Here is a 224,055-nt window from a genome sequence, read left to right as displayed (position 1 = left end):
ACTTCCGCCTCGGAGTATGGGTCCCGGCCTGCGCCGGGACGACACTTTTGGTGAGGCGGCACACTCGCGCAAAACACGCCACCGTCGTCCTGACCCATAACCACCGAATTTCGTTTGGCGAAGATTGGTGGTTGGCAGCTCAGCTGCCGTAACTTCTCCCTGGGGTCATGGGTTCTGGCTTTTGCCAGGACGACAGCGAGTGTGTGGCGGCTTTCAAACCACACGTCAGCCCCGCTACTTCGTCAGCAGCGCATATGCCCCGTTCCAGCCTTCCGCCGGCGGATTGATCTGGAAATCCTTGATGCGGATTTCGTAAAGCTTGAACAGCTTTTCCAGCGTGTCGGCGTCCTCGCTGCGTCGGCCGCGCTCGATGGCGTCCAGCGCGCCCTGCCAGTCGCGGTTGCGGTAGCAGCCGAGCATCTCGATGGTGACGTTGCGCAGGCGCTGGAAAGCGCCGGAATGCATCACATCCTCGCGGCCGGCGATGGCGTAGATCACCTCCGGCTCGGTCTTGCCCTTGACCATGATGAAGTCGAGCTCGAGGATCGCGAACTTGTCCTTGGCGGCGAGCGCGGTCCTGGAGCCGACGATGATCGGGAAACCGTATTCCTTCGACTGTCCCTCCAGGCGCGAGGCCAGGTTCACGCTGTCGCCGAGCACCGAATAGTTCTTCTTCAGGTCGGAGCCCATGTTGCCGACCACGCCGATGCCGGTGTTGAGGCCGATGCCGACATTGAGCGGGATGTAGACGCGGCCGCCGTCGGCGGCCTCCTGCTCGCGCTCCTTGTTGACTGCGTCGATCTGCTCGAGCATCTGGATCGCGGCTTCGCAGGCGTTGACCTGGTGCTCGGCATCGTCGAGCGGCGCGTTCCAGAACGCCATGATGGCGTCGCCCATGTACTTGTCGATATAGCCCTTCTGATCGATGATCACGTCGGTCAGCGGCGTCAGGAAGCGGTTCATCAGCGTGATCAGGCCTTGCGGATCGTGCTTGTAGCTCTCCGAGATCGTGGTGAAGCCGCGCACGTCGGAGAACATGATCGTCATCTCGCGCTCCTCGCCGCCGAGCACGAGCTTTTCCGGCGACTGCGCCAGCTGCTCGACCAGAACCGGCGACATGTACTGCGCGAACATGCCGCGGATCTGCACGCGCTGGCGCTGCTCGCGCACGAAGCTGGCGAAGATCAGCGTCAGATAGATCGCGGTGGTCGACAGCAGCGGATAGGTGAAATCGATGAGGTAGCGGTACTGCGCGTAGAAGAACCAGGACACACCGACCAGGATGGCAGCGAACATCGCACCCGCGAGCACCAGGCGCACGGGGCCGAGATTCGGCGTGAAGGTGATGACGAGCAGGCCGATGACGAGCGCGGCGAGCAGCTCGACGCCGAGCGCGTAGTTCGGCTGGGAGATCACCGCGCCGCTGAGCACGCTCTCCAGCACCTGAGCGTGGATCTCGACACCCGGCATCGCCCGGGATACCGGGGTGGTCTTGATGTCGTTCAGCCCGACCGCGGAGGTGCCGACCAGCACCAGCTTGCCGGCGATCCTGCTCGGCGGCACCGTGTTGTCGAGCACGTCGGCCGCGGAGACGTAGATCGAGGGATCATAGCGGGCGTAGTGCACCCAGAGCTGGCCGTTCCTGTCGGTCGGGATCTCCACGCCCTTGAGGCGGATGGACCGCACGCCGGACTTGTCGGTCCGGACCAGTAGCGTCGGCGTGCTGGTGATGACCCGCAGGATTTCCAGGCTGAGCGAGGGCATGATGTTGCCCTGGGCGCGCATCACCATCGGCACGCGGCGGATCAGGCCGTCGCGCTCGGTCCTGATCGTGAACAGGCCGCGACCGGCGGCAACCTTCTCGATCACGGGCACGTTACGCAACAGGCCGGGGAATTCGAACAGAAACTTCTCGGCATTCTCCTCGCCGACCGTCGCCACCCCTGTGAAGGGAAGCGTCTTGTCGATCTCCGAGGTGATCTCCGACTGCCCGGTCTCGCCCAGCACCACGCGCGAGCGCTTGATCGCTTCCGAGAGGATCTGATCGTTGCTCGGCAGCTCGCGCAGCTTGGCGCGGGTGGCCTCGTCCAGATAGCGCATCTGGCTCGCGACCAGATCCGGGTTGAGCCGGTCGGCCTCCGAGAACACCACGTCGAAACCGATCGCAACCGCGCCGTTGCTGGTGAGGTTCTGGATCAAATCGGCGATCCGCGTCCGCGGCCACGGCCACTGCCCGAGCCTGGCGAGGCTCTTGTCGTCGATGTCGACGATGGTAACCGGCCGCGCCGTCTTGTGGCGCGGATCGATCAGCTGGAACATGTCGAAGGTGCGCAGCCGCAATTCCTGGATCGGCGGCGGATCCCAGAGCCGGGCGCCGGCGAAAACGACCAGCAGCGCCAGACACATCAGCCGCGCAAAGCCGAACTTCCGCGCAAACCACCGCCGGAGGATTTTGAGACGCTTCATATCGCCTGAATTTCCCGCAGCTCACCTTCGTCCGATACTCGGGCGACAATACGCAATCAGCTACGTCTTTGATACCGGAATCGGCCGCGGACGAGGCGCCGCAGCCGAACCGGGGGAATGACCGTCAGGCATGGTTCGCGACGATGAAATCGCTGGCGTGCAGGCTGCTCGCCACGAGATTCTTCAGGCGGATCGACTGGTGATCGTCGAGCGTGACCAGCGTGTCGGCTCCCTGTTGCGTGATGCCGAGATCGCTGAAGGACTGGATGTTGGCAAACTTCTGCAGGTCGATCTTGTCCTGGCCCAGCTCGAAATCGATGACGGTGCTCTGAACCGGAAGCGTCGAATTCGTGAAGGCGAACTGGTCCTGCCCGTCGGTCCCGACGAGGGTGGGTCCCGTGGGCGGATCGAGGACCAGCGTGCCGCCGTGGCCGTCGCTGGCGAAATGGAAGCTGTCGATGCTGTAGCTCCCGGCAAACTTGATGGTCGCGGTTTCGGTCCCGTCGGACAGCGTCAGGGTACCGCCCAGATGGTCGGCGTTTTCGGTGTAGGTCACCCCGGTCAGGCTCGAGAAGCCGATGTCCTTGAGGTCGATGAGATCCGAATTGGCGGTGGTGCCGTCACCCGCAAAGCCGTTGATGACGCCGGTGAAATCGGCGGCGTGTTCGATCGCGAAGGTGCCGGTGGTTCCGGTCCCGTTGGCGAAGGTCACGCTCTGTGCGGAAGCCTCGCTGAGGTTCAGCACCGCGCCGGTCTCGATCGTCATGGGCGTGTCGGCGAGCGGATCATAAACGGTGGTGCCGCCTTGACCGTCGCTCTGAAGGTGCCAATTCAGATCCCTGCCGAGGAACGACAGGGTGACGGTGGTCGCGCCGTTGTAGAAGTCGACGGTCGTGATGTTCGTGTCCGAATTGTACTGGGCCTGCGCCGACATCGAGGACGTCCAGGCGAGATCCTTCATGTCGATCTCGTTGCCGGACGACAGCGGAGCCCCGGCGGGAGAGCCCGAGATGAGCCCGTGGAAATCCTTGGCATGGTCCAAGACCAGGGTGCCCAGGCCGTTGTCGTAGTAGACGACGATCCCCGACACGGAGCCCTCGATCTCCACGACGGCCTTGTTGGAAATCTCGATCGCTCCGGTGCCGCTGACGTTGCCCTTGATGTCGATGTTCGAAACGTCGTTTCCGGAGAACGGGCCGGCCTCGATCAGACCATTGTCGACGACGTCGCCCGTCACCGTGAACACGGTGCCGGGCTCGGTCAGCAGCGTCACGTCGGAGGCGACGGTGAGGTCGTGGATCGTGACGTTGGCCGCGCTGTCGACGGTGCAGGGTTCGGCTCCGGCGAGCAGCTTCACGTCGTAGCTGGCCGCCGGCACGCCCAGGCTCCAGTTCGACGCCGTGTTCCAGTCGCCGCCGGCAGGATTGGTCCATTCATCGACCGGGACGAGCTCGACGATGGTGCCGCCGGCGCCGTCGCTGCTGGTGATGAAATGCGCGTCGCTGTAGTTGCCGATCAGCTTGAGCGAGATGCTGTGGCCGTGGGTATCGCTCACGACGAGATTGCCGGTGACGGCGTCATAGGTCGCCGTGGTCCCGCTGTCCCAGGTGACGGTCGACAGATTGATCTTCTCGTTGGCGGCAAAGCCGGCGATCGAACCGCCGAAGGTCGTCGTGTCGATCTCAAGCTCGGCACCGGCCCCCGCGAAGGTAACGGTCTGCGACGCCAGGTTCTTGATCTCGAGCGTCGCATTGGCGTCGATCGTGACCGAGCCGGCGCCGGACAACGAGCCGAACAGTGTCAGCGTTCCGGTGTGGACCTCGATGAGGTGGCTGTTGGTGATGGTACCCGTGATCGACGCCGTGCCCCAGCTGTCGATGTCGCCGGAATTGCTGATGCCCGTTCCGTTCACCGAAATCGAGGCGCCATTGAGCAGATCGATTTCGCCGGCGTTGACGATCGAGGACACGTTGCCGAAGACGCTGCTGCCAGCGACAGTCCAGATGCCGCCCGCATTGTTGTTGAAGGTCGCGCTCACCACCGAGATGTTGCCGTTGATGTGGCCGGTATTGTTGATGGTGATGGAGCCGCCGGTCTCGAAGATGGCATAGGTCGACGAGGTCACGCTGGAGGCGATGGCAGGCCCGATGGTGCCGGAATTGTCGATCGTCGCCGAGCCGGTCGTGTTTTCCTGGACGTAGATCGCCGCAAAGCCGGTCGCGCCCACCACCGAACCGGTGTTGGTGATGTGCGTCGAGCCGGTCGCGACCGGATCGCCCGGCACGACGCCGTTCTGATTGACACCGATGCCGACGCTGCTGGTGCCGGTGATATGGCCGTTATTGACAATGGTGATGGCGCCTGCACCCGCGGCAAAAGCGGACAGGCCGACGGCGCCGGTGGCGGAGCCGTTGTTGGTGACTGTGACGTCACCGCCGCCGTGATCGAAGGTGCCGATCGCGGTGCCCGCCGCGGTGATCGATGAGCCCGCGCCGGTCGTGACCGTGACCTTGCCGACGCCCCAGGTGAACGCCTCGATGCCGTAGCCGGCATCCGCGGTGATGGTCGCATCGCTCGTGACGGTGACGTCGCCCGTGACGGCGCTCGAGAAGACGCCGTTGCCGCCCGGCTTGTAGCCAGCGATGATCGCGCCCGGCGTAGTGCTATCACCATTCAGCGCTGAGCCGGAATGGATGGTGCCGTGCGCCACGACGGAGATCGTGCTGTGCACGCCGCTCGCGATCGCCGCTGCGTAGTTGACCGCGACGATGCCGGAGCTGCCCGAGGTGACGCTATCGCCGCTCGCCAGGGTGACGCTGATGTCGCCCTGGTCGATGCTATAGGCGAGAATGCCGTAGCTGGTCGTGCTCTTCACCGAGGCATTGGCACCGAGCGTGACGGTGATGTTGCCGGTGCCGCCGTTCAGCGCCTGGGCGCGGATACCGATGTCGGCACCGATGACGGTGGTGCCGGCGCCGTCGTTCACCGTGACGTCGCCATTGCCGTAATTGTAGGCGTGGATGCCGTAGCCGCCCGCAGCCGTGACATTGCCGTAGTTGTTGACGACGACGTTGCCATAGACGTTGGCATTGGCGGCAGAGCCGGTCGTCGCGCCGAGGTAGCCGGCCTCGAGGCCTGCCGGCGCGTTGCCGCTCTGATTGAGGCTCGCACCGGAGCTGACCGTGCCGTAGTTGTTGACGGTGATCGAGCTGTGATCCGAGGCCAGGAGTGCGTCGGCGCGATTGACTGCGACGATGCCGGAGCTTCCCGACGTGACGACGCTGCCGGCCTCCGTCGTGACGGTCGTGCTGCCCGAGCCGTAGCTGCGCGAGCGGATACCGTAGATCGAGCTGCCCGTGACATTGCCGCCGGCATCGATCGTGACGTCGCCATCGCCCTCGGTATGGACATCGATCCCATATGCGCCGCCCGCCGCACCACCGAGCTGCTTGATGGTGATGTTGCCGTCGTTGCCGGCGTTGAGATTTTCGACAAGCAGGCCGACCGACCCCAAACCGGTCCCCGTCGCCTTGCCGGTGAGGTTGTTCACGGTGATGTCGCCGTCGCCGGTTGGGCCGTCGCGCAGCGTGATGCCGTTGCCGGCAAGGCCGGTAATGTCGCCGGTCGCCGTCAGCGAGATATCGCCCGCGCCATTCTGCGTGACGACAATGCCCTTGGCGGCACCAGTCAGTGCACCGGCGGGCGTGAGAATGATGTCGGCGGGCGCGGCGAGCGTGCCGCCCGACGCGGTGAAGTCGAGCGCATCCCCGCTCGACGTCGTGATGTCAGCCGCGCCGGTGACGGTGAAGGTGCCAGCCTTCGTCGACTGGCCGGCGATGGTGCCGGTAAAGCTCTGACCGACGACCTTGTCGAGCAGGAGCATATCGATGCCGCCAGCGAACGTAATGGTTTGCGCCGTCGCCCCCGCGAGCTCGAGCGTCGCGCCGTTGTCGATGATCAACGAGCCGGCGCCGCTGAGGCCGCCGGAGAGGTTCAGCGTTCCGGCCTGGACCTCGATGGCGCCGGTGTTGGTGACCGCGGCCGAGATCGTGTTGAGGCCGGAGACCCCGTAGAGATTGCCGGCGTTGGTCAGATACCCGCCGTTGATCGAGGAGACCCCGGACAGGTACAGCTTCGACGTGGCGTCGACCGTGACCGTCCCGCCGCCATTGGTGATCGTGACATCGGCCAGCTTCAGGATGCCGTGGTTGATCGCCTCGACATCGGCCGTGTTCACGATCAGGTCGCCGGAGACGTCGAGTTCGCCGTTGCTCACCTGGATCAGCGCGTGATTTGTGATGGTGTGCAGCGTCACTGGATCGATCGTCAGCGCGCCGCCGGTGACCGTGATCGTGCCGGTATTGGTGATATCGGCGTTGTTGATCGCGCTCGTGCCGGTCGATTCCAGCGTGCCCGCGATCGTCAACGTGCCGCCGTCGATGACTGCACCGACGAGATCGAGCGTCGAGCCGGACGCGACCGAAACCGCGCCGGTGTCGTTGGTCACCGTCATCGAGATCAGCTTCAGCGTGCCGCCATTGATCGCGGCCAGCGTGCCGGTGTTGGTGACGGCCTCATGGTCGATGTCGAGCTCGGCGCCATTGGCCTGAAGCGTGCCGGCGTTGGCGACGGTGGCCGAGGTGACGGTGGCGAGCGTCAGCAGGCCGCCAACCGCTTCGATCAGGCCGTTGTTGGTGACGGCAGCATCGGTGATCGTGGTCGCCCCAGACGAATCCAGCGTGCCCGAAACCGAGAGAGCGCCGCCGGTCAGGCTCGCCCCCGCCAGGGTCAGCTTCTTGCTGGGATCGACCTTGACGGTGCCGCCATTGTCGATCGTGGCTCCCGCGACGGTGGCATCGTCGAGCGTCAGCGTGACGCCGTTTTCGACCGTAACCGTGCCCTTGTTCAGGGTTGCGTTGCCGTCGATCTGGCTGTTGCCGGTGACGTCGATCGTGCCGCCCTGCGCACCGCTGAAATTGTCGATGGTGCCGCCTGATATCTCGGTGCCGGACAGCGTCAGCGTCTGGCCATCGTCGATCCTGACGGTGTGGCCCGTGTTGGTGAGGACGTCGTTGAGCAGCGTCGCAGCGCCGGCGATCTCGAGCGTCCCGTTGTTGGTGACCGCACCCTTGGACGCCGCGGACGCGCCCTGGATCCTGGCGCCGTCCTTGAGCGTGACGGTGTTGTCGAGCTCGACGCTGGAATTGTCAGTGATCACCGTCCCGGACACGGTGACGCCATCCAGCGTCAGCGCGGCATCCGCGGTGACCGCAGTGACGCTGAGCGTGGCGCCGCCGTCGATCCTGCTGGCGCCGGTGACGTCGATGGCACCGCCGCCCTTGATGGCGCCGCCGCTGAGTGTGACGTCGTTCAGGGTCAACGCAGCATTGGCGTCGACGATAACGTTGCCGCTCGAATTATCGACCGTCGAGCCCTGGTCGATCGCCAGCGCCCCGTTCGCCAGCACCTCGATGATGCCGGCATTGGTGATCGTCTCGTGGTCCAGCGCGTTGCCGGTCCCGCTGACCTTGAAGGTCGCGTTGTTGGTCAGGATGCCGCCGCTCAGCACGGCATTGCCGGTCAGGTCGATCTCGCCGTTGTCGGTGATCGTGCCGGCGCCGCTGATGGTCGCGCCGTTGACGGTCAGCTTGCCGGTGGCATCGACCGTGATGTTGCCGGTGTTGGCGACGGTCGAGCCTTGGTCGATCGTCAGCGCCCCGTTCGCCTGCACCTCGATCGTGCCGGTGGTCGCATTGGTGATCGTCTCGTGGTGGAGCGCGTTGCTCGCCCCGCTGACCTTGATGACCGCGTTGTTGTTGAGGCTGCCGCCACTCAGCACGGCATTGCCGGTCAGGTCGATCTCGCCGTTGCCGGTGATCGTGCCGGCACCGCTGATCGTGGCGCCGTTGACAGTCAGCTTGCCGCTCGCATCGACGGTGACCGCGCCGTTGTTGGTGACGCTGGAGCCCTGGTCGACGGTCAGCCAGCCATTCGCCAGCACCTTGATCGTGCCGGTGGAGGTGTTGGAGACGCTCTCGTGGGCGAACTCGGCCGTGCCCTTGACGTTGACCGTGCCGGAATTGTTCAGCGCGCCGTTTTCGATCAGGCTGGTGCCGTCGAGCTCCAGCGTGCCCAGAATCGTGACAGTGCCGCCGTCGACCGTCGCGGTATCGACGATCAGCGTCGTGCCGGCATCGACCTTCAGCGTGCCGCCGGCATTGTGGATCGTGGCCAGCATGTTCAGCGTGCCGCCCGACAGCTCGATCGTGCCCGAATTGGTGATCGTGATGCCGCTGGCGAAATCACCGCCGCCCTGGAGCGTCAGATAGCCGGCATTGGTCAGCACGCTCGTGTCGAGGATCTCGGCCTTGCCGCCGACCGACATCGTGCCGGTCACAGCATTGGTGAGGATCGAGTCCGCGCTCATGTTGAGCGCGCCTGATATGGTCAGCGAGCTCTGGTTGATCAGCTTCGGCGGCGGGCCGCCGAAATCGTTCATCGTCACCGACTTGGCGTAGGCCGCGCTGTCGATCGTCACCGGATAGGACGGCGTCAAGCCATGCAGCTGATCGGTGATGACGATGACGTCGTCATTGATGGTCGGGACGGTGCCGGTTTCCCAGTTGGCCGCGTCCTTCCAGAAGCCGCCGGAGGGCGCGCCGGCCCCGTTGGTCGCGATCCACACCACCGCGGGCGCGTCGGTGCCCGTGATCGTGACGGTGATGGTCTGCTGCGAGGTGGCGCCTTGCGAATCCGTGAGCGTCACGGTGTAGGTCAGCGTCAGCACCTCGCCCTTCGGAATGAAGTCGGCGAGGTAGACGGGAAGGTCGGCCAGCGACCAGTTGATGGTGCCGGTGCCGTCCCCGGTGCTGTCGGCGCCCGCCGCGATCGCGACCGACATCGCGCTCTGGAACGCCGCAAGCGGCCCCGGCGGAACGGTGCTGCCATCAGGCAGGGTCGCGCTGGTCAACGCCACCGACACCGTATGCTTGTCGGTGAGATCCACGTCGGTGAAGTCCAGCGTGCCCGACGTCGGCACATCGCTGCTGAGCGGACCACCCGGCACGCTGGTGCCGCCTTCGAAGGTGATAACCGGAACGCTGGTCGAGATCACCGGCTTGTCGTTGGTGCCCGTGATCGTGATGGTGATCGGGATGAACGCGGACTCGGGGTTCACCGCGAAATTGGTGTCGACGCGGACCATGTAGGTCAGCGTCAGCGTTTCTCCGGCCGCGAGGAAGTCGAAGACGTGGTCGGGGATCGTGTAGGTCCAGACCGCCGAGCCATTGTTGTTGTTGCCGCCGTCGGCGGCGACGTTGATCTCGATCAGCGTCGCGGCGATGTCCTGCTTCTGAAGCGCGGTGAGCGAGCCGGTGACGTCCTGCTGGCCGGCGCTCTTGTAGACGTAATTCGGCGCATCGGCGAGGCTCACCTTCACCGTCGGCCGGTCGCCGAGGTTTTGATCGACGAAAGTGATCCGGCCGGAGATCGTATCGGGCGTCGTGCCGCCGGTGGTGTCCGCGCGCTCGGTCAGCGCGAACGCCGTCTTCACGTTGCCGCCGGAATCGAGGCTTCGCGCCAGCGGCTGGCCGGGAATACGGGTGGCGGCCGGCGTGGAATTGCCAGGTGCCTCAGGTCCCTGCGGATTGAGGTTGACGAATGTCGCGATCACGACGGCACCCGACCCGGACTTGAACACCAGATCCTGGCTGGTTTGCGTGATCGTGTCGGTGAAGTTGGAGGTCAGCTTGGTGTTGGTGTTGGTGTCGGTGAACTTCAGCGTGAACACGTCCGTGATCAGCTTCTGCACGTCCGGCGACATCAGCGCATTGGAGATCGAGACGTTGCCGCCGCTGATCTGAATCATCTGGCCGGCCTGGTTGACCGTCGCGATCGGCAGCAGCGTGACCTTGTCGAACAGGATGTAGGAACCCGTCGTGCCGTTCGGCTCAACCAGCACCTGGAAGCTCGCCTGCGGCTGCGGATCGCCGCCACCGGCAGGGACGACGAAGTTGATCTGGGTCAGCACCGCCGTGCCGCGGATGCCCATGGTGGCGACCGGCGTGTCGATCTTCATGTCGCCGTGCTTCGCGGTCTCGCCGGCGACGAAGGTGATGGTGCCCGCGACCAGGCTGAGCAGCGAGGAGTTGTTCGACCCGTTGGGGTCGTAGACCATCTCGTTCAGCACCATCCTCGCATTTGAGGACAGGCCGAACACGGTGCCGTCGATGAAGGTGATACCGAGCGTCGAATCGGCGCCGGTCGAGACGACGTCGCCCTTCTCGACATTGTCGCCGTTGTTCAGGATGACCGAAACGCCGTTGCGGACCGCGGTCGCGCTGCCGGAGAGTTTGGTGACGTGGCCGATCACCTGGGCCGCGGCGGCGCCGGGCGCAGCCTGCGCATATTGCACATGGCCCGTGAGCGCGCTGACGATGTCGCCGGTGAGGTGGGCACCATCGGACGAGGCGATCGCGGCGCGCTTGTCGCCCCTGAAATAATCGTGAACGACGAACTCGTGTCCCTCATGGGACAGCACGAGGTCGAGACCGGCGCGCTTGAACTCGCCGTTGAAGATCAGGTTGGGGTCGGGAACCACGAACGCGCCATCGGGCACGTGACCCTGCGCCTTCGCGATGAAGGGCTTGGCGGTAAAGGAATCGCCATGAACATTGCCGGGCAAGTGGGAACCCTGGCTGTCCAAGAAGATCGCGGCGTCAAATTTGCCAGCGTAATTCAACCGGGCACCGTAAAAAGAGTTAAAATTTAAGTAAGTATCATCCGCCTAAGCTTGCATAGCATTACTAAATCATTAGCGAAACCATCTATTGCTTGTGTGATTTCGCGTCACTTGCCGGCCGGAGCCACCGAGGAGCAGTGCCCCCAGAGAGGGGACGAAGTATTCGCTACAGTATCTTGAAGTCGAATTCGACCGAATTTCGCACATTTCCAGTCATCCCAAGTAAACTGCCGTATAGATCAAGCGGCAGATACTGATGTCATCTTTTCTTCGTGAGGCCCCGTGGCATCCTGCGGGAAATACGGAACTAAATCTGTGACCCAACTAACAGAACCCGTGAAATAGCGGGCCGTTAGCCATAGGCGACAGAATCAGCGCGCCCACAACTTCTGCCTGTAATTGGTTCGATTTCGCGGCGAGCGGACACCTCCTAGTCCCCGATTCGTAAAATTTTACGCAATTTGGGCAGACCCGTTTCAGCCTGTCCCGCGGTTTTGGGCCCCCTGCCGGCCGCGTTAAGCAGAACAGAACCGCCCGTCTCGCACTATCTCCGCGAAAGCAACAAAGCCCGGCACGACCAGGTCGAGGGGGACCTGGCGAAGCCGGAAGGGGATGTCAGATGGAGACCGCTGCTCGCTCGCGCGCCTGGCGCGCAATCCTTGTCCTGTGCGGATTGGTCCTGCTCGGATCGGCCGCAGAGCTTCGCGCCGGCACGCTGCTGTCGCCGGGCGCCGGCGTCCTCGTGCGCAAATCCGCCGAACCGTTCGGCGTATTCGCCTTTGCCATCTCGTCCGGCAGCCTCCAGCAGAAATGGTCCGCGCTGAAGTCCAGGCTCGACGACGACATGGTGCAACTCGCGCTGTGCGACGGCGACCGGGACAATTGCGCATCGCCTGCGGCACTCAAGCTGCTCACCATCGTCGACCAGGCCCGCGCCCGCGACGGCCGCGCCCGGCTGGGCGAGACCAACCGTGCCATCAACCTCTCGATCCGGGCCGCCAATGACGGCGTCGACGACGTCTGGAGCTCGCCGCTTGCAACCTTCGAGCGCGGCGCCGGCGACTGCGAAGACTACGCCATCGCCAAGCTGGCCGCGCTGCGGCTCGCCGGCGTGGCCACCGAGGACCTCCGCATCGTCGTGGTGCGCGACACCCGCGCCGGCGAGGAGCATGCGGTTGCCGCGGCAAAGCTCGACGGCCACTGGCTGATGCTCGACAACCGCCGCATGGCGATGGTCGAGGACGACGACGCGCGCACCTACCAGCCACTGTTCGTGCTCTACCAGTCGGCCGTGATGAAATATGTCGACGAGCCGGTGCGGCTGTCGATGGCTCCCGCCGAGGCGCATTGATTTTCCTGTAACCCGATAGACCTCTCCCACAAACCCATTCCACCGCGCGATCCGGGACGCTAGCATGCCTCCGGCAAGGCGGGGGGCGACCGGAATGCGGTTCATCGGACTGATTGTGCTTGCGCTGCTGACGCTCGCGGCACCCGCGTTCGCGCAATCCGGCCCATCCGACCGCTCCATCGCCGACAAGCTGCCGCTGTTCGCCAAGAACAACTGCCAGCAGATTCGCGACCCCGGCAATCAATTGTTCTGCGGTGACGCCGAGCTTGCTGCCGCCGCCGAGAAGCTGAGCACGGCAATCGAGGCACGGCTCGCCCGCCTGCCCGATCGCCTGCCGGCGATCGAGGAAAACGCCATCTGGATCCGTCAGCGCAACCTCGGCTGCGGCATCGTCGGCGAGACCCGGGTCCGCGCCGACGAGGTCGACCGGGTCAGGGCGTGCCTTCTCAAGGTGACCGAGGAGCGTGCCGCGATCCTGCGCGATCCGGATTTCGACTGTCTCGCGGCCAACACCGCGGCGGGCGCGCTGATCTGCGCCGACCCGTCGCTGGCGCTTGCCGAGACCGAGTTGAATAGCCAGGTGCTCGGCCTGATCGGCAAACTGGACCCGACCGCGGCCCGCTTTGCCTTCGCCGAATACGGCCGGTGGACGCGAGAGCGCGACCGCAGATGCAATCTCGTCGGCAAGGAGAACGTGCCGCTGCAAGAGCTCGAATCCGCGGAAAGCTGTCTTGCCGACAACCTGACGCACAAGACCGACGAGATCCGCGCCGCCAGGGGTGATCCGAAGAAGGTGTTCGGCCGGCAGGTCGCGGCCCGGTCGCCCGACACCGACGCCGTCGACTTCTGCGCTGCGCGGATTCACGCGGCCAATTCGTGCGGCAATTTCCTGCGCATCAACCGCGTCTACGCGATCGACAGCCAGGTGGCCGACCAGGAGGCGCAGGTCACGGGCGAGATCGAAATGGTCGTGCTGGCGCCCTTCACCACGTGCAGCAAGGTCGCCTCCGCCTGCACCGGCACCTGCTGGGACGCCAGGACGGGTCGTCCGCAGCCGGGAGCCGCCGGCAACAAAGAGCGCTCCGCGGATGCCTTCAACGTCACGCGCCGCCTCAGGATCCAGCGCACCTTCGCCTTCGTGAAAGCCGCCGACGGCTGGCGCTGCCGAGAAGACGAGCTGGCACCGGTGAATTCGGGTACCGCGGGCGGGGGATCGTAGGTCTTTCTTCTCCTCTCCCCGCTCTTCGCGGGGAGAGGGTTGGGGTGAGGGGCAGCTTCCGCAAAGACGGTGAAAGACGGGCTCGCGGAGACTCCCCCTCACCCGGAATTTGCTTCCGCAAATTCCGGCCTCTCCCCGCACGCGGGGAGAGGCGAAGAAGTATCAAAACATCAGATTGTCCTTCACCAGCACCCAGCGGCCGCCCTTGACCTGCTGCACCTGGGTGATGGTGTTGGCGAGATGGTCGGTCTTGGAGAACTTCGTCGGGGGCGAGTTGAAGATGTCGAGGAATTTGTCGCCCGACTCGAGCGAGTCCAGCATCTTCTGGCCCGTCAGATCCTTGCCCGCCTTGTTCGCGTAGAACGCAAACGTCATCATCGCATTGTAGCCGATGATGGCCTGCGTGTTGGCGTCGGCGTTGAACATCTTCTTATAGTTGACGAGCCAATCCTTCACCTTGCCCTTGGCGGTGTCCTCATAGGGAATCTCGAAGCCGCTGGCGGCATAGAGCCCCTCGACGGCCTCCTTGCCCAGCGCCGGAACCTCCATCACGTTGGTCGGGGTGGCACCGAGGAAGGTGACGTCCCAGCCGAGCTTCTTGGCTTCGCTCATCGCCCCAATGGTCTCGCGGAGCACGGTGCCGAGCACGACGAGGTCGCAGCCATCGGACTTCATCTTGGCGATCTGCGCACTGAAATCGGAGGCGCCGCGCTTGTAGCTCGTGACCGAAGCCGGCTGCGCCTTCATGGCGGTGAGCTGCTGATTGAAGCCGTCGAGCACGTTCTTACCGTACTCGTCGTCCTGATGCATGATGCAGGCCTTCTTGAAGCCCTTCCACTCCACCATGTATTTCAGCGCGGCCCGCGTGCTCTCGACGTATGGCAGCAAATTGTTGAACTTCAGCCGCTCCTGCGGCTTGGCCGGATCGAACTTGAAGGTGAATTCGGCCGCCGTCAGCGGGAAAAGCTGCAATACGCCGGCGTCGAAGAGGATGTCCTGCGCGGCGAGTACCGTCGGTGATCCCATCGGTCCCACCATCGCGAAGATCTTGTCGCGCTCGATCAGTTTTTGCGACGCCAGCACGGCCTTTTTCGGATCATAGCCGCTGTCCTCGACGACCAGCCGGATCTTGCGGCCGTTGATCCCGCCGGACGCATTGATCTCCTCGGTCGCCATCTTCATGCCGTTTGCGACCGGAACGCCCCAGCCCTTGATCGGACCCGACAGGTCCTGGTGCGTGCCGATGACGATCTCGGATGCCGAGATACCCTCGTTGGTGACCTTGGTTTGCGCTGCGGCCGGCAGATGCGTGAGCACGACTGCGCTCACCGCAAGGCCGAACGCCCTGAACGATTTCGACATTGACGTCTCCTCTCCCTGGCCCGTGTTTTGCGAAGGGCGTGGCCATCGCTCCTTCGCTGATCTCAACGTCTCCGGCGCGCGGCCTTCCGGCCAGGCGCCTCACGCCACCGCACGCTCGCGATACATCGCCTCGATCTCGGCGGCGTAGCGCTTATTCACGAAGCCGCGCTTCAGCTTCATGGTCGGCGTCAGCTCCTCGTCCTCGGGCGTCAGCTGGCGCTCGATCAGATAGAACCTCTTGATGCTCTCGACGCGGGCGAAATTGCCGTTGACCTGCTCGATCTCGCGCCAGATCAGGTCCTGGATCTCCGTCGCCCGGCACAGGCTCGCATAATTGGTGAAGGGGATGTCGTGGTCCTGGGCGAACTTCTCGACATTCTCCTGGTCGATCATGACGAGGCAGGTGAGATACGGCCGCTTGTCGCCGATCACCACGGCATCCGAGATGTAGGGCGAGAATTTGAGCTGGTTCTCGATCTCGGACGGCGTGATGTTCTTGCCGCCTGAGGTGATGATGATGTCCTTCATCCGGTCGGTGATGCGGACGAAGCCTTCATTGTCGATGGTGCCGACGTCACCGGTGTGCAACCAGCCGCGTTGATCGATGGTCTCGGCGGTCTTCTCCGGCTGGTTCAGGTAGCCCATGAACAGGAAGTCACCCTTGATCAGGATCTCGCCGTCGGGCGACAGCGCGACCTCGCCCCAGGACACGGCGGTGCCGACCGAGCCGAGCTTGATCCGCGTCGCCGGCATCATGGTGGCGACGCCGCAATTCTCGGTCTGGCCGTAGACCTCGTGCATGTCGATGCCGAGCGCGAGATACCAGCGGATCAATTCCGGGGCGATCGGCGCCGCGCCGGTGAAGGCGATGCGGCAGCGGTCGAGCCCGATCATGCGGCGGATGTTGCGGAATGCGATGCGATAGGCGAGACGGTTGGCAATGCGCAGCGACAGCGGCGGCGTCCTGCCCTCGATCCGGCAATCGACCATGCGGTAGCCGACCCCGATGGCACGGCGATAGACCCATTGCTGGAGCGGTGTCGCATCCTTCAGCGCGATGGTGATGGCGGAATAGAATTTTTCCCAGATGCGCGGCACCGCGAGGAAGATGGTCGGCTGCACCTCGCGTAGATTGTCCGGCACCGTCTCCGGGCTTTCGGCAAAATTCATCACGGAGCCGAGCGCGACCGAGATGTAATAGCCGCCGATCCGCTCGGCGACATGGCAGAGCGGCAGGAAGATCAGCCGGTCTTCGTTCTCCCGCGCCGGGATGAAGTCGTTGGCATGCCGCATCTGGTGCGTGACGCTGCGGTTGGCGTGCATCGCGCCCTTGGGGGGACCGGTCGTGCCGGACGTATAGACAAGGACCGCGAGATCGCTCGGGCTGCGGCTGTCGACCATCTCCTGCCACAGTGCCTCGCGCTCGACCATATGGTTGCGCCCGAGCGCGCGAAACTCGTCGAGCGACATCACCATGTCGTCGGAGAAGCCGCTGAGTCCCTCCATGTCGAACACGACGATCCTTTGCAGGGACGGGCAGCTTGAGCGGCAGGTGAGGATCTTGTCGAGCTGCTCCTCGTCCTCGGCGAAGATCACCTTCGTGCCGGAATCGTTGACGAGATACTCGACTTGGGACGAGGCATCGGTCGGATAGATTCCGGAGGAGACGCCGCCGGCGCACAGGATGCCCATGTCGGCATAGACCCATTCCGGCACGGCATTGGCGATGATGGAGGCGACGTCGCCGGGCAGGAAACCGATCGCGCGAAGCGCGTAGGCGATCTCCTTCGAGATCTCCAGCCACCCGCGCCAGCTCGTCGGCTGCCAGATGCCGAACTTCTTCTCGCGGATCGCCGGCTTGTCGCCCCGCGTCTCCGCGGCGCGCAAGAAGCTTTTCGCGATCGTATCAGCGACCGTCAGCACCGCCGGTCGGGCCATGCGCGTCTCCTCCTTGTCGCTTTCCCCTCCGCTGCCTGCCTTGCCGGCGGTCTATGTCTTGCGGACGGGCAATCTCATTTAACGCCAATTCCTGCTTTAACGCCAAAACTTCCTTCGCCGAGTCTTCTAGCGCCAAGTCTTCTAACGCCACGTCTTCTTCTTTTTCCAGCGCCGCTCGCCTCGCGCGCCCGCTTCCTTGGCACCAAGGTAGAATTCCTGGATGTCCTGGGAATGCATCAAGCGGTCGCAGGTGTCGTTCATCACGATCCGGCCGATCTCCAGCACATAGCCGTAATGCGCCGTCTCCAGCGCCACCTTGGCGTTCTGCTCGACCAGCAGGATCGACATGCCCTGCTCCTCGTTGACCCGGCGGATGATGGTGAAGATCTCCTTCACCAGCAGCGGCGACAGGCCGAGCGAGGGTTCGTCGAGCAGCAGCAAGGTCGGCCGGTTCATCAGCGCGCGGCCGATCGCGAGCATCTGCTGCTCGCCGCCGGAGAGCTGGCCGGCCGGCTGATCGATGCGCTCCTTCAGCCGCGGGAAATAGCCGTAGACGCGCTCCAGATCCTCCGCGACGCCGCCACGGTCCTTGCGCGGATAGGCGCCCATCATCAGGTTCTCGCGCACGGAGAGGAACGGGAACACCTCGCGCCCCTCCGGCACGTGGCTGAGGCCCAGCCGCACGATCCGGTCGGCCTCCATGCGCTGGATCGGCTTGCCCATGAACTCGATCGTGCCCTTCTGCGGATCGAGAATGCCGGAGATCGTCTTCAGCACCGTGGTCTTGCCGGCGCCGTTGGCGCCGAGCAGCGTCACGATGCGGCCGCGCGGCACCTCCAGCGAGATGCCGCGGATCGCCATGATCGGCCCGTAATAGCTCTCGATGTTGGAGAGCTTCAGGATGATGTCTGGTGTCACCGCGGCATCCATCGCATCAGGCTCCCAGATACGCGGCGACGACATCAGGGTGCTGCTGCACTTCAGCCGGCGAGCCCATCGCCAGCACCCGACCATAGTTCAGCGCGATGACGCGATCGGAGACGCGGTTGACCAGCGACATGTCGTGCTCGACCATCAGCACGGTGACGCCGAGCTCGTTCTTCATGTCGCGGATCCAGAACGACATGTCGTCGGTCTCCTCGACATTGAGGCCCGAGGACGGCTCGTCGAGCAGGATCAGCTTCGGCTCCGAACACAGCGCCCGCGCCAGCTCGATCACCTTGCGCACGCCGTAAGGAAGGCCCGAGATCAGCTTGTCGCGGTAGGGTTCGAGGTCGAGGAACTCGATGACCTGCTCGACCCGGCGGCGATGCATTTTCTCGTTGGCGCGCACGCTGGGCAGGAATAGAAGCTCCTGCCAGAGCTGCGTGGTGGAATGGCGGTGGCGTCCGACCAGGAGGTTGGACAGCACGGTCGCATTCTCGAACAGCTCGATGTTCTGGAAGGTGCGGGCGATGCCGAGTCTTGCGATATCGTAAGGCGGCTGCTCGGTGATGTCCTGGTCCTCGAAGAAGATGCGACCCGAGGTCGGCCGGTAGATGCGCGAGATCAGGTTGAAGATCGAGCTCTTGCCGGCGCCGTTGGGACCGATGATCGAGAGGATCTCGCCCTTCTCCACCGCGAACGACACCGCATCGACGGCCTTGAGGCCCCCGAAATGCAGCGACAGATTCTCGGCACGAAAATAGCTCATCGGTTTCGCTCCGACTTCACGTAGATCTTCTGCCGCTTGAAGGTGGCGCGCTTGTAGAGCGGGAAAAGCTGGAAGAAGAGCTTGATCTTGAGCCAGCGGCCGTAGAGCCCGAGCGGCTCGAACAGCACGAACAGCACGATGATGATGCCGTAGATCGCGCCCTTCAGCCCGTTGAGCGAGGCGAAGGCTGCGACCCTGGACTGGACGTCGGCCGCTCCTTGCGTGCCGGCGCCGAAAGCGGCGGCAATGCCGGCGATGATGCCGGGCATGTCGTCCTTCAGATAGGTCAGGAACGGGTCGATCATCACGATGAAGATCGCGCCCAGCACGGCGCCGTGCAGGCTGAAGCTGCCGCCGATCAGGATCACGATGATGAACTCGATCGAGAGCTGGAGCGTGAACATCTCCGGCGAGATGAAGGAGAGCTTGTGCGCGAACAAGACACCGGCAAAGCCGGTGATCGCCGCCGAGATCGCAAAGGACTTCACCTTGTAGAGCGCGACGTTGACGCCCATGCTGCGCGCCGCGGTCTCGCTGTCGCGGATCGCGACGAAGGCGCGGCCCGTCGGCGAGCGCAGGAGATTGAGCGTGCCGACGATGGTCAGCACCAGCACGGCGAGACACAGGAAATAGAAGGTCGGGCTGTCGCGCGGCACCGCGACGCCGAGCAGCGACAGCGTCTTGACCCGCATGCCCTCATTGCCGTTGGTGACGCTCTCCCAGCGCGCCAGGACCTCCTCGACGATCAGGGCAAAGGAGATGGTGGCGATGACGAGATAGATGCCCTGGAGCCGCAGCGCGGGAAAGCCGACCATCGCGCCGATGATGCCGGTCAGAAGGCCTGCGGCGAGGAAGTAGACCGGGAACGGCACGTTGTATTTCTGCAGATAGGCCGCCGTGTAGGCGCCGATCGCGAGGAACGCCGCGTGCCCGAGCGAGGCCTGGCCGGTGAACCCGGTCAGGATCAGCAGCGCCACGCCGACGGTTGCATAGATGCAGACGAAGACGAGCTGGCTCATCAGATAGCTGGAGAGCACGTAAGGCGCGATCAGCAGCAGCGCGAGCAGGATGCCGTAGGAGACGAAATAGCCCGAATGCGGAAACAGCTTGATGTCGTCCTCGTAGTCGGTCTTGAACAGGAAGCGCATGGCGTTCAGACCTTCTTGCGGACGTGAAGGCCGAACAGGCCTTCGGGCTTGAGCAGGAGCACGGCGAGCAACACGATGTAGGGCGCGGCGTCCTTCCAGCCCTCGGCCAGATAGAAGCCGGCCATGCTCTCGATCACGCCGATCAGGACGCCGCCGACCACCGCGCCGGGGATCGAGCCGAAGCCGCCGAGGACAGCGGCGGGAAACGCCTTGAGGCCGAGCACGAGGCCGACATTGGAGTGGATGAAGGTGATCGGCGCCAGCAGCACGCCGGCGCAGGTCGCGACCGCCGCGCTGATCGCCCAGACGATCGACACCACGCGCTTGACCGGAATGCCCATGTAATAGGCCGCCAGCATGTTCTCGGAACTGGCGCGCATCGCGGTGCCGAGCGTGGTCTTGTTGAAGAACAGCCAGAGCAGCGTGCACAGGATCATCGTCGCCGCGATCACCGAGAGCTTGTCATAGGCGAGCACCAGCGAGCCGATCCGCAGCACGCCCTGGCTGAACGGCGTCTCGATCTTCAGATCGTCGGTGCCCCAGATCATGCCGGCGATCGAGCGCAGGAAGTAGCCGAGCCCGATGGTCGCCATGATGATGGAGAATTGCGGATAGCCGAGGATCGGCCGCACCACCACGCGTTCGGCCAGCATGCCGAACAGCGCCATCGCGGCCACCGCACCGGCGAAGCCGATCCAGTAGTTCAGGCCCATCATGCCGATGAAGGTGAAGGCGAAGAAGCCGCCCAGCATCATCAGATCACCCTGGGCGAAATTGACGACCTCGGTCGCCTTGTAGACCAGCACGAACCCGAGCGCGATCAGGCCGTAGACGCAGCCGAGCGCAACACCGCTGACCAGCTGCTGAACGAAATCCAGCATCGCCGCGCTTCCTCCTGACGCAACCGGCGGTTCTTCGATCGCCTCGTCGCATCTTGTGTTCAGTCGCTACGCAGTCGTTTCGCTGCGCTCGCGCCATTTGTCCCGGCGCCAATTCAGCCTGAACCGCCAAGCGCTGTCAACAAACGGTGACTTGCCTTTAGTCCAAGACGGATGACGGAATTTGCGGCAATGCGATTCACCGTGCCGAAACATCTTCAGGTCATGGTCGCGGGCGATGCAAAACCGGATGGTGTGGCCGTCATGAAGCCGGACAGCTCGGCGCTCGAAGTCCGAGGGTTAACGAAGCGTTTTGACCGTCTGGCGGTCGATGGCCTCGACCTCACAATTCACGCCGGTGAATTCTACGCCCTGGTCGGCCCCAACGGCGCCGGCAAGACCACCACTTTGCGCATGGTTGCGGGCCTCTTGCGGCCCGACGCCGGCGCGGTCTCGATCTTCGGCATCGATGCGCTGGAAAACCCCGTCGCCGCCAAGCAGGTGATGGCATGGGTGTCCGACGAGCCGATGATCTATGACAAGCTCACCCCGCTCGAATATCTCGAATTCGTCGCCGGGCTCTGGGGCATCGCGCCATCCGTCTCGGAACCGGTCGCCGAGGGGCTGCTCGGCTCGCTCGGGCTCGAGGCGCACCGGCACGAACGCTGCGAGGGCTTTTCCAAGGGCATGCGCCAGAAGGTGGCGCTGGCCGGCGCGCTGGTGCACGATCCCCGCCTCATCATCCTCGACGAGCCGCTGACGGGGCTGGATGCCGTCTCCGCCCGCCACGTGAAGGGCCTCCTGAGCGAGCGCGTCCGCGCCGGCTGCACCGTGATCATGACCACGCATATTCTCGAGGTTGCCGAGCGCATGGCCGACCGCATCGGCGTGATCGCCTCGGGCCGCCTGGTCGCCGAAGGCACGCTCACCGAGCTGCGCCAGCAGAACGGCCATGCCGACACCAGCCTGGAAGATCTCTTCATCGCGCTGGTGACGCTCCAGGAAGCCGCATGAGCTCGGCGACTGCGCTGTCCTGGTTTGCCCGCCACGAGCTCCGGCTTGCCTGGCGCGAATGGCTCGCCGTGATGACCGGCGGCCGGCGCAAGCGGACGCGCGCCGCCGTCATCGGCCTGCTTCTCTTCGCAGCGCTCCTGCACGTGCCGGCCTGGGCGGTGATCGGCCGCCTCGCCGACCTGCAACTGCCGCTCGACAAATCCTCGCTGATCGTGATCACGGCAACGATCTTTCTGGCCTGGACCTTGATGCTGTCGCAGGCGATCGAATCGGTGACGCGGGTGTTTTATGCCCGCGCCGATCTCGATCTGATCATGTCCTCGCCGGCGACGCTGGCCAACCTGTTCTCGGTGCGCATCGCCGCGATCGCGCTCGCCGTCACGGTGCTGGCGCTGTTGTTCTCGACACCCTTCATCGACGTGCTGGTGATCGGCGGCGGACCGCGCTGGCTTGCGGCGTTCGGCGTCGTGGTCGCGATGGGCCTGTCGGCTGCGGCGATCGCGATTGCCGTCACCATCCTGCTGTTTCGCCTGATCGGCCCGGCGCGGACGCGCTTCGTGGCGCAGATCCTCGCCGCCATCATCGGCGCCGGCTTCGTGATCGCGCTCCAGGTCGCCGCGATCATGTCCTATGGCACGCTGTCGCGCATCACCATCCTGACCTCCGGCACCTTTGCCGAACACGCCCCCGACCTCGACAGTATCTGGTGGTGGCCGGCGCGGGCAGTCATGGGTGACAGCGAGGCACTGCTCCTGCTTCTCGCGCTCGGGCTGGTGCTGCTGGGCAGCGTCATGGCGATCTTCTCGGGCCGCTTTGCCGACACCGCGATCGATGCCGCGGCGTACGGCACGTCCGGCCGCCGACGCGCGAAGCAGCGGCCGTTCCGCGGCGGATCGCGGCAACAGGCGCTGCGCCGCAAGGAATTTTCGCTGCTCTGGCGCGATCCCTGGCTGATCTCGCAGACCCTGATGCAGCTGCTCTATCTGGTGCCGCCGGCGCTGCTGCTCTGGCGCAGCTTCGCCGACCGCTCTGCCGCACTGACGCTGATCTCGCCTGTGATCGTGATGGCGGCGGGACAGCTCGCCGGCGGGCTGGCCTGGCTGACGATCTCGGGCGAGGACGCCCCCGACCTGGTCGCGACCGCGCCGCTGACGCCGTCCAGCGTCATCCGCGCCAAGATCGAGGTGGTGCTGATCGCGATCGCGGCCATCTTCTGCCCGCTGGTCGCGGCGCTGGCGTTTGCCTCGCCGATCCAGGCTGCGGTCAGTGCCGTTGCGATCATCATCAGCGCGGCCTCCGCGACCGCGATCCAGCTCTGGTTCCGGGTGCAGGCCCGGCGCAGCCAATTCCGCCGCCGCCAGACCTCCTCGCGGCTTGCGACCTTCGCCGAAGCCTTCTCCTCGATCGGCTGGGCCGCGACCGCCGCGCTGCCCCTCGCCGGCCTCATCAGTGGCCTGATCACCGCGAGCCTCGTCGCCATCACCTGGAAATTCAGCCCGCGGCGGGAGTGAGGGTGCGACACTGACGCGCTGTTGATCGCAGCCCATTGGCCTCGCGCTGCATTGCACGCTAGACTTTCCCCTGAAGTCATCGGGGACGGATATGTGGCGACTTGTTTCGGCGGCTCTGGCGCTGTTCGGCGCGTTCCTCTCGCCTACCTTCGCCCAGCAGCAGCCGCAACGCAGCGAGTGCCTGGCGATGGCCAACACCGCGCCGCGCGCCGTGCCGGTCGCCTTCCGGCAGGCGACTGGCGCGGCCGAGGTCGAGATCACCTATGCCGGCCATTCCACCTACACCATCGACACGCCCGGCGGCTTGCGCATCGCGACCGACTATAGCGGCGCCTATCAGGTCGGCCGGCTGCCCGATGTGGCCACCATGAACCGGGCCCACAGTACCCACTACACGCTCTTCCCCGACAAGCGCATTCCCCATGTGCTGCATGGCTGGAGCGAGGACGGCAAGCCGGCCATCGTGTCGGAACGCATCGGCGACACCTTCGTCCGCAACGTCACGACCGACATCCGCCGCTATTTCGGCGACGATGCCGGCACCGACATGATCCGCGACGGCAATTCGATCTTCATCTTCGAGGTCGCCGGCCTCTGCATCGGCCATCTCGGCCACCTCCACCACAAGCTCGACGACAGCCATTTCGCCCAGATCGGGCGGCTCGACATCGTGATGGTACCGATCGACGGCACCTACACCATGTCGCTGGACGGCATCTCCGAGATCACCAAACGGCTGCGCTCCTCCGTGGTGCTGCCGATGCACCGTTTCGCCACCCCGCTCGACGATTTCATGCGCCGGATCGGCCAGCAGTTCGAGATCGACCGGCGCCTCGAGCGCTCCTTCCGGATGTCGCGCGATGCGCTGCCGTCGAAGCCGACGGTGATCATCCTCGACGGCGTCTGAGGCGCAATTTTCTCCAAGCCGGCTGTCGCGCTTTGGTGCTGATCTCCCCGCAACAGGAGATCGACATGACCGACTTTGCGCGATTGTTGCACGCGGATGGACCAAACCCCGAGCACGCCACAGCGCTCCAGCTTTACGGCCGCTTCGTCGGGGACTGGGATGCCGAGATCACCGCCCGCGGCCCCGATGGAACGAAACACGTCGCCCCCGGCGAAATCCATTTCGGCTGGGTGCTGGAAGGCCGCGCGGTCCAGGACGTCTGGATCATTCCACGTCGCACCGGCAGCCCGGCCTTTCCGATCGCCGGCAACTGGTACGGCACGACGCTGCGGGTCTATGACCCCTCCATATCCGCGTGGCGGATCTCCTGGTTCGATCCCGGCCGCAGCGTGTTCCGCCAGCAGATCGGCCGCCCAAATGGCGATGACATCGTGCAGGAAGGCACCACCGAGTCCGGCGACCTGACGCGCTGGAGTTTTACGGAGATCACCGGCGACGCCTTCCATTGGCTCGGCGAGGTCAAGCCGGCCGCGGCGTCTGACTGGCGGCTGGTGGTCGATGTGAGGGCGAAGCGGCGCAAGGGCTGACGACCGCGCCGTTGTGCTCGCGATGAAGGGCGAGGTTGCGCGGCGCGCGCTGCTGTACGCACAGACGAGATGCTAGGCTCCCGGCATAAAAACAAAACGGGAGCGAACGCCGATGGCTGCAAGTGGTCTACCCGCCAACACGAGCGGGCTATTCGTCGAGCCGCGCGAGGACTGGCTCGCGCTGCATCAGGAGGAGATCATCGATCCCTCGCGGCCGATCGTCGATCCCCATCACCATCTCTGGAATCGCGGGCACCGCTACCTGATCGAGGAGATGGCGGCCGACATCGGCTCCGGCCACAACATCATCGCCACCGTCTATGTCGACTGCCGCTCGATGTATCGCGCGCACGGGCCCGAGGCGTTCCGGCCCGTCGGCGAAGTCGAGTTCGCCAACGGCGTCGCCGCGATGAGCGCAAGCGGTGCTTACGGCACGGCGGCGATCTGCGCCGGCATCGTCAGCCATGCGAACCTGCTGCTGGGCGACGCCGCCAGGCCGGTGCTGGAAGCCGAGATCGCGGCGGGCAACGGCCGTTTCCGCGGCATCCGGCATTCCTCGGCCTGGGACCAGGATCCTGTCGTCGCCGGCATGTATGCGAACCGGCCGAAGGGACTGCTGCAGGATCCGACCTTCCGCAAGGGTTTTGCCTGCCTGGCGCCGCTGAACCTCAGCTTCGATGCCTGGCTGTTCCATCCGCAGATCGGCGAGCTGACCGAGCTCGCACGCGCCTTCCCCGACACCAAGATCGTGCTCGACCATTGCGGCGGTCCGGCCGGCGTCGGCCGCTTTGCAGGGCGGCGCGAGGAGGTGTTTCCGCAATGGCGCGCCTCGATCCGCGAGATCGCCAAATGCGAGAACGTGGTGGTGAAGCTCGGCGGCCTCGCGATGTGCCTGCTGGGCTACGATTTCCATCTGCGCGAGAGGCCGCCGTCATCCGAGGAGCTTGCCGCGGCCTGGCGGCCCTATGTCGAGACCTGCATCGAGGCGTTCGGCGCAAGACGCGCGATGTTCGAGAGCAATTTTCCGCCGGACAAGGGCCAGTGCAGCTACCAGGTGATCTTCAACGCCTTCAAGCGCATCGCGGCGCCGCTGAGCGAGGCCGAGAAGACCGCGCTGTTCTCGCAGACCGCGACCGATGTCTACCGGCTCGACTTGCCGTCATGACAAGATTTGCCGTCATGACGAGAAGAGGGGCCGGGATGTTGATCCCGACCCCTCTTCGTCGTGGCCGCTGGGAAGCGTCCTTGAAACGTTGTTGTCCGGCCAGGCGCTAGCCGGCACCCATCAGCGAGGCGGGACGGCGCTCGCCGGTGGAGACGAACATCCGCTTGAGCTTGTTGACGACGCGGATCAGGAAGCCGATCATGACCGGATTGGTCTTGCGGCAGAAGGCGATCTTCTTGACGTGGCCTTCGACATGCCATTTGGCATGCGCGCCGTCGCGGAAGAAGATGACGTCGCCGGGGCCGTAGCGCTTCGGCGGCATGCCGTCGCTTTCGAGCACGATCGATCCTTCCATGATCATGATCGTCTCGTCGATGTCGTAGTACCAGTTGAAGCGCCCTTCGGTGCAGGACCAGATGATGGTCGAGGCGGTACCGTCCGCGCTGGTGGACAGGATGTGCGAGCGCGACACCGGATTGCCCTCGATGATCCAGGACGGCTCGATCGGCCGCAGCTCGAGATCCACATTGCTACTGCCGATTTCAATCATTGCGCGCGACATCTGTTTCCTCAGGGAAAAAATAGGTTTGGCCCCAGGTTGGGGCCCGGATTGTTTCCAATGATGTTAGCAACGCTAGTGATCGGCTTTTAATTCTTTCTTACGCAGGCCTCGACAATCAGCCGCAAGTTGCATGTGCGAAGCAGCTAACGCGGCGATTCCCCTGCAAATTCGTGCACATGAACCCATCTTTTCCAGGGTGCGACAAAATGCGCGAAGTGACGGAAAGGAGCCGTGCTGATGCCCCTCACGCCCGAGGTTCTGACAGCCAACAGCCAGGTCGTGGCCCGGCTCGGGGGCCTTGATATCTCCTTCACGCCGGACGAGGAGCCCTGGTTCACCGTCGACGGCATCGAAAGCCCCCGCCAGATCGGCAGTGACGGCTCCGGCGGCGCGTTCGTGCTGCTGCCGTCGCAGAATGTGCTCTACGTGTCATCGGAGGGCCGCGCAGGAATTATCGCTGCTACGTTCGAGACCTTCATCCAGCTCGTCGTCGCCCGCCCCTACTGGCTCGACATCCTCAAATTCTCCACGGGCGGCGACCTCGCAGAGATGCGGCGCGCGGCGGATGCGCTGGAGGCGACCCTCGACGACGAGGACGAGGTCAACGAGGCCCGCGAGGAAATCCGCAAGGCCCTCGACCTGCCCGAGCCGGACGATCCGGTCGGTGCGCTCTACGAGGCGGTGGCTGCTTCCGATGCCATCGTGCGGGCCACCGACGGCAGCCCGTTCACGACGCTTTTCAACCGCTTCAGCATCGACAACAACCCGATGCTGCGCAACGCGGCGGCGTGAGGGGCTTTGAGGGTACGTGCTCGGCCTTCATGGTTCGAGACGCGCCGTAGGGCGGCGCTTCTCACCATGAGGGTCTAGAATCTCGCCGCGAAACGCGACCTCATCCTGAGGAGCCCGCCGGCGGCGGGCGTCTCGAAGGATGGACCGCAAGACGCCTTACTTCGCCCACTCGCCCTTGCGGAACACCGGCACCTTGCTGCCGTCGGCGAGGATGCCGTCGATGTCGGTCTCGGCCGAGCCGATCATCCAGTCGATATGGATCAGGCTCTGGTTGCCGCCTTGCGCGGCGATCTGCTGCGGCGTGAGCTGGGCACCGTTGACGAAGCATTTCGAGTAGCACTGGCCGAGCGCGATGTGCGAGGCCGCGTTCTCGTCGAACAGCGTGTTGTAGAACAACAGCCCGCTCTGCGAGATCGGCGAGGAATGCGGCACCAGCGCCACCTCGCCGAGACGGCGCGCGCCCTCGTCGGTGTCGAGCACCTTGTTCAGCACCTCGGCGCCGCGCGAGGCCTTCGCGTCGACGATCTTGCCGTCCTCGAAGCGCACCGCGATGTTGTCGATCAGCGTGCCCTGGTAGGACAGCGGCTTCGAGCTTACGACATGACCATAGACGCGGCGGCAATGCGGCGTGGTGAAGACCTCTTCGGTCGGGATGTTGGCGTTGCAGCTGATACCGTTCTTGGACAGAGAAGCGCCGCCCTCCCATTCATGGCCGTCGGCAAGCCCGATGGTGAGGTCGGTGCCAGGTCCCGAGTACTGTAAGGCGCGGAAACACTGGCCGTTGAGCCAGTTGGTGCGTTCACGCAGCACCGCATTGTGGCTCGCCCAATTGGCCATCGCGTCCTCGCGATCGACGCGGGAGGCCGCAAAGATCGCATCCGCGAGCTTGCCGATCGCAATGTCTTCGGGATCGTTGGGGAATACCTGCTTGGCCCAGGACGGGCTCGGATAGGCGATGATGTTCCAGTTGGTGTCGAAATTGACGATCTTTTCCAGTGCCGGCTGATAGGCCATCGAGTTGGCCTTGCTGGCGCGCGCCACCTTGGACGGATCTTCGCCCGACAGCAGCATCGGATTGTCGCCGACGATGGCGAGCCGCGCGGTGTTGTCGGAGAATGCCTTGGCCATGCCTTCATAGAGCCAGCCGGCGGCGCGATCGAAACTGTTGTCGTGACCGTGGCGGTAACGCGCCAGCGTCATCTCCTCGTCCGACAGGATCGGCGTCACGATACCGGCGCCGGCCTTGTAGGCATGCACGGCGATCCGCCGCACCAGCGGCAGCGCAATCGCGGGCGCCGTCAGGAGCAGATCCTGTCCCGGCCGCAAGCCCAGGCCCACCTTCACCGCCACCTCGGCCAGCCGGTCGAGTTTCGCGGGATCGATGGGAGTGGAGGTGATGCGTTGATCGGTCATGCCGGGTCCTCTGCCGAAAGTCTCTCGTTCAATCTAAGTCTAGCATCGCGAGACACAAGTATGCGAGCGTCTTGCGAGGTGGGAAAGATACGCAGTTTCACGCATCTTGGTTTTCAACGCGTTGCCGATTTCAGCACCCGGTCGACCATGGCGGGAGCAAGGCCTAGGTAATTTTTCGGTGAAGTGAGCGCGTCGATCGTGGCGCGGTCGATTCTGGCAGAGACGCGCGAGTCGGACGAGAGCGCGTCCGCCAGCGTCAAACCCTTCTCGTTGGCGAGCCGGCAGGCGTCATAGACCACGTCATGCGCCTCCTGCCGCCCGATCTGCGGCGCAAGCCCCATCATGACCGCTTCGGCCACAATCAGGCCCCGGCTGATGGCGAGATTGTCGTTCATCTTCGCCTCGTCGACGATGAGGCCCGCGAGCGCGAACTTCGCCTGGTACAGCGCCCCGGCGGTCAGCACGAAACTCTCGGGGATCGCCATCCATTCGGCGTGCCAGGGGCCGGTGGCGCGCTCGAAATCCTGCACCATCGCATCCAGCATCAGGCCCGCATGCTGGCGCACCGCCTTGGACGCCGCCAGCATCAGTTCCGAGGAGATCGGGTTGCGCTTCTGCGGCATGGTCGAGGAGGCGCCGCGGCCCTTGACGAAGGGCTCGTAGACTTCGGCGAACTCGGTCGAGGCCATGATCATGATGTCGAGCGCGATCTTGCCGAGAGAGCCGGTGACGAGCGCGAGGAAGTTCACGGCCTCGGCGAAGCCGTCGCGGGCGACGTGCCAGGTCGAGGCGGGAACGCCGAGCTTCAGCTCGGTGCAGAGCGCCTCCTGCACCTCAAAGCCCTTGTCGCCGAGCGAAGCCAGCGTGCCGGCGGCGCCGGCGAACTGGCCGACCAGCACGCGGGGCTTCAATTGCGCCAGACGCTCGGCGTGACGGTCGAACATCGCGAGCCAGATCGCGGTCTTGTAGCCGAAGGTGACCGGCAGCGCCTGCTGGAGGTGGGTGCGCCCCGCCATCGGCGTGTCGCGATGGCGCTTGGAGAGATCGGCGAGAATCTTTCGCAGCTCCGCAATGTCGCGCTCGACGATCTCGAGGGCAGCACGCAATTGCAGCACCACGGCGGTATCCATGATGTCCTGCGTGGTCGCGCCCCAATGCACGTAGCGGCCGGCATCGCCGCATTGCTTCACCATCTGGTGCACCAAGGGGAGGATCGGATAGCCGACGATGTCGGTCTCCTGCCGCAACAGGTCGAAATCGAGCGCGGCGACGTCGGTCCGTGCCGCGATCTGGTCGGCGGCATCCTGCGGGATCACCCCGCATTTGGCCTCCGCCTTCGCCAGCGCCACCTCGACCTCGGCATAGCGCGCAACCAGCGCGACATCGGAAAACACCTCCCGCATCTGCGGCGTGCCGAAGGCGTCACGGAACAGCATGGAGTCGAGCACGGTGGTCGAGGCGTGAAAAGCGGGCATGGGCGTTTCTTCGTGGCTGTTGTCTTGTGTGTCGGCAGCTTACGCGGGATATCAAGCGGAGCAATCGACATTCACTGTTCGACACACACTCGATGTCGTCCCGGCGAAAGCCAGGACCTCCGCGCGAGCGCCCTGCGCTCGTCGCGATTACCCCAGGAAGCAATTGGCGAAGACTCCATGTGCGGGACTCCTACCGCCCCCAATCGATAGATTCCGCGGTATGGGTCCTGGCCTTCGCCAGGACGACGTCGGGGAGATATCTCACGCGGCCTCAACGCCGTCATTGCGAGGAGCTCTTGCGACGAAGCAATCCAAGCTGCCGCCGCGGAACGATTCCGGATTGCTTCGATGCGTTCGCAATGACGGCAGGCGCCATCCCTGCCCGTAATGATTCTGCAGTTGTGGCCTGCATGGGCACAGTGACATGCGGGCTGCGTTGCTATTCGAACCGTCATCCTGAGGTGCGAAGCGCGCGATGCGAAGCAGCGCACGCGGAGCCTCGAAGGATGAACGGCCGGGATGCAGCCGGGTCGTCCGTCCTTCGAGGCCTCCGCTGCGCTCCGGCGCCTCCAGCGACAACGGCTTCGCCGTTGCGCGGGGATGACGGCGATCAATTGTGCCAAAGGAGAAACAGGGGTTCAGACCGCGACAATCTGACCAGAGGCGCTACATTCTCTTTCAGGTTGTATTCCTCCTCGAAATCCGCATGGCTGCCATCACGCGATTGTGGTGAACCGGGCGGGCCCTTCGACGGACTCACAGACTTCGAGTCGAAATGGATTTGATTTCATCATTGTCCGATGTCGTTGTGAGGTCTGAGTTTTCGACGTGCAGTTCCTGTTCCGGGATCACCTTCTCGACACCGACCGGCGCGAGCTGAGCCGCGAGCAGGTTCCCATTTCCGTGGAACCGCAGGTTTTCGACCTCGTCGTCCATCTCATGGAAAACCGCGACCGGGTGGTAAGCAAGGACGAGCTGATCGACAAGATCTGGCACGGGCGCAGCGTCTCCGAATCCACCCTGACCAGCCGGATCAATGCGGCACGCAAGGCGGTCGGCGACAGCGGCGCGAGCCAGGCGCTGATCCGCACCATCGCGCGCAAGGGATTTCGCTTCGTCGGCGATGTCGAGACCAAGCTCGCAGCGGCCATGCCGGAGCCCGGCCGGTGGATACAGGCGCCGCAGACGGCGCTCGCGCTGCCCGAGCGGCCCGCCATCGCCGTGCTGCCCTTCACCAATATGAGCGGTGACCGCGAGCAGGACTATTTCTCCGACGGCATCAGCGAGGACATCATCACCGCGCTGTCGAAGCTGCGCTGGTTCTTCGTCGTCGCGCGCAATTCCTCCTTCGTCTACAAGGGCCGCGCCGTGCACATCCACGAGGTCGCGCGCGAGCTCGGCGTGCGCTACGTGGTCGAAGGCAGCGTGCGGCGGAGCGGCGAGCGCGTGCGCATCTCGGCCCAGCTCAACGACGTCTCGACCGGCAGCCATCTCTGGGCCGAACGCTACGACCGCGAGCTTGCCGACATCTTCGCCGTGCAGGACGACATCACCGAGGCGATCGTCGCCGCGATCGAGCCGCAGCTCTATACGGCCGAGAGCTTTCGCGCCGGGCAGAAGCCGCCGGGCAGCCTGGATGCCTGGGACCTCGTGATGCGCGCATTGTCGCATTACTGGCGCATCACCCGCGAGGACAATGCGGCCGCGCAAGGGCTGCTCGAGAAGGCCGTCGCGATCGATCCCGCTTATGGCAAGGCGCTGGGCCTGCTCGCGACCAGCCATATCTTCGGCGCGCATATGGGCTGGGCCGACATGGCCGCGACCGTACCGGTCGCCGAACGCGCGGCGCTTGCGGCGGTGGAGGCCGATCGCGAGGACGCCTGGGCCCATCACGGCCTCGCCTATACCTACCTGTTCCGCCGCCGCTTCGACGACGCGCTGGCGGAGTTCGAGCTGGCCTTGAGGCTCAACCCGAATTTCGCGATGGCGCACGCCTTCTATGGCGTCACGCTGTGCTACGCGGGACGATGGCAGGACGGCGATGCCGCCGCGCGCCGCGCGCTGCGGCTGAGCCCGCGCGATCCGCTTGCGGCGATCTATTGCGGGGTCGCCGCCTACGCCCAGTTCATCGGCCGCAATTACGAGGCAAGCATGCAGATGGCGCGCGAATCGATGCGGCAGCGCGCCGATTTCGTCGGCGCACATCGCGTGCTGACGGCGGCCGCCGGCATGTTGGGTGATCCGGCCCTTGCCGCGTCCGCGCTGGAAGGCTTGCGCCGCGCCCAGCCCGGCATCTCGCTCGCCTGGATCACAAGCGAGCTGCCGATGCTGCTGGAGCGGGACCGCGAGCATTATCTGGAAGGATTGCGGCGCGCGGGGATGGAGTAGACATCTCGCGCAGCATTGACAGTGCGCCCTCTCCCACAAGAGGCGAAGGGATAGAGAACAACCTAAGCGACCGCGCGCCTTCCGATGATGGCGAAACGGAGCTTGCCCGAGATGAAATCGATCGCGGCGACCGCGACCAGGATCATCAGGATCAGGAACGATACCCTCTGCCATTCCAGCACGCGGATCTGCTCGGCGAGCTGGAGGCCGATGCCGCCGGCGCCGACGATGCCGATGATGGTGGCCGAGCGGGTGTTGGACTCGATGAAATAGAGCACCTGGCCGGCAATCACGGGCAGGACCTGCGGCAACAGGCCGAAGCGGATCTCGTGCAGCGCACTGCCGCCGGAGGCGCGGATGCCCTCGACCTGCTTCTGGTCGGCGCCCTCGATCGCCTCCGAGAACAGCTTTCCGAACGCGCCGAAATCCGACACCGCGATGGCGAGCACGCCGGCGAAGGGGCCGAGCCCGACCACGTTGATCCACACCAGCGCCCAGATCAGCGTGTCGACGCCGCGGATCGAATCCAGGAAACGGCGGATCGGAAAGCGCAGGATGTTCGACGGCACGACGTTGCGGGCGGCGAGCAGGCTGACCGGCAGCGCGAACACCGCCGCGAGCGTCGTGCCGAGCAGGGCGATCGACAGCGTCTCGCCGAGCGCCTTCAGATAGATCGGCAGCGAGGTGCCGGGATCGGGCGGGATCATCATCAGGCTGATCCAGCCGAGCTGGCTGAGGCCGGCGAGGAAGCGCGACGGCGAGAAGTCGAGATCCACGAGGCCGTAGATCAGGATCGCGAACGCCGCGACGATCATCGCCGGCATTGCGAGCCGCGCCGAAGCGGGCCGGTCGAACACGTCGGGATAGCGCGCGCGAAGCTGCGCGGTGTCGACCTCTCGCCGCTGCGTCACGTCCGCGCCTCCTTGCCGAACAGGCGGCCGCGCAGCCAGCCGGTGGTGATGTCGATGACGAAGACGGTGACGATGATGGTGAGCAGGATGGCGCTGACGTCCGAATAGTAGAATTTGCGGATCGCGACGACAAGCTCCTGGCCGATGCCGCCGGCACCGACAAAGCCCATCACGGAGGCTTCGCGAACATTGATCTCGAAGCGCAGCAGCGCGTAGCTGGCGTAGCCCGCGGTCACCTGCGGCACGACGGCAAAGCGCATGCACGACAGCCAGCTTGCGCCGGTGGAGCGGATGCCCTCGACCGGCTTCATGTCGGCATTCTCGACGATCTCGGAGAACAGCTTTCCGAGTGCGCCGGTGGAATGGATCGCGATCGCCAGCACGCCGGCCATCGGCCCGAGCCCGAAGGCGATCACGAAGATCAGCGCGAAGACGATGCCCGGGACGGTGCGGGCGAACTCGAGCAGGCGCCGCACCGTAAAGCGCAGCCAGGGCGCGGGCGAGGTGTTTTCCGCCGCGAAGAAGTTCAGGACGAAGGCGAAGGTCGCGCCGACCAGCGTGCCGACATAGCTGATCAGCAGCGTCTCACCCAGCATCCTCAGCCATTTGCGCCAGCCCCACAGCCACTCGCCGACATCGGTCCAGACCCGCTGGCCATTGTCGAGCGTGAGGATGCGATCGAAATAGCTGACGAAGTTGCCGAAATAGGTGAAGAACGTACGCAGGTTAACTTCGGCGCCGATCGCGGCAAGAAGCAGCGCGGCGGCGAACACCACAACTCCGAGCAAGAGACGGAGCCGCCTGCGCGCGACCGCCTGATGATAAGCGGCGTTCAGCGCAGCCAGTTGCTGCTCAGGCAGGATCGAAACCGCGACGGTCATCTGTCCAGGAAAAGTGGCCGATCAAAGAGAAAGAGCCGGGTCCATCGACCCGGCTCAAGTAGCTCGTCCCGAAACTCAGGACGCCTTCTTCTTACGCAGTGCATCGACGAACTTGATCAGCTCGATCGTGCCATCCCAGTCCTTGGTGGTGGCGGGATGAAAACCCTTCTTCTGGCCGTCCTGGAGGCGGTCGAAGGCCGCCTTGTCCTTGGCCGGCGCGTCGAAGAACGCCTTCGCGATCGCCGCCTTGGCGTCATCAGGCAGGTCCGAATTATAGGCATAGGGGCCGTTGATGATCGGCGCCGACTTGTGGATGATGCGGAAATCGTCCTTCTTCATCGGCGAGCCGTCGGCATTCTTCAGCATGCCCTTGGTCAGCATCTGCGCCAGCGTCGAATCGTCGTCGCTGGTCCACTGGTTGGCCGCAACGTCGACCGTGCCCTGCGCCAGCGCCAGGATCGCGTTCTCATGGCTGCCGGTGAAGACGACCTTGCTGAAATAGGTGTCGGCATCCGCGATGCCCATCTTGTCGAGCTCGAAGCGCGGCACGTTGTTGCCGGACGTCGAATTCGGGTCGACGAGGCCGAGGTTCTTGCCCTTGAGCTGATCGACACTCTTGTAGGGGCTGTTCGCCTTGACGAAGAACACCGAATAGTAGCCGGTCGAGCCGTCGGCGTTGATGTCGTTGGCAAAGGCGTCGGTCTTGACGCCGGTCAGGCGGGCGCGGGCGAACGAGGCCGAGCCGTAGCTGGCGATATGGATATTGCCGGCGCGTTGGCCTTCGATCACGGCGGCGTAGTCGTTGGCGATGCGCAGCGTGACCTTCACGCCCAATTCCTTGGAGAGATAGCTCATGAACGGCGCCCAGCGTTCGGTAACGCCCGAGGCGTTTTCCGCCGGAATGACCGCGAAGGTCAGCTCGGGATATTTGGCTTTCCAGTCGTCGGCGGAGGCTGAAGTCGTGAACGCGAGCGCAGCGGCGCCGGCAAGAAGTAATCTGCGAGTGATCATGATACCCTCTTCATCGGTTGGGGTCGGTTGACGCAAAAACTGGCAACTACAGAAGCGATGCGGCTCAGGCGGCGGCCGCCGTTCCGAGCGCCGGAATGCCTTCGGGCGCCGGCACCGGCGTGCCGCCCATGACGTCGGTGGCTTCGAGGTCGTAAAGTTCGCGCGCGACGTGATCGGTCAGCGCAGACGGCGCGCCATCGAACACCACACGGCCCTGCGCCATGCCGATCAGGCGGTCGCAATAGCTGCGCGCCAGGTCGAGCGAATGCAGGTTGCAGATCACGGTGATGCCGAAATGCTTGTTGATGCGCAGCAGCGCATCCATCACGATCTTGGTGTTGCGCGGGTCGAGCGAAGCGATCGGCTCGTCGGCGAGGATGATGTCGGGCTGCTGCACCAGCGCGCGGGCGATCGCGACGCGCTGCTGCTGGCCGCCGGAGAGCTGGTCGGCGCGCTGGGCGGCGAGCGCGGCGATGTCGAACTGCTCGAGCGCCGACATCGCCAGCGCCTTGTCCTGCTCGGGCCAGACCTGCGCCAACGAGCGCCAGGCCGGCATCGTCGCGAGGCGCCCCATCAGGACGTTGGTGAGAACATCGAGCCGGCCGACGAGGTTGAATTGCTGAAAGATCATCGCCGAGCGCGCCCGCCACTGCCGCAGCTCCTTGCCGCGCAGCGCGGTGACGTCGATGCCGTCGAACAGGATGCGTCCCTGCGTCGGCGTCACGAGGCGGTTGATGGTCCGGAGCAAGGTCGACTTGCCGGCGCCGGATCGTCCGATCACGCCGACGAATCCGCCGGGGGAAATTTGAAACGAAGCGTCGTCCACCGCGGCTTTTGCGCCAAAGCGGCACGTCAGACCTTCAACCACCAGCATGCAGGGCTCCAGAGTAGCTGGGACCCACCGCTAACGCCGACGCTTGACACTTGTGTGACATGCAGGTTGCGGTGCGGCGATCCAACACACCTCATCCCCTGTCATCGCTGCGTCATGACATTGTCATCGAGCCGCTCGAAGAGGAACGCCCGCCCTCGCGCTTTGGATGCAACATGGCCGACAAAGCCCTTTCAGTCCACCCGACCATCGATCCCTCGGCCAAGCTGCATGAGACCAGGCTCGGTGCCTATACCGAGGTCGGCGCGCGCACGATCCTCCATGAAGTCAGCATGGGCGATTACTCCTATGTCGTGAACGATTCCCAGATCACCTACGCGACCATCGGAAAATTCTGCTCGATCGCGGCAATGACGCGCATCAACCCCGGCAATCATCCGATGCATCGCGCGACACAGGCGCACTTTACCTACCGTTCCAGCGCCTATTTCGAAGGCGAGAGTGACGACACCGATTTCTTCGACTGGCGGCGCCAGCATCACGTCCATATCGGCCACGACGTCTGGATCGGCCATGGCGCGATCGTGCTGCCGGGCCGCAACATCGGCACCGGCGCGGTGATCGCGGCCGGCGCCATCGTCACCAAGGACGTGCCGGCCTACACCATCGTCGCCGGCAATCCCGCGCGCATCGTGCGGCGCCGCTTCTCGGAAGAGATCGCCGGACGGCTTGCACGGCTCGCCTGGTGGGACTGGGATCACGACAAATTGCGTGAAGCGCTGCCCGATTTCCGCAAGCTGGGGATTGAAGATTTTCTCTCCACGTATGAAGCACGGGCACACTCCCCTGCCAATAAACGAAGCGCGGTCGCGTGACAGACATTTTCCTCGAGGGCGGCCGGGCCCTGATCGGCACCGAGTTGGTCGAGGCTTCACTCGGCGTGTCCGGAACGGACATCGCACAGGTCGACGCCTCCCGCGGCCGGGCTCGGCTCGCGATCGACGCACGCAATCTGCTGGTGCTGCCGGGAATCGTCGATCTGCATGGCGATGCCTTCGAGCGGCAGATGATGCCGCGCGCCGGCGTGGACTTCCCGATCGACGTCGCGCTCGCCGACAGTGACCGCCAGGCGATCAGCAACGGCATCACCACCGTGTTTCACGCCACGACCTGCTCGTGGGAGCCGGGCCTGCGCAGCGCCGACAATGCGCGCGGCCTGATGGAGGCGATCGAGCGGCAGCGTCCGCAATTTGCCGCCGACACCCGCTTCCATCTGCGGCACGAGACCTACAATCTCGATGCCGAAACCGAGATCGCCCAATGGCTCGCCGAGGGGCGCGTCGACCTGTTCGCCTTCAACGACCACATGGACGGCACCGTCGCCGACATGGCCAAGCCGCGCAAGCGCAACCGCATGGTGGAGCGCACCGGCTTGTCCAGCGAGGATTTTGACAGGCTGGTCGACCGCGTGATCTCGCGCGCCGCCGACGTTCCGGCCTCCGTTTCGCGGCTCGCGGCGGCTGCCCGCGCGGCGGACGTGCGGATGCTCTCGCATGACGATGCGACACCCGCGATGCGCCAGGAGTTTCGCGAGCTCGGCGCAATGATCGCCGAGTTTCCGATCAACGAGGAGACGGCGCGGGCGGCGGCGAGCCATGGCGATGCCATCGTCTATGGCGCGCCGAACGTCGTGCGTGGCGGCAGCCACACCGGCTGGACCAGGGCATCCGACATGATTGCAAAAGGGCTCTGCTCGGTGCTGGCGTCGGATTATTACTATCCCGCACAGCTGCTCGCCGCGTTCCGCCTCGCCGCCGATGGCGTGTTGCCGCTGACGGAGGCCTGGAGCCTGGTCTCCGCGGGGCCGGCGCGCGCCACCGGCCTTGCCGATCGCGGCATCCTCGCCGCAGGACGCCGCGCCGACATCCTGCTGGTCGACGACACCGTGCCGCTGCGGCCGCGGCTGGTCGCGGTGGTCGCAGGCGGAAAGCTCGTGCATCTTACCGATGCGACACGACTGCTCAGCGCGGCGGCAGCGCCGCGCGAGGCTGTCGTCGCGGCATAAACCGGTTATGCTCGGGCAATGATTCCCCGCTACGCGATCTATTTTGCCGCCGGCGCCGACAGCGCCCTCTCCCGCTTCGGCGCCGGGCTGCTCGGCTATGACGCCTACACCGGCAACGAGGTGCCGTTTCCGCCCGAGGCGCTGCACGTTGCACCGGACTGGCGCGACGTGAGTGCCGATCCCCGCAAATACGGCTTTCATGCCACGCTGAAGGCGCCGATGGCGCTCGCGCCCGGCAGCACCGAGGCGGAGCTTATGGCAGCCTGCGCGACATTCGCCGAAAAGGCACGGCCGATCCCCGCGATCCGCCCTGTCATCGACACCATCAGCGGCTTCATTGCCGTCATTCCGGCCGAGCCGGTCGATGCGCTTCAGCAATTTGCCGCCGATTGCGCCCATGAATTCGATTCCTTCCGCGCGGCCCTTACTGCGGAAGATCGCGCGCGGCGGAAGCCCGACAAACTCACCGAGCGGCAGCGCGATTATCTCGACCGCTGGGGTTACCCCTACGTGATGGAAGAATTCCGCTTCCACATGACCCTGACCGGCCGGCTGGATGCACAACGCCGCGGCCCGATCCTGGAGATGTTGCGGACGCGGTTCGCGTCGCTTCGTCTCGACACGCTGGCGATCGACCGCCTCGCCCTGTTCAAGCAGGACGAGACCAGGGCGCGATTCCGCATCATCGGCGAGTGGGCCTTGCCGCGGTAAAGCTCAGCGCCAGCTCGCAAGATTGAAGCCGAGCGCGACCGCGCCAACCAGAACGAGACTGGTCGCCCAGACTGCATCCAGATTGAACCAGCTTCGCGAGACGAACCTCAATCCCAGATAGCGGTAGACCAGCCACGCCAGGCATCCGCCGGCGCTGACCATGGCGGCAACGTGCACCAGAGACACCAGCACCGCCATCCCGAGACTTGCCTTCATCAGCGCGCCCGCCGCCTCATGGCCGGCATCGAGCTCGAAGGCCTGGCAGATCCCGAGATAGATTGGCACCAGCATCAAGGCGGCGCCGTGAGCAATGGCGACGGCAAATGACCAGAGCGCCAATTGCGTTGGCGGAATTCGTGCCAGCGTGCGTGGATGGCGCCGCTCGATCAGCCGATAGATACCGAAGCCGATGACGAGAAGGCTCGCGCCGAGCTGGATCGAACGCTGCCACTCGGCCAGCACGAGCAGGAACGCGAATGGCAGCAGCACGAGAAGTGTCGCCAGGAGATGTCCGGCCGCCAGAGCCCACAACGCACGAAAAAGCGCGCGCGGGCTCTTGTCCATGAGCCCGGCCGAAACGGCGAGCGGCCATCCCATTCCCGGGTTGACCCCGTGGTAGAGACCGCTCGCAACAAGAGCGAGCCAGAGCCAGCCAAGCGCCGGGCTCGCGTGCCCCCCATCTAGACCGACGGGTAGCAAAAGGAGTCCGTCGAACAATCGCCGCCCTCCAGCCTGATCTGGTGCGCACGATATCCGTCGGGGAAGCTCACGAAATAGTCCTTGGCGAGCTCGAGGCCGCCGTCGCGACCAGCATTGGCCATGACTTCCACACCCGGAACCCCGTCGGGATAGAACTGGTTGTCCCAGGTGGAATAGAGCGAATTGGTCCAGTACACGCGCCTGCCGTCGCGGCTGATCTCGACCATCTGCGGACCTGCCGCAAATGCCTTGCCGTTCGGATGAGGGGTGCGACGCGCGATGCCGCCGATGTGAACCGAGCCCGCAAGCTTCGGCTTTCGCGGATCACTCACGTCGTACTGGCGCATTTCACCCGTGCCCCAGCATGCCACGTAGAGAAACCGGTCATCCATCGACAGGTCGATGTCGGTCACCAGCGGCGGCACGGCGCCAAAGCCCTGCAGCAGTGGCGGCAGCTTTTCCTTTTCCGCGGGCTCGGGCGGAATCGTTGCCGTCTTCTCCGCATGGAATTTTCCGCCCTCGCGCCACCAGGTCCAAATCGATCCTTCGAGGTTGGTAGTGTCGACCACGACGCCAGCAAAGCCGTATTCGCGAACCGGATCGTGCGCGGGCCGCACTTCCAGCGCCATCTGATGATTGGCGCCGAGGTCGATGGTTTGAACGTTGCGACGGGCGTGAAGGTCCCAGAAGTGGAGCCGGTGGCCATATTTGTTCGACAGCAGATCTTCCGGCACGATCCCGTTCTCGAACTGCGGCGGCAACCCCCATTCACTCGTCACCATGTAATCGCGCGGCAGATTCCACCAGAAGTCATAATGCAATGTCTGCGGGCCACGATCGATCTCCCATCGTCCAAGGACCTCGAACGTCTCGCAATCCATGATGAAGACGCCTGGAGGTCCGTTGGTGCCGTCCTTGCCGCCGCCGCCCAGCGTGCTCACGTAAATGCCGTCCGGCCCGCAATGGATGGTGTGCGGCCGCGAGTAGCCGGTCTTCTTGAAGACTTCCTCCGGTTCGATGATCTTGTGGATCTTGGCTTTGGTCGGATCGGGCTTGGTATCGATGATGTAGATCCGCGACGAGCGCAGCCCGGGGATGATGAGATAGCGCCGCTCGATGAAGGCGTGTCCGGCGAGCGGCGACAAGGCGGACGAGCAGGCATTCCAGCCGAAGTGATGAAACTCGTCGCCCTTGTTGGGCATCGTCACGGTGTGGACGATTTGGCTATAGGTCGGCGATCCCGGCTTGACGTCGATGACCGCGAGAGCATCCGGTTTTGAGAAATCCGGACTGAGCAGCAACGTATAGGCAAAGTTCTCCGCAGGTGCTTCCATCGCAAGCTTGGGCGATGCGTGAAAGGTGGGATCCGGCCTCATCGTCATGGCACTGCCTCCCTGTTCTGTCGGTTCGCGCCAACCTGGCTCGGGATAGCGGCATAATGAAGAGCTGTTATGCGATGTCCTGATATGCTCCGCGGGCTTGGTTGGCGAGCGTACAATACGTCATCGCCGGGCTGCGGGAAACGGCCCGAGCCGCGCTAATTCGACGCCTTCGGGCAGATGGAAGCCGGCGGGATCAGGCAAGGTGTCGTCCCGGCGAAGGCCGGGACCCATAACCACAGGGAGAAGTTTGGCGAAGGCAAGTAGTGAAAAGTCTTCCCGCGGTACCAACACCCACGTTCACCGATAGATCACGCGGTATGGGTCCCGGCCTTCGCCGGGACGACGACTGGGGGATTGGCCGCTACTTGCCCCACCGCAGCGCCAGCGCATTGCGCTCCTTTGCCAGCTCCAGGAGCCCCGCGCGCGTCGCGGGATGCAGCGGCTGGAGCGGATGGCGCACGGCGTCCGATTTGATCACGCCGCCGGCCTGCATCATGGCCTTGCAGGCGATCAGGCCGCATTGGCGGTTCTCGTAGTTGATCAGCGGCAGCCAGCGCTCATAGGCGGCTTTCGCTTCCTCGCGCTTGCCGGCGAAATAGGGATCGATGATCTGGCGGATGCCGTCGGGATAGCCGCCGCCGGTCATGGCGCCGGTGGCGCCGGCGTCGAGATCGGCCATCAGCGTGATCGCCTCCTCGCCGTCCCACGGGCCTTCGATATCCTTGCCGCCCGCCTCGATCAGGCTGCGGAGCTTTGCAGCGGCGCCCGGCACCTCGATCTTGAAATAGCGGATGTTGGCGAAGTCGCGCGCCAGCCGGGCGAGCAGCTCGACCGACAGCGGCGTGCCCGCCACCGGCGCGTCCTGGATCATGATGGGAATGTTGATCGCGCCCGAGAGCACCCTGAAGAATTCGACGATACCTTTCTCGGGAACCCGGAAGGTCGCGCCGTGATAGGGCGGCATGACCATCACCATGGCGGCACCGGCGGCTTCGGCCTGCTTGCTGCGCGCCGTACAGACGGCCGAGCTGAAATGGGTCGTGGTGACAATCACGGGAACCCGTCCGGCGACGTGCTCAAGCACCGCGTGCATCACGGTTTCCCGTTCGGCATCGGTGAGCACGAACTGCTCGGAGAAATTGGCGAGGATGCAGATGCCGTGCGAGCCGGCGTCGATCATGAAATCGATGCAGCGGCGCTGGCCCTCGAGGTCGAGCTCGCCGCGCTCGTCAAAGATGGTGGGCGCGACCGGGAACACCCCGCGATAGGGGCGCTGGGCCTTGTGGTGTGGCGTGACCGGCATCGAACTCTCCATCCCTGATATTCTCGCACATCTACCGCCGCACTCGCGCGGCACGACAGATGTAGCGGGGGCGTGGATCGGCGGCAATGCCGATCCACGTTTCCCTGGAACAGGGCTGTGAAAGTTACGCGGTCTTCACCGCGCCGAGGAAACCTTCGACCGCGACGCGGAGACGGTCGGCGTCTGCCGACATCTTCTTCACGGAGTCCGACAGCACCGTGCCGGCGTTGCCGGTTTCCTGATTGAGCTTGGCAACACTGCCGATGGTGTCGGTGACCTCGCGGGTGCCTTGCGCCGCCTGCTGGAAGTTGCGCGAAATCTCCGTGGTGGCCGCCCGCTGCTGTTCGACGGCGGCCGCGATTGCGGTCATCTTCTCGTCGATGCCGCTGATGGCGCCGCCGATCGAGCGGATGGCGGTCACGGCCTGCCCCGTCGCGCCCTGGATCTCCTCGACCTGGCGGGAGATCTCTTCGGTGGCCGTTGCGGTCTGCGCCGCGAGACTCTTGACCTCGCCGGCGACCACGGCGAAGCCGCGGCCGGCCTCGCCCGCGCGCGCGGCCTCGATGGTGGCGTTCAGCGCCAGGAGGTTGGTCTGGCCGGCGATGGCGTTGATCATCTTGACGACCTCGCCGATACGGCTTGCAGTCTGGTCGAGGATCTCGACCGTGGCGTTGGTCCGCTCGGCCTGCGAGACGGCCTCGCGGGCCTCGCGTGCGCTCGACTGCACCTGCGCCGAAATCTCGCCGACGGACGCGGAGAGCTCCTCGGTCGCGGCCGCGATAGTTTCGAGATTGTTGGTGGCCTGCTCGGCGGAGGAGGCAACCGCCGCGGTCTGGCTGCTGGATTCCGAGACCAGCGTACGCACGTCGGTCGCCGTCGCGTCGAGCTCCCTGGCCGACGCCGCAACGCTGTGGATGACGGCCTGCACGGTATCGTCAAAGCTGCGGCAGGCGGCATCGACGGTGCCGGAGCGGGCAAGCTGGAGCGCCTGCTGCGATTCACGCTCCTGACCGAGACGCTCCGCGGTCGCGGCGCTCTCGCGCAGGCTTTCGAGCGCGGCCGCCATGGTGCCGAACTCGTCGGGATACCGGGATTGCGGAACCGGTGTCGCATAATCGCGCGCGCCAATGCGGGCGATGGCATCCAGAATGGCGCGCACCGGGCGCATGAGGCGATTGCGTACCACATAGACGCCGGCCATGGTCACGGCGAGCGCGATCAGGAACGCGAGCGACTGCACGACGAGATTGGTGAGCGCCTTGGCCTGCACGGTCTCGGCACGCGAGATCGACTGGTCGAGCGCCTTGGTTGCGACCCCGACAATGAGCGGGAACGGCGACTGGCAAAACGTGTTCCATTCCGAAGCGGCCATCGCAGGTTTGCCGCTACCGTCGAAATTCCTGGTGAGATCACCGATCTGCTTCAGGGCGCCGTCGGTCTTGGCCTTCGCGTCCGACGCCGCCGTAACCAGCTCCGCCGTCACATCGGGCGCGGCCAGCAGCTCTGCCATGCCCGCCCAGCCAGAGGCGATCGTGCCATCCCATTGCGCCAGCGACCGCTTCTGAGCGTCGTCGAGCGGCTTGCTGCTGTTGACGTTCGAGCGAAGGGACGAACAATGGATGCCATAACGGTCACGCACCTGCCAGGCGAAGCGGCGGACCTGGATCATGCGGGCGATATAGGGATCGTTCATCCAGGCGCGGTTCGAGACCGCGGTGGAGGCGAGGTTCGCGGTATCGATGACCTTGGTGACGGCATCATACCAGGAATTGGTCCGCTCGATCTTGCGCTCGGCGCGCGGACGCTTGGCTTCGTCGTAAAACAGCTGGAACTGCGGCGCCGCCTCGTTCCAACGCTGCTTCAGCGTGTTCGCGAGTTCATCGCGGCGGGCGAAATCGATGGTCGCGAGCGCGGCGCTGATCCCTTCATAGCCGCCCTGCTCGGCCTTCTCGGCTTCGGCGAGCTTTGCCTTGGGATCGTCCTCGCCAAGAATGGCACTCTGGGCATCGCCGCGATTGTTTCGCAAGGACAGCACACCCTGGAAGATCGCCTTGTCGGCGGCGGCAAGGCGCGCGGTTTCAAGGCTGTCGCTGTAGCGGCCGAAGGCCCCGACCATCTGGATCGCCGTGCTGGCCAGCGCGCCGGCCGCAAGCAGGGCCATCAAGGTCAGAAGAAGCGAGCTTACCGATTTCTTAAACATTGCCATGGGGTCAAGGGGCCTACTCTTCACGAGTGGCCACCCTGCATCGCAACCTGCCAATGTTCCGTTAAGGTTTTAGTCGATTTGAGGCGGTCCCGCCTGCACCCATTCGGGCGGCCCGCCGCTCTTTACCCGACTTTCGTGAAATCCGGCGGACGGCGCTCGGCGAACGCCGTGAAGGCCTCGCGCGCCTCGGCGGTGCGCAGGCGCTGGGCAAAGTGCTCACCTTCCGCCTGCATCTGCGCGACCAGCGCCTCGCCGTTGCGCATCAGCTTCTTGGTCGCGGTGAGCGCGCCGGCCGGCTGGCGGGCGAGCCGCTGCGCCAGCGCTAGGGCCTCGGCGTCGAGCTTGTCGAGCGGCACAACGCGGTTGGCGAGCCCCCATTCCAGCGCAGCCTTCGCCGGCACCGTCTCGCCGAGTGCGAACATCTCGTAGGCGCGCGCATAGCCGATGCGCGCCGGCATCAGCAGGCTGGAGGCGGCCTCCGGCACCAGCGCGAGGCTGACGAAGGGCGTGGACAATTGCGCGTTGTCGGCGAGCACGACGAGGTCGCAGTGCAACAGCATCGTGGTGCCGACGCCGACGGCGCGGCCCTGCACGGCCGCAACCAGCGGCCGGGTGCAACGGGCCAGCGACTGGATGAAGCGTATGACGTTGCGGCTTCCTTCCGACTTGCCGCTCGCGACGGCTGCGAACTCGCCGACATCGTTGCCGGCGGTGAACATGTCGCCCTCGCCGCGGATCAGGATCACCCGGGCGGACGGATCGAACTCGGCGGATTCGATGGTATCGGCGAGCTTGCCGTACATCGCATCCGTCAGCGCGTTCTTCTTGTCGGGGCGCGCCAGCGTGAGCGTGAGAATTCCACCGTTGTTCTCGATCCGGACATGCTCGGTCATCGGGCTCTCCTCTTATTCCTCTGGATCTCTTGCAGGGTCTCTTGGAAACTTGTCCTGAATGCTCGCCAGCCAGCGCGCGACGATGTCGATCTCCGCGCTGGTAAATCCCTCCGTCAGCGCCGCGTTGATCTCCGCGGCCGAGGTTTTCGCTTGGGCCAGCGCGGTACGCCCCTTCGGCGTCAGCCACACGCGCCAGGCGCGTCCGTCCTCGCGATCGGCCCGCCGCTCGATCAGCCTTGCGGCTGCGGTGCGGTCGACGAGCCCCGAAATGCCGGCCGGCCCCATATCGAGCGCCGCGCCTGCCTCTCCCATCAGGACGCCGTCCTGCCTGCCGAGAATGAACAACAGCCCCGCCTGCGCCGGCGTCACCTCGCTCTCGGACTGCGCGGCCATCCAGCGCTGCAGCCGGCGTTGTGCGACGTTGAGCAGGTAGATCAGCCGGTGATGCCTCGCCGCGCCGTCATTATTTCGCATACGAAATAGATAGCCGAGACCGACCGGATTGTCAAAGGGCGGCTGCCGGGCTTATGCAGCGCGACAGCCGTCCAGAAACAGCGCCGCGCAGGTCTTGACGCGGCGCTCGATGTCCTTGCGTGACGGCAACGCCACCCCGCCATAGATCGCCGCACGCTGCGGCGCCGATGCGACCATGCCGATCAGCATGCCGGCGGCCTCGTCGACGTCATCGAGCGCTATGCGCTTCTTCTTCACCTGGGCGCGCAGCCAGCCCGCGAGCGCCGTGACGGTGCGGGAGATGCCGTTCTTGTAGAAGTTCGCGGCAAGCTCCGGGAATGCGGCCGACTCCTGCAGCACCATGCGCTGCAACGCCACGACCTCCGGATCGAGCGCAAGATCCGCACAGGCCAGCAGCGCGGCACGCAGGCCCTTTTCGAGGTCGACCTCGTCGCCGGCCTGGAGATCGACCGCGGAGAGCAGCCGCTCGAGTCTGTCGGCGCACATCGCCTCGAACAGCGCGGCCTTGCCGGGGAACAGACGATACAGCGTCTTGGTCGACATGCCGGCGCGGCGCGCCAGCTCCTCGGTGCTGGTCGCCGCATAGCCGTCACCGGCAAAGGCCTGCCGCGCGGCGTCGAGGACGATCTGCCTGGTCTCTTCGTCGCTGCGCAGTTGCGGCCGTCCACGCGGGCGGCATTCACTTTCCGATTTTGCTCGAGCCATGTCTTTACATGATGCCTGTCATTCCATTGACAATTCCGAAGCTAGTCCCATTTTGGAAATTATCAAGTTTCCTAATTCAGGGGAGCCGGCCATGACCGTCCACACCACCCCGACTGCCGCCGCCCAGACCGCGCTTCCGGCAACCGCGCTGGAGGGCGTCCTGCCCGCCGCGCCAACCCGAATCCACCGACAAAAGCTCAATCTTCGCAAAGCGTTGCTCGTGGGCGCCGCGATCGTCGCACTGACCGGGGCGAGCTGGTACGGCTACGACTACTGGACCGTCGGCCAGTACCTCGTCTCCACCGATGACGCCTATGTGAAAGCCGACAACACCACGATCGCGCCGAAGGTCAGTGGCTATCTCAACCGCGTTCTGGTCGCCGATAACGAGCATGTGAAGGCCGGCCAGGTGCTGGCCCGAATCGACGATCGCGACTTCCGCGTCGCGCTCGACCAGGCCCGCGCCGATGTCGCCGCCGCAAGTGCCACGGTGGCAAGCAAGGAGGCGCAACTCGAGGTCCAGCAGGCGGTGATCGCGGCGGCCAAGGCGACCATCGATGTCGACACGGCCGCGAAGACGTTCGCAAGCCAGGAGAACACGCGCTACACCAACCTTGCCGCAACCGGTTATGGCAGCGTGCAGAATGCGCAGCAGGCGCAGGCTCGCGATGCCGGCGCGGACGCCGCGATCGCGCGCGACAACGCCAACCTCATCTCCGCACAGAAGCAGGTCGATCTGCTCAAGGCCGAGATCGTGCAAGCCAACGCCGCCGCCGCGCGCGCGGCGGCGATCCAGCAGCAGGCGGAGCTCAACCTCGGCTACACCACGATCGTCTCGCCGATCGACGGCGTCGTCGGCAACCGTTCCTTGCGCGTCGGCCAGTTCGTGCAGGCCGGGACGCAGCTGATGTCGATCGTGCCGACTGATGGCGCCTATGTCGTCGCCAATTTCAAGGAGACGCAGCTCACCCACGTGCAGGCGGGACAGGCCGTCGACATCGAGGTCGACATGTTCCCGGGCCAAATCGTGCACGGCCGCGTCGATTCCATCGCACCGGCCAGCGGCCAGGAATTTGCGCTGCTGCCGCCCGACAACGCCACCGGCAATTTCACCAAGGTGGTGCAGCGTATCCCGGTCAGGATCGCGCTCGATGCCGCGCATGGCCCCGCGATTTCGCTGCGGCCCGGCATGTCCGTGATCCCGACCATTGCAACACGTTCGACCGCGCCGACCGCGAATGCGGCCGCCGCGCCCAAAGCGAAGCTCGTCTCCGGAGGGTCGTGCCATGTCAAACAGCCTCTCAATTTCGACGCAAGCAACACCGGCCGCGACGCCTGAACGCATAATCGCCGATCCGAACCGCGCGAGCGCCGCGACCTGGATTGCCGTGCTCGCCGCCATGATCGGCTCGTTCATGGCGATCCTGAACATCCAGATCACCAACGCCTCGCTGCTCAACATCGAGGGCGGCATCGGCACCGGCGCGGACAACGGCTCCTGGATCTCGACGTCGTATCTGATCGGCGAGATCATCGTGATCCCGCTGACCGACTATTTGAGCCGCGTGTTCTCGTTCCGCCGCTACATGCTGGCGAGCGCGGCGCTGTTCGCCGCCTTCTCCGTTGCCTGCGCCTTCACCCACGATCTGCCGTCGATGATCGCGATGCGCGGCCTGCAAGGCTTTGCCGGCGGCGTGCTGATCCCGATGGCGTTCACGCTGGTGCTGACCAAGCTGCCGAAGCCACAGCAGCCGGTGGGGCTCGCGATCTTCGCGCTGTCCGTCACCTTTGCCCCGGCGATCGGCCCGACCATCGGCGGCTATCTCACCGAAACCTACGGCTGGCGCACCATCTTCTTCGTCAACGTGATCCCGACCGCGGTGATGGTGGCGGCGCTCTATCTGACGCTGGAAAAGCAGAAGATGCAGCTCGGCCTCCTGAAGGAGGGCGACTGGGCCGGCATCGTCACCATGGCGATCGGGCTGTCGGCGCTGCAGGCCGTGCTCGAGGAAGGCAACAAGGACGACTGGTTCTCCTCGCCCTTCATCGTCAAGCTCGCGGTGATCGCGGCCGTCAGCCTGATGCTGTTCGTCGCGATCGAGCTCACGATCGAGAAGCCGCTGATCCGGCTGCGCCTCCTCACGCAGCGCAATTTCGGCTTCGGCACGGTCGCGATGACCATGGTCGGCTTCGCGCTGTTCGGCTCGGTCTACATCCTGCCGGCCTATCTCGGCCAGGCGCAGGGCTACAATGCCGAGCAGATCGGCAATGTGCTGGCCTGGACCGGCCTGCCGCAGCTCGTGCTGATCCCGCTGATCCCGAAGCTGATGCAGCGCTTCGACACGCGCTACATCGCGATCACCGGACTTCTGATCTTCGCCTATAGCTGCTTCATGAACACGGCGATGTCACCTGACTATGCCGGCGACCAGCTCTGGATCCCGAACATCGTGCGCGCCGTGGGACAGGCCATGGTGCTGACGCCGCTGACCTCGGTGCTGACGGGCGGCATCGCGCCGCAGGACGCAGCCGCAGCCTCCGGCATCAGCAACATGTTCCGCAACCTCGGCGGTGCGATCGGCACGGCGACGCTCGCCACCATCATCACCAAGCGCGAGCAATTCCACTCCAACATCATCGGCCAGTCGGTCACGCTCGGCCGCGAGGAGGTCCGCAGCCGCATTGCGCAGATGACGGACTACTTCATCGCGCACGGCGTGCCCGACCCCCATGCCGCGCGCGAGCAGGCCATCATCGCGCTCGGCAAGACGGTGAGGCGCCAGGCGTTGGTGATGGGCTATTCCGACGCCTTCGCGGTGATCGGCGTCGTGCTGGTGCTCGCCGCCATCGCGGTGCTGCTGACGCGAAGGGTGAAGGCGGCGGGTGGGCCGGCGCATTAGGCTCTTCTTCTCCCTCTCCCCGTTCTTACGGGGAGAGGGGTGAGGGGCTCTCTCCACACGTGAGATCCATCGAGAGACCTGTACCCCCTCACCCGGATCGCAAGCGCGATCCGACCTCTCCCCGCAAGCGGGGAGAGGTGAGGGGTCACTGCGCGCAGGTAAAGCTCGACGCTTCCGTCACTGGCCCCGCCTTGTAACGCGGCCAAGCCGGCCAGCGGCACAGCGGCATCGCGCGCAACACGGCAAATGACGGCGCCTCGACCTTCTGCTCGGCAACCTCAAGGTCACCGGGCGCCTTGCCCTTCTCGACCCAGTCGACCAGCGCGCTCAGCATGTCGACATTGGCGGGCGCGCCGGAGCCGACATGGTCCACGCCGGGCGCGGTGTAGAGCCGCGCGAATTCGGCCGTCTCGGCCTTGCCGAGCTTGCGCTCGACGCTCTCGAAATAGCGGATGCCGGCATAGGGGCTTTGCGCATAGTCGGCCATGTGCTCAAGGATGATCAGCTTGCCCTTGCGCTCGCGAAAGCGACTGAGGTCGGGATTAGTCGAGTCCATGAGGTTCGAGACTTCGAGCAGCCGCGCCTTGTGCTCCTCCACCTTGTAGGTAGTGACGTCGAGCTTGGGATCGCGCGCGAACACGTATTGAATGCCGCCAGCGCCGTAAATCCAGGCGATGCCGTTGTTGGGCGCAGGCGGCTGTGCGGGCGGCGCGGTGCCGAGCCACCACGCGACCCAGCCGCCGGTCGGACCGATCGCGGGCGTGTCTTCGCCCGACACGCCCCAGCCCGGATAGTCGTCGAGACCGTTGGCGAGTGCGAACGGGAATTTGTAGGTCGCATGCAGCGTGTTGACCGCCTTGATCTGCGCCTCGGTGAGACACTGATCGCCCGTCTTCCCGCTGGCGCAGCGCAGCGTCTCGACCTTGAAGGCCGCCTTGCAAGATACGGGATCCTGCACCAGCGCATCGTTGGAGCCGTCGGCCTTGTCGCAAGCAGCCCGCACGGCATCGCCGACGAGCTTCACCTGCGCCGGGTTGATCCAGCCGTCACCCATGGTCACGAGGCCCGAACGCGTGCCGGCATGCTGCAGGCCGACCCAGTTGATGACGGGCACGCGGGCGAAAATGCCGTCGAAATCGTCGGGGTAACGCTGCGCCATGGTGAGGCCTTCGCGACCGCCCTCGGATGAGCCCATGAAGTACATCTTCTCGGGCTTCTTGCCGTAGGCGCGCTGCATCAGCGCGACGGCAACGTCGCGAACCTTCTTGTAGGCACGATGAGCGAAGTTCTCGAACGCCTCGTCGTTGAGCGCGAACACCTGCGGCGGCTCGCCCGGCTTGGACTCATGGCCGGAATCGGTGCCGTAGGTGACGAAGCCGCGCGCGAGCGGCGACGGCTTGTCGAACGGATAGGCCGGCGGCAACGAAAGGCCGGTGATCAGCACGCCGTTGAAGCCGCCGCCGCCATATTGCACCGACCGCCCGTTCCATTCGACCGGAAGGTTGACCTGGAACTTGATCGGCGGCGCCTTGGGATCGACGGGATCGATATGGCCGAGCACCTTGCAGAAGCCGGGATTGGCGGGCGTGATCCGCCCCGATGGCGTCGGGCCGCGCTCGGCAATGGCGCGTTGCGACGGCGCCTGCAACGTCGCGGCATCGATCTTCACGGCATCAGCGTCGCCGACGAGACCCTTGCAGACCGTGTCTGCATCCTCTGCCAGCGTCACCGCCGACGCGCTGCTCGCGCTCATTGCGGCCGCCGTGCCCACGAGCCATGCGCACAGCTTCGCCCTTGTCAGCGTCATCGTCTCCACCCGGCTTTTTCTGTTCTCGTTCAACCTGACAGTTGGCCGCATTGAATGCAACCTTCGTCCGCCCGTCAATCGCTCACGCCGCAGTTCAGCTCAGAACGATCCCAGCACACTGCCCAGGGCGATCACGGCCACCAGCGCCAGGAGCGAGGTCACGATGCCCACCATGACGATGTCGAAATAGCTGTCGCGATGCGTCAGGCCACAGATCGCGAGCAGGCTGACCACCGCGCCGTTGTGCGGCAGGATGTCCAGCGTTCCCGAGCCGATCACCGCCACGCGATGCATCAGCGCGGGGTCGATGCCGGTGCGCGCGGCAAGCGCGACATAGGTCTGGCCGAGGGCGTCGAGGGCGATGGTCAGCCCGCCCGATGCCGACCCGGTCAACGCGGCCAGGATGTTGGTCGCGACGGCGAGCGAGACCAGCGGTCCGCCCTCGATCGCCAGCACCCAGTCGCGCACGATCGTGAACGCCGGCAGCGAGGCGACGACTGCACCGAATCCGACGAGGCTGGCGACGCTGAACGCAGGCAGGACCGACGCATTGGCCCCGGCGTCCATGGTCCGGCGAAGCGCCGGCAGGCGGGCCCGGTTCAGCGCGATGGTCGTGACGATGGCCGCCGCCAGCGCAACCGCGACCGACCACACGCCCGCGACGGCCGCGAGCGACGTTTCGCCAAAACGCTGCTCGGCGAGATAGCTGACATCGAGCCGCGGCAGCACCACGAGCGACATCACCAGATTCACGGTGACGACGACGGCCAGCGGCGCGATGGCGTTCAGCACGGGCGAAGGCCGGTCGCTGCGATGACCGTGTCGTAGTTCGGCCGGATCGAACTCGCGCGCGGTCGTTGCGCGCTCGCGCACGAGTTCGTCGGCGGCGGCCTGCTCGATCAGGCCGTCGGCATCGTCGCCATAGCCTTCTCCGGCGCGGCGGGCTGCTGCCTCGGCGCGATGCAGCCACCACAATCCCGCGCCAAGCATGATGAGGGAGGCAATGATGCCGAGGCCCGGGGCGGCGAACGGCGTCGTCCCGAAGAACGGCATCGGGATCGCATTCTGGATCGACGGCGTGCCCGGCAGGGCCGACATCGTGAAGGTCGACGTTCCCAGCACGATCGCGGCCGGGATCAAACGACGCGGAATCGAAGCCGCGCGAAACAGAGAACGGGCCATGGGAACGATGACGAAGAACGCGACGAACAGGCTCACGCCGCCATAGGTGACCAGCGCGCCGGCGAGAACGACCGCCAGGATCACGCGCCGCTCGCCAAGGCGCTCCGCCATGAAGCCGGCGACCGACGTCACCGCGCCGCTGTCATCCATCAACTTGCCGAAGACAGCGCCAAGCAGGAAGATCAGGAAGAACTGCGCCAGAAATCCCGCCGCATTCACCATGAACACCTGGGTCAGGTTCGCAAGCAACGGTTCGCCGCCGAACAGGGCAGCAACGAGTGCCGCGAACGGCGCGAGCAGAAGCACGCTCCAGCCGCGAAAGGCAAACAGGACAAGCAGGCCGAGCCCGACGAGGAGGCCGAGAAGACCCATGTCTCAGCACTCCGTCAGGAGGACGTCGAGATCGGCGGTCGATTGCCGACCGATGTCGGCACCATGCTCGGCGAGAAACGCGTCCGCGGCCATGCGCCCCTCGGCGCGCAGCATCGAGACGAATTCCCATTCCGCATTGAGTTTCGAGGACGCGCCGAACTTCGCCAGCATGTCGCTCTTGATCCGGTGCGTCCGCATCTTCGCCCAGCGCGCGCCCTCGCCGCTGCCGGGGTCGGCCGCCTGGCGCAGCAGCGCGATCATGCGCAGTTCCTTCATCAACGGCGAGTTGAACGAGATTTCGTTCAGCCTGTTGAGGATTTCAGCCGCTGTCCGCGGTTCCTCCAGCCGCTCGGTCGGATTGATCTGGACCAGGATGGTGTCGTGCGCGTCGCTCTCGCGAACCAGCGGCGTGATTGTCGGGTTGCCGGCGAAGCCGCCGTCCCAATAGGGCTCGCCGTCGATCTCGATGGCACGGAACATGGTCGGCAGGCAGGCGGATGCCAGCAGCACATCCGCCGTGATCTCCGCATTGCGGAAGATACGGCCGCGTCCGGTGCGCACCCGCGTCGCGGTGATGAACAGCTGGATCGGCGAGCGCATGAGGCGTTCGAAATCGATGCTCTCGGCCAGCACCGCGCGCAGCGGATTGTAGCCCGTGGGATTGAGGTCGTAGGGCGACAGTACGCGCGACATCAGGTCGGTGAGGATGTAGAAGGGCGACGTATCGAGGGTCCAGCGCCCCATCAGCCGGTCGAGCGGCGAGCGTTGGAGCGGACTGAAAGCCGCGGCCCTGGAGACGCGGCGCCAGTATTGTTCGAGCGCACCGCGGGCGCCCTCGGCGCCGCCGGCCGTCCAGCCGTCCGCCAGCACCGCCGCATTCATAGCGCCTGCGGAGGTTCCGGAGATCGCGGCGATCTCCAGCCATTTCTCTTCCAGGAGGCGGTCGAGCACGCCCCAGGAGAAGGCGCCGTGCGAACCGCCGCCCTGCAGCGCGAGATCAATCAGTACGGCGTCGCGTTCCATGGCGGACACTCACGCAACTGAAGCTCAAATGCGACGTGATTAGGAACACGTCGCATTCGACCGCAGTGTGAGAGCAGTTGCCACAAGATGCAACCGGAACGTGGGGGCGTTCAGTGCTCGAATACCAGCCTTGCGCCCACCGTACCGTCGAGGGCGCGGATCTGCTGGAGCAGTTCGCCCGAATCCTGGCCGCCGAGATCGGCGTCGAGCACGACGTAGCCGAGGTCGCCGGCGGTCTCCAGATATTGCGCGGCAATGTTGATGTCGCGCTGGAGGAAGACCTCGTTCAGACGCCGCAACATGCCCGGCACGTTGCGATGGACATGGCTGAAGCGCGCGCCGGAGGGGCGCAGATGCAGTTGCACCTCCGGGAAATTCACCGCGCCCATGGTCGATCCCGTGATGAAATAATCGACCAGTTTTCGCGCGACTTCCCCACCGATGCGCTCTTGCGCCTCCTCGGTCGAGCCGCCGACATGCGGGGTCAGGATGACGTTGTTGAGGCCCTGCACCGGGCTTTTGAAGCGTTCCGAATTCGAGGACGGCTCGACCGGGAAGACGTCGATCGCGGCGCCGGCGATATGCCCATCACGCAAGGCGCCCGCGAGCGCATCGAGGTCGACCACGGTGCCGCGGCTGTTGTTGATGAAGAACGAGCCCGGCTTCATCGTGCGCAGCTCCCTCTCGCCGATCATGCCGGCGGTCTCCGGCGTCTCCGGCACGTGCAGGCTGACCACGTCGCTCTGCGCCAAGAGCTCTTCGAGCTTCTCGACCGGCTCGGTATTGCCGTGGCGGAGCTTGTCGGTGCGATCGTAATAGATCACGCGCATGCCCATGGCCTCGGCCAGGGTCGAGAGCTGCGAGCCGATATTGCCGTAGCCGACGATGCCGAGGGTGCGGCCGCGCACCTCGCGGCTGCCGGCCGCCGACTTGTCCCAGCCGCCCCCGTGTGCCGACACCGAGCGCGGAAAGATCTGCCGCAGCAGCATCACGATCTCGCCGATCACGAGCTCGGCGACGCTGCGCGTGTTTGAGAACGGCGCGTTGAACACGGGAATACCGCGCTTGCGCGCCGCCAGCAGGTCGACCTGGTTGGTGCCGACGCTGAAGCAGCCGACCGCAAGGAGCTGATCGGAGGCCGCCAGCACGTCGTCGGTAATCTGGGTGCGCGAGCGGATGCCGAGCAACGACACGCCCTTGAGCGCCTGGCGCAGCGCCTCGCCGTCCAGCGCCTTGGTCAGACGCTCGACATTGGTGAAGCCCGCGCTCCGGAACAGGTCCACGGCACTGTCATTGACGCCTTCGAGCAGCAGCGCCTTCGCGCTCCGCTCAGGGCTTTGGCCTGGGGCTGGCATAGTATCTCCATGAATGGCGGCTTTGCCGCAGCTCATAGACCGCGGACGAGGCGCAGCACAATAGGGTTTGGATACGGGAACAAGATGGCGGGGAGGGCGAGAGGGCCCTGACTGCCCCCTTCAATGTCGTCCTGGCGAAAGCCAGGACCCATTACCCCAGGGAGCAGTTGTGGCGCGAGAGCTTAACCGCGAGCCTTCGCCAAACCCAATCCTGGGGTAATGGGTCCTGGATCAGCGCTCGCTATTGGACAACGCTACGCGTTGCCAACGCTCGCTTGTCCAGGACGACGGAAAGATTTTCCCAGCATCGTGACGGATCTAAATCACATAAAACCCATGCGTGCCGTCGCGGCGGAGCTGCTCGACGAGGCCGTATTCCCAATCGAGATAGGCCTGCATCGCACCTTCGGCGACATCGGTCCCCTCATAGGGCCGGCGGTAGCGGTGCGCCGGGTCCGGCTTCGGCAGCACGAGCGGCGGACCGACCTCCACCGCGTCGTCATAGCCGCCCTCGAGCACGTACACCTCCCAGCCCATCTGCGCGAGCCAGGACGCCGTCATGTCGGCGCGCACGCCCTTGTCGTCGGTCAGGAGGATGCGCGCGCCGCGCACCGGCGCGGCCATGTCGGTCTCCTGGACGAGCTGACCGCCGGGATAGTGACGGAAACCCGGCAGATGCCCCGCCGCATATTCCTCCGCATCGCGCACGTCGAAGCGGTAGAGCGTGCGATCGGTCTGCGCCGCGAGCGCCGCCGCCTCGCCTGCGCCGATGTGGCGAACGCCGGCGCGATAGGCGACGTCGCGGGCATTGGCCGGACCGCCTTCGAACGGTCCGATTGCCCCGCGCCGGTCGGCGCCATGGTCGAGCGCATGCCGCGCCAGCGTCCAGCCGATGGTGCCGTTGCGCAGCGCCCGCACCTTGTTGGGCACGCCGGCATTGATCAGCGACTGGGTGCCGATGATCGAACGGGTGCGGCCGGCGCAATTGACGATGATGGTGGTGTCGGGATCGGGCGCGGCCTGGCCTGCCCGCAGCACCAGCTCCGCGCCGGGTACGCTGACCGAGCCCGGAATGTTCATGGTCGCATATTCGTCGAAGCGGCGGACGTCGAGGATGGCGATGTTGGCCTTGTCCGCAATAAGCTTGGCGACCTCGTCAGCGCTGAATGACGGCGTGTGCCGCCGCGCCTCGACCAGCTCGCCGAACGCTTTCGAATAGGAGTTGACGTCCTCGAACACCTGATAGCCCGCATCGCGCCAGGCCTTCAGCCCGCCATCGAGCGCGCGGACATTGCTGTAGCCGAGCGCAGCCAGGCGTTCCGCTCCGGCCGCGACCAGCCCCTCGCCGTCATCATAGAGCACGACCGGCACGTCCTTGCGCGGCAGTCTCACCTCGGCTTCGACCGCAATCCGGTTCGCGGCCATGTTGGCAGCGAACAAGGGATGACCGGTGGCGAACGCGGCCTCGTATCTGAGATCGAGCAGCGCGATCTCCTCGCGGAGCAGCAGCGCACCGCGGATATCGGCGGGGGTGACGGTCGGGATCGTCATCGGACATGCAGCCTTCGAAGTTTGGACAGGGCGCTTTTGGCCGATTGCGGACCGCTTGACCAGCCCGACGAGGGCATGCCCTCCCACTCTGCGGCGTGCAATCCCAAGGAGCTGCTGAAAAGAAGCATGTTGTCCGCGGGCGCGGGGCGGGTAAAGTTCCGATTCGCACGTGGGGGAGGGGCAGCATGCGAACCATAAAATTCCTGGTGGTGTTTCTGGTGCTTCCGGGTGCGGCCATGGCCGCGCTGACCAATGCGGAGCGCAAGTCCCAATTCGAGCGGGCGATGGCGTCGATCATCGCAGCGACGACGCCGACCGTGTTCGGCTATGTCCGCGACACGCTGATCAAGGACTACGTCGCCTGCAAGCCCAACAAGGGGCAGGCCGTGGAGCTCATCAGCGCGAGCTATTTTCGGTCCTGTGAACACGAGGACGCGTCGGCCACCGGCGAGCGCTCACTGGAAGCGTGCCAGTTGCGCTATGGCAAGCCGTGCGCCCTGCTAGCGGTGAACGAGGAGATCGTCGCGGAGGGTGAACTGACAGCGCGGGACATGCCGCGTCTGCATTATGCGGGCAAGTATGATCTGTCCCAGATTCCGATCATCCGGCGGGTGACGCGACAGCGCCCCGACGTGCAGAATTACGATAGGGCCATGGAGCCGAAAGCGATGGCCATCCACCCCTGGGGGAAGCTGTTCATCTCGGCGGGCGATGCGAGCTTGAAGGATGCCCAGGCCTCCGCACTTGCAAAATGCAACAGCGATCCCACGCGAAATGGCAGGGATGGCGGCTGCTTTGTCTACGCCGTCAACAACGACGTCATCATTGGTGAACGGAACATGCAGCCGAAGTGACGTGTCGAGCAAATATCGTGGCTCGATCCAGGCGGATTTGAACAGCGGCTTGTCGGATCACTCACCCGGGACGAGACGCCCGAGCGGCGGCTGCGCGGGGCGTCGCAGCTTGCGGCGCGACAGGTAGAGCAGGATGCCGGTGACCGAGAACAGCGGCATCAGGGCTGCGGCGATCATGAACGCGAGCTTGCCGGGCCAGCCGAGGACCGCGCCGCGATGGATGTCGAGCACGTTGGCGATGATCTTCTCGCCGAGCGTCTTGTCGGCGTAACGCTCCGCCGAGACCAGTTGACCCGTGACGGCATCGATGCGGAATTCGTCGCGCGTGGTATCGAGCGTGGAGCCCTTCCCCCACGACCGGATCCGGATCGCTGTGCCGGGGCCGGCCGGCAGGGTCAGCAAGGCCCTGGCGAAGCGGTCACCCTCCTCGCGCCGGAACGTCGCCCAAGCACGGTCGAATCCGATCGGCTGGGCCGGCTCGGAAGCGGTCGCCACGCGCGTCGCCTTTGCGGACATCTTGGGCTGCATTTTCGCGGCGACGACCTCCGGGCGCGACAGCAGCCAGACGACACCGTCCTTGTACCAGTCGAACGAGTACCACAGTCCGGTCAGCGTCATCACCAGATAGATCGGCAGGACCCAGGTGCCGATGACGGCATGCAGCGACCGGTGCAGCCCGCGGCCGCTGAGCCCGAGATTCGGCTTCAGCCACATCTTCACGCTGCCGGCGCGGCGCGGCCAGCGCAGCACCAGGCCCGAGACCAGCATGGCGATCAGGCCGAGCGCGGCGACGCCGGTGATCTGACGGCCCCAGCCCTTGGCATCGCCGGGAATCAGCAGCCAGCGATGCAGCCTCCGCACGGTCGCGAAAAACTCTTCGCCGCGCGGCGAGCCCAGCACACGTGCGTCATAGGGATCGACATAGAGTGAAGCCGGCCGCCCACCCTGCTCGTCGCGGCCGAAGCGGACACGCACCGCCGCGGCCGGATCGCTCGATAGCGTGAGGGCCGAGACCTTGCCGAAATCCTGCGCCGCCTTCAGCCGCGCGACCAGTTCGTCCGGAATCAGCGCCGGCGCGGTGCGCGGCGCGACCTGCATGATGCCGGCGTTGAGATGGTCGACGATCTCGTCCTCGAAACTCATGATCGCGCCGGTCAGCGCGATCAGGGCAAGCAGCAGCGCGAGGGCGAGGCCCGCGATGGAGTGGACCTGGAGCAGGACGGCCTTGATGGTGTGGGCCAACCGCGCTGCCACGGCTAGAACTTCACCGTCGCCGACAACGACACGCGCCGCGCATCGCCGATGGCGACGTTCAAAGCGTTCCCGGTGCTGGACGTATAGTAGAGCTTGTCGAACAGGTTCTTGACGTTGAACTGATAAGTCACCGGCAGATTGTCGATTTTCGTGTCGTAGGTCGCAAAGATGTCGGCGACGGTATAGGCCGGCAGAAAGAAATTGTTGGCGGAGTCGCCGGGCCGGTCGCCGACATACCGCGCACCACCGCCGAGCCGCAGACGTCCCGGAAGCGCGTCGACGAAATCGTAGACGAGATAGAGCGAGGCCGTGTTCATCGCGGCGTTCAGCAGCTTGGCGTTGCCGTTGACGGGATCGTTGATCAGGCGTGCATCGGTATAGCCGTAACTACCGATCATGCTCCAATGGTCCGTCAGCTTGCCCGTCACGTCCAACTCAACGCCGCGCGACCGAGCCTTCGCAGACGTCCGTATTGCGATGTTGTTGTTGCCGAGATCATCCCGCACCAACACGTTCTTCTTCTCGATGTCGTAGACCGCCAGGGTGCCCGACAGCCGCTTGTTGACGTCGAACTTCAGGCCGGTTTCCCATTGGGTTCCCTCTTCGGGCGCAATGGTGGAGTCGACGACGAAGCCGACGGGAGCACCGGTGAAAAGCGCAATCGTCGAGGTCGGCTTCAGCGACTGCGTATAGCTCACGTAATACGAGAGCTGATCGTTCAGCTTGAAGATGACGCCGCCGAGCGGCAGCACCTTGTCGCCCGCCAGATTGGTGTTCGTGACGAAGAGAGGCCGGCCTTTTCCGGCGAGCTGCTCGTATTCCATCCAGCGCACGCCGCCAACCACGGACAGCCAGTTGGTCAGATGGAACGTGTCCTGGGCGAAGAAGCCGCGGGTGCCGAGCTTGTCGGTCTGCTCGCTGTCGGTTGCCGACACGGTCGTGCCCGGCGTAATCAGTCCGTAGACCGGGTTGTAGAAGTTAAAGCTCGGGGTCGCCTGGCGAATCAGGTCGTGGCGGTCGATCGTGCGATACAGCGCCTCGCCCCCGAACAGGATCTCGTTGCGGAAGCCGCCCACCCAGACGTCACCTTGCAGATACGCGGTGCCGTAACTGGCGTTGCTCAGCGAGTTCCGGGTGCCGTCGTTGCTGCGGGTCTCGACGCCGGTCTTGGCGTTGACGCCGGTGATGCGAAGCTGATTGGCGCTGAAGGTCTCGGTGTTGTAGCTGTAGGCCGCCGTGACCTTCCAATTGTCGTCGAGCTTCTGCTCGACCGAGGCCTGCACCAGGTCGGAGGTGCCCCACATGTTGTTGAAGGGCTCGTCGAGCCGGCGCGTCTTCGGGATCGCCAGCGGAGCGCCGTCGACGAAGGCCGTGCCGCGGTCGAACGGATAGATGAATTCGCGGTGCTCATAGGTGAGCTGGACCGTCGTGGTGTCGCCGTACCAGGCAAGCGACGGGTTCACCAGCATTTCCCGGTGGCGGCCGAAATTGCGCCAATAGTCCTCACTGACCCCGTAGCCGATGAAGCGATAGGCGAGGCCGCCGTCGCCGATCGGACCGGTGATGTCGAGCGTGCCGTCAGCACCGTTGCGATTGTTCGCATAGGTCGAGCCGAGCAGCGTGACCGAGCCGTGCTGGTAGAGCTCCGGACGCTTGCTGATCGTGTTGACGATGCCGCCGGGATCCATGATGCCATAGAGCAGCGAGGCCGGTCCCTTCAGCACCTCGACGCTCTCGACCGCGGCGTTCAGACTGCGGCCCTGCACCAGCGGCATGCCGTTACGCATGATCGAGCCGTCGCGATTGTCACCGAAGCCGCGGCGGATCACGGCGTCCTGGGTGCCGGCGAGCGTGTTGGTCTGGGTGATCCCGCTGATGTTGACCAGCGCATCGTCGATGTTGCGCGGCAACTGGTCCTTCAGGACCTGCGCGGGCACGACGTTGACGGACTGCGAGGTGTCGAGCGGCGATGCGCCCGAACGCAGCGTCGTCGCGCTCGGCATCGCACGGTAGCCGAGCTTGGCGGCTTGCTGCGCGGCGGCCTCCGCGGCGGCGCGCTCCGACGGCGTCGGCGCTGCCGGCGCGGGATTGCGATTGCGCGCGGCGGCCTGGGTGCGGCGTGAGGACTGCTCCGATGCGCGCGCCGGTTTCGGCCGCTGCGCCGGCGCCTCCACCGTCACCGGTGGTAGCGCCGATTGCGCCTGCGCGCTCGTCGTGTTGGAGGGGCATTCGGCGAGCAGCACGGCTGCTCCGATGAGAAGACCTGCACGACTCCCGCCGGCACGAATTCGATGACCGCTGACGCGGCCATCCAGATGAGCACGCACTTTCGATTCACTTCCAAGTCAGACACAGCATTGATGCTGGCGCGTCTAACAGCCGTTACGGGTGAAGAGAACCGTAGGCGGAATTGAATCGCTCTAGAGTTGAATGGTTCTAAGCGCAGATTGACGCGAAACGGCAATCATGGATTGTTCTCGCGCTGATCGCGACACGCTGCGCGCGAAATTCGCGGCGGCTTGTCGCGACGTCGCGAGATTTCACGCGATGGCAGGGCTCGTCAGCTCGTCGAGCTTCCGCTTGAGCGCGGTGCCGTCGGACAAGGCCCGGAGCGGCGGGCGCACGCGCAGCCACGCGGCATCGCCGGTCTGCGCGGCGAGAATGGCCTTCAGCGTTGCGAGGAAGGATGGCGTCTTCACCACGATGTCGATCGCCGCTTGCATGCGCGCTTCGACGTCCTTGCCGTCGATCATCGCCTTGACCAGCTCCGGCGCGATATTGGCCATGCCGCAGATGGTGCCGGCACCGCCGGCGGCGATGGCGCGGGCGATGTCGGCTTCGTTGCCGACGGTGATGGCGAGCTCGGGGCTGGCTGCGCGGAACGCCTCGAACTGCTTGAAGTCGCCGCTGGAGTCCTTCAGGCCTGCAACCAGCTTGCCGTAACGCTTGCGCAAGCTTGCGGCGACCGTGGTCGGGATCGCGACGCCGGAGACCTGCGGGATGTGATAGAGCGAGGCACGCAGGCGATCGTCGGCAACGCCATCGATAATCGCAGCGAAGGCATCCTCGATGCCCTCGGGCGTGACGCTGCGGTCGAAGTAAGGCGGCAACAGCAGCACATGGCGCAGGCCGAGGCCGAGCACGGCGCGCGTCAACGCGATGCTGTCGCTGATGGCGGGGAAGCCGCCGCCGATTCCGATGCGCTCCGGCGCGACGCCGGCCTTGAGCACGGCCTCGATGGTCGCGACGCGTTCGGCGACGTTGAAGGAGGTGCCTTCGCCGGTTGTGCCGAACAGCACGACGCCGTCGACGCCTTTGCTGAAGAGCTGCCTGGCGTGGGCGGCGAGGCGGCCGTGATCCACACCACTGTCGGTCGCCAGCGGCGTCGCCGACGCCACCCAGAACCCGCGAATCGCCTCCGTCATCACACCACCCTTTGCTGCGGTCTCGGACTAAGCCACTGATTCCTAATGATCTTCTGCGCTTAGCGAGGCCTCGTTTTTGCTTTACTTTTCACCTTGTACCTTACATACAAGACGGACGCAAATCCCTGTTGCAGCAGGCGCGCGACAGACGCGGCCGGATTTTGAGGAGGTCTTGCATGGACATGGTGACCCCCGTGGAGCGCCCCGACCAATTGCTCGGCGCCTTGCGCGACAAGCTCGGCGCAGCCGCCGTGCTGATCGGCGCTGACGTGCCGGCGCGCAATTGCAACGACTGGAGCGCGAGCCTGCCGCAAACGCCGCGCGCGGTGATCCGTCCGCTCGATGCGCAAGGCGTTGCGGACGCGATTCTGGCCTGCCGCCAGGCGCATCTGCCGTTCGTGCCGCAGGGCGGACTGACCGGGCTGTGCCGTGGCGCCTCGCCTGAAGCAGGCTGGGTCGCGATCTCGCTGGAGCGCATGACCGGCATCGAGGAGATCGATCGCGCGTCCGCGACGATGACGGTGAAGGCGGGCACGCCGCTGGAGACGATCCAGAAGGCCGCGGATGAGGCCGGCTTCTTCTTTCCGCTCGACCTCGGCTCGCGCGGCTCCTGCGCGATCGGCGGCAATCTCTCCACCAATGCCGGCGGCAATCGCGTGATCCGCTACGGCATGACGCGCGAGCTGGTGCTCGGTCTCGAAGTGGTGCTGCCGGATGGCACCATCATCACCAATCTCAACAAGCTGATGAAGAACAATGCGGGCTACGACCTGAAGCATCTCTTCATCGGCTCGGAAGGCACGCTCGGCATCATCACCCGCGTGGTGCTGAAGCTGTTCCCGAAGCCGCGCTCGACCATGGCCGCGCTGTGCGCCTTGAAGGACTATGCCGCGGTGATCGCACTGCTCGATGCCGCGCGCAGCGGGCTCGGCCCGCTGCTGTCGGCGTTCGAGGTGATGTGGCCGGACTATTGGGACGTGATCACGACGCGCGCCGGCGTGAAGCCGCCGGTCGCCGCAGGCCATGGTCTCTACGTGCTGGTGGAGGCGCAGGGCACCGACGAGAGCCTGGATGCGCCGCGCTTCCAGGCCTGGCTCGAAGAGTTGATGGAGCGCGGGCTGCTGGCCGATGCCGCGGTGGCGCAATCGCTGGCACAGACGCAAGCCTTCTGGCGGGTGCGCGACATCTGCGCCGAGTTCGGCCAAGTGCTGGGTCCGCACATCTCCTATGACATCGGCCTCGCCGTGGCGCGGATGGACGAGTTCGTCACGCGCTGCAAGGCCGCGCTCGCCGACGGCATCAAGGGCTGCGAGAGCGTCTATTACGGCCATATCGGCGACGGCAATCTGCACCTCGTGTCCTGGGTCACGGGCCTCACGGTCGCGCAGCAGCCGAAGGAGGAGATGGACACGATCATCTATGGTCTCGTGCGCGAGATGGGCGGCAGCGTCTCCGCCGAGCACGGCATCGGTACGCTGAAGAAGAAGTGGCTTGGTCATGCCAGGAGCGAGGCCGAGATCGCGCTGATGCGGACGCTGAAGGCCGCGCTCGATCCCGATCATCTGCTCAATCCCGGCAAGGTGATCTGAGAGAGCAATGCGATCGCTCAAGCTCGATACGCCGAAGTCGCTGTCGCAGCGGGTGATGCAGCGGCTGCGCCAGGCCATCATCGACGGCGAGTTCGCGCTCGGCGCTGCGATCTCCGAGGAGATGGTGGCGAATTCCTTCGGCGTCAGCCGGACGCCGGTGCGCGAGGCGATGGGCCAGTTGCAGGCGCAGGGCCTCGTGGTGATCCGCCCGCAGGTCGGCAGTTTTGTCTTCACCCCGAGCGACGAGGACATCACTGCGCTCTGCACCTTCAGGATCGCGCTCGAGCCCAAGGCCGCCGAGCTCGCCTTCCGTTATGATCGTGACGGTGCGGTCGCGACGATGAGCGCCGCGATCGCGGCGATGGAGCCGGCGATTGCGGCACGCGACAACATCGCCTATGGCCGCGCCGATGCCGCTTTTCACGAGGCGCTGTTCGCCCATTGCGGCAACCGCTACCTCGTCGAATCCTACCAGCTCGTCTCCGGCCGCGTCGCCGCGCTGCGCACCAACCTGACCTCGCCGATCGACGTGCGGACCCGCTCGTCCTTCGACGAGCACCGCAGGCTGCTCGATCTGTTCGCGCGCGGCAAGCATACCGCGTTCGAAGCGCTGATGACCACGCACATCACCAATTCGAGCGTGGTCTACGCCAAGGCCTTGAAAGTCGAGGCGAAGGTAGACTGAGCGGTTCTACCGCTCGTCCTCCGGACCCGGCCTGTCCAGGAAATCCAGCGCAGTGTTGATCTGCTCGAGCTGATGCTCGATCCTGTCGCGGTCCTCGACGGTTTGCGCTATCTCGAGTTCCTCTACGAGCTTCTGCTTCCGCGCCAGCAAGTTCTCTATGACCGTACTCACAAGTCCCCCATCACCCCGAAGCGAGCATCAAGGCAAAAATCCGGTTGCGGGCACTGGCGCCTGGATGGTCCGAGGCGCGCGCGAGCAGAGCTCGCTCCGGTGCCTAGGTCAGAATGTTCGCGGGGGGCGATTGGTTCCTGCAAATGAACCACAACGCGGAGCCGATGGAACTGTTGGCTCTGGCTGACCGCCGTCAGAGGTTTCCTTGCCCATGAAGCAGGCGCAGATCCGATGCGGGCCGCGGTGAGAGCCCGGACGACGGCTCGCTGACGACCATGTGCGGCACGCGCAGTGCTCCGGAGGACGAGGCGGTGCTCGCGAGCAACACCGGCACAACGGGGGTGCGGGTGATGGAGAGCGAGAACACCGCGAGCAGCGCGCAGAACATGCAGAGCCTCATCCGCACCGTCCTGCGATCGGTGATCGGCAGAAGCAGGAAAAACAACATCGCCAGGATCAGCAGCGCATCGACCAGTAACATGGATCTCTCCCTTGAAGCCGGGAGGAGGATGACGCGGCGCGTATCGGCCCGTATGTGGACCGTGTCACAGTCTGGCGACGTGGCCCCGCGCGCGATTGGCGTTGCTGAATTACGCGCCACGCGGGAACCGGAATCGGCGAAGACGGCCCATCGATCGGTTGTATTCGCGCCGCCGGAGTCCTATGCGTAGGCCCCATGGACATCCAGATCATCGCTGCCGAAAAACCCCTGATGGCCCAGGCCCGCCCGCGCAAGCCGGCGCCGTTCCTGCCCATGAGCCGCGCCGAGATGGACGCGCTCGGCTGGGATGCCTGCGACATCGTGCTGGTGACCGGGGACGCCTATGTCGACCATCCAAGCTTTGGCATGGCGATCATCGGCCGGCTGCTGGAGGCGCAGGGTTTTCGGGTTGGCATCATCGCGCAGCCGGACTGGCACTCGGCCGAGCCGTTTAGGGCGTTAGGCAAGCCAAAGGTGTTCTTCGGCGTCACCGGCGGCAACATGGATTCCATGGTGAACCGCTACACCGCGGACCGCCGCCTGCGCCATGACGACGCCTATACGGCGGGCGGCGAAGGTGGCAAGCGGCCGGACCGCTGCACCATCGTCTATGCCCAGCGCTGCCGCGAGGCGTTCAAGGACGTGCCGGTCGTGCTCGGCGGCATCGAAGCATCGCTGCGCCGGATCGCGCATTACGACTACTGGTCCGACAAGGTGCGCCGCTCGGTGCTGGCCGACGCCAAGGCGGACCTGCTGCTCTACGGCAATGCCGAGCGCGCCGTCGTCGAGGTGGCCAACCGTCTTGCCGCAGGCGAAGCGCCGCGCGAGCTCGACGACATCAGGGGCGTCGCGCTGTTTCGCCGCGTGCCCGAGGACTATTCCGAGCTGCACGCCGACGATCTCGATTCCGCCGACGAGGGCGCATCGCGCCAAAAGGGCGCGACCGTGATCCGGCTGCCGGCGCTGGAGCAGGTCGAGCAGGACCGCGAGGCCTATGCGCGCGCCTCGCGCGTGCTGCACCGGGAGAGCAATCCCGGCAATGCGCGGCCGCTGGTGCAGCGTCACGGCGACCGCGATCTCTGGCTCAACCCGCCGCCGATCCCGCTGACCAGCGACGAGATGGACGCGGTCTACGACCTGCCGTATGCGCGCGCGCCGCATCCGTCCTATGGCGATGCGAAGATCCCTGCCTGGGACATGATCAAGTTCTCGGTGACGATCATGCGCGGCTGCTTCGGCGGCTGCACCTTCTGCTCGATCACCGAGCATGAAGGCCGCATCATCCAGAACCGCTCGGAAGGCTCGATCCTGCGCGAGATCGAGAAGATCCGCGACAAGACGCCGGGCTTCACCGGCGTGATCTCCGACATCGGCGGCCCCACCGCCAACATGTACCGGATGGCGTGCAAGGACCCAAAGGTCGAGGCGGCGTGCCGGCGGCCGTCCTGCGTCTTCCCGGAGATCTGCCCGAACCTCAACACCTCGCATGACGATCTGATCCGGCTCTATCGCAAGGTACGCGAGACCAAGGGCATCAAGAAGGTGATGGTCGCCTCCGGCGTGCGCTACGACCTCGCGGTTGAGAGCCCCGAATACATCAAGGAGCTCGTCACCCATCACGTCGGCGGCTATCTGAAGATCGCCCCCGAACACACCGAGCGCGGCCCGCTCGACAAGATGATGAAGCCGGGCATCGGCGCCTACAACCAGTTCAAGCGGATGTTCGACGCCGCCGCCGAGCAGGCCGGCAAGAAATATTACCTGATCCCCTATTTCATCGCGGCGCATCCGGGCACGACCGACGAGGACATGATGAACCTCGCGCTGTGGCTCAAGAAGAACCGCTATCGCGCCGACCAGGTGCAGACCTTCCTGCCCTCGCCGATGGCGACCGCAACGGCGATGTACCACACCGGCGTCAACCCGCTGCGCGGCGTGCGCCACGGCGGCAGCGACAAGGTCGAGGCGATCAAGGGCCTGCGACAGCGCCGCCTGCACAAGGCGTTCCTGCGCTATCACGACCCCGACAACTGGCCGGTGCTGCGCGAGGCGCTGAAGGCGATGGGCCGCGCCGACCTGATCGGCTCCCGTCCCGACCAGCTGGTCCCCGCGCACCAGCCGCCCGGCACCGGCAAGGCCGCCGGCACGCGGCGCCCGGTTCGGCCGGGCGGCAAGATGCAGCGGTTCACGACCAAGGGCGTGCCGATCAGGAAGTGAGCCCGCGCCGCACAGCGCTCGTCATTCATCGTGAGGGACGATCACCCATGTCTTCGCTGATCGTGATCGGTCGTCTCGACGGGATGGTCCATTGGAACCGAGAGGGGCTTTTCTTCAACCCCGATCGGGCCAACATCAAGGACCTCGGCTTTTGCGACGGCCTGGACCAGGTGATATCGCATCGCTCGCCTCGGCCTGAGCGCCTCCCGTACGATCTCTCGTGTGCAGACAGGTTCCTGTCGTTCGAGCCCGACGACGACAGCTCTTCGATCGGCCGCGTGGACGTCAGCGAGGCCCTGGTCTACGACAACCAGATGCATGCGGAGATCGACTTTACCGGTTTCCGCGTGACGGTGTCGTTGCAAAGGGACGCCTACCAGGCCTATCTGAACTATGTCGGCGACGTGCGAAAGCCTGAGCTCGGTGATCAGGATTCGTGGCAAGGCTGGATTCTGCTTCGCATTCCGTCGCAGCCCTTCGAATTTCCGATGCCGCGCGGCGGCGCTGACCCGTGGCAGATCGCGAAGCCGGTCGTCGGCCGGCTGAATCCGATCAAGCAATTCGTCTTCGATGAGATCGAAATCCAGGTGCTTTGCGACGAGCAAGGTCGCCAGGTGACGTTCGACGATGCCGCACGCCAGGCGCGTCCCGGCTGGCAGCCAGCCTTGTCGCTGCGGATGCAACGGAGCCCGACCGTTTGATCGCGGATCAGCATGCTTCGCCCGACATGACGGGTGTCAGGCGTTGCGCACGCCTGGCGAGGCGGACAACGACGAACTCGCGAGACGCAGTACGGCCCGCTTCTTTCGCGCCGTCAAACAAAAATGTCGAAAACAACCCCATGCACAGTAGCCGGCATGAGCGGGATCAATGGCTTAAGCGCATTGCGAAGAGATCGACCCGTCGGGCAAAAGGTCGTTGCACCGTCGGGCAACACAGGCGCAAGATAGCATCATCGGCGGATTGGATGGATCGTCCCCAACCGCTCCTATCGATATCCTCGAGCGTCACACCGCGGCCCGCGCGCAGGCTGTTGCGCGCCTGTTCGACGCGCGAGGATCATGCTGCAACGGTGTTCGAACCCGTCTTCCGGCCTGACAGATAGCGGGACAGATCATCCTTGCTTCGAGAGAAATCAGTTGACCTTTTCGCCATCATGCAACATATAAAGTTACATGAAAAGAGACAGCCGATTGTCCGGCGTGCTCCACGTCCTGCTGCACATGGCGCAGCAGCCCGGTCCCTTCACGTCCGAGACGCTGGCGAAGGCGATGGACACCAATCCGGTGGTGATCCGCCGCATCATGGCGGGCCTTAGGGACCTCGGCTATGTCCGCTCCGAGAAGGGACATGGCGGCGGCTGGACGCTCGCCTGCGACCTTTCGAAGGTGACGCTGCGCGACGTCTACATCGCACTCGGCAATCCCCCGCTTCTGGCCATGGGCCATCGGACGGAAGCGCCGGGTTGTCTTGTCGAGCAGGCCGTCAATGCCGCGCTCGACCGGGCCTTCGGCGATGCGGAGGTGCTGCTGTTGTCGCGCTTTGGCGAGGTGACGCTGGCCATGCTGGGCGACGATCTGCGCAAGCGCCTCGGGGCGCGAAAGCATCAAGGCATGAGCGCGCATCACGCGTAATCGGCTCCCTTCAGCAGGACGACATCGTGACCGACAACCAGAACGCGTTCTCCGATCCGCAGGCGGTGGCGAAATATACCGAGGGACCACCGCGGTTCGTTCCCGGCTACAATTCCATGCTGTCCATGACGGCGATCCTGCTGGCCGAGCGCGCGCGTGACGATGCGCGAATCCTCGCCCTCGGTGCCGGAGGCGGCCTGGAGTTGAGGGCTTTCGCGCAGGCGCAGCCGCGCTGGACCTTTGACGGTGTGGACCCCTCGGCGGCGATGCTCGATCTCGCGCGGCAAACACTGGGCCCACTGGCTTCGCGCGCGCATCTTCACCGAGGCTATGTCGACGATGCCCCGGAGGGGCCATTCGACGGCGCCACGTGCCTGTTGACCCTGCACTTCGTCGATGTCGCGGAACGGCGTCGCATCGCCTCCGAAATCCGCCGCCGTCTCAAGCCGGCCGCGCCCTTCGTGGTGGCTCATTTCAGCATCCCCGATGGCGACGATGAGCGGCCGCTTTGGCTGTCGCGATATTCGGCGTTCCTGGCAGCATCCGGCGTCGAGCCGGAGAAGGCGGCGGCTGCGCGCGACGCCGTCACGAACCATCTGGAGATCCTCACGCCCGCGCAGGATGAGGCAATTCTGCGTGACGCTGGCTTCTCCGAGCCGACCCTGTTCTACACCGGATTCACCTTCCGCGGCTGGGTGGCCTACGCCTGAGACGTCACGGCTTCGTCGACACGGTGCGCATTCATGCAAAGCCGGACCCGCCGGGACGTGCAGACATGATCCCTTAGCCCGCGAATGAGGCGGTGTCCGTTCTGCCTTCAAAACCAGACATGGCCAGTACGCCCCTGCGAATCGGCAAAGGGCCAACAACGGACCTGCCTCTCCGACCCGTTTGGGATGATCCGAGGCGGGTGGTTTCGTGGACCGTTCAGGCGCTCCTTACCGCTCAATCGCCATCCAGCGTCCGAGGGTTTTCATTTCAAGCGGAACCCAGCGCGATTTCGTCTCACTGGCGCGAGCGATTTCGAACCAGATGCGCGGCGTCTTCCGGGCGATAGAGATCGTGTTGGAAAGCTTCTGATGTGGCTTGACGGGCCGCGGACGCGGAATGGCTACGTCGCCGGCCATAAAACCGCACGCCAAGAGCACGCGATCCGCTTCGGGTTTGTCGATTACAGCGGCTTGCAACTGTTCCCTGAGATGATCGAATGTGATTGCGGTGAGGCGGATATCGGCGAAGACCGGGGTATGGCTCGAATAGTGCTGCAGTCCAAGCTCTCGGGCCTCGTTGAGCTCGCGGAGATCGAAGGCGCTGCCTTCCAACTCGGCATTCCCCCCACGTCGCTGGATTACGATATTGTCCAGGTCCCTCAATCTATACTCGTCTTCGTCAGCACAGAAATCAGCGGCCTGTGTGACGAAATCGAGCCGATTCTGCCAATGGGGCAACCAGAACTCTTCGACGAGGGGTCCACACCAGGCATCCTCCTTGATCGACGGTTCAAACAGCAGCGTCAACCGGCGTTCCTGCCGCCAATCAGCGTGCCATTGGTCTTCCGAAACGATTTCGACGTCTTTCATGCGGCGACCCCGGAGTTTTCTTATCGCATCCACACAGCCCAACGCGTTGCGGATGGTATCAGGCAACTCTCTGCCTACGAAAGAGCTTGCAACAAGTCGGCTCGTCGATTTGCCGGTAGAAAACAAGCGAGTCCGCTAGGGGTCAAAAGCAGCGGTCGTCCAATCGGTCATGCGGTGTCCGGCCTCCCTCAAACAGCAGACATGACGATCGCTCTCGTGGCGCTCGGCTCGGGGGCCACTGACGGACCATTTTCGCGTGACCAAGTACGGTCTGCTCGCGGAAGCCGACACGAGCGGCGGCATTATCGGCACGTGCGGGGGCATCACCGACGTTAACCCTGTCGGCAAATGATTCGTCGCAAGTCGGCAGCCGTCGACAAGTTGCCTCATTGGCGCGGAGAATTTTCAGGGGCACGAATCTGGGTCAGAGGCGCATTATGCTGAGAATGGCGTTGTTGGGCCTCCTCATCCTGTTGAGTGTAGGAATGCTGTCGGCAATGGAGCTGAGAGCGCCACCGCGTCGCGCGGCCGCGATCGTGCAGCCGCTTGCCGAGCAAGACGCCGGCACTTCTGCTTCACACGACGCCCTGGCGAAGGCTGACCGCCTCGACGTTGCCGCCGTGAGCAGCGCGATGCCGACACAGACTGCTTCGGTGGAAGACCGCGTTGCTCCGCCAGAAGACGCCCATATCGGCTCGTCCGAGCCGGAGCCGATCGTCCGTCATCGGCATAATCCGAAAAAGATCGCGACCGCTGGACGTCCCAAGCCGAAGGCACCCGTTGTCAAGCGAACTGCCAACTTCCAGCGCTCAAAGGCCGCAAGCAATGCGGAGCCCTGTCGGCTCAAGGCGTTTGGTGGCTTGCGCAAGGCATTGAATTTGACCGGTTGCGACATCTGAGGACACTTCCCGGCGTGGCCGATTGAAGTTGAGCGATCTGAGTTCGTGGCCCGCTGTCGGGCAGCAGTCCAAACCGCGCCTAATCTGCTTTCCCCAAAGAGGGCTTGCGGGTACACACCCCGTATTGCCATCTTTCCTCCGATCGACGTCTCGCAAACCCTTCCGATCATCCATATGTTGCCCGGATGAAAAAGATCGGATTTCTGTCCTTCGGACACTGGACGCCCTCGCCGCAATCGCAGACCCGCTCCGCGGCGGACACGCTGCTGCAATCCATCGAGCTGGCCGTCGCGGCGGAACAGCTCGGCGCGGATGGCGCCTATTTCCGCGTGCATCATTTCGCGCGCCAGCTCGCCTCGCCCTTTCCGCTTCTGGCCGCCGTCGGCGCCAGGACCAGCAAGATCGAGATCGGCACCGCCGTGATCGACATGCGCTACGAGAATCCGCTCTACATGGTGGAGGATGCCGGCTCCGCCGATCTCATCGCCGGCGGGCGGCTCCAGCTCGGCATCAGCCGCGGCTCGCCGGAGCAGGTGATCGACGGCTGGCGCTATTTCGGTTATCGCCCGGCCGACGGCCAGAGCGACGCCGACATGGGCCGGCGCCACGCGGAGGTCTTTTTGGACCTGTTGCGCGGCGAAGGTTTTGCCGAACCCAATCCGCAGCCGATGTTTCCGAACCCACCGGGGCTGCTGCGCCTCGAGCCGCATGCGCAGGGCCTGCGCGAGCGGATCTGGTGGGGCGCCGGCTCCAATGCCACCGCGGTCTGGGCGGCGAAGCTCGGCATGAACCTGCAGAGCTCGACGCTGAAGAACGACGAGACCGGCGAAGCCTTCCACGTGCAGCAGGCCGCGCAGATCCGCAGCTTTCGCGCCGCGTGGAAAGAGGCCGGCCACACCCGCGAGCCGCGCGTGTCGGTCAGCCGCAGCATCTTCGCGCTGATGAACGATCGCGACCGCGCCTATTTCGGTGGTGAGCGCGGAGGCGAAGACCAGATCGGCTTCATCGACCCGCAGACGCGGGCGATCTTCGGCCGCTCCTATGCTGCCGAACCTGATGTGCTGATCGAGCAGCTGCGGCAGGACGAGGCGATCGCCGAGGCCGATACGTTGCTGCTGACGATCCCCAACCAGCTCGGCGTCGCCTATTGCGCGCATGCGATTGAGGCGATCCTGACACACGTTGCGCCTGCGCTCGGCTGGCGCTGAGAGATATGGCGAAAGCCGTGCACCACATGTCGGCCAATTCGCCACCATTGATCTGTTGACCCAATGCGCCAAGGGCGTGTCGGCCCATCATTGATGGGCAACCGCCACCCAGGCGTTGGAACTTCGTCGCATCGCTCGACACGCGACCTGCCAGGACGCTGCTCCGCCGTCTTCTCGCCCCCATTGTCATTCAGGGAGCTAGGCGGGGCGGCGCTATGGTGGGCATAGTTCCCAAAGGTTCCGTGTGATCGTCCGACAGCTTCTACAACGCGACTCTCATCATTCCCTTTCGCGCCGCGCGCTCCTGCGCGGGCTTGTCTCGGCAGGCAGTATTCTCGCGCTGGGCGGATGCGCAGGCTTGGGCGCGACCGGCGCGCGCTACGACGCGTCGTCCCTTTCCGGTGATCCCACACTGCTCGTCGCCACCACGCGAAAGCCCGTGAAGGGCGGCCGCACGAAACCCTGGTTCGGGCCGGAGCGCGCGACCGCAATGACGGTCGCGCGGGCAAGGCTGGTGGCGCCGGACGAGAGCCGACTTTCCCTCGCCTCGGTCGGACTGGGCGATTGGCGCCTTGATCAGGTCGAACCGGTGCAAGCCGAAATTGGCGATCTCCTTGCGCAGGGCGGCGCGGGAGGAGACGTGCTGATCTATGTGCACGGCTTCAAGCAGACATTCGAGACGGCCGCGCTCGACGCCGCCCATCTCTCCGATGGGATCAAGTTCCGCGGCCGGACCATGGTGTTCTCCTGGCCCTCCAAGGCAGGATTGTTCGACTATGCCTATGACCGGGACAGTGCGATGTGGTCCCGCGACGATTTCGAACGCGTGCTCTCTTCCCTCGTGTCGACGTCAGGCGGCGGCCGCGTGCACATCGTTGCGCACAGCATGGGGACCATGCTGACGCTCGAGAGCCTGCGTCAGCTCTATGCGCGATACGGCGACACTGTCACGAGCAGGATCGGGACGGTCGTGTTTGCCGCACCCGACATCGACATGGACGTGTTCACGTCGGCGATCCACCGCATCGGTCCGCTTGCCGGTAAGATCACCGTGATCGCCGCGACGAACGATCGCGCTCTGGCTCTGTCGGGACAAATCGCGGGTGGAATGACCAGGGTCGGCGCCGCCGAGAAGGCTGTCATCCAGCGGCTCGGCGTGCGCGTGGTCGATGCTTCCCAGGAAGGCTGGAGCATCATCAATCACGATCTGTTTCTATCGAGCGCGGAAGTGCAGCGGGAGATCCGCCGTTCGATCGACAGTACGGCCGCGTAAGAGCACGCACTTGCGGCGCATTGTGGACTTCCCGATGGACGCCGGGCGCAGCGATGCCGCGCCTGCCGCGGCGTTGGCCCTGCATCACCTCCTTCACACCCGCCTCGATCAACAGCTTCGCCGCCGCAAGCGCCGACTGCGCGGGCCGTCTTCGGACTGCTGGCCGGTGACGTAGATGCCTTCGGTCAGCATCAGCAGGGCGTCAGCGCTCGGGTGGCATTGAGACGATCGGAGGCGGGCGCCCGCCCTCAAGCTCACCCCGTCTTCGTACCGGTGATGACGGCCAGCGCCTCGACGAGGCGGTCGAGATCGGCCTCGTCGGTGAAGAGCGCCGGCGTCACACGGATGCATTGGCCCTTGGCGACGCCGGCCCGGCGCACCGTCATGACCCTGTGGCTGTCCCGGAGCTTCGCCACGATAGCCTCGTTGTCGGCCTTGCTGGTCTTGCCGGCGAGGCGAAAGGACGTGATCGCGCCATATGAGCCGGCTTCATCCGGCGTCAGGATCTCGATGTCCTTGAATCCTCGGGCGCGGCTCACCCAATAGTCGCGCAGATGGCGCAGGCGGGCTTGCTTGGCCGCGGCGCCGATCCGCTGATGCAGCGCCACGGCCGTCGGCACCGTCAGCACCGTGGCGAAATTGACCGTGCCGGTATGAACCCGCGAGCGGATATCGGTCTCCGCAAAGTCCTCGTCGCCCATGTCACGGTCGATGTCGGCGAGGCGGTCCTTGCTGATGTAGAGAAAGCCCACACCGAGCGGCGCGCCGATCCATTTGTGCAGATTGAAGCCAACGAAATCGGCCTCGAGCTCGCCGACCCGGAAGTCGATCTGTCCCCACGAATGCGCGGCGTCGACGATGGTGTCGATGCCCTTCGCCTTTGCCATGCGGGCGATCTCGGCGACCGGCATGACGAGGCCGGTGCGATGGCTGACATGGGTCAGGAGCAGGAGCTTTGTCTTCGGATTCGTCTCGATCGCACGGGCGTAGGCGTCGAGCACCGCCCGGCGGGTGGCGGGCTCGGGCACATCGAACTTGACCACGTCGACACCGCGGCGCGCCCTAAGCGCGTTCATCGCATACTGCATCGAATCATAGTCGAGGTCGGCATAGAGCACGCCGTCGCCAGGCTTCAGCCTGTTGTAGCCGCCGATGAGGAGCTGCAACGCTTCGGTCGCGCCGCGGGTGAGCGCGATCTCCTCGGGCGCCGCGCCGACCGCCTCCGCCACTTTGGTACGCACCGCCTCGAAATCCGCACCCGCGCGCTGCCGGGCATAATAGGTGTTCTGATAGTTGATCATGTCGGACTGGCGGATGAACTCGCGCCTCACGGGCTCGGTCATGATGCCCCAATAGCCGTTCTCGAAATTGACGACATCAGGCGTCACGGCATAGAGCCGCTTCACGTCCGCCCAATAGGCATTGTCGGTGGCGGCCGCGACGGCCGAACCGGTCGGCGGCGAGAGGCCCTCGGCCGCCATCGCCGGCGCCGCGAGCGGTGCCAGGGTCGCGGCCGCGAGGCCCTTCAGAATCGACCGGCGGTCGGGCGAAATTGTCTCAGTCAGATGCATATCAGCCTCCACGATGCGCGGCGAAAGGAGCAGCAATCGATAGAGCGCAAATGACAAAGCGGTGACAATTCGATGATGTCCGGCGCGTCCTGCGCGCGAACACGAGCCCTGGGACGGGAGACGAAGCGCGCCTTGCCCGCACGTTCTCAGAATAGAGCGGCCTTCAGCGCCTGCCTGTAGATCATCACCGCTACGACGGAGAGCAGCGCACCCGCTGCCGCGAACATCATGATGACTTTCAGAGTTTCGACCGCGACGTTGGTTCCCGTCGCACGGGATATCGCCCTTGCCAGTGCAGCCATCATCGCCAGCTCCGGGTTGGGCCGCTCGTCGGCGGGGCCCAAGCCGATCTAGCGCAATTGGCCGCATTTGCCTGTGAAGCAGATTACAGGTGATCTTGCCGGCTGCGCCGACGGCGCGAGCCGCCGCGATCGATCTTCAACCGAAATCAGGCTGCCGCCCGTTTCGTTGCGCCTCGCGCGTGTTCGGAGGCCGGGACCAGACGGTCGGGCGCGTCGGGCACGAGCGGAACACGTTCGTTGACGGCGACCTCGACCCGATTGCGGCCAAGCGCCTTCGCCGTGTAGAGCGCCTTGTCGGCGCGCTCGCAGAGCACCTCGATGCCGGCGGGCTCACTCTCCGCATGCGCCAATCCGATGCTGACCGTGGCTGCGACCGGGACGCCGTCCACGGCCCGCGCCGCCGCGGCAAAACTGTCGCGCACGCGCTCGGCAGCCGCAATCGCCGCCTGACGGTCGGGCCCGCTGACGATGGCGGCGAACTCCTCGCCCCCGAGCCGACCCGCAAAGCCGCCGCGCGGCAGGTTGGCGGACAGTGTCTGCGCGAACAGCCGCAGCACGCGGTCGCCCATCGCATGGCCATGGTTGTCGTTGATGGCCTTGAAGAAGTCGAGATCGAACAGCAGGAACGCGACCGTCCCGTTCGCGGGCGCCTTCAGGCGTTGCTCGCCCAATTCCAAGAAGGCGCGGCGGTTGGCGAGGCCGGTCAGTGCGTCCGTCATCGCGGTGCGCTTGTGCGCGAGCTCGCTCCGCTCCTTGGTGAGCGCGAGAAACAGGTAGTTGATGGCGATGACGAAGAGCAGGGTGAAGGAGCTCACGATCGCGAACCAGAACGACTGGAGCGCCTCGAAGCTCGTGACCGGCACTGCTGCGAGCGGGCGCATCAATGCGAGCGGAACGCGAACGAGAAACAGGCCGCCGCCGAACGCGGTGAGCACGATCAGCGGCCAGCGCGACAGCAGGGGCTCGGCGCGGCCGGTCCACAGCACATAGGCACAGCCGAGCGAATAGAGACCGATCGCGGCCGACACGATGATCATGCGCGCCGTGGCGGACTCGTACAGCGCCGGGGTCTGGCAGGCCGCGATCCACGTCACCGCGCCGGCGAGCAGGAGGGCGGGACTCGGGCGCCTGCCTTCGAAGCAACGTGCTCCCTCCAGCATCAGCGCACAGGCGGTGAACAGCACCATATAGGCGACATCGACCGAATAGACGTCCGGGATCACCCCCCGCAGGCAGAGCAGGCCGAGCGCGGCCGCCATCACCAGCACCGCGCCGCCCCACCAGGCAAGGGCACGTACCGCGCGGTTTTGCAGCCACGCGAAAAACGTCAGCCCGCCGAGCAGCACCATGACTGCCAGCATCAGCACGTAGATCGTCGGGACGTAGAGCAGCGACATGATTCCCACCGGGTCGCTCGCCCTATACCAAGACACCGCTACGATTTGCTTGCGATGATTGGTAAACGTCGTCGTAACGTTCCGGGACTTCAATGCCGCTTTCGCCCGCCGGCAGTGCCGCAGCGCTCAGCTGATGTTGAGGAGGATTCGCCCCGACTTGCCGCTGCGCATCAGATCCAGCGCGTCGTTGATGTCGTCGAGCGCGAACTCGTCGGTCACGATGCCGCGGTAGCTCACCTTGCCGGCATCGCTCAGACGAACCAGACGTGGGATATCGCGCGCGGGCTGGCATTGCCCGCCTTCCGAGCCCTTCAGCACCTTCTCGAAGTGCAGCGGCAGCGTATAGATTTCGGCCTTCTCGCGGGGAACACCGACAAGGATGCAGCGGCCTTTCTTCGCCGTGATCTCGTAGGCGAGCTCGATCAAGTTCTTGACGCCGGTGGTCTCGACGACCTTGTCGGGTCCGTCGGCCCCCGTGATGGACCGAACCTCGGCGGCCACATCCTTCACCGTCTCGGAATTGATGGTGTGGGTGGCGCCGAACTGCCGGGCCATCTCGAGCTTGTTGTCGAGGCGGTCGATCGCAATGACAGGCCAGGCGCCGACCATCGCGGCAAATTGCACGATGTTCAGCCCGACGCCGCCGACGCCGAACACGACGACGGCTTCGCCGATGGCGATCTGCGCGTCGTTGTTGACGACGCCGAGCGCGGTGGTCACCGCGCAGCCGAGCAGCGGCGCGCTGCTGCGATCGATCGAGGCGGGAACGGGCGTGACGCGATTTTCCGACACCACGGCGTATTCATTGAAGGTGGTGACCCAGCCCGCGTTGAGGCGCTTGCCGCGCCAGGAATAGACCGGCGTATTGGACTGGACGCCCTTGCCCGGCCGCCAATGCATGACGACGGTGTCGCCCTGCTTGCAGGAGACGACGCCTGGTCCGGTTTCGACGATGGTCGCCAGCGCTTCGTGCCCCAAGAGGTGCGGCAGAAACTTGTCGACGCCCTTGACGGCGTCGATCTCGTTGATCTGTGCGCCGCAGATGCTCGACGTGTGCACGTGCGCAAGCACCTGGCCGTGCTCGAGCGTATCAGGCAGGGTGAACTCGTCGATGATCAGCGGCTTGCCCGATTCGACGAGAATCGCAGCCTTGGCAGTCTTGATATCCATGAGCTGCGCCCGGTCACTCGAAATAGATGAATTCGTAATCGCCCGTGTAGCCGAGCTTTCCGTAGAGCCAGATCCATTCCGAGGTGTGCAGGATGGACTCCGCCGTCAGCGCCCAGCATTCGAGGTTGTGCAGTTCGGCAACGTTCCGATAGCCCTCGACCATGACGTATTTGTTCTTCCCGACCCGCTCGATCTCCTTGAGCGCGGCATCGAGCTCGTAGAGCCTGAGATTGTGCAGCGTGCCGAGCGAGATGACGAGGTCGAAACTGTCGTCGCCATAGGGATAGACGTCCTGGGCGCGATAATCGAACAAATACGGCCTCACCTGCTCGTGCGAATTCGCAAGACCGTGCTTGGAGATATCGAAGCCGACCACCTTCAAGCCCGGCAGGATCTTCTGCATCTCGTACAGCAGGAAGCCCTTGCCGCAGCCGACGTCGAGCACGCTGGAGCCATCCTTCAGGCCATAGGTCTCGATCAGCGCCTTGGCGACCGGCGCCCAGCGCCCTTCGATGAAGCGGTAGCCGCCATAGCCGAAGCGACGATCGCCATCCCAGTAATCGGCTTCGTATTCCCGCGCCTTCAGCGAGCAGCCGATCTTGTCGTCGTTCATGCGGCCCATGTAGTCGCGCTTGGTCGCGGTATGCAGTGGCGTCACAATATTCAATAGTCGTCCCATTGAGCCCTCGGATTCCAACACGCGCTGAGATTGTCTTGACCGGCCTGGGGAGCCCAGCGTCGTGACCAGCGACTCGCCCTAGCATGTGTGCCTGAAGGTCGTCATTGTTTCAGATCAATGATCGTGCAGCGACGCCGTCCACAACGTGCAAATGCGCACGACAGACGTCGGCCGGTCAGGGATCGATTGCTCCGCCGCATCGACTGAGAGCTTGATCGATGCGACAAGTTCGAACCCACCTGCTTCGACAGGCGTTCGCGGCGGCGCGGCCGTGATGTCAGGCGGACGTTTCGGCCGGCTCCGACATCGTCACCCGGTTCTTGACGCTGGGGCGCTCCTGCATCCGGGCGTACCAGGCCCGAAGAGCCCCGCACTCCGCAGGCACCGGCAGCTTCAGGAGCTCCGCAAAGATCAAGCCGCCGATGACCGCGATGTCGGCCATCGAGAAGGCCTCGCCGGCGACGAACGGCTGCTGTTTCAGAATGCCGTCGAAGTAGTGCATGCCTCTGAAGGCCTTGTCGCGCTGACGCAGGCCCCACTCGGCGTTCTGATAGATCTCGACCTCGGGCCCAAGCCCGGGCGTTGCGTGATGAAAGTACACACTGATGGCGTCGAGCAGCTCCAGCTCGGCGCGCTTGTTCATCATGTGGATCACGCCCTTCTCGCGCGGCGTCCTGCCGGTGAGCACGGGCGCACCGTCGAGCGCGTCGAGATATTCGGTGATGGCGGTGCATTCGCCGATGAAGGTGCCGTCCTCGAGCTCGAGCACCGGCAGCGTGCCCGAGTAGTTCTTGGCGAGGAACTCGGGTTTCTTGTGCTCGCCCTTGCGCAGGTTGACCGACACGAATGTGACGCGCGGCCGCAGATTCTTCTCGGCGATGGCAATGCGGACGCGGGCCGGATAAGGGCCGGTGGCCCAATCGTGGATCTTCATCGCTGAACCTCTTTGCTTTATCTACCTGCCACTTGGTAGGCAACTATAGCCTTCAAAACCCTGCGGTCAAAGCCTATCTGTCACTTGGTAGATAACGAAGCGGTGAGATGCCGACATGAGTTCCAACGCGCGGGAAGCCATCCTGGCGGTGGCCAAACGCACCGCACAGGCGCACGGCTATGGCGGCCTGAACTTCCGCGACCTCGCCGCTGAAGTCGGAATCAAGGCCGCCAGCATCCACTATCACTTTCCGAGCAAGGCCGATCTCGGCGCGGCAGTCGCCAGACGCTACTGGGAGGACACCGCGGCGGCGCTCGAAGCCATGCTGGCCGAAACCCCCGATCCCCTGCGCTGCCTGCACCGCTATCCCGAAATCTTTCGCAGGGCGCTCGAAAACGGCAACCGCATGTGCCTGTGCAGCTTCATGGCTGCCGAGCATGACGACCTGCCGGACGCGGTGAAGCGGGAGGTGCAGGCCTTTGCCGATGTGAATGTCGCCTGGCTGAGCAAGGTTCTGTCCGCTTCGGCGCCGGCCGGTTCCAAGGAGAGCGATCGGCGGGCCCGCGCGATCTTCGCCGCCATCGCCGGCGCCCAGCTCCTTGCGCGGAGCCGGTCGGATCTCTCGCTCTACGACGCCTTGATCGACAGCTACCGCGCGGCCGGTCTGCTGCCGGCATGACGGATGGTTCCCGCGGAATCGCCCCGATGACAGAGTGGCGGCAACGCACGATTGCGTGCACCATGGCGGCCGATTCGAACTTCGTGGACGCCTTGGTGCCGCGGACGATCTCGGTGTCGGGGGAGGACTTCATGCGTAAACCCGAACGCAAGCCCGGCTAGTGTTGGCCGAAATGCATCATCATGCGGCGTTTCACGATCCCGTTCTGGTCGCGTTATCGATTCTGATCGCGGCCCTCGCCTCCTATACGGCGCTGGACCTGGCGACCCGGATGCGAGCAGCTTCGGGAAGGGCCCGCCGATCCTGGCTGGTCGCCGCGGCGATCGCCATGGGCGGCGGCATCTGGTCGATGCATTTCGTCGGCATGCTGGCCTTCAGCCTGCCCGGGATCGAGATCTCCTACGATCCATTCCTGACTCTGCTCTCGCTGGTCATTCCGATTGTCGTCGCCGCTGCCGCCTTTGCCGTTGTCGGACGACGCCCGCAGGTGCTGCTCGCATCCGGCTTCGCGATGGGACTTGGCATCTCCGGCATGCACTATACCGGCATGGCCGCGATGCGGATGGCGGCCCTCATCCAATATGATCCCCGCTGGGTCGTGGTCTCGATCCTGATCGCGATCAGCGCCTCGATCGTGGCGCTCTGGCTCGCCTTTCGCAACACCAACGCGGTGCAGCGGCTGTTCGCGGGCCTGGTGATGGGCCTTGCGATCTCCGGCATGCATTACGCCGCGATGGAAGGCGCCATGTTCGTGCCGACGAGCACCATGGCCCGGCAGGCAGGACATCTCGGCGTCGGTCAGGCGCCGCTCGCGTTCCTGCTCGCCGGCATCACCATCATGATCCTGAGCATCGGGATCGCGGCGGCCGTCTATGACAGGGTATCGGCGGAGCGCGCCCAACGCGAGGCCGACGCGCTGAGGCGCAGCGAAGAACGCTTTCGGCTGCTCGTCGAAGGTATCGTCGACCACGCGATCTTCATGCTCGATCCGGACGGGCGCGTGGGCAACTGGAATCTCGGCGCGCGCCGGCTGATGGGCTATGGCGACGACATCGTCGGGACGAGCTACGCCATTTTTCACACCGAGGAAGATTGTGCGGCCGAGACGCCCGCGCGCGCGCTCGTCGAAGCCGAGCGGGAGGGGAAGTCCGCCATCGAAGGCTGGCGGGTGCGCAAGGACGGCAGCCGCTTCTGGGCGGAGGCAACGATCGTCGCGGTCCGGAACGAAAGCGGCGCAATCGCCGGCTTTGCCAAGATCGTGCGCGACGTCAGCGAACGGAGACGGGCGCAGGAAGCGCTGGATCGCGCGCGCGAAGCACTGATGATGTCGCAGAAGATGGAGACCATCGGCCAGCTCACCGGCGGCGTGGCCCACGACTTCAACAACCTGCTGGCGGCCGTTCTCGGCAGCCTCGAGCTTTTGAAGAAGCGCCTGCCGACGGGCGATCCGAAGATCGAGCGCCTGGTGGAGAACGCGATGCAAGGCGCGGCGCGCGGCGCCTCCCTGACCCAGCGCATGCTCGCTTTCGCGCGCAAGCAGCACCTCAAGCCGGCGGTCGTCGATGTCGGCGAGCTGGTGCGCGGCATGGCGTCATTGCTGAAATTCGAGGCCGGAATTGGTGTCGAGACGCGGTTCCCGATGCATCTGCCGAAGGTGAAGGTCGATGCCAACCAGCTCGAATTGGCGATCCTCAACCTCGCGGTGAACGCGCGTGATGCGATGCCGGACGGCGGCCTGATCACCATCGCCGCGCGCGAGGAGCTGGGCGAAGGCGGCCTTTCGGGCAGCGGTTATGTCGTGCTCTCGGTGAGCGACACCGGCTGCGGCATGAGCGAGGAGATTCTCAAGCACGCCCAGGAGCCGTTCTTCACGACCAAGGGCGTCGGCAAAGGCACCGGGCTCGGCCTGTCGATGGTCCACGGACTTGCCGAGCAGTCCGGCGGCAGGCTCGTCCTGAAGAGCCGTCCCGGAGAGGGCACGACGGCCGACATCTGGCTGCCGATCGCCGAGGCGACCGCGGTGCCAGACCCGCGCACGGCGGCTCCGGCACCCGTAGCCCGGGCCAGCCGGCAGCTTTCCGTGCTCGTCGTCGACGACGACCTCCTGGTGCTCGAGAACACCGCGGCGATGCTGGAGGATCTCGGGCACATCGTGGTCGAGGCGCTCTCGGGCGATGAGGCACTGGCTTTGCTCCGCCGCACGCGCACCGTCGACCTGGTCGTGACCGACTATGCCATGCCCGGCATGACCGGCCTGCAGCTCGCCGGCGCCATCGCTGCGGAGCGCCCGGAGACGGTCATCCTCCTCAGCACGGGATACGCGGACCTCCCCAGCGACGCCCGATCCAGCCTGCCGCGCCTGGCAAAGCCGTTCGACCAGGCCGCACTTGCGAAGGCGATCGAGGCGGCGATGGGCGAGGAAGAGCCGGCCGGATCCGTCGTCGCGTTTCGGCCGAAGAGCGCATGAATGCCTGATGATGAATGGCGCGCCATTGCCCATTGCCGATGACGGCATGCAGGTTTGATCCGCCATTTTCAGAACCGCTTGGCCTCCACGCGAAGGGCGCTCAGAAACGCCCCCGTGCCGGCACTCAAGGTTCGGTCCTTCAGTTTGAAGACGGCAGTCGGGAACTCCCACCTCGGCAGCTCGACCCGAAGTGGTTTCAGGAGGGCACGCCAGGGTTGGAACGCGAGCACGGAGCCGGGAACGAGAGTCAGGAAGCGACCGCCAAGGAGCAGGCCCGCTCGGAGATTGAAGGAATTGCTGAGAATCCGGTTCGTGGGCGGCGAGAGGCCTTCGGCGGCGCATGCCTTCATGAGGGGCGAGCTTTCGTCGAGCTCGAACGGCGAGATGATCCAAGGCTCGCCGAGCAACTGACGCAGTCGCAGATTGCGACGGGCGATCCAAGGGTTTCCAGCGCCCGCCACGACGACAAGCCGCTCGTGGTAGAGGTCCTCGACTTCGATATCTGACTCCGGCGTGCCGCGGATGAGCCGGGTGACGGCCAGCTCGCCCCGCCGCTCGCGGAGATAAGCCTGAAGTGTGGACGGCGTGATGGCCTCGACATGGAATTGCAGGTGGGGATGCCGCTGCGCTACACGCTCGATTGCTGCGGGGACGAGACCCGCCGCCCAGATCTCGCTAGCCGCGATACGCACCTCGCCGGTGCCCGGCTTTGCCATCGCTTCGATTGCTTCGACGCTGCGGCGCAGTTCGTCGAACACGGCAGCGGCATGCTTCGAAAGGGCAATCCCGTATCCGGTAAGCTCGCTGCCGCGGGAAAGCCGGTCGAACAATGGCACGCCAAGCGTACGCTCGAGACCCGCGATGGTGCGCGAGACGACGGGGCGTGAAACCGACAAGCGCTGCGCGGCTTTTGCCATGTTGAGCTCTGCGGCGACAACGAGGAATACGTGTAAATCGCGCGGCGACAAGCGCTGCCCGATGCGATCCGGCCAATTCATCTGACGTACCTAAATTGCTACGCATCAGTGACAAATGAGAGCTTCAGGCTACGCCTGCGCCTTGCTAACCTCCAGCGCAAATGCAAGGCAGGGTATTGGAAGAGCCATGAGGAAATCGATCGTAGCCGCACTCATCGTCAGCGCGGCTTACCTTGGTCCATCACCTGCGGCGGCCGATGAGATCGTCGTGTTCAGTACGCCGTCCTTGAAGCCCGTATTGGATCATCTGGGCCCGAAGTTCGAGGGATCGACCCGGCACACGCTCAAGTTCACTTACGCGGCCGTCGCAGCGCTGAAGCGTGAGATCGATGGCGGCGCGGCATTCGACGTCGCTCTGCTGTTGCCCGCCGCGGTCGACGACCTCATCAAGGAGGGAAAGGCCGCGCGCGCCTCCCGAACCGATCTCGCTGTCGCCCTGGTCGGCGTCGCCGTCCGCAAAGGGCTCCCGAGACCCGACATCAGCTCACCCGATGCGCTGCGACGATCCTTGCTGGCGACCAATTCCGCCGCCTACGGCGCGGACAGCGCCAGTGGAAAATACTTCCTCAGCTTGATCGACCGTCTCGGCATCGGCCCGCAGATGCAGACGAAGCTCAAGACGGTCAGCGGAAATCCGGTCGAAGCCGTGGCGCGCGGCGATGCCGATCTGACCGTCATCACCGTACCCAACATCGTCACCGTTCAAGCGGTGGAATTTGCAGGCGTGCTGCCATCGCCTCTACAGAACGTCACCACTTACACCGCGATGGTTTCTGCCGCGGCTGAGAACTCCGCGCCCGCCAACGCTTTCGTCCAATATTTGAACTCGGCCGACGCTACTGCTGCCTTCATTGCCAACGGGCTGCAGCGGCCAGCGCCGTGAGGCCGCGCGATTGGCGACCGGCGAGCCCATTCTATTTGATTGCGATCACCAAGATCGCCGCAGGCAGGTGTCCGCCACAATCGCAAAAACGGCGGGTTTCGGCTTGCCAGTTTTATACCGAAATGGCGCGCCATCGGGAACAAAACCACGAACTCCTACACGATTGAAACTCCTTGTGATTTTGCAAGTGCTCACGGCGCAGCGATCCTCGCCGCCGCCTTCGGCCTTAAGCACGCCTCATAACTCTGCGCGCCATGGCGGCTTCGGGATGCTAGTATCGTGAAGGCCGCAAGACCGACGCGATCGAAATACGGTCGAGACGATGGCGCGCGAAGAGACGCACTCCAAAAACAACGCCTGACCGCATTTGCGGTTCGTCGGCCGGGATATGGAGGACGCTATGGCATGGCGCGACGACAAGGCCCGGGCAACTCTGATCCACGACGCGGCGGAAAGCGTGCAGCCGGGCAAGGCCCCCCGGACCTTTGCCGAGCTTCTGTTCGGCTACACCAATAGCGAGGATCTCGCCAACTACGATGCCTCCTCGCTTGCCCTCCTGGCCGAGCAAGCCTGGGAGCACGTGCAGCGGCGCACGGCCGGTCGCGCCGATATCCGCATCGTCAATCCGGTGATGCCGGATGGGCGCGAGATTTCCGTGCTCGAAATTCTCAACGACAACATGCCCTTCCTGTTCGATTCCACCATGGCTGAAATCGCCGAGCAGGGCATCGAAGTCACCCTCGTCGCTCACCCCATCATCGCGGTGGAGCGCGATGACCAGGGCAAGCTGCTGCACTTCTACGGTGAAGCCCTCCCGGAGGGAGCAAAGGGCGCGCGCGAGAGCCTGATTCACCTCCACATCACCCGCCTGGACGCCGACGCTGACCGCGACAGGCTGATTGACGGCCTCACCAGGACGTTGAGCGACGTGCGCGCCTGCGTCGTCGACTGGCGCGCCATGCGCGACCGGGTCGAGGACGCGATCAAGACTTTCTCGTCCAATCCGCCGCCGCTGCCGATCGACGAGGTCGCCGAGGCCAACCAGTTCCTGCAATGGCTGTGTGCGGACAATTTCACCTTTCTCGGCGTGCGCGAATATCGCTTCTCGCCCGAGAGCGACGTGTCGGATGACATCACGACCGCCGAGGGCCTCGGCATCCTCCGCGATCCCGATGCGAAGGTCCTGCGCCGCGGCAACGAAATGGTGGTGATGACGCCGGAAATTCGCGAGTTCATGCGCGAGCCGACCCTGCTGATCGTCATCAAGGCCAATGTGAGCAGCCGGGTTCATCGCCGCATCCGGATGGATTATGTCGGCATCAAGCTCTATGCGCCCGACGGCCGGCTCGAGGGCGAATTGCGTGTCGTCGGGCTGTTCACCTCGGGCGCGTATACGCGCTCGGCACGACAGATCCCCCATGTCCGCCACAAGGTGACACGGGTGCTCCAGCGCGCCGGCTTCGACCCGAACAGCCATTCGGGCAAGGCCTTGATGCATATGCTCGAGGAATATCCGCGCGACGAACTCTTCCAGGTCGATGTCGACACCCTCTTCAATTTCGTCATGGAGATTTTGATCCTCTATGAGCGCCCCCGCGTCCGGGCGCTGGCCCGGGTCGACAAGTTCGATCGCTTCGTCTCCATCCTCGTCTTCATTCCGCGCGACAAATACGACACCGACGTGCGCACGCGCGTCGGCGCCTTCCTGTCGCAGAGCTACAAGGGGACGCTGTCGGCCTCCTACGTATCCTTCCCCGAAGGAGCATTGGCGCGCGTCCACTACATCATCGGACGCTATGAAGGTAAGACTCCCGCCGTCGAGCGCGCCGCGCTGGAAGCCGGGATCAGCGCCATTGCCGCGACCTGGGCCGACAAGCTGAAGGCCGCGCTGGCTGCGTCGACCGATGGCATGCGGGCGCGCATGCTCGCCAATCGCTATGCCCAGGCCTTTACCGGCGGCTATACCGAAGTGTCCACGGCGGAACAGGCGATCGCCGATATCGCCACCATCGAGAAGCTCACGCCAGCCCGCCCGGTGACGATTTCGGTTCACCGCTTCGAGGAGGACGATCCCAGGCGCTTCGGCCTGAAGGTGTTCTCGGATGCCGCGCCGCTGTCATTGTCTTATCGCGTGCCGGTGATCGAAAATCACGGCCTGCGCGTGGTCGACGAACGCACCTATCAGATCGTGCCCGGCAACAGGCCCGAGCCGGTATGGCTGCACGACATGACGATCGAGACCAGCGACGGCCAGCCGATCGAGATCAGCCGGGAATTCAGCCATCGCCTGGAAGCCTCAATCATGGCGGTGGTCACCGATCGCGCCGAATCCGACGGATACAACGCCCTGATCCTGCGCACGGCCCTGGGCTGGCGGGAAGTCTCGACCATCCGGGCGCTGTCGCGCTATTTGCACCAGATCCGCGCTCCGTTCACCCAGGACTATATGTGGGAGACCTTGCGCAAGAACGCCGCGATCACAGCCAACCTCGTCGCGCTGTTCCAGGCCCGCCGCGATCCGCGCCTCGTCCTTACCGATCGCGAGCGTTCGGCGCGCGAGACAACTCTGCTTGCCGAGATCGAGGAGCAGCTCAAATCCGTCGCCTCGCTCGATGAAGACCGCATCCTGCGCCGCTTCACCAATCTGGTGCAGTCGACCATCCGCACCAATTTATGGCAGGTCGGCCGGGACGGACATCCGCGTCCGGTGATCTCCTTCAAGTTCGACGCGCGCAAGATCGAGGACCTGCCCCCTCCCCGACCACTCTATGAGATTTTCGTCTATTCAACCCGCGTCGAAGGCATTCACCTGCGCTTCGGCAAGGTTGCGCGCGGTGGCTTGCGCTGGTCCGATCGGCCGCAGGATTTCCGCACCGAGATCCTCGGCCTGGTGAAAGCGCAGCAGGTCAAGAACGCCGTGATCGTGCCGGTCGGCGCCAAGGGCGGCTTCGTGCCCAAGCGCCTGCCGCCGCCCTCCGATCGCGAGGCGTGGCTCGCGGAGGGCACCGAAGCCTATCGCATCTTCGTTCGCTCGCTGCTCGAACTCACCGACAATCTCGACGGCGACGTCGTCGTGCCGCCCGACTTGACCGTGCGGCATGACGGCGACGACCCCTACCTCGTCGTCGCCGCCGACAAGGGCACCGCCACCTTCTCCGACATCGCCAATGCGATTTCGGCCGAGAAGAACCATTGGCTCGGCGATGCCTTCGCCTCTGGCGGCAGCCAGGGCTACGACCACAAGAAGATGGGGATCACGGCGCGCGGCGCTTGGGAAGCGGTCAAGCGCCACTTCCGCGAGCTCGGCACCGACATTCAGACCATGCCTTTCACCGTGGTCGGCGTCGGCGACATGTCCGGCGACGTTTTCGGCAACGGCATGCTGCTCTCGCCGGCGACAAAGCTCGTCGCGGCATTCGATCACCGCGACATCTTCATCGATCCCTCGCCCGATCCCTCGATCAGCTTCGCCGAACGCAAGCGCCTGTTCGACCTGCCGCGATCGAGCTGGCAGGACTACAACAAGACGCTGATCTCGCAGGGCGGCGGCGTGTTCTCGCGCACGCTCAAGGCGATCCCGCTGGCACCGGAAGTGCGCACCCTGCTCGATCTCGACAAGGAGCAGGCCACACCGTTCGAGGTGATGACGGCGATCCTGAAGGCGCGCGCGGACTTGCTGTGGTTCGGCGGCATCGGCACCTACATCCGGGCATCGGCGGAGAGCGACGATCAGGCCGGCGACCGCGCCAATGATCCGATCCGCATCACCGGGACCGAGGTTCGCGCCAGGGTGATCGGCGAAGGCGCCAATCTTGGCGTGACCCAGCGCGGCCGCATCGAAGCGGCGCAGAAGGGCGTCAGGCTCAACACCGACGCGATCGACAATTCGGCCGGCGTGAATACGTCCGACGTCGAGGTCAACATCAAGATCGCATTGGCGCGCCCCGAGCGCGAGGGACGCCTCAGCCCAGCTGACCGCAACACCCTGCTCGCGGCGATGACCGACGAAGTCGGCACGCTGGTGCTGCGCAACAACTACCTCCAGACGCTGGCGCTCTCGCTTGCCGAACGCAAGGGCGTGGCCGAGACCGGCTTCCTCACCCGCCTGATGCAGTCGCTCGAGCAGCGCAGCCTGCTCAGCCGTGCCGTGGAATTCCTGCCCGACGACGCCGCCATCACCGAGCGCACGAGGCGCGGCCAAGCCCTGACACGGCCGGAGCTTGCCGTATTGCTCGCCTACGCCAAGCTGACACTCTACGAAGACCTGCTCCTCACCGGCGTGCCTGACGATCCTTATCTCGCCCGCAGACTGTCCCTTTATTTTCCGCGCGAGGTTCTCGACAGATTCCCGACCGCGGTCAAGCTCCATCGCCTCCGACGCGAGATCATCGCGACCAGTCTCGTCAATGCCGTGATCAACCGCGGGGGCCCGGCCTGCATCGTGCGCCTGACCGACGAGACCGACGCCGATATCTCGACCATCGTCATGGCGCAGGTGGCGGTGGACGCGATCTACGAGCTCAGGCGACTCAATGACGCGATCGACGCGCTCGACACACGTATCGACGGGCAGTTGCAGCTCAGCCTCTACGCGGCGATCCAGGATCTCCTGCTCTCCCGCATGGTCTGGTATGTGCGCAATGTCGATTTCAAGGCTGGGCTGAGCGCGATCAACGCCCGATTCGGCCCTGCCGTCCGCGAGATCGCGGCCTCCCTCGACAACGCCCTGCCGCCGGACCTGCAAGCCGCGCGCGGCAAGCGTCGGCAGGACCTGACCGATGCCGGCGTCCCGATCGGCCTCGCCGGCGAATTGGCGGACCTCGACGCCCTGGTCTCGGCGCCTGATATCGTGACGGTCGCCGAGCGCACCAGCCGCAGCATCCGCGATGCCACTGCGACGTTCTTTGCCGCCGAAGCCAATTTCCGTCTCGACCGCATCATCGCCGCCGCGCGCAGCGTGCCGGCCAGCGATCATTTCGAACGCCTGGCCATCGACCGCGCCGTCGAACTGATCGCGGCAGCCGAAAGGCGCCTGACCGCGGATATGCTGGCAACCGGCCAATCCGGTCAGCAGGCTGTGGAGACCTGGCTTGCGGCTCATCCCGAGGCGACGCGCATCCGCCGCGCGGTCGAGGAGATCGCCGCCGGTGGCCTGACGCTCGCCAAGCTCATGGTGGCCGCGAACTTGCTGGGGGACCTTGTCAAAGCCTGACGGGCGCGCAACAGCGCCCGCGAGTCCGCAATGTCGGGGGCAGGATTGTTAGCCGGTGAACGGAGGGACCCGATGATCCACGCAACGTGCCATACCGCCGATAACATCCGCTGCCTCGAGTTCGATGCCACACCATGGTTCAGCGAGGCGAACGCTCCGAGCATTGTCGATTTGGCTCAACGAGGCTGGGCCAGCACGGCGATTGCGGACTCCCTCGAGCGCCGACGAGGATACGAAGGCCTGCACGACCTCGTTGAATATGCGGCGAAGCGCCTGCAACCCGACACGATCGAGGATCCAGCCTGGGAAACCTTCGCGTGTCTCGTCGATGGACCGGAGGCAATGGCCTGGCTCGAGGAAAACCGGCCAGACGTTGCGGCAAGAATTCCGATCCGAAGCCGCGGTCAGCCCTGAGCAATTCCGCGTTTCTAAGTCACGCGGCGCCGTTACAGTTTTCCATAGACTCGCCCGGCGACCGCCTTCAGGCGCTCGACCGAGCCGGACTCCGGATGCGGCTTGACCGGCGCGAACAGGATCGAAGCCTGCCTGCCGTTCTTCCAGACATAGATGTTGACGGCGTTGCCGTTGCCCTTGGTGCAGGAATGCTCGCCGAACGCTTCACTGCCGAGCTCGGGTATCGCCACGTGTTTGCACGGGCCCGTGCGCTTCATCATGCTGACGACGGTGTCGCGCGAGATCGCGATCACCGCGACGGTCATGGTGTTGGCCTCGCGATCGAACATCATGCAGCTGCCCGCGCCAGTCCGCTGGACCGTCAGCGTGCCCTTGTCGAGAAAGCCGTCGGCATCCGCGGCCGTGAGCCACTCGCAATTGCCGAACCGCTCGCTGCTCTTGCTCACCTTCCCGATGGCAACGCGCGCAGCTTCGGTGATCGGTCCGAGCAGCGCATCGTCGGCACGCCGGCCGATCGGATAGACGCTGATCTGCAGAATGTAATCGCCGGACAAGGCGACGACCGAGGCCTCCTGGCGCTGCGCGCCGGCGGCGCTCGTCCCGCCCTGGCCTTCCTCGCCGATCCCGGACACCGCGTTCAGCGGCATGCGCTCGCCGAGCGTCTTGACGAAGGTCGCATACAATTCCCTGGCGCGGTCCTTGTCGGGATTGCGGAACACGCTCAACATCATCGTGTCGCCGCGGCCGGCCTGGTAGATGCAGCCGCGGCCGTCCTGATTTGAAATCAGCGACCATTTGAGCGCCGGCATCGCGCCGGCGAGCTCCTGCGCGCTGATGAACGGGCAGGTTTCGGCCGCGCGCGCGGGAAGGACCGGGACGGCTGCGATTGCTAGAAACAGGACGAGGCAGGAGAACAGACGATCGATAGTACGCATGGGACAACTTACTACCGAAATGGCGCGCCCGGAACGATTCGAACGTCCGACCCTCAGATTCGTAGTCTGATGCTCTATCCAGCTGAGCTACGGGCGCGTTTTCGCAAACAGCGATAGCGGGCATGGCCCGCACGCAGCCCCCGGCGGAGCCGGAGGGGGTGCGAAAGAGCGCTCTGACTAACCGCTCTTGTCGCGGTTGGCAAGGTCCGGGATGGGGAGATTTTCGCGTATTTCCACCTCCCTGGCCGTCATTCCGGGGCGCGACAAAGTCGCGAGCCCGGAATCCATAACCACCAGCAGGGGTTATGGATTCCGGGCCCGACCCTTCGGGTCGCCCCGGAATGACGAGAGGCTGTCGGCCGCTGGCCGACTACGCCCGCGCCCGCTCGTTGCGGATGGAGAGCAGTTCCACCGGGCGGTCGGGGATGACGATCCGGAAGGTGGCGCCGATGGTGCCTTCGACCAGGTGGATGTCGCCGCCATGGGCGCGGACGAGCTCGGCGGCGATGGCCAAACCAAGCCCGCTGCCGCCGGGGCGGCCGGAGGTCTGGAACGCCTCGAACAAATGGTCGCGGGTCTTCTGGGGGACGCCGGGGCCGGTGTCGGAGACCTCCAGGATGGCGACGGCGCCCTCGCGCTTGCCCGTGATCCGGATCTGCTGCGCGCCACCGTCGCCGGAGGAATGGCTTTCCAGCGCCTGGGCGGCGTTGCGGACGAGGTTGAGCAGCACGCGGAACAGCTGGTCGGGGTCGGCATCGACCGCGAGCCCGCGCTCGATCGCGGCGACCCAGGCGATCGAGGCATCGCTGGCAAGGCCAGCGGTCTCGCGCACTTCCAGCACGACAGGCTCGATCAGGATCATGCGGCGGTCGGGCGAGGCCTCCTGGGCACGGCCGTAGGACAACGTCGACTGGCAGAAGGCGATGGCGCGCTCGAGCGAGCGCACGAGCTTGGGCGCAAAGCGCTGCACCCGCGGATCCGGCACGCTGGCGAGCTGGTCCGACAGAAGCTGCGCCGAAGCCAGCAAATTGCGCAGATCGTGATTGATCTTGGAGACGGCGAGGCCGAGTGCGGCAAGCCGGCTCTTCTGATGCAGCATCGACATCAAATCGCGCTGCATGTCCGACAATTCGCGTTCGGCGACCCCGATCTCGTCGCTGCGCTGGCTCGGCACGATGATCCGCGCCGAGCTCTCGGGGTTTTCGTGGAAGCCGACCAGGCTCGCGGTCAGCCGCCGCATCGGCCGCACGAAGAGATAGTGGAGCGCGAGATAGACGAGGCCCGCGGTCAGCACCCCGATGATCAGCGCGACCACGACGACATTGCGGGAGAAGCGGTACATCGACTGCCGCAGCGGCAATTCGTCGGTCACGATCTCGACGAACTGGGCATTGCCGACACCGGGGCCGACGATGCGGATGGCCTGATTGCCGGTCTCCAGCATCATCTGGAACGAGCCGGTGATCGCCTCCCACACGGTCATGTCGCGGAGGTCAACGTCGTGCTCGATCGCGGCGGGCAGATTGTCGCTGGCGAGCAGCCGGCGCTGCTGGCCCATCTTGATGGCGACGGCGCGGGCATTGATGCTTTTCAGGATCTCGCGCGACAGCGAATCGGGAACCATGCCGAGCGGCGCGGCGTCGAGCACCAGCGCCGCCGTGTTGGCCGCGGCCACGCGGTCGTTCAGCCGGTTGACCCAGAAGTTGGCGATGGCGGGCACGTAGAGCAGGACGGCCGCGATCATCACCAGGGGGACGGTGAGCAGCAGCAGCTTGCCCGACAGCCCAAGCCCGGCAGGCCCACGCGGCCGGATCGCCGGCGGGTCCCCCTGATCCGTATCCTGGATCGGCTGGAGGTCTGTCGCTGCCACGAAATTCGTCCTTACTGACTTGGCCGGTGAACGATCTGGCGGAGGAAGGATGCGGCCCGCCCCCGGTCCGGTCAAATTACGGATCGCTAATCTCCCAAGGTGGGATGTAAGCGCTGATACGGCGAGTCGCTACCTCAACGATTAAAAACCCCGCACAAACAGCGATATTCACCGCGATCCTGCGCTCTTGTGGCGTTGACGAAAAGGGGGCGCTCGCATATAAGCCGCGCGAATTGTCCGCGATGACCCGGTGTAACGCCGGGAGCGGCTCTCTTGGGGCCGAAAAAGGGCCCGTTTTGGGCCGCATCTTCCGGACTTTACCATCAATTCCACAGGCAAATTGCCCGGTCAGCGGAGAAAAACCCGTGAAGCGGACTTATCAACCCAGCAAACTGGTGCGCAAGCGCCGTCACGGTTTCCGTGCCCGTCTCGCCACTGCCGGCGGCCGCAAGGTTCTCGCCGCCCGCCGCGCCCGCGGCCGCAAGCGTCTGAGCGCCTGAGCCAGACCCCCTTTTTGGGATTTCATCATGGATCGGCTGAGGCAGCGGGCGGATTTCCTCGCCGTTGCCAATGGCGCGCGGGTGAATAGTCCCGCATTCGTCCTGCAAAGCCGCCCTCGCGACGACGGTGGCCCGATCCGAGTAGGCTTCACCGTCACCAAAAAGAACGGCAACGCCCCCGAGCGCAATCGCATCCGGCGCCGGCTTCGCGAACTGGTGAAGCGGCTCGATCCGGTGTCAATGCAGCCCCATCATGACTATGTACTGGTCGGCCGAAGGGACGCGCTCTCGCGCCCCTTCGCCACCATGCTCGACGATCTACGCATAGCGTTCTCGAAGCCCGCGCGGCATACGGCCAAGGGATCTCACACGGGATCTCACAAGGGACAGTCAAAGGGACGCGGCCCAAGAACCGAGTGCATTGGGCCCGGCACCGCTCCTGCTGCCAGCCGCAAACCGGATTGATGACGAGACATTAGATGATGACCGACAATCGCAATACCATCCTCGCCGTCATTCTATCGGGCCTCGTGCTGATCGCCTGGCAGTATTTCTACAACGTGCCGGCGATGGAGAAGCAGCGCGCCCAGCAGCAGCAGGCCGAGCTCCAGAAGACCACGCCGCAGCCGACGGCCTCCGCAACGCCGGGCACCACGCCGCAATCCGGCGGCGCCGCGCAGCCGTCGACGCCGGCAGCGAACCAGCAGGCCCAGCCGGTCGTCGCCCGCGACACCGCGATTGCGGCCAGCCCGCGCGTGAAGATCGACACGCCGCGGATCGCCGGCAGCATCTCGCTGAAGGGCGGCCGCATCGACGATCTCGCGCTGGTGCAGTATCGCGAAACGGTCGATCCGAAGTCGCCGCCGATCATCCTGTATTCGCCCTCGGGCACCGCGGAGCCCTATTACGCCGAGTTCGGCTGGGTGCCCGCCACGGGCGTGACGGCCAAGCTGCCGGACGCGCAGACCGTCTGGCAGCAGGACGGCAGCGGCAGCCTGACGCCGACGACGCCGGCGGTGCTGAAATGGGACAATGGCGAGGGCCTCACCTTCCGCCGCACCATCTCGGTCGACGACCACTATCTCTTCACCATCAAGGACGAGGTGAGCAATGTCGGCAACGCGCCGGTCACGCTCTATCCGTTCGCGCTGATCTCGCGCCACGGCACCCCGCAGGTCTCCGGCTACTACATCCTGCATGAAGGCCTGATCGGCTATCTCGATGGCCTGCAGGAATACGCCTACAAGAAGATCGACGAAGCCAAGACGGTGAACTTCAAGGCCACCAATGGCTGGCTCGGCATGACCGACAAGTACTGGGCCTCGGCGCTGCTGCCGGACACCAGCGCCCAGCTTCAGGCGCGCTTCTCGTCGAACCCGAGCGGCAACGTCCACACCTACCAGACCGACTATCTGCTCGATCCCGTCACCGTCGCGATCGGTGGCAGTGCGACGGCGAATGCGCGCCTGTTTGCCGGCGCCAAGGAAGCCGGCGTCGTCGGCATCAACTTCCCGCTCGCCGGCCACGGCGGCTACAACAAGGAACTCAGCCTCAACCATTTCGACCTGTTGATCGACTGGGGCTGGTTCTATTTCATCACCAAGCCGATGTTCCTCGGCCTCGACTTCTTCTACCGCTTCTTCGGCAATTTCGGCATCTCGATCCTGCTCGTGACCGTGATCGTGAAGCTCTTGTTCTTCCCGCTGGCGAACAAGTCCTATGCCTCGATGGCGAAGATGAAGTCGATCCAGCCGCAGCTTCAGGCGCTGAAAGAGCGCTACCCCGATGACAAGGTGAAGCAGCAGCAGGAGATGATGGAGATCTACCGCAAGGAGAAGATCAATCCGGTCGCCGGCTGTCTTCCCGTGGTGATCCAGATCCCGGTGTTCTTCTCGCTCTACAAGGTGCTGTTCGTCACCATCGAGATGCGGCACGCGCCGTTCTACGGCTGGATCAAGGACCTCTCCGCGCCGGATCCGACCAATCTGTTCAACCTGTTCGGGCTGATCCCGTTCGATCCGACCACGATTCCGGTGTTCGGCCACTACCTCGCGCTCGGCATCTGGCCGATCATCATGGGCATCACGATGTGGTTCCAGATGAAGCTGAACCCGACGCCGCCGGATCCGACCCAGCAGCTGATCTTCAACTGGATGCCGCTGATCTTCACCTTCATGCTGGCGGGCTTCCCGGCGGGCCTCGTGATCTACTGGGCCTGGAACAACACGCTCTCGGTGCTCCAGCAGAGCTTCATCATGCGCCGCAACGGCGTGAAGGTGGAGCTGTTCGACAATCTCAAGGCAACGTTCGCGAAGAAGGCGACGTAGCCGTCCGGCAAGTGCCCCAGTCATGCGGGCACAATGCTTCCAAGTCGTCATGCCCGGGCTTGTCCCGGGCATCCACGTTTTGGAAGCGTGCTGCGTGGCTAGACGTGGATGGCCGGGACAAGCCCGGCCATGACGAGAGGATAGACCGCTCGCATGAACGACAAGACCGACGAGCGACTGATCGAGGCCGGGCGAAAGCTGTTCGCGCGCGACTGGCAGTTCATCTGGGCCTCGCCCTCGATCCAGACGCTGCCGCCGATGGACGGGCTGGAGATCGCCTTTGCCGGCCGCTCCAATGTCGGCAAGTCGAGCCTGATCAACGCGCTCACCGGCCGCAACGCGCTGGCGCGCACCTCGCACACGCCGGGCCGCACGCAAGAGCTGATCTTCTTCGAGGTCCCCGGGAAGACCGACCTGCGCCTCGTCGACATGCCCGGCTATGGCTATGCCAAGGCGCCGAAGAGCCAGGTCGCGTCCTGGACCGAGCTCATTCACAAATTCCTGCTGGGCCGCGCCAGCCTCGCGCGCGTCTATGTGCTGATCGACGCGCGGCACGGGTTGAAGGACGTCGATCTCGAGATCCTTGGGACGCTCGACCGCTCCGCCGTGAGCTACCAGATCGTGCTGACCAAGGCCGACCAGGTGAAGGCCTCCGAGCTGCAATCGCGCATTGCCGAGACCGAGGCCGCGCTGGCCAAGCATCCGGCCGCGTTCCCGAACGTGCTCGCGACCTCGTCGCGGAGCGCGACCGGCATGGCCGAGCTGCGCGCCGCGATGGCGAAGCTGCTGGAAGAGCGGAGCACGTGATGGCCGCGCACCGCCTGTTGCTTGGGCTTGCCGGTTTGATGGGCGCCGCCGGCGTCGCGCTGGCCGCCGCTTCCGCCCATGGCGGCGACGCCAGCCGGCTTGCGTCGGCGAGCGCCATGCTGCTGTTTCATGCAACTGCCATACTTGCGGTGATCGGATTGCTCGCGCGCGGCCTTCTGCACGGCGGAATTGGCCTCATCGCCGCGGCCGGCTTCGTAGCCGGCGCGGCGCTGTTCGCGGGCGATCTCACCTTGCGGCAATTTGCCGGGCACTCGCTGTTTCCCTATGCGGCGCCGACCGGCGGAACGGTGATGATCTTGGGCTGGCTGGCGGTGACGCTGGCGGCGGTGGTGGCACGGAAGTAGGCCCTCTTCCTTCTCCCGTTGTGGGAGAGGGAAAGAACATCGCTTTGCGCTGCCCCCGCCAATCGGATAGAACGCGGCCCGACAGTCCCGCCAGCGAGATCCGCCTCATGACCGACATCTCCCCGCTCGACCAGGCCCGCATCCTGTCCGAAGCGCTGCCGCACATGCAGCAGTATGACGAGGAAACCATCGTCATCAAATATGGCGGCCATGCCATGGGCGACGAGGAGACCGCGAAGAACTTTGCCCGCGACATCGTGCTGCTGGAGCAGACCGCGATCAACCCGGTGGTCGTGCATGGCGGCGGGCCGCAGATCGCGACCATGCTCAAGCGCCTCGGCATCGTGTCGGAATTCGCCGCCGGCCTGCGCATCACCGATGCGGCGACCATCGAGATCGTCGAGATGGTGCTGGCCGGCTCGGTCAACAAGCAGATCGTCGGCTACATCAACGAAGCCGGCGGCAAGGCCGTGGGACTCTCGGGCAAGGACGCCAATATGGTGAAGGCGTCGAAAACGACGCGCACGATCGTCGATCCGGGTTCGAACATCGAGAAGGCGATCGATCTCGGCTTCGTCGGCGACCCCGAGAAGGTCGACCTGACGCTGCTCAACCAGCTGATCGGCTACGAGCTGATCCCGGTGCTCGCGCCGCTCGCGACCTCGAAGGAAGGCCAGACGCTCAACGTCAACGCCGACACCTTTGCCGGCGCCGTGGCCGGCGCGCTGAAGGCAAAGCGCCTCCTGCTGCTCACCGACGTGCCGGGCGTGCTCGACAAGTCGAAGAAGCTGATCCCGCAGCTCTCGGTCAAGGACGCGCGCAAGCTGATCGCGGACGGCACCATCTCCGGCGGCATGATCCCGAAAGTCGAGACCTGTATCTACGCGCTCGAGCAGGGCGTCGAGGGCGTCGTCATCATCGACGGCAAGATGCAGCACGCGGTGCTGCTCGAGCTGTTCACCAACCAGGGCACGGGGACGCTGATACATAAGTGAGGCGCGAGCGAACAAAGAACGGCGTCATGGCCGGGCTTGTCCCGGCCATCCACGATCTTTTGTCCCGCGCCAAGAACGTGGATGCCCGGCACAAGGCCGGGCATGACGGGCAGAGAACGAGGCCACCCCACCGCTCCTCCCTCACCCGCTTCCTGATGACGCTGCCCGCCGCGGCCGTCTCGTTCCTGTTCTCCTCCGCGCCGGCCTTTGCCGACCTCAAGATCTGCAACCGCATGTCCTATGTCGTCGAGGCCGCGATCGGCATCGACGACAAGGCGGCGACCGCGACGCGCGGCTGGTTCAGGATCGATCCCGCCACCTGCCGCGTGGTGGTGCAGGGCACGCTGACCGCCGACCGCATCCTGCTCAACGCCCGCGCGCTCGGCGTCTATGGCGCCTCGCCGATCCCGCAGAACGGCAGCGACATGCTGTGCGTCGCCCAGGACAATTTCGTCATTGCGGCTGCGCGGCAATGCCGCAGCGGCCAGACCCAGGCCGCCTTCACGCAAGTGACGCCGACGCAGGGCGACGACGGCAATCTGGTAACGTATCTCGCCGAGGATTCCGAATATGACGACGAGCAGGCGCGCCTCGCCGGCATCCAGCGTCTGCTGGTGATCATCGGTTATGACGTCGGCGCGATCGACGGCGTCGACGGACCGAAGACGCAAGCAGCGCTCGCTGCGTTCCTGAAGAGCCGCGGGCTCTCGTCCGACGCCGTGTCGTCGCCGAACTTCTTCAAGACCATGGTCGATGCGACGCAGACGCCGTCGCCGAGTGGCCTGACCTGGTGCAACGACACCCCGCACAAGGTGATGGCGGCGATCGCCACCAACGACGGCAAGTCGGTGACGAGCCGCGGCTGGTACCGCATCGACCCCGGCAAATGCCTGCACCCCGACGTGAGCGGCCAGCCGAAGCAGACCTTCAGCTTCGCGGAAGCCGTCGATGCCGACAACCGCGCGGTCAAGCTGAAGGACAAGCCGCTGAACTGGGGCGGCGACAGGCAGCTCTGCACGCGCGAGACCAAGTTCGAGACCAACGAGCAGACCGATTGCGGCGCGCGCGGGTTTGCAGCGGTGGGCTTTGGCGCGGTCGACATGTCGAGCGGCGGCAGGACGCTGCGGTTTGCGATGCCGTGATTCTTGATGTGAAAACGCCGTCACGCCCACCGCTGTCGTCCTGGCGAAAGCCAGGACCCATTACCCCGGGATCGGGTTTGGCGAAGAACGATGACCAGACTGCCCCACTGATGGGTCACGGAGTATGGGTCCTGGCTTTCGCCAGGACGACGATTGAGGGCGAGGCCGCTGCCTTGCTCAACAGATAGAGAGCCTTGATGACCTCCCCCCGCGCCTTCACCCATGTCGATACCTGGGTGTTCGACCTCGACAACACGCTGTATCCGCATCACGTCAATCTGTGGCAACAGGTCGATGCGCGGATCGGGGAGTTCGTGTGCAGCTGGCTGAACGTGAGCCCGGAGGAAGCGCGCAATATCCAGAAGGACTATTATCGGCGCTTCGGCACCACGATGCGTGGCATGATGACCCTGCATGGCGTGCACGCCGACGACTATCTCGCCTACGTCCACAAGATCGACCATTCGCCGCTGGAGCCGAACCCGGCGCTCGGGGCGGCCATCGCAAAGCTGCCGGGACGCAAGCTGATCCTGACCAACGGCTCGGTCGACCATGTCGACGCGGTGCTGGCGCGGCTCGGCCTCGCCACCCATTTCGACGGCGTGTTCGACATCATCGCGGCCGGCTTCGAGCCCAAGCCGGCGCCGCAGACCTACCGGAAATTCCTCGGCGACCATGCCGTCGATCCCACCCGCGCCGCGATGTTCGAGGACCTCGCCCGCAACCTCACCGTCCCGCACGAGCTCGGCATGACCACGGTGCTGGTGGTGCCCGACGGCACCAAGGAAGTGGTGCGCGAGGACTGGGAACTGGAGGGCCGCGATGCCGCCCATGTGGATCATGTCACGGACGATCTGGCGGGGTTCTTGGCGGGGCTGTCGCCACACTGACCGCCGTCGTCCTGGCGAAAGCCAGGACCCATTACCCCAGGGAGAGGTTGCGGCGCGAGACTGACAACCACGAGTCGTCGTTAAACTCCTCCCTGGGGGTAATGAGTCCTGGATCGGCGCTCCGCTTCGCTGCGCTGGTCCAGGACGACGGTGGAGGGTGGAGAACGACAGCGGAGTATGCCTTGACTCTCCCCCGCCAAATCCCGAAAAAGCGCCCAATCCATCAAAATTCCCGCTCCGAAGAGGAAATCCCGATGTCCCTGTCCGCCCTCGAATCCACCATCAACAGCGCCTTCGACGCGCGTGACGGCATCTCGACCTCGACCAAGGGCGAGGTGCGCGAGGCCGTGGACCAGGTGCTGGAGACTCTGGACAAGGGCGAGGCGCGCGTTGCCGAGCGCGGGGCCGACGGCAAGTGGAAGGTCAACCAATGGCTGAAGAAGGCCGTGCTGCTGTCCTTCCGCCTCAACGACATGGGCGTCATTCCCGGCGGTCCCGGCAAGGCGACCTGGTGGGACAAGGTGCCCTCGAAGTTCGAAGGCTGGGGCGAGAACCGTTTTCGCGATGCCGGTTTTCGCGCAGTGCCGGGCGCCGTCGTCCGCCGCTCGGCCTTCATCGCCAAGAACGTCGTGCTGATGCCGTCCTTCGTCAATCTCGGCGCCTATGTCGATGAGAGCACCATGGTTGACACCTGGGCCACCGTCGGCTCCTGCGCGCAGATCGGCAAGCGCGTGCACATCTCCGGCGGCGCCGGCATCGGCGGCGTGCTCGAGCCGCTCCAGGCCGAGCCCGTGATCATCGAGGACGATTGCTTCATCGGCGCGCGCTCCGAGGTCGCCGAAGGCGTGATCGTGCGCAAGGGCGCGGTGCTGGCCATGGGCGTGTTCCTGGGCGCCTCGACCAAGATCGTCGACCGCGAGACCGGCGAAGTCTTCATCGGCGAAGTGCCCGAGTATTCGGTGGTGGTGCCCGGCGCGCTGCCCGGCAGGCCCATGAAGAACGGCCATATCGGCCCGAGCACCGCCTGCGCAGTGATCGTCAAGCGCGTCGACGAGCGCACGCGGTCCAAGACCAGCATCAACGAGCTGCTGCGGGATTGATAGGCGCACACGGCCTCTGCATCGTCGTCCCGGCGAAGGCCGGGACCCATTACCCCAGGCAGAGGTTTGACGAAGACCCGTCGTTCGGTACGGCTATCTTCCTCCTTCGATAGATCACGCGGTATGGGTCCCGGCTTTCGCCGGGACGACACCGGAGATCGAACCCACCCTCCCTCCATCGCGACCAATCACCAGGCGGCCCCGACCGCCCGGAACCTTCGCCATGGACTGGACCTGGTACCTCTTCCGCTTCGACGGCCGCATCAACCGCGCCCTGCTGTGGCAGGCGCTGCTGATCGTCGCCGTGCTAGCGGGCTTGCTGGAGATCGCCGGTCAAGTCATCGGGATCCTCGGAGGGACCCGATCCACCCTGAAGCTCGGCATCGAGCTCGATTTCGACTTCGGACTCGATGACCTTTTCAAGCTGGTCGACCCCCGAGCCCCCCGCTCGCTGGCATCCGCCGATCACGCGACCTCGATCCTCAAAGCGTCCGGCCTGGCGCTGTTCTCATGGATATTCCTCGCAACCGCGATCAAGCGCCTGCACGACCGCAACAGGAGCGGCTGGTGGATCGTTGCGTTCTTCTTCATTCCCGGCCTCTACAGCCAGTTCTCGGACCTGCTGCCCGACTCCAACTGGATGCTTTCGTTCAGCCTCACCGCTTCGGCCCTGTGGTTGTGGGGCCTCGTCGAGATGTTCATCGTCTCAGGCACTTCCGGCCATAACCGGTTCGGCCCCGATCCGCTGGCCGATTTCGAGAACAGCTCCGCCGCGTCCCCTGCAAAAAGCTGGGACCAGCAGACCGAAATCGAATTCGTGCCGCCCAACGCTAGCCCACCCGGCGGCATGCATGTTAAGCGGAGCGCATGACCGATGCTCTTTCCATTGCCCGCGATCTCATCCGCTGCCCCTCGGTAACCCCGGCCGATGCCGGCGCGCTCGGGGTGCTTGAAAACGCCCTCAACGCAGCCGGCTTCACCTGCCACCGCGTGACGTTCAGCGACCCCGGCACCGCCGACGTCGACAATCTCTATGCGCGGATCGGAAGCGAAGGCCCGCACATCACCTTCGCCGGCCACACCGACGTGGTGCCGCCGGGCGACGAGAGCGCCTGGAGCGTCGGCGCATTCTCCGGCGAGGTGAAGGACGGCTTCCTGCACGGCCGTGGCGCGGTCGACATGAAGGGCGGCATCGCCTGCTCGGTCGCCGCGGTGCTGGAGCATCTCGCCGCCAATGGCGGCAAGCCGCGCGCCGACGGCGCGGGTTCGATCTCGTTCCTGATCACCGGCGATGAGGAAGACGTCTCCATCAACGGCACCATCAAGCTCTTGGAATGGGCCACCGAGCGCGGCGAAAAATTCGATCATTGCGTGCTGGGCGAGCCTTCCAATGTCGAGACGCTCGGCGACACCATCAAGGTCGGCCGCCGCGGCTCGCAATCCGGCACGCTGTATGTCGACGGCGTGCAGGGCCATGTCGCCTATCCGCACCGCGCCTCCAATCCGGTGCCGGACATTTCGCGGCTGATCGTGGCCATCAGCGACGAGCCGCTCGATCACGGCAGCGCGCAGTTCCAGGCGTCCAACCTCGAATTCACCTCGGTCGACGTCGGCAACAAGGCCAACAACGTCATCCCCGGCGAGGCCCGCGCAAAATTCAACATCCGCTACAACGACAACCACACCCAGGCATCCTTGCGCGAGCTGGTCGAGACGCGGCTGGCAAAGGCTTGCGGCAACCGCATCAAGGCCCGCATCGTCTGGGAGCCGTCGAACTCGAACGTGTTCGTGACCAAGCCCGGCCCGTTCACCGATCTCGCGGTGTCGGCAATCGAGGAGGTGACGGGACGCAAGCCGGAGCTGTCGACCTCAGGCGGCACCTCGGACGCGCGCTTCATCTCCAGCTATTGCCCCGTGATCGAGTTCGGCCTGGTCGGCCAGACCATGCACCAGGTCAACGAGCGCGTCCCGGTTAAGGATCTAGAGCAGCTGACGAAGGTGTATCGCGGAATTTTGACGCGGTATTTTGGGTAGGGCACGACTGCTGCCACACACACGACTGTCATCGCCCGCGAAGGCGGGCGATCCAGTATTCCAGAGGCCGCAGTGATTGAGCCGAGAGGCCGCGGCGTACTGGATGCCCCGCCTTCGCGGGGCATGACACCGAGGGCGTGGCGAAAGCTCCCGCCTCTCTAATAATCCACCTTCACCAGATACAGCCCCTCCGGCGGCGCGACGATGCCGCAGGCGGCGCGGTTGCGGGCCTCTAACGCGGCGGAGAGATCGTCCGCGGTCCAGCGTCCCTCGCCGACCCAGACCAGCGATCCCACCATCGAGCGCACCTGGCTGTGCAGGAACGAGCGCGCCGACGTGACGATGGTGATCTCGCGCCCGTCGCGCTTGACGTCGAGCTGGTCGAGCGTCTTCTCCGGCGACTTGGCCTGGCACTCGGTGTCGCGGAAGGTCGTGAAATCATGCTTGCCGAGCAGGCGTTGCGCGGCTGCATGCATCGCATCACTGTCGAGCCGGCGCGGCACGCGCCAGGCGTGGCCGACGTCGAGCGCGAGATTGGCGCGGGTGTTGACGATGCGGTAGCGATAGTGGCGTTTCACGGCCGAGAAACGCGCCTCGAAGGTATCAGGCACGATCTCGGCCTCGAGCACCGCAATCGGATGCGGGCGCAGATGCGCGTTGAGCCCGTCGCGAAAGCGGCCCGGCGGAAACTGCTTCTCGATGTCGACATGCGCGACCTGGCCGCGCGCATGCACGCCGGCATCGGTGCGGCCGGCGCCATGCACCCGCAGATCCGCGCCGGTCATCGCCTTCACCGCCGCTTCCAATGCGCCCTGCACCGACGGCAGCGTGTCCTGCACCTGCCAGCCGAAGAACGGCGCGCCGTCATATTCGATGGTGAGCTTGTAGCGGGGCATCTTGTCCAGTTTCGACTGTCATCGCCCGCGAAGGCGGGCGATCCAGTACTCCGCGGCCTATCCGTTCAACCGAGAAGCCTCGGCGTACTGGATACCCCGCCTTCGCGGGGTATGACAGAGTTACGTAAATCGCGCGCCCGCCTTCACCGGCACGCCGCGCAGGAAGTCGACCGCCTGCATCCGCGCCTTGCCTTCGCGCTGGAGCTCGATGATGCGGATCGCGCCCTCGCCGCAGGCGATGGTGAGCTGGTCGTCGAGCACCTCGCCCGGCGCGCCCGAGCCTTTGGCGAGCTCGCAGCGCAGGATTTTCACGCGCGAATTCTCGCTGACGCCTGCGAGCTCGGCCCAGGCGCCCGGGAACGGCGACAGGCCGTGGACGTGGCGCAGCACGTCGCGCGCGGGCTTGCTCCAGTCGATGCGCGCCTCGGCCTTGTCGATCTTGGCCGCATAGGTGACGCCGTCCTCGCTCTGCTTCTTGAGCTGGAGCCCGCCGCGGCCGAGCGCGGCCATGGCCCGCACCATCAGGTCGGCGCCGAGCCGGGACAGGCGATCGTGCAGGTCGGCCGCGGTCATGGTGTCAGAAATCGCCAGCCGCTCGGCCATGGCGACATCGCCGGTGTCGAGGCCGACGTCCATCTTCATCACCATCACGCCGCTCTCGGCATCGCCCGCCATGATGGCGCGGTTGATGGGCGCGGCGCCGCGCCAGCGCGGCAACAGCGAAGCGTGCAGATTGTAGCAGCCGAGCTTTGGCGCATCGAGAATGGCCTGCGGCAGGATCATGCCGTAGGCGACGACCACGGCGGCGTCGGCGTCAAAGGCGCGAAACTCGTCGAGCGCTTCCTCTGTCTTCAGCGTCTTCGGCGTCAGCACGGGCACGCCGAGTCTTCGCGCGGCTTCCTCCACCGGGGTCGGCTGCAATTGCAGGCCGCGCCGTCCGCCCGGCTTCGGCGCGCGCGTATAGACAGCCACGATCTCGTGGCCATGCGCGACGAGCTCGAGCAGCGTCGGCACGGAGAAATCGGGCGTGCCCATGAAGATGAGGCGAAGGGGCATGTGACTGCGTTCGGTGAGAGTTCTGGTTCTCCGTCATGCCCGGGCTTGACCCGGGCATCCACGGTCTTCGCGACAAAGCAAGCAAGGCGTGGATGGCCGGGTCAAGCCCGGCCATGACGGCAGAGAGAGAACCCTACTCCGCGCGCTTGGCGGCCTTCTCGAACTTCTTGATCACGCGGTCGCGCTTGAGCTTCGACAGATAGTCGACGAACAAGACGCCGTTGAGATGGTCGATCTCGTGCTGGATGCAGGTGGCGTAGAGGCCTTCGGCGTCCTCCTCGTGCACCTTGCCGTCGAGATCGGTGAAGCGCACGCGCACCTTGGCGGGACGTTCGACCTCCTCGTAATATTCGGGGATCGACAGGCAGCCTTCCTCGTAGACCGACAATTCCTCGGACGAGGCGATGACTTCCGGATTGATGAAGACGCGCGGCTCCGGCTTGGTCTCGCCGTTCTCGTCGCGCTTGGCGAGGTCCATGGTGATCAGCCGCAACGGCTGCGCGATCTGGATCGCCGCCAGCCCGATGCCGGGCGCGTCGTACATGGTCTCGAACATGTCGTCGGCAAGCTTGCGGATCTCCGTCGTGACCTTCTCGATCGGCTTGGAGACCAGACGCAGCTGCTTGTCGGGCAGGATGATGATTTCTCTGAGGGCCATGGCGGCGATTTAAGCCGGGCGCCGGACGCGGTCAATGCGGCCAGGAACCCTGTTAACTCTCCGCTAACCATAAAACTTCAGGATTCGTTAACCATGAAAATTAACGGGGCATTTACCGAAAATGTTCGCTATTCGTTCGTGCGACCAGCCGAATCGGCTAGAAGGGCAGGCATGAACGAGATCATTTTCGTGGCCGGCGACTGGCCGGTGCGCACGATCGACGCGCTGATCGGCTTCGGTGTCCTGGTCCTCATCCTGCTGGTTGTGATCGCCGTGGTGATTGCACGCTCGGGGCGGCGCGGGGCGGAACTCGCGATGGCGAATGCGATCCGCGCCGACGAGCTCGAGGAGCGCATCAGCCAGATGCTGCATGCCCAGAGCGAGTCCGCGGGCCGGGTCGACGCCATGACCCAGGCGCTGGCCGGCCGCCAGGCCGAGATGGCCCGCGCGGTCAATGAGCGGCTGGATTCGGTCACCCATCGCGTCGGCCAGTCCATGGAGCACTCGACCCGCAATACCATGGAGAGCCTGCACGCCCTGCACGAGCGGCTCGGCATCATCGACAACGCGCACAAGAACCTCACCGACCTCACCACGCAGGTGACCACCTTGCGCGACGTGCTCGCCAACAAGCAGTCGCGCGGCGCCTTCGGCCAGGCGCGGATGGAGGCGATCGTCCAGGACGGCTTGCCGAAGGGCGCCTACGAGTTCCAGTTCACGCTTTCGACCGGAAAGCGGCCGGACTGCGTCGTGTTCCTGCCCGACCAGCGTCCGCTCTGCATCGACGCGAAATTTCCGCTGGAGGCGATGACCGCGCTGCACGATGCCCGCACCGACGAGGAGAAGCGGATCGCCACGCAGCGGCTGCGCGGCGACGTGATGAAGCATGTCAGCGACATCGCGGAAAAATATCTCGTCACCGGCGAGACCCAGGAGATGGCGCTGATGTTCGTGCCGTCGGAATCGGTCTACGCCGAGATCCATGACGGTTTCGACGACGTGATCCAGAAGGCCTATCGCGCCCGCGTCGTGCTGGTGTCGCCCTCGCTGCTGATGCTCGCGATCCAGGTGATGCAGCAGATCATGAAGGACGCGCGCATGCGCGACGCCGCCGACCAGATCCGCACCGAGGTCATCAAGCTCGGCGACGACCTCGGCCGCCTGCGCGACCGCGTGCTGAAGCTGCAGAAGCATTTTGCCGACGCCAACGAGGACGTCCGCCAGGTGCTGATCTCCGCCGACAAGATCGAGAAGCGCGCCGCGCGAATCGAGGAGCTCGATTTCAGCAAGGCCGATGCGCCGGCGGAGGGGCCGCACCTGGTGGCAACCGGCGCGCCCGAGCTGTTCCCGAGGAAGCTCCAGGCGGGGGAGTGAGATTAAGGCACACTGTCATGCCCCGCGAAGGCGGGGCATCCAGTACGCCGCGGCAGTCGTTATTGATTCGAAACGCCGCGGAGTACTGGATCGTCCGCCTTCGCGGACGATGACAGCGGAGGGAAATGCGGCAGATGGGCGGACGCTGCTACTACGTCTACATCCTCGCCAGCAGGATCGGAGGCACGCTGTACATCGGCGTGACGAATGATCTCATCCGCCGCGTGGCCGAACACAAGTCAAAGCTGATCGAGAGTTTCACAGAGAAATATGACGTCGCGAGGCTTGTCTACTTCGAGCAATTCGACGATCCCGAGAACGCGATCAAACGAGAGAAGCGGCTCAAGAAGTGGAACAGGGCTTGGAAGGTCCGCTTGATCGAGCAGCACAACCCGAATTGGGATGATCTCTATCCCGAGATAACCGGACCACCATGACACCGTCATGCCCAGTGACTGTCATACCCCGCGAAGGCGGGGTATCCAGTATTCCGCGGCGGTCGTGAATGAACCGGCTCGCCGGTGAGTACTGGATCGTCCGCCTTCGCGGACGATGACGCCGAGGATGTTGAAGGCTCTCCCGACTCACGGCTACCGCGTGAGTCTTTTCAGCCAGAATCTGCTAACACCTCCCCATGACCGCACCCGACGCGACCTCCCCCGCCGTGACTTCCGCCCCGGCCGCCTCCTGGCGTGACAGCCTTGCCGTGTACCTGCAACCGCGGGTGCTGATCGTGCTGTTCCTCGGCTTCTCGTCCGGGCTGCCGCTGGCACTGTCGGGCTCGACGCTGCTGGTGTGGATGCGTGAGGCCGGGGTCGATCTCGGAACCATCGGGCTGTTTGCGCTGGTCGGCACGCCCTACACGCTGAAATTCTTGTGGGCGCCGCTGGTGGATGCGCTGCATGTGCCGCTGTTCACGCGCGCGTTCGGACGGCGGCGCGGCTGGCTGCTGTTCTCGCAGCTGCTGCTGATCGTCGCCATCCTGCTGCTGGCTCTGACCGATCCCGCACGCTCCCCGTTCTACGTTGCGCTCGGTGCGCTGCTGGTGGCGACGATGTCCTCGACGCAGGACATCGTGGTCGACGCCTTCCGCGTCGAGAGCCTGCCGGAGAGCGAGCAGGCCGCCGGCATGGCGTCCTATGTCGCCGCCTATCGCATCGGCATGCTGGTCTCGACCGCGGGCGCGCTGTTCATCGTCTCCGGCTTCGAGAGCACCGGCATTTCGCGCACGTCGGCCTGGATGTGGGGCTATGTGGTGATGGCGGCGATGGTGCTGATCGGCACGATCACGGCGCTGGCCGCGACCGAGCCCGAGCAGTCGGTGCGGGCGGAAGCCGCGACGCAGGCCGAGACGGCGTTCGCGCGCGTGCTGCACGCGGCGATCGGCGCCTTCTCGGAATTCCTGGCGCGCAAGGATGCGCTCGCAGCCCTCGCCTTCGTCGTGCTGTTCAAGTTCACCGACGCCTTTTCCGGCACCATGACGGCGCCTTTCGTGATCGACCTCGGCTTCTCCCGCAACGACTATGCGGCGATCGTGAAAGGCGTCGGCCTCGCCGCCACGCTGATCGGCGGCTTTGCCGGCGGCTTCGTCGCGCGGCGCTATTCGCTGGCGACGAGCTTGTGGATCGGCGGCGTGGTGCAGGCGCTTGCCAACCTGTCGTTCTCCTGGCTGGCCTTCGTCGGCACCAGCCAATGGGCGCTCGCCTTCGCCATCACCTGCGAAAACTTCACCAGCGCCATCGGCACCGTGATCTTCGTCGCCTATCTCTCCGCGCTGTGCCAGAATCCGCTGCACACGGCGACACAATACGCGCTGCTGACCGCGCTCGCCGCGGTGGGACGGACCTATCTCTCGTCGGTGGCCGGCTATGTCGCCAAGGCCACCGGCTGGCCTCTGTTCTTCGTGATCTGCGTGCTGGTGGCGATCCCGAGCCTGGTCCTGCTGACGTGGTTGCAGAAGCGCGGGCATTTCGAGGAGCTGGGACCGGTGCGGGTGTAGTGCAACGCTCGCCGTCATGCCCCGCGAAGGCGGGGCATCCAGTATTCCAGAGACGGTTTTGATTGACCGAGAAGCCGCAGCGTACTGGATCGCCCGCTTTCGCGGGCGATGACACCGGAATTGTGGAGAAGGTGCCGCGCCGCCCCCTACTGCTTCTTGATGATGCTCCACTTCGTGACCACGGCTTCGCTCATCTGGCCGGGATCGCTGGCGCAGGCGACTTCGTCGACCTTGACCGAGATCTCCTTGCCGACGAACGATTTCAGCTGCGTCGCCTGCGCGTCGCTGGAGGTGACGAGCTGAAAGGTCTCGGGGCCGGTCTCGAGATTGCACAGCCCGTTCGGCGCCGGCAGACGGCGCGGCTCGGAGGTGATCTGGTACATCGCAATCCGCTTGCCGGCGTTCTTGACGTCGCGCACCTTCATCGCGTTCAGCTCGCCCGAAAGCACGTCGCCGGTGTTGATCGGCTTGCCGGGCTTGGACGGCGGCGGCGCCGCGTCGTCCTGCTGCGCGGCGATGGCCGGCGTCACCAGCAGCATCATCGTCGCGACCAAAGCCAATCGAGTGGCGAAAAGTTTCGTCATGTCGTCCGTTCCGTAGGGTCTGTAGGATAGCTAGAACAGGGTCCGCTGCCGCATCGCGGCCGATAGCGTACCTTCATCGAGATAATCAAGCTCGCCGCCGACCGGCACACCATGGGCGAGACGCGTTACTTTTACGTTGGCGTCCTGAAGCAGGTCGGTGATGTAGTGCGCCGTGGTCTGGCCGTCCACCGTCGCGTTCAGCGCCAGGATGATCTCGTGCACCTCGGCAGCATGCGCGCGGGCGACCAGCGCGTCGATGGTGAGGTCCTGCGGGCCGACGCCGTCGAGCGGCGACAATGTCGCACCCAGCACATGATAGCGCCCTTGAGTCGCATTGGCCCGCTCCAGCGCCCAGAGGTCGGCGACGTCGGCGACGACCACGATGATCGAAGGATCGCGCTTCGGATCGGTGCAGACGGTGCAGGGATTTTGCGTGTCGATGTTGCCGCAGGTCTTGCAGACCTGCACCTTGTCGAGCGCGACCTGGAGGGCCGAGGACAGCGGCATCATCAGCGCTTCACGCTTCTTGATCAGATGCAGCGCGGCGCGCCGCGCCGAGCGCGGACCGAGGCCCGGCAGCCGTGCGAGAAGCTGCACCAGCCGCTCGATTTCAGGACCTGCAACCGCGCCCATGTTACTGGCCGAACAGCCCCGGCGGCAGGCCGAGCCCGCCGGTGAGCGACTGCATCTTCTCCTGCACGGCGGCCTCCGCCTTGCGGCGGGCATCACCGAGCGCAGTCACGAGCAGGTCCTCGAGCACCTCGCGCTCTTCCGCCTTCATCAGCGAGGGATCGATCTTCACGCCCTTGACGTCCATCTTCGCGGTCATGCGCACCGCGACGAGGCCGCCGCCGGAGATGCCTTCGACCTCCACATTGCCGAGCGCGTCCTGCATCTCCTGCATCTTGGATTGCAGCTGCGCCGCCTGCTTCATCATGCCGAGAAAATCAGCCATAGGTCGGGTGTCCTTGGAAAGATAGGCTCAGAGATCGTCGTCGCCGTCGGAACCGTCGGGCGGATCGTCACTGCCATAGTCGGCGTTAATATTGGATTCCGGCGTCTCGGGGGCAAGCCTGCGGACCTCGACGACCTTCGATCCGGGGAAGCGCGACAGCACCTCCTGCACGCGCGGATCGGCCTCCGCGGTACGCGCATGCTCCTGCTTGGCGGCCTGGTTCACCGAACGCAATGTCGGCTGGCCCTGCTCGTTGGAGACGATCACGGTCCAGCGACGGCCGGTCCAGAGCTCGAACTTGCGCGCGAGCTCGGTGATCATGGTCTTGGAGGCGTTGGGCTCGAGCGCGACTTCCAGCCGGCCCTCCTCGAAACGGACGAGACGCATGTCGGCTTCGAGCGCCCCCTTGGTCAGGAGGTCGCGCTTCTGCCCGGCGACCGCAACGAGCTGGGTGAAGCTGGTGATGCGCAGCTGGGGCGCTGCGGCTTGCGGATCGGGCGCTGGAGCCGCCATCTGCGGCCGGGCGCCGCCGCCAAACGATGACGGCGACGAGGTCGGCGCGCGCATGGGCGCTGCCGAGGCAACAGGCGCCGCGGAAGCCACCGGCGCGGCCGGCGCACTGCGTGCCGCACTGCCGCCGCTCACGACCGGCGAGCCGCCGCCGTTCTGCTCCAGCATCCTGATCGCCTCGTCCGGCGTCGGCAGGTCGGCGACATAGGCGATGCGCACCAGCACCATCTCGGCGGCCGCGGCCGGCCGCGTTGCGGCCTGCACCTCGGTGATGCCCTTGAGCAGCATCTGCCACATCCGCGACAGCACGCGCATGGAGATTTTCGAGGCGAAATCCCGCGCGCGCACCCGCTCGGTCTCGCCATAGGCGACGTTGTCGGCGGTCGCCGGCACGATCTTCACGCGGGTGACGAAATTGACGAACTCGGCGAGGTCCGAGAGCACGACGATCGGATCGGCGCCGACGTCGTACTGGTCGCGGAACTCCTTGAAGGCGGCCGCAATATCGCCGCGCGCCAGCGAATCGAACAGGTCGATCACACGCGTCCGATCGGCCAGGCCCAGCATCTGCCTGACGGCATCGGCCTTCACCGTGCCTGCCGCATGCGCGATCGCCTGGTCGAGCAGCGACAGCGAATCGCGCACGGAGCCTTCCGCGGCGCGCGCGATGATGCCGAGCGCCTCGGGCTCGATCTCGACGCTTTCCTTCGCCGCGATGCTGGCAAGGTGCTTCATCAGCACGTCGGCCTCGACCCGGCGCAGGTCGAAGCGCTGGCAGCGCGACAGCACCGTGACGGGAACCTTGCGGATCTCCGTCGTGGCGAACACGAACTTGGCGTGCTCCGGCGGTTCCTCCAGCGTCTTCAGGAAGGCGTTGAACGCCGCCGTCGACAGCATGTGGACTTCGTCGATGATGTAGACCTTGTAGCGGGCGCTGGCCGGCGCGTAGCGCACGCTGTCGTTGATCTGGCGGACGTCGTCGACGCCGGTATGCGAGGCCGCGTCCATCTCCAGCACGTCCATGTGCCGGCTTTCCATGATCGCCTGGCAATGCACGCCGAGTGTCGGCATGTGGATGGTCGGGCCCTTCACCGAGCCGTCCGGCATCTCGTAGTTGAGTGCACGGGCCAGGATACGCGCAGTGGTGGTCTTGCCGACGCCGCGGACGCCGGTGAGGATCCAGGCCTGCGGGATGCGCCCGGTCTCGAACGCGTTGGAGACGGTGCGAACCACGGCCTCCTGGCCGATCAGATCGTCGAAAGAGGAGGGGCGGTATTTACGCGCCAGGACCCGGTAGGGCGTGCCAGCCTGGCCGGCGCTGTCAGGATTGGGAGGGGCGCCAGCGTCGGTCATCGGTCGATCCGCAATGAAATCTCTCTCGGCCGGCTCTTGCGGAAAGGAGCGCGCTGGCGGGAAGCCCGCCGGCGCAATTCGCTCGAAGAAACAGGTAGGAGACTGACGAGCGACCCGATCCGGACCTCGTTAGGGCTGCTTCCTTCCGGACCTGACCCGGTTGGCGAGTGGCTCGTCCACCGCCAATCTCCCGGTCCCTATTTGGGGCCAAAAGGTCGGGAAAGCAAGCGGGTATCGGCTTGAACAGGTTGGGTTTGCCCAGCATCCGGGCAATTCCCGGTCTGCCCAGCCGACAGGCTGTGCTTTCGCTGCCGGGACCACCTTGCTAAGAACGCTTGGCGGAACTCCATCCAACCAGAAAAGCGATTGATCCCAATGGTTACACGTCGTGATGTTGCATCGATTGTCGGACTTGGCGCCGTTGGCGCGATGGCCGCGGGCGCACTGGCGTCCCCGGCCGTGGCCCAGGCCGCCGATCCGAACGAATCGACCTTCGCCCGTATCCGCCGCTCCAAGAAGATGCGGATTGGCGCGGTCGCCGGCGGCGCGCCCTATTACATGAAGGATCTCGCCAGCGGGCAGTGGAAGGGCTTTTACATCGACATCGCCAAAGCGCTCGCCGACGACATGGAAGCCGAGCTCGAGATCACCGAGACCACCTGGGGCAATTCGGTGCTGGATCTCCAGTCCAACAAGATCGACATCTTCTTCGGCCTGAACCCGACCCCGAAGCGCGCGCTGGTGGTCGATTTCTCGGTGCCGGTCTTCAACAACGCCTTCGGCATCCTCTGCAAGAAGGACTTCAAGCCGAAGAGCTGGGCCGAGCTGAACTCGCCCGACGTCAAGATCGCGGTCGACCAGGGCTCCTCGCACGACCAGGTCGTCAGCCGCCTGACGCCGAAGGCGCAGATCTCGCGCCTGAAGACCGCGGACGACGCCACCGCCGCGCTCCAGACCGGCCGCGTCGATGCGCAGTGCCTGATCACCATGCTGTCGCTGACCGTGCTGAAGAAGAACCCCTCGCTCGGCCAGTTCGTGCTGCCGACGCCGATCTTCGCCACCACGTCGAACGCCGGCTTCCGCCGCGAGGCCGACAAGACCTGGCGCGACTACGTCAACACCTGGATCGACTTCAACAAGGGCCTCGGCTTCATCCGCAATGCGATCATCACCAACATGGAGCTGGTGGGCGTGACCGAGGCGGACATTCCGCCGGGCGTTTCGTTGTAAGCTCCCACTGTCATTCCGGGGCGATGCGAAGCGTCGAACTCGGAATCTCGAGATTCCGGGCTCGCCCTTCAGGCGCCCCGGAATGACGGTGTAAGCGGTTAGCCGCACGACGAGTAAACGCACGCATGTATCATTGGGACTTCGGCATCCTCTGGAGCTATCGCTGGCTCTTTCTCAACGGGCTCGGCGTCACCGTCGGCTTCACCGTGATCATCGTGGTGCTCGGCCTCGTCTTCGGCCTGTTCGGGGCGTTCGGCAGCCTGTCGCGCTTCAAGGCGGTGCGCCTCATCGCCCTCACCTTCATCGAGGCGTTCCGCTGCACGCCGATCCTGGTGCAGCTGATCTGGTTCTATTACGCACTGCCGATTCTCGCCGGCGTCGAGATGACGCCGATCACGGCCTCCGCGCTGGCGCTCTCGCTCTATGGCGGCTCGTTCTATTCGGAGATCATCCGCGGCGGCATCGTCTCGATCGACAAGGGCCAGTCCGAAGCGGGTGCCGCGCTCGGCATGACCCCTAGCCAGGCGATGCGGCGCATCGTGCTGCCGCAGGCGATCAAGCGCATGATCCCGGCGCTGATGAACCAGTCGATCATCCAGTTCAAGAACACCTCGCTGGTCTCGGTGCTGGCGGTGCCCGATCTGGTCTATCAAAGCCAGGTCGCCGCCCATGACAGCTACCGGCCGCTGGAAACCTACACCGCGGTTGCGGTCGCCTATGCCGCAATCCTGATTCCGCTCACCATCATCGTCCGGCGCGGCGAGAAGCGAATGGCGGTCAGCGAATGAACGACACTTCGAAGATCGAGATCCGCAGCCTACGCAAGAGCTTTGGCAGCAACGAGGTCCTGAAGAACATCAGTCTCGACGTCGCCAAGGGCGGCGTGGTGGCGCTGATCGGCCCGTCGGGCTCGGGCAAGTCCACCCTGCTCCGCTGCATCAATCTTCTGGTGACGCCTGATGGCGGCAGCGTTCGTGTCGGCGATACACGCTTCCAGTTCGGCGAAGGCGCAAAGCTGCCCGACGTGAAGACACTCGCAAGATTCCGCGCCACCACCGGCATGGTGTTCCAGCACTTCAACCTGTTCCCGCACATGACCACGCTCCAGAACGTGATGGAGGGACCGGTCACGGTGCGGCGCATGGCCAGGGCGGATGCCGAGAAGCTCGCGCGCGCGCAGCTTGCCAAGGTCGGCCTTGCGGAAAAGGCCGACCAGTATCCGGCGACGCTCTCGGGTGGACAGAAGCAGCGCGTCGCGATCGCCCGTGCGCTCGCGATGGAGCCGGACGTGATGCTGTTCGACGAGGCCACCTCGGCGCTCGACCCCGAGCTCGTCGGCGAGGTGCTCGCCGTCATGCAGCGGCTGGCCTCCGAGGGCATGACCATGGTGATCGTGACCCATGAGATAGCCTTCGCCCGCGAGGTCGCCGACCGCCTCATCTTCATGCGCGACGGAATCGTCGTCGAGGAAGGCCCGGCACGGCAGGTGATCGACAATCCGCAGGAAGCCGCGACACGCGCCTTCCTCAGCCATTTCCACCGCACCGGCGCATTGCCGCCGGCCAACGCAACATCGTGATGCCAAATATCGATCGTGCCTATCTCGTCACCGGTGCCGCCAGCGGCATCGGCCGCGCCACCGCAAGACTGCTCGCGGCGCCCGGCACCGCGCTGCTGCTGCACACGCGCTCCAACGCAGCCGGTCTCGATGCCACCGCGGCGGAAGCCGAAGCGCAAGGTGCCGTGGTCGCAAAGTGCCTCGGCGATCTCGCCGTGGAGGCCGCGGCCACTGACGCCGTCGCCACCGCGCAAGCCGCCTTCGGCCGGCTCGATGGATTGGTTCTCGTGGGCGGCCACGCCCGGCGCGGCAGCGCCATCGGTACGCCGGCGGATCAATTCCGCCAGGCGATGGACGAATCCGCGCTGGCCTTCACGCGTCTGGTCGACGCCGCGCTGCCGCTGCTGCGCACTGGGCGAGATGCGCGAATCGTTGCGGTGTCATCCTTCGTCGCGCATGCGATCCGCCCCGAATTCGCACCCTTTGCGGCAACGGCCGCGAGCCGCTCCGCGCTGGAAGCCTTGGTGCGGCTCACCGCAGTCGAGCTCGCAAAGGACGGCATCACCGTCAACGCGGTGGCGCCGGGCCTCATCGTCAAGGACAAGCCGAGCGAAAGCCGGCTGTCGCCCGAGCAGATCGCCGCGACCGAAGCGCTGATCCCGATGCGCCGCCGCGGGCGGCCGGAGGAAGTGGCCGAGATCATCGCCTTCCTGGCGTCGCCGAAAGCATCCTACGTCACCGGCCAGGTCTGGCACGTCAATGGAGGCCTGACATGACCGAAGCAACCATCACACGTCTCAGGCTGTTCCTGATCGAAAGCCCGATCAAGATGGCGCGCCTGCAAGGCGTCGGCAACGTCAAGGGCACGGTGAAGCGCGTACTGATCGAGCTCACCGCGAGCGACGGCGTGGTCGGCTGGGGCGAGGCGGCGCCGTGGGAGGTGTTCACGGGAACGCCGGAGGCGGCCTTCTCCGCGCTCGACATCTATCTGCGGCCGATCGTGCTCGGCAAACCGGTGCGCCGCATCCGCGCGCTGATGGCGGAGCTCGACCGCGCACTGGTCGGCCATGCCGAGGCCAAGGTCGCGATCGAGATGGCGCTGCTCGACATCGTCGGCAAATCGTCGGGGCTGTCGGTCGCCGACCTGCTCGGCGGCCGCGTGCGCGACACCATCCCCCTCTCCTTCTCGATCGCCGATCCGGACTTTTCCGCCGATCTCGAACGCATGCGGAAAATGGTTCCGGACGGCAATGTCATCTACAAGGTCAAGACCGGCGTGAAGCCGCATCGCGAGGATCTCGACCACCTCGAAGCGATCCGCAAAGAATTCGGCGACAAGGTCGATCTGCGTGTCGACTACAATCAGGCGCTGGCGCCGTTCGGCGCCATCAAGATCCTGCGCGATGTCGAGCAGTTCACGCCCACCTTCATCGAGCAGCCGGTGCCGCGCAAATATCTCGACGTGATGGCGCAACTGACCGCGGCGCTGGAAACGCCCGTGCTCGCCGACGAAAGCTGCTTCGACCGCCGCGACATGATGGAGGTGGTGCGCCGCGAGGCGGCCGATGCCGTCTCGATCAAGCTGATGAAGGCCGGCGGCCTGTTCGAGGCGCAGGCAATCATGGCGATCGCCGACATCGCCGGCCTGCCCGGCTATGGCGGCACGCTGTGGGAGGGCGGCATCGGCCTTGCCGCCGGCACGCAGCTGATCGCGGCCACGCCCGGCATCTCGCTCGGCTGCGAATTCTACATGCCGCATCATGTGCTGACCGAGGACGTGCTGGAAGAGCGCGTCGCCAACCGCGCCGGCCATGTCGTGGTGCCCGACGGCCCCGGCCTCGGCATTCGCGTCAGCGAAGCCTCGGTCCGCGCCAATGCGCGGGTGCTTGCCGAGGCGTAGGAAGGCGCCACAAATTCGCTGTCGTCCCGGCGAAGGCCGAGACCCATAGCCACAGGGAGATGTTTTGCGAAGATTGGTCGTTCGGGACTAGCACCAACCGCAATCGGTAGACCTCGCGGTATGGGTCCCGGCCCCCCGTGCGCAATTGCGCACTAGGCCGGGACGACAACAGAGCATGCGGCCCCTGCGGAGCCTCATCCTTCCCCAATCAAACTCCGTATCGTATGGTCGGGACAAATATTCAGGGGTTCCGCCCCGCCAAGCCCGACCCCACCGGGCCATCCGGAAAACCTTCATGCCCGAACCCGCCTGGTCGCTGCACTCCCGCCTGAAAGAGGACACTATCGACATCGGCGATCTGCCGTTGTCGAAGGTGCTGGTCATCAAGGACGCGCATTATCCCTGGCTGCTGCTGGTGCCACGGCGCCCCGATGCGGTCGAGATCATCGATCTCGACGAGGTGCAGCAGGCGCAGCTGATGACCGAGATCTCCCGCGTCTCGCGCGCGCTGAAGGAGATCACCAAATGCGACAAGCTCAACATCGCGGCGCTCGGCAACCTCGTGCCGCAGCTTCACGTCCACATCATTGCCCGCCGCACCGGTGACGCCGCCTGGCCGCGGCCGGTCTGGGGCGTGATGCAGCCCTTGGCGCACGACGCCACCGAGGTGCAGAATTTCATCAGCGCGCTTCGCCGAAAAATCTGGTTGGGTTGAAAGAACAAGAAATGTCAGCATTCGACGCATTTCCGCTGGGGCAGCCGGCCTTCGTCACCAACGTCCTCGACCGCGCCGCGCATCTGCGCCGCGACGACGAAAAGCTGTTCGCGCTGGAGCAGAAGCCGACCTCGCGCGCCTATGTCGTCCATCGCGACTCGCTGCTGGTGAAGCGCGAGGGCGAAAAGGTGCGCGCACTGCTGGGAATCGACGAGGCGCTGAAATGCGGTGCCAATCCCGGCACGATCTTCCTGGGGCTGCGCGACGGCGCCGCTGTGTTCGGCATGGGCCTGTCGCAAGCCGCCGCCGAGAAGCTGGTCGGCCGCGAGGACTACAGCCTCACCGAGCTGCGCGGCATGGCCATGCAGGGCGCGATCCGCCCCGACGAGCTCTCGGCGGTCGCGATGGCGAAGTCGATGGTGAGCTGGCACCAGCGCCACGGCTATTGCGCCAATTGCGGCACGCGCAGCGCGATGAAGGAAGGCGGCTGGAAGCGCGATTGCCCTGCCTGCAAGGCCGAGCATTTTCCGCGCACCGATCCGGTCGTGATCATGCTGGTCGCCTCGGGCGACAAATGCCTGCTCGGCCGCCAGAAGCAGTTTCCGCCGGGCATGTTTTCGTGCCTTGCCGGCTTCGTCGAGGCCGCCGAGACCATCGAGGATGCGGTGCGCCGCGAAATCCTCGAGGAGTCCGGGATCCGCTGCACCGATGTGCAGTATTACATGACGCAGCCGTGGCCCTACCCGTCGTCGCTGATGATCGGCTGCAGCGCGCGGGCGCTGAACGAGGATATCGTCGTCGACCACTCCGAGCTCGAGGATGCGCGCTGGTTCACGCGCGAGGAGGCGGCCCTGATGCTGACGCGGACGCATCCCGACGGGCTCGCCGGCCCGCATCCCTTCGCCATCGCCCATCATCTGCTCGGCCGCTGGGTGCACGACAAGAGCGGCGCTTGAGCTGAGGCCGGTGATGCCCGGGATCGCACCGCGCATCCTCTGCATCGGCATTCCCGTACGCGACCTGACCTTTCGCGTGGAGGCCGTGCCCGCGCGCGGCAGCAAGGCGAATGCCACGCATCTTGCCGAGATCTGCGGCGGCAACGCGCTCAATGCCGCGATCGCGATGGCACGGCTTGGCGGCCGCGTCGCGTTCGCGGGCCCCATGGGCGATCCGCGGGAGACGTCGAGCGGTTTCATTCTCGAACGGATGGCCCAGGAAGGCATCGACACCGGCCATATCGTGCGCATGCCTGATGTGACCACACCGGTCTCGGCGATCATGATCGAGCCCTCCGGCGAGCGGACACTCACGATCTATCGTGATCCCGGCCTGTGGAGCGTGGAGTTGCCGGGCACCGACGTCCTGCTCGCCGATTGTCGGGCGGTCCTCGTCGAAAGCCGCTGTGCGGCGTTCGCGACCTCCCTCTGCACCGAGGCGCGCCGGCGCGGCATCCCTGTCGTCGTCGGCGTCGACCGCGCGATGTCGTTGCAGGACGGCCTGCTCACGGCCGCCTCGCACCTGCTGTTCGCCAGTGAACAGGTGCAGGAGACGGCCGGTATCGCCGACGACGGCGAGGCATTGAGGCACCTGGCGAAGCTGACGCCGGCCTTCCTCGCCGCCACCCGCGGTCCCCTCGGGACGATCTGGCTGAACGAGACGGGCGAGTTGGAGCAGACGCCGGCCTTCCCGGTCCAGGCGGTCGATACGCTCGGCGCCGGCGACGTCTTCCATGGCGCCTTCACGCTTCGCCTCGCCGAGGGCGAGGGGGTGCGCGAGGCGCTGCGATTCGCCGCGGCCGCCGCGGCGCTGAAATGCACCCGCCACGGCGGTGGCATGGCCGCACCACAACGCATTGAAGTTGAACAGCTTTTGCACATATCGCCCGCGGCGGCGCCCAGCGGGCCGGCGCGATTATAGGCTTGCTGTGGAATGATTTTCTCTATATCAGGGAAATCTGCCCCTGAAATGGAACAAAGTTCTTCAAATGACTGACCTCGCTGTCCAGATCCCCGAGACCAGCCGCCGCCTCGACGCCATCGACCGCAAGATCCTGATGGTACTCCAGGAGGATGCCTCCCTGTCCGTCGCCGAGATCGGCGACCGTGTCGGCCTGTCCTCGACCCCCTGCTGGAAGCGCATCCAGCGGCTGGAAGCCGACGGCGTGATCCTGAAGCGGGTCGCCCTGGTCGACCAGAACAAGATCGGGCTCGGCATCTCCGTATTCGTCTCGGTGGAGAGTGCCGACCATTCCGACGCCTGGCTCAAGAAGTTCGCCGAAGCCGTCAGCGCCATGCCCGAGGTGATGGAGTTCTACCGGATGGCCGGCGACGTCGACTACATGCTGCGCGTCGTGGTCGCGGACATGCAGGCCTATGACGTGTTCTACAAGAAGCTGATCAGCGCCGTGCCGCTGAAGAACGTCACCTCGCGCTTCGCGATGGAGAAGATCAAGTCGGTCACCGCGCTGCCGATCCCGACGGTGGTGGCGGCCTGACGCTTCAGCCCGGTTGAAAGACCGGCAGGGTAACGTTGACGCGCGTGCCTCCGTTCGGGGCCGCGCCGATCTCGATCGTTCCGCCATTGGCCTCGACCAGGTTGCGGGCCACGGCGAGGCCAAGACCGGCACCGCCGGTCGTGCGATTGCGCGATTTCTCCAGGCGGTGGAACGGCTCCAGCACGGTCTGCCGCTGATCGGCGGGAATGCCGGGTCCCTCGTCCTCGACCGACACCAGCACAGCACCGTCCTTCAGGGACATCCGCACATGCGCTGCACGGCCGTAGGCAAGCGCATTGTCGATGATGTTGGCGAGGACCCGGCGCAAGGCGAGCCGGTCGCCGAGCACGACCGCCTTCCGCACATGTTCGTCCGTGACGAGATCGACCGGGGCGCCCTGAACGCGGCGGTCGTGCATCTCGACGGCGATCAGCGCAGCAAGCTCGACCATCTCCTGCGACAGGCCGCCGGCGCCCGCCCGCGTCGACAACAGCGCGTCGTCGAGCAGCCGGATCATGTCGTCGATATCGGCAACCGCCCGCTGCCGCTCGGCGTCGTCCGGGATCTGCTCGACGCGCAGCCGCAGCCGCGTCGCAAAAGTCCTGACATCGTGGGCAATGCCGCCGACCAGCGTCATGCGCGCGCGCAACATCTCCGCGAGCCGGCCCTGCAGGCGATTGAACGCGGCGATGACGGCGCGGATTTCCGGCGCGCTGCGCCGTGCGTCCGGCAGCGGCGGCGGATCGGTCGACAGGTCGACACGATCGACCGCCGCGGCGAGCCGCGCCAGCGGCCGCGTCTCGCGCTGCATGACGAGCAACGCCAGCAGCGCCACAATCGAGCCGAACAGGCCCGCGCCGAAGCCGACAGGCAGGCCGAACGGGGTGACCGGCAGGCGAGTATAGGCATCGATGACCAGCAGATCGCCGCTGCGCAGACCGATGCGGAATTCGACCGCGTTGGCCATCAGCCGTGCGATGCGGGGAAACAGCCGGTCGGCGCGATGTTCGGGCGGCGACACGATCTCCACGGAACGGCCCGCAAGGCCGGCCGCATAAGTCTCGCGCAATTGCTGCTGCTGGGACGGCGTCTCGCCGCCGACTGGCGCAGCCGAGGGCACGATCCGCACCATGAATTGCGGTGACGACACCGCGTCGAGGACGGCTTGCCGCGCATCGCCCGACGTGCGCTCGAGCAGCGTTGCCAGCACGTCGAGCCGCGCCGGCGAAGGCCGTGTCAGCTCGTTCTCTCGGAGGGTCGTCCGGTAGAAGATCGCCACGACCACAGTGGTCACTACGGTGAAGCCGACCAGTCCGATCAGAGCGAGCCGCGCGGCCAGTGTCACGCGCAGCATCACGACACCTGCTTGACGGTCGCGGTGAACAGATAGCCGCCGTTGCGCACCGTGGTGATCAGGTTGGAGCCGGGGCTCGCGCCATCGAGCTTCTTGCGCAGCCGCGAGATCAACATGTCCACGGTGCGATCGAACGGCTCTGCCGAGCGCCCGCGGGTCCAATCGAGGATCTGATCGCGCGTGAGCACCCGACGCGGCCGTTGCACGAAACAACCGAGCAGGTCGAATTCGGCACTGGTCAATTGCAGCTCCGGCGTCTCGGCCTCGATCGTGTCGACGCTGCGCGCATCGAGATCGACGACGAAGCGGTCGAACGCGAAGCGCCGGATCAGTGGCTTTGCCGCCGCCCCATTGGCGCGGCGCAGGATGGCGCGGACGCGCGCCAAGAGTTCGCGCGGCCCGAACGGCTTGGTGAGATAATCGTCCGCGCCCATCTCGAGGCCAACCACACGATCGATCTCGTCGCTCTTGGCGGTCAGCATCAGGATCGGGAGGGAATCGTCGGCGCGCAGCCGGCGGCAGATCGACAGGCCGTCCTCGCCCGGCAGCATCAGATCGAGGATGATGAGGTCGGGCCGCACGCGCTGGAGCATCGCGTCCATCGCCTTGCCGTCGCCGACGCAGGCGACCTCGAACCCCTCGCGCCGCATGAAGTCGGCGACGAGGCGGCTGATCTCGGGATCGTCCTCCACCATGAGAATCGTGGCCGGATGCGCATTCATCGCCGCATTTTTGGACGACGGTACGCGCCGCGCAAGGGTGCGAGCGCCGTTGTTACATACTGTTACCTGCGCCCAACAAAGCCACAACAATCGTTTCGCCCCGGCAATGCCGCGCAGACGCCGCGGTCGCAGTCTCCTGCGCATGGCTCCCGCTCACGGCAGCCCCACAAGGAGACGACGACCATGAACAAATTCTTCCTCACCTCCCTCGTCATCGGTGCCCTGTCGGTGGCCGCGGCGGCTGACGCCAATGCCTGGACGCGGACGGCGACCGGCACCGGGCCGCGCGGCACCTCCAGCGTCACCGCGACGGGAAGCTGCGCCAACGGCAGCTGCACGCGCAACGTCACCCGCACCGGCCCGGCCGGCAACACCTACACCCGCACCGGCACGATCTCGCGCTGAGCCGCGGGTCGGGCCGCCGCCGCGTCCGCCCCACGCGGCGGCGGCCAGTCTCGCCAGATCAGAAAGGATGAACACCATGCCATCGACCTTCCGTCTCCTCTCAATCCCGCAGGCCGCAATCATCGTCGCCCTCGGCGTCGCCGCCTCAACATCCGCGTTCGCCCAGAGCCAGTTGCAAACCCAGATCACGCCGCAAATGCGCAGCGAAGCGAGGGCCGTCATGCAGGCCTGCCGCGCCGACCATGACCGCCTTTGCAGCGACGTCGCGCCGGGGGGCGGTCGCATCCTCGCCTGCCTGCAATCCCACGCCGGCCAGCTCACCCCAGCCTGCGCACAAACGCTGCCCCGCGCGCAGGCGCTGAGGGACGGCGCGGTCAGCGCCGGCGTCGCGCCGAAATAGGAGGGTGCCGTGGGCTACGCCTCACTCCTGCTCGATCCGACGCTGAGGCGCGTGATCCTGGCAACGGCGATCGGCCTGATGCTGCTGGAATACGGCATCGGCCGGCTCGCGCATCGCGAGACCCACGACTGGCGCGAAAGCGTGGCGTCGTTCGGTGTTGCGCTCGGACAGAACGTGCTGCGCGCGATCGAGGCCGGACTTCTCGCCGTGCCCTTTGCGTTCCTGTACGAGCACCGTCTGTTCGACTTCGCGCAAGGCAGCCCGCTCGCGCTCGCCGGATTGTTCCTCGGCAGCGAATTTCTCTACTACTGGCAGCACCGCGCCTCGCATCGCATTCGCTGGATGTGGGCGACACATGCGGTGCATCACTCGACGACGCGGCTGAACCTGACGGCGGCGATCCGGCTCGGCTGGACCGGCAATATCTCGGGCAACTTTCTGTTCTTCCTGCCGCTGGCGCTGATCGGTTTTCATCCCCTCGCGATCGTCGCAATGCTGGGGATCAACCTGTTCTACCAGTTCTTCATCCACAGCGACTTCGCGCCGCAGCTCGGCGTGCTCGAATGGGCGCTCAACACGCCGAGCCATCATCGCGTGCACCACGCCTGCAACGCGCCGTGCCTGGACAAGAACTACGGCGGCATCCTGATCGTGTTCGACCGCCTGTTCGGCACCTTCGCCGAGCGGCCCTCCGACCAGCCGCTCCGTTTCGGCCTGGTCGGCGGCACGCCGTCCTTCAATCCGATCCGGATCGCCCTCGGCGAATGGATCGCGATGCTGGACGACGCCTGGAAGGCCCGGGGGGCAGGCGCGAAGCTCCGCGCCCTGTTCGGCCCGCCGGGAGGCTGAGCGCTCGCCGGCGATGGCCCTTACCTCTCCCCGCTTGCGGGGAGAGGGAGCAGACCTTCGCCGCGGTCGCACCTCAGATCTTCTGATTGTACTCGCCGACTTCGGGATGCGTGCGCAGCACGCTGTTCACCATCTCGAACATGTCGTGCATGCGCTGCTCGGAGACCGGGCTCTCGACCACGACCACGAGCTCGGGCTTGTTGGAGGAGGCGCGCACCAGGCCCCAGCTGCCGTCCTCGACCGTGACGCGCACGCCGTTGACGGTGACGAGGTCGCGGATCGCCTGGCCGCCGATCTTGGCGCCCTTGGCCTGCAAGCCTTCGAAGTGCTTCACCACCGCGTCGATGACGCCGTATTTGACCTCGTCGGCGCAATGCGGCGACATGGTCGGCGACGACCAGGTCTTCGGCAGCGCGTTCTTCAGGTCGGCCATCGACTTGCCGGGGGCGCGGTCGAGCATCTCGCAGATCGCGATCGCCGAAACCAGGCCGTCGTCATAGCCGCGGCCGAACGGCTTGTTGAAGAAGAAATGGCCCGACTTCTCGAAGCCCGCGAGCGCGCCCATCTCGTTGGTGCGGCGCTTCATGTAGGAATGACCGGTCTTCCAATAGGCGGTCCTGGCGCCCTGCTTCTGGAGCACCGGATCGGTCATGTAGAGGCCCGTCGACTTCACGTCGACGACGAACTGCGCGTCCTTGTGGATCGCCGACATGTCGCGCGCCAGCATCACGCCGACCTTGTCGGCGAAGATTTCCTCGCCGGTGTTGTCGACGACGCCGCAGCGGTCGCCGTCGCCGTCGAAGCCGAGACCGACATCGGCCTTGTGATGCAGCACTGCGTCGCGGATCGCGTGCAGCATCTCCATGTCTTCAGGATTCGGATTGTACTTCGGGAAAGTGTGGTCGAGCTCGGTGTCGAGCGGGATCACCTCGCAGCCGATCGCCTCCAGCACCTGCGGCGCGAATGCGCCGGCGGTGCCGTTGCCGCAGGCCGCGACGACCTTGAGCTTGCGCGTCAGCTTCGGACGGCTGGTGAGATCGGCGATGTAGCGCGCCGGATAATTCTCGTGGAACTGGTAGGAGCCGCCAGCCTTGTTCTTGAACTCGGCGCCCAGCACAATCTCCTTGAGCCGCGTCATCTCGTCCGGGCCGAAGGTCAGCGGGCGGTTGGCGCCCATCTTCACGCCGGTCCAGCCATTGTCGTTGTGCGAGGCCGTGACCATCGCGCAGCAGGGCACGTCGAGATCGAACTGCGCGAAATAGGCCATCGGCGTCACCGCAAGCCCGATGTCGTGCACCTTGCACCCCGCCGCCATCAGGCCGGAGATCAGCGCGTATTTGATCGAGGCCGAATAGCCGCGGAAATCATGGCCGGTGACGATCTCTTGGCTGACGCCGAGTTCCGCGATCAGCGCGCCCAGCCCCATGCCGAGCGCCTGGATCCCCATCAGGTTGATTTCCTTCTGGAACAGCCAGCGCGCGTCGTATTCGCGAAAACCCGTAGGTTTCACCATCGGCTCGGATTCGAAGGCGTAGGTGTTGGGCAACAAGACGGATTTCGGCTTGGGAAACATTGAGACGGTCTCGTGAAAGGGGGGCAGGAATCTGATGCAGCCTTAGCGAATGCCAGGCCGCAGCGGAAGGCGGGAATGGCAGCTTGTGGCTTATAATTGCGGCAGTTTGGTAACAGGGAAAATCTGACCGCGAGAGCAGTCGAAACAGAGACGTTTTTTGAAATATACGGTCGCAGGAGCCTTCGGGAGGCCCTTACTGCTCCAGCACCATCTGGCCGTTGGCGTACTCAAAGCGCTTCAGGCGGGACAGGAAGGAGAGGCCGAGCAGGTTTTCCGACAACGCCTCATCCGGCAGCACCATGGCCTCGACGTCGCGCACGACGAGGCCGCCGACCTCCAGCATGGCGATGCGGGTGCGCGCGGCCTTGATGGTGCCGTTGGCGGTGGAGACGGTGGCGTTGTATTCGCTTCGCGAGGGACGCAGGCCGAAGCGGGCGGCCGAGGTCTCGTTCAGCGCGACGACGGAGGCGCCGGTGTCGACCATGAAGCCGATGCGCTGGCCTTCGATCCGGCCCTCGGTCTGGAAATGGCCGCGGCCGTCGCGGCCAATGGCGAGGCTGCGGCCACCGGCCGGCGCCGTGGCGGCGACCGCGACCGTCGTGCGCGGCGCTGATGTGGCGGAAGCGGAGCTCATCCTGTCCGCCATCTGCGCCATGAAGGTGCCGAGGCCGATCATGATGGCCGCGAAGATCATTATGTTACGCATCACACCACTTCCGAGCCGGAAAGCTCGATTTCACCACGCGACACGACCGTCCGCGAGCGACGCTGCGGCCGGGCCATTGCCATTTTGACGAAAAGGATGAGCGGACGGTTAATGCGGGTTCGTGATTTCTCAGGTGCCGCGCGGTTTGACCCGCCGGGTCGGCAGTGCATTCGCCGGATCTTCCGGCCAGGGATGGCGCGGGTAGCGGCCGCGCAGGTCGGAGCGCACCGCGGCGTAGCTGCCGCGCCAGAAACCCGGGAGATCGCGCGTCACCTGCACCGGGCGCTGCGCCGGCGACAGCAATTCCAGCACCAGCGGCACCTTGCCGGCCGCCACCGACGGATGGGTGTTGAGCCCGAACAGCTCCTGGAGCCGCACCGCGATGGTCGGGCCCTGCTCGGCCTCGTAGTCGATCGCAAGCACGGTGCCGGTCGGTGCCTCGAAATGCGTCGGCGCCTCGCGGTCGAGCCGCGCGCGCATCTCCCACGGCAGCAGCGCCATCAGCGCATCGGAGAGATCGCCGGCCGAGATATCCTTGAGCGCAATCTTGTCGTAGAGCGCGGGCACCAGCCAGTCGTCGCGCCGCGCGATCAGCCCGTCGTCCGACAGATCGGGCCAGCTGTCGCCTTCGGCCTTGCGCAGGAACATCACGCGGTCGCGCCATTGTTTGGCCGCCTTCGACCAGGGCAACCGGTCGAGGCCCGCGGCGATCAGCCCATCGGCGAAGATGCGCGCAGTCTCCTCCGACGGCGACACAGCCAGCGTAGCTTCAGAGAGCGTGATCGCATGCAGCGCGCGCTTGCGCCGTGCACGCAGCGCCATCGCGCCGCGGTCGAACGAGATCTCGTCGACCGTCTCGATATGCTCGGCGAAATGCCGCTCGATGTCGTCCTCGGTGATTTGCGCGGCGAGCAGGATACGCCCGCTCGCGGCCGTTCCCGTCATTTCGCCGATCGCGATATAGGGCGCGCGGGCGAGCGACGAGGTTTGCTCGACGGCAGCGCCGCGGCCGTTGGCAAGCACGAAACTGCCATTGCCGCGATTGCGCGCGACGCGATCCGGGAAGGCGTAGGCGAGCATCAGGCCGGTCGAGAGATCCTCCTGCCGCCCCGCCTTCTCCGACGCTGCGACCTGCGAGGCCCAGCGCCGGGCGAGGTCGCGCGCACTCGACGCGCGCGGCGAGCGGTCGCGGCGGAACTGGTCGCGCCGGTGCTCGAGATCGGCGCTGTCGCCGCCGAGCCCGCGCTCGGTGAGGATGGCAGCGATCTCGGCGGCGGCTTCGCCGCTGCATGCGCGATGCGAATCCACGATCATGCGCGCCAGCCGTGGCGGCAATGCCAGCGCGCGCAGGCTCTTGCCCTCCGCGGTGATGCGGCCGTCGCCGTCCAGCGCGTTGAGCTCACTGAGAAGACTCTTGGCTTCCTTCCAGGCCGGCTGCGGCGGCGGGTCGAGGAACGACAGCGCAGCGGGATCGGCGACGCCCCATTGCGCCAGATCGAGCACCAGCGAGGACAGATCGGCGCTGAGGATTTCCGGCTGGGTGTAGGGCGCAAGCGAAGCCGTCTGCGGCTCGTCCCAGAGCCGGTAGCAGACGCCGGGCTCGGTGCGGCCGGCGCGACCGCGGCGCTGATCGACCGCCGCGCGCGAGGCACGCACGGTCTCGAGCCGCGTCAGGCCGATATCGGGCTCGTAGCGCGGCACGCGGGCAAGACCTGAATCGACCACGATGCGCACGCCTTCGATGGTGAGCGAAGTCTCCGCGATCGAGGTCGCCAGCACCACCTTGCGGGTACCTTTCGGCGCGGGCGCAATGGCGCGATCCTGCACGGCGGCATCGAGCGCGCCGAACAGCGGCACGATCTCGATACTGGCGTCCTGCACGCGCTCAGCCAGAAAATTCTGGGTGCGGCGGATTTCGGCGGCGCCGGGCAGGAACGCCAGCACCGAACCGCTGTCGGCGCGGAGCGCAGACGCGATCGCATCCGCCATCTGCCGCTCGATCGGCGCATCCGCCTTGCGGCCGAGATAGCGCGTCTCGACCGGGAAGGCGCGGCCCTCGCTTTCGACGACGGGCGCCTCGCCGAGCAGCTTTGCGACGCGGGCGCCGTCGAGCGTTGCCGACATCACGAGAATGCGCAGATCCTCGCGCAGGCCGGTTTGCGCGTCGCGCGCCAGCGCAAGGCCGAGATCGGCGTCGAGCGAACGCTCGTGGAATTCGTCGAACAGGACGGCGGCAACGCCGGAGAGCTCGGGATCGTCCATGATCTGGCGGGTGAAGATGCCTTCGGTCACGACCTCGATGCGTGTCGCGCGCGATATTTTCGAGCCGAAACGGACGCGGTAACCGACGGTCTCCCCTGCCCGCTCGCCGAGCGACTTGGCCATGCGGTCGGCGCTGGCGCGCGCGGCGATGCGCCGCGGCTCCAGCACGATGATCTTCTTGCCTTTGGCCCAGGGCGCATCGAGCAGCGCCAGCGGCACGCGCGTGGTCTTGCCGGCGCCGGGCGGCGCCACCAGCACGGCAGCATTGTGTGCCTCGAGCGTGCGCGACAAATCGTCGAGCACGGCATCGATCGGGAGGGGCGTGTCGAAGTTGCGGGGCAAAATCTCGCTTCCGTCATCACCCGCGCATGCGGGTGATCCAGTAAACTCGGATCCCGGTTATCACGAAGATCGCAGATTACTGGATACCCCGCCTTCGCGGGGTATGACAATCATATGTGGCTATCAGCCCTGCGCCGACGGGCGGCCGACGCTCTCGTAAGTGAAGCCGGCCGCGCGCATGTCTTCGGGGCTGTAGATATTGCGCAGGTCGACGACGACGGGCTGGGCCATGAGGCTCTTCAACCGGTCGAGATCGAGGCCGCGGAACTGGACCCATTCGGTAACGACGACGAGCGCATCGGCGCCTTGCGCGCAGGAATAGGCGTCCTCGCAATAGGTGATGCTGGGCAGTTCGCCCTTGGCCTGCTCCATCCCGACGGGATCGAAAGCCTTCACCTTCGCGCCCATGTCGATCAGGCCGGTCACCAGCGGGATCGACGGCGCATCGCGCATGTCGTCGGTGTCGGGCTTGAAGGTGAGGCCGAGCACGGCGATGGTCTTGCCGCGCAGCGAGCCGCCGAGCGCCTGGCTCACCTTGCGCGCCATCGCACGCTTGCGGTTCTCGTTGACGGCCAGCACGGATTCGACGATGCGCAGGGACACATCGTAGTCCTGCGCGATCTTGATCAGCGCCTTGGTGTCCTTCGGAAAGCACGAGCCGCCGAAGCCGGGACCTGCGTGCAGGAACTTGGTGCCGATGCGGTTGTCCAGGCCAATGCCGCGCGCGACCTCCTGCACGTTGGCGCCGACCTTTTCGGAAAGGTCCGCGATCTCGTTGATGAAGGTGATCTTGGTCGCGAGGAACGCGTTCGCGGCGTATTTGATCATCTCGGCGGTGCGGCGTTCCGTGAACATCAGCGGCGCCTGGTTCAGCGACAGCGGGCGATAGATGTCGCCCATCACCTTGCGGCCGCGCTCGTCGGAGGTGCCGACCACGACGCGATCGGGAAACTTGAAGTCGCGGATCGCGGCGCCCTCGCGCAGGAATTCGGGGTTCGAGGCGACGACGACGTCGGCTAACGGATTGGTCTCGCGGATGATGCGCTCGACCTCGTCGCCGGTGCCGACCGGCACGGTCGATTTGGTCACCACGACGGTGAATCCGGACAGCGACTGCGCGATCTCGCGTGCGGCGGCGTAGACGTAGGACAGATCGGCGTGGCCGTCGCCGCGGCGCGACGGCGTGCCTACCGCGATGAAGACGGCATCGGCATCCGCCACCGGCTTGGACAGGTCGGTGGTGAAGTCGAGCCGCTTGGCCTTGACGTTGCTCGCGACCAGTTCGTCGAGCCCGGGCTCGTAGATCGGGATCTCGCCGCGATGGAGCGCCGCGATCTTCTTCTCGTCCTTGTCGACGCAGGTGACGTCGTGACCGAAATCCGCAAAGCAGGCTCCGGACACCAGTCCCACATAGCCCGTTCCGATCATCGCGATTCGCATGAAAAACCCTGTTTTGGCTTGGTTAACGAAACCCCAACTCGGGGCGGTTTAGCATTTTCCTGACGTGAGGGAACCGTCCGCGCGCAAAAACCGGCACGCGAATTGTACCGGTAAAGAAATCGTAAGCCGCAAGGCCCCACACTGCCTCGCGCCCGGACAGCACCGGGCGGAACAAGGCTCGAAAAGGGACACCATGACAGCAACCGGCACAATCGCCGCGAGCGGGGGACTCAAGCCCCCGGCTGCCGCGCGTGTCGACTGGGTCGACTATGCCAAGGGCATCTGCATCGTCATGGTCGTGATGATGCATTCGGTGCTGGGGGTCGAGCTCGCCGCCGGCGAGACCGGTTTCATGCATGTCGCCGTGGCCTTCGCAAAGCCGTTCCGGATGCCGGATTTCTTCCTGATTTCGGGCCTGTTCCTGTCATTGGTGATCGACCGCGACTGGCGAACCTATCTCGACCGCAAGGTGGTGCATTTCGCCTATTTCTATGTCGTCTGGGTGACAATCCAGTTCGGTTTCAAGGCGCCCGCCTTCGCGGCGCAGACGAGCTGGCGCGAGGTAGGCCTCTTATATCTCGAATCCTTCATCGAGCCGTTCGGCACGCTCTGGTTCATCTACCTGCTGCCGGTCTTCTTCGTCGTCACAAAACTGACACGGCGCGTCCCGCCGCTCGCGATCTGGCTCATCGCCGCCGCGCTGGAGACGGCACGCATCACGACCGGCTGGACCGCGATCGACGAGTTCTGCGCACGCTTCGTCTATTTCTATTCCGGCTACCTGTTCGCGCCCTACGTGTTCGCGCTGTCGGAGCGCGCGCGCAACCATCCTGCGCCCGCACTCGCAGCACTCGCGACCTGGGCGCTGGTCAACGCCGGCCTCGTCGCAGTCGGCGCCAGCGAATGGAAGATCGTCTCACTCGTGCTCGGCTTTGCAGGGGCCTGCGCCATCATCACCATGGGCACGCTGCTCGCGCGCGCGCAATGGCTGAACTTCTTCCGCTTCTGCGGCGAGCATTCGATCGTGATCTATCTCGCCTTCTTCCTGCCGATGGCGGCAACGCGCACGCTGCTGCTGCGCACGGGAATCATTCCCGACATCGGCACGGTGTCGCTGATCGTCACCATCGCCGGCGTGCTCGGTTCGCTCGCGATCTGGCAGCTGGCCCTGCGGCTCGGTGCCAATTTCCTGTTCGAACGGCCGGATTCATTCTGGATCGCGCCAAAGAAAGCAGCGCCGGTGTTGCAGGCGGCGGAGTAGCTGGGCGACGCTCTCTACCGTCGTCCCGGCGAACGCCGGGACCCATACCGCGTGATTTATCGATGGATCACGGTCTCCATACCACGGCCTAATCATTCAACTGCCAGTCATCGCCAAACTTCTCCCTGTGGTTATGGGTCCCGGCGTTCGCCGGGACGACGATGAGGTGTGGGAATCGCCCGAAATACCCAATGTTCAAGGCTGTCAAAGCCCGCAAAAATTCATACATTGCGGCCATGCCCAAAACATCCCCGAAGACCACCGCCAAAGCTGACACCAAGGCTGCCGCGCCCAAGACGGCCGCCGACAGCAAATCCACTGCTGACAAGCCTGCTGCCAAACCGGTGGCGGCGAAGGCGGCCGGCAAGGGCGACCACATCTTCCTGGTCGACGGTTCCGGCTACATCTTCCGCGCTTACCACGCGCTGCCGCCGCTGAACCGCAAGTCCGACGGCTTGCAGGTCAATGCCGTGCTCGGCTTCTGCAACATGCTGTGGAAGCTGTTGCGCGACATGCCGCCGGACAACCGCCCGACACATCTGGCGATCGTGTTCGACAAGTCGGAAGTCACGTTCCGCAACAAGATCTATCCCGAGTACAAGGCGCACCGGCCGCCCGCGCCCGATGATCTGATCCCGCAATTCGCGCTGATCCGCGAGGCCGTGCGCGCCTTCGACCTGCCCTGCCTGGAACAGGGCGGCTTCGAGGCCGACGATTTGATCGCGACCTATGCGCGGCAGGCCACCGAGCGCGGCGCCACCACGACCATCGTGTCCTCCGACAAGGACTTGATGCAGCTCGTGAACGACAAGATCACGATGTACGACACCATGAAGGATCGCCGCATCGGCGTTCCCGAGGTGATCGAGAAGTTCGGCGTTCCGCCGGAGAAGGTGGTCGAGGTGCAGGCGCTGGCCGGCGATTCCACCGACAACGTGCCCGGCGTGCCCGGCATCGGCATCAAGACCGCGGCACAGCTGATCGTCGAATATGGCGACCTCGAGCAGCTCCTGTTCCGCGCCACCGAGATCAAGCAGCCCAAGCGCCGCGAGGCGCTGATCGAGAACGCCGAGAAGGCGCGGATCTCGCGCAAGCTCGTGCTGCTCGACGACAAGGTCGAGCTGGAGGTACCGCTCGACGACCTCGCCGTCCACGAGCCCGATGCGCGCAAGCTGATCGCCTTCCTGAAGGCGATGGAATTTACGACGCTGACGCGCCGCGTCGCGGACTATTCGCAGATCGATCCGGCGAATGTCGATGCCGATGCGTCGAACAGCAGCGGCGCCAGGGGCGGCGACGGCGCGGCGAAAGCCAAACCGTCCGAGGCCTCCGGCGATCTCTTCGCTACCCCCGCCGCGACGGCAACGGGCGGCGACAAAGGCGACAAGTCGGCCAGCATCAAGGGCGCGCCGATCTCGCTCGCCACCGCGCGCGAAGAGGCGCTGCGCAAGCTTCCGGTCGACCGCGCCAAATACCAGGCCATCAAGACGCTCGCCGAATTGAACGCCTTCATCGCGCGCATCCATGATACCGGCCAGGTCGCGCTCGAGATCCGGGGAAATTCGATCGATCCGATGCAGGCCGACCTCTGCGGCGTTGCACTGGCGCTCGCGCCGAACGATGCGTGTTACGTGTCGCTGGCGCACAGGCAGTCGGGCGGCGGCGCCGGCCTGTTCGATGCGGGCCTCGCGCCCGACCAGGTCAAGCATGCCGACGCGATCGAGGCGCTGCGGCCGGTGCTGGAATCACCGGGCATCCTCAAGATCGGCTTCGACGCCAAATTCACCGCCGTCATGCTGGCGCAGCACGGCATCACCTTGCGCAACACCGACGATGCACAGCTGATCTCCTACGTGCTCGACGCCGGCCGCGGCTCGCACGGGCTGGAATCGCTCGCCGAGCGCTGGTTCGGCCACGCCATGCTGAAGGAGGGCGAGCTGCTCGGCAGCGGCAAGGGCAAGATCACGTTCGACCAGGTGCCGATCGACAAGGCCGCGCCGCTGTCGGCGGAAGGCGCCGACATGGCCTTGCGCGTCTGGCGCGTGCTGAAGCCGCGCCTCATCGCCGAGCACATGACCGCGGTCTACGAGACGCTGGAACGGCCGCTGGTCGCGGTGCTCGCGCGCATGGAGCGGCGCGGCATCTCCATCGACCGCCAGGTGCTGTCGCGGCTGTCCGGCGATTTCGCCCAGACCGCGGCGCGCGTCGAGGCCGAGATCCAGGAGATCGCGGGCGAGCCGGTCAATGTCGGCAGCCCCAAGCAGATCGGCGACATCCTGTTCGGCAAGATGAGCCTGCCGGGCGGCACCAAGACCAAGACCGGCGCGTGGTCGACCACCGCGCAGGTGCTCGACGAGCTCGCCGAGCAGGGCCACGACCTCCCGAAGAAGATTCTGGAGTGGCGCCAGGTCTCCAAGCTGAAATCGACCTATACCGACGCGCTGCCGACCTACGTCAATCCGCAGACCCATCGCGTGCACACGACCTACGCGCTGGCCGCGACGACGACGGGCCGGCTGTCGTCGAACGAGCCGAATTTGCAGAACATCCCGGTGCGCACCGAGGACGGCCGCAAGATTCGCCGCGCCTTCATCGCGACGCCCGGGCACAAGCTGGTGTCCGCCGACTATTCGCAGATCGAATTGCGGCTGCTGGCGGAGATCGCCGACATCCCCGTGCTGAAGCAGGCGTTCCGCGACGGTCTCGACATTCACGCCATGACCGCATCGGAAATGTTCGGCGTGCCGATCAAGGGCATGCCGAGCGAGATCCGCCGCCGCGCGAAAGCGATCAATTTCGGCATCATCTACGGCATCTCGGCGTTCGGCCTCGCCAACCAGCTCGGCATCGCGCGCGAGGAGGCCTCGGCCTACATCAAGAAGTACTTCGAGCGCTTCCCCGGCATCCGCGCCTATATGGACGAGACGCGGGACTTCTGCCGGAGCCACGGCTTTGTCACCACGCTGTTCGGCCGCAAGTGCCACTATCCCGACATCAAGGCCTCGAATGCCTCGGTGCGCGCCTTCAACGAGCGCGCCGCGATCAACGCGCGGCTCCAGGGCACCGCCGCCGACATCATCCGCCGCGCCATGACGCGGGTCGAGGACGCACTCGCCGAGAAGAAGCTGTCGGCGCAGATGCTGCTCCAGGTGCACGACGAGTTGATCTTCGAGGTGCCGGACGCCGAGGTCGAGGCGACGCTGCCGGTCGTGCAGCACGTCATGCAGGACGCACCGTTCCCGGCCGTGCTGCTCTCGGTGCCACTGCACGTCGATGCGCGCGCGGCGAATAATTGGGACGAGGCGCATTGATTTCTTCCTTACCTCTCCCCGCCTGCGGGGAGAGGTCGGATCGCCCTTGCGATCCGGGTGAGGGGGTACAGGTCTCTCGGCGATCTCGCATGTGGAGAGAGGCCCCTCACCCCAACCCTCTCCCCGTAAGAACGGGGCGAGGGAGCGCACCGCGTTCGCCGCACTGTATCCAATTGTCCTCCGAGCAATTGCGCGATGGCCCGGCGGCGCGGCGCATATTAGAACGGTGCCGTCTCCCGCACCGGTTCACCCATGCCCCACACCCCCGCCCTGCTCGGCTTCGCCCTCGTCTGCCTCGGCCTCGTGCTCACGCCGGGACCGAACATGATCTACCTGATCTCGCGCTCGATCACGCAGGGGCCCGCCGCGGGCATCGTCTCGCTCGGCGGGGTGGCGCTCGGCTTCGTGTTCTACATGCTGTGTGCGGCGTTCGGCATCACGGCGCTCCTGCTCGCCATTCCCTTTGCTTATGACGCGCTGCGCTTTGCCGGCGCCGGCTATTTGCTCTGGCTGGCCTGGCAGGCGGTGAAGCCGGGCGGGCGTTCGCCGTTCCAGGTGAAGACGCTTGCGATCGACAGCCCGCGCAAATTGTTCGCGATGGGCTTCGTCACCAACCTGCTCAATCCGAAGATCGCGATGCTGTATCTGGCGCTGCTGCCGCAGTTCATCGATCCCGCAGCCGGCAGCGTGCTGACGCAGTCGGTAGTGCTGGGCGCGATCCAGATCGCGATCAGTGTCAGCGTCAACGCGATGATCGCGCTCGCGGCGGGATCGATCGCGCTGTTCCTGGCGAACCGGCCGAGCTGGATGCTGGTGCAGCGCTGGCTGATGGGCACGGTGCTGGCCGGGCTTGCGGTCCGGATGGCGGTGGAAGCGCGGAAGGTGTGAGGCACACTGTCATGCCCCGCGAAGGCGCGGCATCCAGTACGCTGCGGCCTCCCGGTTCAATTACCACTGCCTCTGGATACTGGATCGCCCGCCCCAGTGCGCAACTGCGCACAAGGCGGGCGATGACAGCTTCCTCGATCAATCCAGCTTCGCGTCCATTCCCCGCTTCACCGCCGGCCGGGCCATCAGGGCCTCGTACCAGCGCTTGACGTTGGGGAAATCCGCCAGCTCAACCTTGTGGCGAGGGTGGCGCCAGGCCCAGCCCAGGATGGCAAAATCGGCAACCGAGAGGTCGCCGGCGACGAAGTCGCGGTCCGCCAGCCGGCGGTCGAGCACGCCGTAGAGCCGGCGGGTCTCGGCCATGTAGCGCTTCAGGCCGTAGGCGCGGTCCTGCTCGTTCTCGAGCGCGATGAAATGGTGCACCTGACCGGGCATCGGGCCGAAGCCGCCCATCTGCCACATCAGCCATTCGTAGACGGGAATGCGCGCTGAAAGCGATTTCGGCAGGAATTTGCCGGTCTTTTCACCCAGATAGAGCAGGATCGCGCCGGATTCGAAGATGCTGACGGGCTTGCCGTCCGGCCCGTCGGGGTCGACGATCGCAGGGATCTTGTTGTTGGGGGAGAGCTTCAGGAACTCCGGCGCCATCTGCTCGCCCTTGGTGATGTTCACCGGGATCACCTTGTAGGGCAGCCCCATTTCCTCCAGCGCAACCGAGATCTTGCGGCCGTTCGGCGTATTCCAGGTGTGCAGCTCGATGGTCATGCGACGTTTCCTTCCCCCAAGAGGCTTGAGCCCTCACCTACTCCAGAAGGTTGCGACCCCACAACCGGCGGTCCGGGATGGCCGATCCCTCTTGACGGGGGACGCTCCCTCTGGAATGTCGCGGCCGTCGCGGATAGATTCCGCCACTTCCAAAAACGCTCCCGAGGGACCGCCGTGTCGAAATCAGCCTCCCGCGCCCGCCTGTTCGAAATCATCCGCCGGCGCTCCTTCGGCCGCGGCGAGGTGACGCTCGCGTCGGGCCGCAAGAGCGATTTCTACTTCAACCTCAAGCCGACCATGCTCGACCCGGAGGGCGCGACGCTGCTCGCCGAGCTCACTTACGAGGCGCTGAAGGACGACAATCTCGATTTCATCGGCGGGCTCGAGATGGGCGCGGTGCCGCTCGCCGGCGCGCTGGCGCAGATCTCCTGGATCAAGGGCCATCCGATCGCGGCATTCTTCGTGCGCAAGAAGCCAAAGGAGCACGGCGCCAAGCTCGCGATCGAAGGCCTGCCTAGGGGCGAGACGCTTCAGGGCAAGCGCGTCGTGATCGTCGAGGACGTCACCACGACAGGCGGCTCGGCGATGAAGGCGGTGGAATCCGTGCGCGAGACCGGTGCCGAAGTGGTGCTGGTGCTGACCATGGTCGACCGCGAGGAAGGCGCCACCGACACCTTCGGTGCGGCCGGCCTGCCGTTCCGCTCGCTCTACAAGGCGTCGGAGTTTTTGAAGGCTTGAGGCCGCGATGCAGTCCCGGCCGTCCATGCCCGGGCGTGGCCCGGAAGCAACGATCCGCCGGAAGCTGTCCTGGCCTTGAAGAGGTCACGGCCTCGACTTGAATCCGCCTCCGCTCAACTGCTCATTTACCATCCTGCATTACGGTGAATCATGTGCTGAGACCTGATGGTCCTGGCCGGTTCAGTAGCGTCGGGTGGAGTTAGCATTGCGTACAGTCATGTCCCATGCGCGCCGGCGGCGTCGCACGATGCTTGTGGCCGCCACCCTGGCAGCACCGCTGCTTGCAGCTCCCGCCCCGGTTTCGGCCGAAGGCCTGTTCGACTTCTTCTTCGGCGGCATGCAGCAACAGCGGCCGCAGCGCGAGGTGCCGCAGCAGGCGAACTCCTTCGTCGATCCCTTCACCGGCCAGCAGAATCCCGCAACCCCGCAATTTATGCCGCCGACACGTGCGGCGGCCGCCGGCGGCTCGGGCCCGGCGTTCTGCGTGCGCAGCTGCGACGGCAAATATTTTCCGCTGATGCGCGGTCTCGCCTCGCCCGCCCAGATGTGTCAGGCGTTCTGTCCTGCCACCGCGACAAAGGTGTATTTCGGCTCCTCGATCGACGGCGCCGCCTCGCAGACCGGCGAGCGCTACGCCGACAGCGAGAATGCGTTCGCCTATCGCAAGGCGCTGCGCGCGGACTGCACCTGCAACGGCCGCGAGCCGGTCGGTCTCGCCCCGGTCGATCTCGCGCTGGATTCTTCGCTGAAGGCCGGTGACGTGATCGCCACCACCGACGGCCTCGTCGCCTATACCGGCGTCCGCCTCGGCATGGAGCAGACCGCGGAGTTCACCCCGGTCGCCTCCTATCCCGGCCTCACCGCACAGGTCCGCGCGCGGCTCGGCGAGATGAAGGTGGCCCCGGTGCGTGCAGAGACGGTGGCAGCAGATGCGCCGGCCGAGATCGTGCGCGAGCCGCTGCCCGATGTGACCGTGCCGAGGACGCAGGCGAAGCCGGCGAAGCGGGCGGGGCTGGAGTAGCTCAACCTCGTGTCCCGGACGCGGCGCGGCACGAAGTGACGCGACGCAGAGCCGGGACCCAGCTCTTCTGGGCCCCGGCTCTGCAGCGCACCGCTGACGCGTTGCGCTTTGTCCGGGGCACGAGGCTATCGCCCGATAATCACCCCGATCACGTTCGGCGCCGCCAGATATTTCTCCTCGATCGCCGCGCGTGCGGCGGCGCGGTTTTCCGGCGTCAGCAGCCCGCGCTTCTCGGCCAGGATCATCCAGCAGAAACCCCACCAGTCGGTCAGCATGCCCTGATCGCCAACGAGGCCATAACCCTGCTCGGCCGCGAAGATGCGCGCATGCGCTTCGTCCAGCGTGTCGAGGAACAGATGATCCTCGACCGAGAACAGATCGTCGCTGATGTCGTCGATGGTGTAGCCCCAGATCGACTGGCACACCGCGTTGAACTCGCGGTCGAACTGGTCGTCATCGATCCTCTGGCGCCGCGCCGCCTGATGCAGCCGCGACAGCGAGCGCGCGAAATCGGCGATCCGGGTGAGGGCAAACTGGTCGAAGGCAATGGTGGACATGTAGTCCTCGCAAAGTCGGACAGACGCTAGATGTTGTATCGGCAACACGCCGAATCACAACGATATATCAAAGACTTGCTAAAGTGTTCTTAATTTGTTCCGATGCTGAAGGATTGGTTGTTGAAACCGTCGTCCTGGCGAAAGCCAGGACCCATTACCCCGGTCAGCGTTGTCTTTGCGAGCTTGAGCCATGAGCGCAGGCAGCTACTACGTCTACATTCTGGCGAGCCGCCATCACGGGACGATCGATATCGGCGTCACCGATGATCTTCGCATGCGGCTCGAACTGCATCGCTCGGGCCGCGGCTCCAAGTTCGTGCAGAAGTACAAGATCTTTCGCCTTGTGCATGTCGAAGCGTTCGCAACTCCGCAAGAAGCGATCGCACGCGAGAAGCAGCTCAAATTCTGGAAACGCGATTGGAAGATCAAGCTGATCGAGGAAGAAAATCCGGATTGGAATGACCGGTCGGGCCTTCTCTGACAGTCGGGGTAATGGGTCCTGGCTTTCGCCAGGACGACGAGATGGTGAGAGCCTTCGCCGCGATGGGGAAGCAGTTTTCGCCTCGCCCCTCCCCGCCTCAATTCGCCGCCGACATCAACTTGTCCCCGCACGCATTCGCGTAAAACTTGCCGCCGCATTGGCGCTTGATCGCGGCGCAGCGGGCGGCCGGCGTTGCGTTTTGCGGGACGGTGAAGCTGCAGCTCAAGCCGTCGGCGCTGCGGCCGGATTTGCCGGCAGCAAACGCAGCGCTGGAGGCGGAGATGCAGACGACGAGCAGGGCCGCGGCGGCGATTTCGATCAGCAGTCGCGTCAGCAGTCTCATGGGGTATCCCCTCCACACTGATGGCTGAATCGGCCGCCATTGTAACAGCAAATCCACGCGTCTCCGTGCTCGTCCGGGTTCCCAAATCGGCCCGTTCCTTGCATAAATTTGCGCCAGCGCAGTGCACGCCCGCACCGGCGACAGTTCCGGTGCAAAGGCAAGACGCGTAGGGTTAGTGGTGTTTCTGTCGACCAGGAAGTGACGGCCTTGCAAGATCAATCGTTCCAGCCCAGTTTTCCGGCCCCCGGCCAGCCCATCGACGAACTCGCGCTGGCTGACGTCAAGGGCGCGATCCTGGCGAAGCTGCGCCTTGCCATCGGCAAGGACGCCGGCATGGCGACCAGGCACGACTGGTATCAGGCCGCGGCGCTCGCGCTGCGCGACCGCATCGTGCATCGCTGGCTCACGGCCGAGAAGCACAGCTACGACGCGGGGCGCAAGCGCGTCTATTATCTCTCGCTGGAATTCCTGATCGGCCGTCTCTTCTCCGACGCGCTGAACAACATGGGCCTCCTCAAGATCTTCGAGGTCGCGCTCGGCGATCTCGGCGTCTCGCTGCCTGAGTTGCGCAAATGCGAGCCGGACGCTGCGCTCGGCAATGGCGGCCTCGGGCGGCTCGCCGCCTGCTTCATGGAGAGCATGGCGACGCTCTCGATCCCCGCGATCGGCTACGGCATCCGCTACGATTACGGCCTGTTCCGCCAGATCATCAACCAGGGCTGGCAGCAGGAATATCCCGACGAATGGTTGAGCTTCGGCAATCCCTGGGAGTTGCAGCGGCCCGAAGTGATCTATGACATCAACTTCGGCGGCGGCGTCGAGCATGTCGAGGACAAGGGCCGTGACCGCGCGATCTGGCATCCGGCCGAGACCGTGCAGGCGATCGCCTATGACACGCCGATCGTCGGCTGGCGCGGCCAGCACGTCAACGCGCTGCGGCTGTGGTCGGCGCGCTCGCCCGATCCGCTGAAGCTCGATGCCTTCAACAAGGGCGACTACGTCAGCGCCAGCTCCGAGCAGGCGCGCGCGGAAGCGATCTGCAAATTCCTCTATCCGAACGACGAGAGCCCGGCGGGCCGCGAGCTGCGGCTGCGCCAGGAATATTTCTTCGTGTCGGCCTCGCTCCAGGATCTCGTCAAGCGGCATCTGTCGTCCGACGGCCAGCTCCGCAGCCTGTCGTCGAAGGTCGCGGTGCAGCTCAACGACACCCATCCGAGCCTCGCCGTCACCGAGCTGATGCGGATCCTCGTCGACCTGCACAATTTCCGCTGGGACGAGGCGTGGAAGATCACGGTCGCCACGCTCTCCTACACCAATCACACGCTGCTGCCCGAGGCGCTGGAGACCTGGCCGGTCGAGCTGTTCGAGCGCCTGTTGCCGCGGCATCTGGAGATCATCTACCGCATCAACGTCCAGCATCTGGCGCTCGCCGAAGCGCGCGCGCCCGGCGACATCGACTTCCGCGCCTCGGTCTCGCTGATCGACGAGAAGAGCGGCCGCCGCGTGCGCATGGGCCAGCTCGCCTTCGTCGGCTCGCACCGCATCAACGGCGTCTCGGCGATGCATTCGGACCTGATGCGCGAGACCGTGTTCCACGATCTCAACCATCTCTATCCCGGCCGCATCACCAACAAGACCAACGGCATCACCTTCCGCCGCTGGCTGATGCTGGCAAACCCGAAGCTGACCGACCTGTTGCGCGAGACCTGCGGCGAGGCCGTGCTCGACGATCCGACGCAGCTCTCACTGATTGAAGCGCGCGCCAGCGACGTCGAATTCCAGAGGAAATTCCGTGCCGTCAAGCATCACAACAAGACGGCCTTGGCGCGGCTGATCGGCGAGCGGCTCGGCATCAAGGTCGATCCGGGCGCGTTGTTCGACGTGCAGATCAAGCGCATCCACGAATACAAGCGCCAGCTGCTCAACGTCATCGAGACGGTCGCGCTGTACCAGTCGATCAAGGACGATCCCAACGGCAACTGGGTGCCGCGGGTGAAGATCTTCGCCGGCAAGGCGGCGGCGAGCTACAAATACGCCAAGCTGATCATCAAGCTGATCAACGACGTCGCGGATGTCGTCAACAACGATCCCGCGATCGGCGGCAAGCTGAAGGTCGTCTTCCTGCCCGACTACAATGTCAGCCTCGCGGAGGTGATCATTCCAGCGGCCGACCTGTCCGAGCAGATCTCGACCGCCGGCATGGAAGCGTCCGGCACCGGCAACATGAAGCTGGCGCTGAACGGCGCCATCACCATCGGCACGCTCGACGGCGCCAATATCGAGATCCGCGACCATGTCGGCAACGAGAACATCGCGATCTTCGGCATGGAGGCCGGCGACGTCATGATCCGGCGCAAGCAGGGGCTGGATGCCTCCGACGTGATCCGCAATTCGCCGAAGCTCCAGCGCGCCATCAATGCGATCGGCGCCGGCGAGTTCTCGCCCGGCGATCCCGGCCGCTTCGAATCCATCGCGCACGCGCTGCGCTATCTCGACCATTACATGGTCAGCGCCGATTTCGATTCCTATTACGAGGCGCAGCGCGCGGTCGATGCGCGCTGGCAGGTGGCGCCGGCCTGGACGCGCGCCTCCATCCTCAACGTCGCGCGCATGGCGTGGTTCTCCTCCGACCGCACCATCCGCGAATATGCCGAGGAAATCTGGAACGTGCCGGTCAATCCGACCACGCCGCTGCTGCCGAACCTGCGCGACGCCGCCGGCTGATTTTCCGCAGCGTGAAATCGGCGTTATCTGCGAGGTTATTGCATCTCGCGACGAGGATGATGATATGATCGTCATCATCCCCAGGGCGGCGCCGGCGATACGGACGCCGTGACCACACCGTCATTGCGAGCGCAGCGAAGCTATCCAGACTGTCTCCGCGGAAAGACTCTGGATTGCTTCGCTGCGCTCGCAATGACGGTCGGGGAGACACCGAGGACCACCGATGCACGCCAAGCTCCCGCACCCGTTCGACGACGCCACCCGCATCACCGCCGGTGACAGCAGCTGGCAGGGGCACACCAGCGACGATTACTGGGCCTTTGTCGGTCCGTTCGGCGGCGCCACCGCCGCGACCATCCTGCGCGCGCTGATCGAGCATCCGCAAGCCGCCGGCGATCCGCTGGCCGTCACCGTCAATTACTGCGCCCCGATCGCCAAGGGCCCGTTTGACCTGGATGTGCGGCTGGTGAAGGCCAACCGCTCCAGCCAGCACTGGAGCGTCGAACTGTCGCAGGGCGGCGGTGAGGTCGCGACGCTCGCCACCGCGGTATTCGCCGAGCGCCGGCCGTCCTGGGAGCACAGGGTGGCGACGGTCCCGGACGCAAAGCCGTTCGAAGCGACGCTGCCGTTCCCGAAGATCTCGGCGTCCTGGGCCAACCAGTACGAATTCCGCTTCGTCGAGGGCGAGATGCGGATCGGCCCGCCGCAGGCCGAGCTAGCCAGCACCTATTCGAAATTCTGGATCAGCGACCGCACCCCGCGCAGGCTCGACATGCTGTCGCTGATGTCGATGTCGGACGCCTTCTTCGGCCGCATCTTCCACGCGCGGCGCGAGCTGGTGCCGTTCGGCACGGTGTCGCTGACGACCTATTTTCACACCGACAGCGAAGAGCTCGCGGCCGAGGACATCACCCGCGTGCTGGCGACCGCCGATTCGAAGATCATGCACAAGAGCTATGCCGACCAGAACGCCGAGCTGTGGTCGCCGAACGGAAGGCTGCTCGCGACCACGACGCAGATTGCGTATTTCAAGGCGTGAACTCGCACCCCGATGTCGTCCCGGCGAAAGCCGGGACCCATAACCACAGGGAGTAGTTTGGCGAAGACTCGTGGTGATTTCTTCGCTGGTACTTGCGCCGCGCTCCCTCGATGGATCACGCGGTATGGGTCCCGGCTTTCGCCGGGACGACACCGATGGTGTGGTTCGCGGGTGCCCCAAAACAAAAAGGGCGGCCTCGCGGCCGCCCTTTCGCATTTCAAACGATGCGAACTTACTCCGCCGCGAGCTTCACGTCAGGCGCGGCCGCGCGCACCTCGGCGTCGACCTGGGCTTCGAACTTGGCAAAGTTCTTCTGGAACATGCCGACCAGCGCGCGGGCGGTCTTGTCGAACTCGTCCTTGTCCTTCCAGGTGTTGACCGGGTTGAGGATTTCGCTCGGCACGCCCGGCAGCGCGGTCGGGACCGCGAAGCCGAAATACTTGTCGGTGCGGAATTCGACGTTGCGAAGCGAACCGTCGAGGGCTGCGGTGAGCAGCGCGCGGGTCACCTTGATCGGCATGCGCGACCCGACACCGTACTTGCCGCCGGTCCACCCCGTATTGACCAACCAGCAGTCGACATTGTGCTGGGCGATCAGGTCGCGCAGCATGTTGCCGTAGACGCTAGGGTCGAGCGGCAGGAACGGCGAGCCGAAGCAGGTCGAGAATTCCGGCTGCGGCTCGTTGCCGAGGCCGCGCTCGGTGCCGGCGACCTTGGCGGTGTAGCCGGACAGGAAGTGGTACATCGCCTGCGCCGGCGAGAGCTTTGCGATCGGCGGCAGCACGCCGAAGGCGTCGGCGGCGAGCATGACCACGTTCTTCGGCTGCGGCGCGCGGCCGGTGCGCGAAGCGTTCGGGATGAAGTCGAGCGGGTAGGCCGAGCGCGTGTTCTCGGTCTTGGAGCCGTCGTCGAAATCGACGACACGCGTGTCCTCGTCGAGCACGCAATTCTCGAGCACCGCGCCGAAGCGGGTCGAGGCCGCATAGATCTGCGGCTCGGCTTCCTTCGACAGCTTGATGCACTTGGCATAGCAGCCGCCTTCGAAATTGAAGACGCCGTTGGGGCCCCAGCCGTGCTCGTCATCACCGATCAGGGTGCGGTTCGGGTCGGCCGACAGCGTGGTCTTGCCGGTGCCTGACAGGCCGAAGAAGATCGCGGTATCGTCCTTGGCGCCGACATTGGCCGAGCAGTGCATCGGCATCACGCCGCGCTCGGGCAGATAGTAGTTCAGCGTGGTGAAGACCGACTTCTTCATCTCGCCGGCATAGTAGGAGCCGCCGATCAGCACGATCTTGCGGGCGAAGTCGATCGCGACGACGTTCTCCGACTTGCAGCCATGGCGCTTCGGATCGGCGCGGAAGCTCGGCATGTCGATGATGGTGAGCTCGGGCGTGAAGGTCGACAGCTCGATCGCCTCGGGGCGGATCAGCAGCGTGCGAATGAACAGCGAGTGCCAGGCGAGCTCGGTGAACACGCGGGTCTTGATCCGGTAGGCCGGATCGGCGCCGCCGTAGAGATCCTGCGCGAACAGGCTCTTGCCTTCGGCGTGCTTGAGGAAGTCCTGATAGAGCGTCTCGAACTGCTCCGCGGTGATCGACTGGTTGCCGGCCCACCACATCTTCTTGTCGGTGGTGGCGTCACGCACCGTGAACTTGTCCTTGGGGCTGCGGCCGGTGAACTCGCCGGTGTCGGCGCAAAGCGCGCCGTCGGCAGACAGCACCGCTTCGCCCGCTGACAGCGAGTATTGATAGAGTTGCGGCGCACCCAAGTTCCAGTGAACCTGCTTGAGCTTCTTTAAGCCGAATTTGTCGGCGCCGAAGGCACCGTTGCGCACGCCCGTCTCTTGCACGAAAAAATCCTCCTAGAACCCGCGACACATAGCGCGACCAAGTTTTGGCGCCATCGCAGTCACCGTGAATAACAGGCCGTCCGGCCTCGGGTGGACGACCTAATACTGATGAACGCCGGTGTTGCCAAGCTGATCCCGCAGGATTTGGTTTATTCAAGGACCGCGCCAAACGTCGCGCATGTCTGCTCTGAGCAGGCGCGTCAAAAAATCACGAATGATCGCGCAACCAAACGCGCGTTTCGGCGTTATCCGGGGTTATTGCGACGCACAATTCCCCGACGCGGTCTATCGTACCTCACCCTCGCCGATCAGTGCGAACGGTCCCCACATCGCAGGATAGGCATTGCGCGGCGACGAGGCGTCGTCGAGATACGTCAACATGGCGCGGCGCAACGCTTGGGCACGACCGATTCCTGGTTCGTTTTTGAGCAGAGCGAATGTCGACGTGGTCAAGCGGGTGGCAGCTTCCGAATCCACTGCCCAATGCGACACCAGAAGCGCGCGGGCGCCGGCATAAAAGAACGAGCGCGCCAATCCCGACAGGGCCTCTGCGCCGGGCTTGTCGCCAGCGATGGTGTTGCAGGCCGACAGCACCACCCAATCCGCATTGAGCTTGAGCTGGGCGACTTCGCTCGCGGTGAGAAGACCGTCGTCGAGCTCGGAGGGCTGATCGGGAATGGAGAGCGCGAGCGAGGGCTCGCCCAGTCCCTTGACGTCGCCCGCAACGAGGCCGTGGGTGGCGAAGTAGATGATGCTGTATTGAGCAAGCGCTGCACGCTTGAGCGTCGTTTCGCTGGCATCGCGGCCGAGATGGATGTCGACCTCGCCTGCGCCGACATCCCTGGCCACGGCGTTCAGTTCGTCGGCAGTGTCAGGCAATTGCGGCAGCGCTTGCGCAAGCCGGGCACGATCGACGCCGGCGCCACGCCAGAAGTCGGTATAGGCAATCGTCGCGATGCTGCGCGCGGCGACCTTGCCGCTCGCTGCGCGACGATCGGCCGGCCCTTCGGCTGCGGGGTTGAACACGGGATCGCCGAAGCCGGTCATTGGCTTGACACCCTGATCCTTGCGCGCGAAGGCCCGCAGCGATTTCAGGCTGATCACCGACGGCAGCACCGAGACGGCCTGACGCCGCAACAGCCAGGCGGCGTTGCGATAGCCTTCGAGCTTGTCCGGGATCGCAGCTTGCGGCTTCTCCGTGACGAGCAGATGAAACGGCAGTGCGGTCAGTGCGGCCGACGGCACCACCAGCAGGCTGCGCTTGTCTTTCGTCAGCGCTTCGACCGGGCCGAGCAGCGCGACATAGAGCTCGTTGGCAAGCGCGAGGTCGAACAGGCCGGATTTGCCTGAGGCATCGTGTGCCTTGCCGACGTCGAGCCCCTTGCGGAACGCCGACACTTTCTGCGCCAGCGCGTCCGCGCCGAGCGGAATCTCCTTCCAGTCGACGCCCTCGCGCGTGATCGCGATGACATAGCCCTGCTTGTCCACGACGGAATAGATCGTCATCGCTTCATCGGCCGACAGCAACGGCTGGATGTCCTTCACACCGAGCGGCAGCGGATTGGAGAGCGAGGCATAGTCGGGAAACTCGACGGCGAGCGTCTTCTGCAAGCCGGCGCGCTCGCTCGCGATCGCCGCGATCCGCGCGCGGCTGCGCTGCTCGGCCGCGACGTCGCGTTGCGCGGCTTGCTTGGACACCGCCGCGATGATCGCCTTGTCGAGCGCCTCGGCCTCGGCCGCGAGATCCTGCTCCTTGCGCACGAGCTCGGCGAGCCGGTCGCTGCCGGCCGCAAGCCGCACCGCGAGCTTGTTCACGGCGGAGGCGGCGGAAGATTGCGTGCCGCGCTGGATCGCGGCCAGCGCCTCATCAAGCGCCTTGTCGTCGGAGAGGAGATGCTGCTGCCGCGCGGAAAACAGGATCGGCAGCACCACACGCAGCTGCGCGCGGCTGCTGCGAAGCGTCCTTTGCGCCAGCGGCAGGGCATCGGCGGTGCGCCCGGAGACGTAGAGGAAATAGGCAAGGTTGCTAGTCGAGGTCACGACGTCAGGATGATCCGGCCCAAGCGCGCGCTCGCGGATCGCAAGGGCGCGCCGGTAGAGCGGCTCGGCATCGGCATAACGCTGCTGGTGCTCGTAGAGCCCGGCGAGATTGTTCAGCGAACGCGCGACGTCGGGATGATCCGGCCCTAGCACCTTTTCGCGGATCGCGAGCGAACGCTTGATCGGCGCCTCGGCATCGGCATCGCGGTTGAGGTCGCGATCGACCTGACCGATGTTGTTCAGCACCGTGGCGACCGCGGGATGCTCGGGCCCGGCGGCCTTCTGATAGATCGCGAGCGCCCGCTGGAACAGCGGCTCGGCGTCCGCAAAATGCTCCTGCTTTACGTAGAGCGTGGCGAGATTGTTGAGGGCCTGGCCGACATCGGGATGCTCGCGCGACAGGGCCTTTTCGCGAATGGCGAGCGCACGCTTGAACAGCGGCTCGGCCTCGGTGAAGCGGCCCTGCCGCTGATACAGCGCGGCGAAATTGCTCAGCTCGGGCGCGATCAAGGCGGTGTCGAGGCCGAGCGACTTCTCCATCAGCGCTATAGCGCGCTTGTAGATCGGCTCGGCCAGATCGTCGCGGCCCTGGCCGGCATAGACCTGGCCGAGATTGTTGAGCGCGGCGGAGAGTTCGCGACCGTCGTTGCCCTTCTCCAGGCTCGCCACCATGGCCTGCGCCAAGGGCAGCGCTTCGGCATATTTGCCGGCCTGGTTGAGCGCGTTGATCCGCGCGCCCTGTGCGGCGAGATCGGCCTTCTGGGCAAGAGCAGCCGTGGACAGTGACACACTTGCCGCGAGCACGAGGCCCGCGACGAGCGCCAGTCGATTACACCTCGTCATGAACCCTCTCGCTGCGAGCCTTGAGACCATCACGGTCTTGGGTCGCAGCGATGGGCGGCAGCGTTCAAATGGTTGCGCTCTGGTCCATCTTCATGCGCGCTTCGCCAGCGAGGCGAACCAGCATCTTGCGCAGCGCCGTGCCATCGGTCACCCGCTCCGGAAACTCCAGCCGCAGCGCGGTCTGGCCGTCCTGCATGTCGAGGCCTTCAGGGTCACAGCCGGTGCAGCGCCAGTCGCCGGCGGCCGCGCCGAGCAGCCTGGTCGCGTAGAGGCCCATGGCGTCGCGGTGGTCGGCATTCATGTGCTCCACCGCGCCCTCCTCCGCCGCCAGCAGGTCCTCGGCGCCGCTGAGGTCCGTCAGGAACTGTTCCGGCTTGAGATCGACGATCCGGCCGAAGCCGGCCACCAGATGGGTTCCCGTGGGCCGGATCCTGAAGAACGAAAAGTCCTTGAACGAAACAAAGGCTTCCGCCGATGGGTGGGCATTCAGATACCGCCGCTGGAGCAGTTCCGTCTCGGCGCCGGCCTGCTCTGCCCGGCCGGACAGCATGATCCGGGCGCCCTCCAGCGGATCGCCGGCGGCGCGCTCGTCCAACATCAAGGAGACCCGGCCATCTGCCAGGATGTTCCTGGTGTGCACGGCCAATCCTGAGATCAGCAGGATGGGCGAGCCATCCGGGTGGCTCGCCAGATTGACCAGGGAACAATAGGGATCGCCGCTGCCCACCATCAACGTCGCGAGAGCGCCCTGCCGCGACCGCCTGAGCAGGGATTTGGCGAGCTTTCCGGGGTCGAAATCGGGGGTCGGTTGCATGGGCTTTCTCGGGTCGGGTGGTTGCAAAGGGGGTCTTTTTTCGGCTAAACGGGGGTCTGGTTATGGGTCGAGATGCGGCGTATCTGCCGTGTTTCGTGGAACTTGGTCACACTTCAGCCCAGCTTGCATTGCTCGGTGACAAAGTTCGAACGCCAAGTTCGGGACCCATGTATGCGGCGCATCACTGGATTGCTCGCCGTTTCAAGCCACGACCCAAACGGAAAGCAGAAAGCAGAGGCTCATGCCCACAATCGCTTTGGTCGACGACGACCGCAATATTCTCACATCCGTCTCGATCGCGCTGGAAGCCGAAGGCTACCGCATCATGACCTACACCGACGGCGCCTCCGCGCTTGACGGTTTTCGCACCACCCAGCCCGACCTTGCCATCCTCGACATTAAGATGCCGCGCATGGACGGCATGGAGACGCTGCGTCGCCTGCGGCAGAAGTCCGACCTGCCGGTGATCTTCCTGACCTCCAAGGACGAAGAGATCGACGAGCTGTTCGGCCTCAAGATGGGCGCCGACGATTTCATCCGCAAACCGTTCTCGCAGCGGCTGCTGGTCGAGCGCGTCAAGGCGGTGCTGCGCCGCTCGGCGCCGAAGGACCCGACCGTCGCACCGAAGGAGAACGACGCCAAGGCACTCGACCGCGGCCTTTTGCGCATGGATCCGGAACGCCACACCTGCACCTGGAAGAACGAGCCGGTGACGCTGACCGTCACCGAATTCCTGATCCTCCAGGCGCTCGCGACCCGGCCCGGCGTGGTGAAGAGCCGCAATGCGCTGATGGACGCCGCCTATGACGATCAGGTCTATGTCGACGACCGCACCATCGACAGCCACATCAAGCGGCTGCGCAAGAAGTTCAAGGTGGTCGACAACGAGTTCGAGATGATCGAGACGCTGTACGGCGTCGGCTATCGTTTCAAGGAAGCCTGAGGCGGCAGGCGCCTTCGCGAATGTCGGGAGCATCGCCGGTTCTCGTTCCATCGGAACCGGGATGGCTCTAGAATGCGGGGACCTTCGCACGAGCTGTCCTAACGCGGGCGTAAGCATTGCTGGACCGAACGCAGCCTGACCCGAACCAGAGCGCCGAGGATATCGCATCCGACGGCGTTCAGGAGCACGTCGCCGAAGACAAGCCGGCCGCGCAGGGCTGGCGGCCGCTGAACTGGCTGAAGCGCGCCGGGCAGTTCTTCTTCGCACTGTCCTTCTCGAGCCTGACCCGCCGCATCGTCTCGCTCAACCTCGCCGGCCTCGTCGCGCTGGTGGCGAGCATCCTGTACCTGTCGCAATTCCGCGCCGGCCTGATCGACGCGCGCGCGCAGAGCCTGCTGGTGCAGGCCGAGATCATCGCCGGCGCGATTGCAGCGTCCGCGACCGTGCAGACCAACGCCATCACCATCGACCCCGACCGGCTGCTCGACCTCAAGCCGGGCGAGACCTATGGCGGATCGGACGACTATTCGCCGCTGGATTTTCCGATCAATCCGGAGCGCGTGGCGCCGGTGTTGCGCACGCTGATCTCGCCGACCAAGACGCGCGCCCGCATCTACGATCCGAACGGCAGCCTGCTGGTCGACAGCCGCAGCCTCGATACCGTGGTGCGCCTGCCCCTGCCGTCGCTCTCCGCCGAGAAGCCCGGCATCGTCGAGCGCGGCATGGTCGCGGTGCGCACCTGGCTGAACCGCGGCGACCTGCCGCTCTATCGCGAGCTCGGGCCCGAGAACGGCAACGGCTATGCGGAAGTGGCCGATGCGCTCCATGGCGAGAAGCGCTCGATGGTGCGGGTCAATCCGCGCGGGGAGGTGATCGTCTCGGTCGCGGTCCCCGTGCTGCGCTCGCGCGCCATCCACGGCGCGCTGATGCTGTCCACCCAGGGCGACGACATCGACCAGATGGTCACCGCCGAGCGCCTCGCCATCCTGAAGGTCGGCGGCGTCGCCGCCGCGGTCATGATCATGCTGTCGCTGCTGCTCGCCAGCACCATCGCCGGTCCCGTGCGCCGGCTCGCCGACAGCGCCGAGCGCGTCCGCCGCCGCATCAAGACCCGTGTCGAGATCCCCGACTTCACCCGCCGCCGCGACGAGATCGGCCATCTGTCCGGCGCGCTGCGCGACATGACCAATGCGCTCTACAGCCGCATCGAGGCGATCGAGATGTTCGCCGCCGACGTTGCGCACGAGCTGAAGAACCCGCTGACCTCGCTGCGCTCCGCGGTCGAGACGCTGCCGCTGGCGCGCAACGAGAACAGCCGCGCCCGCCTGCTCGAGGTGATCGAGCACGACGTCAAGCGGCTCGACCGCCTGATCTCGGACATCTCCGACGCCAGCCGGCTCGATGCGGAATTGCAGCGGCAGGACGCGGTTCCGGTCGATCTGCGCCGCCTGCTCGGCACGCTGGTCTCCGTCGCCAACGAAACCAAGCTCGGCCACGACGTCGCGGTCGAGGCGCGCTTCGAGGGTCGCGGGCCAAGCGACACGTTCGCCGTGACCGGCCACGACTCACGGCTCGGCCAGGTGGTCTCGAACCTGCTCTCCAACGCGCAATCCTTCTCGGAAGCCGGCAACAAGGTGCGCCTCACCTGCCGCCGCGCGCGCGGAGAGATCGAGATCGTGGTCGACGATGACGGCCCCGGCATCCGCGATGACGCGCTGGAGCGCATCTTCGAGCGCTTCTACACCGACCGTCCGCATCAGGGCTTTGGCCAGAACTCCGGCCTCGGGCTATCGATCTCCAAGCAGATCATCGACGCCCATGGCGGGCGCATCTGGGCGGAGAACCGCCCCGGTCCCACGGACGCCGACGGCGAGCCGACGGTTGCCGGCGCGCGCTTCGTGGTGAGGCTGCCGGCGCTATGAGCGACGGCGGGCCCAGCGTGCACGCCTCCGCGGTCAAGGTCGGGAATCTGGCAGTGCTGATCCGCGGACCGTCGGGCTCCGGCAAGTCGCGCCTTGCCTTCGATTTAATCATGGCGGGCCGCGCCGGCGTGGTCGAAAGGGCCGTTCTGGTCGGTGATGACCGTGTCCATCTGGCGACAGTCGGCGATGAAATTGAGGTCCGCCCCGCTCCGCCGCTGGCCGGCCTGATCGAAATCCGGGGCCTCGGAATCCGCCGCTGCGACTTCGTGGAGCATGCGACGGTCGGCCTCGTGGTCGATCTGGACGCCGCAGACGCGGAACGGCTGCCGCCGGCCGAATCCCTGAAAACAAGCATTTTAGGTGTCGAAATACCGCGAATCCCGGTTAGCCGCGACTATTCGCCCCTCCCACTGGTTGTCGCGGCCTTGACCACTACCAAGAGTTCATCTTCCGTTAATCCCTCAGGCGATTGTTTGAAGGGAAATGGTAACCATATGAACCCCACTATCGCGACCGAATAGACCGGCGCAGCTCCCCTCATCCATCCGTCTAAGTTCAGGGAGATACGCAACATCCCCTCTTGCGCAGGGGCTCTGGATGGTCAAAGTGGCGCGTTCGTGCGGTGCACCAAAAGCGCCCGCGAGGAGTTTTCCGATGATTGGTCTAGTACTTGTGACCCACGGGCGCCTTGCCGACGAATTCAAGGCAGCGCTTGAACATGTCATGGGCCCACAAAAGCAAATCGAAGCGATTACGATCGGCGCTGAAGACGATTCCGATCTGTGCCGAAGCGACATCATCGAGGCGGTTAACCGCGTCGATTCCGGCGACGGCGTTGCGATCCTCACCGACATGTTCGGCGGCACGCCATCCAACCTGGCAATATCCTGCATGAGCCGGCCGAAGGTCGAAGTGCTCGCGGGCATCAACCTTCCCATGCTGGTGAAGCTCGCCAAGGTGCGCGAGGAACGCGCGCTGCCCGACGCGATCGCGATGGCCCAGGAAGCGGGTCGCAAATACGTCACCATCGCCAGCCGCGTGCTCGCCGGCAAATGAGCGACGACGCGCCGCAAGCCGGGACGGGCGTGCCCGCGGGCGCGATCTCCAAGGAGCTTCTGATCATCAACAAGCGCGGCCTGCACGCCCGCGCCTCGGCGAAATTCGTCCAGGCGGTCGAGCGCTTCAACGCGCAGGTGTGGGTGACGCGCGGCGGCGAGACCGTCGGCGGCACCTCGATCATGGGCCTGATGATGCTCGCCGCAGGACCCGGCACGACGATCACGGTCGCGGCGGCCGGTGCGGATGCCGATGCCGCGCTCGCGGCGATCACCGAGCTCGTTGAAAGCAAGTTCAACGAGGAAGGGATCTGAGCCGCGCGCTCAGGTGCGCTCCCTCGCCCCGTTCTTACGGGGAGAGGGTTGGGGTGAGGGGCCTCTCTCCACACGCGAGATCGTTGTGAGACCTGTACCCCCTCACCCGGATTGCTTCGCAATCCGACCTCTCCCCGCAAGCGGGGAAAGGTGAAGAGAAGCGTCACTTCCCCGGCGGCGCGATGTAGATGTTCCAGCTCATCGACGGGCCGGCCTTGCCGTGGGTGAAGCGGCGCGTCGTCATCACCATGCGCTCGGCATTCGGCGCGGTCTCCGACACCCATTTCTCGAACGCCGGCAGGCGGCCGTCGGCCGGATCGAACACGCCGATGAAGCCGTATGTCTTGACGTCATCGCGCGAGATCAGCCCGGAATCCCAGGCTTCGATCGGCACGAGCGCGACCGGGTGGTCCGGGCTGTAGAACACCATCGGCTGGATCGATTCCATGGTGCCGGCGACGACCGCCCAGCGCGAGGCGAAGCGCGCGTGCCAGGCCTGCGTCAGCTCGCGTGCGAGGTCGGAGCGCGCGCCATAGGTCGCGGTGTTGCCGGCATTGGCGGCCATCTCGCGCGCGGCGATCCAGGGCGAGGCGGCGAGCGTCGCGACACTGAGCAGGAGCCAGATCGCGGCGATGTTGACCAGGGCCGCGCTCTGCACCCGCAGCGCAGGGATCGCGACCAGCGCCAAGGGCACCAGGAAGAACAGCGAGATGCCCCAATCGGTCTTCATGTAGACGCTGAAGGCGAGCGCGCCGAGCGGCGGGCCGACGGCGACGATGGTCTGGATGATCCAGACATTCAGCGCCTGCGAGAAATTGACCCCCGAATTGGGACCACGCGCCCAGGCGCGCGTGACGATGCGCGAGGGCGCGCGCAACAGCAGCGTGAACCAATGCGGCACCAGCGCCATGGCGAGCGCAGCGAGCGCTACGGGAAGGGCCAGCAACGCGAAATTATGCAGGAAGTAGCCGGCCACGAGCTGATGCACGAGACCGGCGTCCTCGAGGCTGTAGGTGTCGCCGGCATAGGTCAGCGGGACGAAATGCACGTCCGCCAGCCACACGATGTGCGGGATCATCGCCACCGCCATCGTCGCGATCGCCACCCACGGCGCCGGCGACAGCAGGAATTTCAAGCGGTCGGGATGGATCAGCGCGGCAAGGCCGATGGCGCCGATCATGGTCAGCACCCAGTATTTGGTCATCAGCGCCAGCGCGCCGGCGAGCCCGAACCAGATGCCGGACTGCCAGCTGCGTTTCTCGAAGGCGTTGAGATAGGCGAGCACGAGCAGCGGCAGGGTGACGAGCTGGAGCAGGTCCGGGTTGTACTTGAAGCCCTTGAAATTGAAGATCGGGTAGAGCGCGACCATCACCACGACCAGGAACGCGCGCCGTGCGTCCACGACGCGCAAGCTCAGCAGCCAGCAGATCACCATGCCGACGCCGACCGTCGCCATGGCGAGCGCATAGGTCGCCCAGTCCGTCGCCGGGAACGCCTTGAACCAGAGGCCCGCGATCCAGCCCGACAGCGGCGGGTGCTTGCCGTAGCCCCAGAGGAATTTCTGGCCCCAGCCATAGGCTTCCGCGACGTCCATGTGAACGTCCTGGGCTGCCTTGAGATTGATCAGGATGAAGGTCCAGAGCACCGCGTGCAGGATCGCGAGCTGGATCACCAGCCACAGGCGGGCCTCCGGCCGGACCGCGCTGGCAACCAGCCAGGCCCGGAAGCGGTTGAAACTCACCCGGGTCTTCGCGCGGGCTCGGGCAGATGGGATTGAGGTCGTCGACATCAGCCGTTGCGTAGCGCGTTTTGGGCTACCGTGGAATCAGCTTGGCGTGAAGAAAGGCCCTGAAAATACAGCAATATGGTTGCCGCACGGGGATGTGAGTGGTATCCCGCGCCCATGACGACCGTCCCCATTTCCAACATCCGCAATTTCTCCATCGTCGCCCATATCGACCATGGCAAATCGACGCTGGCCGACCGCCTGATCCAGATGACCGGCGGCCTGACCGACCGCGAAATGGCGGGCAAGGAGCAGGTGCTCGATTCCATGGACATCGAGCGCGAGCGCGGCATCACCATCAAGGCGCAGACGGTCCGGCTCGCCTACCGCGCCAAGGACGGCAAGGATTACATCTTCAACCTGATGGACACGCCCGGCCATGTCGACTTCGCCTACGAAGTCTCGCGGTCGCTGGCGGCCTGCGAGGGTTCCCTGCTGGTGGTCGACGCCAGCCAGGGCGTCGAAGCGCAGACGCTCGCCAACGTCTACCAGGCGCTCGACAACAATCACGAGATCGTTCCGGTCCTGAACAAGGTCGATCTTCCGGCCGCCGAGCCCGAGAAGGTCAAGCAGCAGATCGAGGACGTCATCGGCATCGACGCCTCCGACGCCGTGATGATCTCGGCCAAGACCGGCCTCGGTGTTCCCGACGTGCTGGAAGCGATCGTCACCCGCCTGCCGCCGCCGAAGGGCGACCGCGACGCGACCTTGAAGGCGCTGCTGGTCGACAGCTGGTACGACGTCTATCTCGGCGTCGTCGTCCTGATCCGCGTCGTCGACGGCGTCATGAAGAAGGGTAGCCGCGTCCGCATGATGGGCACGGGTGCGGCCTACGACGTCGAGCGCGTCGGCTTCTTCACGCCGAAGATGCAGCAGGTCGACGAGCTCGGCCCCGGCGAGATCGGCTTCATCACCGCCGCGATCAAGGAAGTCGCCGACACCCGCGTCGGCGACACCATCACCGACGACAGGAAGCCGGTCACCGAAATGCTGCCGGGCTTCAAGCCGGCAATCCCGGTCGTGTTCTGCGGCCTGTTCCCGGTCGACGCCGACGATTTCGAGACGCTGCGCGCCGCGATGGGCAAGCTGCGTCTCAACGACGCCAGCTTCTCGTTCGAGATGGAGACCTCGGCCGCGCTCGGCTTCGGCTTCCGCTGCGGCTTCCTCGGCCTGTTGCATCTGGAGATCATCCAGGAGCGGCTGTCGCGCGAATTCGATCTCAACCTGATCGCGACCGCGCCGAGCGTCATCTACAAGATGAAGCTGACCGACGGCACCGAGCTCGAGATCCATAATCCCGTCGACATGCCCGACGTGGTCAAGATCGCGGAGATCCAGGAGCCCTGGATCGAAGCGACGATCCTCACCCCGGACGAATATCTCGGCAGCGTGCTGAAGCTGTGCCAGGACCGCCGCGGCGCGCAGAAGGAGCTGACCTATGTCGGCGCCCGCGCGATGGTGAAATACGACCTGCCGCTCAACGAGGTCGTGTTCGACTTCTACGACCGCCTGAAATCGGTCTCCAAGGGCTACGCCTCGTTCGACTATCATCTCACCGACTACAAGCCGGCCGATCTCGTCAAGATGCAGATCCTGGTCAATGCCGAGCCAGTCGATGCGCTCTCCATGCTGGTGCATCGCACCCGCGCGGAGGGACGCGGCCGCGCCATGGTCGAGAAGATGAAGGAGCTGATCCCGCCGCACATGTTCCAGATCCCGATCCAGGCGGCGATCGGCGGCAAGGTGATCGCGCGCGAGACGGTCCGCGCGCTGCGCAAGGACGTCACCGCGAAGTGCTACGGCGGCGACATCACGCGTAAGCGCAAACTTCTGGAGAAGCAGAAGGAAGGCAAGAAGAAGATGCGGCAGTTCGGCAAGGTCGACATCCCGCAGGAAGCCTTCATCGCCGCGCTGAAGGTGGATAGCTGAGGCGAACGGGCCCGGGCTCTCACGGATCCATCAGCCGCCGTCATGCCCGGGCTCGTCCCGCCTGCGGGGCCGAAGCCCCTTCGGCGAGGCGAAGGCCCGGGCATCCACGTTCCTGGTGCCGCTGAGAAGCCGTGGATGGCCGGGTCAAGCCCGGCCATGACGACGAAGGCAAGACCAGATTTCGTGACGAGATCGCTCCGGTCCGAGGCTTTTGCGACCGGACAACAAAAACCGCGAAAACAACCCCATGCACAGTAGCCGGCCCCTTGCCGGCATTGGGATTTTTCGAATTTTCGATTTTACGAAATCCGTTTGACCCGTCGGGCAAAACAGGGGCATGATGGCATCATGGCAGCGGGTGTGCAGCAGGCGCTCATCAGGGCGCACCATCTCGACCGCCGGCCGATTGGCAGCCTCTGATTTCGCCGCGCTGCACGGCCAGAACGAAAGCCGTTCCGAGCCATCCGGCGAATGCGCGCGGTGTCAGGCCGGGTATGTGAATGACCGCGGCCACGGCCGACGGCCCGGACTTCCGGTACCCACGCACTTTTCCTTCATCCGCTTTGAGTGGTCGTAGATCTTGCCGGTGGCGATGGGGCGGGGTTGAAAAACGCTCTCAGCGGCGGCAATCTCGGCCAGATTGAGGCCTCGATCTGGAGAATCTCGGCTTATGCCGATCGATGCGAGGATCGACGATGAAGCCGCGGCTTAGAATGTGGCTTGCCGTTGTTGCGGGCGTCGCCCTGGTGCTCGCCGTCGCCTGGGCCGCCATCCTCTGGACCCGCCCGGAGCCTATTCGCATCGCGTTCGCCAATTCGCTCTCTGGCCCGTCCGCCCCGGCCGGGACGGAAAGCCTGGTCGCGACGCAGCTTGCAATCGACGAGGTGAACGCCAAGGGTGGCGTCAACGGACGGCTAATTGAACTCGTTCTGTTCGACGACGCAAGCGATCCAGCCGTGGCGCGCGCGAATGCGCAGGCGATCGCCGACAGCCCATGCGTCGCTGTGCTCGGCCATTATCTCAGCTCCGCTTCGCTCGCGGCAGCGCCGGTATACAAGGATGCGCGGATTCCCGCGCTGACGGGAAGCGCGGCTGCCGACGATCTGACATCCACCAATGATTACTATTTTCGTGCGTTGGCGCCGGTCTCCGCGCAGGCGCGCTCGGTCGCGGAACATCTGCGCGCCGTGATGAAGGAGCCAAAAGTCCGTCTTGTTCACACGCGCGATTCCTACGGCAAGAGTTTTGAGCGTGGATTTGCGGCGGCCTATCCGGCGGAGCAGTTGCACGTGTTCGGACTGGACGTCGCAGCCGGTCGGATCGGATCGATGGATGGGACGCTAGCCGCTGCCGCGCAGGAGCCCGGACCCGGCGTTATCGTCGTCGGCGCGGCACCCGATTTTAGCCCAGACATCGTCAAGGCGCTGCGCCGCCACGGCATCAAGGGAACGATCATCGCATCCCAAGGCGCGGCCCGCGAAAGCTATTTGCAGAATTTCGCCAACGAGCCCGAGGAAAAATCGCATCCGGGTTTCTTCAGCGAAAATCTGTATGCCGCTTCATCGCTGATGTTCGACAGCGCAGGCGTGGCGGCGCAGGCCTTTGCCGTCGACTACAAGGCGAAAGCGGGAACCTCGCCAAGCTGGGTTGCCGGCGGCGCGTATGACGCCGCGCGCCTGATGATCGATGCGCTGAAACGAGCTGCCGTACATCGCCGGTTTATGGGGCAGGGGATTCAGAAACGATCCGACAGCAAGGTTGCGGATCGCGACCGGGTGCGCGTCGCACTGGCCGCGATCGACAGTCCGAAATCGGCGGTCGTCGGGCTGACGGGGCGGCTCTATTTCAACGCGAACCGCGACATTCCGCGCCCGATCCGAATGGGTTTCTTCCATTACGGTCGGTTCGTCACGGCGCCGCGGCAACTCGTGCGCATCGATCAACCTGATGGAATCGACCTCGCCGCGGAACAGGAGAAGGGCCATGTCATCGCGTTCGAGGATCGGCGCTACTGGATTCAGCGCGTCGTTTATACCGGCATCGACATCATTCGCGTCAGCCGGATCGACGTGAAGCAAAATTCGTTCAACGTCGACTTCTATCTCTGGATGCGATTCGCTGGCGACGATGAGGCGCAGACGCACGTCGAATTCCCGGCATTGCTGGATCGCGGGGCGTTCGATCCAGCTCGGCCGATTCAGGCTGGACACGAAGACGGCCTGAGCTACCGGCTCTATCGCATCAACGGCGATTTCAAGGCCCGTTTCGATCTCCACGACTATCCATTCGACACGCAGCAATTGCATCTACATTTTCAGAACACGGAACAGCGGCGGGAACTCATCACCTATGTCATCGATCGGTTCGGCTTGCGCCTCGCCGACGACGGAAGCTCGCGGGCCGAGGACGGGGCCTATTCCGGACTCCCGCTCTGGCGATTTCTCGGGCTGACCTATTTCGTCGAATCCCTGTCCAGCGGATCGACGCTCGGAAAGGCGTCTTTGTTTGGTGCCGAGGCAAGGACGGAATTCGCAGGCTTCGATGCGACCATCATGCTGCGCCGCAGCTCCGCCATCTACATGCTGAAGAACCTACTGCCGCTGTTTCTGCTCGTGCTCGTCGTATTCGCCACGCTGTTCTTTCCCGAAACCATGTTTCGTGAACGCGTGACGATCCCAGTGACCTCGATCCTGGCGAGCGCGGTGCTGCTCGTAGCGGTGAGCAGTCAGATCGGCGATGTCGGATACACGGTGGTGGTCGAAGAGATGTTCTACATCTTCTTCGTACTATGCCTGATGGCGATGTTGGCGGGCTACAGACATGAAAAACTTCGGGACGCGGGCCGAAAGCGCGTCGCTGTTGTTTCGGATCACGTCGCGCAGATCATTTATGCCGGGACAGTGCTCGCCATCATCGTCGTGCTCTACCGGCGTTATGCCGTGTGAGGCAAGCGTGGATACCTCGCCGGCCCGCCACACCTCGTTGAAATTCGCAGCATGAGTCCAGATCTGGCCCATCGCGGACAAGCGTAAGAAGTCTCGCTGAGGTCTCAACGCCCGGAGGGCCGGTCATTCATCTTCGATTACGAAAATAGAAAGGTCCCTATCAGCAGGCCCGCGGCGAAAGCGAAAAGCCCCAAAGTGCAGATTGAAACAATACGGACGAGGATGCGTACTTGCGCCTCGTACTCCTCTTCTGCGGTCTTGTGGGACTGAGCCGCCACTGCAACTGCCCTACCATCTCCCAGATTTGGCGAATGTACGCTCGAAATCATGGTCAACGCGAGGCATTTGACCCTGCCGCGATGCCCTGTTCGTGACTTGGCGGGGACATCTCTTGACCTGGCCGGCGTCTCTTCAACGGGGAGGATCATCCTCCCTTGAGGTCCGTTCAATGGGGCTTAGCGGACTGAATTTGCTCGAGTTGAGTTTTACGCGTTTTGACCCGAAGCGGACATCAGGCGGCGGGGCTCGTAGAGGCGCGAGAGACCGGCCTGACGTGCGCGAACATGCTGCGGGCGTTCCAGGTTGGGAACGCTCTTATCAGCGACGGCGGGCCGTCGAGTTGGATGCGGCCCTCGCCGGTGGCTTGGGCCCAAGTGAGCTGGCCGGCATGCCATTTGACGAATGCTTCCGCTTCCGCCGTGATGTAGAGATCCTCTTCGAAGCCGGGGTTTGTCTTGCAGATCTCGGTGTCTCCGAGTTCGATGAGTAGCCAATAGCGCTCGCGGCGCGAGCGGCCGGTGAAGTCGAAGCGGATGACGACGCGTCGATCCGGGAGCCGGTCTCGGCGGAGCGCGTTGCACATCGACCACAGGGCGACAAAGGGGTCGAGGTGCTCGGGGGCGATCTCGAGCCAACGCGCACCCCACTCGCCGAGCGACTGACAGACCGTGAAGAGATCGTGGCCTGCGGACGTGAGCTCGTAGCGGTGCCCGCGCCCGTCGGGCTTGAATGCCGACTCGACGATACCGACCCGTTCGAGCTGCTTGAGCCGTTGCGAGAGCAGGGTACGGGAGAGTCCGGGCACGCCCTCCAAGATCTCGCTGAAGTTTCCGCAGCCAAGGTGCAGGTTGCGGATGATCAGAGGTGTCCAGCGCTCGGCGAAGATCTCGGCGCCACGGGCGATGGGACAATATTGGCCATACGTCCTCATGAGCCCAGTGTCCCACAGCCGCCTTCGGCTTTGAAGTCCAGATTCTTGACTATGCGACGGTGGCTCGCCGTGGTCCGATCTCGCCTCTCGAAGAGAGGAGGACACCATGACGACACCAATGCCCGCGGAAGTCAGCCAGCGCAGCAAGGGGCCACCCCTCGTGGAGATCGACTGGTTCCGAGGCCGGCTAATCAGTGCCGACCACGCCGACTACGACAGCGCCCGTGCAGTCTGGAACGGTGCCATTGACCGGCGCCCGCACCTAATCGCCCGATGCATCGGGACCGCCGACGTGGTCGCGGCCGTGCGTTTCGCCCGCAACCACGATCTAGGGATTGCTATACGGGGCGGAGGCCACAACGTGGCGGGCACCGCCATTTGCGACGACGGGATCGTCATCGACCTCTCGGCGATGCGGGGCGTCCGAGTCGATCCCGCCGATCGCAGGGCCTGGGTGCAAGGCGGCGCGCTGTGGGGCGACGTCGACCACGAGACGCAGGCGCACGGTCTGGCCACCACCGGCGGAATCGTGAGCCACACCGGCGTCGCCGGACTCACCCTCGGCGGTGGCGTCGGCTGGCTGATGCGCAAGCACGGCCTTACGGTCGACAATCTGCTCGCCATTAACCTCGTAACGGCCGACGGCGGGCTGCTGCGGGTGTCCGAGGACGAGCACCCCGACCTGTTCTGGGCGTTGCGGGGCGGCGGGGGCAACTTCGGCGTGGTCACCTCGTTCGAGTTCCGCCTCCACCCCGTCGGACCCACCGTCCTGGCCGGGCCCATCCTCTGGGACGCGACCGACGCCGCGGAGGTCCTGCGCCTCTACCGCGACTTCATCGCAGACGCTCCTGACGAACTCGGCACGGTCGTAAGGTTCGGCACCGCGCCGCCGCTAACGGTCATCCCCGAGAATTTGCACTGGCGCCCAGTGATGATGGTTGGTGCTTGCTACGCCGGGCCGATCGAGGAAGGTGAGCGGGTGCTCCGCCCGCTCCGCGCATCCGGAACTCCCCTCCTCGACCTCGTCGGGCCCGCGCCGTACGTGGGATTCCAGAGCGCGCTCGACTCGACTGTCGTCCACGGTTGGAACTACTACTGGAAGTCCACCCACCTCCCCGAGCTCCGCGACGACCTCATTGACGTGATCACCGAGCACGCGTTCTCCTGCTCGTCACCGCGGTCGTACGCGGCGATGTTCCATCTGAAGGGAGCGGTGAGCCGAATAGCCGAGGGCGCGACGGCATTCGGGAACCGGCAAGCGTCGCACGCAATCACGCTCGATGCTGTGTGGCGGTCCGGAGAGGACTTCGGCGACCGGGACACGGCATGGACGAGGCAGTTCTTCGCCGCCCTCCGCCCCTTCCGCCAGGGCGTTTACGTCAACTTCCTCGGCGGCGACGAAGATCCGGGCCGGGTCCGCGAGGCGTACGGCGACGCCGTCTATGACCGGCTGGTGGACGTAAAGACCACGTACGACCCCGAGAACGTCTTCCACCACAACCAGAACATCCGCCCCCGCACCGGGACGCGGATCATCGGGCCCACCAGGGCGCCACATTAGCGCACTGATGGCGGGGATTTCGGGAGCCGGCCGCGGCGCCGAGTAGGCGTACACAACGCCGGGGCGCTCAGCAAATGAGCGTCCTTACCGTGATCTCCGCACTCTCAGTTTGCTGCGCTTGCCCACGACATCTTGTGGCCCATCGCGTCAGTTGGTCCGATGCAGCGGTTTGTCTGGAGTTGGGGGTAAAGCCGACCTGCCGACTGAGTGCCGGACTTCTCAGTTTGACCCGAAGCCGAAGTCGTGGCCGCTTTAGTCAAAATTGAGCATCTGCCAAGTCCGAGGTTGACAAAATCTACCCGCACAACCTAGTGACGAGCCTTTCTACCCATTTGGGCAGAACATAATGCCGATGATCTTGCCACTCGTTACCCGGCTCGGGGCACTCGTCGCAATCAGTCTTTGCCTATCGGGATGCGGAAGAACAGAGAGCTACCGATACAAGCTAACGTTGGCGGTCAGCACGCCTGATGGCGTTAAGCGTGGTTCGACTGTGATCCAAGTGACCTTTTGGGATGTTTCGTTCCCTGCAAAAGGCACGATGCACAAGCTAGATGGCCAAGCTCTCTATCTGGACCTTGGCCCAGGTGCGCGTCCCCTGATTGCATTGCTCACAAGTAGGCTCCATCGAAAATACGATGACGAGATTCGTTGGACGGAGGAAGCGGGACCGGGAACCCCTCTCATGTTACGGGCATATGGGGAGCCCCGGTCACGAGATTTTATGGACGATGTACCGCGTGTCGCCCGTTTGCGCGGACCGCGCAAAATCAGCCCCAACGATCTGTCGGACCTAGTGACATTTGCAGACATGAGGGATCCGAGCAGCGTGATCGAAGTCGACCGCAACGACCTACAAGCGTCGCTTGGTGCGAACATAACTTGGAATGAAGTGGCAATCGAGGGTACTGACGAGCCGATCACAAAAGGCATCGAGCAAGAGTTGCCGTGGATACCGACATACTTCCAAAAAAATCTGCGTCTCGACGGGTCTAATCTCACGAGCGAACGAGAAATCGCAAACCGCCTAAGCTGGTGGGACTTTATTCAATCAGGCGAATTGAAGAGGAGCAACTGACATGACACCTAGCTTTCGACACTCGATCGATGCTCGGGATGTCAGCTTGCGGCCCTTAGCCGAAGGTCGATTGAGCGCGTGTCATGTCGGCTGTCAGGGGCAAACCCGACGGCAATCTCAGCATCACGTCCACCGCTGCTTTTGACCCAAGGCTGACTTCGAACTGAGGACGAGCGTCGCAATTTAGTGGATGGACATTCGGCTCAAGATTGCGTCATATTTTTTGTGCAACCGACGGAATGGAGCCGCTCAATGGATCGCTTGCCGCTTATCCTGTACCAACCTTTAGGCGTGCAGCTTGGGTTCGTTCCGTTCCTGTTTTTGATTGGAAAATCCGCCGGCGATATTCTCTTTATGGGAGGGCTCTCATCCGTTTTTTCAGTATTGATTTCAGCCGGCCAGCTCCGTCGGTACGGGGCTGCCACTTACTACATCCCGCGGGGAGTATAAGTCGTTCTTGTCGTCGCTAAGGACGCCTCGCCGCGAGTGAGCCAATGGTGGTCAGGTGCGATGTGTCACGCCTCAGGCGCGATGTCGGCTACTAAGCGCGAACCATAACTCACTTGCTCGATTTCGGGACTTATCGGTTTTGACCCAAAGGCGACATTCAACGTCTGGAGTGATTTCCAGCTTCTGCCTGATCTTCGGATGCTAGCCGGGGAAGTCGCGGAACTCCTTGACGAGATTGAACGGAATTTTCCACCCGGCGCCTCCCCCGCGCATCAGCATCTTGATGTCTTCCGCCCTGTTTTCTTTTCCGGTTTTCAGATCGGTCTCCAGCGTGTGGCCTTGGCTGTCCCAAGGTTTGCTCGCGCTCTTCGAGTAGTAGCCGAGAAAATGCCCAGCTTCATGGGCAGACGTGTTAGGCCCGCGTTGCGAGCTGATGAAGGCAAGGTCCAGCGATCGAGCAAACGAACCATTGGCGAGGCCGCCATTGGACCAAACCTTATTGACGCAGAAAATGGTTAGATGGGCGCCCTGAACTTTGTGTTTGACGAAGAAGCCCTTCAGTTTTTCGACGTCGATCACATCGGGAAAAGTCGCCAGGCTCGCATCCTTCATGCCAGTCGCATTGGCGAGCTCCTGTTTGAGGGCAGCCTGCGAGTCGTCGACGACCAGCCAGTCGCTTGGCACCCGCTCGAAGCGGATGTTGGCCTGCGGCCTCCATATATTGTTCATCGTCAGCAATTCATCTTGCTCGTTGCAGGGCTTCTTGGCGTGAAACGCCGGAGCGCCGCCACTCCCCGGAACCATGACATTGCGGAACGCCACCTTGATCTTGATTTCTCGCAGCACGACGACATGGAGCTTGGCTTCGATCTTCCGGCCGGCCGACCGGGCCACCACCTCCAGGCCGGGAAAGCCAATCGGCTTAATCCGGCCATTGATTTCGAAAAACCGTGCATCGCCATTGAAGGTGGCGGGAAGTGATGCCGCCCTGAGCTGCGGATCGATATTGGGTTCGGAGAAGATGTCTCTGGCTTGCATTACGCGTCTAAGGGTATCGGCGCCATCGATCTCCTTGATCCCGAGGGCATGGGCGTTAGGATCGACTTTGAGCTTTCTTCCGGGATCGATCAGCGCCACGATGTTGGAGCCGCCGAACGGCACCACCATGCCCGGCGGGCTGCGGCGCTCATCGATGCCGGAGCGGCGGAAAACCTCTTGAAAAGCGGCCATGTCTGCTTTTCCTGTCCTGGTTCGGTCCGTCAACGCGAAATTTTGCGCGCGGAATTGAGAGCCTCCTTCGGCGGCGGGAACACGATCTGCCCGGCCCCCGCGGCGATATGCAGAAAATTTCGGCGGCGAAGTTTCAGGGCCAGTCCCTCCGCAACAATTGGGCACGGACGGCAGCAGGCGTAGCCTACTACGCTTTCCGGAGAACGCGGAAGGCTAATCAATGTCCGCTGATGGCCCAAACACGAAGTGCAGACGAAACGCCAATTTGTCGGCTCATAGGGGTAGACCGGAAGCGGACGGCGTGCCGCCTGAACGGCGCATTTTGACCCGCAACGGACATTAATGGCTTGACCCAATGCAGATCCATTGGGTTGATAGGATTTGCTCTCAGGTGCGATAGGTGGGCGCAAGCGCGAGGCGCACGGATGGAGTTGCCCGCTACACTGAACCTCGTTGACTTGACGGTGGGCGCACATCAAGAGCTCACCAAACCTGGGCGACTGCGCCTGGACCGGCTGAGAAAGCTTGGCAGGCGCGTGACGGCACTGGTTTATGCGGCAACGCTACTTGTGGCGTTTGCTGCAGCTTGCGCATATGCCGCTGACATAGGTTATCTGGCTCCCCCCGGGGTTGCTGCAAACGAGTTTCCCTCACCGCAGCGCCCTGTTGCACGGATTGTCAGCCCACGCCGCTCCGCCGAAGAGCACCGCGACGCTCTCGATGAGGCGGGCCAGATCGCACGCGTTCTTGAACTGAAACCTGGCATGACAGTCGGCGACATTGGTGCAGGCAGTGGCTACCACACGGTCAGACTCTCGTACCTCGTCGCACCCGCCGGCTCTGTCGTTGCCCAGGACGTCACGCGGGATTACCTCATAGAACTCGCCAGGCGAACAAAACTTCTGAAGTTGACGAACGTGCAATTCGCGCTCGGCGAACCACACGACCCGCGTCTACCCGCTTCCTCGCTGGATGCCGCAATCCTTGTGCACATGTATCACGAGATAGCTCAACCCTATGCCTTCCTCTACAATCTCGCGCCCGCCTTGAAGCAGGGTGCACGGGTCGGAATTGTCGATCTTGAGCTTCCGACGTCGAAGCACGGCACGCCAATTGAGCTCCTGCGCTGCGAATTGACCGCCGTCGGCTATCGCGAGGTCGCCACATATAAGCTCGCCGGGGACGGAGGGTACCTGGCAGTATTCTCTCCGCCGGAGGTAGCGGGTCGAAAATCTCCCCGCGACATCGTTGCTTGCAGGGATCCCGCCGGCACTCGCTGACACCACGCCCGCCGCCCGTCTCAGCAGCGATACGCGAACATGTCCGAAGACGGGATGAGACCGAGTGCGCGTGACATACGGCTTACATTTTCCTTGCCGCAGGCCTATTCTTTTCGCGTCAGACGTCCCTATAGCGACCTCAAAGGGCAACCGGGGGAATGCGCATTGCGCCATTTCTTCGAGCACTACGCGTTCGACACCGACCGGCGCGATTGACCCTAAACGGCCGTTGACCCAAGACCAGCCCATCCTGTCTACTCAACTGAGTGGTGGCAACGTGTGAGACAATGCTGACGCAAATTTACGAAGTCGCGACACCTGCGGAAGCCGAGGCGATATCGGCAATCGGCGTCGATCATGTCGGCGTGCTCGTCGGCGATGGAGCCTTCCCTCGGGAGCTTCCGGTTGAGAAGGCGTTAGCGGTCATGAAGATGATGCGGGCGCCATCCGTACTTTCCGCGCTGTTCCTTTCGGCGGATGTCGCTCTTATCGAACGGATGGCGAGAGAGCTTGATCCGCCCATTGTTCATCTTGGCGCATCAAGCGAATTGCTTACGCCTGATCTTGTCGTGGCGCTGCGAAAATCCCTGCCGAAGACCAAATTCATGCGCAGCGTACCTGTCACGGGACCCGAGGCAGTAGGTGTGGCGCAAGCATATGATGGGGTTGTCGATTGGATCCTGCTCGACAGCCATCGCACAGGTGATGTGCAAATCGGCGCGCAGGGCGTGACGCACGACTGGAGCATCAGTCGAACGATAGTGGAGAGCGTTCGCACCCCAGTCATACTTGCTGGTGGCCTCGGACCAGACAATGTCAAGGAAGCTATTCGGTCGGTGCGACCTGCCGGCGTTGATTCGAAAACAAGAACGGATCGAGAGGGCACTCACTCAAAGGACCTGGGCAAGGTAGAAGCCTTCTATCGCGCTGCGACGAGCGGTTAGATCGCGCTTCTCTTCTGGCCCATCGCGGCGGTGAGCGCAGCGCAGCGGCATATCGGGGGTCCGACGCAAGCCGGAGGTCGCCGGCCGAGGGGTAAGTGACGCAATTGACCCGGCGCAGTCGTTCCTTCGTGGCTCGACGAGCCTTGGCTTTCCTAAATCACCCGGGAAAGCTTAGACCGCGCCATAGAAGTGCCGATACTGCCAAGCGGCTTCCCTCTGTAGTTGAGGTTCAGACCACGACTGGTCTTTGAAGCGCATGACAGACATAGGCGAGAGGTCGACAGCCGGCCTGCCATCGATAATCCAGGTTGCAAGCGCCTCTCCGATGGTTGGCGAGATTGAGAGGCCAGCGACGTTGCATCCGCTTGCAAAATAGAAGCCCGTAACTCCGGAGGCCGGGCCAAGGATGTGGTGGCCGTCGGCGGTCATTGTCGGAATGCCACCGCGAAATTCTCGCACTTTTGCCGTTTGCAAGATTGGAAGTTGATCTTTGACTTCAAGGGCGGCTGAACGAAGCACTTCGATGTCGAGTGGCATGTCCTTGATATCGAAACTGGCTCCGAGCGACTGCATGTCGAAAAATCGTGGCGATTCTTCATAGACACCCCAAAGCAAGCCGCCCTGGCAGGGACGCGTGTAGACGGCAGCATCCATGATCCGAATCATTGGCAGGTCAGCACGCGCGCCATCCAAAGGCTCGGTGACGATGAGTTGCTGCCGGGTCGGGACCAACGGTACGGAAATCCCACTTACGTCCGCGACTTGTCGTGTCCATGCACCGGCTGCATCAACCACGATCGGGCCTTCAATGATGCCTTTCTCGGTGGTTACTCCAGTCACCTTGCCGGCAGTGATGTTTACGGTGAGCACGCCGGTCTTCGTCAGCACGGTTGCGCCCTGAGCGGCCGCTGCTCTGGCGAAGCCGGTGGCAACCTGCGCTGGGTCGAAATACCTATCGTCACCGATCCTCATCGCCGCTACGACGCCCGTCGGCTTTAAGAATGGATTGAGGCGACTTGCTTGCTCCGGAGAAATCGGCTCCACGTCGAGGCCCATACGGCGCCCGCGCTCAAGGTCGGCCTTGATCACCTCCGCATCCTGTGGCCGACGCGCAATTTTCAGGCTGCCGGAATGCACCCAATCGAGAGGCTGCCCTGTTTCTTCAGTGAACCCTTCAATCTTACGACAAGCGTCCTTGATGAGGCCAATCATCAAGTCGCTCTTGCGGGCGCAGCTCACCATGCCCGCAGCGCGGGGCGAGGTTTGCGATCCAATATCGTGCTTGTCGATCAGAACGACGTCAACACCGCGTTTGCTCAAGTAATATGCCGTGGCAGCGCCGAGGCCGCCGGAGCCAATGACAATAGTATCGGCCTTGCTGATCACGGGACGCTCCCTCGAAATGAGTTAGCAGTAACCGAAGACTATCACTGGCGGTGGCGGCCTACTATTCTCTTTTTCCGGGCGACGGCAGCAACGAGGGCCGCTATTGGCCCGTTTGAAATCTTGCGATAGGCACTTAAGATGCCCGCTCACCGGGGCTGACCGGAAGTCGTCGCGGGAGGACTAAACAAGTCAGCGACAGGGACGTCCGTAAGATCGGCGCGTCGTTCAGTAACACGCCGGCTTCCTTCAGTCAGACGCTCGGCGCTCCGCGCGGAAAGCCGACGACGCCCGTCAGGGATCTCCATCTCCTGCCCCCGCACGGCTTCACGACGTCTTCTGCTTCGCCTCCAAATATCGTGCGAAATTGTCGAGGATCGCCTGCCAGCCGCCTTGCTGCTGCTCCACCGAGTGTGTCGGCTCGCTATCGAAGACAACGCGGACGACAACGCCATTCGGGCCGGGCTCGAACTCGACTTCGGCCTTTCGATCGCCGAATGCGTATTCGATCCGCTTGTGCTCAACGATCTTGGTGTAGGTGCCGGCGAAGTCAAAGCCCATGCTGCCGTCCTTGGCTTCCATGCGAGACGAGAACACGCCGCCCTCTCGCAGGTCGACCGTAGCCTTGGTCGTATGCCAGTCGTCGGACGCGGCGTTCCACTTCACGATGTCGGCAGGCGTCGTATACGCACGCCAGACCTGATCGATGGGGGCTGCCACGGTGGTTTCGACGCTGATCCTCATGAACATTGCTCCTGTTTCGATTTTCACGGCTCAAGGTGACGGCATCACCTACGTGTGCGGGGTCCATCCACAGCACTTCCGAGATGTGTCCACCCAAGGACGATCGAGACCGGTCCATGCCGACAAAGTCGAGCCGTCAATGTCTAAAAAAATGCCATAGCGGGCAACCAAATGCGCCGTGATGAGGTTCAAAGCCCGGTCAGATCATCATTTCCCGAGCTGTTGAAGCACGGCGGACCACAACGCAAGCGGCTCCCTGAGGCCTCCCGGCTCGGACGGCTTCTGGCGAACGGCGGTGTGCACCATGACGAGTTTCGAGGCCGGATCGACCAGGATGACCTGACCGCGTATGCCGAGCAGGGCAAATCTGCGCTGCTCGCCAGGGAGGAGCCACACCTGATAGCCGTAACCGAAAAAGGGTGTGGCCACGCGCGGAGCGAGATGACCATCGTCTGGTCTGACGGTCGTGGCATCCAGCAGCCACTGCCGGGGGATCAACTGACGACCCTCCCAGGCGCCGTCGTGTGCGAGCAGCCGGGCCACGCGCGCATAGTCGCGCAAGGTTGCGTTGAAGCAGCAAAAAGCAATCTCTTGCCCGCTACCGTCTATCGCCCATGAAGCATCCGCTTCGGTGCCGATGGCACTCCAGATCCGGTCGTGGAGATAGTCGGCAACCGGGGTGCCCGTGGCGGCGCGCAGGACCAGGCCCAGTATCTCGGTTTCCACGCTTGCATAGTGCCATTTGGTCCCCGGCGGGGCGGTTCGGGTATTGAATTGCGCGATGATTGCGGCGGGATCTTTTGCCTCTCCAACGAACAAGGCTCGCCCAAGCCGGGCTATGTCATCGTGCCCATCATAGTTTTCCGAGAATTCGACGCCCGAAGACATATTCAACAAGGCCCGGATGGATGTGTTTCCATATTCCGTTCCTGCAAGGCCAGAGACGTACGTTGAGACGAGGTCGTCGATCGACTTGATCCGTCCTTCCGAGACCGCGATCCCGACCAACATGGCCACCAGCGTCTTGGCCATGGACTGCGAAAGAAAGCGGTCGTGGTCGGTCCGCGAATATTGATAGTGCTCGTACAGGATGGTGTCGTCCCTGGCGATCAGGAGTCCTGTCACCGGGTTGCGCTTGAGATAATCCGCGATGCTCAGCCGTTCCGTGCCGAAACTGTAGGCGATCGATGGCTCCGGCGCGCGTTTGAATTGCCAGGGCGCCGTCGCGCGAGCGATCGGACGCGAGGGGTAGATCTCGCCGAAATGGCTGTAGACCCCGACGAGCTTGTCAAGCTGGGTGGTGGTCCCCCGCGTGCCGACCGGATAGCCCTCAGCCGCGCCGTAGATATCAGCATCGGGGCCACTATCCGAAAAGACCGGTCCCGGCTCGCCGGGAGAGCTTCGGACGTCCTGCGCGCATGCCAAGGGCGCCCAGAGCGCCGAGACGAGAATGGCGGGCAACAAAAACCCGCGGCAACCGCGCGGCCTGCAGAGCGCTCCCCAATTCATTGGACTTGCCTCCTCACACGTCCTTGCGTGTGCGCTTTTGAGAACAATCTCGCAGGCCGGTGACGCGAGGCACGCTATCATTACGGGTAGACGGTGTCAGCATGTGGCCCCATAGCCGACGCCGGCCGAATTGAGGCGCCCCACTTCTGCTTTGACCGCCTCCGGCGCGAAAAGCTCGCAGCAACCAGCAAATGGCGGCTGTGTTCTGCGCCACCGGGATCGTCGGCGCGCGCACACATGACCGGCCCTGCCATTGAACCAGGACCAAATCCAACCGCACCAAACCGGGTAGTGCCAATGCAATGACGGCCCCGCCGATTGACGAGCCATGCGGCCCGGTCGTCGAATCCATACGCGATGAACGGGTGCGTGCATGCGGTTTTTCCTGTGTGAGATCGTCGCTCGCGTCATCGCGATCTATTTGTGCGTCGATTGCGGCCGCATGCTGCGGGATGGCTATGCCGAGCGGAAAATCAGGGCTTTCAGTCCTGATCTCGTGGTCTGGCTGCTGGACTGGTCGAGGCAGGTCTTTCAGAGGGACACCGCGCCGGTCCGGTACTGGATGGAAATGGGCCATCAGGCCATCTGCCTTTTGGCGTGCCTCGCCGTTGCGATATTCGGGTGGTGGCTGCCGAACGGCTGAGCATCCCCAGATGCGTACCCAGAACTCGGATCACCTCTCCCGTCGGGGAGAGGTCGGAGCGCATCGTAGATGCGATCCGGGTGAGGGCTTCAGGTCTTACTAAGCGCCGCAGCCCCTCACCCGGATTGCTGCGCAATCCGACCTCTCCCCGTCGGGGAGAGGTGAACCACGGACAGCCGACCGAACGTTACTTCGTTTAGAGCGGAGCCAGGCCCGGCGGCGGCTTGCGGATGTTGGACGCCTGTTCATACGCATAGGCCAGGCGCAGCAGCTTGTGCTCGCTCCAGGCGCGGCCCGCGAAGGCGACGCCGAGCGGATAGTCGGGCGTGTCCTTGCCGTCGGCGCCCGAGACGAAGCCGCCGGGCACCATGACGCTGGGATAGCCGGCCCTGGCGGCAATCGCCGCGCCGGTCGCGCCGGGGAACAGGACGGCGTCGAGCTTATGCTGGTTCATGTAGGCGTCCATGCCGCGCGTCCTGGCAGTGAGGAGGTCCATGGCGCGCGCCGATTTGTACTCGCGCTCGCTCAAGTCGCCCCGGGTGTTGTCGGCGGCGAGGAACAGATCCTGGCCGAAGCGCAGCGCTTTGCCGGCATGAGCCTCGTTGAAGGCAATGATGTCCGCGATGGTCTCGATGTCGGTGCGGGTCGCCCAATCCTTCAGGTAGAGGTTGAGATCGTGCTTCAGCTCGTAGAGGAAAACGATCCGCTGCGCGACCGGATTGCCCTTGTTGCCGCTCAGCGGATTGCGATTGAGCACGGCCATGGTCGTACCCGGTCCGCTCATCCAGCCAGCCGCCGGCATGCTGGCCCGCACGACGATGGCGCCCAGATCCTCCAGCACCTTGATCACTTCGGCCATCAGCTTGGCCCCGTCGGGCGGCAACTTGCCGTAATAAGGATCGTTCAGCGGATCGCCGGGGTCGCTCGGTACGCCGATGCGCGCACCCTTCATCGCATCGCGTACGAGGTCGGCCGTGTAATCGGCCGGCCTCCGCTGCCGCTCTGTCACGGGGTCGAGCGGATCCTTGGCGGCCAGCACGTTCAGCAGCATCGCCGCGTCGCGCACGGTGCGCGTCATCGGCCCGGCGGTGTCCTGGCTGTGCGCGATCGGCACGATGCCGGCACGGCTGATCAAACCGACGGTCGGCTTGACGGTGACGATGCCATTCCGGCTGGCAGGGTGCAGCAACGAGCCGGAGGTCTCGGTGCCGACAGAGGCCGTGCACAGACCTGCGGCCACAGCGACCGCCGAACCCGAGCTCGAGCCGCCGGGGTCTACGACCGGGATGCCGCGATCGTCCAGCAGCGTCGGCACGTAGGGATTCTTCACCTGACCACCCAGCGACGAATAGCCCGAGGGCATGTCGATCGCGAGGATGTTGGCGAACTCCGTCAGGTTCGCCTTGCCGAGGATCACGGCGCCGGCGTTTCGCAGCAGCTTGACGATGGTGGCGTCCCCTTTGGCGCGCGCGCCCTCCAGCGCCAGCGAGCCCGCCGTGGTCGGCTGCTTGTTGCCGGTCGCGATGTTGTCCTTCAACAAAATGGGGACGCCGGCCAGTGGCCGCCTCGCCGATGGCCTGGTGCCGTCGCGCTTGCCTGCGATCGCGAGCGCGTCGGGATTGAGCGCACGGACGGAATTGAGCATGGGCCCATTGCGGTCGTAAGCCTCGATGCGCGCGAGATAGGTTTTGGCCAGCGCCGTGGCGGTGACCTGCCCATTCGCCAACGCATCGACGATGTCGCTCATGGAGGCGTCCGCGACCTTCAGCCCGGTCGGCGCGGCGCGGGTGACAGCCGCGACGAGGCGAGCATCGCGGCGGCGTGGCTTCGTCATGAGGTCTCCCTTGGACGGCGTCCCGTGAATATGCTACCAACGGTAGCATTAAGTGCGTTTGCGCGACAAGCCGATTGCCCAGGCTGTGGCGCAGACGTCGGCGTCAAGGCTGCGGTGGAGCGATCCATGGACTGCACGATCCGGCCCGCGCGCGACGATGATGCCGATGACATCGGCGGCGTCATCCTGCGTGCGCTGCGCGAGACCAATGCGAAGGACTATACGGACGAGATCATCGAACGGGTCGAGCGCAGCTTCAGTCCGGACGCGGTGCGGGAGCTGATCGCAAAACGCACCGTTTTCGTTGCTACCCTCGACAGCCGCGTCGTCGGAACGGCGAGCCTCGATGGAAGCGTCGTTCGTACGGTCTTCGTGGCTCCCGACGTTCAGGCCCGCGGGATCGGCAAGCTGCTGATGGCCGAGATCGAGCGGACGGGGCGCGATCGGGACATTTCCGCGCTGACCGTCCCATCGTCGATCACCGCTGAAGCCTTCTACGCAAAGCTCGGCTTCAATGCCGTGCGCGACAGCTATCATGGTGACGAGCGCACGATCATCATGGAGCGGTGGCTCGCTGAATAGTCAGTTGCCCGGATGAAGCGCTGGGATGTGATCTTGATCCTCCCCGCCAAATAGATCACCATCGTCTCCTTACCGCTCACAACAGAATGGGCGAGGAAACGCGCATGAACGCAACTCCCGGAGTTGGCCTGGTCGAACGTGCCCGCGCCCTGGCGCCGCTGATCGCGGGCGAAGCCGACGAGATCGAGCGGACGCGGCGGCTGACGCCTGATGTCGTCGCCGCGCTGATCGAGAACGGACTCTATCGCGCGCTGCTGCCGCAGAGCCTTGGCGGTACCGAGGTTCCGATCGAAGCCTTCATGCAGATGCTGGAGGAGATCGCGAAGGCGGATGCCTCCACGGCCTGGTGTCTCGGCCAGTGCGGTGTCTGCGCGATGATCGCGGCTTCGCTCGATCACGACACCGCGCACGAGATCTTCAACACGCAGCCGGGCATCCTCGCCTGGGGTGCGATCGCGCACGAGGGGCGCGCGGTCGAGGGCGGCTATCGCGTCTCCGCGCGCTAGGACTTTGCCTCGGGCTCGCGGCAGGCGAGCTGGCTGGGCGCGCATGTCCGCATCGTCGGCGCTGACGGTGTGTCGCGCAAGAATGCCGACGGCTCGCCGGAGGTGCGCACCATCCTGTTTCCGGCTGCGCGCGCCGTGCTGCACGACGTGTGGCAGGCGATCGGGCTTGCCGGCACCGGCACGGATTCATATGAGGTGAGCGACCTCTTCATCCCCGAGCGCTTCACCGCGTTCCGTGACGTGCCGTCCGCGCTGCGCGAGACGGGGCCGCTCTACAGGATCGGCACCGGCTCGACATTCAGCCTCGGCTTTGCCGCGGTGTCGCTCGGCGTGGCGCGCGCCACGCTGGATGCAGCGATTGCGCTGGCGCGGGCCAAGCACCAGTCGCTCGCGGCCAGCGCCATGCGCGACAACCAGGCGGTCCACGGCCTGATCGGCCGCACCGAAGGCGACCTTCGCGCCGCGCGCACCTATCTCTATGCGACCGCGAGCGCGATGTGGCGCGACTTGTCTGCGACCGGCGAATTCAGCGCGGCGCATCGCAGCGCGGTTCGCCTCGCCGCGACATGGACCATCCATCAGTCGGCCAAAGTGGTCGATGCCGCCTATCACATGGCCGGCGCCACGGCCGTGTTCCGCAGCAACCCGTTCGAGCGGCGCTTTCGCGACATGCACGCCATCGCGCAGCAGATCCAGGCGCGCGATACGCATTACGAGGATGTGGGGAAGATGATTTTGGCGGCCGGCTGAGGCGGAATGATTTGGGATTCGACCGATTGGCTACGGCTCAACCTCTCCCCGCTCTTTGCGGGGAGAGGTCGGATCGCTCCCGGCGATGCAAAGCATCGTCCGGCGCGATCCGGGTGAGGGGCAAGGCGAGATGCCGACCAGAGCAAAGGTCGATCCGGCGCGCATGACGGGCGTGCACACTTCGAGTCGAACTCGCGGAGGCGCCCCTCACCCCACCCTCTCCCCGTAAGAACGGGGCGAGGGAGTGAGAGAGCCGCACACCCCTTACATCGGGAATTTCATAGCGAAGCGCGAGACAATAGCGCCGCCTTGGCGGCAGCCTTACGCCACCATCGCGGCGTCTTCGTCCTCGGCGCCATCGATGCCGCGCTGTGCGGCGAGCAGGCTGATGATCTCGATATTGGGGCGGGCCTTGCTGAACAGGAAGCCCTGGCCTTCGTCGCAGCCTTCGGCCCGGAGGCAGCTCAGCTCGGCCTCGGTCTCGACGCCTTCGGCGGTGATGGTGACGCCAAGGCCCTTTCCGAGGCTGACGATGGAGCGGATGATCGCCTGCGCCTCGCGGTTGGCGCCTAAATCGCGCACGAAGGACTGGTCGATCTTGATCTTGTCGAAGGGGAAGCTGCGCAAGTAACTGAGGCTGGAATAGCCGGTGCCGAAATCGTCCATCGAGATGCGCACCCCGAGCGCGCGCAGCGCATGCAGCGTCGCCAGCACCTGGGCGCTCTTCTCCAGCAGCAGCGTCTCGGTGATCTCGAGCTCGAGCCGCCGCGGCGACAGTCCGGAATGCTTCAGCGCGTCCGTCACCATCGAGAGCAGATTGCCGCTGCGGAACTGGAGCGGCGACAGATTGACGGCGACGCGGACGTCGTCAGGCCAGGTCGCGGCGTCGAAGCAGGCGCGGCGCAGCATCAAGCCGCCGAGCGGATTGATCAGGCCGGTTTCCTCCGCGACCGGAATGAACTCCGCCGGCGAGACCATGCCGCGCTCGGCATGCGGCCAGCGCACCAGCGCCTCGAAGCCGGTGATGCGGCCGCTCGAGAGGTCGATCAGCGGCTGGTAGTACGGCCGCAGCACGTCGTTCTGGATCGCGTCGCGCAGCTCGACCTCGATCTTGCGGCGGCTCTGCGCCTTCGCATGAAGCGCCGCCTCGAAGAAGGCGAAGGTGCCGCGCGCATCCAGCTTGGCGCGCGACAGCGCCATGTCGGCGCTCTTGAGCAGCTTTTCGGAATCGTCGCCGTCGGCCGGCGCCATCGCGATGCCGATGGAGGCGCCGATCACCACGGAATGGCCGTCGAGCAGATAGGGATCGGCGATGGCCTCCTGGAGGCGCTTGGCCAGCATCACCGCGTCTTCGGGACGGGTCAGCCCGCTCTGCACGATCGCGAATTCGTCTGAATTGAGCCGCGCCAGCGCGTCCTCTTCGCGTAAGGTGGAGCGCAGCCGCTTGGCGACGCCGCGCAGGAGCTTGTCGCCGATCGCATGTCCGAGCGTCTCGTTGACCGCCTTGAAATTGTCCAGCCCCAGCATCAGCACCGCGACCTTCTCGGCGCTGCGCCGCGTGTGCAGCAGCATCTCGTCGACCTGCTGGCGCAACAGGTTGCGGTTCGGCAGGCCGGTGAGCCCGTCATGCTGGGCCATGAAGGCCAGCCGCGCCTCGGCGCGCTTGCGCTCGGTGATGTCCATCAGCGCCAGCAGCACCGCGGGCCGCTCGGCATAGGTCAATTCGCGGGAGTAGATCGCAAGGTCGATCAGCACGCCGTCGGCCTTGACGTGCTTCCAGGTGCGCGCGGCCTGCTCGTCGCTGGAACGATCCGAGGTCCAGGGCGGCTCGCTGTCGAAGGCCTGCAAGGACCGGATCTTCAGCTTCTCGAACTCGGTGCGGCTGTAGCCGTAATGGGCGACCGCGGCGTCGTTGACGCCGAGGATGCGCTCGTCGTCGAGCGCGCAGACGATCATGGGAACGGGATTGCCGTCGAACAGCAGGCGGAACGAGGCCTCGCGCTGCTTCAACTCGGTGATGTCGACGCGCAGGCCGACGACGCCGCCGTCGTCGGTGCGGCGTTCCTCGATCAGGATGACACGGCCGTCCGACAGCGTCTGCTCGTGACGCGCGCCCGGCTGATAGAGCTTCTTCAGCCGCTGGGCGATCCATTCTTCCTCGTGGCCTGCGGCTTCCGGATAGTCGCCGCGGGCGACGCCGACGCGCAGCGTGTCTTCGAGGCGCGCGCCTTCCGCGAACAGATCGGCGGTCTTGCTGTAGATCTCGGAATATTGCTTGTTCCAGAGAACGTAGCGGCCTTCGGGGTCGAGAATCACGATGCCCTGCGGCAGCAGGTCGACGGCCTGGCGCAGCCGCTCATGCGATTTGCGCGCCTCGATGATAGCCGCTTCGGCCTCCGCGCGGCTCTGCACGAGTTCGTCGTGCTCGGCGGGCCGAAGCGAGGCGCGCGCGAAACGCGGCTTGCGCGGCGACCTGCCGGCCGCAGCACGCACGTTGCGCTTTCGCTTTCCTGGTTTTCGAGACCCCAAACTCAACTTCACATGTCCCAGTCGCGCCCTGTCGCCGCAAGTTTTGGGGCAAGTGTCTGAAAAAAAAGTAATCTTCGCCGGCCTGGCCGCGGAACCGCGGGCCCTGCCGTGCCTGTTTGCGAGGCGCGAAAACCGCGGCGGGCGCAGCAAACCTGTTTTCGCCGTCGCGACGGGACGGTGCGCTGGCGCAAAATTGCGCGCTCACTTGAATCATTTCCGAAATCGCGTGCGATTGCATGCGAGCCGCGCGTATTTCTCACGCCGCGCATGAATTTTGGTCATTGCAGCATAGGGTTATCGCGCCGTTAAGAACGGCCGGCCGATGTGGGATTTTCGATGCGGATCGTCCGATTGCGCGCTCTCGCACTGGACCTGTGCGCGAACAAGACCGCCGCATGCGCGAGAGATCGCCATGCGAGGCCGGGGCCGCCGCGGCGGACGAGCCTAATTCTTAACCCTGACACGGCGTTGGGCTATAAGGTGATCAGCATGAGTCCCCGCCGCCTCGCCCCTCTCCTGCTTTTCATGACACTCCTGGCCGCCGGCGGCGCGCTGGCCCAGGACAAGGGCAGCGTCAACCCCAAGCCGCTGCCGCCGCTCGCCAACCCCAATGATCCCAGCATCGGCGCCAAGGAGCTGTTCGCGCGAAAGCTGCTGCCCTCGAAAGGGACGGCGCATGTCATCGGCTCCTACACCAAGGGCTGCATCGGCGGCGCCGAACGGATGCCGCTGAACGGCGACAATTGGCAGGTGATGCGGCTGTCGCGCAATCGCAATTTCGGCCACCCCGCGATGATCGCGCTGATCAAGCGGCTCGCGGCCAGGGCGCACAAGGACGCGGGCTGGCCGGGCATCCTGGTCGGCGACATCGCCCAGCCGCGCGGCGGGCCGGCGCTGTCAGGCCATGCCAGCCATCAGATCGGCCTCGATGCCGACATCTGGCTGACGCCGATGCCGGACCATCGGCTCTCGCGCGAGGAGCGCGAGGAGATGTCCGCGGTGATGATGGTGCGGCAGGACCGGCTCGACATCGATCCGAAGGTGTTCACGCCGTCCCATGTGCTGGTGCTGCGCGACGCCGCGCAGGAGCCGGCGGTGCAGCGCATCTTCGTCAATGCCGCAATCAAGAAGGCGCTGTGCCGCGAGGCCAAGGGCGACCGCTCCTGGCTGTCGAAGATCCGGCCGTGGTGGGGCCACGACTATCACTTCCACATCCGCATGCACTGCCCGCCGGGCGCCGGCGAATGCGAGGGCCAGCCGTCGCAGTCCGAGGACGAAGGCTGCAAGGACGCCGATCTCGCCTACTGGTTCTCCGATGCAGTGCTGCACCCCAAGCCGCCGCCGGAGCCGCCAAAACCGAAACCGCCGATGACGCTGGCCCAGATGCCGGCGGCGTGCAAGGTCGTGCTTCACGCGGCGGATGCGAAGCCGTAGGGCTCTCCGCCGTCGTCCTGGCGAAAGCCAGGACCCATTACCCCAGGGAGGAGTTGTTGGACGAGCTGGCAACTGCGAGTCTTCGCCAAACACAATCCTGGGGGTATGGGTCCTGGATCAGCGCTCACTATTGGACAACGCTACGCGTTGCCAAGCGCTCGCTTGTCCAGGACGACAACGGAGATTGACGCTGCCGCCTCACACTCAACCGTCGTCCTGGCGAAAGCCAAGACCCATTACCCCAGGGAGGAGTCGTTGGGCGAAGTGACGACACCGAATCTTCGCCAAATTCCTCCCTGGGGCTATGGATCCCGGATCTGCGCTCCGCTTCGCTGCGCTTGTCCGGGATGACGGACTGATTACTGGCCCGCATCCACTCCAATACGCTAGGATCGACCTGCCGCTGTGCCGTAAGCCGCGCGGCCTCGTCGGGATGCGCATCCCGTCGTTCAACACACGCCCGCACCTCTCGCGTGGCCAACGATGAGATTTGACATGCGCATCCTCACCTTTCTCGCCGCGCTCACGATCAGTGCGAGCTCCGCTCTGGCTGCCGAGGAGCCCAGCGGCTGCGACAAGTTCAAATGGCCGATCGAGCGCGAGCGCGCCGCGCTGACGGCGCCGGACCGTGAGAAGCTCGCTTCGGGGAGCGAACGGCCGGCCCTGCCCTCAACGGCCGTCACGCTGGGCCTCGTCACGCCGGCGGATGCCAGGCTGCCCACGCCGCCGGAGCGCGCGCCGAAGGACGGCAGCTTTGCCGGCTTTGCGAGCTTCAAGACCGCGAAAGCCGGGCTCTACACGATCAGCCTGTCGGCCGGCGCCTGGATTGACGTGGTGCAGGACGGGCATGTCCTCAAGCCCGTGGCCTTCAGCGGCGCGACCGATTGCGACGGCATCCGCAAGACCGTGAAATAAGAGCTGTCCGCACAGCCCTTGGTGCTCCAAATCAGCGGCGCCAAGGAGAACTCGCTCTCGATCGCGATCCTCCCCAGCGAGTAGGCAACGGGCGGACCAAAGGTCGCCTTTGACCTGTTCCGCCAGCCTGTTATGGTCGCGCCCAGCGATATCCTGAGGGACCGTAAGTCCGTCGGGCTCCCCGGAACAGCGCGTCCGCCGATCGCACCCCTGACTCAACCAACGCCGTCTTGCGTGCGCTATTGGCGCGCGCATGCGCGCATGGAGCGCTCCAGATGTCTCGCCTTTCCGTACTTTTTTCTGCCTTCGTCGTTCTGCTCGCGGCCTTCGCGCCCGCCGCCGCCGAGGACAAGACCATCACCGTGTTCGCCGCCGCCTCGATGAAGAACGCGCTCGACGAGATCGATGCCGCCTACACCGCAAAAACCGGCGTCAAGTTCAGCGTCAGCTATGCCGCAAGCTCGGTGCTCGCCAAGCAGATCGAGCAGGGCGCACCGGCCGACGTGTTCGTCTCCGCCGACACCGACTGGATGGACTACGCTACAGCCAAGAAGACCATCAACGAGCCGACCCGCGTCAATCTGCTCGGCAACAGCATCGTGCTGATCGCGCCGAAGGATTCGGCGATCAACAACGTCACCATCGCGCAGGGTTTCGACCTCGCCAAGCTCGCCGGTGACGGCAGGATCGCGACCGGCGACGTCAAGTCGGTGCCGGCAGGCAAATATGCGAAAGCGGCGCTGGAGAAGCTCGGCGCGTGGCAGGCGGCCGAGCCGAAATTCGCCATGGCCGAGAGCGTGCGTGCCGCGCTGACGCTGGTCGCGCGCGGCGAGGCCAACCTCGGCATCGTCTATTCGACCGACGCCAAGGTCGAGCCGGGCGTGAAGATCGTCGGCACCTTCCCGGCGGATTCGCATCCCGCGATCATCTATCCGGTCGCCGCGACCACGACCGCGAAGGGCGAGACCAGCGACTATCTCGCCTTCCTGCGCTCGACCGTGGCCAAGACGATTCTGGAAAAATACGGCTTCAAGTTCCTGGTCAGCCCCACGACGTGATATCTGCGACTTGATGTTCGAGATCTCACCCGCCGAATGGACCGCGATCCTGCTCTCGCTCAGGGTCGCCGTCGTCGCAACGCTGGTGGCGACGCCGTTCGGCATTGCGCTGGCATGGCTGCTTGCCCGCCATGACTTCTGGGGCAAGTCGTTTCTCGACGCGGTGGTGCACCTGCCGCTGGTGCTGCCGCCTGTCGTCACCGGCTATCTCCTGCTGCTCACCTTCGGCCGCAAGGGACTCGTCGGTGGATTCCTGGCTGACACTCTCGGCATCGTCTTCGCGTTCCGCTGGACTGGTGCTGCGCTCGCATGTGGCCTGATGTCGTTCCCATTGCTGGTGCGCCCGATGCGGCTGTCGATCGAGGCGATCGACCGCAAGCTCGAGCAGGCCGCCGAGACGCTCGGCGCGGCGCCCTGGAAGGTGTTCTTCACGGTAACGCTGCCGCTGGCGCTGCCCGGCGTGCTCGCCGGCATGGTGCTCGGCTTTGCGAAAGCGATCGGCGAGTTCGGCGCCACCATCACCTTCGTCTCCAACATTCCCGGCGAGACCCAGACGATCTCCTCCGCGATCTATTCGCTGATCCAGACGCCCGATGGCGACGCCGCTGCGGGCCGGCTTGTGATCGTCTCGATCATCCTGGCGCTGGGTGCGCTGATCGCCGCCGAATGGTTCGCCCGCCGCGCCACCGCGCGCCTGCACGGGAATTGACCATGCTGCGGGTCGATGTCGAAAAACAACTCGGTGAGTTCACCCTTGCAGCGACCTTCAGCAGCGAAGGCCGCGTCATCGGCCTGTTCGGCGCATCGGGCGCCGGCAAGAGCTCGCTGGTCAACATGATCGCAGGGCTGTTGCGACCCGACCGCGGCACCATCGTGATCGACGGCGAGACCGTCGACGACACCGCGGCCGGCATCCATGTGCCGACCTGGCGCCGCCGCATCGGCTATGTGTTCCAGGACGCGCGGCTGTTTCCGCATCTCAACGTCGCGCAGAATCTCGACTACGGAAGGCGGATGAACGGCCTGCCGTCCGATCCGGCGCAGCACAAGCGCATCATCGACCTGCTCGACATCGGCGCCCTGCAGGGTCGCCGCCCCGGAAAGCTCTCCGGCGGCGAGCGCCAGCGCGTCGCGCTCGGCCGCGCGCTGTTGTCGAAGCCGCGCCTGCTGCTGCTCGACGAGCCGCTCGGCGCGCTCGACGAGGGCCGCAAGCTCGAGATCCTGCCCTATCTGGTGCGGCTGCGGGACGAGGCCAACGTCCCCATGGTCTATGTCAGCCACGACGTCGCCGAATTGCGCCAGCTCGCGACGCAGATCGTGGTGTTGAAGCAGGGCCGCGTGACGTCGTTCGGCGGGGTGAAGGTGCTGACGTAGCTCCATCCGGGCTACGACTTTCTCGTCACCACCACCGTCATGCCCCGCGAAGGCGGGGCATCCAGTACGCCGCGGCTTCTCGGTTCAATCGCTGGCGCCTCTGGAATACTGGATTGCCCGCCTTCGCGGGCAATGACAGCGGAGACTACCGCCCCTTCCGCCGCTTCGGCTTCACCGCGGCGAACACAGCGGTCAGATCCTGCCCTGCCGGCGCCGCATCATCGTCCAAGTGCAGGCGGCTCTCCACGTGCAGGAAGTGCTCGCGCGACACGGCAATGGCCCGCGCCACGTCGCGGGCACGTAGCGCTTCGACGATGGCGCCGTGCTCGTCCACGGCACAGATCGAATCGGTGGCGGGCTCGTAGACCGAGACCATCACCGAGGACCTGCTGAGCAGATCGGCGAGGAAGCGCGACAGCTCGGCATTGCCGAGCGCCTCGACCAGATGGACGTGGAAGGCGCCCGACAGCCGCACCGACGCGGCGCGATCGCCGCGCGTGGCGGCGGCGCGCTCCTCGGCGAGATGCGCTGTCAACCGCTCGATCAGGGCATCGTCGACATGGCGGACGAGCTGCGTCAGCACGCCCGCTTCGAGCACGCGATGCGCTTCATAGACACTGCGGACGTCGTCGAGCGTCGGGCGCGGCACGCGGGCGCCGCGGTTGGGGATCATCTCCAGCCGCCGCTCCGCGCCCAGCCGATGCAACACCTTGCGGATGCGCTCGCGCGACACGCCAAAGATGTCGGCGAGCGGCGGTTCGGCGAGCTTGGTGCCGGCCTTCAGCTTGCCCTCCAGCAGCGCGTGCAGGATGGCCTGATAGACCGCCTCGTCCTCCGCCGGATTCGCCTTGCCGATTCCCTTGCCGTTTCGCCTGCGCTGCGTCGCCATGGCAATAGCTAGGCTCAAAGGATGCGCAGCGTCACCTCCAAAAAATGTGCACATTTGCCGCGCGACCGCGCAGGTCTCAAACTCGAAATCAGATCAACATATTGAAATTATTTATCTTTATAAAAATGTGCACATTTGGCATGGCGCTTGCTGCTGCCTCGATGCAAGCCTTACGCACAACAAACGGGACATGCCCATGCACACCCCCTCCCGACGCAGCGTTCTGAAGTCCGGCGCGGCCCTCGCCGCGGTTCTGGCGGCCCCGGCGCGGCTGCGCGCCGCGCCCAAGGAGATCGTCATCGGCGGCCCCGCGGGCGCCGCAAAGTATTTCAACGCCGATCTGTTTCCGGTGCTGGAGAAGAAGCTCGACTGCAAGGTGCTCTATGAGGGCACCAATTCGCTGACCAATCTCCAGAAGATGCAGGCCGACAAGGCCGCGCCAAAGATCTCGGTCGTCATCATGGACGATCCGGTGATGCTGCCGGCCGCCAGCGAGGGCCTGATCACCAAGATGTCGGCTTCGTCGATTGCCAATCTCGGCAAGCTGGTGGACGGCTCGGTGCACCAGGACGGGATGTGGGCGAATTACCAGCGGCCCTGGGCCGGCATCGCCTATTCGACCAAGCGCATGAAGACGGCGCCCGCGAAATGGGCCGACCTGTGGGACGGCAAATATGCCTCAAGAGTGATCGTGCCGTCGCTCTCCAACACCGAAGGCTTCTGGACGCTGCTGGCGGCCGCGCATCTCGAGACCGGCAAATCCTACAAGGAAGCGCAGTACGAGATCGACGCCGCCTTCAAGAAGGTGAAGGAGCTGAAGGCCAACCTGCTCAACGTCTATACCAACGCGCCGCAGGCCATCAATCTGATGGAGCAGGGCGAGGCCTGGATGATCGGCGGCCAGTTCTCGGCCTACACGCTGATCCGCAAGGCCGAGGGCTCACCGGTCGATCTCGCCGTGCCGCAGGACGGCGGTTTTGCAATGCCCTCGGGCATCGCCAAGGTGGCTGGTGCCCCCGCCGGCGTTCTTGCCGATGCGGTGATCGACTTCTTCCTGAGCCCGGAAGCGCAGACCATTCTCGCCGACAAGGCCTTTGTCGCACCGACCAACATGGGCACGCCGACGCCGGCGGGCTTCCCCGATCCGGCCGCGCTGTTCGCGCCGGACTGGGCGTTCGTCGCCAAGAACCGCGCCGGCTGGGTGGACCGCTGGAGCAAGGAGATGACATGAGCGAAGCCGCCCCGCATCTCGTCGTCCGCAGCGTCTCGAAGCGATACGGACCGACGACGGTCCTCGATCACATCGATCTCACCATCCGGCGCGGCGAGCTGGTGACGCTGCTCGGCCCCTCCGGCTGCGGCAAGACCACGCTGCTCCGCGCCATCGCGGGGCTCGCGCAGCCGGATGCGGGCAAGGTCGAGCTCGCCGGACGTGACATCACCAACGCGCCGCCGCACAAGCGCAATGTCGGCGTCGTGTTCCAGAGCTACGCGCTGTTTCCACACCTGACCGTCGCCGGCAACGTCGCGTTCGGGCTCAAGGTGCGCGGCGCGGCGAAGCGCGAGATCGACGCCGCGGTCGAACGCGCGCTGGTGCTGGTCAAGCTCGGCCATCTCGCGGGACGGCGCATCTCGGCGCTGTCGGGCGGGCAGCAGCAGCGCGTGGCACTGGCACGGGCGATTGCGGTCGAGCCCGACGTGCTGCTGTTCGACGAGGCGCTCTCGGCGCTCGATCGCAAGCTGCGCGAGGAGATGCAGGTCGAGCTGCGCCGCCTGCTCCAGGACGTGAAGGCGACCGCGATCTTCGTGACCCACGACCAGGACGAGGCGCTGACCATGTCGGACCGCGTCGCGGTCATGAACAAGGGGCGCATCGAGCAACTCGCGGAGCCGCGCGAACTCTACTTGCGCCCCGCCAGCCTGTTCGCGCTCAATTTCGTCGGGCTGTCGACGCGGATTGCCGGCACGGTGCTTTCCGCCAACGATGGCAAGGTCGACGTCGAGACCAAGGTCGGCCGCCTCTCGGCGCTCGGCAATTTCCAGACAGGTTCCCCCGTCATCGTTGCGGCGCGCCCAGAGCAGCTTCGGATCAGTGAGCAGGGCGAGGCCAATTCTGCGGCCGGGCGCGTCCGCTCCGTGGTGTTCCAGGGCTCGCGCACGCTGGTCGAGGTCGATGCCGGCGCCGGCGAAAGCCTGCTCGCCGAACTCTCCGAGCGCGACGGCGCGATCCCGCGCGTGCATGACGAGATCCGCCTGAGCTGGCCTGTCACCGAGACCTTTGCGTTTCCGATGGAGGCGCAGGCATGACGGAAGCCGCCCTTCCCGCGCCGGTGGCGGCGCCCGCGGTGGATCGCGAGCGGCTCGCCGCGATCGGTTTCGTGCTGCCGTCCTTCGTCATCATCGCCGGCGTGTTCGCCCTGCCGCTGGTGCTGCTGCTCGGCGTCAGCGTCATCGACGGCAACGGACTGCCCCTCGCCAACTACAGGCGCCTGCTCGGCACGCCCTATTATCTCGGCGTGATCTGGAATTCGCTGCGGCTGGGACTGCTGACGACGATCATTGCCTTCCTGATCAGCTATCCCGCCGCCTTCGCGCTGGCGCGCGCCCGCGGCGCCTTGCGCTCGGTATTGCTGGCGACGCTGTTCCTGCCGCTCGCCGCCAGCGTCATCGTCAAGGCCTTCGCCTGGACGATCCTGCTGCGCAGCGACGGCATCGTCAACGAGACGCTGATGGCGCTCGGCATCATCGAGGACCCGATCCGGATGATCTTCACCGAGACCGCGCTGATCGTCGGCGCCGTCAACATCTTCCTGCCCTTCATGATCCTGCCGATCTACGCCATCGTGGCCCAGCTCGATCCGCGCTATGCGGAAGCGGCCTCCACGCTCGGTGCGTCCCCGATCGTGACATTCTTTCACGTGATCCTGCCGCTGACGCTGCCGGGCATCATCGCAGGCGTCGCGCTGGTGTTCTCGTTGTCGGTCTCCGCCTATGTGGTGCCGACGCTGTTGATCGGCGAAAAATATCCGACGCTGGCAACCACGATCGCAAAGGCCTATCTGCTGGCGCGCGAGCCCGGCTTCGGTGCCGCCGCCGGCGTCGTGCTGCTGGCGATCGCGATCGCCATCGTCACCCTGAGTGCGCGCCTGTCGCGGGAGCCGAAGTGATGACGCGCACCGCGATCGCTTTTTGCTGGGTGATGGCCATCGCCCTGGCGTTGTTCCTGATCGTGCCGCTGCTGGTGATCGCGGCGGCAAGCTTCTCGCCGACGCCGGTATTCGACCTGCCGCTCACCGGCGCATCGACGCGCTGGTACGGCCGGATCGGACGGCTCGACGGCTTCTGGCCGTCGCTGCTGCTCTCGCTTCAGATCGCGCTGCTGTCGACCGCGATCTCGCTGGTCTGCGGTACGCTCGCGGCGATCGCGATCGCGCGTGGAAAACTGCCGGGCGCGAGCATCTTTGCCACCGCGCTGGTTTCACCGCTGATGATGCCGGGTCTCGTGCTCGGCATCGCGCTGCTGCAGGGCTTTCGCGCCGTCGGCTTCACCGCGCCCTGGGCGACGCTGCTGATCGCGCATCTCGTGATCACTCTGCCTTACGTCGCGCGCACGATGATCGCAGGCCTTGCGCGGTTCGACTTCACGCTGATCGAGGCGGCGCGGACGCTCGGCTGCACCTATCCCGGCAGCGTGCTGCGTGTGATGGTGCCGGCGCTGGCGCCGTCGTTCCTGATCGCCGGGATCTTCTCGTTCCTGGCCTCGTTCGACAATTACCCGGTGTCGATCTTCCTCGCCGACGTCCGCACCAAGACGCTGCCGATCCGCATGCTGCAATACATCGAGGAGGCGCCCGACCCGACGCTCGCGGCGCTCTCCACCCTCATCCTGGCTGGCACGGTGATCCTGCTGTTCGTCAGCGACCGCGTCGTCGGCCTGCATCGCATGGCCGGAACCTCGGACTGATTCCATGAGCGACCAAAAGCAACCCATCTCTCATCGCGACTTCGCCGGCTATCGCGGCAAGCCGCCACATGCACGCTGGCCGAACGGCGCGCGCGTCGCGGTGTCGCTGGTGGTGAATTTCGAGGAGGGCTCGGAATTCTCCGTCAACGACGGCGACGCCAGCAACGAAGCAATCTACGAGGTGGTCCACAAGCTCGACGGGCCTGATAGCTGCATCGACAGCCATTTCGAATACGGCACGCGCGCCGCGTGGTGGCGCATCATGGACCTGTTCGACGCCCATGGCGTCAACGTGACGGTGAGCTCCTGCGGCCGCGCGGTCGAGCGTTCGCCGGACCTCGCGCGCGATGCCATCGCGCGCGGCCACGAGGTGTCGGCGCATGGCTGGCGCTGGCAAAGCCATGCCGAGATGAACGAGGCCAGCGAGCGTGAGGTCATCGCGAACACGGTGGCGGCGATCGAACGCGTCACGGGACAGCGCCCGGTCGGCTGGCACACGCGCTCGGCGACCTCGCCGAACACGCGGCGCCTGCTGGTCGAGGACGGCGGCTTTCTCTACGACAGCGACGCCTACAATGACGACCTGCCCTATTACAGCGACGTCGGCGGCAAGCAGCATTTGGTCCTGCCCTATGCCTTCGACACCAACGACATGCAATATTACAATTCCGGCCGTTTCAGCGGCGCGGACTTTGCCGACTACGTCATCGACGCGTTCGAATGGCTCCGGCGCGAGGGCGAGACATCGCCGAAGATGATGTCGATCGGCTTGCATCTGCGCATGATCGGCCGCCCCGGCCGCATCGGCGCGCTGGAGCGGATCCTGGCGCATATCACGGCAAGCGGCACCGCGTGGATCGCGCCAAGGGCAGCGATCGCGCGGCATTGGAAGGAAGCGGTGCCGGCGGGGGCGTGAGTTGCGCCGGCCTTCGCCACATAGAAGGTGTCATGCCCCGGCTTGACCTGGCTTGACCGGGGCATCCAGTACGCCGCGGCTTCTCGGCTTAGTCATAACCGCCTCTGGAATACTGGATCGCCCGCCCCAGTGCGCAATTGCGCACAAGGCGGGCGATGACAGCGGAATTGAGGAAACGGCCCCCAACTCTCGCGAGCCGCTAAACCCCCGCGACCGAGGTCCACAGCTCCGCAAACTTCTTCCGCAGCGCTTGCCGGCGCGTCAGCGGCGGCGGCGTTTCCTCGTCCTCCGGCAGACGCAGGCCGACGACGTTGACGCGGCCGCCGGAGATAGAGCGCGCCACCAGCACGATCTCGTCCAGCGCAAGCTCGGCGCCCTCTTTCGGCGCGCGGTCGAGATGAACGTCGAAATAGTCGGCGAGCGTCAGCTTGGCTTCGTCCTCGCTCACCTTCACGCCGTAGATCTCGGCGAGCTCGGCCAGCGTATGCTCGGCGGAGACCATGAAGTCGCCGAGCAGATGCGGATCCGGCGCGGTGCTGGGCTGCATGTCGACGAAGAAGCGGTCGAGCGACTCGGCCTTTTCCGGCGGCGCCAGCAGATAGATGTAGTCGCCGGGCGCGATCGGATCGGCCTCCGTCGGCGTCAAGATGTTCTCGTTGCGGATCACTAGCGTCGGCTTCGACCAGGACGGGATCAGGCCGCGGCGGAAGTACAGGCTCTTGGATCGCACCGGATAGCCGACGAGCTGCTGCTCCAGCTGGCCGGGCAGATCCAGTTCGACACGCCGCGGGCCGCGCTCGGCGCGCGGCAGCGCGACGTGCAGCTTGCGCGCGGCCGGCGCCAGGGTCCAGCCTTGCAGCAGCAGCGAGATGATGACGACGACGAAGGCGACGTCGAAATAGAGATAGGCCTTGGACAGGCCGACCAGCATCGGGATCGACGCCAGGAAGATCGCGACCGCACCGCGCAGGCCGGTCCAGGCGATGAAGATCCTTTCGCGCCAGTTGAAGCGGAACGGCGCCAGGCACACGAACACCGCGAGCGGCCGCGCGACCAGCATCAGCACGAGCGCGACGGCGACAGCCGGCAGCACGCTGGCGCCGAGCCGGCTCGGCGAGACCAGCAGACCGAGCAGCACGAACATCACGATCTGCGCCAGCCAGGTCGCGGCATCGAGGAAGGTCACCACCGAATTATGCGCGCGGGTCGGGCGATTGCCGATGATGATGCCGGCGAGATAGACCGCGAGGAAGCCCGAGGCGTGCATGATCTGCGAACCGCCGAAGATCACGAGCGCGGCGGTGGTGACGAACGGCGCATGCAGGCCCTGCGGCAGCGCCACCTGGTTGAGCGCGATGACGACGAGACGTCCGCCGAAGAAGCCGACGACGGCGCCCAGCACCGCCTCCTGCAGGAACTCCAACAGCACGTGCCCCGCCGAGCTCGATCCCAGCGAGATGTATTCGACCAGCATCAGAGTGAGGAAGATCGCGAAGGGGTCGTTGGTGCCGGACTCGGCCTCCAGCGTCGCGCCGACGCGCGGGCGCAGGCGCAGGCCCTGGGTGTGCACCAGCAGGAACACCGCGGCCGCGTCGGTCGAGGCCACGACGGCGCCGACCAGCAGCGACTCGGTCCAGTTGAGGTCGAGCGCGTATTTGGCGAATGGCGCCGTGATCAGCGCGGTCAAGAGCACGCCGACGGTTGCCAGCACCACGGACGGCGCAAGCACGGTGCGGATGCTAGCAAAGCGCGTCCGTAGGCCGCCGTCGAACAGGATCAGGGCGAGCGCCACCGACCCGACCAGATAGGTGGTGCGGACGTCGTCGAACTGGAGCTGCCCGGGGCCGGAATCGCCGGCGAGCATGCCGATCACGAGGAAGACGAGCAGCAAGGGCGCGCCGAAGCGCAGCGCGAGCAGGCTCGACAGGATACCCGCCATCACCAGGACGGCGCCGAGCAATATGGCGAGGCTGACAGAGTCGAGGGAAGCCATGCGGTGCTGCGGGTTACTCCGGGTGATCGACGAATTCAGTCAGGGGGCCACCGGCCGGGCACTCCCTCGCCCCGCTTGCGGGGAGAGGGTGGGTTGAGGGGGAGTCTCCGCGAGGACAGTGGCAACTGGACTCGTGGAGAGTCCCCCTCACCCGAAATTCAAGCTTCGCTCGAATTTCGGCCTCTCCCCGCAGGCGGGGAGAGGCGAAGCGCGCCGCCCTCGACGGAATTTCCCATCTCAAAAACATGTGCTTATGCATCCTTATCGTCGCTGCACCGGCGCGCCAACCCATTTTCTCCCGCTCGCGGCAATCTGCCCGCATTTTGCGGCCTTAACGCACTTCACTTAGCGGTGTATCGATGGTCCAGCCGCGCCCTTTGTGGGATTCTGCGGCGCCCTCGAATCAAATCCTCCCGCCCGCTTCCCGACGAGACCGACCCGATGGACATGGACCTCAAGGACTTCATGGAGTTCGTGCAGACCACCGCGCGCAGCGTCGGGGCGGAAGTCTCCTCTCCCTGGTTCTATCTGCAATTCGGCCTCATTCTGGCCGCGGCCGGAATCGCCTATGCCGCGGAAGCCGGCGTGCGCAACCGCGTCGACATGACCTCGCTGGCGATGGGCTGGCCGCTGCCGCTCCGGCACTTCGTCCGGGTGATGGTCTCGAGCGCCTCGACGGCGGTGTTCACCCTGCTCGTGATCATCTCCCGCGTGGTGCTGTACCACGCGACCTGGCCGAGCCGCAGCTATCTCCTGATGGTCGCCGCCAAGCTCGGCCTTGCCTGGCTCGCGATCCGGCTGGTGACCTCGGTGCTGCGCAACGCCTTCATCGTCAAGCTGGTGTCGATCACGGCGTGGTTCGTCGCAGCCCTCTCCATCCTCGGCCAGCTCGATGCGACGATCGAACTGCTCGATTCCTTCGCGATCGTGCTCGGCGGCCTGCGGCTGACCCCGCTGCTGGTGATCAAGGCCGGCGCGCTCCTGCTGATCGCGCTGTGGGCCACCAACATCGCCAGCAATTTCGCCGAGAGCCGGATCAATTCGACCACCGATCTGACGCCGTCGGTGCAGGTGCTGCTGGTCAAGATCATCCGCATCGGACTTCTGGCCATCGCAATCGTCATCGCGCTCGGCGCGGTCGGCATCGACCTCTCGGCGCTCGCGGTGTTCTCCGGCGCGGTCGGCGTCGGCATCGGTATCGGCCTGCAGAAGATCGTGGCCAATTTCATCTCGGGGATCATCCTGCTCGCCGACAAGTCGGTTAAGCCAGGCGATCTCGTCACCATCGGCGACAACACCGGGCGCATCAGCGCGATGAAGACGCGTTATATTTCCGTCGCCGCCGGCGACGGCCGCGAATTCCTGGTCCCGAACGAGGATCTGGTGACGCAGAAGGTCGTCAACTGGACCTATACCGACAAGAACACGCTGGTGAAGATCGCGTTCGGCACCAATTACGACGCCGACCCCAGGCTGGTCTGCAAGCTCGCCATCGAGACGGCCATAGCCCATCCCCGCGCGCAGAAGGCCAAGCCGCCGAACTGCATCCTGACCGAGTTCGCGGAGGCCGGGATGAAGTTCTCGCTGACCCTCTGGCTCGCCGACCCCGACGGCATGGACAATGTCAAAAGCGACGTGATGCTGGCGCTGTGGGAGGCCTTCAAGCGCGAGGGCATCCGGGTTCCCTATCCCGTCCGCGAAATCCGCGTCCGCGGCGGCGCCCTGCCGGTGGAAACCACCGTAGAAGTCCCGAATTAGGCCCGCTTTCGGGCGCAAAGCGCAGGCTCGGCTTGCATGAAGGCCCGCGATCATTAGATTAGGCCTGAAATCAAGCCTTTCCGCCGCATCGAGCCCGTAAAGACCGCACAAGCATGAGCTACGTCGAAGCCTCCGATACCTCCCTGCGCAAGACCGGACAGATCAAGCTACATGGCCCGAGCGCCTTTGCCGGCATGCGCAAGGCGGGCGCGCTGGTGGCGAAGTGCCTCGACGAGCTCACCGACATCGTCGGGCCGGGCGTGCCGACCTCGCGCATCGACGAATTCGTCCGCGACTTCGCCTTCAGCCACGGCGCCTATCCGGCGACGCTGATGTATCGCGGCTATCGCTACTCGACCTGCACCTCGCTCAACCACGTGGTCTGCCACGGCATGCCCGGCGACCGCCCGCTGAAGGAGGGCGACATCGTCAACATCGACGTCACCTTCATCGTCGACGGCTGGTATGGCGATTCCAGCCGGATGTATGCGGTCGGCCCGATCGCGCGCAAGGCCGAGCGGCTGATCGAGGTGACGTATGAGGCCATGATGCGCGGCATCGCCGCGGTGAAGCCCGGCGCCACCACCGGCGACATCGGCCACGCCATCCAGAGTTTCGTGGAGCCGCAGGGCATGAGCGTGGTGCGCGATTTCTGCGGCCATGGCCTTGGGCGCATGTTCCACGACGAGCCGAACATCATCCATATCGGCCGGCCCGGCGAAGGCGTTCAGCTCAAGCCCGGCATGTTCTTCACCATCGAGCCGATGATCAATCTCGGCAAGCCGCATGTGAAGATCCTCTCCGACGGCTGGACCGCCGTGACCCGCGACCGTTCGCTGTCGGCGCAGTTCGAGCACTCCGTCGGCGTGACCGCGACGGGCGTCGAGATCTTCACGCTGTCGGAGCGACACGGCGAGAAGCAGATCGGCTGATCCCGCCGCCGTCCTATCGCCGGCGGCGGAATGACGACGGCGGCCGCCTGTAGGTTGCGGCAAAGGCATCGTTGAATCTGCGAACGCTGCCGAAGCCCGCGGCGAAGGCGATCTCCGCCAATGTCATGCTGGTCTGGTCGATCAGACGCTTGGCTTCCTGCACGCGGCGGGTCGCCGCGATCTCGCTCGGGCTCGCGCCGGCGTGGCGCATGAAGAGACGAAGCAGATGGCGCGGCCCGACACCGAGCGCCTCTGCAAGCTCCACCATGGACGCGCGATCCAGGAAACCGTCATTGATCAGGCGCATGCCGCGCGCGACGGTGGTGGCGGTCCCCATCCAGGCCGGCGACCCCGGCGCCGTTTCCGGACGACAACGCAGGCACGGGCGGAAGCCGGCGCGCTCCGCGGCGGCTGCGGTCGGATAGAAGGTCACGTTCTCGGAGCGCGCGGGGCGAACCGGACAGACCGGCCGGCAATAGATCCGCGTCGAGCGAACGCCGGAGAAGAACAGGCCGTCGAACGCGCGCGCACGCGCGAGCCGCGCCCGGTCGCAGGTGTCCCAGTCGAGATGCGGTGGCAGCGTCTGCCGATGCGCCGAGCCTGTCGCCATGGCGGAAGGATAATGGCAGCACCGCTCGCCGAGTAGCTGAAATTGGACTCGATCGGGCGATGAGGTCCGAATTCGGCCAGCCCGCGCCGTCGCTCCGGATCATGGTGCCGATCACGACGGGAGCAAATTCGCATGAGCACACAGGCGCAACCAACGACGTCAGGACAAGCCACGCTCGTATTCGAGGTCGGGCTCCTGCTGTTGCTGGCGCTGATCTGGGGCAGCTCGTTCACGCTGATCAAGGTCGCGATCCCGACGATTCCGCCCTTCACGATGGTCGCGGCGCGGGTGACGATCGCGGCCATTCTCCTGCTCCTGATCGCTCTCGCGCAAGGACACGCGCTTCCCCGCTGCACCTCGATGTGGGGGGCCTTCTTCGTGCAAGGGCTGCTGCAAAGCGCGCTGCCGTTCACCCTGATCAGCTGGGGCGAGGCGCATATTGCGAGCGGTCTTGCCGGCGTGCTCAATGCGACCCCGCCGATGTTCGTGCTCGCGATCGCGGTGGTGATCGGGCACGGACGGCAGAGCATCAGCGGCCGGAAGATCATCGGCGTCGCGCTCGGCCTTGCCGGCGTTGCCGTGACCATGGGGGCCGATGCGCTCTCGGGGATCGGCACGACGGCGCCGCTGGCGCAAGCGGCCGTGCTGTGCGCGAGCCTCTGCTATGCTGTCGCGCCGATATGGGGGCAGCGCTTCTCGGGCCTTCCCGCGATCGTCACGGCAGCCGGGGCCATGAGCTGCGCAGCCGTGCTGATGCTCCCCGCAGCCGCAACGCTCGAGCGGCCATGGACGCTGGCACCGACGGCGCAGGCGATCGTCGCGGTGCTCGGCCTCGCGGTGGTCTGCACCGCGCTTGCCATGGTGATCTATTTCCGCCTGATCCGCACGCTTGGCCCGCTCGGCACGACGAGCGGGAGCTATTTGCGTGCAGGCTTTGCGGTGGCACTCGGCACCGCATGGCTCGGCGAGCGCTTCACCTGGTCGCTTCTTGCCGGGATGGCGCTCATCCTCGCCGGAACGGTTGCCGTCACGGCCCCCTCGCCCGTACGACACAACGGGAAACAGGTCGGCTGAATATCGTCATCTGCGCGGCCTGATCTTGCCATCCTGCCTGCCGATGACGATCTGTCGTCAATCAGACAGGAGAGATGGGTGAGCACGTCGACGCGCCGCGGCTTTCTCGGATTTGTGTCAATCAGCGCCGCGGGCCTGCTGCCGGGCCGCGTGGAGGCATCTCCTGCTGCAACAGACGGCGAGCCCGCCTGCATCCTGACACCACAGGCAGAGGAAGGGCCGTTTTATTCCGACCCGAAACTCGTTCGATCCGACATCGCCGAGGGCAAGCCCGGCGTGCCGCTGTCGCTGAAGCTGCGCGTGATCGAGGCAGGTCCCTGCACGGCCATCAAGGGCGCGCGGGTCGACATCTGGCATTGCGACGCCAAGGGGCTTTATTCGGCCTTTCCCGGCCAGGGGGATGCCCACAACATCGATGCGACCAGCAAGACATTCCTGCGCGGCACGCAAATCACCGACGAGGCCGGCTGGGTCGTTTTCAACACCATCTATCCCGGCTGGTATGACGGGCGCACAACGCACATCCATTTCAAGGTGTTCCTCGACGACCGCACCGTGCTGACCGGGCAGACCTTCCTGCCCGACGCGCTGAACGAGTTCATCTACACCAACGTGCCCGACTACGGCGATCGCGCGCGGCAGCGCATGGTGATCAACGCCAACGACCACGTCATCGAGCGCGCCGATCCCGAGCATCGCGCCTTCTGCGCGGTCAAGGAGGAACGTGACTGCTACGTCGCGACGCTGACCCTCGGCGTCGACCGCCGCACGGATGCGACGGTCGGGCGCGCCGGCCCACCGCCGCCTCCGCCGGGGAAGCGCGGCGGTCCGCCACCCGGCCCACCGCCCGGAGGCATGGGCGGTCCATTGTTCGGCCGTCCGATCAAGGATCGGCTCGCCGCGCTGGTGCCGGGGTTGAAGCCGCGCCGCTGACCGCATCGCAATTGCCGGTTGCAAAAGCGCGGTTCCGAGGCAATGCTGGCGTGCGATGCCCGCCAAGTCCAGCACCAGCCCCAACGCTCCGTCGAGGAAGCCCGAGCCAGAGTCGCCACACTATCACGGCCATCGCGAGCGGCTGCGCGAGCGCTTCTACAGCGCCGGGGCCGATGCGCTCAGCGACTACGAGCTTTTGGAGATGGCGCTGTTTCCGGCGCTGCCGCGGCGCGACACCAAGCCGCTCGCGAAGACGCTGATCAAGACCTTCGGCTCGTTCGCCGAGGTCGTGCACGCGCCGGTGGCGCGCTTGCGCGAGGTCGGCGGCATCGGCGAATCCGCGATCCACCAGCTCAAGCTGATCGCAGCGGCGGCGCATCGCGTCGCCAAGGGCGAGGTCAACAGCCGCAACGCGCTGTCGTCCTGGAACGAGGTGATCGACTATTGCCGCACCAGCATGGCCTTTGCCGACAAGGAGCAATTCCGCCTGCTCTTCCTCGACAAGCGCAACCAGCTCATCGCCGACGAGGTGCAGCAGACCGGCACGGTCGACCACACCCCGGTCTATCCGCGCGAGGTGATCAAGCGCGCGCTGGAATTGTCGGCGACCGCGCTGATCCTGGTGCACAACCACCCCTCCGGCGATCCCTCGCCGTCACAGGCCGACATCCAGATGACGAAAGCGATCATCGACATCGCCAAGCCGCTCGGGATTGCCGTGCACGACCACATCATCGTCGGCAGGAGCGGACACGCGAGCCTGCGCGCGATGCGGTTGATCTGAGCGAGCGATGTCTCCGCTTCCGGGCTGCCGCGATCGGTGGTGGCACCAAGCGTGTCAGAACTTGTACGAGAATCCGCCGCCGACCTCGACGACCGTCAGGTGGTCGCTTGTGAGCGTGCGGCCGCGGGAGCGCCGTTGCACCATGGACAGTGCTTCGATTTGACCCGCGGTTTTGGGTGTTGTCCGGCCGCGCCATGTGTTAAAGTTCCAAAACTAGGGTGCGCCAACGAGCGGCCCGGGAGCTAGTTTCCAATAGCCGCCTCGGTTCGGATCGCGCCCTCACCAAAGGAGCGCGGCATGACATGCTGGCCCAGAGGGATTGCAGTCGCTGCGATTCTGGGGTTCGGCGCGATCTCGCTCATGGACGTCGCGGCTCGCGCCGAGCCAGGCGTGTACGACGACCGGATCTTGTTCGGACAATCGGCGGCCTTCGAGGGGCCCGCGGCGGCGTTGGGTCTCGGCATGCGGGAAGGTATTCTCGCGTCCTTCAACGAAGCCAACGCCACCGGCGGAGTCAACGGTCGGAGGCTTGAGCTTGTCTCCTATGACGACGGCTACGAACCGGAAAAGGCAATTGCCAACACCAAGCGCCTGATCGATGAGAACGGGGTGTTCGCGCTCGTCGGCGAAGTGGGCACGCCCACCTCCAACGCGGCGCAGCCGATCACCACGGAAGCGGGGGTGCCGTTCATCGGGCCGTTTACAGGCGCCGCCTTCTTGCGCAACCCGTCGCTCCGCAACGTGATCAACATTCGCGGCTCCTATGACCAGGAGACGGAGGCCTGGATCGAGCATCTCACCACTGACCTCGGCGTGTCGCGGATCGCGATCCTGTACCAGGACGACACCTTCGGTCGCGCCGGGCTCTCGGGAGTCTCGAAGGCGATGGAAAAGCGTGGCATGAAGCTGGTCGCTGAAGGTACCTTCGAGCGCAACACGACCGCGGTGAAGACTGCGCTGCTGGCGATACGCAAGGCGGGTCCCGAGGCCGTCGTGATGGTCGGTCCCTACAGCCCGTGCGCGGAGTTCATCAAGCTGGCACATCGGCTCAAGCTAGACGCCGTCTTCGTCAACATCTCATTCGTCGGCGCCAACGCTCTCGCGAAGGAACTCGGCGAGGACGGCAAAGGAGTCGTGGTGACTCAGGTCGTACCGTTCCCTGGGGACACGAGCATCCCGCTTGTGGCCCGGTACCAAAAGGCGCTCAAGATAGCGAATCCGGACGCGCAGATCGGCTTCGTCTCGCTCGAGGGATACATGGTCGGCAGATTGGTCATCGAAGCCTTGGGAAAGGTGAAGGGTCCGGTTACGCGGGCGGGGCTGCTTTCGACCATCAAGGAAGTCGGCACGTTCGATCTGGGCGGCATCACGCTGTCCTATGGCCCGGACGACAATCAGGGAATGGACCAGGTCTTCCTCACCGTGATCCGGGCGGATGGCAGCTTCAAACCAGTTGACCGCCTGGAACGTTGAAGCGGCGGGCAGGCGCATCATCGCCGGGCAACGCGGACCCGCTTCAGTCGATGGCATGCCGTCATGGATCAGGCGAATCGAGAGTATCCTGGACCGACCTCGGTCGAAGCCCACACTTCGAAGTCGAACGGCGTGGGTCGCAAGCATGACGGCAAGGCGGCCCTAGGCATCAAGGCCAAACTGTTCCTGGCATTCGGCGGGATGGCCATGTTGACTGTCGGCGCCGGCGTGGTCGCGTGGTATGCATTCACCGACATCGACAGATCGGTGACGCGGATCACCGCTGAGAGCATCGTCGGCATGGCGGCCTCGCTCCGGCTGGCCGAAAAGAGCGCGGAGATCACGGCGACGGCTCCAGCGCTCATTGCGAGCCGCAGCGAAGAGGAGCGGTCCAAGGAACAGGAGAAGCTCGTTCGAAGGTTGAATGAAATCTCTGCCGTGACCGAGAGTCTGAGGGTCACGGGCATGGCCGAAGCAAGATTCGCCAATCTGACCGAGATCGAGGGCAAGATCGCAACCGAGCTCAAAGCGCTGGACGGCGCTGTCGCGCAGCGCCTCCGACTGAGCGCGCAAAGGCAGACCGCGATCGCGGATATTGCTGTCGTTGAGACCAAGTTCCAGAACGCCTTGGAGCCTTTGGTGGACGACGCCGGCTTCAACCTCGTCACCACCAGCGAGGAGGTGACGGCCAAGAGCAAGGAGGCGATCATAGGCCTGATCGAGGGCGGGGTGAATGCCTTGCAGGCACTGCTGACGCTGCGCGCCGATGGCAATCTGGCGGCGAGCCTGCTGCGCGAAGCGGCGCACGTCGACGATCCGGCCTTGATTCAGCCCATCCGCGAGCGGTTCTCGGCTGCAGCGGCCGCGATCGAGAAGAGTCTCGCGGCGTTGCCTCAATCGAACCAGAACAGGCGGCTGCATGAGGTGAGCAAGTCGTTGATTGGGCTCGGCCGTGGCGTGGACAACGTTTTCCAAGTCCGGTCGCAGGAGCTCCGTGCCCCCGTCGAGACGCGGCACTCGCTCCAGATCAAGCGTGAGGACATGACGGCGGCGGTGGAGTTGGCGTACCGCAAACTGTTCGAGACGCTTACGCCGATGGTGGACGACGCCGGCTTCGACCTCGTCACCACCAGCGAGGACGTGACGGCGAAGAGCACGAAGGCGATCACCGGCTTGGTCGAGGGTGGGGCGAACACCTTGCAGGTGCTGCTGACACTGCGCGCCGAGGGCAACCTGGCGGCGGGCCTGCTGAATGCGGCCGCCGGCGTCCCTGATCCCACTTCACTCAAGCCGCTCCAGGAGCGCTTCGTCGCGGCCGCGAGCCGCGCGGAGAAGCTGCTCGCACGGCTTCCCCCCGCTGCTTACGGCGACACGCTCAAGGGCCTCACGGAAAAGCTGATCGCGTTTGGCACCTCCACAGAAAATATCTTCAACTTGCGACGCGAGGAGTTGCGCCAGATCGCGGTTGCTCAAGCGTCGTTGCAGACCAACAACGCGCTCGTCCTGCGTCTCGGCAAGGAGGTGGCGGAACTCGTCCTGACTGCCCAGAACAGCAGCGATGCCGCGGCGGTCCGCACCGCCCTGGCCATCCGCGATGGCCGGCTCCTGCTTCTCCTCATCACTGCTCTGAGCGTACTGGGCGCAATCGTGATAGCGGTGCTGTATGTGGTGCCCCGAATCGTAAGACCCATTGAGAACATTACTGCGGCGATGAGTGGCCTCGCCGCGGGTGACACGTCGATCGACGTGCCGGGTCGCGACCGCAGCGACGAGATCGGCCGAATGGCAGAGGCGCTGGGCGTCTTCCGGGACACGGCTATCGAGGTCCAGCTATCGAACCTGAAGGAGATTCGCGAAAGCCGCCGGCGGTTGACGGTCGCGATTGAGAGCATCTCCGAGGCCTTCTCGCTCTACGATGCCGAGGATCGCCTCGTCGTTTGCAACAGCAAGTATCGAACGCTCCTTTATCCGGGCGACACCGCCGTAGAGATATCGCCTGGCATGACGTTCGAAAGGATCGTTCGACGCGCCGCCGAGCGCGGCTACGTCCGAGATGCCGACGGCCGGGTCGAGGAGTGGGTCCGCGAACGCATGGCCCGTCACCTGGAACCGAGCGGTCCGCAGGTCCAGCAACGACGCGACGGTCGCTGGATCCTGGTCAGCGAGCGCAAGATCGACGAGGGTGGTACGGTGGCCGTATACTCGGACGTTACAGAGTTAAAGCAGCGCGAGAACCAGCTCACGGAAAAATCGAGGGCGTTGGAGCAGCTCTCGAACCAGCTCGCGAAATACCTTTCGCCCCAAGTATACGAGTCTATCTTCACCGGAAAACAGGAAGTCAAAATCGCGAGTCGCCGGAAAGAGCTGACCGTGTTCTTTTCGGACATCGCGGGCTTCACCGAGACGACGGATCGGCTGGAGTCCGAGGACCTGACCCGGCTGCTGAACCACTATCTGACCGAGATGTCGCAGATCGCCCTTTCCTATGGAGCGACTGTCGACAAATACGTCGGCGACGCCATCGTCATCTTCTTCGGTGATCCGGAGACACGCGGCGTCAAGGAGGACGCCCTCGCCTGCGTCGAGATGGCCATCGCGATGCAGAAGAGGATGCTCGAGCTGCAGGACGTATGGCGAACGTCGGGAATCGAAAAGCCCCTCCAATGCCGGATCGGAATCAACACGGGATACTGCACCGTCGGGAACTTCGGCAGCGAGGATCGGATGGACTACACCATCATCGGCGGCGGCGTGAACCTCGCCTCTCGGCTTGAGGCTGCCGCCACCCCAGGCGAGATCCTCATATCCTTTGAAACCTACGCGAATGTTCGCGACCGGATCCATTGTGAGGAGCGTGGGCACATTTCTGTCAAGGGCATCGCCTACCCCGTCGCGACCTATCAGGTCGTCGACGCCTATGAGAACCTCGGTACCGAGCGCCTGTTCGTGCACGAGGAACGGCCCAACCTGAGACTCGACCTCAATCTCGACGCGATGTCCGCCAGTGATCGAGATCATGCGGCCACCGTGTTACGCGAGGCCTTGAATCGATTGTCTGCGCTCGACCAAGCTTCCACGCCGGGACCACAGGAGACGAAGCAAGTCGCGTCCGCTCAGAACGGCCCGCCAAAGGTGGAATAACGGCGCGCTTGGCGCAGAGGAACTGTCCCACAGGCGACAAGCAGAACCTGATGATTCATCGTGCCGCAAAAGTACCCAACGGGAAGGAGATTGACGCCGTATGATGATCACGAACCGACACCACTTGCCGCCCCCGATCACCGTCCCCGTTCAAATTTAGGCGGCGAATAAACATAACAAAATCTAGCCTCTATGTGCTCTCCGTAGATTGTTGCACAACCACCCCTCCGGCGATCCCTCGCCGTCACAGGCCGACATCCAGATGACGAAAGCGATCATCGACATCGCCAAGCCGCTCGGGATTGCCGTGCACGACCACATCATCGTCGGCAGGAGCGGGCACGCGAGCCTGCGCGGGATGCGGTTGATCTAGGGATCCAAATCAGGTCACAAGGACAGCATGAGCGACTGGCTGCACAATTTGCCGCTGCCCTTGATGGCGCTGGTGATCTTTGGCTTCACCTATCTTCTGGCCGTTGCCATCTTCGCGGGCATCGCGCTTGTCGCGACCGGCGAGCGCGCGAAATCGCTGAAGGCGATCTCGCCGGGCATGCTGCCGGTGCTCGGCATCATTTTCGGCCTGTTCGTCGCCTTCACCGCGGCGCAGGTCTGGGGTGACGGCGACCGCGCCAGCGCTGCGGTGAGCCGCGAGGCCAGTGCGCTGCGTAGCGCCGTGCTGCTGGCCGCAGGCCTGCCGGCGGAGCAGGAGACGCGGCTGCGCGGCCTGGTCCGCGACTATGTCGGACAGGCCGTCACGGTGGAATGGCCGATGATGGCGCATCAGGAGGTCTCGTTGAAAGTCACGCCGCCTGCGCTTGCGGAAGCCTTGCAGCTCGTCGTCGCGATGACGCCGCAAGGCACGGGGCAGGCGAACGTGCAGCGCGAGCTCATCGCAGCGCTGGAGCAGGCGCTGGATGCACGGCGGCAGCGGATCATCGTCAGCCTCGCCGCAGTGAACACGGTCAAGTGGTGGTGCCTGTACCTCCAGGCCGCCTGCGCGCTGGTGGTGATCGGCCTCGTTCATTGCGACAACCGCCTGGGATCGGCGATCGCGATGGGCCTGTTCGCGACCGGGGTCGCCACCTCCGTCCTGCTCATCGCCGCACACGACCGGCCATTCGCCGGCCAGATCTCGATCCAGCCGGAGCCGCTGCTCCAGATCATGCCGGCGGCAGCAAAGAGCTAGAGCGCGAGCGCGCCTTCAGGCCTCAATAGCAATATCGGGGATCGACCGGGACGTAGCGGCCGTCGGGGCGCTGCATGTAGCAGCCGCGCTGATAGGCGTAGTAACCGGAGCGGCGGCGCTCGCCCTCCGAGGCAATCGCGGCGCCCGTGCCGGCACCGACGACGGCACCGATTGCGGCACCGCGGCCTCCACCGAGCGCGCCGCCGAGGATCGCCCCGCCGACACCGCCGATGATCGCACTGCCGACGGCATCCTGGGCCGCCGCCTCATGCACCGGCATCGCCATCGCAACCGTCAGACATGCCGCGATCCCAAGACTTCCAATGCGAAGACCTCGAAGCATGCTCGCCCTCCCTGTGGTGAGCTGTGTCATAGCGCCGGAAGCGGATCCGAGCCAGACAAATTGCCGCCGCCGCAGCCTGGGACGCTCCGCTTTGGCGCCGGAGGCGCTGCTCGACGGCCACCCAGACCGTGCCGCGTGCGATGCACATGCAGGCCGCCTCCGGCTCAGGGCTCGATCCAGCGCTGCACGGCCTCGGCGGTGTCGGCGGGCGTGGTGTTGAAGCAGATCGCCGCATTCGGCGCCAGGCGGTGGACGAGGTTGAGCACCTTCTCGAACAGCAGCAGGCGCGCCTCCGGCTCGCGCAGGCCCGCGCCGATCACGATGCAGTCGAAGCTCTCGTCGCGCAGCGCCGCCGTCACCGCGGCTTCCGCCGCCGCGTCGACATCGATCAGGCAGCTCGTGACCTGGTAGCCGCGATCGCGCAGACGCAAGAGCTGCACCTCGATATAATTGCGCACGAGCTCCGGCGTCAGTTGCGGGAATGCGCTGTAGTCCGCAACGCCGGGTTCGATACCGATCGCGAGGACGCGCTTGGCCATGCAAGCCTCCCGAGCAAGCCTCCTGACCGTGTGCGTTGCTAACGGGCGGAGGACCCCGCGGGTTCCCTCATCGTCGGCCGCCCTGCGATCCCGATACCGCCGCTGATTTTCCCGCTGGAGCTGTAAGCCATTTCACATGCGCCTCGCCGGCAACCTGCCACATTTGCGCCGATCACGCTGGAGTCACGTTCCGATCACGGGGCCTGGTTCACTCTGACTTTCATACAATTTCGATAATTCATAATTTTGCGGGAGCGGGAAATGGTCTCATTCGAGAGTCTGAAAAGCGAATACGAGCGAAATTGGGCCGGTCTTGAGATCCGCCCCTCACGCCTTGCCGACGCCAACGCGGTCGCACGCAAGGCGATCAACGGCAAGGCGACCTATCAGCAGATCGAGCGGCTGACCGGCGTTCCCTGGTATTTTGCCGCCCTGTGCCATTATCGCGAGTCCAACTTCGATTTCGACACCTATCTCGGCAACGGCGAGTCGATCCATCGCGTGACGACCATCGTCCCGAAAGGGCGCGGCCCGTTCGCCACGTTCGTGGACGGCGCCGTGGACGCGTTCAGAATCGAAAATTTCATCGGCGCCCAGGACTGGGGCATCGGGCGGATTCTGTTCCGGCTCGAGGCGTTCAACGGCTTCGGCTATCACGCCAAGGGCTGCAATTCGCCCTATCTCTATGGCGGCTCGACACTGTACGGCCCGCCCGAGGCGAGGGGCGGCAAATTCGTCCGCGACCACGTGTTCGACTCGAACCACGTCGATTCCCAACTCGGCACCGCGGTGATCCTGCATGCGATGATGGCGCTCGATTCCTCGATCAGCCTCGACGGCAGCCCGCAATTCGTGGGCCGCGCCGAGCCCGAGGACGACATGGCCTCGACGGTCGTTCTCATGCAGCAGGCGCTCAACAAGCTCGGCGCCAATCCGCCGCTTGCAGAGGACGGCATCAGCGGACCGAAGACCAGGGCTGCGGTCTCGCAGTTTCAGCAGCAGAACGGCCTGAGGGATACCGGGCTTCTCGACGGGGCCACGGTCGCCGCCATCACGCGCGTGGCGCAGTCGGGCACCGCCGGGCAGACCGGCGATCTGTCCCAGGCCCTGAAGCGGCTGGAAGACCTCGCGCAATTGCTGCGACCGTCTGCCGGCGGCGTAACGCCGGGGACGACGACACCGGGCAACACGCTGCCCGCCACCAACGACCCGATCAGCCTGTTCGAACGGCTCTTCTCCCTCATCAACAAGACCGCGCCCATGCCAGGACCAGTCACCCCGACCAATCCCGCCCCCGTCGATCAGCTGAAGCAGGTCGTCGACCTGCTCAGCACCCTGCTCAACAAGGACGGCAAGCCCGTGCTCGGCCAGGTCAACGGCGCGCTCGGCGAGACCATCGGCAAGCTGCTCGACGGCAAGAAGACCGCGCTCGGCCTCGGCGGCTCGGTGCTCACCGCGCTGCTCTCGTCGGTGACGGCGAGCCCCAACGCGGGCGGCATTGCCGGATTGCTCGGGACGATCGTGTCGGCCGTGCCGGGCCTCGGCCAGTTCGCGATGCCGATCTCGCTGGCGCTTACGGCCTGGGGCGTGCTCGGCAAGCTGGAGAAGTGGGCGCAGGGCACTGCGCCGCCGCCGAAGCCGACGACGTAATCTGCGGCCATCCTTCGAGACGCCCGCCTACAGCGGGCCCTCAGGATGAGGTCGCGTTTCGCGGCGAGATATCAGTCCCTATGGTGAGGAGCCCGCCAAAGCGAGCGTCTCGAACCATGCAGGCCGAGTACATCAGCCGCGCCTACTGCCGCAGCATGATCAGGGGATCGGCGGTATCGGGAACGCGCCGCCACTGCGCGTTGTCGTCGGCCTCGAACTGCCAGACATCGCCTGATTTCGACATCAGGATGATCTGGCCGCGTTCGAGCCGCCATTGCGTCGGGTTGAACTGCGCGATCGCCGCATCGCATCTCGGCTTGAGGAAGACCTGGAAATTGTCGGGTCCCGCCTCGGTATTGGTCAGCGTCAGCCCGCAGACCGGCTGGCCGTTGCCGCGCACCATCGACCAGTCGCCGATCATCTGGTCCATCGACTTGGCCATCGAACGGGCGGCGGCGAGGTCTTGCAGGATGTAGACGCCCTCGCCCTGCCGCAGCCCCTCGAAGATGCCGGCCTCGACCTCGGTGAAGTCGATCACGGATTCACCGGTCGCATCCTGCAAGCGAACGATGTCGAGACCCCTGACGCTCCAGGCGACGATGTCCTTGGTGAAGGGCAGCGCGGTCTTGCAGGCCGGCTCCAGCTCCAGCTTGAAGCCCTGGCCCGCGGCGTCGCTCTTCATGGTGACCACGCAGGTCTTGCTGCGCTCGGTGGTCGAGAGCTCCCATTGCCCGGGCATCGTCTTCTTCAGGCTCGTCGCATCCTGCGCCAAGGCAGGGCCGACCGCGGCGACACATGCCGCGATGGCCAATGCAGCGACCCGAAGAATGGTCATCAGCGCCCCTTGAACGGCGTTTCCGCAACCGGGGTCAACGGCGCCTTGCCGGCGAACCAGGCCTTGAGATTGTCGACGACGAGCTGGTCCATCGCGTTGCGCGTCACCACCGAGGCCGAGCCGATATGCGGCAGCAGCACGACGTTCTGCATGCTCTTGAGCTCGTCCGGCACGCTCGGCTCCGCCGCGAACACGTCGAGGCCGGCGGCGAGGATGGTGCCGGACTTCAGCGCCTGCACCAGCGCCGGCTCGTCGACCACCGAGCCGCGCGCGACATTGATCAGCACGCCGCGCGGGCCGAGCGCCTTGAGCACCTCGGCATTGATCATTTTGTTGGTGCTGACGCCGCCGGGCACGATCACCATCAAGGTGTCCACCGCCTTCGCCATCTCGATCAGATCGGGATAGTGCTTGTAGGAGACGTCCTTGGACGGGTTGCGGGAGTGGTAGACCACCGGCACCAGCGATGCGTCGAGCCGGCGCGCGATGGCCTGGCCGATCCGGCCCATGCCGACGATGCCGACCTTGCGATCGCGCAGCGAGCCGACGCTGAGCGGATAGTTCTGCGTCTGCCAGAGCCCGGAGCGGACGTAACGGTCGGCCTTGATGAACTCGCGCACGGTGGAGATCAGGAGGCCCATCGCAACGTCGGCGACCTCCTCGGTCAGCACATCGGGCGTGTTGGTGACGATGACGTTGTGCTCGGCCGCGTATTTGGCGTCGATATGGTCGTAGCCGACGCCGAAGCTTGCCACCATCTCGATCTTGGGCAGTTGCGACAGCGAGTCCTTGTCGGCGCGGACCGTGTGATAGGTCACCGCCACGCCGCGGATCTTTTCACGGATCGCGGGCGTCAACCGCTCGAGGTCGCCTCGCGTCTCGGCCTTGTGCACGACGAAATGATCGGAAAAACCGTTCTCGAGGATCGGCCGCACCGGCCCATAGATCAGAAGGTCGATCTTTTCGGACGAAATCGAACCGGCGGTCATCAGTTTTCCTTTCCAAGCGCGCTTTCATGCCAGCGCCGTAAAACGAGGTGGGAAACTAGCGCCAGCACCCCATAGATGACAATCCCGGCCAGCGACAACAACAGCAGCGCGGCGAACATGCGGGGTATGTTCAATCGGTAGCCTGACTCGGCGATCCTGTAGGCGAGCCCGGAGCCGGCGCCGGCCGTTCCCGCCGCGATCTCGGCCACGACAGCGCCGATCAGCGACAGCCCGCCGGCGATGCGTAGGCCGCCGAGGATATAGGGCAGCGCCGCCGGCAGCTTCAGGAAGCGCAGGGTTTGTGGTGGCGAGGCGCCATAGAGCTGGAACAGCCCGGCGAGGTTGCGATCGACCGAATTGAGCCCGAGCGTGGTGTTGGAGAGCACCGGGAAGAAGGCGACGATGAAGGCGCAGACGACGACCGCGGTCTGCTGCTCCAGATAGATCAGGAGCAGTGGTGCAATCGCGATCACAGGCGTCACCTGGAGCACGACGGCGTAGGGGAACAGCGAATATTCCACCCATTTCGACTGGTTGAACAACAGCGCCAGCGCGATACCGCCGAGGCTCGCCGCCACAAATCCTTCCAGCGTGGTCAGAAGCGTGGTGGCGAGCGATTGTGACAGCACCGCCCAGTCCTTGATCAGCGTCAGGACGATGACGGAGGGCGCCGGCAGCACGTAAGGCGGGATCTCCCTGATGCGGACCACGAGTTCCCAGGCGAGAAGCCCGGCCGCAAGCACGATGACGGGAAGCACGAAGCGCACCGCGCGGTGCGCGCCCGAGGGCCTCGCGGTGACGGAGGGCTGCGCGCTCATAGCACCGGTTGCCCCGAATAGGACGGCGCCAGCGCGGCCGACACGCGCCGGCAGTAATCCGAATAGGCGGCCGAGGTGCGAAACTCCTCAGTCCGCGGCTCGACCGTCTCGATGCGGATGTCGGCCTGGATCCGGCCGGGCCGCGCCGTCATGACCACCACGCGCTGCGACAGATAGACGGATTCGAACACCGAATGGGTGACGAAGATGACGGTCTTGCGCAGGCTGCGCCACAGCGCGAGCAAATCGTTGTTGAGGCGGAAGCGCGTGATCTCGTCGAGCGCCGCGAACGGCTCGTCCATCAGGAGGATATCAGGGTCGGTGACGAGCGCGCGCGCCAGCGAGACCCGCATCTTCATGCCGCCGGACAGCTCGCGCGGATAGGCGTCGGCGAAATCGGCAAGCCCGACGCTCGCCAGCGCGTCGTCGGCGCGCGTGCGCGCCTCCGCCTTCGCCACGCCTGCGAGCTTCAAGGGCAGCCGCACGTTCTCGCGCACGCTGGTCCAGGGCATCAGGGTCGGCTCCTGAAACACGAAGCCGATGCCGTGACCCGGCTGTGCAGGTCCGTCGTGACGCGCCATCCGCACGATGCCTGACGACGGCGCGCTGAGCTCCGCGATCAGCCGCAGCGCGGTCGACTTGCCGCAACCCGACGGCCCCAGCAGCGAGATGAACTCGCCCTTGCGCACGGCGAGGTCGAGCGGCCCGAGCGCCACGACGCCGTTGTCATAGACCTTCGTCACGCCGCGCAGGCTGACGGCGAGTGCCGTCAGGCTGGCCTCGACCCCGGACGAGGTTTTGCGCTCTACCATTGAGGGTAGGCTACCGCGTTTCGGGCGTCCTTCGCCTCTCCCCATCGGGGAGAGGTGAACGATGCGGACACATCTCGCCTTGATCTCGGCATGCGTTACGGCTTGGTCGGGCGCAGCTCGACGCCGACGCCCTTGTTGACGAAGCGCAGCGTGTAGGACTTGCGGAAATCGAGATCGGGCTTCACCACGCCCGCCTTCACCATCTTGTTGAAGAAGGAGGTGTAGCGCTCGTCGCTCATGGCGCCGATGCCGTTCTTGAGCGACTCGCCGGAATCAACGATGCCGTGTTCCTTCATCTTGGCGACGGAATAGGCCAGCAGATCGTCGGTCATCTCGGGATTGAGCTTCTTGATCATGGCATTGCCGGCGGAATTGTCGCGGTAGATGTAATTGTACCAGCCGATCATGGAGGCATCGACGAAGCGCTGCACCAGATCGGGCTTCTTCTCGGCGATGTCGCGGCGGGTCTCGATCAGGGTCGAGTAGGTGTTGAAGCCGTAATCGGCGAGCAGCAGCACGTTCGGCTTGAAGCCGGCGGCCTTCTCGACCGCGAAGGGCTCGGAGGTGACGTAGCCCTGCATCGCGCTCTTGGGATTGGCGATGAAGGGCTGCGGATTGAAATTGTAGGGCCGGACGTTCTTCTCGTTGAAGCCGTATTCGGACTTCAGCCACTGGAAGTAGCTGCTCATGCCTTCCTTGGAGACGAACAAGGTCAGCGGCTTGAGGTCCTCGATCTTCGCGACCTTGGCGTCCGGCTGCGTCAGCATCACCTGCGGATCCTTCTGGAAGACCGCGGCGATGGTGACGACGGGGACGTTGTTGGCGATCGCGTCGAACGACATCAGCGTGTTCGCGGCCATGAAGAAGTCGATCTTGCCGGCGATCAGCAGCATCCGGTTGTTCTCGTTGGGACCGCCGGGGACGATGGTGACGTCGAGCCCGTACTTTTTATAGGTGCCGTCGGCGACCGCCTGGAAGAAGCCGCCATGCTCGGCCTCGGCGACCCAGTTGGTGCCGAAGGTGACCTTGTCCAGGGTCTCGGCGCGCGCCGGGACGACCGAGACCAAAGCGGCCATCAAGCCCGCCGTTAACGCTCGCCGCAGATGAGAAGGGCTCATGATGGGACTCCGTCGATCGTGGCTGGCCGATGCCAGTCCAACGCGATAAAAGCGCAAGACATCGGGGACGCGAGCCGGCCAGGCCCGCGTCCCCTCCATACCCCAAATTACGTGACAAATTCGGGCAAAGAAACCTCCAAGGAAAACTTGATGACGCCGTCCCGCGACTGGACCGAGATCCGCTGGGCCGATGCCGGTCCAATGGACGCGGCGCGCTGGATCGCGGTGCTGCCGCTGGCGGCAACCGAGCAGCACGGCCCGCATCTGCCGCTCGCAACCGACGTGCTGATCGCCGACGCCTATCTCGCGCGCGTGCGCGAGCTTTTGCCCGAAAGCGTTCCGGCCAGTTTCCTGCCGGTTGAACCGGTCGGGATCTCCACCGAGCATATCGACTATCCGGGCACGCAGACGCTGCCGACCGATGTGGCGCTGAAGCGATGGACCGCGATCGGCGAGGAGGTCGCGCGTCGCGGGGTGAAGAAGCTCGTCATCATCACCAGCCATGGCGGCAACAGCGCGGCGATGATGCTGGTCGCGCAGGATCTGCGCGCGCATCACAAGCTGTTCGTGGTGACGACGTCCTGGTCGCGGCTGTCGGGCGCGGACAGATTGTTCCCGGCCGAGGAGGTGCGCCACGGCATTCATGGCGGCGCGGTCGAGACCTCGATCATGCTGGCGCGCTATCCCGACCAGGTACGCAAGGATGCGATCGCGGATTTTCCCGCGAGCAGCGTCGCGATGGAGACGCAGTATCGCTGGCTGTCGACACAGCGGCCCGCGCCATTCGCCTGGCAGGCGCAGGATCTGAACGCCAGCGGCGCCATCGGCAATGCGACGCTGGCCGTTCCTGAGAAGGGCGAGCAATTGTTGGATCAAGGTGCGCGCGCCTTCTGCGAGCTGCTCACTGAAGTCGATAACTTCGACGTGAACAGGCTCGCCAAGGGCCCTCTCGGCTAGCCATCATCTTCCTGAAATCATTGAGGAAAGAACCTCAACCCGGGGTCGCATCGGCCGTCTTCGAACCGGACGCGCGGAGCCTCCGTCCAACTGGGCACGCGGGCCACAACGGACCGCCTCAACCCGGATGGAGTTTCACATGTCGATCAAGACCAAGATTGCCGCCGCAGCTCTCGCTGCCCTCGCCGTCACCGGCAGCATCGTGTCCACCACCTCCTCGGCCGAAGCCAAGCAGCCCGGCTGGGTCTGGGGTGTGGGTGCCGGCATCGCCACCGCCGCTGTGGTCGGCTCCGCGATCGCCGCCAGCAACGACCCCTATTACTACGGCTATCACCGCTGCGGCTGGGTCGCCCAGTACAACGCCTTCGGCCAGTACATTGGCCGCGTTCGCAGCTGCTACTGATTTGAGTACCTGAGGCCGATCTCACGTGGATCCCGCGTCCGACACGGGCGCCTCATCCACCCCGTGTCGTGCCCCCGACCCCGCCCGGCTGTCCCCCCGGGCGGGGTCAACCATTTTTGGACCTGAGAATTTGTTGCAGTCGCGTCACACAGCGGTGCGAACCATCACCTGCGGCAATCCGCACTAGTTGCTATTGCGAATTAATCGCAATAAGGTTTGCAGCAGGCACGGGGACTTGGGAAGAAATCGCGTCGAATCGAGATCATCTCGGCCGATCGCGTGACCAACCGGAACCTGGTGACAGGATCGCCGCGAATCGGCAGGGATGTCGGTTGCGGCGGATGGGATACATTCGCGTTTTGGGGGCGTGCGTTTTGACGTTGAGAGGTCACCGACACCGGTACTTGCGAACGGCCGCGGCGATTGCCTCGGGCGTGCTGGCTTTTCCCGCCGCCGGCCGCGCGGCCGACCTGCCGCTGAAGGCACCGGCCTTGAAGGCAGTCTATGACTGGACCGGCCTCTACATCGGCGCGCATGCCGGCTATGGCCACGGTTCGTCCCGCTTCGCGCTGAACGACGGCACCGCGATCAACGACAGCGGCGTGTTCAGCGGCATGATCGGCGGCGTGCAGGCCGGCTACAATTACCGGCTCAATTCCGGCTGGCTCGTCGGCGTCGAGGGCGATTTTTCGTTTCCCAACTACATCACCTCGAACTCGATCGTTTCCTTCCTGGCGACACCCGCCAACACCGTCACGCAGCAATGGGACTACACCGCCAGCCTGCGCGGCCGCGTCGGCTACACCAGCGGTCCATGGCTCGTCTATGCCACCGGCGGCTTCGCCTGGATGGGCGAGCGCTATTTCGACACGCCTGCCTCCGGCGCCGAAGTCCCGAAGATCCTGAACACGCGCCCCGGCTGGATCGCGGGTGCCGGCGTCGAATACGGCTTCGCACCGCATTGGAGCGCACGGCTCGAATATCTCTATAGCCGCTTCGACGGCGCCAACGTCGCCTTCTCCACGGGGGCCCAATACACCTCCTCGTCGCTCGACTTCCAGCAGGTCAGGCTCGGCCTCAACCGCAAGGTCGATTGGCCGGGCATGCCGAGCTACAATCCGAAGAGCTCCCTGATCGACACGGAATCGGATCGCTGGGAGATTCACGGTCAGAGCACCTATCTGCCGCAAGGCTATCCGTCGTTTCCCGCTCTCTACAGCGGAACGAACTCTCTCTCGCCGTCGGCGCAGGCCAAGGCGACCTGGAGCAACAGCCTGTTCCTGAACGCGAAGCTGTGGGACGGCGGCGAGGTCTATTACAATCCCGAGCTGCTCCAGGGATTTGGACTGAACGACACGGTCGGCGCGGCCGGCTTCCCCAACGGCGAGGCGCAGAAGTCGAACTTCCCCTATCCGCACTACAACACCTCGCGCCTGTTCGTGCGTCAGACCTTCGGCTTCGGTGGCGAGCAGGAAGAGCTCGCGAGCGGCCAGTTGCAACTCGGCCAGAAGGTCGACGTTTCCAGGCTCACCGTGCAGGCCGGCAAGTTTGCGGTGGTCGACGTGTTCGACGGCAATGCCTACGCCAAGGACACCCGCAAGGATTTCATGAACTGGTCGCTGTGGGCGCCGGGCGCCTTCGACTATTCCGCCGACAAGGTCGGCCTCACCTATGGCGTCACCGCCGAATTGAACCAGAAGCAATGGGCGCTGCGCGGCGGCTATTTCCTGATGGTCGCGGAGCCCAATTCGAATCACTTCGACACCAAGGTCGGGGAGCGCGGCCAGTACGTGCTCGAGCTGGAGACCCGCTTCTCGCTGTTCGGCCAACCCGGCAAGCTCAGGACCATGGGCTGGGTCGACAGCGCCAATATGGGCAGCTTCCGCGAGACGCTGGACAATCCCGCGCTCAACCTCGACATCGCACAGACCCGGCGCGGCCGCCTCAAGGTCGGCTATGTCGTCAACCTCGAGCAGGCGATCACCGACGACGTCGGACTGTTCGGCCGCTGGAGCTGGAACGACGGCAAGAGTGAAACGCTCGCCTTCACCGACATCAACCGCAGCCTGTCCGGCGGACTGTCGATCAAGGGTACGAAATGGGGCCGGCCCGACGACGTGATCGGCATCGGCGGCGCCGTCAACGCAATCTCCCAGGACTATCGCGACTTCCTTGCCGCCGGCGGGCTCGGCGTGCTGATCGGTGACGGCGCGCTCAACTACCGCAAGGAGCATATCCTCGAGACCTATTACGCCTACGCGCTGAACAAGGCGCTCACCTTCACCGCCGACTACCAGCTCATCGTCAATCCGGCCTACAACGCGGATCGTGGCCCGGTGTCGGTGTTCTCCGGGCGCCTCCACGGCGAGTTCTGATCGCGGCTCAGAACAGCAGCGCGACGCCGGAGACGAACAGCAGCGCGAGCACGATCTTGCGGAACGTGGTCTCGTCGATCCGGCCGAACAGCTTCAGCCCGAGCCACGTGCCGGCGAACAGGAACGGCAGGCCGAGCGCGAACAGCTTTGCCGTCTCGAGCGTGAGCGCTCCCCTGGCGCCCAGCAGAAGCGCCGCCATGGCGAACACCACGACGGCGACCGGCTGGAACGTTGCGCGCTGAACGTCCTTGGGCAGGCCGCGCAGATTGCACCAGATGGTGATGACGATGCCGGCGAGGCCGGTCAGCCCGCCAAGCAGGCCGTTGACGAAACCCACCGTCACGTCGGCGGCCGGCGGCACGATGGTCGCGACCTTGAGCTGCGGCCGGAAGAACGCATAGAGGCTGTAGACGATCAGGATCGCGCCAACCGCGATGCGGACGCTCTTCGGATCGGCCCACATCAGGAGCGACACGCCGACCGGCACGCCCACGACGGCACCGATGATGAAGGGCCACAGCCGGCGCCAGTCGAGCGCGCTGCGCAGCGTCCAGACCGAGTAGCCCTGCACCAGGAGGCCGAAGCCGACGATCAGGCTGGCGCTCTGAAGCGGCGTCAGCACGTAGAGCCACAGCGATGCGGCGACGAGGCCGAAGGCAAAGCCGGAGAGGCCGGCGACGAACGCGCCGGCGAAAGTAGCCAACAGGAAAAGCGGAAGCTCGATTGCGATCCCGTCCATTGCTCGCTCCATGCAGCAGCGAGCAGCGCTTGCGTGGGATCACCACTTCACGGGGAGGCTGCGACATCCCCGGGCTGCGAGCCTAAAGCCATTTCCGTTCCGATGGAATCGGAACGGGGCTCCAGATCCTCATTTTGACCCGCTTTCTTCTCGCGAACCGGTATCCACTTCGCTCGAAAACGCTCCGGGTGAAACCGCGTCCTCCCACAATGGGCCCTTACGCGGCCCGGATCGCGTCCAGGAACTTGCCGACCTCGACCTTGAGGCGGCTGCTCTCGCCCGACAGCGATTTGGCTGCCGCGAGCACATTCGAAGATGCCGATCCGGTCTGGCTCGCGCCGCGCTGCACGTCGACGATGCTGGCGGAGACCAGCTGGGTGCCGCGGGCCGCCTGCTGCACGTTGCGGGAAATCTCCCGCGTCGCCGCGCCCTGCTCCTCGACCGCCGAGGCGATCGCAGACGCGATCTCGGACATGCGGGTGATGGTGTCGCCGATTGCCTTGATGGCGCCGACGGAATCCTCCGTCGCCGTCTGGATTCCCGCGATCTGCTGGCTGATCTCGCCGGTGGCCTTGGCGGTCTGCTCGGCCAGCGCCTTGACCTCGGAGGCGACGACGGCAAAGCCGCGGCCGGCCTCGCCGGCGCGCGCCGCCTCGATGGTGGCATTCAGCGCCAGAAGATTGGTCTGGCCCGCAATCTGGCTGATGAGCTCGACGACGTCCCCGATCCGGCCGGCGGCCTTGGCCAGCTCGCCGACATGGTCGTTGGTCCGCCCGGCCTGCTGCACCGCCTCGCCGGCGACACGCGCGGAGTCCTGGACCTGCCGGCTGATCTCGTCGACCGACGAGGCCATTTCCTCCGCCGCCGCGGCAACGGTCTGCACGTTGGTGGAGGCCTGCTCGGACGCAGCCGCGACGGTCGCAGTGACCTTTTCCGATTGATCAGCCGTGCTCGTCAGCGTTCCCGCCGAGGCCTCCAGCTCCGAAGATGCCGACGCGACGGTGTTGATGACGTTGCCGATCATGGCTTCGAAGTCGCGCGCGATCTGGTCCACGCGCTGGCCGCGACGGAGCCTCGCCTCGGCTTCGACCGCGGCCGCCTCGTCGGCGGCCTTCTTGGCGACGAGCGAATCCTTGAAGTGCCGCAGCGAGCCCGCCACCTGGCCGATCTCGTCGTTGCGGCCCGTCGCGGGGATCTCGACTTCATGCTGTCCGGCGGCGAGCGTCCCGATCACGTCCGCGAGCCGGCTGAGCGGCGTCACCACGCGGCTGCGCAGCATCATGGTCACGCCACCGAGCGTCCCGAGCAGCGCCAGCACCGCCACGCCCGCGAGGGCGAGCATCGCCAGCGCGCCATCGCGCGCGGACGCGGCGCGCTCGGCAGCTTCGGCCAGCGCGGCGTCGCGCACGCCGTAGAACATCTGGATGGCCGGCACGATGACACCGGCCAGCTCCTCGGCGTTGACGCCGTACTTGCCGTCGCTGCGGGCCGCGGGCATTTCCTTGTCCACGACGACCGCTGCTTTCCCGAAATAGGAGTCCGTCGCCGCCTTCAGCGCGGTGGCGATGCGGGGCGGGTTTCCGAGCTGGTCGATACCGGCCTCGATGCGCTCGCGGTCGGCCTCGACGCGCCCCTGCATACGATCCATCAGCGAGAACTCGGCCGCCGTGAGCGGTCGGCGCGTGCTCAGCGCCGGCGACAGCGTGGCGGCGCGGCTGCCGGCCGAGACGCGCAGATCCTGCGCCGTCCGCGCCAGGTTCAGCAACGCCGCAAGCGAGGAATCGGCATTGACGACCTTCGCCTCGAGCCGGTTCATGACCGGCTCGATATTGGCGAGCACCTCGGCAACACCGGGCAGGAAACCCTTGATCGCGGCGCTGTCGCGCGCCGCCAGCGGAACGCTCATCGCGCGATCTGCCGCGGCGTGGATCTCCTTCAGCCGCCGCGCGGCACGGTCGAGATTCTCGGCAATCGCTCCGCCGTCATCCAGCACCATGATTGCCCGCCTTGCGCCCTCGAAGGCGGTCTCGGCGGCTTTCGCGGCCTTCGCGGCAGCGTCGATCTGGGCCTGCGTCGCAGCGGCTTCCTGGAAGATGGGTCCGATGTAGGGGGCACGAAGGCCGGCGACTTGCTGGCTGACCATCAGGGTCGCACCAAAAGCGTCGACCGTCTTGATCGCGTCGGATCGGTTCGTGAAGATGCGCGCCTGGGGTATCAGCACCTCGGCGCCGAGGATGACTGCAAAAACCGTCACCGTCAGCATCGACAGCGCGAAGAGCTTCCCGATCCGCATCCTTAGGTCCCCCGAATACATTCCTACAAATGTCGAAAACCTAGCTGGCGGCCACTAAGAGCCCGTTAAGCATCGGCCCGTAGTTCCGCGGAGTGCCATGGACCGCGCGGGTCTCCCGAACGCTGTCATCGCCGGGTTCCCCTGGTGCCAGATGCGACAGAATTGCCGGGATTTTCCCCGCGAAATACCTATATCAATGCTTGCGCCGCCATCCGGCCGCACTCGCTTACCTCCGGAACATCAATGCTCTCGGTCGAACTCGTTATCGTCGTCGTCCTGATCGTCATCAACGGCCTGCTCTCCATGTCCGAGCTGGCCGTGGTTTCGTCCCGCCCGGCCCGCCTCTCGCTGCTCGCTGCCAAGGGCGTGCGCGGCGCCGAGCGGGCGCTGACGCTGGCGGCCGATCCCGGCAAATTCCTCTCGACGGTGCAGATCGGCATCACGCTGGTCGGCGTGCTCTCGGGTGCGTTCTCCGGCGCGACGCTCGGGCAGCGGCTGACGCAGTGGCTGGTCGGGCTCGGCCTGTCCGCCGGCATTGCCGACATCGTCGGCGTCGGCATCGTCGTCACGGTCATCACCTACGCCACACTGATCGTCGGCGAGCTGGTGCCGAAGCAGGTGGCGCTGCGTGATCCCGAGAGCATCGCGGTCAAGGTCGCGCCCGCGATGCACGTGCTGGCGCGGATTTCACTGCCGCTCGTCTTCCTGCTCGATCTCTCCGGCAAGCTGATCCTCACGCTGCTCGGCCGCGGCGGCAAGGCCGAGGAGAAGGTCTCGGAGGACGAGATCCATCACCTCGTCAGCGAAGCCGAAAACGCCGGCGTGCTCGAACCCGGCGAGAAGGAGATGATCGCCGGCGTGATGCGGCTCGGCGACCGGCCGGTCGGCGCCGTCATGACGCCGCGCACCGAGGTCGACGAGATCGACCTGAACGACGCACCGCAAGCCATTCAGGAGATCATCGCAAAGAGCCCGCATTCGCGCTTTCCGGCGTCCGACGGCGATCGTGACAAGCCGATCGGCGTGCTCCAGGCCAAGGACCTGCTGGTCGCGTTCATGAACGAACGCACGCCCGATCTGCGGGCGCTTGTCCGCGAAGCGCCAAGCATTCCCGCTTCAGCGGATGCCCGCGACGTGCTCGCGATCCTGAGGGTTGCTCCGGTCCATGTCGGTTTCGTCTATGACGAGTATGGCGCCTTCGAAGGCGTGGTCACCGCGGCCGACATTCTGGAATCGATCGTCGGCGCGTTCCATTCCGAGGAAGGCCCGCCGGAGCCGGCCTATGTCAAGCGAGCCGACGAATCGCTGCTGGTCGCCGGCTGGATGCCGGTCGACGAATTCGGCGAGCTGCTCGGCATCGAGCTGCCGCCGCATCACCGCTTCTACACCGTGGCGGGCCTCGTACTGCAACAATTCAACGTGCTGCCCAATGTCGGCGACGCCTTCGACCTCGGCGGCTGGCACATCGAAGTGGTCGATCTCGACGGAAGAAGGATCGACAAGATTCTGGCGAGCCGCCAGGGGGAGCAGGCGGCGGCGTGAGCACGCGCTCGTGTGAAGTGGCGCATGCTGTCGCGCCAATCTCCACTCATCGTCCCGGACAAGCGCGCCTCAAGCGCGCGCCGATCCGGCCATACTCGCAGGAAGCCGTTTGGCGAAGACTGGGTGTTCGGTACTACCACCAACCGCAATCGATGGATCACGCGGTATGGGTCTGGATCTGCGCTGACGCTTGTCCAGGACGACGTCGGAGGGTGGAGCGCGCGCTCAGGCCTAACAGATCCCCTACCCGAACTTCACACCGATCCGCTTTTCCTTGCGCCAGACCACGGTGCACGCCAGATGCTTTCCGTCGGCCTGGATGAACAGGGTGAAGTGTTCGGGAATGCCGACCGGGCTGGTGACGTCGAGAGCTGCGCCGGTGTCCGAGAAATTGCGGACGATGCAGTCGATCGCGCCGCCGCCGAACTCGATCGTTCCGGCCTTCAGCACGCGATGTCTGGCTTTGTTGCGTCGCTCGTCCATGGGATGAATCTACACCCAAAGTTGAATCAGACGTCAAGCCCACGCTCTGCTCGAGACAATTTTATGGCCGCGCGCGACTGCATCATACCGCGACCGGCGCCTCACAGCGCCGGCTGGAACGTCTCCGCCCGCGCCATCCGCCAGGCGTCGCGGAAGCGCGGGTCTTCCGTGCCTTCGAGCAGTTCGCCCGGACGCAGCGCCGGATAGAGCTGCGCGAAAGATTGCACCTGGGTCGTCGACATCCGTTGGCTGAAGTGGATCGGGCGCAGCTGCCGGGGATGCTCGAGACCGGCCGCGGCGATCAGCTCGGTCAGCGAGTGCAGCGTCGCATGGTGGTAATTGTGCACGCGGTCGATCTTGAGCGGCACGTAGAGCGCGCGCGCCCGCGTCGGATCCTGCGTCGCGACACCGGTCGGGCAACGGTCGGTATGGCAGCTCAGCGACTGGATGCAGCCGAGCGAGAACATGAAGCCGCGCGCCGAATTGCACCAGTCGGCGCCGATCGCCATCGCCCGCGCCATGTCGAACGCAGTGGCGATCTTGCCGGAGGCGCCGAGCTTGATGCGGTCGCGCGCATTGATGCCGATCAGCGCGTTATGGACGAAGCTGACGCCCTCGCGCATCGGCATGCCGAGATGGTCCATGAACTCCAGCGGCGCCGCACCGGTGCCGCCCTCGTTGCCGTCGACGACGATGAAATCGGGATAGATGCCGGTCTCCAGCATCGCCTTGCAGATCGCCAGGAATTCCCAGGGATGACCGATGCACAGCTTGAATCCGGCCGGCTTGCCGCCGGAGAGGCGACGCATCTCCGCGATGAACTGCATCATGCCTGTCGGCGTCGAGAAGGCGCGGTGCGAGGCCGGCGAGATGCAGTCTTCGCCCATGGACACGCCGCGGATCTTGGAAATCTCCTCCGAGACCTTCGCCGCCGGCAGCACGCCGCCATGGCCGGGCTTGGCACCCTGGCTGATCTTGAGCTCGACCATCTTGATCTGGTCTTCGCCGGCGACACGCGCGAACGCCTCGGGATCGAACGAGCCGTCGAGGTGACGGCAGCCGAAATAGCCGGAGCCGATCTCCCAGATGATGTCGCCGCCCATCTCGCGGTGATAGGGGCTGAAGCCGCCTTCGCCGGTGTCATGGGCAAAGCCGCCCTTCTTCGCACCGGCATTCAGCGCACGCACCGCGTTCGGGCTGAGCGCGCCAAAGCTCATCGCCGAGATGTTGAACACCGAGGCCGAGTAAGGCTTCTTGCAGTCCGGTCCGCCGACGACAACGCGAAACTTCTCCTCGGCATGCTCCTTCGGCGACACCGAGTGATGCATCCACTCATAGCCCTCGCGGTAGACGTCCTCCTGGGTGCCGAACGGACGCTTGTCGAGCTGCATCTTGGCGCGCTGATAGACCACCGCGCGGGTGTCGCGCGAGAACGGCATGCCGTCCTTCTCGCTCTCGAAGAAATACTGCCGCATCTCGGGGCGGATCTCTTCGAGCAGGAAGCGGATGTGCGCCGAGATCGGGTAGTTGCGCAGCACCGCATGGCTCTTCTGGAGCAGGTCGCGGACGCCGAGCAGCGTCAGGGCGCCGAAGATCAGGATCGGGATCAGCAAGATGTCGAAGATCTTGCGGTCGGCGATGCCGAAGCCGATCAGGAGCGCGGTGACGACCGCGCAGATCGTCAGCACGATGAAGCGCGGCGAGAATGGAATCAGCAGGGTTTCCATGGCCCCCTCTTCCAAGGGCCCACGCTTCGATTTTGGCGCTTTGCTATTTTCGTCGGCCACGATTCCCATCCTCTCGCCGGCTTGAGGCGGTACGATACGCCCGCGCCTGTCATACGGATATGACGCGGCCCTTGTTTCAGGCTAGCGAATTCGGCCGAGGCAAATCAATCCGCCGAGAGGACGGGCTATTGCGCTGCAGCAGAGAGGTAGGGGACGGGAATAGTGGGGCGGCCGGGCCAGTGGGCCTTAACCGGCTGCCCATGGAGCGCAGACGCGTTTCCACAGGTTCAGCTGTCGTCCCGGGCAAGCGTAAGCGCAGACCCGGGACCTATAACCACAGGATTTCGTGGCTGAGAAAGCTGTCACTCCGAGTCTTCGCCAAACCACGTCCTGTGGTTATGGATCCCGGATCGGCGCTCCGCTTCGCTACGCTTGTCCGGGACGACGAGTTGAATGGGACACGGGATCGCGCCCCTTCAACAGAACTTACCGCTCGACGAACGCCTTCTCGATCACGAAATGGCCGGGCTTGTTGCCGCTGCCCTCGACGAAGTCGCGGCCTTCGAACATCACCTTCAGCTCTTCCAGCATCGCCGGGCTGCCGCACATCATGATGCGGTCGGTTGCGATGTCGAGCGGGCCCTGCCCGATGTCGTTGAAGATCTGCTCGGAGCTGATGAGGTCGGTGATGCGGCCGCGATTGCGGAACGGCTCGCGGGTCACGGTCGGGTAGTAGACGAGCTTGTCCGCGAGCAGCTCCCCGAACAACTCGTCCTCGCGCAGATTGGCGACGAGCTTCTCGCCATAGGCGAGCTCGGAGACCTGGCGGCAGCCATGCACCAGCACGATGGTCTCGAACTGGTCGTAGACGTCGGGGTCCTTGATCAGGCTCGCGAATGGCGCGAGGCCCGTCCCGGTCGAGAGCAGCATCAGCCGCTTGCCCGGGATGAGGTTGTCGGTGATCAGCGTACCGGTCGCCTTGCGGCCGACCAGGATGGTGTCGCCTTCCTTGATCTTCTGGAGGCGGGAGGTCAGCGGGCCGTCCTGAACCTTGATCGAGAAGAACTCGAGCTCTTCCTCGTGGTTGGCGCTCGCCATGCTGTAGGCGCGCAGCAGCGGACGGCCGTCGACCTCGAGGCCGATCATCGCGAACTGGCCGTTCTGGAAGCGGAAGCCGGTATCGCGCGTGGCGCGGAAGCTGAACAGCGTGTCGGTCCAGTGCTGGACGGAAAGAACCTTCTCTCGGTAAAACGCGCTCATGATTTTCGATATTCCGAATAATTGCGGTTTTAGGGCAAAAGCATTGCCCGGCCCTGAAAGCGGGGCGGACACCATTGCCATGGCGGAGGATTTCGCGTGTGTGATCTACGCCATTGAGACCAATAATCAACCTCGTTTCGGATGCAATTGATGCCGATCAAACCGGCATTTGCAGCGGAATTGGCCGCGTCATTAATGAATCTGCTGCGCGGTGCGCGCGGAGGGCAATTTCTTTTCCCTTTCGGGCTCGATGGCAGCACTTAATTTCCGTCGCGCCCGCGAGAATTTCATTAAGAATAGCTCTGATTTTCACCCCGGCCTGGCGCCGATCCCCGCATTTTTGCGGCTTTTGGCGACAGGAATGATCGAGACCCATGGCCAGCAGCGAACGCATCTTCGTCCAGACGATCAGGCGCTATTGCGCCCGCCATGGCATTGCCGTCGACATCCGCTCCGGCGGCTGGCTGATCGCGATGCGCCGGGGCGAGGCGCGCCACTTCGCCTTCGGCTACGACATCGGCCTCAACAGCGCCATCGCGCATCGCCTCGCCAACGACAAGTCGGCGACGGCCGAGGCGCTGACACTCGAGGGCGTGCCCTGCATTCCTCATCATCTCTTCCTCAACCCGAGCATGGGCGCGCAAATCGCCGGCCCCGGTTGGCGTGACGCGATGCTGGCCCTGCTGGCGCAGCATCCGCAAGGCGTGGTGGTGAAGCCGAACGAGGGCACCTCGGGACGTGCCGTGTTCAAGGTGACGAATGCTGCCGAGCTCGATCGCGCCGTCAGCGAGGTCTTTTCGTCGAGCCTCGGCCTCGTGATCGCGCCTTATGTCGAGATCGAGGAAGAGGTCCGCGTGATCCTGCTCGATCGCAAGCCGATGATCGTCTACCGCAAGGATCGGCCGTCGGTCGTCGGCGACGGGGCGCATACGTTGCGCGAGCTGGCGATCGCGGCAGGACACGACAGGCAGCTCCGCGAGCTCGAAACGCGCGACGTCAATGCGATCGTCCCGAAGGGCAAACGGCGCATCCTGAACTGGCGGCACAATCTCGACGCCGGCGCGCGGCCGGTGCTGATCGAGAATGGCGAGGTGCACGCGGCATGCGTGAGGCTCGCCGTCGACGCCGCCAAGGCCATCGGCATCGCCTTCGCCTCGATCGACGTGGTGCGCGCGGATGGAGCGTGGCGCGTGCTCGAGATCAATTCCGGCGTGATGATGGAAGCACTGGCAAAGCTGCATCCGGAGCTGGTGCAGGCGACGTATGACGCGGCGCTGGACCGGGTGCTTGGCAAAAATTAGCAGCCACAGGCACACTGCACCCTCTCCCCTTGTGGGAGAGGGTGGCTCGCCGCCTTAGCGGCGAGCCGGGTGAGGGGTCTCTCTCCGCGAGCATACCTCACGCAGCAGCATTCGAGGATAGAACCCCTCATCCGGCGCTTCGCGCCACCTTCTCTCACAAGGGGAGAAGGAAAGTAAGCGCTAGTTATTCGCGCTCGCCGAATCGTCCATCGCCTTGAAGGCTTCCTCGAGTTGCAGCGAGATCGGCACGTTCAGCCGTTCGCCGGTCGGAAGCCTGGCGGTGAACCATTTGTTGTAGAGCGGGACGAGGTCGCGGTTGGAGCCGAGCTTGCGGAAGGTGCGCTCGACCACGGCCGACAATTGCGGCTCGCCTTTCCTGAACATGATGCCGTAGGGGTCGTAGGATAAATAGTCGCCGGTGACGCGGTACTTGTCCTGCGCCTTGTGGCGCGCGATCAGGCCGGAGAGCAGGATGTCGTCGGTCGCAAACGCATCGGCCTTGCCGTCG

The 224,055-nt window shown here is 65.0% G+C and carries 185 protein-coding genes, 1 tRNA gene, 1 other RNA gene and 3 pseudogenes (1 of these 190 running past the window's edge); 103 read left to right on the top strand and 87 right to left on the bottom strand.

The annotated features are described in order from the left end of the window. Window positions 1-234: 234 nt before the first annotated feature. Both BM118_RS20335 and BM118_RS20330 read right to left on the bottom strand, forming a co-directional pair. Window positions 235-2,466, bottom strand: coding sequence for a CHASE2 domain-containing protein (locus BM118_RS20335; protein WP_092187264.1), 2,232 nt, complete (start codon window positions 2,464-2,466; stop codon window positions 235-237). A 124-nt stretch (window positions 2,467-2,590) separates the two neighbouring features. Next, a complete protein-coding gene (locus BM118_RS20330) occupies window positions 2,591-11,206 on the bottom strand; it encodes a FecR domain-containing protein (RefSeq protein ID WP_092187263.1) in 8,616 nt (2,871 codons plus the stop codon). 619 nt (window positions 11,207-11,825) lie between these two features. Here BM118_RS20330 and BM118_RS20325 point away from each other — a divergent pair. Then, window positions 11,826-12,557 (top strand): transglutaminase-like cysteine peptidase, encoded by a 732-nt coding sequence (locus BM118_RS20325; protein ID WP_092187262.1) that lies wholly within the window; start codon window positions 11,826-11,828, stop codon window positions 12,555-12,557. 94 nt (window positions 12,558-12,651) lie between these two features. Next, window positions 12,652-13,776, top strand: coding sequence for a lysozyme inhibitor LprI family protein (locus BM118_RS20320; RefSeq protein ID WP_092187261.1), 1,125 nt, complete (start codon window positions 12,652-12,654; stop codon window positions 13,774-13,776). A 162-nt stretch (window positions 13,777-13,938) separates the two neighbouring features. Here the strand turns inward: BM118_RS20320 and BM118_RS20315 are convergent, their stop codons facing one another. From BM118_RS20315 to BM118_RS20290, 6 genes are all read right to left on the bottom strand, one after another. Then, window positions 13,939-15,138, bottom strand: a complete 1,200-nt coding sequence (locus BM118_RS20315; protein ID WP_092187260.1) for an ABC transporter substrate-binding protein — start codon at window positions 15,136-15,138, stop codon at window positions 13,939-13,941. Between the two features lie 99 nt (window positions 15,139-15,237). Then, a complete protein-coding gene (locus BM118_RS20310; protein ID WP_092187259.1) occupies window positions 15,238-17,076 on the bottom strand; it encodes an AMP-dependent synthetase/ligase in 1,839 nt (612 codons plus the stop codon). A 141-nt stretch (window positions 17,077-17,217) separates the two neighbouring features. Then, entirely contained in the window at window positions 17,218-18,006 is a 789-nt protein-coding gene (locus tag BM118_RS20305) for an ABC transporter ATP-binding protein (RefSeq protein WP_092187575.1), read from the bottom strand. A gap of 4 nt (window positions 18,007-18,010) precedes the next feature. After that, a complete protein-coding gene (locus BM118_RS20300; RefSeq protein ID WP_092187258.1) occupies window positions 18,011-18,769 on the bottom strand; it encodes an ABC transporter ATP-binding protein in 759 nt (252 codons plus the stop codon). Then, the gene (locus BM118_RS20295) at window positions 18,766-19,917 is read right to left on the bottom strand and encodes a branched-chain amino acid ABC transporter permease (RefSeq protein WP_092187257.1); all 1,152 of its coding nucleotides are present in this window, start codon (window positions 19,915-19,917) and stop codon (window positions 18,766-18,768) included. Before BM118_RS20295 ends, BM118_RS20300 begins: the two co-directional genes overlap by 4 nt. 5 nt (window positions 19,918-19,922) lie before the next feature. Then, the gene (locus BM118_RS20290; RefSeq protein ID WP_025575149.1) at window positions 19,923-20,798 is read right to left on the bottom strand and encodes a branched-chain amino acid ABC transporter permease; all 876 of its coding nucleotides are present in this window, start codon (window positions 20,796-20,798) and stop codon (window positions 19,923-19,925) included. A 261-nt stretch (window positions 20,799-21,059) separates the two neighbouring features. On the opposite strand from BM118_RS20290, the gene BM118_RS20285 reads away from it, so the two are divergent. From BM118_RS20285 to BM118_RS20265, 5 genes are all read left to right on the top strand, one after another. Next, entirely contained in the window at window positions 21,060-21,809 is a 750-nt protein-coding gene (locus tag BM118_RS20285) for an ABC transporter ATP-binding protein (RefSeq protein ID WP_177234556.1), read from the top strand. Beyond that, a complete protein-coding gene (locus tag BM118_RS20280) occupies window positions 21,806-23,320 on the top strand; it encodes a permease (RefSeq protein WP_092187255.1) in 1,515 nt (504 codons plus the stop codon). The genes BM118_RS20285 and BM118_RS20280 overlap by 4 nt, the downstream gene beginning before the upstream one ends. A gap of 91 nt (window positions 23,321-23,411) precedes the next feature. Then, on the top strand, window positions 23,412-24,227 hold the full coding sequence (locus BM118_RS20275) for an MBL fold metallo-hydrolase (protein ID WP_092187254.1): 816 nt from the start codon (window positions 23,412-23,414) through the stop codon (window positions 24,225-24,227). A 65-nt stretch (window positions 24,228-24,292) separates the two neighbouring features. Continuing rightward, complete coding sequence (locus BM118_RS20270) at window positions 24,293-24,814, top strand: hypothetical protein (RefSeq protein ID WP_177234492.1); 522 nt, start codon at window positions 24,293-24,295, stop codon at window positions 24,812-24,814. 112 nt (window positions 24,815-24,926) lie between these two features. Then, a complete protein-coding gene (locus tag BM118_RS20265; RefSeq protein WP_092187253.1) occupies window positions 24,927-25,979 on the top strand; it encodes an amidohydrolase family protein in 1,053 nt (350 codons plus the stop codon). Between the two features lie 106 nt (window positions 25,980-26,085). Here the strand turns inward: BM118_RS20265 and BM118_RS20260 are convergent, their stop codons facing one another. Next, window positions 26,086-26,541, bottom strand: a complete 456-nt coding sequence (locus tag BM118_RS20260; RefSeq protein ID WP_092187252.1) for a cupin domain-containing protein — start codon at window positions 26,539-26,541, stop codon at window positions 26,086-26,088. A gap of 237 nt (window positions 26,542-26,778) precedes the next feature. Between BM118_RS20260 and BM118_RS20255 the strand changes: the two genes are divergently transcribed. After that, window positions 26,779-27,333, top strand: coding sequence for a Clp protease/crotonase-like domain-containing protein (locus BM118_RS20255; protein WP_092187573.1), 555 nt, complete (start codon window positions 26,779-26,781; stop codon window positions 27,331-27,333). Between the two features lie 156 nt (window positions 27,334-27,489). Here the strand turns inward: BM118_RS20255 and BM118_RS20250 are convergent, their stop codons facing one another. Next, window positions 27,490-28,746 (bottom strand): aminopeptidase, encoded by a 1,257-nt coding sequence (locus tag BM118_RS20250; RefSeq protein WP_092187251.1) that lies wholly within the window; start codon window positions 28,744-28,746, stop codon window positions 27,490-27,492. 113 nt (window positions 28,747-28,859) lie between these two features. Continuing rightward, window positions 28,860-30,221 carry a 3-carboxy-cis,cis-muconate cycloisomerase gene (pcaB, locus tag BM118_RS20245; RefSeq protein WP_092187250.1) on the bottom strand — a complete coding sequence of 454 codons (1,362 nt, stop codon included), beginning with the start codon at window positions 30,219-30,221 and terminating at the stop codon, window positions 28,860-28,862. Between the two features lie 828 nt (window positions 30,222-31,049). Between pcaB and BM118_RS20235 the strand changes: the two genes are divergently transcribed. Next, window positions 31,050-32,609 (top strand): winged helix-turn-helix domain-containing tetratricopeptide repeat protein, encoded by a 1,560-nt coding sequence (locus tag BM118_RS20235; protein ID WP_092187248.1) that lies wholly within the window; start codon window positions 31,050-31,052, stop codon window positions 32,607-32,609. Window positions 32,610-32,671: 62 nt separating this feature from the next. Here the strand turns inward: BM118_RS20235 and phnE (BM118_RS20230) are convergent, their stop codons facing one another. From phnE (BM118_RS20230) to phnC, 4 genes are all read right to left on the bottom strand, one after another. Continuing rightward, on the bottom strand, window positions 32,672-33,433 hold the full coding sequence (gene phnE, locus BM118_RS20230; RefSeq protein WP_441299759.1) for a phosphonate ABC transporter, permease protein PhnE: 762 nt from the start codon (window positions 33,431-33,433) through the stop codon (window positions 32,672-32,674). An 83-nt stretch (window positions 33,434-33,516) separates the two neighbouring features. Beyond that, window positions 33,517-34,401, bottom strand: a complete 885-nt coding sequence (gene phnE, locus BM118_RS20225; protein WP_092187246.1) for a phosphonate ABC transporter, permease protein PhnE — start codon at window positions 34,399-34,401, stop codon at window positions 33,517-33,519. A gap of 75 nt (window positions 34,402-34,476) precedes the next feature. Further along, window positions 34,477-35,412 (bottom strand): phosphonate ABC transporter substrate-binding protein, encoded by a 936-nt coding sequence (gene phnD / locus BM118_RS20220; protein ID WP_092187245.1) that lies wholly within the window; start codon window positions 35,410-35,412, stop codon window positions 34,477-34,479. A gap of 64 nt (window positions 35,413-35,476) precedes the next feature. Next, window positions 35,477-36,286, bottom strand: coding sequence for a phosphonate ABC transporter ATP-binding protein (gene phnC / locus BM118_RS20215; protein ID WP_092187244.1), 810 nt, complete (start codon window positions 36,284-36,286; stop codon window positions 35,477-35,479). A 173-nt stretch (window positions 36,287-36,459) separates the two neighbouring features. Between phnC and BM118_RS20210 the strand changes: the two genes are divergently transcribed. The 3 genes from BM118_RS20210 to BM118_RS20200 are packed head-to-tail and all read left to right on the top strand — an operon-like array spanning window position 36,460 to window position 39,020. Then, window positions 36,460-37,119, top strand: a complete 660-nt coding sequence (locus BM118_RS20210) for an LbetaH domain-containing protein (RefSeq protein WP_177234491.1) — start codon at window positions 36,460-36,462, stop codon at window positions 37,117-37,119. After that, window positions 37,116-38,309, top strand: coding sequence for an alpha-D-ribose 1-methylphosphonate 5-triphosphate diphosphatase (locus BM118_RS20205; RefSeq protein WP_092187242.1), 1,194 nt, complete (start codon window positions 37,116-37,118; stop codon window positions 38,307-38,309). Before BM118_RS20210 ends, BM118_RS20205 begins: the two co-directional genes overlap by 4 nt. Window positions 38,310-38,327: 18 nt before the next feature. Beyond that, the gene (locus tag BM118_RS20200) at window positions 38,328-39,020 is read left to right on the top strand and encodes a DUF1045 domain-containing protein (RefSeq protein WP_092187241.1); all 693 of its coding nucleotides are present in this window, start codon (window positions 38,328-38,330) and stop codon (window positions 39,018-39,020) included. 3 nt (window positions 39,021-39,023) lie between these two features. Here the strand turns inward: BM118_RS20200 and BM118_RS20195 are convergent, their stop codons facing one another. From BM118_RS20195 to BM118_RS20165, 7 genes are all read right to left on the bottom strand, one after another. Further along, a complete protein-coding gene (locus tag BM118_RS20195; protein ID WP_092187240.1) occupies window positions 39,024-39,617 on the bottom strand; it encodes a hypothetical protein in 594 nt (197 codons plus the stop codon). 83 nt (window positions 39,618-39,700) lie between these two features. After that, entirely contained in the window at window positions 39,701-41,101 is a 1,401-nt protein-coding gene (locus BM118_RS20190; RefSeq protein ID WP_092187239.1) for a selenium-binding protein SBP56-related protein, read from the bottom strand. 361 nt (window positions 41,102-41,462) lie between these two features. Then, window positions 41,463-42,404, bottom strand: coding sequence for a dihydrodipicolinate synthase family protein (locus tag BM118_RS20185; RefSeq protein ID WP_177234490.1), 942 nt, complete (start codon window positions 42,402-42,404; stop codon window positions 41,463-41,465). Between the two features lie 124 nt (window positions 42,405-42,528). Then, window positions 42,529-44,610, bottom strand: a complete 2,082-nt coding sequence (locus BM118_RS20180; RefSeq protein ID WP_092187237.1) for a methyl-accepting chemotaxis protein — start codon at window positions 44,608-44,610, stop codon at window positions 42,529-42,531. 122 nt (window positions 44,611-44,732) lie between these two features. Continuing rightward, window positions 44,733-45,503 carry an enoyl-CoA hydratase gene (locus BM118_RS20175; RefSeq protein WP_092187236.1) on the bottom strand — a complete coding sequence of 257 codons (771 nt, stop codon included), beginning with the start codon at window positions 45,501-45,503 and terminating at the stop codon, window positions 44,733-44,735. Window positions 45,504-45,515: 12 nt separating this feature from the next. Beyond that, on the bottom strand, window positions 45,516-45,977 hold the full coding sequence (locus tag BM118_RS20170) for a MarR family winged helix-turn-helix transcriptional regulator (RefSeq protein ID WP_092187235.1): 462 nt from the start codon (window positions 45,975-45,977) through the stop codon (window positions 45,516-45,518). Window positions 45,978-46,028: 51 nt separating this feature from the next. Beyond that, entirely contained in the window at window positions 46,029-46,682 is a 654-nt protein-coding gene (locus tag BM118_RS20165; protein WP_092187234.1) for a TetR/AcrR family transcriptional regulator, read from the bottom strand. A 91-nt stretch (window positions 46,683-46,773) separates the two neighbouring features. Between BM118_RS20165 and BM118_RS20160 the strand changes: the two genes are divergently transcribed. After that, the gene (locus BM118_RS20160) at window positions 46,774-48,021 is read left to right on the top strand and encodes an HlyD family secretion protein (protein ID WP_177234489.1); all 1,248 of its coding nucleotides are present in this window, start codon (window positions 46,774-46,776) and stop codon (window positions 48,019-48,021) included. Next, on the top strand, window positions 47,969-49,582 hold the full coding sequence (locus tag BM118_RS20155) for a DHA2 family efflux MFS transporter permease subunit (RefSeq protein ID WP_283806372.1): 1,614 nt from the start codon (window positions 47,969-47,971) through the stop codon (window positions 49,580-49,582). Before BM118_RS20160 ends, BM118_RS20155 begins: the two co-directional genes overlap by 53 nt. 145 nt (window positions 49,583-49,727) lie before the next feature. Here the strand turns inward: BM118_RS20155 and BM118_RS20150 are convergent, their stop codons facing one another. The 5 genes from BM118_RS20150 to BM118_RS20130 form a co-directional block, all read right to left on the bottom strand. After that, window positions 49,728-51,389 (bottom strand): tannase/feruloyl esterase family alpha/beta hydrolase, encoded by a 1,662-nt coding sequence (locus BM118_RS20150; RefSeq protein WP_177234488.1) that lies wholly within the window; start codon window positions 51,387-51,389, stop codon window positions 49,728-49,730. Between the two features lie 99 nt (window positions 51,390-51,488). Next, on the bottom strand, window positions 51,489-52,943 hold the full coding sequence (locus BM118_RS20145; protein WP_092187231.1) for a GntP family permease: 1,455 nt from the start codon (window positions 52,941-52,943) through the stop codon (window positions 51,489-51,491). A gap of 3 nt (window positions 52,944-52,946) precedes the next feature. Then, window positions 52,947-53,966, bottom strand: coding sequence for a patatin-like phospholipase family protein (locus tag BM118_RS20140; RefSeq protein ID WP_177234487.1), 1,020 nt, complete (start codon window positions 53,964-53,966; stop codon window positions 52,947-52,949). A gap of 110 nt (window positions 53,967-54,076) precedes the next feature. Beyond that, entirely contained in the window at window positions 54,077-55,321 is a 1,245-nt protein-coding gene (gene serA / locus BM118_RS20135; RefSeq protein ID WP_092187229.1) for a phosphoglycerate dehydrogenase, read from the bottom strand. Between the two features lie 318 nt (window positions 55,322-55,639). Beyond that, the gene (locus BM118_RS20130; protein ID WP_092187228.1) at window positions 55,640-56,872 is read right to left on the bottom strand and encodes a rhodanese-like domain-containing protein; all 1,233 of its coding nucleotides are present in this window, start codon (window positions 56,870-56,872) and stop codon (window positions 55,640-55,642) included. Between the two features lie 236 nt (window positions 56,873-57,108). Between BM118_RS20130 and BM118_RS20125 the strand changes: the two genes are divergently transcribed. After that, on the top strand, window positions 57,109-57,726 hold the full coding sequence (locus tag BM118_RS20125) for a hypothetical protein (protein ID WP_143099498.1): 618 nt from the start codon (window positions 57,109-57,111) through the stop codon (window positions 57,724-57,726). Between the two features lie 57 nt (window positions 57,727-57,783). Here BM118_RS20125 and BM118_RS20120 read toward each other — a convergent pair whose 3' ends face one another. From BM118_RS20120 to BM118_RS20110, 3 genes are all read right to left on the bottom strand, one after another. After that, window positions 57,784-58,980, bottom strand: coding sequence for a PepSY-associated TM helix domain-containing protein (locus tag BM118_RS20120; protein WP_092187226.1), 1,197 nt, complete (start codon window positions 58,978-58,980; stop codon window positions 57,784-57,786). 2 nt (window positions 58,981-58,982) lie between these two features. After that, complete coding sequence (locus tag BM118_RS20115; protein WP_092187225.1) at window positions 58,983-61,307, bottom strand: TonB-dependent siderophore receptor; 2,325 nt, start codon at window positions 61,305-61,307, stop codon at window positions 58,983-58,985. Window positions 61,308-61,520: 213 nt separating this feature from the next. Further along, window positions 61,521-62,405, bottom strand: coding sequence for a dihydrodipicolinate synthase family protein (locus tag BM118_RS20110; protein WP_177234486.1), 885 nt, complete (start codon window positions 62,403-62,405; stop codon window positions 61,521-61,523). A 176-nt stretch (window positions 62,406-62,581) separates the two neighbouring features. Between BM118_RS20110 and BM118_RS20105 the strand changes: the two genes are divergently transcribed. Both BM118_RS20105 and BM118_RS20100 read left to right on the top strand, forming a co-directional pair. Then, entirely contained in the window at window positions 62,582-63,994 is a 1,413-nt protein-coding gene (locus BM118_RS20105) for an FAD-binding oxidoreductase (protein WP_092187223.1), read from the top strand. 7 nt (window positions 63,995-64,001) lie between these two features. Then, the gene (locus BM118_RS20100) at window positions 64,002-64,679 is read left to right on the top strand and encodes a GntR family transcriptional regulator (RefSeq protein WP_092187222.1); all 678 of its coding nucleotides are present in this window, start codon (window positions 64,002-64,004) and stop codon (window positions 64,677-64,679) included. Window positions 64,680-64,685: 6 nt separating this feature from the next. Here the strand turns inward: BM118_RS20100 and BM118_RS41515 are convergent, their stop codons facing one another. Both BM118_RS41515 and BM118_RS20090 read right to left on the bottom strand, forming a co-directional pair. Next, a complete protein-coding gene (locus BM118_RS41515; RefSeq protein ID WP_177234485.1) occupies window positions 64,686-64,850 on the bottom strand; it encodes a hypothetical protein in 165 nt (54 codons plus the stop codon). Window positions 64,851-65,043: 193 nt separating this feature from the next. Continuing rightward, window positions 65,044-65,331 carry a hypothetical protein gene (locus BM118_RS20090; protein ID WP_092187221.1) on the bottom strand — a complete coding sequence of 96 codons (288 nt, stop codon included), beginning with the start codon at window positions 65,329-65,331 and terminating at the stop codon, window positions 65,044-65,046. A 195-nt stretch (window positions 65,332-65,526) separates the two neighbouring features. On the opposite strand from BM118_RS20090, the gene BM118_RS20080 reads away from it, so the two are divergent. The 4 genes from BM118_RS20080 to BM118_RS20065 all read left to right on the top strand — a co-directional run bounded on the left by BM118_RS20080 (window position 65,527) and on the right by BM118_RS20065 (window position 69,892). Continuing rightward, the gene (locus tag BM118_RS20080; protein ID WP_092187219.1) at window positions 65,527-67,548 is read left to right on the top strand and encodes a YgiQ family radical SAM protein; all 2,022 of its coding nucleotides are present in this window, start codon (window positions 65,527-65,529) and stop codon (window positions 67,546-67,548) included. Between the two features lie 47 nt (window positions 67,549-67,595). Then, complete coding sequence (locus tag BM118_RS20075) at window positions 67,596-68,249, top strand: hypothetical protein (RefSeq protein WP_092187218.1); 654 nt, start codon at window positions 67,596-67,598, stop codon at window positions 68,247-68,249. A gap of 474 nt (window positions 68,250-68,723) precedes the next feature. Further along, window positions 68,724-69,182, top strand: a complete 459-nt coding sequence (locus tag BM118_RS20070) for an Rrf2 family transcriptional regulator (protein WP_092187217.1) — start codon at window positions 68,724-68,726, stop codon at window positions 69,180-69,182. A 26-nt stretch (window positions 69,183-69,208) separates the two neighbouring features. After that, complete coding sequence (locus tag BM118_RS20065) at window positions 69,209-69,892, top strand: class I SAM-dependent methyltransferase (protein ID WP_177234484.1); 684 nt, start codon at window positions 69,209-69,211, stop codon at window positions 69,890-69,892. Between the two features lie 228 nt (window positions 69,893-70,120). On the opposite strand, the gene BM118_RS41510 is transcribed toward BM118_RS20065, so the two are convergent. Beyond that, complete coding sequence (locus tag BM118_RS41510; protein ID WP_177234483.1) at window positions 70,121-70,762, bottom strand: hypothetical protein; 642 nt, start codon at window positions 70,760-70,762, stop codon at window positions 70,121-70,123. Window positions 70,763-71,199: 437 nt separating this feature from the next. Between BM118_RS41510 and BM118_RS20055 the strand changes: the two genes are divergently transcribed. The 3 genes from BM118_RS20055 (at window position 71,200) to BM118_RS20045 (ending at window position 74,142) form a co-directional block, all read left to right on the top strand. Continuing rightward, window positions 71,200-71,661, top strand: a complete 462-nt coding sequence (locus tag BM118_RS20055; RefSeq protein WP_092187216.1) for a hypothetical protein — start codon at window positions 71,200-71,202, stop codon at window positions 71,659-71,661. 185 nt (window positions 71,662-71,846) lie between these two features. Beyond that, window positions 71,847-72,869, top strand: coding sequence for an LLM class flavin-dependent oxidoreductase (locus BM118_RS20050; RefSeq protein WP_092187215.1), 1,023 nt, complete (start codon window positions 71,847-71,849; stop codon window positions 72,867-72,869). Between the two features lie 244 nt (window positions 72,870-73,113). After that, entirely contained in the window at window positions 73,114-74,142 is a 1,029-nt protein-coding gene (locus BM118_RS20045) for an alpha/beta hydrolase (RefSeq protein ID WP_092187214.1), read from the top strand. A 254-nt stretch (window positions 74,143-74,396) separates the two neighbouring features. Here the strand turns inward: BM118_RS20045 and BM118_RS20040 are convergent, their stop codons facing one another. From BM118_RS20040 to BM118_RS20015, 6 genes are all read right to left on the bottom strand, one after another. After that, entirely contained in the window at window positions 74,397-75,713 is a 1,317-nt protein-coding gene (locus BM118_RS20040; RefSeq protein WP_092187570.1) for an aminotransferase class V-fold PLP-dependent enzyme, read from the bottom strand. A gap of 146 nt (window positions 75,714-75,859) precedes the next feature. Next, complete coding sequence (locus tag BM118_RS41505) at window positions 75,860-76,018, bottom strand: hypothetical protein (RefSeq protein WP_177234482.1); 159 nt, start codon at window positions 76,016-76,018, stop codon at window positions 75,860-75,862. Window positions 76,019-76,161: 143 nt separating this feature from the next. Beyond that, on the bottom strand, window positions 76,162-77,412 hold the full coding sequence (locus tag BM118_RS20030; protein WP_092187212.1) for a GGDEF domain-containing protein: 1,251 nt from the start codon (window positions 77,410-77,412) through the stop codon (window positions 76,162-76,164). A 126-nt stretch (window positions 77,413-77,538) separates the two neighbouring features. Further along, window positions 77,539-78,582, bottom strand: a complete 1,044-nt coding sequence (locus tag BM118_RS20025; protein WP_092187211.1) for a zinc-binding dehydrogenase — start codon at window positions 78,580-78,582, stop codon at window positions 77,539-77,541. Between the two features lie 13 nt (window positions 78,583-78,595). Beyond that, window positions 78,596-79,261 carry a class I SAM-dependent methyltransferase gene (locus tag BM118_RS20020; RefSeq protein ID WP_177234481.1) on the bottom strand — a complete coding sequence of 222 codons (666 nt, stop codon included), beginning with the start codon at window positions 79,259-79,261 and terminating at the stop codon, window positions 78,596-78,598. Between the two features lie 277 nt (window positions 79,262-79,538). Next, on the bottom strand, window positions 79,539-80,195 hold the full coding sequence (locus BM118_RS20015; RefSeq protein ID WP_092187209.1) for a glutathione S-transferase: 657 nt from the start codon (window positions 80,193-80,195) through the stop codon (window positions 79,539-79,541). Between the two features lie 115 nt (window positions 80,196-80,310). Between BM118_RS20015 and BM118_RS20010 the strand changes: the two genes are divergently transcribed. Then, the gene (locus BM118_RS20010; protein WP_092187208.1) at window positions 80,311-80,874 is read left to right on the top strand and encodes a TetR/AcrR family transcriptional regulator; all 564 of its coding nucleotides are present in this window, start codon (window positions 80,311-80,313) and stop codon (window positions 80,872-80,874) included. A 172-nt stretch (window positions 80,875-81,046) separates the two neighbouring features. Continuing rightward, window positions 81,047-83,341, top strand: coding sequence for an MHYT domain-containing protein (locus tag BM118_RS20005; RefSeq protein ID WP_092187569.1), 2,295 nt, complete (start codon window positions 81,047-81,049; stop codon window positions 83,339-83,341). 68 nt (window positions 83,342-83,409) lie between these two features. Here BM118_RS20005 and BM118_RS20000 read toward each other — a convergent pair whose 3' ends face one another. Further along, window positions 83,410-84,339 (bottom strand): LysR family transcriptional regulator, encoded by a 930-nt coding sequence (locus BM118_RS20000; protein ID WP_092187207.1) that lies wholly within the window; start codon window positions 84,337-84,339, stop codon window positions 83,410-83,412. A gap of 106 nt (window positions 84,340-84,445) precedes the next feature. On the opposite strand from BM118_RS20000, the gene BM118_RS19995 reads away from it, so the two are divergent. From BM118_RS19995 to BM118_RS19985, 3 genes are all read left to right on the top strand, one after another. After that, complete coding sequence (locus tag BM118_RS19995) at window positions 84,446-85,201, top strand: molybdate ABC transporter substrate-binding protein (protein WP_177234480.1); 756 nt, start codon at window positions 84,446-84,448, stop codon at window positions 85,199-85,201. Between the two features lie 388 nt (window positions 85,202-85,589). After that, window positions 85,590-90,413: an NAD-glutamate dehydrogenase gene (locus BM118_RS19990; protein ID WP_092187205.1), complete on the top strand. Its 4,824-nt coding sequence runs from the start codon at window positions 85,590-85,592 to the stop codon at window positions 90,411-90,413. 72 nt (window positions 90,414-90,485) lie between these two features. Then, on the top strand, window positions 90,486-90,827 hold the full coding sequence (locus tag BM118_RS19985) for a hypothetical protein (protein WP_092187204.1): 342 nt from the start codon (window positions 90,486-90,488) through the stop codon (window positions 90,825-90,827). A gap of 32 nt (window positions 90,828-90,859) precedes the next feature. Here BM118_RS19985 and BM118_RS19980 read toward each other — a convergent pair whose 3' ends face one another. From BM118_RS19980 to BM118_RS19970, 3 genes are all read right to left on the bottom strand, one after another. Continuing rightward, entirely contained in the window at window positions 90,860-91,762 is a 903-nt protein-coding gene (locus BM118_RS19980; RefSeq protein WP_092187203.1) for a hypothetical protein, read from the bottom strand. Between the two features lie 20 nt (window positions 91,763-91,782). Beyond that, window positions 91,783-91,859, bottom strand: a tRNA-Arg gene (locus tag BM118_RS19975). A 273-nt stretch (window positions 91,860-92,132) separates the two neighbouring features. Beyond that, window positions 92,133-93,632 (bottom strand): sensor histidine kinase, encoded by a 1,500-nt coding sequence (locus tag BM118_RS19970; RefSeq protein WP_177234479.1) that lies wholly within the window; start codon window positions 93,630-93,632, stop codon window positions 92,133-92,135. A 365-nt stretch (window positions 93,633-93,997) separates the two neighbouring features. Here BM118_RS19970 and rpmH point away from each other — a divergent pair, with 365 nt between their 5' ends. The 11 genes from rpmH (at window position 93,998) to dapE (ending at window position 103,792) form a co-directional block, all read left to right on the top strand. Further along, on the top strand, window positions 93,998-94,132 hold the full coding sequence (gene rpmH / locus BM118_RS19965; protein ID WP_008542748.1) for a 50S ribosomal protein L34: 135 nt from the start codon (window positions 93,998-94,000) through the stop codon (window positions 94,130-94,132). Window positions 94,133-94,159: 27 nt separating this feature from the next. Beyond that, window positions 94,160-94,597, top strand: a complete 438-nt coding sequence (gene rnpA, locus BM118_RS19960) for a ribonuclease P protein component (RefSeq protein WP_092187202.1) — start codon at window positions 94,160-94,162, stop codon at window positions 94,595-94,597. A 17-nt stretch (window positions 94,598-94,614) separates the two neighbouring features. Next, window positions 94,615-96,459 carry a membrane protein insertase YidC gene (yidC, locus tag BM118_RS19955; protein WP_177234553.1) on the top strand — a complete coding sequence of 615 codons (1,845 nt, stop codon included), beginning with the start codon at window positions 94,615-94,617 and terminating at the stop codon, window positions 96,457-96,459. A 153-nt stretch (window positions 96,460-96,612) separates the two neighbouring features. Beyond that, window positions 96,613-97,266, top strand: coding sequence for a ribosome biogenesis GTP-binding protein YihA/YsxC (yihA, locus tag BM118_RS19950; protein ID WP_092187200.1), 654 nt, complete (start codon window positions 96,613-96,615; stop codon window positions 97,264-97,266). Beyond that, window positions 97,266-97,631, top strand: coding sequence for a DUF423 domain-containing protein (locus BM118_RS19945; protein WP_177234478.1), 366 nt, complete (start codon window positions 97,266-97,268; stop codon window positions 97,629-97,631). The genes yihA and BM118_RS19945 overlap by 1 nt, the downstream gene beginning before the upstream one ends. A 107-nt stretch (window positions 97,632-97,738) precedes the next feature. Then, window positions 97,739-98,626, top strand: coding sequence for an acetylglutamate kinase (argB, locus tag BM118_RS19940; protein ID WP_092187198.1), 888 nt, complete (start codon window positions 97,739-97,741; stop codon window positions 98,624-98,626). A gap of 155 nt (window positions 98,627-98,781) precedes the next feature. Then, window positions 98,782-99,768 (top strand): DUF1036 domain-containing protein, encoded by a 987-nt coding sequence (locus BM118_RS19935; RefSeq protein WP_177234552.1) that lies wholly within the window; start codon window positions 98,782-98,784, stop codon window positions 99,766-99,768. Between the two features lie 197 nt (window positions 99,769-99,965). Continuing rightward, the gene (locus BM118_RS19930) at window positions 99,966-100,658 is read left to right on the top strand and encodes a pyrimidine 5'-nucleotidase (RefSeq protein ID WP_092187196.1); all 693 of its coding nucleotides are present in this window, start codon (window positions 99,966-99,968) and stop codon (window positions 100,656-100,658) included. A 254-nt stretch (window positions 100,659-100,912) separates the two neighbouring features. Continuing rightward, on the top strand, window positions 100,913-101,758 hold the full coding sequence (dapD, locus tag BM118_RS19925) for a 2,3,4,5-tetrahydropyridine-2,6-dicarboxylate N-succinyltransferase (RefSeq protein ID WP_092187195.1): 846 nt from the start codon (window positions 100,913-100,915) through the stop codon (window positions 101,756-101,758). 223 nt (window positions 101,759-101,981) lie between these two features. Continuing rightward, a complete protein-coding gene (locus BM118_RS19915; protein WP_177234477.1) occupies window positions 101,982-102,629 on the top strand; it encodes a DUF805 domain-containing protein in 648 nt (215 codons plus the stop codon). Continuing rightward, window positions 102,626-103,792 carry a succinyl-diaminopimelate desuccinylase gene (dapE, locus tag BM118_RS19910; RefSeq protein WP_092187193.1) on the top strand — a complete coding sequence of 389 codons (1,167 nt, stop codon included), beginning with the start codon at window positions 102,626-102,628 and terminating at the stop codon, window positions 103,790-103,792. Before BM118_RS19915 ends, dapE begins: the two co-directional genes overlap by 4 nt. Before the next feature lie 158 nt (window positions 103,793-103,950). Here dapE and truA read toward each other — a convergent pair whose 3' ends face one another. The 3 genes from truA to def form a co-directional block, all read right to left on the bottom strand. Then, entirely contained in the window at window positions 103,951-104,688 is a 738-nt protein-coding gene (gene truA, locus BM118_RS19905) for a tRNA pseudouridine(38-40) synthase TruA (RefSeq protein ID WP_092187192.1), read from the bottom strand. A 120-nt stretch (window positions 104,689-104,808) separates the two neighbouring features. Continuing rightward, the gene (gene fmt / locus BM118_RS19900) at window positions 104,809-105,744 is read right to left on the bottom strand and encodes a methionyl-tRNA formyltransferase (RefSeq protein WP_092187191.1); all 936 of its coding nucleotides are present in this window, start codon (window positions 105,742-105,744) and stop codon (window positions 104,809-104,811) included. A gap of 133 nt (window positions 105,745-105,877) precedes the next feature. Beyond that, complete coding sequence (def, locus tag BM118_RS19895; protein ID WP_027547474.1) at window positions 105,878-106,402, bottom strand: peptide deformylase; 525 nt, start codon at window positions 106,400-106,402, stop codon at window positions 105,878-105,880. A 171-nt stretch (window positions 106,403-106,573) separates the two neighbouring features. Between def and BM118_RS19890 the strand changes: the two genes are divergently transcribed. The 3 genes from BM118_RS19890 (at window position 106,574) to BM118_RS19880 (ending at window position 109,775) form a co-directional block, all read left to right on the top strand. Then, a complete protein-coding gene (locus BM118_RS19890) occupies window positions 106,574-107,776 on the top strand; it encodes a DNA recombination protein RmuC (protein ID WP_177234476.1) in 1,203 nt (400 codons plus the stop codon). A 134-nt stretch (window positions 107,777-107,910) separates the two neighbouring features. Beyond that, window positions 107,911-108,213, top strand: a complete 303-nt coding sequence (locus tag BM118_RS19885) for a GIY-YIG nuclease family protein (RefSeq protein ID WP_177234475.1) — start codon at window positions 107,911-107,913, stop codon at window positions 108,211-108,213. A gap of 197 nt (window positions 108,214-108,410) precedes the next feature. Then, window positions 108,411-109,775 (top strand): AmpG family muropeptide MFS transporter, encoded by a 1,365-nt coding sequence (locus tag BM118_RS19880; RefSeq protein ID WP_092187189.1) that lies wholly within the window; start codon window positions 108,411-108,413, stop codon window positions 109,773-109,775. Window positions 109,776-109,921: 146 nt separating this feature from the next. On the opposite strand, the gene BM118_RS19875 is transcribed toward BM118_RS19880, so the two are convergent. From BM118_RS19875 to ffs, 5 genes are all read right to left on the bottom strand, one after another. Next, window positions 109,922-110,359 carry a hypothetical protein gene (locus BM118_RS19875; protein WP_092187188.1) on the bottom strand — a complete coding sequence of 146 codons (438 nt, stop codon included), beginning with the start codon at window positions 110,357-110,359 and terminating at the stop codon, window positions 109,922-109,924. 30 nt (window positions 110,360-110,389) lie between these two features. After that, window positions 110,390-110,992: a recombination mediator RecR gene (gene recR / locus BM118_RS19870; RefSeq protein WP_025032504.1), complete on the bottom strand. Its 603-nt coding sequence runs from the start codon at window positions 110,990-110,992 to the stop codon at window positions 110,390-110,392. A 1-nt stretch (window position 110,993) separates the two neighbouring features. Continuing rightward, window positions 110,994-111,314, bottom strand: coding sequence for a YbaB/EbfC family nucleoid-associated protein (locus BM118_RS19865; RefSeq protein WP_092187187.1), 321 nt, complete (start codon window positions 111,312-111,314; stop codon window positions 110,994-110,996). A 27-nt stretch (window positions 111,315-111,341) separates the two neighbouring features. Next, on the bottom strand, window positions 111,342-113,177 hold the full coding sequence (locus BM118_RS19860) for a DNA polymerase III subunit gamma/tau (RefSeq protein ID WP_092187186.1): 1,836 nt from the start codon (window positions 113,175-113,177) through the stop codon (window positions 111,342-111,344). A 94-nt stretch (window positions 113,178-113,271) separates the two neighbouring features. Beyond that, window positions 113,272-113,368, bottom strand: an RNA gene (ffs, locus tag BM118_RS19855) — signal recognition particle sRNA small type. A 184-nt stretch (window positions 113,369-113,552) separates the two neighbouring features. On the opposite strand from ffs, the gene BM118_RS19850 reads away from it, so the two are divergent. The 9 genes from BM118_RS19850 to BM118_RS19810 all read left to right on the top strand — a co-directional run bounded on the left by BM118_RS19850 (window position 113,553) and on the right by BM118_RS19810 (window position 121,074). After that, window positions 113,553-114,407 (top strand): transporter substrate-binding domain-containing protein, encoded by an 855-nt coding sequence (locus tag BM118_RS19850; RefSeq protein ID WP_092187185.1) that lies wholly within the window; start codon window positions 113,553-113,555, stop codon window positions 114,405-114,407. A gap of 125 nt (window positions 114,408-114,532) precedes the next feature. Further along, entirely contained in the window at window positions 114,533-115,195 is a 663-nt protein-coding gene (locus BM118_RS19845) for an amino acid ABC transporter permease (RefSeq protein ID WP_092187184.1), read from the top strand. Continuing rightward, entirely contained in the window at window positions 115,192-115,986 is a 795-nt protein-coding gene (locus BM118_RS19840; protein ID WP_092187183.1) for an amino acid ABC transporter ATP-binding protein, read from the top strand. The genes BM118_RS19845 and BM118_RS19840 overlap by 4 nt, the downstream gene beginning before the upstream one ends. Continuing rightward, window positions 115,986-116,741 (top strand): SDR family NAD(P)-dependent oxidoreductase, encoded by a 756-nt coding sequence (locus tag BM118_RS19835; RefSeq protein WP_092187182.1) that lies wholly within the window; start codon window positions 115,986-115,988, stop codon window positions 116,739-116,741. Before BM118_RS19840 ends, BM118_RS19835 begins: the two co-directional genes overlap by 1 nt. After that, window positions 116,738-117,865, top strand: a complete 1,128-nt coding sequence (locus BM118_RS19830) for a muconate cycloisomerase family protein (protein ID WP_092187181.1) — start codon at window positions 116,738-116,740, stop codon at window positions 117,863-117,865. Before BM118_RS19835 ends, BM118_RS19830 begins: the two co-directional genes overlap by 4 nt. Before the next feature lie 295 nt (window positions 117,866-118,160). Continuing rightward, a complete protein-coding gene (locus BM118_RS19825) occupies window positions 118,161-118,580 on the top strand; it encodes an HIT domain-containing protein (RefSeq protein ID WP_092187180.1) in 420 nt (139 codons plus the stop codon). An 11-nt stretch (window positions 118,581-118,591) separates the two neighbouring features. Next, window positions 118,592-119,536 (top strand): NAD(+) diphosphatase, encoded by a 945-nt coding sequence (gene nudC / locus BM118_RS19820; RefSeq protein WP_092187179.1) that lies wholly within the window; start codon window positions 118,592-118,594, stop codon window positions 119,534-119,536. A gap of 13 nt (window positions 119,537-119,549) precedes the next feature. Continuing rightward, window positions 119,550-120,497: a sugar kinase gene (locus BM118_RS19815; protein WP_177234474.1), complete on the top strand. Its 948-nt coding sequence runs from the start codon at window positions 119,550-119,552 to the stop codon at window positions 120,495-120,497. A 67-nt stretch (window positions 120,498-120,564) separates the two neighbouring features. After that, the gene (locus tag BM118_RS19810) at window positions 120,565-121,074 is read left to right on the top strand and encodes an Lrp/AsnC family transcriptional regulator (protein ID WP_092187177.1); all 510 of its coding nucleotides are present in this window, start codon (window positions 120,565-120,567) and stop codon (window positions 121,072-121,074) included. A 4-nt stretch (window positions 121,075-121,078) separates the two neighbouring features. Here the strand turns inward: BM118_RS19810 and BM118_RS19805 are convergent, their stop codons facing one another. Both BM118_RS19805 and BM118_RS19800 read right to left on the bottom strand, forming a co-directional pair. Further along, window positions 121,079-122,428, bottom strand: a complete 1,350-nt coding sequence (locus BM118_RS19805) for a sensor histidine kinase (RefSeq protein ID WP_092187176.1) — start codon at window positions 122,426-122,428, stop codon at window positions 121,079-121,081. Beyond that, complete coding sequence (locus BM118_RS19800; protein ID WP_092187175.1) at window positions 122,428-123,150, bottom strand: response regulator; 723 nt, start codon at window positions 123,148-123,150, stop codon at window positions 122,428-122,430. Before BM118_RS19800 ends, BM118_RS19805 begins: the two co-directional genes overlap by 1 nt. A 183-nt stretch (window positions 123,151-123,333) precedes the next feature. Here BM118_RS19800 and BM118_RS19795 point away from each other — a divergent pair, with 183 nt between their 5' ends. The 3 genes from BM118_RS19795 to BM118_RS19785 all read left to right on the top strand — a co-directional run bounded on the left by BM118_RS19795 (window position 123,334) and on the right by BM118_RS19785 (window position 124,804). After that, window positions 123,334-123,555, top strand: a complete 222-nt coding sequence (locus BM118_RS19795; protein WP_092187174.1) for a hypothetical protein — start codon at window positions 123,334-123,336, stop codon at window positions 123,553-123,555. Between the two features lie 76 nt (window positions 123,556-123,631). Continuing rightward, window positions 123,632-123,955 (top strand): cysteine rich repeat-containing protein, encoded by a 324-nt coding sequence (locus tag BM118_RS19790; protein ID WP_092187566.1) that lies wholly within the window; start codon window positions 123,632-123,634, stop codon window positions 123,953-123,955. Between the two features lie 9 nt (window positions 123,956-123,964). Next, window positions 123,965-124,804: a sterol desaturase family protein gene (locus BM118_RS19785; protein WP_092187173.1), complete on the top strand. Its 840-nt coding sequence runs from the start codon at window positions 123,965-123,967 to the stop codon at window positions 124,802-124,804. Between the two features lie 73 nt (window positions 124,805-124,877). Here BM118_RS19785 and BM118_RS19780 read toward each other — a convergent pair whose 3' ends face one another. The 4 genes from BM118_RS19780 to BM118_RS19765 all read right to left on the bottom strand — a co-directional run bounded on the left by BM118_RS19780 (window position 124,878) and on the right by BM118_RS19765 (window position 131,127). Next, a complete protein-coding gene (locus BM118_RS19780; RefSeq protein WP_092187172.1) occupies window positions 124,878-126,377 on the bottom strand; it encodes a phosphomannomutase/phosphoglucomutase in 1,500 nt (499 codons plus the stop codon). Between the two features lie 193 nt (window positions 126,378-126,570). Further along, window positions 126,571-127,083 (bottom strand): TIGR02281 family clan AA aspartic protease, encoded by a 513-nt coding sequence (locus BM118_RS19775; protein ID WP_177234472.1) that lies wholly within the window; start codon window positions 127,081-127,083, stop codon window positions 126,571-126,573. A gap of 129 nt (window positions 127,084-127,212) precedes the next feature. Beyond that, window positions 127,213-129,687 (bottom strand): ATP-dependent helicase HrpB, encoded by a 2,475-nt coding sequence (hrpB, locus tag BM118_RS19770; protein WP_177234471.1) that lies wholly within the window; start codon window positions 129,685-129,687, stop codon window positions 127,213-127,215. 123 nt (window positions 129,688-129,810) lie between these two features. Beyond that, the gene (locus tag BM118_RS19765) at window positions 129,811-131,127 is read right to left on the bottom strand and encodes a UDP-glucose dehydrogenase family protein (protein ID WP_092187170.1); all 1,317 of its coding nucleotides are present in this window, start codon (window positions 131,125-131,127) and stop codon (window positions 129,811-129,813) included. A 193-nt stretch (window positions 131,128-131,320) separates the two neighbouring features. Between BM118_RS19765 and BM118_RS19760 the strand changes: the two genes are divergently transcribed. The 3 genes from BM118_RS19760 (at window position 131,321) to BM118_RS19750 (ending at window position 136,587) form a co-directional block, all read left to right on the top strand. After that, window positions 131,321-132,388 (top strand): acyltransferase family protein, encoded by a 1,068-nt coding sequence (locus BM118_RS19760; RefSeq protein ID WP_092187169.1) that lies wholly within the window; start codon window positions 131,321-131,323, stop codon window positions 132,386-132,388. 236 nt (window positions 132,389-132,624) lie between these two features. Beyond that, window positions 132,625-135,699, top strand: coding sequence for a DNA polymerase I (gene polA, locus BM118_RS19755; RefSeq protein ID WP_092187564.1), 3,075 nt, complete (start codon window positions 132,625-132,627; stop codon window positions 135,697-135,699). A 252-nt stretch (window positions 135,700-135,951) separates the two neighbouring features. After that, a complete protein-coding gene (locus tag BM118_RS19750; RefSeq protein ID WP_092187168.1) occupies window positions 135,952-136,587 on the top strand; it encodes a LysE family translocator in 636 nt (211 codons plus the stop codon). A 138-nt stretch (window positions 136,588-136,725) separates the two neighbouring features. Here the strand turns inward: BM118_RS19750 and BM118_RS19745 are convergent, their stop codons facing one another. Further along, on the bottom strand, window positions 136,726-137,352 hold the full coding sequence (locus BM118_RS19745) for a glutathione S-transferase family protein (RefSeq protein WP_092187167.1): 627 nt from the start codon (window positions 137,350-137,352) through the stop codon (window positions 136,726-136,728). Window positions 137,353-137,526: 174 nt separating this feature from the next. Between BM118_RS19745 and pyrE the strand changes: the two genes are divergently transcribed. Together pyrE and BM118_RS19735 are read left to right on the top strand one after the other, a co-directional pair. After that, the gene (gene pyrE, locus BM118_RS19740) at window positions 137,527-138,090 is read left to right on the top strand and encodes an orotate phosphoribosyltransferase (protein WP_027547500.1); all 564 of its coding nucleotides are present in this window, start codon (window positions 137,527-137,529) and stop codon (window positions 138,088-138,090) included. A 247-nt stretch (window positions 138,091-138,337) separates the two neighbouring features. Further along, entirely contained in the window at window positions 138,338-139,111 is a 774-nt protein-coding gene (locus BM118_RS19735; protein WP_177234470.1) for a DUF2865 domain-containing protein, read from the top strand. A gap of 125 nt (window positions 139,112-139,236) precedes the next feature. Here BM118_RS19735 and BM118_RS19730 read toward each other — a convergent pair whose 3' ends face one another. Continuing rightward, complete coding sequence (locus BM118_RS19730; protein WP_092187165.1) at window positions 139,237-139,668, bottom strand: hypothetical protein; 432 nt, start codon at window positions 139,666-139,668, stop codon at window positions 139,237-139,239. A gap of 190 nt (window positions 139,669-139,858) precedes the next feature. Here BM118_RS19730 and BM118_RS19725 point away from each other — a divergent pair, with 190 nt between their 5' ends. Continuing rightward, on the top strand, window positions 139,859-140,149 hold the full coding sequence (locus BM118_RS19725; RefSeq protein ID WP_092187164.1) for a GIY-YIG nuclease family protein: 291 nt from the start codon (window positions 139,859-139,861) through the stop codon (window positions 140,147-140,149). Between the two features lie 97 nt (window positions 140,150-140,246). Here the strand turns inward: BM118_RS19725 and BM118_RS19720 are convergent, their stop codons facing one another. Beyond that, window positions 140,247-140,492, bottom strand: coding sequence for a hypothetical protein (locus tag BM118_RS19720; RefSeq protein ID WP_092187163.1), 246 nt, complete (start codon window positions 140,490-140,492; stop codon window positions 140,247-140,249). Window positions 140,493-140,699: 207 nt separating this feature from the next. Here BM118_RS19720 and BM118_RS19715 point away from each other — a divergent pair, with 207 nt between their 5' ends. Together BM118_RS19715 and BM118_RS19710 are read left to right on the top strand one after the other, a co-directional pair. Then, window positions 140,700-143,216 carry a glycogen/starch/alpha-glucan phosphorylase gene (locus BM118_RS19715; protein ID WP_177234469.1) on the top strand — a complete coding sequence of 839 codons (2,517 nt, stop codon included), beginning with the start codon at window positions 140,700-140,702 and terminating at the stop codon, window positions 143,214-143,216. Window positions 143,217-143,439: 223 nt separating this feature from the next. Further along, window positions 143,440-144,255 (top strand): acyl-CoA thioesterase, encoded by an 816-nt coding sequence (locus BM118_RS19710; RefSeq protein WP_092187161.1) that lies wholly within the window; start codon window positions 143,440-143,442, stop codon window positions 144,253-144,255. A 232-nt stretch (window positions 144,256-144,487) separates the two neighbouring features. Here the strand turns inward: BM118_RS19710 and BM118_RS19705 are convergent, their stop codons facing one another. The 3 genes from BM118_RS19705 to BM118_RS19695 form a co-directional block, all read right to left on the bottom strand. After that, window positions 144,488-146,104, bottom strand: a complete 1,617-nt coding sequence (locus BM118_RS19705; RefSeq protein ID WP_092187160.1) for a phosphoenolpyruvate carboxykinase — start codon at window positions 146,102-146,104, stop codon at window positions 144,488-144,490. Window positions 146,105-146,389: 285 nt separating this feature from the next. Further along, entirely contained in the window at window positions 146,390-148,987 is a 2,598-nt protein-coding gene (locus BM118_RS19700) for a CHAT domain-containing tetratricopeptide repeat protein (RefSeq protein WP_177234468.1), read from the bottom strand. Between the two features lie 64 nt (window positions 148,988-149,051). Beyond that, window positions 149,052-149,801, bottom strand: a complete 750-nt coding sequence (locus tag BM118_RS19695) for a HugZ family pyridoxamine 5'-phosphate oxidase (protein WP_092187158.1) — start codon at window positions 149,799-149,801, stop codon at window positions 149,052-149,054. Window positions 149,802-150,042: 241 nt separating this feature from the next. Between BM118_RS19695 and BM118_RS19690 the strand changes: the two genes are divergently transcribed. The 5 genes from BM118_RS19690 to BM118_RS19670 all read left to right on the top strand — a co-directional run bounded on the left by BM118_RS19690 (window position 150,043) and on the right by BM118_RS19670 (window position 154,036). Further along, window positions 150,043-150,744 (top strand): response regulator transcription factor, encoded by a 702-nt coding sequence (locus BM118_RS19690; protein WP_008542552.1) that lies wholly within the window; start codon window positions 150,043-150,045, stop codon window positions 150,742-150,744. Window positions 150,745-150,860: 116 nt separating this feature from the next. Beyond that, window positions 150,861-152,666, top strand: a complete 1,806-nt coding sequence (locus BM118_RS19685) for a sensor histidine kinase (RefSeq protein ID WP_177234467.1) — start codon at window positions 150,861-150,863, stop codon at window positions 152,664-152,666. Next, entirely contained in the window at window positions 152,663-153,187 is a 525-nt protein-coding gene (locus BM118_RS19680; protein ID WP_027547511.1) for an HPr kinase/phosphorylase, read from the top strand. Before BM118_RS19685 ends, BM118_RS19680 begins: the two co-directional genes overlap by 4 nt. A 133-nt stretch (window positions 153,188-153,320) precedes the next feature. Then, on the top strand, window positions 153,321-153,722 hold the full coding sequence (locus tag BM118_RS19675) for a PTS sugar transporter subunit IIA (RefSeq protein WP_011090868.1): 402 nt from the start codon (window positions 153,321-153,323) through the stop codon (window positions 153,720-153,722). Next, window positions 153,719-154,036: an HPr family phosphocarrier protein gene (locus BM118_RS19670; protein WP_027547512.1), complete on the top strand. Its 318-nt coding sequence runs from the start codon at window positions 153,719-153,721 to the stop codon at window positions 154,034-154,036. The genes BM118_RS19675 and BM118_RS19670 overlap by 4 nt, the downstream gene beginning before the upstream one ends. 163 nt (window positions 154,037-154,199) lie before the next feature. Here the strand turns inward: BM118_RS19670 and BM118_RS19665 are convergent, their stop codons facing one another. Then, on the bottom strand, window positions 154,200-155,825 hold the full coding sequence (locus tag BM118_RS19665; RefSeq protein ID WP_092187157.1) for a glycosyltransferase family 39 protein: 1,626 nt from the start codon (window positions 155,823-155,825) through the stop codon (window positions 154,200-154,202). Between the two features lie 114 nt (window positions 155,826-155,939). Between BM118_RS19665 and lepA the strand changes: the two genes are divergently transcribed. Continuing rightward, the gene (gene lepA / locus BM118_RS19660) at window positions 155,940-157,751 is read left to right on the top strand and encodes a translation elongation factor 4 (RefSeq protein WP_092187156.1); all 1,812 of its coding nucleotides are present in this window, start codon (window positions 155,940-155,942) and stop codon (window positions 157,749-157,751) included. A 695-nt stretch (window positions 157,752-158,446) separates the two neighbouring features. After that, entirely contained in the window at window positions 158,447-160,696 is a 2,250-nt protein-coding gene (locus BM118_RS19655; RefSeq protein WP_177234466.1) for an ABC transporter substrate-binding protein, read from the top strand. A 511-nt stretch (window positions 160,697-161,207) separates the two neighbouring features. Here the strand turns inward: BM118_RS19655 and BM118_RS19650 are convergent. Beyond that, window positions 161,208-161,906 carry a winged helix-turn-helix transcriptional regulator gene (locus tag BM118_RS19650; RefSeq protein WP_092187154.1) on the bottom strand — a complete coding sequence of 233 codons (699 nt, stop codon included), beginning with the start codon at window positions 161,904-161,906 and terminating at the stop codon, window positions 161,208-161,210. Between the two features lie 106 nt (window positions 161,907-162,012). Here BM118_RS19650 and BM118_RS19645 point away from each other — a divergent pair, with 106 nt between their 5' ends. From BM118_RS19645 to BM118_RS19635, 3 genes are all read left to right on the top strand, one after another. Further along, on the top strand, window positions 162,013-163,467 hold the full coding sequence (locus BM118_RS19645) for an FAD-binding oxidoreductase (RefSeq protein ID WP_092187153.1): 1,455 nt from the start codon (window positions 162,013-162,015) through the stop codon (window positions 163,465-163,467). Window positions 163,468-164,191: 724 nt separating this feature from the next. After that, complete coding sequence (locus BM118_RS19640) at window positions 164,192-164,545, top strand: hypothetical protein (protein ID WP_092187152.1); 354 nt, start codon at window positions 164,192-164,194, stop codon at window positions 164,543-164,545. A gap of 252 nt (window positions 164,546-164,797) precedes the next feature. Beyond that, a complete protein-coding gene (locus BM118_RS19635) occupies window positions 164,798-164,995 on the top strand; it encodes a hypothetical protein (protein ID WP_092187151.1) in 198 nt (65 codons plus the stop codon). A 201-nt stretch (window positions 164,996-165,196) separates the two neighbouring features. On the opposite strand, the gene BM118_RS19630 is transcribed toward BM118_RS19635, so the two are convergent. Beyond that, the gene (locus BM118_RS19630) at window positions 165,197-166,225 is read right to left on the bottom strand and encodes a hypothetical protein (protein ID WP_092187150.1); all 1,029 of its coding nucleotides are present in this window, start codon (window positions 166,223-166,225) and stop codon (window positions 165,197-165,199) included. Window positions 166,226-166,761: 536 nt separating this feature from the next. Between BM118_RS19630 and BM118_RS19625 the strand changes: the two genes are divergently transcribed. Next, window positions 166,762-167,505 (top strand): class I SAM-dependent methyltransferase, encoded by a 744-nt coding sequence (locus BM118_RS19625; protein ID WP_092187562.1) that lies wholly within the window; start codon window positions 166,762-166,764, stop codon window positions 167,503-167,505. A gap of 287 nt (window positions 167,506-167,792) precedes the next feature. Then, on the top strand, window positions 167,793-168,449 hold the full coding sequence (locus BM118_RS19620; protein WP_244550187.1) for a phosphoribosylanthranilate isomerase: 657 nt from the start codon (window positions 167,793-167,795) through the stop codon (window positions 168,447-168,449). Window positions 168,450-168,620: 171 nt separating this feature from the next. On the opposite strand, the gene BM118_RS19615 is transcribed toward BM118_RS19620, so the two are convergent. From BM118_RS19615 to BM118_RS19605, 3 genes are all read right to left on the bottom strand, one after another. Continuing rightward, window positions 168,621-169,835, bottom strand: coding sequence for an NAD(P)/FAD-dependent oxidoreductase (locus BM118_RS19615; RefSeq protein ID WP_092187148.1), 1,215 nt, complete (start codon window positions 169,833-169,835; stop codon window positions 168,621-168,623). A gap of 324 nt (window positions 169,836-170,159) precedes the next feature. Beyond that, window positions 170,160-170,576 (bottom strand): SRPBCC family protein, encoded by a 417-nt coding sequence (locus BM118_RS19610; protein WP_092187561.1) that lies wholly within the window; start codon window positions 170,574-170,576, stop codon window positions 170,160-170,162. Between the two features lie 207 nt (window positions 170,577-170,783). Beyond that, the gene (locus tag BM118_RS19605) at window positions 170,784-172,037 is read right to left on the bottom strand and encodes a serine hydrolase domain-containing protein (RefSeq protein WP_244550186.1); all 1,254 of its coding nucleotides are present in this window, start codon (window positions 172,035-172,037) and stop codon (window positions 170,784-170,786) included. Window positions 172,038-172,458: 421 nt separating this feature from the next. Here BM118_RS19605 and BM118_RS19600 point away from each other — a divergent pair, with 421 nt between their 5' ends. Further along, window positions 172,459-172,728, top strand: a complete 270-nt coding sequence (locus tag BM118_RS19600; protein WP_092187147.1) for a hypothetical protein — start codon at window positions 172,459-172,461, stop codon at window positions 172,726-172,728. A gap of 196 nt (window positions 172,729-172,924) precedes the next feature. Here the strand turns inward: BM118_RS19600 and BM118_RS19595 are convergent, their stop codons facing one another. Continuing rightward, window positions 172,925-174,562, bottom strand: coding sequence for an amidase family protein (locus tag BM118_RS19595; RefSeq protein ID WP_092187146.1), 1,638 nt, complete (start codon window positions 174,560-174,562; stop codon window positions 172,925-172,927). Between the two features lie 126 nt (window positions 174,563-174,688). On the opposite strand from BM118_RS19595, the gene BM118_RS19590 reads away from it, so the two are divergent. Both BM118_RS19590 and BM118_RS19585 read left to right on the top strand, forming a co-directional pair. Continuing rightward, a complete protein-coding gene (locus BM118_RS19590) occupies window positions 174,689-175,144 on the top strand; it encodes a GNAT family N-acetyltransferase (protein ID WP_092187145.1) in 456 nt (151 codons plus the stop codon). 104 nt (window positions 175,145-175,248) lie between these two features. Further along, window positions 175,249-176,400: pseudogene (locus tag BM118_RS19585) on the top strand (acyl-CoA dehydrogenase family protein). Window positions 176,401-176,721: 321 nt separating this feature from the next. On the opposite strand, the gene BM118_RS19580 reads toward BM118_RS19585, so the two are convergent. After that, entirely contained in the window at window positions 176,722-178,893 is a 2,172-nt protein-coding gene (locus BM118_RS19580) for an EAL domain-containing protein (protein WP_092187144.1), read from the bottom strand. Window positions 178,894-179,418: 525 nt separating this feature from the next. On the opposite strand from BM118_RS19580, the gene mepA reads away from it, so the two are divergent. From mepA to modC, 5 genes and pseudogenes are all read left to right on the top strand, one after another. Beyond that, window positions 179,419-180,363: a penicillin-insensitive murein endopeptidase gene (gene mepA / locus BM118_RS19575; protein WP_177234464.1), complete on the top strand. Its 945-nt coding sequence runs from the start codon at window positions 179,419-179,421 to the stop codon at window positions 180,361-180,363. Window positions 180,364-180,858: 495 nt separating this feature from the next. Further along, window positions 180,859-181,362, top strand: a pseudogene (locus BM118_RS19565) (hypothetical protein). Window positions 181,363-181,553: 191 nt separating this feature from the next. Next, the gene (modA, locus tag BM118_RS19560; RefSeq protein WP_092187142.1) at window positions 181,554-182,336 is read left to right on the top strand and encodes a molybdate ABC transporter substrate-binding protein; all 783 of its coding nucleotides are present in this window, start codon (window positions 181,554-181,556) and stop codon (window positions 182,334-182,336) included. A 13-nt stretch (window positions 182,337-182,349) separates the two neighbouring features. After that, the gene (gene modB / locus BM118_RS19555) at window positions 182,350-183,045 is read left to right on the top strand and encodes a molybdate ABC transporter permease subunit (RefSeq protein WP_027548030.1); all 696 of its coding nucleotides are present in this window, start codon (window positions 182,350-182,352) and stop codon (window positions 183,043-183,045) included. Window positions 183,046-183,047: 2 nt separating this feature from the next. Further along, complete coding sequence (gene modC / locus BM118_RS19550) at window positions 183,048-183,710, top strand: molybdenum ABC transporter ATP-binding protein (RefSeq protein WP_092187141.1); 663 nt, start codon at window positions 183,048-183,050, stop codon at window positions 183,708-183,710. A 145-nt stretch (window positions 183,711-183,855) separates the two neighbouring features. Here the strand turns inward: modC and BM118_RS19545 are convergent, their stop codons facing one another. Further along, the gene (locus BM118_RS19545) at window positions 183,856-184,605 is read right to left on the bottom strand and encodes a GntR family transcriptional regulator (RefSeq protein ID WP_441299758.1); all 750 of its coding nucleotides are present in this window, start codon (window positions 184,603-184,605) and stop codon (window positions 183,856-183,858) included. A 190-nt stretch (window positions 184,606-184,795) separates the two neighbouring features. On the opposite strand from BM118_RS19545, the gene BM118_RS19540 reads away from it, so the two are divergent. The 5 genes from BM118_RS19540 to BM118_RS19520 are packed head-to-tail and all read left to right on the top strand — an operon-like array spanning window position 184,796 to window position 189,479. Continuing rightward, on the top strand, window positions 184,796-185,830 hold the full coding sequence (locus BM118_RS19540; protein WP_092187558.1) for an extracellular solute-binding protein: 1,035 nt from the start codon (window positions 184,796-184,798) through the stop codon (window positions 185,828-185,830). Further along, the gene (locus BM118_RS19535) at window positions 185,827-186,906 is read left to right on the top strand and encodes an ABC transporter ATP-binding protein (RefSeq protein ID WP_092187139.1); all 1,080 of its coding nucleotides are present in this window, start codon (window positions 185,827-185,829) and stop codon (window positions 186,904-186,906) included. The genes BM118_RS19540 and BM118_RS19535 overlap by 4 nt, the downstream gene beginning before the upstream one ends. Continuing rightward, a complete protein-coding gene (locus BM118_RS19530; RefSeq protein ID WP_092187138.1) occupies window positions 186,903-187,766 on the top strand; it encodes an ABC transporter permease in 864 nt (287 codons plus the stop codon). Before BM118_RS19535 ends, BM118_RS19530 begins: the two co-directional genes overlap by 4 nt. Beyond that, window positions 187,766-188,563 carry an ABC transporter permease gene (locus BM118_RS19525; protein WP_092187137.1) on the top strand — a complete coding sequence of 266 codons (798 nt, stop codon included), beginning with the start codon at window positions 187,766-187,768 and terminating at the stop codon, window positions 188,561-188,563. The genes BM118_RS19530 and BM118_RS19525 overlap by 1 nt, the downstream gene beginning before the upstream one ends. A 4-nt stretch (window positions 188,564-188,567) precedes the next feature. Continuing rightward, a complete protein-coding gene (locus BM118_RS19520) occupies window positions 188,568-189,479 on the top strand; it encodes a polysaccharide deacetylase family protein (protein ID WP_092187136.1) in 912 nt (303 codons plus the stop codon). 199 nt (window positions 189,480-189,678) lie between these two features. Here the strand turns inward: BM118_RS19520 and BM118_RS19515 are convergent, their stop codons facing one another. Next, complete coding sequence (locus tag BM118_RS19515; protein WP_092187135.1) at window positions 189,679-191,472, bottom strand: potassium/proton antiporter; 1,794 nt, start codon at window positions 191,470-191,472, stop codon at window positions 189,679-189,681. A 441-nt stretch (window positions 191,473-191,913) separates the two neighbouring features. Here BM118_RS19515 and BM118_RS19510 point away from each other — a divergent pair, with 441 nt between their 5' ends. Both BM118_RS19510 and map read left to right on the top strand, forming a co-directional pair. Next, a complete protein-coding gene (locus BM118_RS19510) occupies window positions 191,914-193,230 on the top strand; it encodes a mechanosensitive ion channel family protein (RefSeq protein WP_177234463.1) in 1,317 nt (438 codons plus the stop codon). A gap of 113 nt (window positions 193,231-193,343) precedes the next feature. Continuing rightward, the gene (map, locus tag BM118_RS19505; protein WP_092187134.1) at window positions 193,344-194,162 is read left to right on the top strand and encodes a type I methionyl aminopeptidase; all 819 of its coding nucleotides are present in this window, start codon (window positions 193,344-193,346) and stop codon (window positions 194,160-194,162) included. A 13-nt stretch (window positions 194,163-194,175) separates the two neighbouring features. On the opposite strand, the gene BM118_RS19500 is transcribed toward map, so the two are convergent. Continuing rightward, window positions 194,176-194,772 carry a bifunctional transcriptional activator/DNA repair enzyme AdaA gene (locus BM118_RS19500; RefSeq protein WP_092187133.1) on the bottom strand — a complete coding sequence of 199 codons (597 nt, stop codon included), beginning with the start codon at window positions 194,770-194,772 and terminating at the stop codon, window positions 194,176-194,178. A gap of 132 nt (window positions 194,773-194,904) precedes the next feature. Between BM118_RS19500 and BM118_RS19495 the strand changes: the two genes are divergently transcribed. From BM118_RS19495 to BM118_RS19465, 7 genes and pseudogenes are all read left to right on the top strand, one after another. Continuing rightward, window positions 194,905-195,846 (top strand): DMT family transporter, encoded by a 942-nt coding sequence (locus BM118_RS19495; protein ID WP_092187132.1) that lies wholly within the window; start codon window positions 194,905-194,907, stop codon window positions 195,844-195,846. A 78-nt stretch (window positions 195,847-195,924) separates the two neighbouring features. After that, window positions 195,925-196,779 (top strand): intradiol ring-cleavage dioxygenase, encoded by an 855-nt coding sequence (locus BM118_RS19490; RefSeq protein WP_092187131.1) that lies wholly within the window; start codon window positions 195,925-195,927, stop codon window positions 196,777-196,779. A gap of 55 nt (window positions 196,780-196,834) precedes the next feature. After that, on the top strand, window positions 196,835-197,563 hold the full coding sequence (gene radC, locus BM118_RS19485) for a RadC family protein (RefSeq protein WP_092187130.1): 729 nt from the start codon (window positions 196,835-196,837) through the stop codon (window positions 197,561-197,563). Between the two features lie 297 nt (window positions 197,564-197,860). Then, a complete protein-coding gene (locus tag BM118_RS19480) occupies window positions 197,861-199,036 on the top strand; it encodes an ABC transporter substrate-binding protein (RefSeq protein WP_092187129.1) in 1,176 nt (391 codons plus the stop codon). A 63-nt stretch (window positions 199,037-199,099) separates the two neighbouring features. Then, window positions 199,100-202,177 (top strand): adenylate/guanylate cyclase domain-containing protein, encoded by a 3,078-nt coding sequence (locus tag BM118_RS19475; protein WP_244550185.1) that lies wholly within the window; start codon window positions 199,100-199,102, stop codon window positions 202,175-202,177. 208 nt (window positions 202,178-202,385) lie between these two features. Then, a pseudogene (locus BM118_RS19470) lies at window positions 202,386-202,550 on the top strand (JAB domain-containing protein); the annotation flags it as partial. A 27-nt stretch (window positions 202,551-202,577) separates the two neighbouring features. Then, window positions 202,578-203,363, top strand: a complete 786-nt coding sequence (locus BM118_RS19465; protein WP_092187128.1) for a bestrophin-like domain — start codon at window positions 202,578-202,580, stop codon at window positions 203,361-203,363. Between the two features lie 22 nt (window positions 203,364-203,385). On the opposite strand, the gene BM118_RS19460 is transcribed toward BM118_RS19465, so the two are convergent. Together BM118_RS19460 and BM118_RS19455 are read right to left on the bottom strand one after the other, a co-directional pair. After that, complete coding sequence (locus tag BM118_RS19460; RefSeq protein WP_092187127.1) at window positions 203,386-203,706, bottom strand: YMGG-like glycine zipper-containing protein; 321 nt, start codon at window positions 203,704-203,706, stop codon at window positions 203,386-203,388. Window positions 203,707-203,870: 164 nt separating this feature from the next. Further along, window positions 203,871-204,245 carry a hypothetical protein gene (locus BM118_RS19455; protein WP_092187126.1) on the bottom strand — a complete coding sequence of 125 codons (375 nt, stop codon included), beginning with the start codon at window positions 204,243-204,245 and terminating at the stop codon, window positions 203,871-203,873. A gap of 261 nt (window positions 204,246-204,506) precedes the next feature. Between BM118_RS19455 and BM118_RS19450 the strand changes: the two genes are divergently transcribed. Further along, window positions 204,507-205,895, top strand: a complete 1,389-nt coding sequence (locus BM118_RS19450; RefSeq protein WP_092187125.1) for a peptidoglycan-binding protein — start codon at window positions 204,507-204,509, stop codon at window positions 205,893-205,895. A 142-nt stretch (window positions 205,896-206,037) separates the two neighbouring features. On the opposite strand, the gene BM118_RS19445 is transcribed toward BM118_RS19450, so the two are convergent. The 5 genes from BM118_RS19445 to BM118_RS19425 form a co-directional block, all read right to left on the bottom strand. Next, entirely contained in the window at window positions 206,038-206,730 is a 693-nt protein-coding gene (locus tag BM118_RS19445; RefSeq protein WP_092187124.1) for an AprI/Inh family metalloprotease inhibitor, read from the bottom strand. Beyond that, on the bottom strand, window positions 206,730-207,719 hold the full coding sequence (locus tag BM118_RS19440; RefSeq protein ID WP_092187123.1) for a 2-hydroxyacid dehydrogenase: 990 nt from the start codon (window positions 207,717-207,719) through the stop codon (window positions 206,730-206,732). The genes BM118_RS19445 and BM118_RS19440 overlap by 1 nt, the downstream gene beginning before the upstream one ends. Then, entirely contained in the window at window positions 207,719-208,537 is an 819-nt protein-coding gene (locus BM118_RS19435; protein WP_092187122.1) for an ABC transporter permease, read from the bottom strand. The genes BM118_RS19440 and BM118_RS19435 overlap by 1 nt, the downstream gene beginning before the upstream one ends. After that, window positions 208,534-209,349: an ABC transporter ATP-binding protein gene (locus BM118_RS19430; RefSeq protein ID WP_092187121.1), complete on the bottom strand. Its 816-nt coding sequence runs from the start codon at window positions 209,347-209,349 to the stop codon at window positions 208,534-208,536. Before BM118_RS19430 ends, BM118_RS19435 begins: the two co-directional genes overlap by 4 nt. 95 nt (window positions 209,350-209,444) lie before the next feature. Beyond that, complete coding sequence (locus BM118_RS19425) at window positions 209,445-210,467, bottom strand: ABC transporter substrate-binding protein (protein WP_092187120.1); 1,023 nt, start codon at window positions 210,465-210,467, stop codon at window positions 209,445-209,447. 150 nt (window positions 210,468-210,617) lie between these two features. On the opposite strand from BM118_RS19425, the gene BM118_RS19420 reads away from it, so the two are divergent. The 3 genes from BM118_RS19420 (at window position 210,618) to BM118_RS19410 (ending at window position 214,202) form a co-directional block, all read left to right on the top strand. Further along, complete coding sequence (locus tag BM118_RS19420) at window positions 210,618-211,424, top strand: creatininase family protein (RefSeq protein ID WP_092187119.1); 807 nt, start codon at window positions 210,618-210,620, stop codon at window positions 211,422-211,424. Window positions 211,425-211,563: 139 nt separating this feature from the next. Then, on the top strand, window positions 211,564-211,827 hold the full coding sequence (locus BM118_RS19415) for a hypothetical protein (RefSeq protein WP_167771575.1): 264 nt from the start codon (window positions 211,564-211,566) through the stop codon (window positions 211,825-211,827). Window positions 211,828-212,231: 404 nt separating this feature from the next. Beyond that, window positions 212,232-214,202, top strand: a complete 1,971-nt coding sequence (locus tag BM118_RS19410) for a carbohydrate porin (RefSeq protein WP_177234462.1) — start codon at window positions 212,232-212,234, stop codon at window positions 214,200-214,202. A 7-nt stretch (window positions 214,203-214,209) separates the two neighbouring features. Here BM118_RS19410 and BM118_RS19405 read toward each other — a convergent pair whose 3' ends face one another. Together BM118_RS19405 and BM118_RS19400 are read right to left on the bottom strand one after the other, a co-directional pair. After that, on the bottom strand, window positions 214,210-214,941 hold the full coding sequence (locus tag BM118_RS19405) for a sulfite exporter TauE/SafE family protein (protein ID WP_092187116.1): 732 nt from the start codon (window positions 214,939-214,941) through the stop codon (window positions 214,210-214,212). 217 nt (window positions 214,942-215,158) lie between these two features. Then, window positions 215,159-217,234, bottom strand: a complete 2,076-nt coding sequence (locus BM118_RS19400) for a methyl-accepting chemotaxis protein (RefSeq protein WP_092187115.1) — start codon at window positions 217,232-217,234, stop codon at window positions 215,159-215,161. A 243-nt stretch (window positions 217,235-217,477) separates the two neighbouring features. On the opposite strand from BM118_RS19400, the gene BM118_RS19395 reads away from it, so the two are divergent. Next, window positions 217,478-218,776 carry a hemolysin family protein gene (locus BM118_RS19395; protein WP_092187114.1) on the top strand — a complete coding sequence of 433 codons (1,299 nt, stop codon included), beginning with the start codon at window positions 217,478-217,480 and terminating at the stop codon, window positions 218,774-218,776. 243 nt (window positions 218,777-219,019) lie between these two features. On the opposite strand, the gene BM118_RS19390 is transcribed toward BM118_RS19395, so the two are convergent. The 3 genes from BM118_RS19390 to BM118_RS19380 all read right to left on the bottom strand — a co-directional run bounded on the left by BM118_RS19390 (window position 219,020) and on the right by BM118_RS19380 (window position 222,246). Beyond that, complete coding sequence (locus BM118_RS19390; RefSeq protein WP_092187113.1) at window positions 219,020-219,259, bottom strand: PilZ domain-containing protein; 240 nt, start codon at window positions 219,257-219,259, stop codon at window positions 219,020-219,022. Window positions 219,260-219,360: 101 nt separating this feature from the next. Continuing rightward, window positions 219,361-220,986, bottom strand: coding sequence for an FMN-binding glutamate synthase family protein (locus tag BM118_RS19385; RefSeq protein ID WP_092187112.1), 1,626 nt, complete (start codon window positions 220,984-220,986; stop codon window positions 219,361-219,363). A 486-nt stretch (window positions 220,987-221,472) separates the two neighbouring features. Continuing rightward, window positions 221,473-222,246: a ferredoxin--NADP reductase gene (locus BM118_RS19380; RefSeq protein ID WP_092187111.1), complete on the bottom strand. Its 774-nt coding sequence runs from the start codon at window positions 222,244-222,246 to the stop codon at window positions 221,473-221,475. 374 nt (window positions 222,247-222,620) lie between these two features. On the opposite strand from BM118_RS19380, the gene BM118_RS19375 reads away from it, so the two are divergent. Further along, a complete protein-coding gene (locus BM118_RS19375; RefSeq protein WP_092187110.1) occupies window positions 222,621-223,547 on the top strand; it encodes an ATP-grasp domain-containing protein in 927 nt (308 codons plus the stop codon). A gap of 180 nt (window positions 223,548-223,727) precedes the next feature. Here the strand turns inward: BM118_RS19375 and BM118_RS19370 are convergent, their stop codons facing one another. Further along, window positions 223,728-224,055: the 3' end of an amino acid ABC transporter substrate-binding protein gene (locus BM118_RS19370; RefSeq protein WP_092187109.1), read on the bottom strand. Its footprint extends 599 nt past the window's final position; the window shows 328 of its 927 coding nt (coding positions 600-927); its start codon lies off the right edge, out of view; it ends in the stop codon at window positions 223,728-223,730.

It is taken from the genome of Bradyrhizobium sp. cf659 (assembly GCF_900113725.1).
Lineage (GTDB): Bacteria > Pseudomonadota > Alphaproteobacteria > Rhizobiales > Xanthobacteraceae > Bradyrhizobium.
This window is presented reverse-complemented; position numbering and strand designations above follow the sequence as displayed.

What these genes read in the sequence shown, in the direction of transcription:
- BM118_RS20335 (WP_092187264.1), bottom strand. Translation starts at nt 2,466, where the DNA reads ATGAAGCGTCTCAAAATCCTCCGGCGGTGGTTTGCGCGGAAGTTCGGC.
- BM118_RS20325 (WP_092187262.1), top strand. Translation starts at nt 11,826, where the DNA reads ATGGAGACCGCTGCTCGCTCGCGCGCCTGGCGCGCAATCCTTGTCCTG.
- BM118_RS20320 (WP_092187261.1), top strand. Translation starts at nt 12,652, where the DNA reads ATGCGGTTCATCGGACTGATTGTGCTTGCGCTGCTGACGCTCGCGGCA.
- BM118_RS20315 (WP_092187260.1), bottom strand. Translation starts at nt 15,138, where the DNA reads ATGTCGAAATCGTTCAGGGCGTTCGGCCTTGCGGTGAGCGCAGTCGTG.
- BM118_RS20310 (WP_092187259.1), bottom strand. Translation starts at nt 17,076, where the DNA reads ATGGCCCGACCGGCGGTGCTGACGGTCGCTGATACGATCGCGAAAAGC.
- BM118_RS20305 (WP_092187575.1), bottom strand. Translation starts at nt 18,006, where the DNA reads ATGGATGCCGCGGTGACACCAGACATCATCCTGAAGCTCTCCAACATC.
- BM118_RS20300 (WP_092187258.1), bottom strand. Translation starts at nt 18,769, where the DNA reads ATGAGCTATTTTCGTGCCGAGAATCTGTCGCTGCATTTCGGGGGCCTC.
- BM118_RS20295 (WP_092187257.1), bottom strand. Translation starts at nt 19,917, where the DNA reads ATGCGCTTCCTGTTCAAGACCGACTACGAGGACGACATCAAGCTGTTT.
- BM118_RS20290 (WP_025575149.1), bottom strand. Translation starts at nt 20,798, where the DNA reads ATGCTGGATTTCGTTCAGCAGCTGGTCAGCGGTGTTGCGCTCGGCTGC.
- BM118_RS20285 (WP_177234556.1), top strand. Translation starts at nt 21,060, where the DNA reads ATGAAGCCGGACAGCTCGGCGCTCGAAGTCCGAGGGTTAACGAAGCGT.
- BM118_RS20280 (WP_092187255.1), top strand. Translation starts at nt 21,806, where the DNA reads ATGAGCTCGGCGACTGCGCTGTCCTGGTTTGCCCGCCACGAGCTCCGG.
- BM118_RS20275 (WP_092187254.1), top strand. Translation starts at nt 23,412, where the DNA reads ATGTGGCGACTTGTTTCGGCGGCTCTGGCGCTGTTCGGCGCGTTCCTC.
- BM118_RS20270 (WP_177234492.1), top strand. Translation starts at nt 24,293, where the DNA reads ATGACCGACTTTGCGCGATTGTTGCACGCGGATGGACCAAACCCCGAG.
- BM118_RS20265 (WP_092187253.1), top strand. Translation starts at nt 24,927, where the DNA reads ATGGCTGCAAGTGGTCTACCCGCCAACACGAGCGGGCTATTCGTCGAG.
- BM118_RS20260 (WP_092187252.1), bottom strand. Translation starts at nt 26,541, where the DNA reads ATGTCGCGCGCAATGATTGAAATCGGCAGTAGCAATGTGGATCTCGAG.
- BM118_RS20255 (WP_092187573.1), top strand. Translation starts at nt 26,779, where the DNA reads ATGCCCCTCACGCCCGAGGTTCTGACAGCCAACAGCCAGGTCGTGGCC.
- BM118_RS20250 (WP_092187251.1), bottom strand. Translation starts at nt 28,746, where the DNA reads ATGACCGATCAACGCATCACCTCCACTCCCATCGATCCCGCGAAACTC.
- pcaB (WP_092187250.1), bottom strand. Translation starts at nt 30,221, where the DNA reads ATGCCCGCTTTTCACGCCTCGACCACCGTGCTCGACTCCATGCTGTTC.
- phnE (WP_441299759.1), bottom strand. Translation starts at nt 33,433, where the DNA reads ATGCCGGCGATGATCGTCGCGGCGTTCGCGATCCTGATCTACGGCCTC.
- phnE (WP_092187246.1), bottom strand. Translation starts at nt 34,401, where the DNA reads ATGACCGTCGCGGTTTCGATCCTGCCTGAGCAGCAACTGGCTGCGCTG.
- phnD (WP_092187245.1), bottom strand. Translation starts at nt 35,412, where the DNA reads ATGATCACTCGCAGATTACTTCTTGCCGGCGCCGCTGCGCTCGCGTTC.
- phnC (WP_092187244.1), bottom strand. Translation starts at nt 36,286, where the DNA reads ATGCTGGTGGTTGAAGGTCTGACGTGCCGCTTTGGCGCAAAAGCCGCG.
- BM118_RS20210 (WP_177234491.1), top strand. Translation starts at nt 36,460, where the DNA reads ATGGCCGACAAAGCCCTTTCAGTCCACCCGACCATCGATCCCTCGGCC.
- BM118_RS20200 (WP_092187241.1), top strand. Translation starts at nt 38,328, where the DNA reads ATGATTCCCCGCTACGCGATCTATTTTGCCGCCGGCGCCGACAGCGCC.
- BM118_RS20195 (WP_092187240.1), bottom strand. Translation starts at nt 39,617, where the DNA reads ATGGGATGGCCGCTCGCCGTTTCGGCCGGGCTCATGGACAAGAGCCCG.
- BM118_RS20190 (WP_092187239.1), bottom strand. Translation starts at nt 41,101, where the DNA reads ATGACGATGAGGCCGGATCCCACCTTTCACGCATCGCCCAAGCTTGCG.
- BM118_RS20185 (WP_177234490.1), bottom strand. Translation starts at nt 42,404, where the DNA reads ATGCCGGTCACGCCACACCACAAGGCCCAGCGCCCCTATCGCGGGGTG.
- BM118_RS20180 (WP_092187237.1), bottom strand. Translation starts at nt 44,610, where the DNA reads ATGGCAATGTTTAAGAAATCGGTAAGCTCGCTTCTTCTGACCTTGATG.
- BM118_RS20175 (WP_092187236.1), bottom strand. Translation starts at nt 45,503, where the DNA reads ATGACCGAGCATGTCCGGATCGAGAACAACGGTGGAATTCTCACGCTC.
- BM118_RS20170 (WP_092187235.1), bottom strand. Translation starts at nt 45,977, where the DNA reads ATGCGAAATAATGACGGCGCGGCGAGGCATCACCGGCTGATCTACCTG.
- BM118_RS20165 (WP_092187234.1), bottom strand. Translation starts at nt 46,682, where the DNA reads ATGGCTCGAGCAAAATCGGAAAGTGAATGCCGCCCGCGTGGACGGCCG.
- BM118_RS20160 (WP_177234489.1), top strand. Translation starts at nt 46,774, where the DNA reads ATGACCGTCCACACCACCCCGACTGCCGCCGCCCAGACCGCGCTTCCG.
- BM118_RS20155 (WP_283806372.1), top strand. Translation starts at nt 47,969, where the DNA reads ATGTCAAACAGCCTCTCAATTTCGACGCAAGCAACACCGGCCGCGACG.
- BM118_RS20150 (WP_177234488.1), bottom strand. Translation starts at nt 51,389, where the DNA reads ATGACGCTGACAAGGGCGAAGCTGTGCGCATGGCTCGTGGGCACGGCG.
- BM118_RS20145 (WP_092187231.1), bottom strand. Translation starts at nt 52,943, where the DNA reads ATGGGTCTTCTCGGCCTCCTCGTCGGGCTCGGCCTGCTTGTCCTGTTT.
- BM118_RS20140 (WP_177234487.1), bottom strand. Translation starts at nt 53,966, where the DNA reads ATGGAACGCGACGCCGTACTGATTGATCTCGCGCTGCAGGGCGGCGGT.
- serA (WP_092187229.1), bottom strand. Translation starts at nt 55,321, where the DNA reads ATGCCAGCCCCAGGCCAAAGCCCTGAGCGGAGCGCGAAGGCGCTGCTG.
- BM118_RS20130 (WP_092187228.1), bottom strand. Translation starts at nt 56,872, where the DNA reads ATGACGATCCCGACCGTCACCCCCGCCGATATCCGCGGTGCGCTGCTG.
- BM118_RS20125 (WP_143099498.1), top strand. Translation starts at nt 57,109, where the DNA reads ATGGCCGCGCTGACCAATGCGGAGCGCAAGTCCCAATTCGAGCGGGCG.
- BM118_RS20110 (WP_177234486.1), bottom strand. Translation starts at nt 62,405, where the DNA reads ATGACGGAGGCGATTCGCGGGTTCTGGGTGGCGTCGGCGACGCCGCTG.
- BM118_RS20105 (WP_092187223.1), top strand. Translation starts at nt 62,582, where the DNA reads ATGGACATGGTGACCCCCGTGGAGCGCCCCGACCAATTGCTCGGCGCC.
- BM118_RS20100 (WP_092187222.1), top strand. Translation starts at nt 64,002, where the DNA reads ATGCGATCGCTCAAGCTCGATACGCCGAAGTCGCTGTCGCAGCGGGTG.
- BM118_RS20090 (WP_092187221.1), bottom strand. Translation starts at nt 65,331, where the DNA reads ATGTTACTGGTCGATGCGCTGCTGATCCTGGCGATGTTGTTTTTCCTG.
- BM118_RS20080 (WP_092187219.1), top strand. Translation starts at nt 65,527, where the DNA reads ATGGACATCCAGATCATCGCTGCCGAAAAACCCCTGATGGCCCAGGCC.
- BM118_RS20075 (WP_092187218.1), top strand. Translation starts at nt 67,596, where the DNA reads ATGTCTTCGCTGATCGTGATCGGTCGTCTCGACGGGATGGTCCATTGG.
- BM118_RS20070 (WP_092187217.1), top strand. Translation starts at nt 68,724, where the DNA reads ATGAAAAGAGACAGCCGATTGTCCGGCGTGCTCCACGTCCTGCTGCAC.
- BM118_RS41510 (WP_177234483.1), bottom strand. Translation starts at nt 70,762, where the DNA reads ATGAAAGACGTCGAAATCGTTTCGGAAGACCAATGGCACGCTGATTGG.
- BM118_RS20055 (WP_092187216.1), top strand. Translation starts at nt 71,200, where the DNA reads ATGCTGAGAATGGCGTTGTTGGGCCTCCTCATCCTGTTGAGTGTAGGA.
- BM118_RS20050 (WP_092187215.1), top strand. Translation starts at nt 71,847, where the DNA reads ATGAAAAAGATCGGATTTCTGTCCTTCGGACACTGGACGCCCTCGCCG.
- BM118_RS20040 (WP_092187570.1), bottom strand. Translation starts at nt 75,713, where the DNA reads ATGCATCTGACTGAGACAATTTCGCCCGACCGCCGGTCGATTCTGAAG.
- BM118_RS41505 (WP_177234482.1), bottom strand. Translation starts at nt 76,018, where the DNA reads ATGATGGCTGCACTGGCAAGGGCGATATCCCGTGCGACGGGAACCAAC.
- BM118_RS20030 (WP_092187212.1), bottom strand. Translation starts at nt 77,412, where the DNA reads ATGTCGCTGCTCTACGTCCCGACGATCTACGTGCTGATGCTGGCAGTC.
- BM118_RS20025 (WP_092187211.1), bottom strand. Translation starts at nt 78,582, where the DNA reads ATGGATATCAAGACTGCCAAGGCTGCGATTCTCGTCGAATCGGGCAAG.
- BM118_RS20020 (WP_177234481.1), bottom strand. Translation starts at nt 79,261, where the DNA reads ATGGGACGACTATTGAATATTGTGACGCCACTGCATACCGCGACCAAG.
- BM118_RS20015 (WP_092187209.1), bottom strand. Translation starts at nt 80,195, where the DNA reads ATGAAGATCCACGATTGGGCCACCGGCCCTTATCCGGCCCGCGTCCGC.
- BM118_RS20010 (WP_092187208.1), top strand. Translation starts at nt 80,311, where the DNA reads ATGAGTTCCAACGCGCGGGAAGCCATCCTGGCGGTGGCCAAACGCACC.
- BM118_RS20005 (WP_092187569.1), top strand. Translation starts at nt 81,047, where the DNA reads ATGCATCATCATGCGGCGTTTCACGATCCCGTTCTGGTCGCGTTATCG.
- BM118_RS20000 (WP_092187207.1), bottom strand. Translation starts at nt 84,339, where the DNA reads ATGAATTGGCCGGATCGCATCGGGCAGCGCTTGTCGCCGCGCGATTTA.
- BM118_RS19995 (WP_177234480.1), top strand. Translation starts at nt 84,446, where the DNA reads ATGAGGAAATCGATCGTAGCCGCACTCATCGTCAGCGCGGCTTACCTT.
- BM118_RS19990 (WP_092187205.1), top strand. Translation starts at nt 85,590, where the DNA reads ATGGAGGACGCTATGGCATGGCGCGACGACAAGGCCCGGGCAACTCTG.
- BM118_RS19985 (WP_092187204.1), top strand. Translation starts at nt 90,486, where the DNA reads ATGATCCACGCAACGTGCCATACCGCCGATAACATCCGCTGCCTCGAG.
- BM118_RS19980 (WP_092187203.1), bottom strand. Translation starts at nt 91,762, where the DNA reads ATGCGTACTATCGATCGTCTGTTCTCCTGCCTCGTCCTGTTTCTAGCA.
- rnpA (WP_092187202.1), top strand. Translation starts at nt 94,160, where the DNA reads ATGGATCGGCTGAGGCAGCGGGCGGATTTCCTCGCCGTTGCCAATGGC.
- yidC (WP_177234553.1), top strand. Translation starts at nt 94,615, where the DNA reads ATGACCGACAATCGCAATACCATCCTCGCCGTCATTCTATCGGGCCTC.
- yihA (WP_092187200.1), top strand. Translation starts at nt 96,613, where the DNA reads ATGAACGACAAGACCGACGAGCGACTGATCGAGGCCGGGCGAAAGCTG.
- BM118_RS19945 (WP_177234478.1), top strand. Translation starts at nt 97,266, where the DNA reads ATGGCCGCGCACCGCCTGTTGCTTGGGCTTGCCGGTTTGATGGGCGCC.
- argB (WP_092187198.1), top strand. Translation starts at nt 97,739, where the DNA reads ATGACCGACATCTCCCCGCTCGACCAGGCCCGCATCCTGTCCGAAGCG.
- BM118_RS19935 (WP_177234552.1), top strand. Translation starts at nt 98,782, where the DNA reads ATGACGCTGCCCGCCGCGGCCGTCTCGTTCCTGTTCTCCTCCGCGCCG.
- BM118_RS19930 (WP_092187196.1), top strand. Translation starts at nt 99,966, where the DNA reads ATGACCTCCCCCCGCGCCTTCACCCATGTCGATACCTGGGTGTTCGAC.
- dapD (WP_092187195.1), top strand. Translation starts at nt 100,913, where the DNA reads ATGTCCCTGTCCGCCCTCGAATCCACCATCAACAGCGCCTTCGACGCG.
- BM118_RS19915 (WP_177234477.1), top strand. Translation starts at nt 101,982, where the DNA reads ATGGACTGGACCTGGTACCTCTTCCGCTTCGACGGCCGCATCAACCGC.
- dapE (WP_092187193.1), top strand. Translation starts at nt 102,626, where the DNA reads ATGACCGATGCTCTTTCCATTGCCCGCGATCTCATCCGCTGCCCCTCG.
- truA (WP_092187192.1), bottom strand. Translation starts at nt 104,688, where the DNA reads ATGCCCCGCTACAAGCTCACCATCGAATATGACGGCGCGCCGTTCTTC.
- fmt (WP_092187191.1), bottom strand. Translation starts at nt 105,744, where the DNA reads ATGCCCCTTCGCCTCATCTTCATGGGCACGCCCGATTTCTCCGTGCCG.
- def (WP_027547474.1), bottom strand. Translation starts at nt 106,402, where the DNA reads ATGGCCCTCAGAGAAATCATCATCCTGCCCGACAAGCAGCTGCGTCTG.
- BM118_RS19890 (WP_177234476.1), top strand. Translation starts at nt 106,574, where the DNA reads ATGAACGAGATCATTTTCGTGGCCGGCGACTGGCCGGTGCGCACGATC.
- BM118_RS19885 (WP_177234475.1), top strand. Translation starts at nt 107,911, where the DNA reads ATGGGCGGACGCTGCTACTACGTCTACATCCTCGCCAGCAGGATCGGA.
- BM118_RS19880 (WP_092187189.1), top strand. Translation starts at nt 108,411, where the DNA reads ATGACCGCACCCGACGCGACCTCCCCCGCCGTGACTTCCGCCCCGGCC.
- BM118_RS19875 (WP_092187188.1), bottom strand. Translation starts at nt 110,359, where the DNA reads ATGACGAAACTTTTCGCCACTCGATTGGCTTTGGTCGCGACGATGATG.
- recR (WP_025032504.1), bottom strand. Translation starts at nt 110,992, where the DNA reads ATGGGCGCGGTTGCAGGTCCTGAAATCGAGCGGCTGGTGCAGCTTCTC.
- BM118_RS19865 (WP_092187187.1), bottom strand. Translation starts at nt 111,314, where the DNA reads ATGGCTGATTTTCTCGGCATGATGAAGCAGGCGGCGCAGCTGCAATCC.
- BM118_RS19860 (WP_092187186.1), bottom strand. Translation starts at nt 113,177, where the DNA reads ATGACCGACGCTGGCGCCCCTCCCAATCCTGACAGCGCCGGCCAGGCT.
- BM118_RS19850 (WP_092187185.1), top strand. Translation starts at nt 113,553, where the DNA reads ATGGTTACACGTCGTGATGTTGCATCGATTGTCGGACTTGGCGCCGTT.
- BM118_RS19845 (WP_092187184.1), top strand. Translation starts at nt 114,533, where the DNA reads ATGTATCATTGGGACTTCGGCATCCTCTGGAGCTATCGCTGGCTCTTT.
- BM118_RS19840 (WP_092187183.1), top strand. Translation starts at nt 115,192, where the DNA reads ATGAACGACACTTCGAAGATCGAGATCCGCAGCCTACGCAAGAGCTTT.
- BM118_RS19835 (WP_092187182.1), top strand. Translation starts at nt 115,986, where the DNA reads ATGCCAAATATCGATCGTGCCTATCTCGTCACCGGTGCCGCCAGCGGC.
- BM118_RS19830 (WP_092187181.1), top strand. Translation starts at nt 116,738, where the DNA reads ATGACCGAAGCAACCATCACACGTCTCAGGCTGTTCCTGATCGAAAGC.
- BM118_RS19825 (WP_092187180.1), top strand. Translation starts at nt 118,161, where the DNA reads ATGCCCGAACCCGCCTGGTCGCTGCACTCCCGCCTGAAAGAGGACACT.
- nudC (WP_092187179.1), top strand. Translation starts at nt 118,592, where the DNA reads ATGTCAGCATTCGACGCATTTCCGCTGGGGCAGCCGGCCTTCGTCACC.
- BM118_RS19815 (WP_177234474.1), top strand. Translation starts at nt 119,550, where the DNA reads ATGCCCGGGATCGCACCGCGCATCCTCTGCATCGGCATTCCCGTACGC.
- BM118_RS19810 (WP_092187177.1), top strand. Translation starts at nt 120,565, where the DNA reads ATGACTGACCTCGCTGTCCAGATCCCCGAGACCAGCCGCCGCCTCGAC.
- BM118_RS19805 (WP_092187176.1), bottom strand. Translation starts at nt 122,428, where the DNA reads ATGCTGCGCGTGACACTGGCCGCGCGGCTCGCTCTGATCGGACTGGTC.
- BM118_RS19800 (WP_092187175.1), bottom strand. Translation starts at nt 123,150, where the DNA reads ATGAATGCGCATCCGGCCACGATTCTCATGGTGGAGGACGATCCCGAG.
- BM118_RS19795 (WP_092187174.1), top strand. Translation starts at nt 123,334, where the DNA reads ATGAACAAATTCTTCCTCACCTCCCTCGTCATCGGTGCCCTGTCGGTG.
- BM118_RS19790 (WP_092187566.1), top strand. Translation starts at nt 123,632, where the DNA reads ATGCCATCGACCTTCCGTCTCCTCTCAATCCCGCAGGCCGCAATCATC.
- BM118_RS19780 (WP_092187172.1), bottom strand. Translation starts at nt 126,377, where the DNA reads ATGTTTCCCAAGCCGAAATCCGTCTTGTTGCCCAACACCTACGCCTTC.
- BM118_RS19775 (WP_177234472.1), bottom strand. Translation starts at nt 127,083, where the DNA reads ATGCGTAACATAATGATCTTCGCGGCCATCATGATCGGCCTCGGCACC.
- BM118_RS19765 (WP_092187170.1), bottom strand. Translation starts at nt 131,127, where the DNA reads ATGCGAATCGCGATGATCGGAACGGGCTATGTGGGACTGGTGTCCGGA.
- BM118_RS19760 (WP_092187169.1), top strand. Translation starts at nt 131,321, where the DNA reads ATGACAGCAACCGGCACAATCGCCGCGAGCGGGGGACTCAAGCCCCCG.
- polA (WP_092187564.1), top strand. Translation starts at nt 132,625, where the DNA reads ATGCCCAAAACATCCCCGAAGACCACCGCCAAAGCTGACACCAAGGCT.
- BM118_RS19750 (WP_092187168.1), top strand. Translation starts at nt 135,952, where the DNA reads ATGCCCCACACCCCCGCCCTGCTCGGCTTCGCCCTCGTCTGCCTCGGC.
- BM118_RS19745 (WP_092187167.1), bottom strand. Translation starts at nt 137,352, where the DNA reads ATGACCATCGAGCTGCACACCTGGAATACGCCGAACGGCCGCAAGATC.
- BM118_RS19735 (WP_177234470.1), top strand. Translation starts at nt 138,338, where the DNA reads ATGCTTGTGGCCGCCACCCTGGCAGCACCGCTGCTTGCAGCTCCCGCC.
- BM118_RS19730 (WP_092187165.1), bottom strand. Translation starts at nt 139,668, where the DNA reads ATGTCCACCATTGCCTTCGACCAGTTTGCCCTCACCCGGATCGCCGAT.
- BM118_RS19725 (WP_092187164.1), top strand. Translation starts at nt 139,859, where the DNA reads ATGAGCGCAGGCAGCTACTACGTCTACATTCTGGCGAGCCGCCATCAC.
- BM118_RS19720 (WP_092187163.1), bottom strand. Translation starts at nt 140,492, where the DNA reads ATGAGACTGCTGACGCGACTGCTGATCGAAATCGCCGCCGCGGCCCTG.
- BM118_RS19710 (WP_092187161.1), top strand. Translation starts at nt 143,440, where the DNA reads ATGCACGCCAAGCTCCCGCACCCGTTCGACGACGCCACCCGCATCACC.
- BM118_RS19700 (WP_177234468.1), bottom strand. Translation starts at nt 148,987, where the DNA reads ATGACGAGGTGTAATCGACTGGCGCTCGTCGCGGGCCTCGTGCTCGCG.
- BM118_RS19695 (WP_092187158.1), bottom strand. Translation starts at nt 149,801, where the DNA reads ATGCAACCGACCCCCGATTTCGACCCCGGAAAGCTCGCCAAATCCCTG.
- BM118_RS19690 (WP_008542552.1), top strand. Translation starts at nt 150,043, where the DNA reads ATGCCCACAATCGCTTTGGTCGACGACGACCGCAATATTCTCACATCC.
- BM118_RS19680 (WP_027547511.1), top strand. Translation starts at nt 152,663, where the DNA reads ATGAGCGACGGCGGGCCCAGCGTGCACGCCTCCGCGGTCAAGGTCGGG.
- BM118_RS19675 (WP_011090868.1), top strand. Translation starts at nt 153,321, where the DNA reads ATGATTGGTCTAGTACTTGTGACCCACGGGCGCCTTGCCGACGAATTC.
- BM118_RS19670 (WP_027547512.1), top strand. Translation starts at nt 153,719, where the DNA reads ATGAGCGACGACGCGCCGCAAGCCGGGACGGGCGTGCCCGCGGGCGCG.
- BM118_RS19665 (WP_092187157.1), bottom strand. Translation starts at nt 155,825, where the DNA reads ATGTCGACGACCTCAATCCCATCTGCCCGAGCCCGCGCGAAGACCCGG.
- lepA (WP_092187156.1), top strand. Translation starts at nt 155,940, where the DNA reads ATGACGACCGTCCCCATTTCCAACATCCGCAATTTCTCCATCGTCGCC.
- BM118_RS19655 (WP_177234466.1), top strand. Translation starts at nt 158,447, where the DNA reads ATGAAGCCGCGGCTTAGAATGTGGCTTGCCGTTGTTGCGGGCGTCGCC.
- BM118_RS19650 (WP_092187154.1), bottom strand. Translation starts at nt 161,906, where the DNA reads ATGAGGACGTATGGCCAATATTGTCCCATCGCCCGTGGCGCCGAGATC.
- BM118_RS19645 (WP_092187153.1), top strand. Translation starts at nt 162,013, where the DNA reads ATGACGACACCAATGCCCGCGGAAGTCAGCCAGCGCAGCAAGGGGCCA.
- BM118_RS19640 (WP_092187152.1), top strand. Translation starts at nt 164,192, where the DNA reads ATGGACGATGTACCGCGTGTCGCCCGTTTGCGCGGACCGCGCAAAATC.
- BM118_RS19635 (WP_092187151.1), top strand. Translation starts at nt 164,798, where the DNA reads ATGGATCGCTTGCCGCTTATCCTGTACCAACCTTTAGGCGTGCAGCTT.
- BM118_RS19630 (WP_092187150.1), bottom strand. Translation starts at nt 166,225, where the DNA reads ATGGCCGCTTTTCAAGAGGTTTTCCGCCGCTCCGGCATCGATGAGCGC.
- BM118_RS19620 (WP_244550187.1), top strand. Translation starts at nt 167,793, where the DNA reads ATGCTGACGCAAATTTACGAAGTCGCGACACCTGCGGAAGCCGAGGCG.
- BM118_RS19610 (WP_092187561.1), bottom strand. Translation starts at nt 170,576, where the DNA reads ATGAGGATCAGCGTCGAAACCACCGTGGCAGCCCCCATCGATCAGGTC.
- BM118_RS19600 (WP_092187147.1), top strand. Translation starts at nt 172,459, where the DNA reads ATGCGGTTTTTCCTGTGTGAGATCGTCGCTCGCGTCATCGCGATCTAT.
- BM118_RS19595 (WP_092187146.1), bottom strand. Translation starts at nt 174,562, where the DNA reads ATGACGAAGCCACGCCGCCGCGATGCTCGCCTCGTCGCGGCTGTCACC.
- BM118_RS19590 (WP_092187145.1), top strand. Translation starts at nt 174,689, where the DNA reads ATGGACTGCACGATCCGGCCCGCGCGCGACGATGATGCCGATGACATC.
- mepA (WP_177234464.1), top strand. Translation starts at nt 179,419, where the DNA reads ATGAGTCCCCGCCGCCTCGCCCCTCTCCTGCTTTTCATGACACTCCTG.
- modA (WP_092187142.1), top strand. Translation starts at nt 181,554, where the DNA reads ATGTCTCGCCTTTCCGTACTTTTTTCTGCCTTCGTCGTTCTGCTCGCG.
- modB (WP_027548030.1), top strand. Translation starts at nt 182,350, where the DNA reads ATGTTCGAGATCTCACCCGCCGAATGGACCGCGATCCTGCTCTCGCTC.
- modC (WP_092187141.1), top strand. Translation starts at nt 183,048, where the DNA reads ATGCTGCGGGTCGATGTCGAAAAACAACTCGGTGAGTTCACCCTTGCA.
- BM118_RS19540 (WP_092187558.1), top strand. Translation starts at nt 184,796, where the DNA reads ATGCACACCCCCTCCCGACGCAGCGTTCTGAAGTCCGGCGCGGCCCTC.
- BM118_RS19535 (WP_092187139.1), top strand. Translation starts at nt 185,827, where the DNA reads ATGAGCGAAGCCGCCCCGCATCTCGTCGTCCGCAGCGTCTCGAAGCGA.
- BM118_RS19530 (WP_092187138.1), top strand. Translation starts at nt 186,903, where the DNA reads ATGACGGAAGCCGCCCTTCCCGCGCCGGTGGCGGCGCCCGCGGTGGAT.
- BM118_RS19525 (WP_092187137.1), top strand. Translation starts at nt 187,766, where the DNA reads ATGACGCGCACCGCGATCGCTTTTTGCTGGGTGATGGCCATCGCCCTG.
- BM118_RS19520 (WP_092187136.1), top strand. Translation starts at nt 188,568, where the DNA reads ATGAGCGACCAAAAGCAACCCATCTCTCATCGCGACTTCGCCGGCTAT.
- BM118_RS19515 (WP_092187135.1), bottom strand. Translation starts at nt 191,472, where the DNA reads ATGGCTTCCCTCGACTCTGTCAGCCTCGCCATATTGCTCGGCGCCGTC.
- BM118_RS19510 (WP_177234463.1), top strand. Translation starts at nt 191,914, where the DNA reads ATGGACATGGACCTCAAGGACTTCATGGAGTTCGTGCAGACCACCGCG.
- map (WP_092187134.1), top strand. Translation starts at nt 193,344, where the DNA reads ATGAGCTACGTCGAAGCCTCCGATACCTCCCTGCGCAAGACCGGACAG.
- BM118_RS19500 (WP_092187133.1), bottom strand. Translation starts at nt 194,772, where the DNA reads ATGGCGACAGGCTCGGCGCATCGGCAGACGCTGCCACCGCATCTCGAC.
- BM118_RS19495 (WP_092187132.1), top strand. Translation starts at nt 194,905, where the DNA reads ATGAGCACACAGGCGCAACCAACGACGTCAGGACAAGCCACGCTCGTA.
- radC (WP_092187130.1), top strand. Translation starts at nt 196,835, where the DNA reads ATGCCCGCCAAGTCCAGCACCAGCCCCAACGCTCCGTCGAGGAAGCCC.
- BM118_RS19480 (WP_092187129.1), top strand. Translation starts at nt 197,861, where the DNA reads ATGACATGCTGGCCCAGAGGGATTGCAGTCGCTGCGATTCTGGGGTTC.
- BM118_RS19475 (WP_244550185.1), top strand. Translation starts at nt 199,100, where the DNA reads ATGGATCAGGCGAATCGAGAGTATCCTGGACCGACCTCGGTCGAAGCC.
- BM118_RS19465 (WP_092187128.1), top strand. Translation starts at nt 202,578, where the DNA reads ATGAGCGACTGGCTGCACAATTTGCCGCTGCCCTTGATGGCGCTGGTG.
- BM118_RS19460 (WP_092187127.1), bottom strand. Translation starts at nt 203,706, where the DNA reads ATGCTTCGAGGTCTTCGCATTGGAAGTCTTGGGATCGCGGCATGTCTG.
- BM118_RS19455 (WP_092187126.1), bottom strand. Translation starts at nt 204,245, where the DNA reads ATGGCCAAGCGCGTCCTCGCGATCGGTATCGAACCCGGCGTTGCGGAC.
- BM118_RS19450 (WP_092187125.1), top strand. Translation starts at nt 204,507, where the DNA reads ATGGTCTCATTCGAGAGTCTGAAAAGCGAATACGAGCGAAATTGGGCC.
- BM118_RS19445 (WP_092187124.1), bottom strand. Translation starts at nt 206,730, where the DNA reads ATGACCATTCTTCGGGTCGCTGCATTGGCCATCGCGGCATGTGTCGCC.
- BM118_RS19440 (WP_092187123.1), bottom strand. Translation starts at nt 207,719, where the DNA reads ATGACCGCCGGTTCGATTTCGTCCGAAAAGATCGACCTTCTGATCTAT.
- BM118_RS19435 (WP_092187122.1), bottom strand. Translation starts at nt 208,537, where the DNA reads ATGAGCGCGCAGCCCTCCGTCACCGCGAGGCCCTCGGGCGCGCACCGC.
- BM118_RS19430 (WP_092187121.1), bottom strand. Translation starts at nt 209,349, where the DNA reads ATGGTAGAGCGCAAAACCTCGTCCGGGGTCGAGGCCAGCCTGACGGCA.
- BM118_RS19425 (WP_092187120.1), bottom strand. Translation starts at nt 210,467, where the DNA reads ATGAGCCCTTCTCATCTGCGGCGAGCGTTAACGGCGGGCTTGATGGCC.
- BM118_RS19420 (WP_092187119.1), top strand. Translation starts at nt 210,618, where the DNA reads ATGACGCCGTCCCGCGACTGGACCGAGATCCGCTGGGCCGATGCCGGT.
- BM118_RS19415 (WP_167771575.1), top strand. Translation starts at nt 211,564, where the DNA reads ATGTCGATCAAGACCAAGATTGCCGCCGCAGCTCTCGCTGCCCTCGCC.
- BM118_RS19405 (WP_092187116.1), bottom strand. Translation starts at nt 214,941, where the DNA reads ATGGACGGGATCGCAATCGAGCTTCCGCTTTTCCTGTTGGCTACTTTC.
- BM118_RS19400 (WP_092187115.1), bottom strand. Translation starts at nt 217,234, where the DNA reads ATGCGGATCGGGAAGCTCTTCGCGCTGTCGATGCTGACGGTGACGGTT.
- BM118_RS19395 (WP_092187114.1), top strand. Translation starts at nt 217,478, where the DNA reads ATGCTCTCGGTCGAACTCGTTATCGTCGTCGTCCTGATCGTCATCAAC.
- BM118_RS19390 (WP_092187113.1), bottom strand. Translation starts at nt 219,259, where the DNA reads ATGGACGAGCGACGCAACAAAGCCAGACATCGCGTGCTGAAGGCCGGA.
- BM118_RS19385 (WP_092187112.1), bottom strand. Translation starts at nt 220,986, where the DNA reads ATGGAAACCCTGCTGATTCCATTCTCGCCGCGCTTCATCGTGCTGACG.
- BM118_RS19380 (WP_092187111.1), bottom strand. Translation starts at nt 222,246, where the DNA reads ATGAGCGCGTTTTACCGAGAGAAGGTTCTTTCCGTCCAGCACTGGACC.
- BM118_RS19375 (WP_092187110.1), top strand. Translation starts at nt 222,621, where the DNA reads ATGGCCAGCAGCGAACGCATCTTCGTCCAGACGATCAGGCGCTATTGC.